General features: G+C 62.5%; 202 protein-coding genes, 4 pseudogenes and 1 riboswitch (2 of these 207 only partly in view). Of the genes and pseudogenes, 88 read left to right on the top strand and 118 right to left on the bottom strand.

Annotated elements, in window-relative coordinates; translation table 11 throughout:
* The 3 genes in view from PC358_RS08935 to PC358_RS08925 are tightly spaced (at most 30 nt apart) and all read left to right on the top strand, a layout consistent with a single transcriptional unit that may run on beyond the window.
* On the top strand, positions 1–205 hold the final stretch of the coding sequence (locus tag PC358_RS08935) for a TolC family protein (protein ID WP_033698970.1). The gene continues 1,031 nt to the left of window position 1, outside the view; the window shows 205 of its 1,236 coding nt (coding positions 1,032–1,236); its start codon lies beyond the left edge, outside the window; it ends in the stop codon at positions 203–205.
* A 30-nt stretch (positions 206–235) separates the two neighbouring features.
* A complete protein-coding gene (locus tag PC358_RS08930; protein WP_033698969.1) occupies positions 236–1,435 on the top strand; it encodes an efflux RND transporter periplasmic adaptor subunit in 1,200 nt (399 codons plus the stop codon).
* Positions 1,436–1,451: 16 nt separating this feature from the next.
* Entirely contained in the window at positions 1,452–4,598 is a 3,147-nt protein-coding gene (locus tag PC358_RS08925; RefSeq protein WP_033698968.1) for a CusA/CzcA family heavy metal efflux RND transporter, read from the top strand.
* A 32-nt stretch (positions 4,599–4,630) separates the two neighbouring features.
* On the opposite strand, the gene PC358_RS08920 is transcribed toward PC358_RS08925, so the two are convergent.
* The 7 genes from PC358_RS08920 to PC358_RS08890 form a co-directional block, all read right to left on the bottom strand.
* Complete coding sequence (locus PC358_RS08920) at positions 4,631–5,968, bottom strand: MFS transporter (protein ID WP_033698967.1); 1,338 nt, start codon at positions 5,966–5,968, stop codon at positions 4,631–4,633.
* A 255-nt stretch (positions 5,969–6,223) separates the two neighbouring features.
* Positions 6,224–6,991 (bottom strand): hypothetical protein, encoded by a 768-nt coding sequence (locus PC358_RS08915; RefSeq protein ID WP_033698965.1) that lies wholly within the window; start codon positions 6,989–6,991, stop codon positions 6,224–6,226.
* 117 nt (positions 6,992–7,108) lie between these two features.
* Positions 7,109–9,259 (bottom strand): TonB-dependent receptor, encoded by a 2,151-nt coding sequence (locus PC358_RS08910; protein WP_033698964.1) that lies wholly within the window; start codon positions 9,257–9,259, stop codon positions 7,109–7,111.
* A 68-nt stretch (positions 9,260–9,327) separates the two neighbouring features.
* A complete protein-coding gene (locus PC358_RS08905; protein ID WP_033698962.1) occupies positions 9,328–9,735 on the bottom strand; it encodes a DUF2946 family protein in 408 nt (135 codons plus the stop codon).
* 125 nt (positions 9,736–9,860) lie between these two features.
* Complete coding sequence (locus PC358_RS08900; RefSeq protein WP_033698961.1) at positions 9,861–10,637, bottom strand: ParA family protein; 777 nt, start codon at positions 10,635–10,637, stop codon at positions 9,861–9,863.
* Positions 10,638–10,759: 122 nt separating this feature from the next.
* Positions 10,760–12,337 carry a sensor domain-containing diguanylate cyclase gene (locus PC358_RS08895; RefSeq protein WP_033698959.1) on the bottom strand — a complete coding sequence of 526 codons (1,578 nt, stop codon included), beginning with the start codon at positions 12,335–12,337 and terminating at the stop codon, positions 10,760–10,762.
* 87 nt (positions 12,338–12,424) lie between these two features.
* Positions 12,425–12,910 carry a hypothetical protein gene (locus PC358_RS08890; RefSeq protein ID WP_033698957.1) on the bottom strand — a complete coding sequence of 162 codons (486 nt, stop codon included), beginning with the start codon at positions 12,908–12,910 and terminating at the stop codon, positions 12,425–12,427.
* A 130-nt stretch (positions 12,911–13,040) separates the two neighbouring features.
* On the opposite strand from PC358_RS08890, the gene PC358_RS08885 reads away from it, so the two are divergent.
* Complete coding sequence (locus PC358_RS08885) at positions 13,041–13,538, top strand: GNAT family N-acetyltransferase (RefSeq protein WP_033698955.1); 498 nt, start codon at positions 13,041–13,043, stop codon at positions 13,536–13,538.
* 131 nt (positions 13,539–13,669) lie between these two features.
* On the top strand, positions 13,670–13,993 hold the full coding sequence (locus PC358_RS08880; RefSeq protein ID WP_033698953.1) for a hypothetical protein: 324 nt from the start codon (positions 13,670–13,672) through the stop codon (positions 13,991–13,993).
* 24 nt (positions 13,994–14,017) lie between these two features.
* Here the strand turns inward: PC358_RS08880 and PC358_RS08875 are convergent, their stop codons facing one another.
* The 6 genes from PC358_RS08875 to PC358_RS08850 all read right to left on the bottom strand — a co-directional run bounded on the left by PC358_RS08875 (position 14,018) and on the right by PC358_RS08850 (position 20,131).
* Entirely contained in the window at positions 14,018–15,355 is a 1,338-nt protein-coding gene (locus tag PC358_RS08875; protein WP_033698951.1) for an OprD family porin, read from the bottom strand.
* Positions 15,352–15,786, bottom strand: coding sequence for a pseudoazurin (locus PC358_RS08870; RefSeq protein ID WP_033698949.1), 435 nt, complete (start codon positions 15,784–15,786; stop codon positions 15,352–15,354). Before PC358_RS08870 ends, PC358_RS08875 begins: the two co-directional genes overlap by 4 nt.
* A gap of 17 nt (positions 15,787–15,803) precedes the next feature.
* Positions 15,804–16,592 (bottom strand): ABC transporter ATP-binding protein, encoded by a 789-nt coding sequence (locus PC358_RS08865; protein ID WP_033698947.1) that lies wholly within the window; start codon positions 16,590–16,592, stop codon positions 15,804–15,806.
* Complete coding sequence (locus PC358_RS08860; RefSeq protein WP_033698945.1) at positions 16,589–17,605, bottom strand: FecCD family ABC transporter permease; 1,017 nt, start codon at positions 17,603–17,605, stop codon at positions 16,589–16,591. Before PC358_RS08860 ends, PC358_RS08865 begins: the two co-directional genes overlap by 4 nt.
* Positions 17,605–18,615 (bottom strand): ABC transporter substrate-binding protein, encoded by a 1,011-nt coding sequence (locus tag PC358_RS08855; RefSeq protein WP_033698943.1) that lies wholly within the window; start codon positions 18,613–18,615, stop codon positions 17,605–17,607. The genes PC358_RS08860 and PC358_RS08855 overlap by 1 nt, the downstream gene beginning before the upstream one ends.
* A gap of 128 nt (positions 18,616–18,743) precedes the next feature.
* Positions 18,744–18,936, bottom strand: a riboswitch (cobalamin riboswitch).
* A gap of 28 nt (positions 18,937–18,964) precedes the next feature.
* Positions 18,965–20,131: an acetyltransferase domain-containing protein gene (locus PC358_RS08850; protein WP_033698941.1), complete on the bottom strand. Its 1,167-nt coding sequence runs from the start codon at positions 20,129–20,131 to the stop codon at positions 18,965–18,967.
* A gap of 260 nt (positions 20,132–20,391) precedes the next feature.
* On the opposite strand from PC358_RS08850, the gene PC358_RS08845 reads away from it, so the two are divergent.
* Positions 20,392–21,138 (top strand): outer membrane beta-barrel protein, encoded by a 747-nt coding sequence (locus PC358_RS08845; RefSeq protein ID WP_033698940.1) that lies wholly within the window; start codon positions 20,392–20,394, stop codon positions 21,136–21,138.
* A 69-nt stretch (positions 21,139–21,207) separates the two neighbouring features.
* Here PC358_RS08845 and PC358_RS08840 read toward each other — a convergent pair whose 3' ends face one another.
* From PC358_RS08840 to lpxO, 3 genes are all read right to left on the bottom strand, one after another.
* Positions 21,208–21,777: a GNAT family N-acetyltransferase gene (locus tag PC358_RS08840; protein WP_033698938.1), complete on the bottom strand. Its 570-nt coding sequence runs from the start codon at positions 21,775–21,777 to the stop codon at positions 21,208–21,210.
* A gap of 76 nt (positions 21,778–21,853) precedes the next feature.
* Positions 21,854–22,198: a carboxymuconolactone decarboxylase family protein gene (locus tag PC358_RS08835; protein WP_033698936.1), complete on the bottom strand. Its 345-nt coding sequence runs from the start codon at positions 22,196–22,198 to the stop codon at positions 21,854–21,856.
* Positions 22,199–22,411: 213 nt separating this feature from the next.
* Entirely contained in the window at positions 22,412–23,311 is a 900-nt protein-coding gene (gene lpxO / locus PC358_RS08830; protein WP_033698934.1) for a lipid A hydroxylase LpxO, read from the bottom strand.
* A 157-nt stretch (positions 23,312–23,468) separates the two neighbouring features.
* On the opposite strand from lpxO, the gene thpR reads away from it, so the two are divergent.
* On the top strand, positions 23,469–24,014 hold the full coding sequence (thpR, locus tag PC358_RS08825) for an RNA 2',3'-cyclic phosphodiesterase (RefSeq protein ID WP_033698932.1): 546 nt from the start codon (positions 23,469–23,471) through the stop codon (positions 24,012–24,014).
* Positions 24,015–24,038: 24 nt separating this feature from the next.
* Here thpR and PC358_RS08820 read toward each other — a convergent pair whose 3' ends face one another.
* The 4 genes from PC358_RS08820 to PC358_RS08805 form a co-directional block, all read right to left on the bottom strand.
* Positions 24,039–26,468 carry a TonB-dependent siderophore receptor gene (locus PC358_RS08820; protein WP_033698930.1) on the bottom strand — a complete coding sequence of 810 codons (2,430 nt, stop codon included), beginning with the start codon at positions 26,466–26,468 and terminating at the stop codon, positions 24,039–24,041.
* A gap of 91 nt (positions 26,469–26,559) precedes the next feature.
* Positions 26,560–27,537, bottom strand: coding sequence for a FecR family protein (locus tag PC358_RS08815; protein WP_033698929.1), 978 nt, complete (start codon positions 27,535–27,537; stop codon positions 26,560–26,562).
* On the bottom strand, positions 27,534–28,040 hold the full coding sequence (locus tag PC358_RS08810) for a sigma-70 family RNA polymerase sigma factor (protein ID WP_033698927.1): 507 nt from the start codon (positions 28,038–28,040) through the stop codon (positions 27,534–27,536). The genes PC358_RS08815 and PC358_RS08810 overlap by 4 nt, the downstream gene beginning before the upstream one ends.
* A 430-nt stretch (positions 28,041–28,470) precedes the next feature.
* Positions 28,471–29,376, bottom strand: a complete 906-nt coding sequence (locus PC358_RS08805) for an AraC family transcriptional regulator (RefSeq protein WP_033698925.1) — start codon at positions 29,374–29,376, stop codon at positions 28,471–28,473.
* Between the two features lie 180 nt (positions 29,377–29,556).
* Here PC358_RS08805 and calA point away from each other — a divergent pair, with 180 nt between their 5' ends.
* Positions 29,557–30,609, top strand: coding sequence for a vanillin reductase (calA, locus tag PC358_RS08800; RefSeq protein ID WP_033698923.1), 1,053 nt, complete (start codon positions 29,557–29,559; stop codon positions 30,607–30,609).
* A gap of 61 nt (positions 30,610–30,670) precedes the next feature.
* Here the strand turns inward: calA and PC358_RS08795 are convergent, their stop codons facing one another.
* Positions 30,671–31,987 carry a WD40 repeat domain-containing protein gene (locus tag PC358_RS08795; protein ID WP_033698921.1) on the bottom strand — a complete coding sequence of 439 codons (1,317 nt, stop codon included), beginning with the start codon at positions 31,985–31,987 and terminating at the stop codon, positions 30,671–30,673.
* Positions 31,988–32,187: 200 nt separating this feature from the next.
* Here PC358_RS08795 and PC358_RS08790 point away from each other — a divergent pair, with 200 nt between their 5' ends.
* Positions 32,188–33,387, top strand: coding sequence for a sugar transporter (locus tag PC358_RS08790; RefSeq protein WP_033698919.1), 1,200 nt, complete (start codon positions 32,188–32,190; stop codon positions 33,385–33,387).
* A gap of 62 nt (positions 33,388–33,449) precedes the next feature.
* On the opposite strand, the gene PC358_RS08785 is transcribed toward PC358_RS08790, so the two are convergent.
* The 3 genes from PC358_RS08785 to PC358_RS08775 are packed head-to-tail and all read right to left on the bottom strand — an operon-like array spanning position 33,450 to position 35,886.
* Positions 33,450–34,034: a LysE family translocator gene (locus PC358_RS08785; protein ID WP_033698917.1), complete on the bottom strand. Its 585-nt coding sequence runs from the start codon at positions 34,032–34,034 to the stop codon at positions 33,450–33,452.
* Positions 34,035–34,084: 50 nt separating this feature from the next.
* On the bottom strand, positions 34,085–34,915 hold the full coding sequence (locus PC358_RS08780; protein ID WP_033698915.1) for an AraC family transcriptional regulator: 831 nt from the start codon (positions 34,913–34,915) through the stop codon (positions 34,085–34,087).
* 47 nt (positions 34,916–34,962) lie between these two features.
* On the bottom strand, positions 34,963–35,886 hold the full coding sequence (locus tag PC358_RS08775) for a LysR family transcriptional regulator (protein ID WP_033698913.1): 924 nt from the start codon (positions 35,884–35,886) through the stop codon (positions 34,963–34,965).
* A gap of 104 nt (positions 35,887–35,990) precedes the next feature.
* Between PC358_RS08775 and nfsB the strand changes: the two genes are divergently transcribed.
* Entirely contained in the window at positions 35,991–36,644 is a 654-nt protein-coding gene (nfsB, locus tag PC358_RS08770) for an oxygen-insensitive NAD(P)H nitroreductase (protein WP_033698911.1), read from the top strand.
* Positions 36,645–36,684: 40 nt separating this feature from the next.
* On the opposite strand, the gene PC358_RS08765 is transcribed toward nfsB, so the two are convergent.
* Positions 36,685–37,839, bottom strand: a complete 1,155-nt coding sequence (locus PC358_RS08765; protein WP_033698909.1) for a cysteine desulfurase family protein — start codon at positions 37,837–37,839, stop codon at positions 36,685–36,687.
* Positions 37,840–38,026: 187 nt separating this feature from the next.
* A complete protein-coding gene (locus PC358_RS08760) occupies positions 38,027–38,953 on the bottom strand; it encodes a LysR family transcriptional regulator (protein ID WP_033698907.1) in 927 nt (308 codons plus the stop codon).
* Between the two features lie 140 nt (positions 38,954–39,093).
* Between PC358_RS08760 and PC358_RS08755 the strand changes: the two genes are divergently transcribed.
* From PC358_RS08755 to PC358_RS27735, 3 genes are all read left to right on the top strand, one after another.
* The gene (locus PC358_RS08755; protein ID WP_033698905.1) at positions 39,094–40,323 is read left to right on the top strand and encodes an acyl-CoA dehydrogenase; all 1,230 of its coding nucleotides are present in this window, start codon (positions 39,094–39,096) and stop codon (positions 40,321–40,323) included.
* A 182-nt stretch (positions 40,324–40,505) separates the two neighbouring features.
* Positions 40,506–41,903: a PAAR domain-containing protein gene (locus PC358_RS08750; protein ID WP_033698904.1), complete on the top strand. Its 1,398-nt coding sequence runs from the start codon at positions 40,506–40,508 to the stop codon at positions 41,901–41,903.
* Complete coding sequence (locus PC358_RS27735) at positions 41,896–42,297, top strand: hypothetical protein (RefSeq protein ID WP_077068534.1); 402 nt, start codon at positions 41,896–41,898, stop codon at positions 42,295–42,297. The genes PC358_RS08750 and PC358_RS27735 overlap by 8 nt, the downstream gene beginning before the upstream one ends.
* Positions 42,298–42,369: 72 nt before the next feature.
* Here the strand turns inward: PC358_RS27735 and PC358_RS08745 are convergent, their stop codons facing one another.
* From PC358_RS08745 to ribBA, 7 genes are all read right to left on the bottom strand, one after another.
* A complete protein-coding gene (locus PC358_RS08745) occupies positions 42,370–43,431 on the bottom strand; it encodes a TerC family protein (protein WP_033698903.1) in 1,062 nt (353 codons plus the stop codon).
* A 163-nt stretch (positions 43,432–43,594) separates the two neighbouring features.
* The gene (locus PC358_RS08740; protein ID WP_033698902.1) at positions 43,595–44,902 is read right to left on the bottom strand and encodes a substrate-binding domain-containing protein; all 1,308 of its coding nucleotides are present in this window, start codon (positions 44,900–44,902) and stop codon (positions 43,595–43,597) included.
* Positions 44,903–45,000: 98 nt separating this feature from the next.
* Positions 45,001–46,149 carry an ABC transporter ATP-binding protein gene (locus tag PC358_RS08735; protein WP_033698901.1) on the bottom strand — a complete coding sequence of 383 codons (1,149 nt, stop codon included), beginning with the start codon at positions 46,147–46,149 and terminating at the stop codon, positions 45,001–45,003.
* 18 nt (positions 46,150–46,167) lie between these two features.
* The gene (locus PC358_RS08730) at positions 46,168–46,977 is read right to left on the bottom strand and encodes an ABC transporter permease (RefSeq protein ID WP_033698900.1); all 810 of its coding nucleotides are present in this window, start codon (positions 46,975–46,977) and stop codon (positions 46,168–46,170) included.
* A 6-nt stretch (positions 46,978–46,983) separates the two neighbouring features.
* On the bottom strand, positions 46,984–47,901 hold the full coding sequence (locus tag PC358_RS08725) for an ABC transporter permease (protein WP_033698899.1): 918 nt from the start codon (positions 47,899–47,901) through the stop codon (positions 46,984–46,986).
* The gene (locus PC358_RS08720) at positions 47,898–48,923 is read right to left on the bottom strand and encodes a polyamine ABC transporter substrate-binding protein (RefSeq protein WP_033698898.1); all 1,026 of its coding nucleotides are present in this window, start codon (positions 48,921–48,923) and stop codon (positions 47,898–47,900) included. The genes PC358_RS08725 and PC358_RS08720 overlap by 4 nt, the downstream gene beginning before the upstream one ends.
* A gap of 243 nt (positions 48,924–49,166) precedes the next feature.
* Positions 49,167–50,288 carry a bifunctional 3,4-dihydroxy-2-butanone-4-phosphate synthase/GTP cyclohydrolase II gene (ribBA, locus tag PC358_RS08715; protein WP_033698897.1) on the bottom strand — a complete coding sequence of 374 codons (1,122 nt, stop codon included), beginning with the start codon at positions 50,286–50,288 and terminating at the stop codon, positions 49,167–49,169.
* A gap of 78 nt (positions 50,289–50,366) precedes the next feature.
* Between ribBA and PC358_RS08710 the strand changes: the two genes are divergently transcribed.
* The 4 genes from PC358_RS08710 to PC358_RS08695 all read left to right on the top strand — a co-directional run bounded on the left by PC358_RS08710 (position 50,367) and on the right by PC358_RS08695 (position 53,522).
* Positions 50,367–50,660, top strand: a complete 294-nt coding sequence (locus tag PC358_RS08710; RefSeq protein WP_033698896.1) for a DUF1330 domain-containing protein — start codon at positions 50,367–50,369, stop codon at positions 50,658–50,660.
* 108 nt (positions 50,661–50,768) lie between these two features.
* Positions 50,769–51,683, top strand: a complete 915-nt coding sequence (locus tag PC358_RS08705; RefSeq protein WP_241380916.1) for a PAAR domain-containing protein — start codon at positions 50,769–50,771, stop codon at positions 51,681–51,683.
* Entirely contained in the window at positions 51,665–52,165 is a 501-nt protein-coding gene (locus PC358_RS28120; protein ID WP_241380915.1) for a hypothetical protein, read from the top strand. Before PC358_RS08705 ends, PC358_RS28120 begins: the two co-directional genes overlap by 19 nt.
* Positions 52,166–52,616: 451 nt before the next feature.
* The gene (locus PC358_RS08695) at positions 52,617–53,522 is read left to right on the top strand and encodes a LysR family transcriptional regulator (protein ID WP_033698895.1); all 906 of its coding nucleotides are present in this window, start codon (positions 52,617–52,619) and stop codon (positions 53,520–53,522) included.
* A 22-nt stretch (positions 53,523–53,544) separates the two neighbouring features.
* Here the strand turns inward: PC358_RS08695 and PC358_RS08690 are convergent, their stop codons facing one another.
* The 6 genes from PC358_RS08690 to purU are packed head-to-tail and all read right to left on the bottom strand — an operon-like array spanning position 53,545 to position 60,335.
* Complete coding sequence (locus PC358_RS08690; protein WP_033698894.1) at positions 53,545–54,117, bottom strand: aminomethyltransferase family protein; 573 nt, start codon at positions 54,115–54,117, stop codon at positions 53,545–53,547.
* 3 nt (positions 54,118–54,120) lie between these two features.
* A complete protein-coding gene (locus tag PC358_RS08685) occupies positions 54,121–57,024 on the bottom strand; it encodes an FAD-dependent oxidoreductase (protein ID WP_033698892.1) in 2,904 nt (967 codons plus the stop codon).
* Positions 57,021–57,326 (bottom strand): sarcosine oxidase subunit delta, encoded by a 306-nt coding sequence (locus tag PC358_RS08680; protein ID WP_033698890.1) that lies wholly within the window; start codon positions 57,324–57,326, stop codon positions 57,021–57,023. Before PC358_RS08680 ends, PC358_RS08685 begins: the two co-directional genes overlap by 4 nt.
* Before the next feature lie 11 nt (positions 57,327–57,337).
* Positions 57,338–58,579 (bottom strand): FAD-dependent oxidoreductase, encoded by a 1,242-nt coding sequence (locus PC358_RS08675; RefSeq protein ID WP_033698889.1) that lies wholly within the window; start codon positions 58,577–58,579, stop codon positions 57,338–57,340.
* Positions 58,561–59,472, bottom strand: a complete 912-nt coding sequence (gene folD, locus PC358_RS08670) for a bifunctional methylenetetrahydrofolate dehydrogenase/methenyltetrahydrofolate cyclohydrolase FolD (protein ID WP_033698888.1) — start codon at positions 59,470–59,472, stop codon at positions 58,561–58,563. The genes PC358_RS08675 and folD overlap by 19 nt, the downstream gene beginning before the upstream one ends.
* Positions 59,469–60,335, bottom strand: a complete 867-nt coding sequence (gene purU, locus PC358_RS08665; RefSeq protein ID WP_033698887.1) for a formyltetrahydrofolate deformylase — start codon at positions 60,333–60,335, stop codon at positions 59,469–59,471. The genes folD and purU overlap by 4 nt, the downstream gene beginning before the upstream one ends.
* Before the next feature lie 240 nt (positions 60,336–60,575).
* On the opposite strand from purU, the gene PC358_RS08660 reads away from it, so the two are divergent.
* The 5 genes from PC358_RS08660 to PC358_RS08640 all read left to right on the top strand — a co-directional run bounded on the left by PC358_RS08660 (position 60,576) and on the right by PC358_RS08640 (position 63,752).
* Positions 60,576–60,977, top strand: coding sequence for a hypothetical protein (locus PC358_RS08660; RefSeq protein ID WP_033698885.1), 402 nt, complete (start codon positions 60,576–60,578; stop codon positions 60,975–60,977).
* Between the two features lie 149 nt (positions 60,978–61,126).
* A complete protein-coding gene (locus tag PC358_RS08655; RefSeq protein WP_033698884.1) occupies positions 61,127–61,348 on the top strand; it encodes an MbtH family protein in 222 nt (73 codons plus the stop codon).
* A complete protein-coding gene (locus PC358_RS08650; protein ID WP_033698882.1) occupies positions 61,345–62,064 on the top strand; it encodes a thioesterase II family protein in 720 nt (239 codons plus the stop codon). Before PC358_RS08655 ends, PC358_RS08650 begins: the two co-directional genes overlap by 4 nt.
* A gap of 57 nt (positions 62,065–62,121) precedes the next feature.
* Positions 62,122–62,673 carry a hydrolase gene (locus PC358_RS08645; RefSeq protein ID WP_033698881.1) on the top strand — a complete coding sequence of 184 codons (552 nt, stop codon included), beginning with the start codon at positions 62,122–62,124 and terminating at the stop codon, positions 62,671–62,673.
* 26 nt (positions 62,674–62,699) lie between these two features.
* Positions 62,700–63,752 carry a DUF1615 domain-containing protein gene (locus PC358_RS08640; protein WP_033698878.1) on the top strand — a complete coding sequence of 351 codons (1,053 nt, stop codon included), beginning with the start codon at positions 62,700–62,702 and terminating at the stop codon, positions 63,750–63,752.
* A gap of 52 nt (positions 63,753–63,804) precedes the next feature.
* On the opposite strand, the gene PC358_RS08635 is transcribed toward PC358_RS08640, so the two are convergent.
* The 9 genes from PC358_RS08635 to PC358_RS08595 form a co-directional block, all read right to left on the bottom strand.
* Positions 63,805–64,674 (bottom strand): metal ABC transporter solute-binding protein, Zn/Mn family, encoded by an 870-nt coding sequence (locus PC358_RS08635; protein ID WP_033698876.1) that lies wholly within the window; start codon positions 64,672–64,674, stop codon positions 63,805–63,807.
* On the bottom strand, positions 64,671–65,570 hold the full coding sequence (locus PC358_RS08630; RefSeq protein WP_033698874.1) for a metal ABC transporter permease: 900 nt from the start codon (positions 65,568–65,570) through the stop codon (positions 64,671–64,673). The genes PC358_RS08635 and PC358_RS08630 overlap by 4 nt, the downstream gene beginning before the upstream one ends.
* Positions 65,570–66,316, bottom strand: coding sequence for a metal ABC transporter ATP-binding protein (locus tag PC358_RS08625; protein WP_033698873.1), 747 nt, complete (start codon positions 66,314–66,316; stop codon positions 65,570–65,572). The genes PC358_RS08630 and PC358_RS08625 overlap by 1 nt, the downstream gene beginning before the upstream one ends.
* Positions 66,313–67,215 (bottom strand): metal ABC transporter substrate-binding protein, encoded by a 903-nt coding sequence (locus PC358_RS08620; protein ID WP_033698871.1) that lies wholly within the window; start codon positions 67,213–67,215, stop codon positions 66,313–66,315. The genes PC358_RS08625 and PC358_RS08620 overlap by 4 nt, the downstream gene beginning before the upstream one ends.
* A gap of 16 nt (positions 67,216–67,231) precedes the next feature.
* Entirely contained in the window at positions 67,232–67,801 is a 570-nt protein-coding gene (locus PC358_RS08615) for a DUF6162 family protein (RefSeq protein ID WP_033698869.1), read from the bottom strand.
* A gap of 11 nt (positions 67,802–67,812) precedes the next feature.
* Positions 67,813–68,133 (bottom strand): hypothetical protein, encoded by a 321-nt coding sequence (locus tag PC358_RS08610; RefSeq protein WP_033698867.1) that lies wholly within the window; start codon positions 68,131–68,133, stop codon positions 67,813–67,815.
* Entirely contained in the window at positions 68,130–68,669 is a 540-nt protein-coding gene (locus PC358_RS08605; RefSeq protein WP_033698866.1) for a hypothetical protein, read from the bottom strand. Before PC358_RS08605 ends, PC358_RS08610 begins: the two co-directional genes overlap by 4 nt.
* Entirely contained in the window at positions 68,666–69,859 is a 1,194-nt protein-coding gene (locus PC358_RS08600) for a PepSY-associated TM helix domain-containing protein (RefSeq protein WP_033698865.1), read from the bottom strand. Before PC358_RS08600 ends, PC358_RS08605 begins: the two co-directional genes overlap by 4 nt.
* 168 nt (positions 69,860–70,027) lie before the next feature.
* A complete protein-coding gene (locus PC358_RS08595; RefSeq protein WP_033698863.1) occupies positions 70,028–71,362 on the bottom strand; it encodes a lysine N(6)-hydroxylase/L-ornithine N(5)-oxygenase family protein in 1,335 nt (444 codons plus the stop codon).
* Positions 71,363–71,536: 174 nt separating this feature from the next.
* On the opposite strand from PC358_RS08595, the gene PC358_RS08590 reads away from it, so the two are divergent.
* Positions 71,537–71,980, top strand: a complete 444-nt coding sequence (locus PC358_RS08590; protein WP_033698862.1) for a hypothetical protein — start codon at positions 71,537–71,539, stop codon at positions 71,978–71,980.
* 29 nt (positions 71,981–72,009) lie between these two features.
* Here the strand turns inward: PC358_RS08590 and pbpG are convergent, their stop codons facing one another.
* The 3 genes from pbpG to PC358_RS08570 all read right to left on the bottom strand — a co-directional run bounded on the left by pbpG (position 72,010) and on the right by PC358_RS08570 (position 76,031).
* Positions 72,010–72,936 carry a D-alanyl-D-alanine endopeptidase gene (gene pbpG, locus PC358_RS08585; RefSeq protein WP_033698861.1) on the bottom strand — a complete coding sequence of 309 codons (927 nt, stop codon included), beginning with the start codon at positions 72,934–72,936 and terminating at the stop codon, positions 72,010–72,012.
* A 191-nt stretch (positions 72,937–73,127) separates the two neighbouring features.
* Positions 73,128–75,317 carry a bifunctional mannitol-1-phosphate dehydrogenase/phosphatase gene (mtlD, locus tag PC358_RS08580; RefSeq protein WP_050506080.1) on the bottom strand — a complete coding sequence of 730 codons (2,190 nt, stop codon included), beginning with the start codon at positions 75,315–75,317 and terminating at the stop codon, positions 73,128–73,130.
* A 531-nt stretch (positions 75,318–75,848) separates the two neighbouring features.
* Entirely contained in the window at positions 75,849–76,031 is a 183-nt protein-coding gene (locus PC358_RS08570) for a hypothetical protein (protein ID WP_033698857.1), read from the bottom strand.
* A gap of 239 nt (positions 76,032–76,270) precedes the next feature.
* Between PC358_RS08570 and PC358_RS08565 the strand changes: the two genes are divergently transcribed.
* Positions 76,271–77,092 (top strand): shikimate 5-dehydrogenase, encoded by an 822-nt coding sequence (locus PC358_RS08565; protein ID WP_033698856.1) that lies wholly within the window; start codon positions 76,271–76,273, stop codon positions 77,090–77,092.
* Positions 77,093–77,183: 91 nt separating this feature from the next.
* Here PC358_RS08565 and PC358_RS08560 read toward each other — a convergent pair whose 3' ends face one another.
* The 3 genes from PC358_RS08560 to PC358_RS08550 all read right to left on the bottom strand — a co-directional run bounded on the left by PC358_RS08560 (position 77,184) and on the right by PC358_RS08550 (position 78,630).
* The gene (locus PC358_RS08560; RefSeq protein WP_033698855.1) at positions 77,184–77,426 is read right to left on the bottom strand and encodes a hypothetical protein; all 243 of its coding nucleotides are present in this window, start codon (positions 77,424–77,426) and stop codon (positions 77,184–77,186) included.
* 95 nt (positions 77,427–77,521) lie between these two features.
* Positions 77,522–78,049: a lactoylglutathione lyase gene (gene gloA / locus PC358_RS08555; RefSeq protein ID WP_033698853.1), complete on the bottom strand. Its 528-nt coding sequence runs from the start codon at positions 78,047–78,049 to the stop codon at positions 77,522–77,524.
* Between the two features lie 221 nt (positions 78,050–78,270).
* Positions 78,271–78,630, bottom strand: coding sequence for a histone-like nucleoid-structuring protein, MvaT/MvaU family (locus tag PC358_RS08550; protein WP_033698852.1), 360 nt, complete (start codon positions 78,628–78,630; stop codon positions 78,271–78,273).
* 360 nt (positions 78,631–78,990) lie between these two features.
* Between PC358_RS08550 and PC358_RS08545 the strand changes: the two genes are divergently transcribed.
* Both PC358_RS08545 and cobF read left to right on the top strand, forming a co-directional pair.
* The gene (locus PC358_RS08545; RefSeq protein ID WP_033698850.1) at positions 78,991–80,280 is read left to right on the top strand and encodes an OprD family porin; all 1,290 of its coding nucleotides are present in this window, start codon (positions 78,991–78,993) and stop codon (positions 80,278–80,280) included.
* A gap of 67 nt (positions 80,281–80,347) precedes the next feature.
* Positions 80,348–81,097, top strand: a complete 750-nt coding sequence (cobF, locus tag PC358_RS08540; protein WP_033698848.1) for a precorrin-6A synthase (deacetylating) — start codon at positions 80,348–80,350, stop codon at positions 81,095–81,097.
* A 56-nt stretch (positions 81,098–81,153) separates the two neighbouring features.
* Here the strand turns inward: cobF and PC358_RS08535 are convergent, their stop codons facing one another.
* Complete coding sequence (locus PC358_RS08535) at positions 81,154–81,504, bottom strand: response regulator (RefSeq protein ID WP_033698847.1); 351 nt, start codon at positions 81,502–81,504, stop codon at positions 81,154–81,156.
* Positions 81,505–81,751: 247 nt separating this feature from the next.
* Between PC358_RS08535 and PC358_RS08530 the strand changes: the two genes are divergently transcribed.
* The 5 genes from PC358_RS08530 to PC358_RS08510 are packed head-to-tail and all read left to right on the top strand — an operon-like array spanning position 81,752 to position 88,251.
* Positions 81,752–85,219, top strand: coding sequence for a response regulator (locus tag PC358_RS08530; protein WP_033698845.1), 3,468 nt, complete (start codon positions 81,752–81,754; stop codon positions 85,217–85,219).
* Entirely contained in the window at positions 85,216–86,037 is an 822-nt protein-coding gene (locus PC358_RS08525) for a CheR family methyltransferase (RefSeq protein ID WP_033698843.1), read from the top strand. The genes PC358_RS08530 and PC358_RS08525 overlap by 4 nt, the downstream gene beginning before the upstream one ends.
* Positions 86,034–86,609: a chemotaxis protein CheB gene (locus PC358_RS08520; RefSeq protein ID WP_033698842.1), complete on the top strand. Its 576-nt coding sequence runs from the start codon at positions 86,034–86,036 to the stop codon at positions 86,607–86,609. Before PC358_RS08525 ends, PC358_RS08520 begins: the two co-directional genes overlap by 4 nt.
* Entirely contained in the window at positions 86,603–87,829 is a 1,227-nt protein-coding gene (locus tag PC358_RS08515; RefSeq protein WP_033698840.1) for a hybrid sensor histidine kinase/response regulator, read from the top strand. The genes PC358_RS08520 and PC358_RS08515 overlap by 7 nt, the downstream gene beginning before the upstream one ends.
* Positions 87,830–87,873: 44 nt before the next feature.
* Positions 87,874–88,251 (top strand): response regulator, encoded by a 378-nt coding sequence (locus PC358_RS08510; protein WP_033698838.1) that lies wholly within the window; start codon positions 87,874–87,876, stop codon positions 88,249–88,251.
* A gap of 61 nt (positions 88,252–88,312) precedes the next feature.
* Here PC358_RS08510 and PC358_RS08505 read toward each other — a convergent pair whose 3' ends face one another.
* Genes PC358_RS08505 through PC358_RS08495 form a run of 3 tightly spaced genes read right to left on the bottom strand, consistent with a single transcriptional unit; the run spans position 88,313 to position 90,953 of the window.
* Positions 88,313–88,894: a TetR/AcrR family transcriptional regulator gene (locus tag PC358_RS08505; RefSeq protein ID WP_033698837.1), complete on the bottom strand. Its 582-nt coding sequence runs from the start codon at positions 88,892–88,894 to the stop codon at positions 88,313–88,315.
* A gap of 12 nt (positions 88,895–88,906) precedes the next feature.
* Positions 88,907–89,755, bottom strand: a complete 849-nt coding sequence (locus tag PC358_RS08500; protein WP_033698836.1) for a 3-hydroxybutyryl-CoA dehydrogenase — start codon at positions 89,753–89,755, stop codon at positions 88,907–88,909.
* 13 nt (positions 89,756–89,768) lie between these two features.
* Positions 89,769–90,953: an acetyl-CoA C-acyltransferase family protein gene (locus PC358_RS08495; protein WP_033698835.1), complete on the bottom strand. Its 1,185-nt coding sequence runs from the start codon at positions 90,951–90,953 to the stop codon at positions 89,769–89,771.
* 168 nt (positions 90,954–91,121) lie between these two features.
* Here PC358_RS08495 and PC358_RS08490 point away from each other — a divergent pair, with 168 nt between their 5' ends.
* Complete coding sequence (locus PC358_RS08490; RefSeq protein ID WP_033698833.1) at positions 91,122–92,132, top strand: AraC family transcriptional regulator; 1,011 nt, start codon at positions 91,122–91,124, stop codon at positions 92,130–92,132.
* 50 nt (positions 92,133–92,182) lie between these two features.
* On the opposite strand, the gene PC358_RS08485 is transcribed toward PC358_RS08490, so the two are convergent.
* Positions 92,183–92,620: a carboxymuconolactone decarboxylase family protein gene (locus PC358_RS08485; protein ID WP_033698831.1), complete on the bottom strand. Its 438-nt coding sequence runs from the start codon at positions 92,618–92,620 to the stop codon at positions 92,183–92,185.
* A gap of 199 nt (positions 92,621–92,819) precedes the next feature.
* Here PC358_RS08485 and PC358_RS08480 point away from each other — a divergent pair, with 199 nt between their 5' ends.
* Both PC358_RS08480 and PC358_RS08475 read left to right on the top strand, forming a co-directional pair.
* Positions 92,820–93,278 carry a nucleoside deaminase gene (locus PC358_RS08480; RefSeq protein ID WP_033698830.1) on the top strand — a complete coding sequence of 153 codons (459 nt, stop codon included), beginning with the start codon at positions 92,820–92,822 and terminating at the stop codon, positions 93,276–93,278.
* On the top strand, positions 93,275–94,471 hold the full coding sequence (locus tag PC358_RS08475; RefSeq protein WP_033698829.1) for a cyanate transporter: 1,197 nt from the start codon (positions 93,275–93,277) through the stop codon (positions 94,469–94,471). Before PC358_RS08480 ends, PC358_RS08475 begins: the two co-directional genes overlap by 4 nt.
* Here the strand turns inward: PC358_RS08475 and PC358_RS27020 are convergent.
* The 8 genes and pseudogenes from PC358_RS27020 to PC358_RS08435 form a co-directional block, all read right to left on the bottom strand.
* Positions 94,464–94,754: pseudogene (locus PC358_RS27020) on the bottom strand (MocR-like pyridoxine biosynthesis transcription factor PdxR); the annotation flags it as partial. The gene PC358_RS08475 and the pseudogene PC358_RS27020 sit on opposite strands and share 8 nt — an antisense overlap.
* Positions 94,754–94,966 (bottom strand): annotated as a pseudogene (locus PC358_RS08465) (transposase); the annotation flags it as partial. The pseudogenes PC358_RS08465 and PC358_RS27020, both read right to left, overlap by 1 nt.
* 146 nt (positions 94,967–95,112) lie before the next feature.
* Positions 95,113–95,865, bottom strand: coding sequence for an SDR family NAD(P)-dependent oxidoreductase (locus PC358_RS08460; RefSeq protein WP_033698826.1), 753 nt, complete (start codon positions 95,863–95,865; stop codon positions 95,113–95,115).
* 59 nt (positions 95,866–95,924) lie between these two features.
* Positions 95,925–97,955 (bottom strand): pyrroloquinoline quinone-dependent dehydrogenase, encoded by a 2,031-nt coding sequence (locus tag PC358_RS08455; protein WP_033698825.1) that lies wholly within the window; start codon positions 97,953–97,955, stop codon positions 95,925–95,927.
* 11 nt (positions 97,956–97,966) lie between these two features.
* Complete coding sequence (locus PC358_RS08450; protein ID WP_033698824.1) at positions 97,967–98,365, bottom strand: hypothetical protein; 399 nt, start codon at positions 98,363–98,365, stop codon at positions 97,967–97,969.
* A 31-nt stretch (positions 98,366–98,396) separates the two neighbouring features.
* On the bottom strand, positions 98,397–99,698 hold the full coding sequence (locus PC358_RS08445; protein WP_033698823.1) for an MFS transporter: 1,302 nt from the start codon (positions 99,696–99,698) through the stop codon (positions 98,397–98,399).
* Positions 99,699–99,826: 128 nt separating this feature from the next.
* Positions 99,827–100,828, bottom strand: a complete 1,002-nt coding sequence (locus tag PC358_RS08440) for a transketolase family protein (RefSeq protein WP_033698822.1) — start codon at positions 100,826–100,828, stop codon at positions 99,827–99,829.
* On the bottom strand, positions 100,825–101,682 hold the full coding sequence (locus tag PC358_RS08435) for a transketolase (RefSeq protein ID WP_033698819.1): 858 nt from the start codon (positions 101,680–101,682) through the stop codon (positions 100,825–100,827). The genes PC358_RS08440 and PC358_RS08435 overlap by 4 nt, the downstream gene beginning before the upstream one ends.
* 150 nt (positions 101,683–101,832) lie before the next feature.
* Between PC358_RS08435 and PC358_RS08430 the strand changes: the two genes are divergently transcribed.
* Both PC358_RS08430 and PC358_RS28115 read left to right on the top strand, forming a co-directional pair.
* Positions 101,833–102,717: a LysR substrate-binding domain-containing protein gene (locus tag PC358_RS08430; protein WP_081874726.1), complete on the top strand. Its 885-nt coding sequence runs from the start codon at positions 101,833–101,835 to the stop codon at positions 102,715–102,717.
* Between the two features lie 394 nt (positions 102,718–103,111).
* Positions 103,112–103,309: pseudogene (locus PC358_RS28115) on the top strand (DUF4113 domain-containing protein); the annotation flags it as partial.
* A gap of 99 nt (positions 103,310–103,408) precedes the next feature.
* On the opposite strand, the gene PC358_RS08425 reads toward PC358_RS28115, so the two are convergent.
* A complete protein-coding gene (locus PC358_RS08425) occupies positions 103,409–104,335 on the bottom strand; it encodes an alpha/beta hydrolase (RefSeq protein WP_033698818.1) in 927 nt (308 codons plus the stop codon).
* A 121-nt stretch (positions 104,336–104,456) separates the two neighbouring features.
* Here PC358_RS08425 and PC358_RS08420 point away from each other — a divergent pair, with 121 nt between their 5' ends.
* The 5 genes from PC358_RS08420 to PC358_RS08400 all read left to right on the top strand — a co-directional run bounded on the left by PC358_RS08420 (position 104,457) and on the right by PC358_RS08400 (position 110,174).
* Complete coding sequence (locus PC358_RS08420; protein WP_033698817.1) at positions 104,457–105,395, top strand: LysR family transcriptional regulator; 939 nt, start codon at positions 104,457–104,459, stop codon at positions 105,393–105,395.
* Positions 105,396–106,049: 654 nt separating this feature from the next.
* Positions 106,050–106,820, top strand: a complete 771-nt coding sequence (locus PC358_RS08415) for an SDR family oxidoreductase (RefSeq protein ID WP_012313594.1) — start codon at positions 106,050–106,052, stop codon at positions 106,818–106,820.
* A 63-nt stretch (positions 106,821–106,883) separates the two neighbouring features.
* Entirely contained in the window at positions 106,884–107,987 is a 1,104-nt protein-coding gene (locus PC358_RS08410) for a glycerol dehydrogenase (RefSeq protein ID WP_033698816.1), read from the top strand.
* Positions 107,988–108,033: 46 nt separating this feature from the next.
* Positions 108,034–108,996 carry a cyclase family protein gene (locus PC358_RS08405; RefSeq protein WP_012313596.1) on the top strand — a complete coding sequence of 321 codons (963 nt, stop codon included), beginning with the start codon at positions 108,034–108,036 and terminating at the stop codon, positions 108,994–108,996.
* A 161-nt stretch (positions 108,997–109,157) separates the two neighbouring features.
* Positions 109,158–110,174: a LacI family DNA-binding transcriptional regulator gene (locus PC358_RS08400; protein WP_033698815.1), complete on the top strand. Its 1,017-nt coding sequence runs from the start codon at positions 109,158–109,160 to the stop codon at positions 110,172–110,174.
* An 18-nt stretch (positions 110,175–110,192) separates the two neighbouring features.
* Here PC358_RS08400 and PC358_RS08395 read toward each other — a convergent pair whose 3' ends face one another.
* Entirely contained in the window at positions 110,193–111,140 is a 948-nt protein-coding gene (locus tag PC358_RS08395; RefSeq protein WP_033698814.1) for a nuclear transport factor 2 family protein, read from the bottom strand.
* Positions 111,137–112,141, bottom strand: coding sequence for an LLM class oxidoreductase (locus PC358_RS08390; RefSeq protein ID WP_033698813.1), 1,005 nt, complete (start codon positions 112,139–112,141; stop codon positions 111,137–111,139). The genes PC358_RS08395 and PC358_RS08390 overlap by 4 nt, the downstream gene beginning before the upstream one ends.
* Positions 112,142–112,493: 352 nt before the next feature.
* Here PC358_RS08390 and PC358_RS08385 point away from each other — a divergent pair, with 352 nt between their 5' ends.
* The 8 genes from PC358_RS08385 (at position 112,494) to PC358_RS08350 (ending at position 122,367) form a co-directional block, all read left to right on the top strand.
* On the top strand, positions 112,494–113,030 hold the full coding sequence (locus tag PC358_RS08385; protein ID WP_033698812.1) for a 2,4'-dihydroxyacetophenone dioxygenase family protein: 537 nt from the start codon (positions 112,494–112,496) through the stop codon (positions 113,028–113,030).
* Positions 113,031–113,111: 81 nt separating this feature from the next.
* Entirely contained in the window at positions 113,112–114,038 is a 927-nt protein-coding gene (locus tag PC358_RS08380; protein WP_033698811.1) for a LysR family transcriptional regulator, read from the top strand.
* Positions 114,039–114,428: 390 nt separating this feature from the next.
* Complete coding sequence (locus tag PC358_RS08375; RefSeq protein WP_012313602.1) at positions 114,429–115,817, top strand: MFS transporter; 1,389 nt, start codon at positions 114,429–114,431, stop codon at positions 115,815–115,817.
* Positions 115,818–115,880: 63 nt separating this feature from the next.
* On the top strand, positions 115,881–117,101 hold the full coding sequence (locus PC358_RS08370) for an alpha/beta fold hydrolase (protein ID WP_033698809.1): 1,221 nt from the start codon (positions 115,881–115,883) through the stop codon (positions 117,099–117,101).
* Positions 117,102–117,423: 322 nt separating this feature from the next.
* Positions 117,424–118,386 carry a 3-hydroxyacyl-CoA dehydrogenase gene (locus tag PC358_RS08365; protein ID WP_012313604.1) on the top strand — a complete coding sequence of 321 codons (963 nt, stop codon included), beginning with the start codon at positions 117,424–117,426 and terminating at the stop codon, positions 118,384–118,386.
* Positions 118,387–118,436: 50 nt separating this feature from the next.
* Positions 118,437–119,363 carry a 3,5-dioxohexanoate:acetyl-CoA acetone transferase gene (gene kce, locus PC358_RS08360; protein ID WP_007913166.1) on the top strand — a complete coding sequence of 309 codons (927 nt, stop codon included), beginning with the start codon at positions 118,437–118,439 and terminating at the stop codon, positions 119,361–119,363.
* Between the two features lie 110 nt (positions 119,364–119,473).
* Positions 119,474–120,844: an MFS transporter gene (locus tag PC358_RS08355; protein WP_033698805.1), complete on the top strand. Its 1,371-nt coding sequence runs from the start codon at positions 119,474–119,476 to the stop codon at positions 120,842–120,844.
* Positions 120,841–122,367: a UxaA family hydrolase gene (locus PC358_RS08350; RefSeq protein WP_033698803.1), complete on the top strand. Its 1,527-nt coding sequence runs from the start codon at positions 120,841–120,843 to the stop codon at positions 122,365–122,367. Before PC358_RS08355 ends, PC358_RS08350 begins: the two co-directional genes overlap by 4 nt.
* Positions 122,368–122,431: 64 nt before the next feature.
* Here PC358_RS08350 and PC358_RS08345 read toward each other — a convergent pair whose 3' ends face one another.
* Positions 122,432–123,124 (bottom strand): GntR family transcriptional regulator, encoded by a 693-nt coding sequence (locus PC358_RS08345; RefSeq protein WP_241380763.1) that lies wholly within the window; start codon positions 123,122–123,124, stop codon positions 122,432–122,434.
* Positions 123,125–123,887: 763 nt separating this feature from the next.
* Here PC358_RS08345 and PC358_RS08340 point away from each other — a divergent pair.
* Positions 123,888–124,430 (top strand): gamma carbonic anhydrase family protein, encoded by a 543-nt coding sequence (locus tag PC358_RS08340; protein WP_033698801.1) that lies wholly within the window; start codon positions 123,888–123,890, stop codon positions 124,428–124,430.
* Positions 124,431–124,639: 209 nt separating this feature from the next.
* Here PC358_RS08340 and PC358_RS08335 read toward each other — a convergent pair whose 3' ends face one another.
* A complete protein-coding gene (locus tag PC358_RS08335) occupies positions 124,640–125,428 on the bottom strand; it encodes an SDR family oxidoreductase (protein WP_033698800.1) in 789 nt (262 codons plus the stop codon).
* A gap of 211 nt (positions 125,429–125,639) precedes the next feature.
* On the opposite strand from PC358_RS08335, the gene PC358_RS28555 reads away from it, so the two are divergent.
* Both PC358_RS28555 and PC358_RS08330 read left to right on the top strand, forming a co-directional pair.
* A complete protein-coding gene (locus tag PC358_RS28555; RefSeq protein WP_476748382.1) occupies positions 125,640–126,119 on the top strand; it encodes a hypothetical protein in 480 nt (159 codons plus the stop codon).
* A gap of 36 nt (positions 126,120–126,155) precedes the next feature.
* On the top strand, positions 126,156–127,346 hold the full coding sequence (locus PC358_RS08330) for a hypothetical protein (protein ID WP_050506079.1): 1,191 nt from the start codon (positions 126,156–126,158) through the stop codon (positions 127,344–127,346).
* A 451-nt stretch (positions 127,347–127,797) separates the two neighbouring features.
* On the opposite strand, the pseudogene pdxR reads toward PC358_RS08330, so the two are convergent.
* The 10 genes and pseudogenes from pdxR to PC358_RS08280 all read right to left on the bottom strand — a co-directional run.
* Positions 127,798–128,895, bottom strand: a pseudogene (gene pdxR / locus PC358_RS08325) (MocR-like pyridoxine biosynthesis transcription factor PdxR); the annotation flags it as partial.
* A 71-nt stretch (positions 128,896–128,966) separates the two neighbouring features.
* Positions 128,967–129,305 carry a hypothetical protein gene (locus PC358_RS08320; protein WP_033698799.1) on the bottom strand — a complete coding sequence of 113 codons (339 nt, stop codon included), beginning with the start codon at positions 129,303–129,305 and terminating at the stop codon, positions 128,967–128,969.
* A 193-nt stretch (positions 129,306–129,498) separates the two neighbouring features.
* Positions 129,499–131,952, bottom strand: coding sequence for a hypothetical protein (locus PC358_RS08315; RefSeq protein ID WP_033698798.1), 2,454 nt, complete (start codon positions 131,950–131,952; stop codon positions 129,499–129,501).
* A 197-nt stretch (positions 131,953–132,149) separates the two neighbouring features.
* The gene (glcF, locus tag PC358_RS08310) at positions 132,150–133,385 is read right to left on the bottom strand and encodes a glycolate oxidase subunit GlcF (RefSeq protein ID WP_033698797.1); all 1,236 of its coding nucleotides are present in this window, start codon (positions 133,383–133,385) and stop codon (positions 132,150–132,152) included.
* A 9-nt stretch (positions 133,386–133,394) separates the two neighbouring features.
* On the bottom strand, positions 133,395–134,447 hold the full coding sequence (gene glcE / locus PC358_RS08305; protein ID WP_033698795.1) for a glycolate oxidase subunit GlcE: 1,053 nt from the start codon (positions 134,445–134,447) through the stop codon (positions 133,395–133,397).
* A complete protein-coding gene (glcD, locus tag PC358_RS08300; protein WP_033698794.1) occupies positions 134,447–135,946 on the bottom strand; it encodes a glycolate oxidase subunit GlcD in 1,500 nt (499 codons plus the stop codon). The genes glcE and glcD overlap by 1 nt, the downstream gene beginning before the upstream one ends.
* Positions 135,947–136,093: 147 nt before the next feature.
* Positions 136,094–136,411, bottom strand: a complete 318-nt coding sequence (locus PC358_RS08295) for a DUF2388 domain-containing protein (protein WP_012271811.1) — start codon at positions 136,409–136,411, stop codon at positions 136,094–136,096.
* A 118-nt stretch (positions 136,412–136,529) separates the two neighbouring features.
* Positions 136,530–137,981 (bottom strand): aldehyde dehydrogenase family protein, encoded by a 1,452-nt coding sequence (locus tag PC358_RS08290; protein ID WP_033698792.1) that lies wholly within the window; start codon positions 137,979–137,981, stop codon positions 136,530–136,532.
* Positions 137,978–138,946, bottom strand: coding sequence for an NAD(P)-dependent oxidoreductase (locus PC358_RS08285; RefSeq protein WP_033698790.1), 969 nt, complete (start codon positions 138,944–138,946; stop codon positions 137,978–137,980). Before PC358_RS08285 ends, PC358_RS08290 begins: the two co-directional genes overlap by 4 nt.
* Before the next feature lie 10 nt (positions 138,947–138,956).
* Entirely contained in the window at positions 138,957–140,348 is a 1,392-nt protein-coding gene (locus PC358_RS08280) for an NAD(P)/FAD-dependent oxidoreductase (RefSeq protein ID WP_033698788.1), read from the bottom strand.
* A gap of 286 nt (positions 140,349–140,634) precedes the next feature.
* Here PC358_RS08280 and PC358_RS08275 point away from each other — a divergent pair, with 286 nt between their 5' ends.
* Entirely contained in the window at positions 140,635–141,696 is a 1,062-nt protein-coding gene (locus PC358_RS08275; protein WP_033698786.1) for a GlxA family transcriptional regulator, read from the top strand.
* A gap of 107 nt (positions 141,697–141,803) precedes the next feature.
* On the opposite strand, the gene PC358_RS08270 is transcribed toward PC358_RS08275, so the two are convergent.
* From PC358_RS08270 to PC358_RS08260, 3 genes are all read right to left on the bottom strand, one after another.
* Complete coding sequence (locus PC358_RS08270; RefSeq protein WP_033698785.1) at positions 141,804–142,154, bottom strand: cupin domain-containing protein; 351 nt, start codon at positions 142,152–142,154, stop codon at positions 141,804–141,806.
* A gap of 12 nt (positions 142,155–142,166) precedes the next feature.
* A complete protein-coding gene (locus tag PC358_RS08265) occupies positions 142,167–143,546 on the bottom strand; it encodes an MFS transporter (RefSeq protein WP_033698784.1) in 1,380 nt (459 codons plus the stop codon).
* 432 nt (positions 143,547–143,978) lie between these two features.
* Positions 143,979–144,725 (bottom strand): enoyl-CoA hydratase, encoded by a 747-nt coding sequence (locus tag PC358_RS08260; protein WP_033698783.1) that lies wholly within the window; start codon positions 144,723–144,725, stop codon positions 143,979–143,981.
* 130 nt (positions 144,726–144,855) lie between these two features.
* Between PC358_RS08260 and PC358_RS08255 the strand changes: the two genes are divergently transcribed.
* The 15 genes from PC358_RS08255 to PC358_RS08185 all read left to right on the top strand — a co-directional run bounded on the left by PC358_RS08255 (position 144,856) and on the right by PC358_RS08185 (position 163,805).
* Positions 144,856–145,500, top strand: a complete 645-nt coding sequence (locus PC358_RS08255; RefSeq protein ID WP_033698782.1) for a TetR family transcriptional regulator C-terminal domain-containing protein — start codon at positions 144,856–144,858, stop codon at positions 145,498–145,500.
* A 74-nt stretch (positions 145,501–145,574) separates the two neighbouring features.
* Positions 145,575–146,291, top strand: a complete 717-nt coding sequence (locus PC358_RS08250; RefSeq protein ID WP_033698781.1) for a response regulator — start codon at positions 145,575–145,577, stop codon at positions 146,289–146,291.
* Positions 146,288–147,070: a substrate-binding periplasmic protein gene (locus PC358_RS08245; RefSeq protein ID WP_033698779.1), complete on the top strand. Its 783-nt coding sequence runs from the start codon at positions 146,288–146,290 to the stop codon at positions 147,068–147,070. Before PC358_RS08250 ends, PC358_RS08245 begins: the two co-directional genes overlap by 4 nt.
* The gene (locus PC358_RS08240; RefSeq protein ID WP_033698778.1) at positions 147,067–149,325 is read left to right on the top strand and encodes a hybrid sensor histidine kinase/response regulator; all 2,259 of its coding nucleotides are present in this window, start codon (positions 147,067–147,069) and stop codon (positions 149,323–149,325) included. Before PC358_RS08245 ends, PC358_RS08240 begins: the two co-directional genes overlap by 4 nt.
* Positions 149,326–149,545: 220 nt before the next feature.
* Positions 149,546–150,949, top strand: coding sequence for an amino acid permease (locus PC358_RS08235; RefSeq protein ID WP_033698777.1), 1,404 nt, complete (start codon positions 149,546–149,548; stop codon positions 150,947–150,949).
* A gap of 222 nt (positions 150,950–151,171) precedes the next feature.
* Positions 151,172–151,966 carry an enoyl-CoA hydratase/isomerase family protein gene (locus tag PC358_RS08230; RefSeq protein ID WP_033698775.1) on the top strand — a complete coding sequence of 265 codons (795 nt, stop codon included), beginning with the start codon at positions 151,172–151,174 and terminating at the stop codon, positions 151,964–151,966.
* Between the two features lie 27 nt (positions 151,967–151,993).
* Positions 151,994–153,154: an acyl-CoA dehydrogenase family protein gene (locus tag PC358_RS08225; protein WP_033698774.1), complete on the top strand. Its 1,161-nt coding sequence runs from the start codon at positions 151,994–151,996 to the stop codon at positions 153,152–153,154.
* Positions 153,155–153,172: 18 nt separating this feature from the next.
* Entirely contained in the window at positions 153,173–155,290 is a 2,118-nt protein-coding gene (locus tag PC358_RS08220; RefSeq protein WP_033698772.1) for an acetate--CoA ligase family protein, read from the top strand.
* Positions 155,283–156,890, top strand: a complete 1,608-nt coding sequence (locus tag PC358_RS08215) for a 5-guanidino-2-oxopentanoate decarboxylase (RefSeq protein ID WP_033698771.1) — start codon at positions 155,283–155,285, stop codon at positions 156,888–156,890. Before PC358_RS08220 ends, PC358_RS08215 begins: the two co-directional genes overlap by 8 nt.
* A gap of 34 nt (positions 156,891–156,924) precedes the next feature.
* Positions 156,925–158,154 (top strand): alanine racemase, encoded by a 1,230-nt coding sequence (gene alr, locus PC358_RS08210; RefSeq protein ID WP_033698770.1) that lies wholly within the window; start codon positions 156,925–156,927, stop codon positions 158,152–158,154.
* Positions 158,155–158,177: 23 nt separating this feature from the next.
* The gene (locus tag PC358_RS08205; RefSeq protein WP_033698769.1) at positions 158,178–159,368 is read left to right on the top strand and encodes a pyridoxal phosphate-dependent aminotransferase; all 1,191 of its coding nucleotides are present in this window, start codon (positions 158,178–158,180) and stop codon (positions 159,366–159,368) included.
* A gap of 67 nt (positions 159,369–159,435) precedes the next feature.
* Positions 159,436–160,137, top strand: coding sequence for an NAD(P)H-dependent oxidoreductase (locus PC358_RS08200; RefSeq protein ID WP_033698768.1), 702 nt, complete (start codon positions 159,436–159,438; stop codon positions 160,135–160,137).
* A 230-nt stretch (positions 160,138–160,367) separates the two neighbouring features.
* Positions 160,368–161,471: a polyamine ABC transporter substrate-binding protein gene (locus PC358_RS08195; protein ID WP_033698767.1), complete on the top strand. Its 1,104-nt coding sequence runs from the start codon at positions 160,368–160,370 to the stop codon at positions 161,469–161,471.
* Between the two features lie 34 nt (positions 161,472–161,505).
* Positions 161,506–162,918, top strand: coding sequence for an aminotransferase (locus PC358_RS08190; RefSeq protein WP_033698766.1), 1,413 nt, complete (start codon positions 161,506–161,508; stop codon positions 162,916–162,918).
* A 53-nt stretch (positions 162,919–162,971) separates the two neighbouring features.
* Entirely contained in the window at positions 162,972–163,805 is an 834-nt protein-coding gene (locus PC358_RS08185; protein WP_033698765.1) for a helix-turn-helix transcriptional regulator, read from the top strand.
* A gap of 105 nt (positions 163,806–163,910) precedes the next feature.
* Here the strand turns inward: PC358_RS08185 and PC358_RS08180 are convergent, their stop codons facing one another.
* From PC358_RS08180 to PC358_RS08160, 5 genes are all read right to left on the bottom strand, one after another.
* Positions 163,911–164,990, bottom strand: a complete 1,080-nt coding sequence (locus PC358_RS08180; RefSeq protein ID WP_033698764.1) for a helix-turn-helix domain-containing protein — start codon at positions 164,988–164,990, stop codon at positions 163,911–163,913.
* Positions 164,991–165,096: 106 nt separating this feature from the next.
* Positions 165,097–166,068 carry a PDR/VanB family oxidoreductase gene (locus tag PC358_RS08175; RefSeq protein ID WP_033698763.1) on the bottom strand — a complete coding sequence of 324 codons (972 nt, stop codon included), beginning with the start codon at positions 166,066–166,068 and terminating at the stop codon, positions 165,097–165,099.
* Between the two features lie 76 nt (positions 166,069–166,144).
* Entirely contained in the window at positions 166,145–167,266 is a 1,122-nt protein-coding gene (locus tag PC358_RS08170) for an aromatic ring-hydroxylating oxygenase subunit alpha (protein ID WP_033698761.1), read from the bottom strand.
* Positions 167,267–167,393: 127 nt separating this feature from the next.
* The gene (locus tag PC358_RS08165; RefSeq protein WP_050506109.1) at positions 167,394–168,992 is read right to left on the bottom strand and encodes a BCCT family transporter; all 1,599 of its coding nucleotides are present in this window, start codon (positions 168,990–168,992) and stop codon (positions 167,394–167,396) included.
* A gap of 193 nt (positions 168,993–169,185) precedes the next feature.
* A complete protein-coding gene (locus tag PC358_RS08160) occupies positions 169,186–170,277 on the bottom strand; it encodes a tartrate dehydrogenase (RefSeq protein WP_033698759.1) in 1,092 nt (363 codons plus the stop codon).
* Positions 170,278–170,375: 98 nt separating this feature from the next.
* Here PC358_RS08160 and PC358_RS08155 point away from each other — a divergent pair, with 98 nt between their 5' ends.
* Positions 170,376–171,287 (top strand): LysR substrate-binding domain-containing protein, encoded by a 912-nt coding sequence (locus PC358_RS08155; protein ID WP_033698758.1) that lies wholly within the window; start codon positions 170,376–170,378, stop codon positions 171,285–171,287.
* 121 nt (positions 171,288–171,408) lie between these two features.
* Here PC358_RS08155 and PC358_RS08150 read toward each other — a convergent pair whose 3' ends face one another.
* A complete protein-coding gene (locus PC358_RS08150) occupies positions 171,409–171,891 on the bottom strand; it encodes an Lrp/AsnC family transcriptional regulator (RefSeq protein ID WP_033698757.1) in 483 nt (160 codons plus the stop codon).
* Positions 171,892–172,014: 123 nt separating this feature from the next.
* Between PC358_RS08150 and PC358_RS08145 the strand changes: the two genes are divergently transcribed.
* Both PC358_RS08145 and PC358_RS08140 read left to right on the top strand, forming a co-directional pair.
* Entirely contained in the window at positions 172,015–173,046 is a 1,032-nt protein-coding gene (locus PC358_RS08145; protein ID WP_033698756.1) for a histone deacetylase family protein, read from the top strand.
* A gap of 82 nt (positions 173,047–173,128) precedes the next feature.
* Positions 173,129–174,526 (top strand): amino acid permease, encoded by a 1,398-nt coding sequence (locus PC358_RS08140; protein WP_033698755.1) that lies wholly within the window; start codon positions 173,129–173,131, stop codon positions 174,524–174,526.
* On the opposite strand, the gene PC358_RS08135 is transcribed toward PC358_RS08140, so the two are convergent.
* Positions 174,523–175,854 carry a D-serine ammonia-lyase gene (locus PC358_RS08135; RefSeq protein ID WP_033698754.1) on the bottom strand — a complete coding sequence of 444 codons (1,332 nt, stop codon included), beginning with the start codon at positions 175,852–175,854 and terminating at the stop codon, positions 174,523–174,525. The genes PC358_RS08140 and PC358_RS08135 overlap by 4 nt on opposite strands.
* 184 nt (positions 175,855–176,038) lie before the next feature.
* Between PC358_RS08135 and eutH the strand changes: the two genes are divergently transcribed.
* Together eutH and PC358_RS08125 are read left to right on the top strand one after the other, a co-directional pair.
* Positions 176,039–177,271 (top strand): ethanolamine utilization protein EutH, encoded by a 1,233-nt coding sequence (gene eutH / locus PC358_RS08130; RefSeq protein ID WP_033698753.1) that lies wholly within the window; start codon positions 176,039–176,041, stop codon positions 177,269–177,271.
* Positions 177,272–177,387: 116 nt separating this feature from the next.
* Positions 177,388–178,188 carry a helix-turn-helix domain-containing protein gene (locus tag PC358_RS08125; protein ID WP_033698752.1) on the top strand — a complete coding sequence of 267 codons (801 nt, stop codon included), beginning with the start codon at positions 177,388–177,390 and terminating at the stop codon, positions 178,186–178,188.
* A gap of 60 nt (positions 178,189–178,248) precedes the next feature.
* Here the strand turns inward: PC358_RS08125 and PC358_RS08120 are convergent, their stop codons facing one another.
* The 3 genes from PC358_RS08120 to PC358_RS08110 form a co-directional block, all read right to left on the bottom strand.
* Complete coding sequence (locus PC358_RS08120; RefSeq protein ID WP_033698751.1) at positions 178,249–179,520, bottom strand: D-arabinono-1,4-lactone oxidase; 1,272 nt, start codon at positions 179,518–179,520, stop codon at positions 178,249–178,251.
* A gap of 28 nt (positions 179,521–179,548) precedes the next feature.
* Positions 179,549–180,316 carry an SDR family NAD(P)-dependent oxidoreductase gene (locus tag PC358_RS08115; RefSeq protein ID WP_033698749.1) on the bottom strand — a complete coding sequence of 256 codons (768 nt, stop codon included), beginning with the start codon at positions 180,314–180,316 and terminating at the stop codon, positions 179,549–179,551.
* 144 nt (positions 180,317–180,460) lie between these two features.
* Entirely contained in the window at positions 180,461–181,333 is an 873-nt protein-coding gene (locus tag PC358_RS08110; protein ID WP_033698748.1) for a LysR family transcriptional regulator, read from the bottom strand.
* A gap of 134 nt (positions 181,334–181,467) precedes the next feature.
* On the opposite strand from PC358_RS08110, the gene PC358_RS08105 reads away from it, so the two are divergent.
* From PC358_RS08105 to catA, 3 genes are read left to right on the top strand one after another with little or no spacing between them, the layout of a single operon-like run.
* Positions 181,468–182,589 carry a muconate cycloisomerase family protein gene (locus PC358_RS08105; protein WP_033698746.1) on the top strand — a complete coding sequence of 374 codons (1,122 nt, stop codon included), beginning with the start codon at positions 181,468–181,470 and terminating at the stop codon, positions 182,587–182,589.
* Positions 182,590–182,620: 31 nt separating this feature from the next.
* Positions 182,621–182,911 (top strand): muconolactone Delta-isomerase, encoded by a 291-nt coding sequence (catC, locus tag PC358_RS08100; protein ID WP_033698745.1) that lies wholly within the window; start codon positions 182,621–182,623, stop codon positions 182,909–182,911.
* 43 nt (positions 182,912–182,954) lie between these two features.
* Entirely contained in the window at positions 182,955–183,890 is a 936-nt protein-coding gene (gene catA, locus PC358_RS08095) for a catechol 1,2-dioxygenase (RefSeq protein ID WP_033698744.1), read from the top strand.
* 427 nt (positions 183,891–184,317) lie between these two features.
* Here catA and PC358_RS08090 read toward each other — a convergent pair whose 3' ends face one another.
* From PC358_RS08090 to PC358_RS08060, 7 genes are all read right to left on the bottom strand, one after another.
* Complete coding sequence (locus tag PC358_RS08090) at positions 184,318–185,676, bottom strand: spinster family MFS transporter (protein ID WP_033698743.1); 1,359 nt, start codon at positions 185,674–185,676, stop codon at positions 184,318–184,320.
* Positions 185,677–185,766: 90 nt separating this feature from the next.
* Positions 185,767–187,074: an MFS transporter gene (locus tag PC358_RS08085; RefSeq protein ID WP_033698741.1), complete on the bottom strand. Its 1,308-nt coding sequence runs from the start codon at positions 187,072–187,074 to the stop codon at positions 185,767–185,769.
* A gap of 22 nt (positions 187,075–187,096) precedes the next feature.
* Positions 187,097–188,341, bottom strand: coding sequence for an OprD family outer membrane porin (locus PC358_RS08080; protein WP_033698740.1), 1,245 nt, complete (start codon positions 188,339–188,341; stop codon positions 187,097–187,099).
* Between the two features lie 111 nt (positions 188,342–188,452).
* Positions 188,453–189,412, bottom strand: coding sequence for a PDR/VanB family oxidoreductase (locus PC358_RS08075; RefSeq protein ID WP_033698738.1), 960 nt, complete (start codon positions 189,410–189,412; stop codon positions 188,453–188,455).
* Positions 189,413–189,422: 10 nt separating this feature from the next.
* Positions 189,423–189,899 carry an aromatic-ring-hydroxylating dioxygenase subunit beta gene (locus PC358_RS08070; RefSeq protein ID WP_033698736.1) on the bottom strand — a complete coding sequence of 159 codons (477 nt, stop codon included), beginning with the start codon at positions 189,897–189,899 and terminating at the stop codon, positions 189,423–189,425.
* A gap of 14 nt (positions 189,900–189,913) precedes the next feature.
* Positions 189,914–191,188 (bottom strand): aromatic ring-hydroxylating oxygenase subunit alpha, encoded by a 1,275-nt coding sequence (locus tag PC358_RS08065; RefSeq protein WP_033698731.1) that lies wholly within the window; start codon positions 191,186–191,188, stop codon positions 189,914–189,916.
* 164 nt (positions 191,189–191,352) lie between these two features.
* Positions 191,353–192,270, bottom strand: a complete 918-nt coding sequence (locus tag PC358_RS08060) for a LysR family transcriptional regulator (protein ID WP_033698735.1) — start codon at positions 192,268–192,270, stop codon at positions 191,353–191,355.
* Between the two features lie 522 nt (positions 192,271–192,792).
* On the opposite strand from PC358_RS08060, the gene iacA reads away from it, so the two are divergent.
* From iacA to PC358_RS08025, 7 genes are read left to right on the top strand one after another with little or no spacing between them, the layout of a single operon-like run.
* Positions 192,793–193,962, top strand: a complete 1,170-nt coding sequence (gene iacA / locus PC358_RS08055) for an indole-3-acetate monooxygenase (protein WP_033698734.1) — start codon at positions 192,793–192,795, stop codon at positions 193,960–193,962.
* A 17-nt stretch (positions 193,963–193,979) separates the two neighbouring features.
* The gene (locus PC358_RS08050) at positions 193,980–194,342 is read left to right on the top strand and encodes a hypothetical protein (RefSeq protein WP_033698732.1); all 363 of its coding nucleotides are present in this window, start codon (positions 193,980–193,982) and stop codon (positions 194,340–194,342) included.
* Positions 194,343–194,357: 15 nt separating this feature from the next.
* Complete coding sequence (locus PC358_RS08045) at positions 194,358–195,632, top strand: aromatic ring-hydroxylating oxygenase subunit alpha (protein WP_033698731.1); 1,275 nt, start codon at positions 194,358–194,360, stop codon at positions 195,630–195,632.
* Positions 195,633–195,646: 14 nt separating this feature from the next.
* Complete coding sequence (locus tag PC358_RS08040) at positions 195,647–196,123, top strand: aromatic-ring-hydroxylating dioxygenase subunit beta (RefSeq protein WP_033698730.1); 477 nt, start codon at positions 195,647–195,649, stop codon at positions 196,121–196,123.
* Between the two features lie 10 nt (positions 196,124–196,133).
* On the top strand, positions 196,134–196,886 hold the full coding sequence (locus PC358_RS08035; RefSeq protein WP_033698728.1) for an SDR family NAD(P)-dependent oxidoreductase: 753 nt from the start codon (positions 196,134–196,136) through the stop codon (positions 196,884–196,886).
* A gap of 49 nt (positions 196,887–196,935) precedes the next feature.
* Positions 196,936–197,895, top strand: a complete 960-nt coding sequence (locus PC358_RS08030) for a PDR/VanB family oxidoreductase (protein ID WP_033698726.1) — start codon at positions 196,936–196,938, stop codon at positions 197,893–197,895.
* 11 nt (positions 197,896–197,906) lie between these two features.
* Complete coding sequence (locus PC358_RS08025) at positions 197,907–198,404, top strand: flavin reductase (protein ID WP_033698724.1); 498 nt, start codon at positions 197,907–197,909, stop codon at positions 198,402–198,404.
* Positions 198,405–198,433: 29 nt separating this feature from the next.
* Here PC358_RS08025 and PC358_RS08020 read toward each other — a convergent pair whose 3' ends face one another.
* Positions 198,434–198,913 carry a MarR family winged helix-turn-helix transcriptional regulator gene (locus tag PC358_RS08020; RefSeq protein WP_033698723.1) on the bottom strand — a complete coding sequence of 160 codons (480 nt, stop codon included), beginning with the start codon at positions 198,911–198,913 and terminating at the stop codon, positions 198,434–198,436.
* A gap of 174 nt (positions 198,914–199,087) precedes the next feature.
* Here PC358_RS08020 and PC358_RS08015 point away from each other — a divergent pair, with 174 nt between their 5' ends.
* Entirely contained in the window at positions 199,088–200,212 is a 1,125-nt protein-coding gene (locus PC358_RS08015; RefSeq protein ID WP_033698721.1) for an amidase, read from the top strand.
* A 13-nt stretch (positions 200,213–200,225) separates the two neighbouring features.
* Entirely contained in the window at positions 200,226–200,735 is a 510-nt protein-coding gene (locus PC358_RS08010) for a nuclear transport factor 2 family protein (protein WP_033698719.1), read from the top strand.
* Positions 200,736–200,787: 52 nt separating this feature from the next.
* Here the strand turns inward: PC358_RS08010 and PC358_RS08005 are convergent, their stop codons facing one another.
* From PC358_RS08005 to PC358_RS07960, 9 genes are all read right to left on the bottom strand, one after another.
* On the bottom strand, positions 200,788–202,107 hold the full coding sequence (locus tag PC358_RS08005; RefSeq protein WP_033698717.1) for an alginate export family protein: 1,320 nt from the start codon (positions 202,105–202,107) through the stop codon (positions 200,788–200,790).
* 183 nt (positions 202,108–202,290) lie between these two features.
* On the bottom strand, positions 202,291–202,689 hold the full coding sequence (locus PC358_RS08000) for a c-type cytochrome (protein WP_033698716.1): 399 nt from the start codon (positions 202,687–202,689) through the stop codon (positions 202,291–202,293).
* 145 nt (positions 202,690–202,834) lie between these two features.
* Positions 202,835–203,749 (bottom strand): transcriptional regulator FeaR, encoded by a 915-nt coding sequence (gene feaR, locus PC358_RS07995; RefSeq protein WP_033698715.1) that lies wholly within the window; start codon positions 203,747–203,749, stop codon positions 202,835–202,837.
* Between the two features lie 382 nt (positions 203,750–204,131).
* Positions 204,132–205,486 (bottom strand): IS3 family transposase gene (locus PC358_RS27730; RefSeq protein ID WP_156056779.1). Its coding sequence is split into 2 segments (ribosomal slippage): positions 204,132–205,013 and positions 205,016–205,486, totalling 1,353 coding nucleotides; the frame shifts between segments, so codons are not numbered across the junction.
* 332 nt (positions 205,487–205,818) lie between these two features.
* Complete coding sequence (locus PC358_RS07980) at positions 205,819–206,337, bottom strand: cytochrome c family protein (protein ID WP_033698713.1); 519 nt, start codon at positions 206,335–206,337, stop codon at positions 205,819–205,821.
* A gap of 4 nt (positions 206,338–206,341) precedes the next feature.
* Positions 206,342–206,863, bottom strand: coding sequence for a methylamine dehydrogenase light chain (locus tag PC358_RS07975; RefSeq protein ID WP_027595339.1), 522 nt, complete (start codon positions 206,861–206,863; stop codon positions 206,342–206,344).
* Between the two features lie 14 nt (positions 206,864–206,877).
* Positions 206,878–207,513 (bottom strand): methylamine dehydrogenase accessory protein MauD, encoded by a 636-nt coding sequence (gene mauD / locus PC358_RS07970; protein ID WP_033698712.1) that lies wholly within the window; start codon positions 207,511–207,513, stop codon positions 206,878–206,880.
* Between the two features lie 3 nt (positions 207,514–207,516).
* The gene (locus PC358_RS07965; RefSeq protein WP_033698710.1) at positions 207,517–208,053 is read right to left on the bottom strand and encodes a MauE/DoxX family redox-associated membrane protein; all 537 of its coding nucleotides are present in this window, start codon (positions 208,051–208,053) and stop codon (positions 207,517–207,519) included.
* 15 nt (positions 208,054–208,068) lie between these two features.
* The gene (locus PC358_RS07960; RefSeq protein WP_033698708.1) at positions 208,069–209,220 is read right to left on the bottom strand and encodes an amine dehydrogenase large subunit; all 1,152 of its coding nucleotides are present in this window, start codon (positions 209,218–209,220) and stop codon (positions 208,069–208,071) included.
* A 201-nt stretch (positions 209,221–209,421) separates the two neighbouring features.
* On the opposite strand from PC358_RS07960, the gene PC358_RS07955 reads away from it, so the two are divergent.
* Together PC358_RS07955 and PC358_RS07950 are read left to right on the top strand one after the other, a co-directional pair.
* The gene (locus tag PC358_RS07955; protein WP_033698707.1) at positions 209,422–210,909 is read left to right on the top strand and encodes an aldehyde dehydrogenase family protein; all 1,488 of its coding nucleotides are present in this window, start codon (positions 209,422–209,424) and stop codon (positions 210,907–210,909) included.
* A gap of 315 nt (positions 210,910–211,224) precedes the next feature.
* Positions 211,225–213,324 (top strand): putative bifunctional diguanylate cyclase/phosphodiesterase, encoded by a 2,100-nt coding sequence (locus tag PC358_RS07950; RefSeq protein ID WP_033698706.1) that lies wholly within the window; start codon positions 211,225–211,227, stop codon positions 213,322–213,324.
* Between the two features lie 40 nt (positions 213,325–213,364).
* On the opposite strand, the gene PC358_RS07945 is transcribed toward PC358_RS07950, so the two are convergent.
* From PC358_RS07945 to PC358_RS07935, 3 genes are all read right to left on the bottom strand, one after another.
* Complete coding sequence (locus tag PC358_RS07945) at positions 213,365–215,707, bottom strand: TonB-dependent siderophore receptor (protein ID WP_033700141.1); 2,343 nt, start codon at positions 215,705–215,707, stop codon at positions 213,365–213,367.
* A gap of 172 nt (positions 215,708–215,879) precedes the next feature.
* Positions 215,880–216,854 (bottom strand): FecR domain-containing protein, encoded by a 975-nt coding sequence (locus tag PC358_RS07940; RefSeq protein ID WP_033698704.1) that lies wholly within the window; start codon positions 216,852–216,854, stop codon positions 215,880–215,882.
* Positions 216,851–217,372, bottom strand: a complete 522-nt coding sequence (locus tag PC358_RS07935) for a sigma-70 family RNA polymerase sigma factor (RefSeq protein ID WP_033698703.1) — start codon at positions 217,370–217,372, stop codon at positions 216,851–216,853. The genes PC358_RS07940 and PC358_RS07935 overlap by 4 nt, the downstream gene beginning before the upstream one ends.
* Before the next feature lie 187 nt (positions 217,373–217,559).
* Between PC358_RS07935 and PC358_RS07930 the strand changes: the two genes are divergently transcribed.
* On the top strand, positions 217,560–217,808 hold the full coding sequence (locus PC358_RS07930) for a hypothetical protein (protein WP_033698701.1): 249 nt from the start codon (positions 217,560–217,562) through the stop codon (positions 217,806–217,808).
* A gap of 199 nt (positions 217,809–218,007) precedes the next feature.
* On the opposite strand, the gene PC358_RS07925 is transcribed toward PC358_RS07930, so the two are convergent.
* The 3 genes from PC358_RS07925 to PC358_RS07915 form a co-directional block, all read right to left on the bottom strand.
* A complete protein-coding gene (locus PC358_RS07925) occupies positions 218,008–218,739 on the bottom strand; it encodes a Crp/Fnr family transcriptional regulator (protein ID WP_033698699.1) in 732 nt (243 codons plus the stop codon).
* A gap of 75 nt (positions 218,740–218,814) precedes the next feature.
* Positions 218,815–227,451, bottom strand: a complete 8,637-nt coding sequence (locus tag PC358_RS07920; RefSeq protein WP_033698696.1) for a GH36-type glycosyl hydrolase domain-containing protein — start codon at positions 227,449–227,451, stop codon at positions 218,815–218,817.
* A 90-nt stretch (positions 227,452–227,541) separates the two neighbouring features.
* On the bottom strand, positions 227,542–228,900 hold the 3' portion of the coding sequence (locus tag PC358_RS07915; protein ID WP_033698695.1) for an FAD-dependent oxidoreductase. It continues 354 nt past the right edge of the window; only the last 1,359 of its 1,713 coding nucleotides appear in the window; the start codon falls outside the window, past its right edge — the gene reads right to left on this strand; it ends in the stop codon at positions 227,542–227,544.

The following is a 228,900-nucleotide window of genomic DNA, read 5'->3' as shown; positions in this document are numbered from 1 at the left end:
CCGCACCATCCTGCCCTCGGCGCAGCAGGCAGTGGACACCGCCACCCGCGGCTTCGAGATGGGCAAGTTCGCCTTCCTCGATGTGCTCGATGCCCAGCGCACGTTGATCGAGGCGCGCGGGCTCTATCTGGCTGCATTGGCCGCGGCGACCGATGCGCGGGCCCAGCTCGAGCGGGTCTATGGCGACCTCGAAGGCAGTTTGTGATTCGCAAAAAATCCTACAGCAGGAGCAACAATGGATAACCCACGCAAGATTGCCATGCTGGTTGTCGCCTTGGCCGTGCTTGGCCTCGGTGGCCTGGCCTGGACCGGCAACCTCGGCCAGGCCAGCAGCGGCGAAGCCCAACATGACGGGCATGGCGAAGACAGCCACGGCCACGCTGATGAACAGGCCGGCGAAGACCACGAAGACGAGGCGGGCCAACTGCACCTGTCCGACGCCCAGATCGAGGCGGCAGGCGTGCAGTTGGCGGCGGCCGGCCCCCGTGAGCTGGGCACCGCCATCAACTTCCCGGGTGAAATTCGCTTCGATGAAGACCGCACCGCCCACGTCGTACCCCGTGTACCTGGCGTGGTGGAGTCGGTGCAGGCTGACCTTGGCCAGGCGGTGAAGCGCGGCCAGGTACTGGCGGTGATCGCCAGCCAGCAGATTTCCGACCTGCGCAGCGAACAACAGGCCGCGCAGCGCCGCCTGGAGCTGGCGCGCCTGACCTTCCAGCGCGAACAACAGCTGTGGCAGGAACGCATCAGTGCCGAACAAGATTACCTGCAGGCTCGACAGGCGTTGCAAGAGGCCGAGATCGCCTTGGCAAACGCCCGGCAGAAGGTCGCGGCAGTCGGCCCGGCCGGCGCCGGTAACCGCTATGAACTGCGTGCCCCCTTCGATGCGGTGGTGGTGGAAAAGCACCTGACCGTGGGCGAGGTGGTCGACGAGACCAGCAATGCGTTCACCTTGTCCGACCTCGGCCGTGTCTGGGCGACGTTCGCCGTGGCCCCGCGCGATTTGAACAGAGTGGTCACCGGCCGCAGCGTCACGGTCAGTGCACCGGACCTGGGGGCCGAGGTCGAGGGCAAGGTCAACTATGTCGGCAGCCTGCTCGGTGAGCAGAACCGCGCCGCCACCGTGCGTGCCACCCTGGCCAACCCCAATGGCGCCTGGCGCCCTGGGCTGTTCGTGAACATCGCGGTCAGCGTCGAGCGCGCCGGCGCCGCCGTGGTGGTGCCGGAAAGCGCTCTGCAGACCTGGGAAGCGCAAACCGTGGTGTTTGTCCGCACCGAGCAAGGCTTCGAAGCGCGCCCGGTGCAGACCGGCCGGCGCGACGCAGGCCAGGTGGAAGTCACCGCCGGGCTGGCGGCAGGCACCCAGGTTGCCACCGCCGGCAGCTTCGTCCTCAAGTCGGAGCTTGGCAAAGGTTCTGCCGAGCACAGCCATTGAAACCGGGAACGCACCCATGTTCGAACGTCTGATCCAATTCGCCATCGAGCAGCGCCTGGTGGTGATGCTTGCCGTGCTGTTGATGGCCGCAGTGGGTATTCACAGCTACCAGCAACTGCCGATCGATGCAGTCCCGGACATCACCAACGTCCAGGTGCAGATCAATACCGCCGCGCCCGGCTACTCGCCGCTTGAGACCGAGCAGCGCATCACCTTTGCCATCGAGACGGCCATGGCCGGCCTGCCTGGCCTGAAGCAGACCCGTTCGTTGTCACGTTCGGGTTTGTCCCAGGTCACGGTGATCTTCGCTGATGGCACCGACCTGTTCTTCGCCCGGCAACTGGTCAATGAGCGCCTGCAAGTGGCGCGGGAGCAGTTGCCCGAGGGCATCGAGGCGGGCATGGGGCCGATTTCCACCGGACTGGGGGAGATCTTCCTGTGGACCGTCGAGGCCGAGGAGGGCGCGCTCAAGGACGACGGTACGCCCTACACCCAGACCGATCTGCGCGTCATCCAGGACTGGATCATCAAGCCGCAGTTGCGCAACGTGCCCGGGGTGGCCGAGGTCAACAGCATCGGTGGCCATGCCAAGCAGTACCTGATCGCGCCCGAGCTCAAGCGCCTGGCCGCCTACAAACTCACCCTCAATGACCTGATCGCGGCGCTGGAGCGCAACAATGCCAACGTCGGTGCTGGGTATATCGAGCGCAATGGCGAGCAGTTGCTGATTCGCGCACCGGGCCAGGTGGACTCCGCCGAAGACATCGCCAACATCGTTATTTCCAGCGTCGATGGCACCCCCATACGCGTCAGCCATGTCGCCCAGGTTGGCCTCGGCCAAGAGCTACGCGCCGGGGCGGCGACCGAAAATGGCCGGGAGGTGGTATTGGGCACGGTGTTCATGCTGATCGGCGAGAACAGCCGCACGGTCTCCCAGGCGGTTGCGGCCAAATTGGTCGAGATCAACCGCAACCTGCCCAAGGGGGTGGTTGCGGTCACCGTGTACGACCGTACCAACCTGGTCGAAAAAGCCATCGCCACGGTAAAGAAAAACCTCATCGAAGGCGCGATCCTGGTCATCGCCGTGTTGTTTCTGTTCCTGGGCAACATCCGCGCCGCGCTGATTACCGCCATGGTCATCCCGTTGTCGATGCTGTTCACCTTCACCGGCATGTTCAGCAACAAGGTCAGCGCCAACCTCATGAGCCTTGGCGCGCTGGACTTCGGCATCATCGTCGATGGCGCGGTAGTGATCGTCGAAAACGCCATTCGTCGGCTGGCCCACGCGCAGCAACGCCATGGCCGCATGCTGACCCGTGCCGAGCGCTTCCACGAGGTGTTCGCCGCCGCCCGTGAAGCACGCCGCCCGCTGATCTACGGGCAGTTGATCATCATGGTGGTGTACCTGCCGATCTTTGCCCTGACCGGGGTCGAAGGCAAGATGTTCCACCCTATGGCCTTCACCGTGGTCATTGCCCTATTGGGCGCGATGATCCTTTCGGTGACCTTCGTGCCCGCAGCAATTGCGCTGTTCGTGACCGGCAAGGTCAAGGAAGAAGAAGGCCTGGTGATGCGCACCGCGCGCCAGCGCTATGCACCGGTGCTGGGCTGGGTACTGGGCCGCCGCAAGCTGGCGCTCAGTGCGGCGGCGGTGCTGGTGCTGTTGTCCGGGGTGATGGCCAGCCGCATGGGCAGCGAGTTCATCCCCAGCCTCAGCGAGGGCGACTTCGCCCTGCAAGCCCTGCGTGTGCCAGGCACCAGCCTGACGCAGTCGGTGGACATGCAGCAGCGCCTGGAACGGGCGATCATTGCCCAGGTCCCGGAGGTGGAGCGCGTGTTTGCCCGTACCGGTACCGCCGAAATCGCCTCCGACCCGATGCCGCCGAACATCTCCGATGCCTACGTCATGTTGCGCCCGCATGCGCAATGGGCTGACCCGGGTAAATCGCGTGAAGCATTGATTGCCGAGGTGCAGCGCGCCGCCGCCAGTGTGCCGGGCAGCAACTACGAGTTGTCGCAACCGATCCAGTTGCGCTTCAACGAACTGATTTCGGGCGTGCGCAGTGATGTGGCGGTGAAGATCTTCGGCGATGACATGGACGTGCTTAACCGTACCGCCGCAGAGGTCGCCAGCAGCCTGCAGAACGTACCAGGTGCTTCTGAGGTGAAGGTCGAGCAGACCACGGGCTTGCCGGTACTGACCATTGACATCGACCGCGACAAGGCTGCCCGGTATGGCCTGAACGTGGGCGACGTGCAGGACGCCATCGCCATTGCCGTGGGCGGGCGCACGGCCGGCACGTTGTATGAGGGCGACCGGCGTTTCGACATGGTGGTGCGGCTGTCCGAGGCCTTGCGCACCGATGTCGACGGGCTTTCCGGCCTGTTGATTCCGGTACCGGCCAGCAGCGCAGCCGGTGCTGCCCAGATCGGCTTCATCCCGCTGTCGCAGGTGGCCTCACTGAACCTGCAGCTGGGGCCGAACCAGGTCAGCCGTGAGGATGGCAAGCGCGTGGTGGTGGTCAGTGCCAACGTGCGCGGGCGCGACCTTGGATCGTTTGTGCGCCAGGCCGAACAGGCCCTGATCGAGCAGGTACAGATCCCGCCCGGTTACTGGACGCGCTGGGGTGGCCAGTTCGAGCAGTTGCAGTCGGCGGCCGAGCGTCTGCAGGTGGTGGTGCCGGTGGCCTTGCTGCTGGTGCTGGCGCTGCTGCTGATGATGTTCAACAACCTCAAGGATGGCTTGCTGGTGTTCACCGGTATCCCGTTTGCCTTGACCGGGGGGGTACTGGCGTTGTGGCTGCGGGATATCCCGATGTCCATTTCGGCCGGGGTGGGCTTTATCGCCCTGTCGGGGGTGGCGGTGCTCAATGGCCTGGTGATGATCGCCTTTATCCGTAGCCTGCGCGAGGAAGGGCGTTCTTTGTGCACGGCGGTCGAAGAGGGCGCGCTGACGCGCTTGCGGCCGGTGCTGATGACCGCGCTGGTGGCATCGCTGGGGTTCATTCCGATGGCGTTGGCGACCGGGACCGGAGCAGAAGTGCAGCGGCCGCTGGCGACCGTGGTGATTGGCGGGATCCTGTCGTCGACGGCGTTGACGTTACTGGTGCTGCCGGCGTTGTACCAGTGGGCGTATCGGCGCGATGAGGAGCAAGAAGGCTGAGAATGCCGGGGCCGCAGGGCGGCCCCATAAGCTCAAACGTTACTACGCGCTGTAATCTGCACGCCGTCGACGCCTGCCTCATCATGCAGAGAAATCCGCGACGTCTCCGGCAGCGCCAACCCGCCCACCAGCGCCACCAGTGCAATCACCACCAGGTAGAATGCCGGTGCCAGGCTGCTGCCGGTCTGCCCGATCAACCAGGTAGCGACCAATGGCGCAGTGCCGCCAAACAGCGTATACGCGACGTTGTAGGTGATCGCCGAGGCGGTGTAGCGGGTTCGCGTCGGGAAGCTTTCCGACAGTAATGCCGCGGTCACCACGCCACTGCACAGCGCACCCACTGCCAGCAGAATCACCCCCAGAAGCGCCCCGAACAGCGAACCGGAACTGGCCAGCCAATACGCAGGGAACACGCAGATCATCACCCACAGGCAGGTAAAGCCAATGGTCCTGCGCCGCCCCACCCGGTCGGAAAACGCCCCAGCCAGCGGGCAGCCGACGGCGGCGAACAGCAAGGCCACGGTGGTTACCAGCAGCGACTGGGCGCGGGTCAGGTTGCCGACCAGCTGCAGGTAGGTGGCAAAGTAGGTGGTGAACATATAGAACGACAGCGCCGTCAGCGAGATGAACGCCCCCAGGTTGCGGATGGCCCGGCCATGGGTGCGCAGGGTCTCCTTGAGCGGTGAATGCTCATGTTCTTTGCCCTGTGCCACGGCTTCGCGGAACGCCGGGGTTTCCTCCATGCGCCAGCGCAGGTACAGGCCCACCAACCCCAGCGGGGCGGCGATCAGGAATGGCACGCGCCAGCCCCAGCTGCTCATGGCCTCGGCCGTCAGGCTTGCTTCCAGGCCATAGGCGATCACCGCCGCGCAGGCAAAGGCGGAAAAGGTCGAGACCGGCACGAAGCTGCCGTAGAACGCGCGCTTGTCGTTGGGCGCATGTTCCATCAGGTAGGCACAGGCACCGGCGTACTCGCCGCCTGCCGAGAAGCCTTGCAGGCAACGGGCCAGGGTTAGCAGGACGGGGGCCGCGAGGCCAATGCTGGCATAGGTCGGCAGCAAACCGATCAAGGTGGTGGAGCCGGCCATCAACAAGATGGTCAGCGACAGAATGCGCTTGCGCCCAAGGCGGTCGCCCAGCGCGCCGAACACGATCCCGCCCAGCGGGCGCAGGGCAAACGCCACGGCAAACACGGCGAAGGTCTTGAGCAAGGCCACGCTGGCATCTTCACTGGCGAAGAACTGGCTGGCGATAAGGGTTGCGAGAAAGCCATAGACGGCGAAGTCGAACCACTCGACGAAGTTGCCGATGGCCGAGGCGGCGATTACCCGGCGCAGGGTGGCGGGGGATACCTCATGAGGTGCGGACATGCGGATGCTCTCCGGTTTCCATTGGCAGCCTGAATGAACGTGACACGGTCGGGCCGCGTCATCATTGTTGTGCTGTCCAGTAGAGCGGCGAGCGCCTGCGGGTGCTTCGTCGAGGGCGACATCGGGATACCTGTTTCAACCGTTCTGTAGGAGCAGCCTTGCGTCGCGAAAGGGTCGCGCAGCGGCCCCGGCGATTTTTGCTGCGCCACACAACCTGGGGCCGCTGCACGACCCTTTCGCGACGCAAGGCCGCTCCTACAAACCAACCATCCACGGGGCATAGTCGACTTCGCTGTAGCCTTCGGCCTTGCCCTGCTCGTTGCTGCTGAAGCCTGGCATCTTGCTCAGGTCGAGCTTCATGCAACGGCTGTTGAGTTGCGCCTGCAGGTTGCCGTCCAGGCGGAAGGCGTCCTCGCGCAGCGGGTTGGGGGAAAGCTGCACCAGGCAGCCGTCGACCTTGCCTTGTGCGTTGGCCTGGTAGAACACCGAGGCCTTGCCGATGCTGGTGACCGGCAGATCGCGCAGCAGTTGTTGCCAGAAGTACTCGCGTTGGGCAATGGCCCGGTAGCGGGCGGTGCCGGGGGCCTGAACCGCGCGAGGCAGCTGGACGATGATCGGCGCCCGCACTTCGACGGTTTCATCGTCGTTGTACAACGCCGCCGGTACGACGGGGTAGATGGTCTTCCAGCACAGGGCTTCGACCAGGCTCGCCAGCGCCTGATGGTCGGTGGGCGTTACATCGGCAGGCAGCAGCGCGCCATACTTGAACGGGGCTTTTTCGGCCTTGCAGGCGACCGGCGCGCTTTGCCGGTCGAAGGTGACCTGTAGCGTTACGGCGCCCATCTGCTCGCCGGTTGGGGCGAGGGCGATGCTCCGCTGCAAGGCTTGCTGCATGTTGACGGTGAACGTTTTCAGGGCTTGCGGATCGACGTCTGCCGGTCGGTCGGCGGAAGGGGACGATTGGCACCCAATCAAGGTAATCAGGGCCGCGCCGAGAAGCGCGGGGGGCAGTGTCTTGTACACGTGAACGTCCTTGCTGAAGCGGTAGCCGGGTGTCTTCGTGAGCCGGCTGATCATGAAGGTGGAAGCTTATCACTGGCGGCCCTGTCGCGAGGTAACCCCCGCGCCAGAGCCGGTTGGTCAGAAGCGCATATCCAGCGCCAGCTCGAAGGTGCGCGGGGCACCCATGTAGTACTGGCTGCTGTAGGCCTGCTTGGCATACACCTCGTCGGTCAGGTTGCGCACCCGCCCGGTGACCGTGGTGTACTCATCCAGCCGGTAGCGCGCGAAAGCGCCGAACAGCGTGTAGGCCGGTGCCTTGAGGGTGTTGGCGTTGTCGGCATAGACCGAGCCCACGTAGCGCCCATCGACCCCTGCCGACCACGCCTGGGTGAAGCTGTAGGTCAGCCACAGGTTGCCGACGTTGGCCGGGACATTGACCGGGGCATTGCCCTTGCGCGATACCGATACCCCGTTGACTGCTTCGTTGAACGCATCGTACTGCGCATCGACGTAGGCGTAGTTGGCCTCGGCTAGCAGCTTGGGGGTCACCTGCAACCGCCCGGACAGCTCGACACCGCGCGAGGTCTGCTGGCCGGCCTGCACCGTCAGGTTGGCATCGTTGGAGTCGCGCACGGCAAAGTCCTTGCGCACGATCTGGTACAGCGCCAGGGTGGCGGCGGCGCGGCCGTCGAGGAAGTCGAACTTGCTGCCGACTTCCCATTGCTCGCCTTTGGACAGGTCGAACAAGCCCACGTTGGAATAGGTCGCCGCCGCCAGCGAACCGGCCGGCAAATCCGCAGAGCTGCTGTACTGGGCGTATACGCTGGCGGTGGGGGTCAGCGCGTAGGTCAGGCCGATGCGCCCGGAAAGCGGCTCCCAGCGGCGCTCGAAGAACGCCGGCGAAGTCGGCGAGACCGCGCCATAGTTGGTCACTTGCATGTCCAGGTAGTCGTAGCGCAGGGCAGTCAGCAAGGCCAGGCGATCGGTCAGTTGCAGGCGGTTTTCGGCGAACACCGCGCGGTTGGTGACTTCGTGGCGGCGCTGTTTGGTCAGCCCGGCATTTACCCCTGGGATATCGTCGAAACTGCCGGGGTCGAAATGGTCGGCGTCGACGACGTCGCTCCAACTGCTCGACGTCGGGTAGAGGGTCTGGCGCATGCGCGAGTACTCCAGCCCCAGCGACCACTGGCTGGCGAAGCCGAACAGCGTGTTGTCATGGCGCAACTCGATGCGATCGCCCAGCAGGTTCTGGTCGTGGCTTTGCAGGTAGGGGCTGCTGCGCTGCACCTTGCCATCAGGGGTGTAGCTGTAGCGTTCGACGTTGCGGTAGTCGCGCTGGGCATTGTAGTGGTACAGCGTATTTTGCACGCTGGTGCTGTCGCTGAGCTGGTAGTCGAGGATCGAGCGCAGCCAGCGTACCCGCTGTTCGTAGCGACCGTCAGCGACGTTGTAGTTTTCAAAGCGGCGGCTTTTGTCGATTTTCATCGTGCTGCGCCCGGGCAGGATCGGCGAGCCCCAGTAGGGGCTGTCCTCGCGGTCTTCCTGATACTCCAGCGCCAGGGTGTGGGTCAGGTTGGGCGCCAGGTCGCTCAGCAGCGAGAATGCCAGGCTGTCGCTGTGTCGCTGGTTGCGGTCGATGTAGCCATTGCCCTGGCCCCGGCTGAAATCCAGGCGCATGAAGTGGCGGGCATCGGCGGGGTTGCTGGCCAGTGCCTGATTGATGCCGAAGGCCACCTCCGAGTCATCGTAACTGCCATAGCGTACGCGCCCGTCGAGGGTCTGCTGGTCACGGCTGGCAAGCTTGGTGATGTAGTTGATCGAGCCGCCCACGGCACCTGCGCCGTGCAGGAAGGATGACGGCCCGCCAATCAGCTCGACCCGGTCGAGCACCCAGGCATCCACGGGCCGGGTGGCACTGCTGTAGCCCAGGTTGATGCCGTTGTAGAGCTGGGTAACCTGGTTCTGGGTGAAACCCCGGTAGGCGACGAAGCCGCCGTAACCTGGGTTGGCCGAGGCGTTGACGCCAGTCATGGCGTTGATCACGTCCTGGCTGTCCTTGGCGTCGCGCGCCTCGATCAGGCGGCGGTCCGAGACGCTGACCGACGCGGGGGTTTCCCGCGCGGTGAGGCCCAGGCGCGAGCCAGTGCGGATCGGCTCGTCCAGTCGTACGCCGGAGGGGGTGTCGCGTTCGCCATCGATGGTGGTGGCGTTGAGTTCGAGCGGGGCGGTTTCGGCCCAGGCGAATGTGCAAGTGCCCATGAGGAGCACCAGGGAGGTATTGCGGATCATGTTGTCGTGTCTTCCACGCAAAGGTCATGGCTGACCACCCGCGCGCACTGAGGCGCGCCGGGTCGAGGTCAGGCGAACTGAAGGGCGGCGTGAAGCACAGCGGGGGAGGCGCGGGGGTTGAGGGCGGGGCGTAGGTAGCGTGGCGGCGGTTGTGCCCAGCTGCGCACGACGATGGGCGCGTTGGCCCCGGCCTGGGTGGGCATGAACGCCCAGCTGGAATGGGCAAGCGGCACCGCCAGGCCGAACGAGGAGCATACCGGGCAGTCGAGCTGGGCCATGTGCTGGTCACCACCGGCGTGATCCAGGTCGATGGCCGGGCCATGCTCACTGCTGATCGAGCAGAAACCACCTTCCAGGCCAGCCAGGCGCAGGCCGCCCATCTGGCCGTGGTGCAGGCCGCACAGCAACAGGCTGAACAGGACGCTGGCATAGAGCGTCCATGCGGTCAGCGTGCGGGTCTGCCGGGTGGTTTTCATGGCGGCGAATCTATCACCCGGATGAGTGATCGGGTAGCCCTGATCACCCAAAATGCTGGGTCTGTAGGCAATTGCCCACACAGTCCTCTACTAAAGCAACGAGGTAGGGTGTGCTCCAGGTCCGCTCAAGCCGCCCGCTCCAGCACATCCAGCAGGTCGGCAAATTCCAGCGTCAACTTGTGCCGCGGCGCCAGATGCACCAACGGTACCGACACCTGATGCGACTCGCGCATCTTGATAGAGCTGCTCAAGTACACCGGCAGCACCGGCACGCCTTCCCCCCGCAATTGATCGACCAGGGTCTGATGCAGTGCAGTGCGCCCGGCGAACTGATTGACGACAATCCCTTCCACCTGCAGCGTCGGGTTATGGTCCTGACGCAGTTCTTCCACCTCGGCCATGACGCTATGCAGCGCCTGGCGCGAGAAGCTGTCGCAATCGAACGGGATCAGCAGGCGTTCGGCGGCCACCAGCGCGCTGAAGGTGTAAAAGTTCAGCGCCGGTGGCGTGTCGATATAGATCCGCTCGTAGTCTTCGGCCAGTTCCACCAGCAGCTTGCGCAGCTTGTTGATCTTGAACTTGCTCTCCAGCTTGCTTTGCAGGTCGGTAAGGTCAGGGCTGGCGGTGATCAGGTGCAAGTTGCTGTAGCGGGTCTCGGTGATGGCCACGCGGTGCTTCTTGCCGTGCGCGGTGGCGGGGGACAACGTCTGGCGGAAGAAATCGGCAATGCCCGAGGGGATGGCGTCATTGACCAGCCCGGTCAGGTAGTAGGTGGCATTGGCCTGCGGGTCGAGGTCGACGAGCAAGGTGCGATAGCCTTCAGCGGCACTGGCGGCCGCCAGGTTGCAGGCAATGCTTGATTTGCCCACGCCACCTTTCTGATTGAAAACCACACGACGCATGAGACGCTCATCCATGAAGAGTGAAAATGTCAGGTTGGGGTCAATCCTATGACTGAAACACGACAGTTTTATGACAAGGCTTGTAACAACTCATGGGGCGAGCGGGCTGTATGGGTTCAGCGCTATAAACCCTCGACGCACACCCGATTGCGCCCCTGCTGTTTGGCGCTGTAAAGCGCCCGGTCTGCCTTGCTCAATGCATCGCCAGGCTCGCTGCCTGCAGGGCCAGGCCAATGCGCCACGCCCAGCGACACGGTTACCGCCCCCACCGGTTCCACCGGCGTATCCTGCACCGCCACCCGCAGCCGCTGCGCCACCGCTGCGGCAACCTCCAGGCTGGCCCCCGGCAGCAGCATGAGAAACTCCTCGCCGCCGGTGCGACACAGCAGGTCGCCTTCGCGGCAACAACGCCGCATGAGCTCGGCTAGCCGCTGCAGCACCTGGTCGCCGACCTCATGCCCATGCCCATCATTGACCCGCTTGAAGTGGTCGATATCCAGCACGATGGCCGAAAATGCTCGCCCTTCGGCCTCCAGCAGCGACAGGCTGAAATCCAGGCTGCGGCGGTTGCCCAGCCCGGTCAGCGGGTCGGTCTGGGCATCGCGGTTCAGCCGGCCGATGCGCTCTTGCAGCAGGTTGAGCCCGAATAGCAGCGCACGTTTGAGTTCGGCCGCCTCGAAGTACCAGGCCGGCACCCGATGCAGGCGCTCGGCGGTGCCCGCGCGGTCCATCGACCTGGCCCCGGCCGCCAGTTGCCAGAGTGGCCGGGCGATGGTCATTGCCAGCCACCACAGCACCAGGCTGCCGACCAATGCCAGCGGCGCGGAGGTGCCCACCACGTTGAGCACAAGGCGGCTCAGCGGTGCCACGGTCTGTTCCAGCGGTTGCTGCGCCACCACCCCCCAGCGAGCGCTCGGCACCGTGGCGAAGCCTGCGAGCATGGGCACGCCCTGGCTGTTGGTGAGCTGGCGGGTACCGCTGTCCAGTGTCGCCAGTTGATCGATCAGCGCGTTGCCTTCCACCACCGTGCCTACTCGCTGGCTGTCCGGGTGATAGAGCAGGCGGCGATTGCGGTCGACCACATAGAGGTACGAGCCATCCTTGTAGAAGTGCTCGCCCAGCAGGCTGTTGAGGATGTTGCGCTCGCGCAGGTACAGGCTGCCGCCGACGTACCCCAGGTAGCGGCCATTGCTATCGAAGATGGGTTGCGACAGTGCCACCACCAGGTTGTTGGCGGCTGACAGGTAGGGTGTCGAAACCAGCGCCCTGCGCTCATGCAAGGCCTCCTGAACACCGGGTGACTGCACCTTGGTGTTCAGGTAGTGGCGCAATGTAGCAGGGGATATGGCCCGCAGGATGCCTTGGGCATCGACCACGAAGGTCGAGTTGAAGGCCATGCCCTGGTGCAACACGCGATCGGTTTCTGCCTGCAGGGCGTCGGCATCGGCCAATTGGTTGGCTTGTACCCCGGCGCTGAACGCCAACTGCCGCAAGGCGCTGGCGATGAAGGTCTCGGTGATCGAGGCCAGTTTTGCTGCGTACACCCGGTTGGCCTCCAGGGCGTGGTCGATCAGCAACTGGCGCTGAACCCGATAGCTGGCGAAATAACTGGCGCAGAGCATGACCAAGGCGGTCAGGGCGCAAAGCACCAGAATGAGCGAGCGTAGATCCAGGCGCAATCCATGCTTGGTGTGTGTCAATCCTGACCTCGCTGGTACGAAAAGGGAGTAACCCTGCTTTTTATAGGTGTAGTGGGCTATTGTCGCCGCAGCCGCGTGTAACGTCGATCAGGAACCTGACTTTTCCTTTGCCAGTGCATCCAGCTCATTCTCGACGTCTTGCATGCGCTGCTCGACCAGTGCCTGTACCTTCGCGTCACGGGCGGTTTCGCGCATCAGGGCGGTCAGCTTCTCGCTCAGGCGTTTGCCAGCCTCGGTGTCTTCCATGGCGCGGGCCTTGGCTGGGTCCTGCATGGCTTCGACGATGCTGGCGAATTCGGCGTCGCTGAAGTTCTTCTCGCTGTAGAGCTTGAACAAGTCCTGGCGCTGGTCGTCGACCGTCAGGTGCTTGCGCAGGACATCCCGGATGCTCGCTTCGGGCACTTGCGGGTAGCGGCGTGACAGCAGCGCCGCCATGCGGTCGATGTTGTGCTCATAGGCGTCCTGCAGTGGCAGTTGCGCCAGTATCTGTTCTTCGCGAGAGGGTTTCTGGTCGCAGGCGGCGAGGGCCGCGGTCAATAGCAGTGGCAGCAGCAACGTCTGGAAGCGGGGCATGGAATGGCCTGGTGGGCGGTCAAGACCTCGGATTATAGCGAGGTCGGCCAGACCGCGACGACCCCTGAATTTGCCAGGGGCGGCCCGCTGCGGTAGAACCTTTGCCCTCACTCCCAAAGCCTTTGCCCACATGCCGAACTGGATCATCCAAGCCGTCCCGCAGGCAGCCATCGACGAAGTCGTGGCTTTCGTCGACAGCGCCCGCCGCGAGCTCTTCCCCCTGCTCGCCGCTGCACCGTTGCCCAATGACTTGGCGCGTTTTGCCGAGACCTACCTGGACGGCGAAGGCGTGTTCCTCGAAGCCCGCGATCAGGGCCGGCTGGTGGCGGTGATTGGCTATGTCCCCTATGACCATCGCTTTGCCCAGCTTGCGTATCAGCGCATGCACGTGGTCGAGGTGGTGCGCCTGTTCGTCTTGCCGGCGTATCGCCGGCATGGGCTGGCCGCGGCGTTGTTCGCCACGTTGCGCCAGGCGGCCGAGCAGGCGGGCGTCGAGTGCCTGTACCTGCACACGCACCCGTTTCTGCCGGGAGCGATTACGTTCTGGCAGCGCCAAGGGTTCGCGGTGATCGATGTGGAGCAGGACCCAATCTGGCAAACCACCCATATGCAATTGCAGCTGGCATGAGCTGCGCGTATCCGTTCAGAAACCCCCTACAGCTGGCGTTCTGCTGTGCTCAACGCGTTCATTTCAAAAGCACGCCAGCTTGCTTACCTTCCCGCTCACAGCTCGACAATGCACAAGCGGGAGAATCGCCGATGCCACACATGGCCTTGTACAAGCTCAAACTGCTCGATGAATTCGAAGACCGTAGGGACCTATGGTCATTCGGCCACTTCGAAAACAGGCTGATGGACTTGTGGCGGGGTGCCACGCGCCACGACGCCAAGGGCATCATCAATACGGCGCACAAGGAAGGGCGTTGGCCCAGGACCGTGAAGCGCTACCTGCTGACCAACTACAAGGCATTCGGCAATGTCAGCGCAGAGTTGGGCCAGACGTTTGCCGAAGTGCTTGTGTCGATGACGGCGCAGGAAAAGGCCGAGTGGGGGTTGCAGGCGCAATCCGCTGCGGCACCTTGACCCTGGGAGCTGCTTCGAGGCGTGTCAGAACCCGCCCCCCAGCGGCCACTCGACTGCCAGGCGAATCTGATCACCGTCGAGCTCCGCCTGCGCCGTGTTGCCCCGGTGTGCATTATGGCGAATCGAGAACGTGGTGCCCTTGGCCTTGCCACTTTGCACCACGTACCGCGCCTCAAGGTCGCGCTCCCAATGCTTGCCGCCCTTGCCGTAGCCCAGGTACGCATAGCCGCCAGCGGGGTCGACATGCGTGCCATCGATATCGAACCCGCGCACATACAGCGCCGTCAGGTTCAAACCCGGCACCCCGTAGGCGCCCATGTTCAGGTCATACCGCGCCTGCCATGATTTCTCGTTTGGCGCGTTGAAGTCCGACATCTGCACGGCGTTGGCAATGAAGATCGCGCCGCGCGTCACATAGTCGAACGGGGTATTGCCGTCCACCTGCTGCCAGCCCAGGCTGAAACCGTGCGGCCCCTGGTTGTAACGCGAGACCAGGCTCCAGGTGGTGTTGTCGATGCGCCCGGACAGCGCCTTGCCGGTGTCGGTGGTGCGGTACAGGTTGAGGTCCAGGCTCAGGCTGCGGCGCTCGTCCAGGGCGTGGGTGAGGGTGCTGCCCAGGTAGTGCTGGTTCCAGCTGTCCTCGTAACGTGAGGTATACAGGCTGGCGTTGAAGGCCGCGCCGGGGTTCCAGACCACGCCGGCCAGGTCGAAGCTGTTGCCCTGGCGGCCATTGGAGTAGTTCACCACGAACCCCTGATCGTGGCTTGAGGCGTTGCGGTCCGTGCTTTCGTTGAAGTGGCCGGCGACCAGCCGGAGCGTGTCGATCTCGCTACTGTTGAGGAAAAAGCCGGTGGCGGTCTCGGGCAGCAAACGGCTGTCGGACGAACTGAACACCGGGGTCTTTACCCGCTGCTCGCCGTAGGACAGCACCGTGTTCGACACCCGCACCTTCAGCGCAGCGCCCGCTCGGCTGTATTCGTTTTTTGGGTGCCCATCGTTGGCGACACCCAGCAGGCGCGCCTTGCCGACACGGCCACCGCCACTGTCGAGCTGTACGCCCAGGTAGGCATGGGCATCGACACCGACGCCAACCAGGCCCTGGGTGAAGCCGGACTGTAACGTGCCCATCAGCCCGTAAGCCCATTCCTCAGCCTTGTCGCTGCGTTCGCTTCGGGGCTTGTAGGCATTGCGGCCACTGCTGTTGCGCCCGCCGTGCCGGTAATCGCGCTGGTCGAATACGCTGCGATTAAGCAGGCTCCAACTGCCGTCTTCAATGAAGCCCTTGCTGTTGGACTGGGCAGAGTCAGCCGTTGCGAAAGGAGTAAGCCCCACCAGTGGAAGCGCCAACAACAGGCGCTTCATTGCCCAGCCCCCAGCTTCTGCAGTTGCGCAGCAAAGCGGGCTTGCGCCCGTGCAGGTAGGTTGGCAGGCAATTCGGCAGGCGCCGCGTCACCCACCTGAATGACCATCACCATACCCATCGCCAGGTGCGGAATGCACTGGATGCCGTACACGCCCGGCACGCTGAACTGGTGCTCGTAAGGCTGGTTCAGTTTGCTCTTGAACGCCTGCGCCCCCTGTGGCAGCAACCCTGGCACGCTGGCAGCGTTATGCCCACTCATGGTCGGCAGAAAGCGCACCGTGTCACCGGCTGCGATGTGCAGGTGATCGGGCTCGTAGACCATCGCACCCTGCGTGCCCCGGTTGAGCATCTTCACTTCGTGCACCTCTGCCAGCACGGCAGGGGCAAACAGGGTACTGGCGAGCAGCAGGGCGACAGGGCGCAACAGCATGGTGGGAACTTCCTGGTTCAGGGGGCGCGAAAACGCAGAATGCGCGCGCCGTCGAAGGGGTCGGTGAGGTAGTGGGCGTGCACGCCGAAGGTACTCAGCAGGCGTTCGGGGGTGAGCACGTCGAACGGCTTGCCGAGGGCGACCAGGTGGCCTTGGTCGAGCACCGCGACGCGGTCGCAGGTCAGCGCCTGGTTGAGGTCGTGCAGGGCCACCAGGGTGGTGACCGACAGCGCCTGGACCTGTTGCAGCAGGCTCAACTGGTGCTGGATGTCCAGGTGGTTGGTTGGCTCGTCGAGCAGTAGCACCTGCGGGCGTTGGGCCAGGGCGCGGGCAATGTGCACACGCTGGCGTTCTCCACCTGAAAGCGAATGCCACAGGCGCGTGCGCAGGTGCAGCGCGTCAAGGTCGGCCAAGGCCTGCTCGACGATGGCACGGTCCTGGCTGGCGAACGGCGCCAGGGCCGACAGCCAGGGGGTACGGCCCAGGGCAACCGCGTCGTATACGCTGATCGCATCAGCTGTGTCCGCCTGCTGCTCGACCAGTGCCAGGGCCTGGGCAATGCGCCGGCGTGGCAGCTGCGCCAGGGGCTCACCCAGCAGGTCGACACGGCCACTGCCAGGCTTGCGCAAGCCCGCCAGCAGTTTTAGCAGGGACGATTTGCCAGAGCCGTTAGGGCCGACGATGGCCAGCGTTTCGCCCTGGATAGCGGCCAGGTCGATGTCGCGCAGCACGCTCCTGCCGCCCAGCTGCAAGCCCAGGCCCTGACAGGCAAGCGGGGCGATCTGCAGGTTGGCCATGACGGTCATGGGCGCCCCCGTCGGCTGACCAGTATCAGCGCGAACACCGGAGCGCCGATCAGCGCGGTGACCACGCCCACCGGGATCACCTGGCCTGGGATCAGCGTGCGCGACAGGATATCCGCAGTGATCAGAAACAATGCCCCACCCAGGGCGCTGGCCGGCAGCAGGCGGCTATGCCCGGGGCCGAGCAGCAGGCGCAGGGCGTGGGGAATCACCAGCCCGACAAAGCCGATGGCGCCGACGATGGACACCATCACTGCGGTCACCAGCGCGGCGCAACTGATCAACAGCAATTGGGTACGCCGCACCGGGATTCCCAGTGACGCCGCCGAATCGGTGCCAAAGGTAAAGGCATCCAGTGCGCGGCGATGCCACAGGCACACCACCAGCCCGAACAGCGCCACCGGCAATGCCAGCCACACCGACGGCCAGCGCACGCCGCTGAGGTTGCCCAGCAGCCAGAACAGAATGCCGCGTGCTTGCTCGGCGGTGGCCGACTTGGTGATGAGAAAGGCGGTAAGGGCGGTGAACAGCTGCGAGCCGGCAATGCCGGCAAGGATCACCTGAGCATTGTTGTTGCTCGGCCCGGCAGCGCGGGCTAGCACCAGCACCAGCGTGAAAGCCGCCAGCGCGCCGATGAAGGCACCGCCTGACATGCTCAGGGCCACGCTGCCCAGCCCCAGTAGGCCGACCAGCACCGCGCCGGTCGAGGCGCCAGCGGACAACCCCAGCAGGTAGGGTTCGGCCAGCGGGTTGCGCAGCAGCGCCTGCAGGATCACCCCGCACGTGGCCAGCCCGGCGCCGCAGGCGGCCGCCACCAGGGTGCGGGTCAGGCGGTAGTTCCAGACGATCCCGGCGTCGATCGGGTCGACCGGGTAACCGGCCTGCCACAGGTGATTGGCCAGCACCTGGTAGACCACGTTCGGCGCCAGGTCGCTCTCGCCGATCGCGGTACCGGCCAGCAGCGCGGCGCACAGGGCTGCCAAGGCCAGGACGCTGTAAGGCAACAAGCGGCTCATCACTGTGCCGCTTTACCGCTGGCGAACGCCGCAGACAGGGTCTGCAGGCCTCGGAACAGGCGGATGCCGGCCTGCATGGCGTCGGCGTCAAGGACGATGATGCGGTCGTGCTTCACCGCGTCCATGTTGCGGGTTACCGGGTCGTTGTGCAGGAACTCGAGTTTTTTCTGGTAGTCGTCTGCGGGGAAGCGGCGGCGGTCCATGCGGGCGATGATCAGCCAGGTCGGGTTGGCCTTGGCCAGGGTTTCCCAGCCCACGGTCGGCCATTCTTCGGTGGACTCGACCACGTTGCGTACGCCCAGGGTGCGCAGCATGAAGTCGGCGACGCCTTGGCGGCCAGCCACATAGGGGTCGATATCCAGGTCGGCGCTGGAGAACCAGAATAGTGCCGAGGTGTTGGACAGGTCCTTGCCGGCCAGTTGCGCCGTGGCGCTGTCCAGGCGGCCCTTGAGGTCGGCGTTCAACGTCGCACCGCGGTCTTGCACGTCGAAGATCTCCGCCAGCTGGCTGACGCTTTTATAGATGCTGTCGACCTGGAATGCCTGCAGGCGGGTGCCATCGGCACCCACCAGGTTGTCCTTGCCTTCGCAGTCCGAGGGCAACAGGTAGGTCGGGATCTTCAACTCGTCGAACTGTTCGCGGGTACCCACCACGCCTTGAGCGCCGACCATCCACTCGAATTGCACCGCCACCAGCTGCGGACGCTTGCCCACCACAGCCTCGAAGCTCGGGTCGTTGTCGGCCAGGCGCTCGACCTTGTCGTTCATGGCCTTGAACTCGGGCAGCACGTTGTTGAACCACAGCGACGTGCCGGCCAGCGTGTGGCCCAGGCCCAGTGCATAGAGGATTTCGGTGCCGGCCTGGCCGATGGTGACCGCACGCTCGGGGGCATGGGCGAAGGTCTGTGGCATGCCGCAGTTGTCGACCGTGAGCGGGTAGTGGGTGGCAGCGGCCTGGGCCAGGCCAGTGAGGCCGAGGCCAGCGATCAGGGCGGCTATACGGGGCAGCATGGTGGGGCGATCTCCTATCGAATGGTTCACGGCATGAACGCACGGACAGGCATCGCCGATGCCCCTTGCGCAGGGCAGGGGGCAGCACCCGCAAACGGGTGGAGATGGCCATCCCGGACACCCCGCCGGTTGGTGGATTTTCGCCGGCAGGTCTCCTGACTGGTGCGTCATGGCCCGGCTCCAGCCTTCCCGGATTGATCCAGTGGCATTGATGGAGCAGGCTCGGCACCTACAGTTGCGGGGGCAGTTCCGTTTGGCCCGGTGACGGGCCTGGGATTCCCTATTGATTCCGTGGTGGAAACCGGCGGCCCGCATGGTAGACCATCAGGCAACCGGGTGAAAACGCTTTTCAGAAGTACTTCAGCCAGGTGATGTCACGCCGCCGCGCCTTCATACGGGCGAACCCGCGTACCGGCAGGTACAGCGACACGGCCAGCAACGCGGCACTCAGCCACACCGCGGTGATGCCGTCGAAGCCGAAATAATCACCCTGGTTGTGACCGAACAGGGCGACGCAGGCCAGGTACAACAGCTTCAGCACATACAGGTGCAGCAGGTAGAAAAACATCGGTGCTGCGCCGTACACCGCAAGGGCGCTGATCCAGCGCGCCTGGCCGACGCGCTCGAAGCCGCGCAACAGCAGCAGGCCGCAGCCCAGGGTGAGGGCGAGGAACAGCAAGCTGGGCGGGTACTTGGTGATGTTGAAGAAGCTCATCAGTGTCTGCGTCAACGTCGGGTACCCGCTCCAGGGGGCTTCGCCATAGCCGTTGAGCATGCGCAGCACGATAAAGCCGAGCAGCGCGATCGCCCCGGCCAGCAACAGCCGGTGTTGGCGTTGACCTGCATCGCTGTTGCGGGCGAACCAGGGGCCGAGGCCGTAACCCAGGGCGATTACGCCGATCCAGGGCAACACGGGGTACGAGGTGCGCAGGCGCAGGGTGTCGGAAAACGCCAGCCAACCGCGGTCATGCAGGATCGCCCACGGCACGTGCATGGCCGATTCTGTGCCGAAGTGCAGGGGGTCGAGCAGGTTGTGGCCACCGACGATGATTGCACCCAGGGCGATCAGCGCCGCACGTGGCAACCACACCAGCAGCGACAGCGCGATCATGCTCACGCCGATAGCCCAGATCACCTGCAGGTAGACCACGCTGGGGGGCAGCTGGAAGGTCCAGGCGAAGTTGACCAAGGTGAACTCCAGCACCACCAGAAACAGCCCGCGCTTGAACAGGAAGGCGCAGACGTCGCTGCGGCCCTGATACTTCTCGCCATACAACCAGGCCGACAAGCCAGTCAGCAGGACGAACACCGGCGCACACAGGTGGGCCAGGGTGCGGCTGAAGAACAGCGATGGGTCGGTGGCGTCGATGGCCATCGGGTCGCTGACCTGGCGATGGAGGAAAAAGGTCTCGCGGACGTGGTCCAGGAGCATGAACAGGATCACCAGGCCGCGCAGGGCATCGATGCTCTGCAGGCGCTGGGTGAGGAGAGTGGGGGTTGCGCTGGCGCTGGTCATGAGGGGTCGCTGGTAGGAATGGAGTGTTGTTATGAAATGTTATCTTATATCTTTATTCGGGTTTCCGGCAATGACGGTTTAGGTTGAATTCAGGCATGCACCCCACCAACTACCTTGCGCGTCAATTTCTGGCGCCCCAGAAATACCTTTTAAAAACATCGCATTGCGCGTTCTAACTGATTTCTTTTCGAACTTTCTCGACAGCGTGTGTCTCGAACCGATCGTTCATCATTTATTCACAAGTCATGGAGACTCCACGCATGTCCGCTCGTCATCTGCTGCGTCACACCTGCCTGCTTGCCCTTATTGCATCGCCCCTGGCGGCCACCGCCGCGCCCAGCACCGACCCTCTGTTCACCTTCGGCCTGCTGGGTGCCTACGACAAATTCAAGTTCGAAGGGGGCAGCGAAACTGACAAGGAACACCTGGGCCAGGGCGGTGTGTTCGCTACCTTCGGCAACAAGATGACCGCCGAATCCGGCTTCATCTACCAGATCGGTGCCGAGGCCAAGTACGGCAAGAAGAACGACAACAAACTCAAGGAGGCCCAGGCCGACCTTGACCTCGGCTGGCGTGCGGCGCTGGATGCCCGCAACTTCGTCGACGTGACCGTGGGCGGTGGTTACAGCTGGTCGCGCTTCGAGCCCGAAATCAACGACCTGGACACCAAACTCACCGTCAAATCGCCCTTCGCCAAGGCAGCGCTGGGCTACAACCACCAGTTCGAAGCCTCGACCCTGCGTGTGGAAGTGGGCGCACGGCATACCCTCGATGGCCGAGCACGCCTGAAGGTGGATGATTTTGGCAGCGACAGCGTGGACCTCAAGGACCGCACCAACCCTTATGCCGAGGTAACGCTGCTGATGAACCAGCAGGGCGGCATGCCGGTGCAGGCCGGGGTCTACTACACCCGCACTGAATACAAGCTCGATGGCGACTCGCCCGTGGCGGACAACACCAAGCTCAAGCGTGACGAGTTTGGTTTCAAGGTCGGCTTGGCGTTCTAAGCTGCGATTGGCCAACGCCGTGGTACGTGTAGGAGCCGCGCAAGCGTGCTCCTATCCCGGGGTTGACGATTAACGCCCGCGCCGCCGCGACACCCGGGCCTCGATATTCTTGCGCCCGATCAGCAAGGCGGGTTTTTCCACCACGGGCTCATCCGCCAGCCACTTGTACATCACCAGGCAATCCACCAGGCCCAGGCGGGCGTGGCGGAATGCCTTGGGCAGGCGGCCGACGGTGTCGAAGCCAAGCTTGTGCCACAGCGCCACGGCCACTTCGTTGCTGGCCACGACCGAATTGAACTGCAACGCAAGAAACCCTTCCTGACGCGCCAGCTTCTGCGAATGCTCGCACATAGCACGGGCCACGCCACGGCCGCGTGCGGCCTCGCACACCATGTAGCCACAGTTGCCCACATGGGCACCGGGGCCGGTGGCATTGGCTTTGAGGTAGTACGAGCCCAGCAGCTCACCGGCGTCCTCCAGCACCCACGTATGCAGGGGTAGCTCCAGCCACAAGTGCCGGGCCTGTTCGAAGCTCAAGGCGGGGTCGAAGGCGTAGGTTTCGCGGGCCTGGACAATGGCCTGGAAGGTGGGCCAGAAGCGCTCGAAGTCCTCAAGCGTCATGGGGCGGATGTGGCTCATGGTGGATCCTGCAATGGCTGGCCGCCAAGTCTGGGTGGCGCGGCGCCATCGCGCAAGGGCGATGCGCCGCGTGGGCTCAGCCGGTGGCCTTGCCGACTGCATCCATGGCGCGTGCCGAGTAGACCAGTGCGGCCCCGGCATTCATCGCCACGGCCACACCGAGGGCCTCGGCGATCTCTTCGCGGCTGGCGCCGTGTTTCACCGCTTGCTGCGAGTGCACGGCGATACAGCCGTCGCAGCGGGTGGTCACGGCCACTGCCAGGGAGATCAGCTCACGGGTCTTGGCGTCCAGGTGGTTGGTCTTGGCGCCCGCACCGCTGGCGGTCATGTAGCCGGCCACGGTGTCGGGGGACAACTGCTTGAGGTCGCCGATGCCGGCCATCAACTGCTTACGGTAGGCGTCCCAGTCCATCATGCTCATCGTCTTCACCTTGGGAAGGGTTGCGAGTGGAGCTTTCAGGCTAGTCGATGTTAAGGATGCCTGTGTGCTGTCTGTGTAGAAGCGGCCTTGCGTCGCGAACGGGCTGCGTAGCGGCCCCTGTATTTCAACGTCACTGCAAGTACCCAGGGGCCGCTACGCAGCCCGTTCGCGACGCAAGGCCGCTCCTACAACGACAGCACCCACGCCGAAGCGTCAGATGTAGATAAACACCAGTACCAGCGCTGCCACCACCGCCCACTTCTCCAGGTAGTAGCGCATGCGGTTGCGCTTTTTCAGCGCCTTGCCGCGCTCTCGGATCTTGTAGATGCGGGTGAACAGCCGGTTGATGCCGCCGGTCTTGTCGTTGGCATCGTTGGGCGCGGCAGCGGCAGCCATGACGTTGCGGCTGAACCATCGGTTGAATGCGGTTGCCCAGCGGTACTTGAGCGGGCGCTCGACATCGCAGAACAGAATGATGCGGTTGTGCTCGGTGGTGTTGGCGGCGTAGTGGATGTAGGTTTCATCGAAGATCACCCCCTCACCGTCGCGCCACGAATACTTCTCGCCGTCCACATCGATGTAGCAGCCGTCGTCGTTCGGCGTGTCCAGGCCCAGGTGGTAGCGGTAGGACCCGGCATACGGGTCGCGGTGGCGCACCAGCTTGGCGCCCGGTGGCAGGGTGGCGAACATCGCCGCCTTGACCGTGCCGATACCTTGCAGCAACTCGGTGGTACGCGGGCACAGGGCCATGGCAGACGGGTGGCTTTCGCCGTACCACTTCAGGTAGAAGCGCTTCCAGCCGGTCTTGAAGAACGAGTTGAAGCCCACGTCGTCATAATTCTCGGACTTCTTGATTTCGCCCACGTGCAGCAACTGCTGAGCCTCGGCACGGATTTCCTGCCAGTGATCCTGCAGCGGTTGCAGTTCAGGGAAGGCCTCGACCGGCAGGTAAGGTTTGGCCGGGTGCTTGGAAAACAGGTAAAGGAAGCTGTTGACCGGCGCCAGGAAGCTGGAGTGGTCGCCCAGTTGGCGAGTCAGCTTGTGACGAACCCGACCGCGCAGGTGAACATAGGCGATCGAGAGAACGAAAAGGAGTACGAGTGCAATTTTCATGGACGTTTACTTGTCGAAAAATGGCCATGCGCCATGGCATAAGCTCGCCAGCATAAACAATCATGGGGGCAGTTTGTACTTATTGTTACGTGACTACCGCGCGACTTAGGTGTAATGGCCTAGCGCTTGCGCAAACGATTCACGCCAAGGAGATCACATGGTTCAGGACGCTCGCGCCAGTGGCGCCCCCTTCAAACGGCTGTTTTTCGCCTTGCCGGTCAGCGATGCCCAGCGCCGTGCCCTGGCCCAGTGGCGGCGCGGCTTGAACCTGCGCAGCGGCAAGCCGGTACCGGCCGACAACTTCCATGTGACGCTGCTGTTTTTGGGGGATGTGGACACTGCCCTGGTGCCGGCGATCTGCGCTGCGGTCGACGTGCTCAAGCGCCCGGCTGCGCCGCCGCGCCTGTTGCTTGACCGCTTGCAGGTGTGGCCGCGCGCCGGCGCCCTGGTGCTTGAGCCGCAACAAACGCCGCCGGCCTTGTTGCAGCTGGTCTATGGCTTGCAGCAGGCGCTGCTGCCCTTGGGCCTGGAGGCGGCGAGCCGCGAGTACCGCCCGCACCTGACCTTGTCCAGGGACTATCGCGGCCAGCCGCCAGAGGCCGCCAGCGCCCCGGAGTTCTTCCTGGCCGCGCGGCATTTCACCCTGTACGAGTCGCGCAAGGGCGTTTACTGGCCGCTTGCGCAATGGCCGATGGCCGACTGACGCCTGCTCGGAACGTTCTGCTGCTTAAAACTCAGGGGTGTACTTGACCGTCAGCATGAAGTTGCGCGGTTCGCCGTAGTTGTTGCTGCCATTGAGCTGGTTGAAGCCGGCGACCCAGTACTTCTTGTCGAACAGGTTGTTGGCGTTCACTGCCAAATTCACTTCCGGCGTCAGCTGGTAGGCCAGGCGCGCGCTCCATACGGTGTAGCCGGGCACGGTGTAGGTGCGCTCGTAGCCCAAGGTGTGGCTTTGGCTGGTGAAGCCCAGGCCGGTGCTCCAGCGCTGGCTGTCCAGCGGCAGGGTGTAGTCGGCCCAGGCGCGCAGCATGTGCTTGGGGGTCCACTGGCTGAATACGCGGCCTTCGTTATCTGGGTCGTCGAGGAACTTGGTGGTGTTGTAGGTATAACCTGCGAACAGTTGCAGGCCGCTGAGCACCTCGCCGCTGATCTCGGCCTCGATGCCCTGGCTGCGCACCTTGCCCGCCGCGGTGGAGCAGTACCCGCCATCACAGGCAAAGCCCGAGGCCACGTCGGTAACCGCGCGGTTTTCCTGGTCGTAGCGGAACAGCGCCAGCGAGGCGTTGACCCGGCCGTCCAGCAACTCGCCCTTCAGGCCCGTTTCGTAGTTGCTGCCGATCACCGGCTTGAGAGGGGCATTGCCGAGGGCGCGCTCGGTCTGCGGGACGAAGACATCGGTGTAGCTGGCGTACCAGGCCCATTCGCGGGTCAGGTCGTAGACAAATCCTGCATACGGTGTCACTTCCCCTGTTTCGGTCATGTGGCTGGTGGGGTTGACCTGGCCTGGGTTGAGGCCGCGGTAAGTGGTAGTGGCATAGCTGTAGTCGAACCAACTGACACGCGACCCCAGAATCAGCGTCAAACGGTCAGTCGGCTTGACCCGCCAGGCACCGTACAAGCCTTTTTGGCGGATATCATAGGCGCTGCGTTCGGAACGCCCGAAGGGGGTTGCAAGCAAGCTGTCGCGGCTGGGCTCGGGGCGATCATGGTCGATGTCGAAAATGTTGTCATTGCCACCAAAGGTGCGCCAGTAACCATCATCGGTGGTCAGCTTGGAGTAGTTGCCACCGAGGGTCACCTCGTGGGCCAGGGGGCCGGTGTCGAAGTGCCCCACCAGGTTCATGTCCAGGCCCAGTTTGGTTGAGTGGAAGTCTGTGATCCAGTCGGCATATTCGAGGCCACTGCCGTCAGGCTCCAGGCCTTCCAGCACCGTTTGCGTCCGTTGATGGGTGGACGTGTTGGTTTCGCCCATACGCAGGGCTGCAGCCTTGAAGGTCCAATCGTCGTCGAAGCGGTGCTCAAGGTCCATGTAGTAGGTGGTGACGTCAGTCTGCGCCCGGTTCCAGCGGGCGCCGGTGAAGGTCGAGCGTGGCAGGTCAACCGGTTCACCGGTGGCATAGCGAGGGATGCCACGCAGCATCGGCCGCGACTGCTGGCGGTTGTAGCTGATGCCGGCACCCACGGTGGTGGCGTCGTTCAGGTCGATGTCCAGTGCGCCATACAGCGAGTGCGATTTGCTCCACTGGTAGTCGATGAAACTGTCGCTCTGGTCCTCGTCAGCGACAAACCGACCGCGCACACGCCCATCGGCGGTCAATGGGCCGCCTGCGTCCAGTTGCAGGCCATAGTGGTCCCAGGAGCCGGCCTTGCCGGTGACAGTGACCGTCGGGGTGGCCTGGCCACGCTTGCGCACGAGGTTGATCGCGCCGCCGGGGCTGCCGGTGCCTTGCAACAGGCCCGAGGCGCCGCGCAGCACCTCCACGCGGTCGAAGAACACCAAGTCCTGGGTTGCCCAGTTGCCCAGCGAGTAGGTGTTGCGTGGAATCGGCACGCCGTCGTACTGCCAGTCGTCGATCTGGAAGCCGCGCGAAGTCACCACCACGCCAGGGCCGATGCCCTGTGCGCCGACGATCCCGGTGGTGTGGTTGAGTGCATCCTGCAGGTCGGTGATGCCTTGGTCGTCCAGCTGTTTACGGGTGATCACCGTCACCGACTGGGGAATTTCCTTGAGGCTGTGGGTGCCTTTGCCAAGGGTCACCGCACGGGCTGCGTACGAGCCACTGCCTTCGCTGGTGGCATCCAGGTAGTTGTCGGTGATGCTGGTACTGCCAAGCTCCAGCACGTCGGTCTCAGGGGTGGCCGGGGCGACGCTGAAGTGCCCGCTGCTGGTGAGCCGCAATTGCAGGCCGCTACCGGCAAGGGCGGCTTGCATGGCTTGCTCGGCGCTCATCTGGCCGACCACCGCGGGCGCTTGCTTGCCACGCACTCGTTGCGGTTCGAGGGCGATGATGTAGCCGCTCTGGCTCGCGATCCGGTTAAGGGTGGTAGCCAGGCTGGCGGGCGGCAGGTCGAACGCCAGGGTCTGCACCTGGGCATGGGCGTTGAGGCTGGTCAGGGCGACGACGAGGGGCAGGGCGCGGGGCCAGAGGTTGAGCACAGAATTCTCCCGAATGAAGTGGCTTGTCAGGAGATAGGTGGGATGAGAAACGAAAACCGGACACGTCTGCGAATGATTTTCACAAATATTTTCATTTATTGTGCTCGGGGCCGATCATCATCAGCCACGGGCCATAGCGCTCGACGCTGATCGGCAGGGCCTCGGCCAGGGCCGCCAGCGCCTGCTGTGGCTGGTCCAGCGGGAATACACCTTGCACGCGTATGTCACGTACCGCTGGCGCTACCCGGATATAGCCCCGCTGGTACGGCCGCAGCGCATCGACCACGGCATGCAGCGGTTCGTCGAGCACTTCCAGGCGGCCCTGCAGCCAGGCTGCGCGTTGTTGTTGCTCGCCATCCAGACGCTGGATGCCATCGCTGCGCAGCAGTGCTGCCTGCCCCTGTTGCAGGTCTTGCCAGCGGCCATCGGGCAGGCTGGCGCGCACGCTGTGCTCGAACACCACAACGCGGGTGGCGTTGGCTTCCTGGCTCACCAGGAAACGGGTGCCCAATGCCTGCACCTGCCCTTGCGCCGTGCGCACCCGCAGCGGCCGGAGCGGGTCTGCCGCGACCTGGATCAACAGCTCTCCGCGGCGCAGTATCAGCAGCCGTTGGTTGGCATCGAAGTCCAGGTCGACGGCACTGCCACTGTTGAGGCTCAGGCGGCTGCCATCGGCCAAGGTGAAGCTGCGCCGCTCGCCACTGGCGGTGTGCAGGTCGGCCAGCCAGTTTTGCGCCCCGTCGCTGCGCCAGCCGCCCCAGGCTGCGGCAGCAGCGACGCTCAGGCCAGCCAGGGCCCCTAGCACTTCGCGTCGGGAGTGGGTAGGGGCGAGCAGGACCTGGCGCGCATCGGCGGCATGCCCGGGGGCGCGCCGGTCCAGCGCGCGCAACGCGGCAAACGGGCTGCCGACGCGCTGTTGCAAGCGGTCCCAGGCCCGTTGGTGCGCGGGGTCCTGGCGCAACCAGTGGGCCAGGCGTTGCAGCAATGCCTCGTCTGGCGTGCCGGCCTTCAGCGCGACCATCCAGTCGATGGCCTGCTCGCTTATCGGGTCCAGGCCGGCTGCGCTCATGCTTGCACCTCGCACAGGTAGCACTGGCGCAGGGCCTGCTTCATGTAGCGGCTGACGGTGCGTTCACTGATCTGCAGCCGGGCGGCGATGTCGACATAGCTCATGCCGTCGAGCTGGCTGAACAGGAAGGTGGCCTTGACCACGGCGGGCAAACCGTCCAGCACCTTATCGATGGCCACCAGTGCCTCGATCAGCAGCAATTGCTCTTCGGCCGAAGGGGCGACTGGCTCGGGCAGCAGTGCCAAGCGTTCGAGGTAGGCCTCTTCGAGTTGGCGGCGGCGATGCCGGTCGAAGATCAGCCGCCGGGCGATGGTCGAGAGGTAGGCGCGCGGCTGCTGGATGCTGTCCGGGTCGACACGCGCGCCGAGCATCTGGCAGAACGCTTCGGCCGCAGTGTCTTCGGCGTCGGCGCGATTGCGCAGGCGTTTGAAGATGTGTTGGAGCAGCCAGCGGTGATGGTCGCTGAAGAAGAAGCCCAGCTTGCGGGTCGAGGTGCTGTCCAACGCCTGGCATCCAGTTGTGAGTGTGAATCGTTCTCAATGGTAACTGGGGAGTCTGGTGGGTAGCAATGGGGGCGTGGGTCTTCGGGGTGTACGGCTGGGTTTGGCGGTGGGGCGGATATCGAGCGCCGCCCGCGCGGCGCTTCGCGGGGCAAGCCCGCTCCCACTGTCTACCTCCGGCCAGTGCTGTCAGTTACATTTCCACTGCCAGCCTTGGTGCATGGCATGAGGTTGAGGTGAAGCAAACAGCACCCGCCTCAATATCGAGTCGGGCACACAAGGCGGACAGTGAAGATGCCACAGGCATAATTGGCCGAAGGTAGACAGTGGGAGCGGGCTTGCCCCGCGAAGCGCCGCGCGGGCGGCGCTCGATATCCGCTCCCCCACACATCCCCAGCCAGGCACCTGAACACCCCACACATTCCCCCCGCAACTAAACCGGCAAGCTCTGATAAGCCGTCTCATCCCCAGGGCTGCGGTCAAACTGGCGCTTGTACTCGCGGCTGAACTGCGAGGTGCTCTGGTACCCCACCCGGTGCGCCGCCTGCGCCACGCCAAGGCCCTCACCAATCAGGATCTGCTGCGCCTTGAGCAGCCGCAGGCGCTTGAGGTACTGCATCGGCGCCATGTCGGTGCAGCGCTTGAAGTGTTCGTGGAAGGTCGACACGCTCATGTTGGCACGCGCAGCCAGTGCCTCGACACTCAGTGGCTCGGTGTAGTGTTCGCGCAGGTGGGCGAGGGCGGCGCCGATGCGGGCGAAATGCCCCTGCTGCTCGACCAGTGCCCGCAGCACCCCGGCCTGCGGGCCGCGCAGCGCGGTATACAGCACTTCGCGCACCCGTGCCGGGCCGAGCACCTTGGCATCCAGCGGGTCCTGCAGGCACTGCAGCAGCCGCTCGACACTGTCGCGCATGGGCGCATCCAGGGCCGCCGACGTCATCGACTGCGGGGTCTGCGCCTGTACGGCGGCATCCGGGGCCAGGTCCATGCTTTGCACCAGTTCACCGAGCACGCCACGGTCAATGTCCACCGCCACGCCCAACAGAGGCGCATCACCGGTGGCAAAGGTTTCACACATGAACGGCACCGACAGCGCCTGGACCAGGTAGTGGCCGGCGCCGTACTCCAGGGTGCGTGGCCCCAGGCGCGCGAGTTTGCTGCCCTGGGCCAGGATCATCAGGCTCGGCTCGTAGATCTGCGGGCTGCTGGCCACATAGTGGTCCCAGCTCAGCACCTGAACCTGGGGCAGGTGGGTGGGGACGAAGCCCGGACGCGTGGTGAGGCGGCGGATCAGCGCGCAAAGGTGGGCATTGGCGTCGACGTGACGAGTGAGCTGCATGGTTAACCTGGACAGAGAATCAGACAGTTGCATCATCGCAGATTGAAGGTCTAGCGTCAGATGCTGGCAGGCAACTCCGGAGAATCGGGCATGGATGCCGGAGAATCTGCGGTGGGCGAGGGGGGGCATGACGCGCAGAATGCGCCGCCTGAATCGTTTCACTTTTTTGCGAGGTCCCGCATGTACACCGCCATCGGTTATGCCGCCCAAACTTCGACCAGCCCACTGGCCCCCATGACCTTCGAACGCCGCAGCCCGCGCCCGGACGACGTCGCTATCGACATCCTGTATTGCGGCGTGTGCCACTCCGACATCCACCAGGCACGCAACGAGTGGGGCATCGCCGTGTACCCGCTGATGCCGGGCCACGAGATCATCGGCCGCGTCACCGCCGTGGGCGACAAGGTGTCTGCACACAAGGTCGGCGACCTGGTAGGCGTCGGCTGCATGGTCGACTCGTGCCGCCACTGCGAGGCATGCGCCAAGGACCTGGAGCAATACTGCCTGGAAGGCCCGACCATGACCTATGCCACCCCGGACCGGGTCGATGGCAGCAACACCATGGGCGGCTACTCCAGCAGCATCGTGGTCAGCGAGCACTTTGTGGTGCGTATCCCCGCCGGCATGGACCTGCCCAGCGCAGCGCCTATCCTGTGCGCCGGCATCACCACCTATTCACCGCTCAAGCACCACGGTGTAGGGCCGGGCCACAAGGTCGGCATCCTGGGTATGGGCGGCCTCGGCCACATGGGCATCAAGCTGGCCAAGGCCCTGGGCGCGGAAGTGACCTTGTTCACCCGCTCCCAGGCCAAGGCCGAAGAAGCCCGCCGCCAGGGTGCCGACCATGTGATCGTGTCCACCGATGACGAGCAGATGCGTGCTGCGGCCGGCCATTTTGACTTCCTGCTCGACACCATCCCGGTGCAGCACGACCTCAACCCGTACCTGGAAACCCTCAAGTTCGATGGCGTGCACATCCTGGTCGGTCTGATCGAACCTATCGACCCGGCGGTGCACGCGGCCAACCTGGTGCTCAAGCGCCGGGTACTGGCCGGGTCGTTGATCGGCGGTATCGCCGAGACTCAGGAAGTGCTGGATTTCTGTGCCGAGCACGACATCCGTTGCGACATCGAAATGCTCGATATCCGCAATATCAACCAGGCTTACGAGCGGATGATTGCCGGCGATGTGAAGTATCGCTTCGTGATCGACATGGCCACGCTTCAGGGCTGATCCACGGGTTGGCCTGCACTGGCCCTTTCGCGGCGTTGCCCGCGAAAGGGCCAGTGCAGATTTACCAGACCAGCGCCTTGTCCCACCCCTTCCAGAACAACCACCGCCGTACTTCGCCATGCTCCCCGGTGCCGATCTGCCATTCAGGCCGCCCGCTGCCCAGGGCAATCACCGAAATGAAGCCGGCATGGCTCGCCGCAACCAGCGTGCGCCCGTCAGCGCTGATGTCCATGGCACTGATGGTCGAACCCAGGTAGTGCTGCCAGTGTTCCGCGCCATCCTCGCCAAAGGCCCGCAAGTAGCCGTAGGCGTCACCGACGATATACTCGCCATCGCCTGCGACCCCAGCGTAAACCCGCGCCCCATCCTGCAGCAGCGGTGTGCGTGGGTCTTCACTGTAGTAGTCGGTATCCAGCCCCGGCAGGTCGGCCACGCGTACCCCGAGCGTGCCGCCGTTGTAGAAGTGGCAGGCATTGACGATCAACTGGTCGCCGCGGCGGTTGAACAGGGCGAAATGTGGGTACTCACCACCTGGGCCTACCTGCGCCACCAGCGCCAACTGATCGTCCAACACCAGATGGCGGCTGCTCTGCTCGCCGACCACGATCAGGCGCCCATCCGGCGACACCGCACCATGCTCCATGGCCAGGCCCAAGGCGATATCGTCCGGGTCGGTGCCTTCGGCTAGCTCTTCGAGTATTTGCGATTGGCGCGGCAGCAACCGGGCGGCGCCTTCGGCCGCCAGCAGGAAGATGCCCTCGGCGCTCACCAGCAGTACCCGTTGGCCTTGCGCGAAGGGCACCAGCGTGGTGGGGGTCGGCGGCAGGTCGAAGGGGTCGAAGGGGTAACCGGCTGGCAGCCCCTCCAACCCGCTAGGCCAAGGGAGCCGGGCGACCTGCGGGCCGCCCCAGCCATCGGTCACGCGCACGCCCTCGGCGTTGGCCAGGGCAAAGTAGCGGCGTTGCGGGCAACGGCCGAAATGCTCGATACCGATGACCGGCGTCACGCCCTGCTGATCGATGCGTACTACCTGGCCCTTTTCATAGGGCATGCCAATGCGTGCGAGCAGGCTGCCGTCGTCCAGCAGCAAGACATTGCTGATACCTTGCCCATGCGTGTCGAGCAATGGCACCAGCGGCAGGTGTGCAGGCGGCCAGGCCGTGCGGAAGGCCTGGCGTTGCTGTTCGTCTACCCCCGGCTGGTTGATCGCTTGCAGGGCGGCCTGCCAGGCGTCGAGCAAGTGCTCGGTGGCAGCGTGCTGGGGTTCTTCGAGGTCATCCCAGCCCTGCTCGCAGCCTTGCGCGACGTAGCGGTTGATGGCCTGGGCGTAGGCGGTGACCGCCTGCTGCCACTGCTGCTGGGGTTGTTGCTTGTCCATGGGCGGATCGGGCTCCTTGTTCCGCTTGCAGTTCACACAAAGCGCGCATGTTACGCGCAATGTGCGCGGGTTGTGAGGCCTGGTATTGACGCGTACCATGCCGGCATTCCTTCCAATAACAAACCGTGCCTCAGCGCGGCCGATACTTGGCCCCTGACGCGCGTCTTTTCGCCATGCCTGCGGAGCATAGAATTCCACCCATGAACGGACCCATACCCACCGACCTGCCGCCGACCACCGGTGGCGGCAGCTGGCTGAGCGTCATTGCCCTGGCCTTGGCGGCCTTCATCTTCAACACCACCGAATTCGTCCCGGTGGCGCTGCTCAGCGACATTGGCCGCAGCTTCGACATGAGCACCGCCCAGGTCGGCCTGATGCTGACCATCTATGCCTGGGTGGTCGCCCTGGCGTCGCTGCCGATGATGCTGCTGACCCGCAACATCGAGCGACGGCGCCTGCTGTTGTTCGTGTTTCTGGTGTTCATCGTCAGCCACCTGTTGTCGTGGCTGTCGCAGAGCTTTGCCATGCTGCTGGTAAGCCGCATCGGCATCGCCCTGGCCCATGCCGTGTTCTGGGCCATCACTGCGTCGCTGGCGGTGCGCGTGGCGCCGCCTGGCCAGCAGGCCAAGGCACTCGGCCTGCTGGCCACCGGCACCACCCTGGCGATGGTGTTGGGTATTCCACTGGGCCGCGTGGTAGGGGAAGCCTTGGGCTGGCGGGTAACGTTCCTCAGCATTGCCGGGGTGGCATTGGCCACCATGCTTTGCCTGATGAAGTCGTTGCCGCTGCTGCCAAGCCAGAACTCCGGTTCGCTACGCAGCCTGCCGATTCTGTTCAAGCGCCCGGCCCTGGTCGTCACCTACCTGCTGGTGACGCTGGTGATCACCGCACAGTTCACTGCCTACAGCTACATCGAACCCTTCGCCCTGAACGTGGCGCAGATCAGTGGCGAGCGCACTACGTTGTTGCTGCTGTTGTTCGGTGGCGCCGGGGTGTTCGGTTCGGTGCTGTTCAGCCGCTACAGTGAGCGTTTCCCCCAAGGCTTTCTGGTGGGTTCGATCGGCCTGCTGGCGGCTTGCCTATTGTTGCTGTTGCCGCTGTCGGGCAACTTCTACGTGTTTTGTGCGTTGAGCATGTTCTGGGGTGTGGCGATCCTGAGTTTCAGCCTGTCGTTGCAGTCCAAGACCTTGAAGCTGGCGTCCGATGCCACCGACGTGGCCATGGCCTTGTTCTCGGGTATCTACAACATCGGGATCGGCGGTGGGGCACTGCTGGGCAGTATCGTCAGCAGCCAGATGGATGTGGCCTATATTGGCCTGGTCGGAGGCTGTGTGGCGGTGGTGGGGTTGGCCCTGGCCTTCGCCAGCACTCGGCGCTTTCGCGAAGCCTTAGGCACCTGATTGACCGTGCCGGCCGCTTCGTGGGCTTGCCCGAGAAGCGGCCGGCGCAGCCACCATCAAATTCAACCAAGCAGCGCCGCCCAGGCCGACACCAGCAACATCCCCGCCAACCCTCGGTTGAACCACAGCAACCGCGCAGGGGCCTGCAACCAGCGTGCACTGCCTACCCCCAGCAGCGCCCAGGCCGTCATGCACGGCAGGGCGATCAGCAGAAACACCAGCGCCAACTGCCACACCGGCAGCGCCGGCGCGGCAAATACCCCGATCACCGCCACTGCCATCATCCACACTTTCGGGTTGACCACTTGCAGCGAAGCTGCGCTGAACGCATCAAAGTGCTTTTCTGCGCTGAGGTCCAAGGGCTGCCCGGCGCTGCGCAGAATGCGCCAGGCCAGCCAGCTCAACCAGAGTACGCCAGCCCAGCTCATCAGTTGCTGGGCCAGGGGGTGACGCAGTAACAGCTCGCCCAGCCCAAGCCCGACCAGCAGCACCACCGCTGCGGCGGCGCCACAACCGGCCAGGATCGGTGCCACGCTTGCGCGCAGGCCCTGCCGTGCACCGTGCGCCAGAATCAACAAGTTGGTCGGCCCCGGGCTGATACTGGCAACCAGGGCGAAGAGAATGAAGGGCAACAACGACTGCGACATGACACAAAGCTCCGAGGGGTCGAAGCACCATGTTCGCCGTAAGGCCGCCGTCAGTCTGGAAGGTTTGAGCAGCGCCTGCGGTAGTCGGCCGGGGTCAACCGATAGGCCCGGCGGAACCAGCGACCCAGGTGGCTCTGGTCGGCAAAGCCCAGCGCCATGGCCACTTCAGCGGGCGTCTGGCCTTGGGCGAGCAGGCGCCGGGCGCGGGCCAGGCGCAACTGTATCAGGTAGGCGTGCGGTGCCAGGCCGAACGCGGCCTTGAAGGCGCGGGTCAGGCGAAAACGGTCGACGCCACAGGCCTGGGCCAGGTCTTCCAGGCCGATGTCACGGTCCAGGTGAGCATGCAGGTAGTCACGTGCGCGCTGAGCGGTCAGCGGCAGGCGAGGGTCTGGGTTGAGGCGTTTGCGCCAGTGCAGGTGGCGGGTCAGGCAGGCAAGCAGGTCGTCCATGGCCGTCTGGCGAACGATGCGAAAATCCTGGTTGTGCACGGTGTGAAAGGCCAGTGCGGTGGCCCGTGCCAGGCGCGCGTCGTGGCACAGGGTATCGGCAAAGCTGGGCAAGCTGGCGCTGGGTGCATGCTCGAACAGCGTTCGTAACTGGTCTTCGAGCCATGCAGGCTCCAGGTACAGCGTCGAGTAAGTAAAGCCTTCGTCGGTCGGCGCGAGGCCGTCGTGGAGGTCGCCGGGCTCCAGCAGAAACACCTGCCCCGGCGTGCTGCGATGGCGCACCCGCCGGCAGTTGAACTGCTGCACGCCTTGCTCGGTGATACCGACCAGAAAACTGTCATGCCAGTGGGGGTCGTAGGCATGCCCGGTGAAATGCGCGCGGACCGACTCGATGCCGGTGTCGGCGTCTTGCTTGAGGACGATCCAGTTGCTCATGGGTGCAGCCCGTGGGGGAAATGGCTACCTTAACGCACGTACCCGTATCAGTCTGGAACGATTGTGCAGCCCTTGTTCAGCAGCCGGGGCCGCAGGGCTTCGAAGCGCTCGCGCAGCCACAGGTGCAACTGCGTCACTGCCGGGGTCAGTTGCTTGCGGTGTGGGCAGACCAAGGTGACCGGCGTCGGCTCGCCCAGGTACTCGGGCAAGAGGATCTCCAGCTCGCCCGCCTCGATGTCGGCGCTCACATCCAGCCACGATTTATAGACGATACCTTCACCTAGCAGGGCCAGTCGGCGAATCACGTCGGCGTCGTCGCTGACCAGCGGCCCCCGTACCTGCACGGTGCGGTTGCCCACCCGCCATTTGTCATAGACGCGGTTCTGTTGCAGGTACAACAGGCAGGCATGTTGCTGCAGTGCCTCCGGTGTCTGCGGGCGGCCGTGGCGCGCCAGGTAGTCCGGGGAGGCAACCAGCACCCGACGGTTCCAGTTGGCCAGGGGCAGGGCGATGTAGTTGGCGTCCTGGTTGAGGCCATAGCGGATGGCGATGTCCACCGGGTCGCGATTGAGGTCGGCCATCTGGTCGGACAGAAAGAAGCGCAGGTGCAGCGCCGGGTGCTCGCGACGGAACGCGCTCAGCCAAGGCAGCAGCATGTTGCGGCCCATGTCCGAAGGTGCCGAAACCTGCAGGGTCCCGCGCAAGGTACTGGCGTTGCCGTGCAGGTCCTCGCGGCCTTGGCGCAGGCTTTCCAGCACGTTCTGCGCCGTTGGCAGGTACAGCTCGCCCTCGGCGGTCAGGCGCAGGCTGCGGGTAGTGCGCGCGAACAGGCGCACGTCCAGCTCACGCTCCAGGCGCTTGATGGCGGCGGCCACCTGGCCCGGCAGCAGTTCAGCCTCGTGGGCGGCGGCTGTGAAGCTGCCCAGCACGCTGCTGCGCACGAACAGTTCGAGGTCGGCGATGCGTAGCATTTTCACTCCTGGGATGAAAGTGTTGCTGCATTGTGCCGGTTTTTCTTTTTTGCAGGAAAGATAACATGCGCGACACATCCCATTTTCACCGCAGGAGTTGTTGCATGGATACCGTTTCCCTGGCCAAGCGCCGCTACACCACCAAGGCTTACGACGCCTCGCGCCGCATTCCTCAGGCCACGATCGACGCGTTGCTCGAGCAACTGCGCCACAGCCCGTCCTCGGTCAACTCCCAGCCTTGGCACTTCGTCGTCGCCGACAGTGCCGAAGGCAAGGCACGGTTGGCCAAGAGCACCCAGGACCGTTTCGCCTACAACTCGCCGAAGATCCTCGATGCGTCCCATGTAATCGTGTTCTGCGCCCGTACCGAAATGCCCGAGGCTCATCTGCAGGCGCTGCTAGACCAGGAAGCCGCCGATGGTCGTTTTCGTGACGAGCAGGCCCGCGCCGCGCAGAACCAGAGCCGTCGCCATTACGTCGACCTGCACCGTTTCGACCAGAAAGACGTGCAGCACTGGATGGAAAAGCAGACCTACCTGGCCTTTGGCACCGCGCTGCTCGGCGCGGCGGCGCATGGCCTGGATGCCACGCCCATCGAAGGCTTCGACAGCAAGGTACTGGATGCCGAACTGGGCTTGCGTGAGCAGGGCTTTACCAGTGTGGTGATCTTGAGCCTGGGCTACCGTAGCGAGGGTGATTTCAATGCGGGGCTGAACAAGTCGCGGTTGCCGGCTGCGAAGGTATTCACCTTCCTCTGATAGCGCCAGGGGCCGCCCGCCGGCCCCTGCTGTTTGCGCCTTACCAGAGCGCCAGCGAAGCCGCCGCTGTGACCCTGGCGAAGACCTCGAGTGCTTTATCCACTTCGGCCTCGGTGCTGAAGCGTCCGATACTCAAGCGCACGCTGTTGCGCGCCCGGTTTTCATCCAGCCCCAGGGCCAGCAGCACATGCGAGGGTGCATTGCTCGCCGAGTTGCAGGCCGACGTGGTCGACAACGCCAACTCACTGGCCAACGCGGCACTGTTGAAGCCTTGGCTATCGATACACAGGTTCAAGGTATGCGGGATGCGCTGCGTGGCACAGCCATTGAGGCTTACCGCCGGCAAGGCCAGCAAGCCGTCGCGCAGGCGCTGAGCCAGTTGTTCGATGCGCTGGTGTTCACTGTCGCCCGGCTGGCCAGCCAGGGCGAAGGCGCTACCCATACCGACGATCTGGTGGGTTGCCAGCGTGCCGGAACGCAGCCCCTGCTCATGCCCACCGCCGTGCATCTGCGCGCGCATCAGTTCGCGGGCACGCGGGCCGACGTAGAGCGCGCCGATGCCTTTGGGGCCATAGGCTTTGTGGGCCGAGAACGACATCAAGTCCACCGCCATTGCCGCAAGGTCGATGGCCAGCTTGCCCACTGCCTGGGCCGCGTCCACATGCAACAGCGCCCCATGGGCACGCACACGCTCACCAATGGCGGCGAAATCGGTCACGGTACCCAATTCGTTGTTGACCGCCATCAGCGAGACCAGGCGGGTATCGGCACGCAACGCCGCCTGCACGGCATCGGGCTGGATCAGCCCGGCCGCATCCGCAGCCAGGCGCGTGATGGACCAGCCTTGGCGCTCCAGTTCAGCGACCGTGTCGAGCACGGCCTTGTGTTCCAGCTGGCTAGTGATCAGGTGGCCCGGTTGGCTGATGCCTTGGGCGATGCCTTTGAGTGCGAGGTTGTTGGATTCGGTCGCGCCTGACGTCCACACCAGCTGATCAGCACGGGCGCCAACGCGTTCGGCCACCTGCAGGCGTGCCTGTTCCACCGCGTTGCGGGCAGCCTGACCATAGGCATGGCCACTGGAGGCGGGGTTGCCGAAGTTGGCGTGGCGGCCAAGGCAGGCGAGCATCGTTTCGATGACGCGGTCGTCAACGGGGGTGGTGGCGGCGTAGTCGAAGTAGAGCGGGGCGCTGGGCATGGGGGCGGGTCCGTGTCTGTCACGTTGGATTCGATGATCGTTGGTGCAAGCGTACCCGCCCGTGGGCTGATGGTTTTTGTCTTATGCCTGGCTGATTGTGCCCAGGCTTGGAAAATAATTCTCGCTTTGCCCGTTTCTGGAGAAATTAATTTTCAATACTCGGCGTAAACGACCTTTGGCAATCGCCTCAGGCCGGCGCCAGCGCGCGTTCTTCCTCGGCCACCACCTGTTCGCACAACTCGATGATCTGCTCGCGCATCCAGCGGTTGGCAGGGTCTTGGTCAGTGCTCTCGTGCCAGTACAAGTGCGTTTCCAGCGCCGGTACGTCTACCGGCAATGGCTGGTAGCGCAATTGATGACGGCGGGCGAAACGCTCGGGCACGGTCATGGCCATGTCGGTCTGCTGCAACACCTGCGAAGCCATCAGGTAATGCTGTGAGCGCAAGGCAACCTTGCGCTGTACGCCCATCTTGCCCAAGGCCAGGTCAACATAGCCCAGGCCATTGCGGCGGCTGGAAATATGGATATGGGTCATGCCCAGGTAGCTGTCCAGGGTCAGTTTGCTGTCGGCCAGCGGGTGGCCTTGGCGCAGGGCGCAGACGTAGCGGTCTTGCATCAGTTTGACGTGGCGCACCTGCGGGTCGGTGTTCAGCGGGGCATCGACCGCGAAATCCAGGCGCCCGGCTGCCAGTTCCTTGGTGGTTTCGCGCCGTTTGCACAGAAAGCTTTCAATCAGCACTGCAGGTGCCAGGCGGCGCAGCCGCTGGAACAACGGCGGCAGGATCACCGCTTCGGTCAGGTCGGTCATGCTGATGCGAAAGGTCTTGTTGGCCTGCTGCGGGTTGAAGATACGGCTTTCCTGCACCGACGTGCGCAGCAGGGCCAGGGCGTTGCGCACCGGGCCAATGATGTTCTGGGCCATGGGCGTGGGCACCATGCCTTGCGCGGTACGCACGAACAGCGGGTCGTTGAAGGTTTCGCGCAGTCGCGACAGGGCATTGGACACCGCCGGCTGAGTGATGCCGACAATCTGCCCGGCGCGGGTCAGGTTGGCTTCGGTGTAGATGGCATCGAAGACGATGAACAGGTTGAGGTCGACCTTGCTGAGGTTCATGTGCGCCGCTCATTGTTGGAATTATTGCCCGATCATATATCGGTTATGAATGTTTATACACGCGGAAAATAGACTAGGTGGATGGGCGCTTGCTGCTCTAGGCTCTGGCCCATGTACTCCGAACCGTGAAGGTAGCCCCGATGGATTTCGCCTATTCGCCCAAGGTCCAGGCACTGCGCGAGCGCGTCACTGCGTTCATGGATGCCTACGTCTATCCCGCAGAAGCGGTGTTCGAGCGCCAGGTCGCCGAGGGTGATCGCTGGCAGCCCACCGCGATCATGGAAGAGCTCAAGGCCAAGGCCCGCGCCGAGGGGTTGTGGAACCTGTTCTTGCCCGAGTCGGAGTACGGCGCCGGGCTGAGCAACCTGGAATACGCCCCACTGGCCGAAATCATGGGCCGCTCGCTGCTCGGGCCAGAGCCGTTCAACTGCTCGGCACCGGATACCGGCAACATGGAAGTGCTGGTGCGGTATGGCAGCGAGGCGCAGAAACGCCAGTGGCTGGAGCCACTGCTGCGCGGCGAGATCCGCTCGGCGTTCGCCATGACCGAGCCGGACGTGGCCTCATCAGACGCCACCAACATGGCTGCCACCGCTGTGCGTGATGGCGATGAATGGGTGATCAACGGCCGCAAGTGGTGGACATCCGGCGCGTGTGACCCGCGTTGCAAGGTCATGATCTTCATGGGCCTGTCCGACCCTGAGGGGCCGCGCCACCAGCAGCACTCGATGGTGCTGGTGCCGACCGATACGCCGGGCGTGAAGATAGTGCGGCCGTTGCCGGTGTTCGGCTACGACGACGCGCCACATGGCCATGCCGAGGTGCTGTTCGAGAATGTGCGGGTGCCTTATGAAAACGTGATCCTCGGCGAGGGCCGCGGCTTCGAGATCGCCCAGGGGCGCCTAGGCCCAGGCCGTATTCACCACTGCATGCGTTCGGTCGGCATGGCCGAGCGGGCGCTGGAGTTGATGTGCAAACGCTCGGTCGAGCGCACTGCCTTCGGCCGGCCTCTGGCCCGGCTGGGCGGCAACGTCGACAAGATCGCCGACTCGCGCATGGAAATCGACATGGCACGCCTGCTGACGCTCAAGGCGGCGTACATGATGGACACCGTGGGCAACAAGGTCGCACGCAGTGAAATCGCTCAGATCAAGGTGGTGGCGCCGAATGTGGCCTTGAAGGTGATCGACCGGGCGATCCAGATGCATGGCGGCGCGGGCGTGAGCGGTGACTTCCCCTTGGCCTACATGTACGCCATGCAGCGCACCTTGCGCCTGGCCGACGGGCCGGACGAAGTGCACCGGGCGGCGATTGGCAAATATGAGATCGGCAAGTATGTGCCGGTGGAGATGCTGCGCAGTTCAAGATGAAGAATCGGAAGTTCTTGCACGGGAATTCCTTGTCCAATTAACGCGCATGCTGGCTACGGATGAGCTGGCTGAACAAGTATGTATTTGGTGTAGGAAGTGTCTGGTTTTCACGTTCAGGCACTAAAAGCCCTTTTGCAGCTGTTAGGTTTCGACACCTTACTTTTTGCACAAGGTACTTGCCGATGCGTGTCAATCTGGGTGGTAAAGGCCAGGCGGTTGATGGCGATGTCACCACGACAGGTGCTATTTGCATCGCTGCCGGCCTCGGTTATTTGAGCAATGGCCGCAGGGGGCTTCGGGAGGGGGACAAAACGACGCCTTGTCCGCGCTGTGGCGAGCAAGGGACTGTCGTTGAGGGCGTTCGGTACTTCATCTCCAACGGTCAAGCCGTGGCCATGGACGGTGCACTGGTGGCGTGTGGTTGCCCGTCCGGCAGCAATCGGGTCGTAGCACCACTGGGTGCGGCCCCGCTATCCAGGCAGGCACTTGCGAACAGTCGCGCAATGCCTACCGAGGCAGCGGCCGGCGCCCATCCGAAAAGCCTCGTGCAGGGCGCGGTGACTGCGATGCCAGGCACGTTGGAGCCGGGTTTCTACGTGGTGCCCAAAAGCATGTCGTTCTCTCAGGTTCTGCTGCAATTATCCGAGCACGACGCCACCTTGCCGATTTCCCGTTTGCAGCGGCTCAACCCCACGTTCGAGCAAGGTTTCAAGGCTGGGGAAATCTTCGTCATCGGTGACCCGGACAATGGTGATGCCTGTACCCTCGAGGAGGCCAAGCTGATGGCTGCCGCTCAGGATGCACGGCGCGCGTTGGCGGTGCTCGATTTCGCAGAATCCGACTTCATGGTGCAGCATCAGGCTGAGATTGCCGGTTTGCTGAGCAGTGCCAGCCAGTCGATGGGCGTGGGCAAGGACATGCTCGATCAAGGGTTGAAACAGGTCAAGAGCACACTGAACCAGATCGAGCAGTTGCATCAGCGTGAGTTCTTGCGGCACGGGCATTTGAACAGTCGTGAGTTTTTCGCCTCGCGGCGCCAGCTGCTGCAGCAACTGGATGTTCAGTTGAAAGCGGCGCTGCTCAATAAACAGCTTAACCTCGGCAACTATGAACGTTTAAAGAAGAGTCTGAATATTTCTACCAAAAGCCTTGTGCACCATTGGTCGAAAGCGGGTGGGGTGGGGCAGATACCGGGGTATGCGACGCATCTTGATAAAGTAGCGAAGCTTTCCAAGTACCTTAAGTATGGTGGTCATGCTGCTATTGGACTCAGTGGGACATCGTCGTATCTCAATGTGAAAGAGGTTTGCCAGGCAGGGAACACGGAGGCTTGTAGAAGCGCCCGTTTTGTAGAGGCCGGAAAATTCAGCGGCAGCGTTAGCGGTGGAATAGCAGGCTCTGCACTTGCGAGTTTAGCTGCGGGAACAGCATGTGCTTTTTTCGCCGTAGGTACTGGGGGAGTTGCGACACCATTGTGCGGTATTTTAGTAGTTGGGGGCGGAGGATTCGTAGGCGGCAAGGGGGGTGAAGTTCTCGGGGAATGGACAGGCGAATACATCTATGGGGCAACAAGTGATTGATATTGATGCTTGGCCTGCTGCGCTAAAGCTATCATTTGTATTGATGCCATTTGTAATTTCTCTGTCAGGTGTGTCGATAAGTGCCTATATAGCTTTGACGCGAAATTATGAGATAGTTTGCTCTTCGATTGAAAGTAATTCGTATATTGAGAGCTTGAAGATTGCATGGGGTGGCTCTAGCTTTAAGTGGCGGCTCATGTTGGTTTGTGCAATTGGGGGGGGTGTCACATTCCCTGGGTTTGTGCTTCGTCGAGGCCAGCTCGATGCTGACGAGCTAAAAGTTTTCCCACCAAAATTGAAGCGATGGCTGGCTGTGTCTGCATGGCTTATCATCATTGGTTTTGGGTGGCTGATGCTCGCAGCTTGTGTTATAGAAATTTCCAAAATGAAGTAATTTTTGTTTCTTGATAATTGACTTATGCCTGCTGCGACAATGGTCCATTAGAACGTATGAGATGCGCGTCAGTCAGACCCGCAATTGCGGGTCTTTCTCCTTCTGCTCATCGTCACTTTTCTCAGGCGGAAGATGCTGCAACTTTGCCTCCACCGTCGCTTTGTCCCCCCGCGTCTTGACCAGTGACACCACCACCCCACCCAACAACAACCCAAACGTCACCCCCAACGACAGCAACGCCGGCACCTTGCCCACCATGCCGTGGTAGAAGATCTTGCAGCCGATGAAGATCAGCACCATCGCCAGCGCATACTTGAGGTACACGAACCGGTGCATCAATGCCGAAAGTGCGAAGTACAGCGAACGCAAACCCAGGATGGCAAAGATGTTCGAGGTGTAGACGATGAACGGGTCCTGGGTAATGGCAAAGATCGCTGGCACGCTGTCGACGGCAAATACCAGGTCGGCCAGTTCGATCAGCACCAGCGCCAGGAACAGCGGCGTGGCATAGCGCAGCGCCTTGCTGTGCCCGGGCGGGGTCAGGCGCACGAAGAAATGCGAGCCGTGGATCTGATCGGTAACGCGCATGTGCCGGCGCACGAATTTCAGGACCGGGTTGTTGGCCAGGTCCAGATGGCTGTCTTCTTTCGACAGCGCCATCTTCACCCCGGTGAACAGCAGGAAAGCGCCGAAGATGTACAACACCCATTCAAAGTTCTGCACCAGTGTCGCACCCACGCCGATCATGATCGCGCGCAGGAACACCACACCCAGAATGCCCCAGAACAATACCCGGTGCTGGTAGCGGCGGGGGATGGCGAAGAAGCCGAAGATCATCGCCATGACGAACACGTTGTCCATCGACAGCGACTGCTCGACCAGGAACCCGGTGTAGAACTCCAGCGCCGACTGCGCGCCCAGCTCGAACCAGACCCAGGCCCCGAACAGCACGCCGACGCTGAAATAACCCGAGTACAGCAGCAGGCTCTCGCGCATTTCGATCTCGCGGTCCTGGCGGTGCAGCACGCCCAGGTCGAGCACTAGCAAACCGATGACGATGGCCATGAACACCAGCCACAACCAGGTGCTGGTACCGAGAAACGGGGTGGTGAGAAATGTGTGCAGAGCCGTCATGAGCCCCTCCTTGATTGTCGACGTTGCATGGCAACAGTGATCCGACATGGCGGCTTGGCAGCCGTCAGAGGGGCCCGGTATCACATAGGCTTGAGCCTAGCCGCGTTTCCCCGGGATGCCGAACGCCGACCTGTTACATTTCTTTGCCTGGTGTGCGGGCGCTTCAATAGACCCACACTTCCACCCGCCGATTGCGCAAGCGCCCTTGTTCCTGGTCATTCCCGGCCACCGGCAGCTCATCGCCCATGCCGGTCACTTCCAGCACGTCCACGCCATCGCGTGCCAGCTCGCGGCGCACCGCCAGCGCCCGCAAGCGTGAAAGCAGTGCCGCACGCCCCGGTGTTTCCTTGGGGTCGCCAAAACCCACCAGCACCGCCTTGCTCTGCAGCTTGCCCGCCTGGCGCAGGTAGTCGGCCACCCGCTGCACATCGCGCAAGGCCTTGTTGTCGAGGCTGGCGCTGCCTTCCTGAAAGCGAAAGTTCACACTCAGCCGCTGCGCTTGCTGGGCCAGCGTTCGGTAGCGCGGCGGCATGTCGGCCTGGGGCTGCACAGCCTGGGCCTTGACTTGCTGCGAGACGAAGCCCACCTGGGCGACGATGGCCTGGCCAGCCGGGCTCTGGGCGAATTCGGCCAGGGCCTTGGCCTGAGGTTTGGCATTGGCTGGCAGGTAGAAAAATAAGCGCCGCGACAGGGGGTAATCTTCGCTGGCCACCTGCGCGCGCTGCGGCAGCATGGCCGGTGCATCGCCCTCGGCTATTGCCAGCACCTTGGCCCCGTGCACTGCGGCCAAGCTGCTGAACCCGATGGCCTGGCGGTCGCTGCTGACCCGCTCGGCCAGCTCATCACTGGACTCAAAGCGCTGGGCCTGGGCCGACAGCGCGCCTTGATGAGGGTCGAGCACCAGTGCCTTGAACGTTTCGTAGGTGCCGGAACGGTCGTCGCGGGCGTAAAGGTGAATCGACCCTCCGGTGATGCCCAGCTGGTCCCAGCGCTGGACTTGCCCAGAGAAGATTTGCGCCAGTTGCCGGGTGGTCAGTTGTGGCAGCGGGTTGTTGGGGTGCACGATCACCGCCACGCCATCCAGGCCGATGACCTGCTCGGCGCTGGCCGCGCGCAAATTGCCCAGGGCCTGCAGTTGGCGCACTTCTGCGTCGTTGATTGGCCGTGAGGCAGCAGCCAGGTCGGCCTCGCCACGGCCCAGGGCAGCGAAGCCAGTGCTGGAACCATGCGCGGCGATATCGATACGCAACGGTTGCCCGCGCACGTCGCGGGCAGTGATGACGGTTTCGTTGGCCTGCGCGCCGGGGGCTTGTTCGATGGCGGTTGCCTGTTGCGAGCGCAATTGTCCCTGGACCAAGGCCGGCAGCAGCGCAGCACCGATGGTGTTGGAGCCCTGCACGCGCAAATGGGCAGAATCGGCCAGGGCCGATAGCGGCAGCAGGGCGAGTAGAGCGAGCAGCAGGCGGGGCATGCCGGGCTACCTATGGCATAGAGTTGCCCGGCAGATTACGACGGTTGCGTGATGGAAATATGACAGTCACCTGGGGCCGCTTTGCGGCCCCAGCACCCTCAGTGCGCGCCTGCCGACTTGCTCAGGTCACTCTCTGCCCACTCGGTATAGATGCAGGCATCGGCCACCGCCCAGCGCACGTTCACGGTGTCGCCCGGCTGCATCGGCATGCCTGCCGCAGACAGCGCCTTCACGGTCATCTCGGTACCGCCTGCGGTGACCACATGGCAGGTCTGGCTTTCACCCAGGAACAGCACCTCGGCGACCTTGGCAGCCACCTCGTTCCAGCCGGGCGGCAGGGGTTGCGCCGCAGCCTGGGCGGTGGTCAGCGCCAAGGCTTTTTCCGGGCGCACCATGATCAGCGCCTCCTGCCCGGCAGCCAAACCGGCGGTCAGGCGGATCGCCACAGGCTGGCCCTCGAAACTGCCCGCGCCGTTGCTGCTGGCCTTGATCCGCAGGAAGTTGGAGTTGCCCAGGAACGAGGCGACAAACGCATTTGGCGGGTTCTGGTAAAGGTCGTAACCACTGCCCAGCCCGACGATCTTGCCGTGGCTGAAGATGGCGATGCGCTGGGACAGGCGCATGGCCTCTTCCTGGTCATGGGTCACATAGACAATGGTGATTCCCAAGCGCCGGTGCAACTGGCGCAGTTCGTCCTGCAGGTCTTCACGCAGCTTCTTGTCGAGCGCGCCCAGCGGTTCGTCCATCAGCAGGATGCGGGGCTCGTAGACCAGCGCCCGGGCAATCGCCACGCGCTGCTGCTGGCCGCCGGACATCTGCGAAGGCTTGCGGTGGGCGAACTTCTCCAGTTGCACCAGCTTGAGCATGGCGTCGACCCGCTTGTTGATTTCGGCGCTGCCAAGCTTGCGGATGGCCAGGGGGAAGGCGATGTTGTCGCGCACGTTCAAGTGCGGGAACAGCGAGTAGCGCTGGAACACCATGCCGATATCACGCTTGTGCGGCGGCACGTTCACCAGTGATTGGCCCTCGACCAGAATCTCGCCGCTGCTCGGGGTCTCGAAACCGGCCAGCATCGACAGGGTCGTGGACTTGCCCGAACCGCTGGAGCCGAGAAAGGTCAGGAACTCGCCGTCCTGGATTTCCAGGTCGAGGTTGTCCACGGCGGTGAAGTCGCCGTAGTGCTTGTTCAGGCCGCGCAGGCTGACCAGGGTCTTGGTGTGCGCGTTGTCTTTGATCACTGCACTCATTGTTATTCTCTCCGGCACTCAGGCGTTGACTTCGGTGCGCCGGCGCAGGGCGGCGGCAATAATCATCACAAGCAGGGACAGGCCGATCAGCAGCGTCGAGGCCACGGCGATCACGGGGCTCAGGTCCTGGCGCAGGGTGGTCCACATCTTCACGGGCAGGGTCTGCAGGTCGGGGCTCGCCATCATCACGCTGAGCACCACTTCGTCCCACGAGACGAGGAAGGCGAACAGGCCGCCGGCGATCATCCCCGGGCGAATGGCCGGGAAGGTCACCTTGAAGATCGCCTGCAGGCGCGAGGCCCCGCAAATGACTGCAGCGTCCTCGATCGACTGGTCGAACAGCTTGAGCGAGTTGATGATCGAGATGATGGTGAAGGGCAGGGCGACGATCACGTGGCTGACCACGAACGCGAACAGCGTGCCGGTGTAGCCCAATTTGAGGAACAGCGCATACACCGCCACGGCGATGATCACCAGCGGCACGATCATCGGCATGGTGAACAGGCCGTAGAGCATCTCGCGGCCGGGGAAGCGGCCACGTACCAGGGCAAACGCGGTGGGCAGGCCCAGCAGTACTGCGGCGACCGTGGTCAGCACGGCGACCTTGAGGCTGGCCAGGGCTGCGTCTATCCACTCAGGGTTGGAGAAGAACTGGCCATACCATTTGAAGGTCCAGCCCGGTGGCGGGAATACCAGCCACTGGGACGAGCCGAACGACAGCAGCACGATGAACACCACCGGCAGCAACAGGAAGGCGGCGATGACCCCGGTGGTCAGGTACAAGCCCGTACGCAGCGGGCGGCCCATGGCATTGGGTGACAGGAGCATGGCGGATTACCTCGCGTTGCCGACCGGGGATTCCGGCTGCAGCTTCAGGTACAGGTAGAAGAGCACCAGGGTGATGACCACCAGCAGTGCGGCGGCGGCGCTGGCCAGGCCCCAGTTGAGGAACGACTGCACCTGCTGGATGATGAATTCGGGCAGCATCATGTTCTGCGCACCGCCGAGCAGGGCTGGGGTGACGTAGTAACCGAGCGACATCACGAACACCATCAACGCCCCCGAGAACAGCCCCGAGCGGCACAGCGGCAGGAACACCTTCCAGAAGTTGGTCCATGGGCTGGCGCCGCAGATCGAGCCTGCTTGCAGCACCATTGGGTCGATGGCATGCATGGTCGCCTGCAGCGGCAGCACGATGAACGGGATCATGATGTAGCTCATGCCGATTACCACGCCGGTGAGGTTGTGCACCATTTCCAGCGGGGTATCGATGATCCCCATGGCCATCAACGCCTTGTTGATCACCCCCGAACTCTGCAGCAACACCAGCCACGAGTAGGTGCGCGCCAGCAGGCTGGTCCACATCGACAGCAGCACGATGTTCAGCAGCCAGCGGCCCCAGCCATTGGGTACCAGGGTGATCGCCCAGGCCAGCGGGAAGCCCAGCAGCACGCTGATCAGCGTTACCACCCCAGCCACCGAGAAGGTGTTGAACAGCACCCGGGCGTAGGCTGAGTTGGCGAACAACTGCTCGTAGTTACCCAGGCCCGGCACCGGCTCCAGCACACCGCGCAGCAACAGGCCGATCAGCGGGGCGAAGAAGAACAGGCCAAGAAACAGCAAGGCAGGCAGCAGGTTGCGGCTGCCTTTCCAGCGCTGGCCCAAGCTCACGCGGCGGGGGGCCGTTCCCGGGGCGCCGGTGCCCGTGGGGGCACCTTGCGCATTGTGCAGGGCGTTGATGGCGACTTTCATTTGACCAGCCACTCATTCCAGCGCGCGGCGATGGCCTGGCCGTTCTTCGCCCAGTAGGCGAAGTCCAGGGTTACCTGGTCCTGGGCGTAGGCGGTCGGCAGGTTTGGCGCGAGGTCGGCTTTGAGCTTGGGCACGCTGTCCAGGTTGACAGGTGCGTACGCCGTGAGGTTGGCAAAATCGGCCTGGCCTTCGGGGCTGCTGGCGTTGGCCAGGAACTTCATGGCCGCGTCCTTGTTCTTGGCGCCTTTGGGGATGACCAGGAAGTCGGCCATGACCAGGTTCTGCTTCCAGCTCACGCCAACCGGTGCACCGTCTTGCTGCAAGGCGTAGACGCGGCCGTTCCAGAACTGGCCAAGCGAGGCTTCACCGGAGGCCAGCAATTGCTGCGACTGGGCGCCACCGCCCCACCAGACGATGTCTTTCTTGATGGTGTCGAGTTTCTTGAAGGCGCGGTCCAGGTCCAGCGGGTAGAGCTTGTCGGGCGCGACGCCGTCGGCCAGCAAGGCCAGCTCCAGCACGCCGGGGCTCGGCCACTTGTACAGGGCGCGCTTGCCGGGGTAGGTCTTGGTGTCGAACAGCGAGGTCCAGTCCACTGGCTTGTTGGCACCGAGCTTGCCTTCGTTGTAGCCGAGCACGAACGAGAAGAAGAACGAGCCGACGCCATGATCGGAGACGAAGCGCGGGTCGATGCGGTCTTTCTTGACCGTGTTGAAATCCAGGGGTTCGAGCAGGCCTTCGCTGGCGGCGCGCAGGGCGAAGTCGGCTTCGACGTCGACCACGTCCCACTGCACGTTGCCGCTCTCGACCATGGCCTTTAGCTTGCCGTAGTCGGTCGGGCCGTCCTGGACGACTTTGATATTGGTCGATTTGGAGAAGGGTACGGCCCATGCTTCTTTCTGGGCGTCCTGGGTGGTACCGCCCCAGCTGACGAAGTTCAGGCTGTCAGCGGCCTGCGTGGCCTGACAGGCCAGGGTCAGCAGGCTGGCGGACAGCACTGCGGTTACACGTTTGCTCAACAGCATGGTTACGCCCTCGTTGCTTTTGTTATTCGAGGCGGGGCTTTTTGGTGCGCCCGCCAACAGTATTCGGGGAGCAGCTAAAACAAAGTGTCGTGTGGCCGATTGTGATTCTAGGTGCTGGCCTGCACATTCAAGGTCTACGGGATATCATATTATGGTATTCCAAACTTTTGGCAAGAGGCGAAGGCGACCGGCCATCACTCCACCTCTGCAAACATCCCAACGCTGTTGGGTGTAGGGGCGGTGTCAGCCTTCCACACCGGGTTCGAAGGGAATGCTCTGCACCACTTCCAGCTCATACCCCGCCAGCCCCGCGTACTTCAGCGGCGGCCCCAGATGGCGCAGCTTGCCCACGCCCAGATCCTGCAGAATCTGCGCCCCGGTACCGACCTCCGAATACACCTTGGACTGCCCGCGTTGGTAAGGCCGCACCGGCTGGGTCAGTTGCGGCACGCGTTCGAGCAACGCCTGCGAGGATTCATGGTTGGCCAGGATCACCACCACGCCGGTACCTTCCTCGGCCACCTTCTGCAGCGCCGCCCACAGCGTCCAGTTGGCCGGGCCTGCATATTCGGCGCCCACCAGGTCGCGCAGCGGGTCGATCACATGCACGCGCACCAGGGTGGGCTGTTCGCGGCGGATATCACCCATCACCATGGCCATGTGCACACCGCCTTCGATGCGGTCTTCATAGGTGACCAGGCGGAAGGTGCCGTGCACCGTGGGCAGTTCGCGTTCGCCGATGCGCTTGATGGTCTGTTCGGTGCTCAGGCGGTAGTGGATCAGGTCGGCGATGGTGCCGATCTTGATGCCGTGCCGTGCTGCGAACACTTCCAGGTCCGGGCGGCGGGCCATGGTGCCGTCGTCGTTGAGCACTTCGACGATTACCGAAGCGGCGCTGAAACCGGCCAGGCGGGCCAGGTCGCAGCCGGCTTCGGTGTGGCCGGCGCGGGTCAGCACACCGCCTTCGCGGGCACGCAAGGGGAAGATATGCCCAGGCTGTACCAGGTCTTCGGGGCGTGCGCTCGGCGCCATGGCCGCCGCCACGGTGCGTGCCCGGTCAGCCGCGGAAATACCGGTGGTAACGCCCGTGGCGGCTTCGATCGACACCGTGAAGGCGGTGCTGAACACGCTGCCGTTGGCCGGCACCATCTGCTCCAGGCCCAGGCGCTGGCAGTGATCGTCGGTCAAGGTCAGGCAGATCAGGCCACGGGCTTCGCGGGCCATGAAGTTGATGGCCTGGGCGTCACAGCGCTCGGCGGCGATCAGCAGGTCGCCTTCGTTTTCTCGATCCTCGTCGTCCACCAGCAGTACCATTTTGCCTTGCCGGTAGTCTTCGAGGAGTTCTTCGATGCTGTTGAAAGCCATGTTGCACGCTCGCTGTGATGGGGTGATTATTATGGTATACCATCATACACAAATAGATTTGCAACAGGAGATCAGCGGATGAAAGCGTATTGGATCGCCCATGTGGACGTGACCGACCCTGAGCAGTACCAGCAGTACACCCAGCGTGCGCCTGCCGCCTTTGCGGTTTTCGGTGGGCGGTTTCTGGCCCGGGGTGGGCGCAGCGAGGCGATGGAAGGCAGGCAGACGCCGCAGCGCAGTGTGGTGATCGAGTTCGAATCGTATGAGCAGGCGCTGGCCTGTTACCGGTCCGAGCTGTACCAGGACGCCTGCGGCCATCGCCAAGGCGTGGCGAAGGCTGAGGTCATCATCGTCGAGGGGTTCGAGCCCTGAGCGGATGAGCGCTGGCGTTCTTGTAAGGGAATTCTGATTTTCCTCGAACCAGGTCTGTACATGTTTTTCCAGTGCTAGCTTCCAGCTTTCTACGGCCGGAGGCTATTCATGACGCGCATATCGATACATGGAAAAGGGCAAGCGCTGGATGGCGATATCACCACCACAGGCGCGGTTTGCATTGCCAGCAGTACGAACTTCCGGGGGGACAACCGACGTGCACTGCGCCTGGGCGATGCCACGACCGAGTGCCCGAACTGCAAGAAGGCCGGGGTCATTGTAGAAGGGGTGAGTTTTTTCATCATCGGAGGTAAACCGGCAGTTGTGGATGGGGCGCTGGTCAAGTGTGATTGCCCAAACGGCAGCAACCGGGTCATCGCGCAGTCAGCCATGCACAGAGCAGGCAGCCATTCTGCTCAGGCTACATCGCCTGCCTCTGCCGCCCGTCACTCGGCTTCTATAGCAGGGCAAAGCCCTGCACAGGCGTACCCCGCATTTCCCGTCGGCTCATCGTCTGTACTTGAGCCTGGCTTCCATATTGTGCAACGCAGCATGTCGTTCGAGCAGGTGCTTCAGAGCCTTGGCGCGACGCACAGCCCTTTGCCAGTGGCGTTTTTGCAGCGCTTGAATCCTACGTACCCAGAGGGTTTCAAGGCGGGTGAAATTTTTGTGCTCGGCAGCCCCCACAGCGGGTTTTCCTGCAGTGCAGCGGAGGCCGAATTGATTATGGTGGCGGAGGAGGCAAGAGCGTCGCTGGCGATCCTTTCCGAGGAGGAGGCAAACTTCATGATGAAGCACATCGGTGAGATTGCCGGGGTGCTCAATGGGGCAAGTCAGTCAATGGGGGTGGGTAAGGACATGCTGGAGCGGGGGCTGTCGCAGGTGAAGGATACGTTGAAAGGCATCGAAGCCTTACACCAACGCCAATTTGCGCTCCATGGTCATCTAAATAGCCCTGAATTTTTTGCGTTGCGCAAGGAGCTCCACAAGCAACTGATGGCCAATTGCGCACGGCGTTTTTGAACAAATCGCTAGGTTTGGGAAGCTACGATAATTTACGACGTGATCTCGGGATCTCTACCAAGAGTGTGGTGCATCACTGGAAGAAAGCGGGTGTACCAGGGCAGATCCCGGGTTACGTGACGCATCTGGACGAAGTGGCAAAGGTCTCAAAGTATCTGAAGTATGGCGGTTGGGTTGGGATCGGACTTGGCGCCGGTGCTTCCTACCTGAAAGTACATGAAGCTTGCCGTGCAGGTGAGACCGATGAGTGTAAGAAAGTACGTTTTACGGAGACCGGCAGTTTCTCAGGTGGGCTTGCCGGTGGGGCGTTGGGCGCGGGGGCTGGAAGAGCAGCTGCTGTAGCCGTGTGCCAATTTGGAGTTTGGGGTAAAGCTGCCTGCGGCATAGTCACAGTTGGCGCCACAGCCTTTGGCGTATCTCAAGGTGTAGAGGTAATCGGCGAAAAGGCGGGGGAGCAAATTTATGAGTTTATATATAACTAGGTTGGAGGATTGGTCGATTTATGCTCGTTTGGCCTTCTTGTGCTCCCCTCTGGTTATGATTTTTATAGGGTTAGCGATTGATTTCTACATTGCAGGTTCGCGGCATTTCATGGTGATGTGTCACGCGTTCAGGCGCAGTTCGTTACTGGTAGAGGAGACTCAGTTTTCAGGAACACTGAGCCTACGTGCGAGGTTCATGGTTGTAGCAGGGATGAGCAGTGCAGTTCTTTGGCCTAACCTCTTCATCCGCCGTGGCCAGTTACATCCTGAGGATAATGACCAATTCCCCGAATATTTGCGGCGGCGAATGAGCGTAGCAATGGCACTGATGGTTGCTGGTGCAATATGGTCAGTGCTTGGTGTTATTTTCGTAGAAATGTAAAGCATTATGCAGCTGCACTGAGGGTAGAAAACCGCTATAAAGCGGCGGACTGTCATCAAGAGCGAGACAATGAACCCCTACGAAGACATGCGTATCTTTGCCCAGGTCATGGAAGCCGGCAGCTTCACCGCTGCCGCCGACCGCCTGGGCATGTCCAAGCAATCGGTCAGCCGGCGCCTGATGCAGCTCGAAGAACGCCTGGGCGTGCGCCTGCTCAACCGCTCCACCCGGCGCCTGGACGCCACGCCGCTCGGCCAGCACTACTACCAGTCGGCGCTGCGCCTGCTGGGCGAAGTGCAACAGGTGGAGCACGACATCAGCGGCCAGGCACAGGCCCTGCGCGGTACCTTGCGTCTGAGTGCGCCGCTGTCGTTTGCCATGTCGCACCTGGGCTGCCTGCTGACCGAGTTTCTGCGCTTGCACCCGCAGCTGGATGTGGAGGTGGACCTCAGCGACCGTGCGGTGGACCTGATCGGCGAAGGCTACGACCTGGCCCTGCGCATCGGCGCGCTGGAGGACTCCAGCCTGATCGCGCGGCGGATTGCCAGCGTCGAGCGGGTGTATTGCGCCAGCCCGGCGTATCTGGACGCGCGAGGCGTGCCGCAGCGGCCCGAAGCGCTGGCCGAGCATGACTGCCTGCCCTATGGGCATTCACGACAGGTGCAATGGCAGTTCACCCAAGGTGGCAAGGCTCAGGCCATCGCGGTGACCGGTCGGATGCGGGCCAACAATGGCGAGCTGCTGAGGGACGCGGCGATTGCCGGGATGGGGGTGACGTACCTGCCGACCTTCATTGTCGGGCAGGCGTTGGCCGATGGGCTGTTGGTAAGTCTGCTGCAAGGCTGGACACCGCCGGCGTTGCAGTTGTCGGCGGTGTATCCGCAGCACCGGCAGGTGGCCAGGCCGGTGCAGGGGTTTGTCGAGTTTCTACGGGAGCGATTGGCGCAACTTCAAGTGCTGAACGGCCTGTATTGATCGTGTGGGCTTGTTTGGGGATTCACCCGACAAGCCGCCCATCGAACTCCGCCATGGCATCCAGCATCGCCTCGCGGAAATACGCCAGCGAAGGCCGATCAAACAGGATCTGCAACCTCGGCACCCCCTCACTGGCCACATTCACCACAATCACGTTGATCCGCGCCGCCGATGTCTGCGCCACGGCACCGACCGGAAACGCCTCTGCACGCAGGTCAACGCCACACAGCTTGGCCATCACCGCGCTGCAATGCTGCCCCGACACCTGCAGCCAGGCATGGCTGTCCTGGCGCGGCAGCAGGTAGTTGCGCTGGGCGCCCTGCACCCACTCGGCCTCTTGCGCGGCCACCCTCGCGCCCTGGTCGCTGAGGCTGCCCAACAGTAAATACTCACTGGCCGACAGGCGCACCACCCAGCCACCGTCGTCCTGGCGCAGTGCCTGGTTAGGCAGCGATGGCAAATGGTAACCGTGCGCTTGCAGGTAGCCCGCGCTGTCGCTGCCCCGAAAACCGACCCGCGGCAAATCGGTGAGGTCGGTCAACGCGCAGGTCTGCGGGCCGTTTGAGAGGAATGCTTGCGTGTTCAGGTTGGTCATGGCTCAGCGTTCCTGGCGCAGGTTGTCGGGGTCGTGGAAGGGCAGTTGCACCACCTTGGCATTGACCATCACCCCGCCCTCGACGCGGATCGGGATGTGCATGCCAGGCGTGGCCTGATGGGCGCCGGCGTAGGCCAGGCCGATGATCTGCCCGAGGGTTTGCGAGTACTCGCAGGAGGTGACGTTGCCGCTGATGTCCGGGCCGTCCAGCACCAGGTGGCCTTCCAGCGGCTGCGGGCTGCCCTTGGGCAGGGTGAAGCCGACCAGCTTGCGCTTGAGCGGCTGCGCTTCAAGGATCTCGATCGAACGTTTGCCGACGAAAAACGGCTTCTTGCGGCCGATTGCCCATTGCATGTCGATCTCGGCCGGGTGGGTCATGCCGTCGGTGTCCTGGCTGATGATCACATGGCCCTTTTCCAGGCGCAGCAGGCGCTGAGCCTCGACGCCGAAGGGGCGGATACCCAGCCCGGCACCGGCCTGCATCAACGCGTCCCACAGGCGTTCGGCATGGCGCGCCGGCACATGCACCTCATAGCCCAGCTCGCCAACGAAACCGACCCGCAAGATGCGCGCCGCGATGCCGGCCACCTTGCCCAGGCGCACGCCCAGGTAAGGGAAGGCCTCGGCCGAAAGATCCACACCCTCGCACACCGTGGCCAGCACCTGGCGCGACAAGGGGCCTGCCAGGTTGACGGCGGCCAGGGCGGCGGTGACGTTGGTGATGTCCACGTCCAGCCGCCACTGCGCGTTCCACTTGAGCATCTGCTGGTAGATGCGGTCGACGCCACTGGTGGTGGCGGTGACGTAGAAATGCTGCTCGCTCAGGCGGGCGCACACGCCATCATCGATCACCACGCCATGCTCGTTGGTCATCAGCGCATAGCGAGTGCGGCCGATGGCCAGCTTGGCAAAGCCGAAGGTGTACAGGCGTTCGAGCAGTTCGGCGGCGTCTGGGCCGCGCACGTCGAGGCCGCCCAAGGTGGAGACGTCGATCAGGCCGACCTTTTCGCGCACATGGCGGGCTTCTTCCTGCATGCAGCGTTCGCGCTCGTCGGGTTTGCCGTAGTAGGCAGGGCGCTGCCAGATGCCGGCGGGCATCATCTTCGCGCCCGCCGCCACATGGCGGCGGTGCATCGGCGTCTGCCGGTACGGGTCGAAGGCACGGCCGGCGACATGCGCCAGCTTCTCGGCCTGAAAGGGTGGCCGGGCGGTGGTCACGCCGGTTTCGCTGATGCTGCGCCCGGTGGCCTGGGCCACCAGACGCGCGGTGGGCAGCGCCGAATGCCGGCCCTGGGACGGGCCCATGCCCACCGTGGAGAAACGCTTGACCAGTTGCACGTCGCGGTAGCCACTGCGGGTGGCGTTGACGATGTCGCGCACCTGCAAGTCTTCATCGAAATCGACGAAGTCCTTGCCCTTGGGGTGCGGGAAGATCGGCCAGGGGAAGTTGACCTTGGCCTCGGGGCCGAAAGCCGTCAGCGCGGGCGCTGGCAGGCCCAGCGCCGCGACCGCCTCGGCAGCGGCGCGGGTCGCGTCGGCGAGCACGTTGTCCAGGTGATGCCGGCCATTCACCGAACCTGCGATAGCCAGACCGACTGGCAAGTTGCTGAGGCTGAACGCATCACGGACGACGTCGTATGCCAGCTTGCCGCCTGCCTGGCACAGCAGTTGATATACCGGCATGTAGCCGGCCGACATGCACAGCAGGTCGCAGGCCAGGCGCAGGCCTTGCGTACCCACCTTGCCTTGGCCGGTGATGGGGCGGATGTCGACGCCGCTGACATGGCGCAGGCCCTTGTCGTGCAGGGCTTCATAAACGGTGCTGCCCAGGTGCAGAGGGATGTCGCGGCGCTTGAGCTCGCTGGCCAATGCGGCGTCTGCCGGCGCCGCGCGCATGTCCACCAGGGCGGCGACGGCCACGCCTTGATCTTGCAGGTCGAGGGCCGCCAGGTAGCCGTCGTCGTGGCCGGTGAGGACCACCGCACGCTGCCCCGGCTTGACCGCGTACAACTTCATCAGCCGTTGCGCGGCGCTGGTCAGCATGATCCCGGGCAGGTCGTTGTTGCGGAACACCACCGGCTGGTCGAACGCACCGGCCGTGACCAGGCAGCGAGTGGCACGCACCTTGTACAGGCGTGTGTGCTGGATCACCGGCAGGTAGTTGTCGGTGAACCAGCCATTACAGGTGGCTTGCAGCAGCACCTGGATGTTCGGGTGGGCCTCGACGGCATCGAGCAATGCCTGGCGCAGGTGGCTGGCGCGGGTGCCGGCAATGTCGAAGCGGGCGTAGGTGAGCGAACCGCCCAGCACGGGCTGCTGCTCGATCAGCAGCACCTTGGCCCCGGCAGTGGCTGCGTCCAGCGCCGCGCGCAGGCCAGCAGGGCCGCCGCCGATCACGGCCACGTCGACAAACAGGTAAGCCTTGTCGTGGTACTGCGGCTTGAAGCCCAGGTCGAGCACGCCAAGGCCGGCTTTCTTGCGGATCAGCGGCTCCCAGACCTTCCACATGCCTTTGGGCTTGTAGAACGACCGGTAATAGAAGCCAACCGGCATGAACCGCGAAAACTTGCCCAGGTAGGCGTCACGGTCGTGCTCCAGGCTACCGTTGAAGTTCTGGCCTTCGACCACCTGGCCATCACGGGCCGCCTCCATATCGGCCAGCACGTTGGGTTCGTCGGGCAGTTGCACCAAGGTGTTGGCATCTTGCCCGGCCAGGCTCAGCGGGCCACGCGGGCGGTGGTACTTGAACGAGCGCGACAGCAGCCAGCGGCCACTGCCGAGCAGTGCGCTGGCGATGCTGTCGCCCGCAAAGCCCTGGCAGGCCTGGCCATCGAAGACAAAGCGCAGCGGCCGCTCGCGGTCGATCAAAAGGCCCATGGGGGCGGGGAGGCGAGTGAGGCTGTTCATCCGGCAATCTCCGGGTTGGCGGCTGGGGTGAACTCGACACGGCGGTCGAAGATTTCGTTTGGGTCGAAGGTGCGCAGCACCTGGTCGCTGACCGTGTGGCGCTCGGCCAGGAACCAGTAGCTGGAAGCGTTGTGCAGCCACCATTCGGTGACCACACCGGCAAGGTTGTCGCTGTTGAACACGTAGTCGGCCCATTCGACGTCGCTGCAACGGGCCGGGTCGGGCATTAGCTTGAACTCGCCGCCGTAGGTGAATTCGCTGATGTTGCGCGGGCCGTTCAAGGGGCAGGTGAGGATCTTCATCGTGCGTTCCTCTAGTGGCTGGCCGCAGTCGCGCCCATCTCGTTGACTTGCTGGAAGCGGCTGAAGCGCTCCAGGGCGAACGGCGCGATCATCTCTGGCACCTTGCCGCCACTGGCGACCAGCTCGGCCATGGTCTTGCCGCAGATGGGCGTGGCCTTGAAGCCCCAGGTACCCCAGCCGGCGTCCAGGTAGTAGTTGTCGACCGGCGACAGGCCCATGATCGGGCTGTAGTCCGGGGTCATGTCGGTGCTCCCGGCCCATTGGCGCATCAGCTTGGCGTTGGCCATGAACGGGAACATCTCGATGGCGTGGGCCAGCAGGCTTTCCTTGAGGTCGAGGGTGGAGCGGGTGTTGTACAGCGGGTACGGGTCGGAGCCGCCGCCGAAGACGATTTCGCCACGGCTGGTCTGCTGCACGTAGCAGTGCAGCGCCGACGAGCTGACCAGCGGATCGAGAAACGGCTTGAACGGCTGAGTGACCATGGCCTGCAGCGGGTAGGTGTGGATCGGCGCGCGGATGCCGGCCTTGGCCATCAATAGCGAACTGGCCCCGGCCACCGCCTGCACCACGCAACCGCACTGCACGGTGCCGCGGTTGGTCTTGACCGCCTCGATGCGCCCGTTGCGGATCAGCAGCTCCTGCACTTCGGTCAGCTGGTGGATCTGCACACCGCGCTTGGCCGCCTGCTTGGCATAGCCCCAGGCCACGGCGTCGTGGCGCGCGGTGGCGCCGTCGATATGCCACAGCCCAGCCAGCACCGGCAGGTGGCCGGGGTCGAGGTTGAGGCTCGGCACCAGCTCGCGAATCTGCTGGCGGTCGATCATCTCGGTGCGCCCGCCGAAGTGCTTGTTGACCTCGGCCCGCTGGCGGAAGGCCCGCACGGTGGCGTCGGTGTGCGCCAGGGTGAGCTGGCCGCGCTCGGAGTACATGATGTTGAAGTCGAACTCGTTGGACAGGTTCTGGAACATCCGCACGGATTCTGCGTAGAAGCGCACGCCCTCGCTGGTGAGGTAGTTGGAGCGGATCACCGCCGTGTTGCGTGCGGTGTTGCCGCCGCCTAGGTAGGCCTTTTCCAGCACCGCGACGTTGGTGATGCCGTGGTACTTGGCCAGGTAATAGGCGATGGCCAGCCCGTGGCCGCCGCCACCGATGATCACCACGTCGTAGTGCGGCTTGAGGTCGCAAGGGGGTGGCAGGTCGACTTCTACCGGGTAGTCGGCACTCAGGCCGTATTTCAGCAGGGCGAAAGGCATGCGGTGCGCTCCTGTTGGGCGGCCTGTTGTTGCAGGTCGAGGGCGAGCAGGGTGTTTTTCATCAGGTAGGCGATGGTCATCGGGCCGACGCCGCCGGGCACCGGGGTGATGCCGGCGACCTGGGGCAAGGCGGCGGCAAAGTCGACATCGCCGACCAGGCGGCTGCGGCCGTGTTCATCGATGCGGTTGATGCCCACGTCGATCACCACCGCGCCGGGCTTGAGCCAGTCGGCACCGATCAACCGTGGCTTGCCGACCGCCGCAACGAGGATGTCGGCCTGGCGGCACAACGTTGGCAGGTCGTGGCTGCGCGAGTGCACCACGGTCACCGTGCAGTCGGCCTGCAACAGCAACGCCGCCATGGGTTTGCCGACGATGTTCGAGCGGCCGACCACCACCGCATGCTTGCCGCGCAACTCACCGCAGGCATCGCGCAGCAGGCGCATGCAGCCACTGGGCGTGCAAGGGGTGAGCACATCGCGGCCCTGGGCCAGGCCGCCGACGTTTTCACTGTGAAAGCCATCCACGTCCTTGAGCGGGCTGATGGCCTGCAGCACGCGGTGTGCGTCGATATGCGCCGGCAGTGGCAACTGCACGAGGATGCCGTTGACCGCGCTGTCGCGGTTGAGCCGGCCTATAAGGGTCAGCAGGTGCGCCTGGGAGGTGTCGGCGGGCAGGCGATGTTCCAGCGAGTGGATGCCCACTTCCTCGGCACGCAGCACCTTGTTGCGCACATACACCTGGCTGGCGGCATCTGCCCCCACCAGCACAACGGCCAGGCCCGGTTGCACGCCGCCCTGGCGCAAGGTCTGCACCTGCTCTCGGACTTCAGCCAATACCCGCGCGGCGGTGGCCTTGCCGTCGATCAGTTTGACGCTGAGGGTGGCGTTCATTTGAAGATCACCGTGCGGTCGTGGTTGAGGAACACCCGGTGCTCCAGGTGGTACTTCACCGCACGGGACAACGCGATGGTCTCGGTGTCACGACCGATCGCCACCAGGTTTTCGGGGGCGTAGGCGTGGTCCACGCGCTGCACTTCCTGCTCGATGATCGGGCCTTCGTCGAGGTCGCTGGTGACGTAGTGGGCGGTGGCACCGATCAGCTTGACGCCCCGCTGATAGGCCTGGTGATAGGGCTTGGCACCCTTGAAGCCGGGCAGGAACGAGTGGTGGATGTTGATTGCCCGGCCGGACAGCTGGCGGCACAGGTCGTCGGAGAGGATTTGCATGTAACGCGCCAGTACCACCAGCTCGGTGCCGCTGTCCTCGACGATGCGCATCAGCGCGGCCTCCTGCTCGGCCTTGGTCTCCCTGGTCACCGGCAGGTAGACGAAACGGATGCCCTGGCGCTCGGCCATGGGGCGCAGGTCGAGGTGGTTGGAGACCACCGCGGTGATGTGCATGTCCAGCTCGCCCTTGGCGTGGCGGTAGAGCAGGTCGGACAGGCAGTGGTCGAACTTGCTGACCATCAGCAGCACGCGCATCGGGCGGGCGCTGCTGTGCAGGCTCCAGTCCATGTCGAAGCGCTGGGCAACGTCGGTGAAGCCCGCTTCCAGTTGCGCTGTGTCGCCGCTCACGCCGGTGTTGTAGCGGAACACGGCGCGCATGAAGAAGCGGCCATTGTCCTCGTCGTCGAACTGCGCCATTTCGCTGATGTAGCAACCGTGCTCGGCCAGGTAGGTGGTCACTGCGGCGACGATGCCGGACACGGCCGGGCAGCTGACGCGCAGGATGAAATGATCGGGAGCGGGGTGCATGTCGGGGCCTCGTGGTGGAGTGGGGCAGGTCGGCACAAGGGCAAAGGGGGTCGCGGGGTGGTGAAAAGTGTTTCTTCGTAGGAATATTAATTTCCTTTAGGCGATTTATAGGCGAAGAGGTGGGTTGCGGTCTAGGGGTTTGTGAAACTTTTTATCCTGGCAGGAAAGTTTTTAAGGCTGCGCCCTCCCTGTCAGGGTGGGTGTACCTGCGAAGAGGCCGGCACGCGCTATGCTTGGCCCATGAGCACAGCACCCAGCCTTCGCCAACCTTGCCCCCCTGGTGCCTGTAACTGCGGCCGCGAGCACCTGGCCGAGCACCCGCCGGCGGCGCAGCGCATCCTCCTGCTTACCCGGCAGGAAGAAAAACGCCTGATCGAGCGGTTGGAAAACCTCAAGGACCTGGATGACCTGCAGCGGCTGCAGCAACGGATGTACGAGAACCTGGGTATTCGTGTGCGCATTGCGCCTGGGTTCAACGAAGTGCGGACCATGCGCGGGATCGTGATCGAGCTGGATGAGCAACCGGGGTTGTGCCGCAAGACCCGGCAGTTGATACCGGCAGCGATTCGGCGGGGGTTGGAGCGTAATCCGCAGGTGGCTTATCGGTTGCTTGATGACCATGACCTGCTGCGGGGGGCTTGAAGCGGGATCGGTGAATTGGCTCACAGGCGCTGCAAGGCCCCCGTCATGCACCCCAAATCCCCTCTAATTTTTCCGCATCGCCCTACGTCTACCTAAGAGCCGCCCTACGCCATACGCGTATCGGCATCTATCACTCAAGGAGACAGGCAATGACTTCCGTTTTCGACCGCGACGATATCCAGTTCCAGGTAGTGGTCAACCACGAAGAGCAATACTCGATCTGGCCCGACTACAAGGCCATCCCCACTGGCTGGCGTGCAGTGGGCAAGAGCGGCCTGAAAAAAGACTGCCTGGCCTACATCGACGAAGTCTGGACCGACATGCGCCCGCTGAGCCTGCGCCAGAAGATGGCCGAAGCCGCAGCGCAGTGACCACGCTGAACCTGCTGTGCCTGCCGTACTCGGGGGCCAGCGCCATGGTCTACAGCCGCTGGCGGCGCAAGCTGCCAGCCTGGCTTCAGGTGCGGCCGGTGGAGCTGCCTGGGCGCGGCGCGCGCATGGGGGAAGCGCTGCAAACCGACATGCAGGCGCTTGCCCGGCAACTGGCAGCCGAACAGCGTTTGGCGGCCAGCGCGCCCTACGCACTGCTTGGCCATAGCCTGGGCGCGTTGCTGGCATTCGAGCTGGCCCACGAGCTGCAGGCGCTGGGTTGTCCGCCGCCGTTGGCGTTGTTTGCCTGCGGCACTGCCGCCCCTACTCGGCGTGAAGACTATGACGGCAAGAACTGGCGCGACCCTAAAAGCGACGATGAGCTGATCAGCGAGTTGCGCGCACTCAACGGTACGCCAGAGGAAGTACTGGGCAACGCCGAGTTAATGAGCCTGACCTTGCCGATTCTGCGTGCCGATTTCTTGCTCTGCGGCCGTTATGCCTATCGTCAGCGGCCTGCGTTGCAGTGCCCGCTGCACGTGCTGGGTGGCGAGGATGACCGAGCCAGCGAGGAGCAACTGCTGGCCTGGCGCAAGGAAACCTTGGGGCACTTTTCGTTGGAGGTGTTCCCCGGCAGCCACTTCTTCATCCACGAACACGAGGACCGCGTACTCGGCCTGCTGGCCGCGTCGCTTGAGCCGCATCGGCTTTCTGCCTGATTGACGTCACCGCTTGCCTGGGGGAGGCTAGGCCTTTTCCCAGGCAAGGGGCAGACAATGCTGATCGATCCACACAAGGCCACGCTGCTGGTCGTCGACATCCAGGATAAACTCATCGGCGCCATGAGCGACCCTGAAGGCACCCGCGCGCGGGCGCGCTGGTTGTTGGCGGCGACTGCCGAGCTGGAGCTGCCCACCGTGGTTTCCGAGCAGTACCCCAAAGGGCTTGGCCATACGTTGGCAGAGCTGATTGCTGCGTCGCCCGCTGCCGAGGTAGTGGAAAAAAGCCATTTTTCCTGTGTGGCCGCCGAGTGCCTGCCGGCCAGCCTGATGGCGCGTGAGCAGGTGATCGTCTGCGGCATGGAAACCCACGTTTGCGTGTTGCAGACCGTGCTCGGCCTGTTGGCGTTGGGCAAGCAGGTGTTCGTGGTCGAGGATGCCTGTGACAGCCGCACGGCCGCCAGCAAGGCTGCAGGCCTGGCGCGCATGCGCGCAGCCGGGGCGCACATCGTGACCCGCGAGATGGTGCTGTTCGAGCTGATGGGCAGTGCCAGCCATCCGCTGTTCCGCCATATCAGCAAGACCTACCTGGTCGGTGAGCAGCCCTGAACGCGCGGTTACTGGCGGCGGGGCTGATGGCCCTGGCGCTGCTGCAAGGCTGTGCCGGGCGCCGTGAAGAAGAACCAGAAGCGGACCCGGCCAAGGTGCGTGCGCAGTTGCTGCGGCTTTTACCCGCTCAGGCCAAGGACCGTGAGGGCTGGGCCAAGGACATTCAGCAGGCCTTCGAAGCCCAGCGGATTGCCCCCAGCAAGAGCAACTTGTGCGCGGTACTGGCGGTGACCGAGCAAGAGTCGACCTTCAATGCCGACCCGCAGGTGCCCAACCTGGGGCGTATCGCCCGTGACGAGATCGACCGCCGCGCCGCGCGCCTGCACATCCCGCGCTTGCTGGTCGATGGTGCACTGAAAACGCCGTCCGGCAACGGCCAAACCTATCAGCAGCGGCTACTTGCGGTACGCAGCGAGAAGCAGCTGAGTGCACTGTTCGATGAAGTCATTGCCCGCCTGCCATTGGGCAAGACCTTGCTGGGCGGGCTCAACCCGGTGCACACCGGCGGGCCGATGCAGGTGAGCATCGAATTTGCCGAACAGCATGCCAAGGGTTACCCCTACACCTACGACGGCACGGTACGCCAGGAAGTGTTCAGCCGGCGTGGGGGCATGTATTTCGGGATTGCCCACCTACTCGGCTACCCGGTGCATTACGACCGCCAGCTGTACCGTTTCGCAGATTTCAACGCAGGCTGGTACGCCAGCCGCAATGCGGCGTTTCAGGCTGCGCTGAGCAAGGTGGCGGGTGCCAACCTGGCCTTGGACGGGGACTTGATTGCCCCAGGCGCGATCATGCCAGGGACCACCGAGCAGGCGGCGCGCAAGCTGGGGGTGAAGCTGGGGTTGCGCAACCCGCAGATTCGCAGCCAGCTGGAATTGGGCGACAGCCTGGCCTTTGAAGACAGCAAGCTGTACAGCGGGGTATTCGCCTTGGCGGATGCAGCGGCGGGCAAGCCGGTGCCGCGTGCGGTACTGCCTGGGATTCAGCTGAAGAGCCCGAAAATTACCCGCAAACTGACCACCGCGTGGTTCGCCGGCAGGGTGGATGAGCGTTATCAGCGGTGCATGAAGCGCTAGCGCTAAAACCTTGTGTAGGAGCGCCCGGCAAGGGCGCTCCTAGCACCAGGCGTCAGCTTTCGGTCAATGCTCCAACCACCTGCTCGACACTGGCCTTCAACCCTGCCACAGCATCATCGGCATCACTCTCCACCACCAACAGCGTCGCCCCAGAGGCCTTGATCACCTCGGCCACTGCGGCATCCGGCTGGCGGTGGTCGAGCACCAGCGCCACATCCTGATTCTTCAGGTTGTCCCCCAGCGCCTTGAGCGCCGCTTCATCCCACTTGCCCTCGGCCGGTAGCGCCTGCTCCACCACATCCAGGTTCAACCCGCTGGCCAGGTACCCCAAGCGCTCGGACAGGCTCACCACCGTAAGGTTGTCGACCTCGGCCAGCTGGGTCTGGCTGTTGGCCGTCAACTCCAGCAACTGGCGCTTGAGGCCTGCCAGGTTGCCTTGGATCTTCGCCTTGTCAGCCGGCGACAAGCGCTCAAGGTCATTGGCCACCACATCGGCCATGCGCCCGAGGTTGGTCGGGTTGAGCCACGGGTACGCGCCGTAGGCATCGTCACCGGTCACTGCAATCCCCGGCAAGGCACCGTCCACCGGCCGCGCCGCATCAATTTCGACGATGCGGATGTTGCTGCGCCGCGCCATCGGGTACAGCGGGTCGTCACGCCAGATCGAGCGTACGCCAATGACGGCGTCTGCCTGTTGCGCGGCCTTCTCCAGGGTGGCGCCGCCGCGGCCACTGAAGTAGGACGGCTGGCGGCTGGCCGGCAGGTTGGCGGGTGCGGCGCGCTTGAGTTGCACCGAGGTACCGTCGAGCAACGCCGTGGCCAGGCTGTGGGTGACGGGCAGGGTGGTCAGCACTTGCGTAGCGAAAGAGAGCGAGGGCAGGCCCGCCAGGGCCAGTGCCAAGGTCAGCTGTTTCAGGTTCATGCCGGGTTTCCTTGCAGGCGTGGAACGAGGGCGCGGGCCAGCGCGGCCAAGGCGAAGCAGATACCGGCCACCAGGATGATTGCCGCGCCCGAGGGCACCGGCAGGTCGTAGACGATTGGCAGCAGAATGCCGAGCAGGGTGCTCAGCGTGGCGATCAGCACCGAAATGAAGAAAAAGCCCTTCAGTGACTGGCTGACCAGGCGTGCGGCCGCCGCCGGTATCACCAGCAGCGCGCCGACCAGAATCGCCCCGATCACCTTCACCGAAGCCACGGTGACCAGCGTTACCAGCACCACGAACAGGTAGTCCAGGGTCTTTACCGCTACCCCGCGCACCGCCGCCAGTTGCGGGTTGAAACTGGCCAGCATGATGCGGTTGTACAGGGGCAAGGCCAGGGCCAGTACCAGCACCGCGACGATACCCAGCACCATAAGGTCCTGGGCACTGACGGTCAGTACCGAGCCGAACAGCACGTTCTCAAGGATATGCACGTTGATCTTGCCCGCCAGCATCAGCAGCAGGCTGGCGCCCAGGGCCAGGGACACCGACAGGAACACGCCGATCAGCGTATCCGGCGACAGCCCGGTGCGGTTGCGCAGGAAGTTGAGCAGGATGCCGAACAGCAGGCAGTAGCCGAACAGGCTGCCGTAGGGGCCGGTATAGGGCTCGCCCAGCAGGATGCCGATAGCCACGCCGGTGAGCGCGGCATGGCCGACCGCCTCGGAGAAGAAGGCAAAGCGCTTGACCACCACCAGGGTGCCCAGGCCGCCCAGCACCGGGCCGATCATCAGGCCGGCCAGCAGGGCATTGACCACGAAGCCGTAGGCCAGTGCCTCGGGCAGGTAGCCGGCGTTGGCCCATTCCTGGACCAGTTGGCGAAATGCTTCAAAACTCATCAGGCAAGGCTCTCGCTGCGCGGGTGAACGGAGAACAGGCTGAGCAGGCGCTCCGGGGTCAGGGCCTGTACCGGTGGGGCGTCGAACAATACCTGGCGGCTCAGGCCGGTGACCCGGTCGGCCAGGCGCAGCACGGCTTGCAGGTCGTGCTCGATCCATAGCACGGTGGTGCCGGACTGGCGCCAACTGTGCAGCAGTTGTTCGAAGACCTGGATGCCCGCTTCATCGAGGGCCGACATGGGTTCATCCAGCACCAGCAGTTGCGGCTCGGGGATCAGGCCCTGGGCCAGTAGCACCCGCTGACGCTCACCGCCAGACAACGCGCCCATGCGCCGTTTGCGCTTGTCGAGCATGCCGACTCGCGCCAAGGCGGCATCGATAGCCGGTTGCACGCGGCGCGACAGCCCCAGAAAGGCCGGCCGGCGCTGGCACATCGCGGCCATGAAATCGTCCACGGTCATCGGCAGGCCCCGGTCGAACTCCAACGCCTGGGGTACATAGCCGATCACCTCAAGGGCGCTGGGCCAGTGCAAAGTCAACTGGCCTTGGTGGGGCATCTGCCCGAGCAGGGTCTTGATCAGCGAACTCTTGCCGCCGCCGTTGGGGCCGACGATCGCATGCACGCTGCCGGCCGCCACGTTGAAGCTGACCTGCTCAAGAATGCGGGTACGCCCGAGGGTCAGGTCGATGCCGGCGAATTCGATGCGCGGGCCACTGGGCGCGTCGAGGTGGGCGGCGGCGGTCATGCGCGGTTCTCCTGGATGGCGCGGACCACGGTATCGAGGTTGCGCTTCATCTCTACCTCGTACTTCTCCTTGGTGTAGTCGCCGTAGGAAATGTGCGTCAGCGGGTACAGGCGCACGCCCGACTCGCGCTGGATGGTTTCGACATAGGCGGACGGGAAGTCCATTTCCGAGAAGATCACCTTGACGTCCAGCGCCTTGAGCTGGTCGATGGTTTTTTTCAGCTGGGCCGGGCTGGGTTCGATGCCATGGGCCGGCTCGACCACCGCTGTGACCTCCAGGCCGAAGTCACGCACCAGGTAGTCGTAGGCCGCATGGATGGTCGCTACGCGGAAGGTGGCGCTGGGTGCTTCGGTGACCTTGGCCAGGGCTTCGGCACGCAGGGCACGCAGGCGCTTGGCATAGGCGCGGGCATTCTGCGTGTAGAGCTTGGCGTTGTCGGGGTCGAGCTTGCCCAGCTCCCGGGCAATGTTGTTGACCTGGGCGATGGTGGTGCTGATCGACAGGAACGTGTGCGGGTTGACCACCTTGCCGGCACCCCGGGCGGCGATACCGGTGGCGGCCAGCAAAGGCACGTTCTGGTTGGCTTCAATGGTGGCGATGCCGGGCTTTTCGCTGGCAGCGATCATGCGGTCGGCGAAATCATCATGGCCGACACCGTTGAGTACCACCACATCTAGCGTACCGATGCGTTTGATGTCTTCGGCCCGCGGTTCGTAGGCATGCGGGTTGAACCCCGCCGGAATCAGCGGCACCACTTCGGCCTTGTCGCCGACAATGTTGCTTACGTAGCTGTAATACGGGTGCAAGGTAATGCCGATGCGCAACGGCTTGCCGTTATCGGCCAGGGCCATTGCCGGCAGGGCAAGGGCCAGAAGCAGGGCGAGGGCGGAGCGGAACATGGGGAAGTCCTTGGGTTCAGTGACGGTGTTCGCGGGTGACCCCGGCGTCGTAGTGGCTGACCACCTGTTGCCAGCCGGCGGCGATCAGGGCGGCGTGGCCCAGGTCATCCGGCGTGACGGCAGCGCTGTCGCGGCGTAGCCAGACATCTGCCTGGCCGCTGCTGTCGCCCGGCAGGATCAGCAGCAGGCTGCCCGCTACCTGCGGGGCCTGGCTGCGGCCCAGGTAGGCGCCGGTTTCCAGCCATGACCACTGGTGGCTACCGCGGCTCTGGCTGCCTGCGTCGACCACGAAGGGTGGCAGGCCTTCGTCGGCCAGGGCTTGCACACTGGGCACGGCGGCGGTTTCTTCACGCAGCAGCTGGATCTCGTCGAAGGCCACGCGCAGGTCGGTGTAAAGCCCCTGTTCAGCGGCGGTGAGGTCGCGGCGGGCGTCGATCTGGTGGCTGGCGATGGCCTGCTCGTCCTCGCGTTCGCCGCGCAGCATCACCACGGTAGCGGCAAGAATCACGATCAGCAGGCTGACCAGCAGCACGTACAGGGTTTCGTGCCCAGCGCCAGCCGGGCGTACGACCTGGGCACGGCTCATGGTAGGCGTGCTCATGGTTGGCCAATGTCGGCGTAGTCGACTTCGACAACGTGCCCAGGGCCGGCATCGAACAGCACGTAGAACTCACCGTCGGGGCGCTTGAAGGTGAGGGTCGAGTCGTCGCCGAGCTTGCCGCCAACCAGCACCTGCTCGTCGTAGCCGATCACATCCAGGGTCACCCCAGGGGCGCCGCTGCCATCCGAGAAGCCGCCGGTGCATTTGACCTGGCCGCTGGCGACCTCTTCGCATTCGCACATCGGGTTGTGTGCCAGGGCGGGGCCGGCGGCCAGCACCAGCAAGGGCAGGGCGAGCTTGCGCATCAGGTGTTTCATTTCTTGCCTCCTTGTTTTTCGAGCCACGCCACGGTGGCGGGCGAAGCCTTGGCCAGTGGCACTGAAGCTTGGTGCATGCTGCCGTCCCAGCCTTCGAGGGTGATCCAGATTTGTGCATCAGGCTGAGTGCGTGGCGGTATCGGCAGGTTGGTGCCCATGCGATACGGTGCGCCGAAGAAGATGGTGCCAGCGGCGCGCAGGCTGCGCGGTTTGCCAATGCGCAGGTAGACCGCCTTGACGTCATTGATGCACGCCTTGCACAGCGAAGCATTGAACGACTTGAAGTGGCCCGCCGGGCCGTCGGCGCGTGGTGCCTCGTCGCGCATTTCGGCCAGGTCCAGGCTGTAGGGGCCGACCTGGATGTCGCTGATCACGTTCACCCCAAGCCCCGCGTCGCCGCGAAACAGCTTGGCGTCGGCGAAGTACTTGGGCATGAACCCCAGCGGGATGAGGATCAGCAGGATGTTCAGGTGAAAGCGCCACTTCAGCCACCACTGTTTGAGCGGGCTGGCGGGCAGGGTCTGGGCCTGGCTCATGGGCGGATCTCCACGGTGGTTTCACGGCTTGCCACGCGTGGCGCACGCTCGCTGCGCTTGAGGGCAGCGGCGGTCGCCTGGGCGGTGCGTTTTGTCCAGATCAGCAGGCCGCTGAATACCATCAGGGTGAGGACCAGGCCGAAGAAGAACCAGATCAGCTTGATCGGTAGGCCGCCAAAGTCGCCGGTGTGCAGGGGGCGCATGGACTCGGTGACAAACTCCAGGGCAGAGCGGTCGCTGATCAAGAACTGGCTGTCGACGGTGCGGGTGTAGGGGTTGACGGCGGCGGACTGGAACATCAGCGGGTACCAGCCGCGGCCACCCAGGGTGACATGGCTGTAGGCAGTAGCAGGCAGTGAGACGGAGCTGATCTCCAGGCCCGGGATCGCCAAGCCGGCGATGCGCGCCGCTTCATCCACATCAATGCGCGGCGCCTGGCTACCATCGGCTGTTTGCGGCACATCCTCACGGGCGATGACCGGCACGATAGGTCGGCTGGAGATGCTGATGTTGTTGTCGAACAGGATCGCCTGGATCAGGAACCAGGTACCGGTAATGGAAATGACCGCAATGAACCAGATCGACCAGACCCCGGCCAGCCGGTGCAGGTCGCCCCAGAAGATACGCGAACCATGGCCGGTGCGGACTGGCTTGAAGAAGCCCTTCCAGAATTTCTTGTAGACCACCAGGCCCGTGACCAGCGAGGCCAGCATCGGCAGGCCGAGGATCGAGACGAGGTACCAACCCCAACTGAAACCATTGGTGAAGGGCACCAGCCACCAGCCATGCAAGGCGCGGGTGAAGCCTTCGAAGTTGAAGTCCGGGCTCTTGCCCTGGATGGCCCCGGTGTAGGGGTTGACGTAGAGCGTTGGGCTGGTGCCGTCAGGGAAGGTCACATCGGCGGTCAGCGCGAAGTGCGAGCCATCCGGCTGCCTGAGCGACTCCACGGCCATGTCCGGCTCGGCCTTGTGCAAAGCGTCGAGCACCTGCTGATAACTCAAGCGTTCGGCATCGCCGTCAGGCTTGCTGGCGCGCACGTCCGAGTTGGCCAGCCAGACGATCTCCTGGCTGACCACGGCGAGCATGCCGGTAAAACAGACGATCAGCACAAAGAACCAGATCGGTAGGGCGAGCCAGCTGTGGACTAGGAACCACAGCTTGGATTTGGATTTTTTCGGTGATTTGGCCATCTGATCGTCTTCTGAAATGTGTAGTCGAGCTTATGCCCAACCTAGAGGGCTGCACCTATAAAGACGAATGAGAATGGAAATCCTGCCGTTTTAAATGCAAGCAAATGTTTCAGGAGGCGTAAGCCGGCCTTCGCGCGAGGCGTCAGGCCGGCTTGAAGAGGCGGGCAATCAGGCGCGGGTCAAGGCGACAGCCGGCTGCGAACGGCCGTTCAGGCGCGACAGGTCCTGGTACAGCGACTGGCCGATTTCGGCAGCGCGGGAGGGCAGCACCGAGAGCAAGGTATCGCTCAGGCCGTGGCTGTTTTCGCAGAAGCCTTGCAGGTAAACCGAGGCCTGCAGGTCTGGGCTGGCCAGGACCCGATAGTTGCGGTCGACGCTGAAGTCGTCCAGGAAGCCCGCCAGCGGCGCCAGCAGGTCGCGGTGCGAGCGACGCTCGTAGCCGGTGGCCAGGATCACCGCGTCATAGCGGTGGGTCTGCTGCTGGCCGGTGGCCAGGTCGCGCAGGGTCAGTTCCAGGCCTTCACGGGTGGCCACCACCGCTTCTACCTGGCGTCGGCACAGCACGTTGTGGCGGAACTGGTGCGCGACCTTCTGGCGATAGAGGATGCCGTAGATGCGCTCGATCAAGTTCAGGTCGACCACCGAGTAGTTGGTGTTGTGGTACTCGCCCAACAGCTTGCTGCGTTGATCGGCCGGCTCGTTGTAGACCAGGTCGGTGTAGCCCGGCGAGAAGATCTCGTTGACGAACGGGCTGTCGTCGGCAGGCTTGAGGGCCGAGCCACGCAGAATCATGTCTACCTTGACCGACGGGTAGCTGTCGTTGAGGTCGATGAACGCCTCGGCGGCGCTCTGGCCGGAGCCGATCACCGCGATGCGCATCGGCTTGCCTTCGGTGCACGGCAGCTTGTTCAGGCTGCTCAGGTATTGGGAGTGGTGGAAGACGCGCGGGTCGTCCTTGAACGCGCCGAATTTTTCCGGGATTTTCGGCGTGCCGCCGCTGCCGACCACCACCGAGCGGGTGCGGCGGCTGTATTCGCGGCCCTGCTGGTCACGCGATACCAGGCGCAGGTGTTCGACCCGGCCGGCATTCACCTCGGGTTCGATGCGCACCACTTCCTCGCCATACACCGCCTGGGTGGCGAAGTGCTCTGCGGCCCAGCGCAGGTAGTCGTTGTACTCCAGGCGGCAGGGGTAGAAGGTGCCGAGGTTGATGAAGTCGGCCAGGCGCTGCTTCTGGTGCAGGTAGTTGACGAAGCTGTAGGGGCTGGTCGGGTTGCGCAGGGAAACCAAGTCCTTGAGGAACGAAATCTGCAGCTCGCTCTGGGTGGCCAGGGTTTCGCCGTGCCAGCGGTAGTCTTTCTGCTTGTCGATGAACAGCGCGTCCAGGGCGTGGCCCTGGGACTGAGCGAGTTCTTCCAGGGCGATGGCCAAGGCCAGGTTGGAAGGGCCGAAGCCCACGCCGATCAGATCTTTGATTGTTTCCTGGTGTGAGGACTGGCTCATGGCTGCGATTCCCTGAATGGTCGAATGTGGACGCCCGCCGGGGCTCCGGCTCCTGCGCAAGTACATTTCTTGGAACGAGCCAGGCAGGGGGGAATTTAAGCGGGCTAAAGAACTGCATGGGGCGGCCGATAGGGGGGTTACGGTAAGGACCTATCTTTCAGGCAGGGAATCGACATGAGCGGGATAACGGCAAGCAACCTGATGATCAACGGCGTCTCGGCGCAGACGCTGAGTGCCAACGCAGCCACCGAACGCGCGCAGGCACAAGAGGCCGGTGAGGCACTGGGGCCCTTGAGCATCAGTAGCGACAGCATGAAGATTGCCGGGGCTGGGCAGGCGCAATCCACGGAGGCTGACAACGGCGACTCGGACACCGTGAAGGAGCTGCGTCAGCTGATCAAGGACCTGCAAAAGCAATTGGTCGAGGAGCAGAAGCAGCTGGCCGCGCTGCAGAACAGCAAGATGGACGAGGCTGCCAAGGCGGCTGCTGTGGGCGCCAAGCAGGCAAGCATTGCCACCCTCAACGGGCAGATCATGGCTGCCACGGCGCAGTTGCTGGAGCTGCTGCAGCAAGAGGGTGGCAGCAGCGCGGGCGGCATGGTCAGCGGCACGGCCTAGCAGGCCGTGCAGCCTTGGGTTATGGCTGGTTACTCGGACGCCAGGCGGCCCTTGACCTGCCGATCGGCCTTGTACTGCATGGCCACTGCTGGCGCTGGCTTGGCTGCCCCGGTTTCCAGCCACTGACGCATGCGGCTGGCATCGGCGAAGTGGGTGTATTTGCCGAACGCATCGAGGATCACCATGGCTACCGGGCGGTTGTCCATTCGGGTCAGCAGCACCAGGCAATGGCCGGCTTCATTGGTGAAGCCGGTCTTGGTCAGCTTGATGTCCCAGTTGCTCTTGTTCACCAGGTGGTCGGTGTTACGGAAGCCCAGGGTGTAATTGGGCTTGCGGAACGCCACAGTCTTCTCGCGGGTGGTCGACAGCTCGCTCAGCATCGGATACTTGCGCGACGCCATCAGCAGCTTGGACAGGTCGCGGGCAGTGGACACGTTCAGCGTCGACAGGCCAGTCGGCTCGACATAGCGGGTATGCGCCATGCCCAGGCTACGCGCCTTGGCATTCATGGCCTTGATGAACGCCGGGTAACCGCCCGGGTAATGGTTGGCCAGGGTGTTGGCGGCGCGGTTCTCCGAAGACATCAACGTGATCAGCAACGTTTCATGGCGGTCGAGCTGGCTGCCCAGGCGCACGCGTGAATACACGCCCTTCATCTCCGGGTTGTTGGCGATGGTCATGGTGAGCATTTCGTTCATCGGCAGCTTGGCGTCCAGCACCACCATCGCCGTCATCAGTTTGGTGACCGAAGCGATAGGGACCACGCGATCGGCATGGCTCGAATACAGTTCCCGATTGGTATTCAGGTCGATCAGCAGCGCGCTGCCAGAGGCCAGGTGCAATTTGGCCGGGTCGCGTTGCACCTGGGTCGGGGGTTGTGCAGCAGCAGTCGACGGGAGGGTCGCGGTACCTGTGAGCAACAGCAGCAGGCTGAGGATAGACAGGGATGTTTTCACGTTGAGGCTCACTAAAGGTTGGTATGTCGTTGGCTGTGCAAGGGTTTTCCCCCAAAAACCGCTGCATTCTGGAGTATGGCTGAATTGCTGTCGAATGCCTTATGACTAAAGGGCGCAACGTGAACGAAATTTAATCCTGTACCCATCCTGTACCCATTACCCTCGTTTCAAGCGTGGCCAACTCGTGGCCATCACCGGTCGCATTCCGTCACTTCGCAGAGGTGGGATGGAGATGATCCGCGCGTCAACGCAGAGGGTAGGGTCCAGTCAGCCCTGTCCCGTTGCTGCAACAGCCGGAAGTTGGCCGAAATGCTTTCGACCAGGTCCGCATCACTGACCGGGTCCAGTCCCAGGTAAGGCTTGCCGTGATAGTCCCCGTCATGGGTCAACACCGCCTCGACACGTTCGTCACTGGCCTTGTACAGCGCCTTCATCAATTGGGCTTCCCGGTCCTTGCTGGCGTTGCCGTGCAGCGCATAGTGAATGGCCAACGCCGCCCCAAACGCCAGCGCAGGCGTCTGAATGCCATGCTTGCGCGCCAGGTCGATGCTGCTGAGGATGCGCTCGTTACGCTGCAATTTACGCATCGGATCGCGCCCGACCCGCACGCAAGGGTCCTTGAACGACGTTTTGCACCGTTCGAGAAAGGCATTGGCAAAGCTGCTGACAACCTCTGACATCTGCGGGTACTCGGCCATCAATGCCGGCGCCACTTCCTGGTGAATGAGACGCTCTGCCAGCGCACTGACACGGGCGTCCCCCATCCCCTGGCCAACCCAGGTATGCCCCAGCAGGCTGGCATACCAGGCGATGATTGCATGCGGCCCATTCCACAAACGGTTCTTGATGATCTGGATCTGAGTAATGTCCGCGACCGTTTTCACCTGGCGCAGCCGCTCCAGCAAATCACTGCCACGCTCCACGTACAGCGGCATGTCGGGCTCGCTGTTGAACAGGATCAGGTGCAACTGGCTCATGGCGCTGCTGGACTGCGCAAAAGGCCTGAAGTGCCCAATCAGCCGTTCGTACTCAGGGGCCGGCGTGGCGGGTTTGCGGGTGACCGTGGGTTCGTCCTCCAGGCTGTTCCTGAAGATCTGCGACTTGATGCGCAACTGCCGAACCAGCGCGTCATTGCTGATCTTGGAAACGATGCGGCTGACTACCGTTTCGGCGAAGTGGGTCTTTTCCAGCACCTGCTTGCACACCTGTGGCGTGCACAGCAATGCCAACTGCGCTTGCACCTGGCGCCGGACGAACGCCGCACCGCCGATCTTGTTCAACACGATCAGGAGCGTCAGCTCGCGCCCCCTGCGTTCGAAGCGTCGCAGCAAGCCCTTGGCAATGACCCTGGCCTGATGATGGATTGCCTGTTCGGGCAGACTCATGCCGACCACTTCGGCGGCGTTGTACATCTCGATCACCGCCTCCTCGTCGTCCATGTCGATCATGCGCACATTGTCGATGGTCTGGTCGAACGCGCTGGCGCCGTAGCGCACACTGTAGCGGCCGAACGCAGCGACTGATTCCCGGAGCATGCGTGAACGGGTCGCGGCAATGATTTCACAGGGACGCGTGTAGCCGTCCCAATGGGACAACACCTGGGTCAGGTAGCCTCCACCGATAGCGCCGAAGCCGTGGATGCCGACACGGAACTGGTTCAGTGAAGCAGGGAACGAATCGTCGAGCGCCGGCATGCCCAGGTCGGGCACGCACTCGCTCAAGTCGGCGAGGAAGGCGTGCATGCCAGGGTAGGCTTTAAGCGCGCCGGCCTTGACCTCGGGCGCGGGCGGCTTGATGTCTTCGATCAGGATTGCCTGGCCCTCGGCGCGGATCGCCGAGAGCAAGCCGTTTTCCGAGTCCTCGACCATGAAGCACTGGCCGGGTTGGCAATTGAGCGCGCGGGCGGCGCGCAGGAAGATTTCCGGGTGGGGTTTGCCTTGGCTGACTTCGTCGCCGCAGACGGTGATGTCGAAGTACTTGAGCACGTTGGCATTGATCAGGTACTCCTCGGCGATGGCACGGCGGCTGGAAGTGGCGACCGCCAGGGTCAGGCCGGACTTGCGCAGGCGCTCCAGCACCTCGAGCAGGCCGGCCTTGATCGGCACGCCATGGTTGCGCACGTGCTCCAGCTCAAGCTCGTCGGCGCGCTGGCGGATCTGCGCATAAGGGAAGTCATCGCCGTTGTGGGCCTTGGCGAGGGCCTCGGCCCTTTTCGCGCTCAGGCCCAGCGAGCCGATCAGCGTCTGCTCACTCAAGGCTTTGCCGAAGATTTCCAGCGAGGCCTGTTTTAGCGTCCTGAAACGCAGGCGCTCGGTGTCGAACATCGTGCCATCCATGTCGAAGATGGCGCTGTGAATTTTCTTGCCCTGAAACATGATCATTGGGTGTTGCCCCTTTTCTTGCGTGAAACATCCCACCTTCAGTCACTGAATGGCGAGTGCGGTATGACGGCGCATGGGCGGTCAGGTAGGGGGCAGGCGATCAACAGGGGAGCGCTCGGGGTCGACCCAGAGGTAGGGCGGGACGGCGCGGGGTGTGCAGAGGAGGGCGGTAAGCTTTGCGGCCAGGCGGGCGCCTGGTTTGCCGTTGACGTCACGCCCACTGGCTGCAGCTTGGCTTGCAGGCAATGGGCGCACGTAGCGATGGATACGTGTGATTCCAAGCATAAGGTGCTTATCTTCCTTTTTGGTGGCTGACGTTCCTTTTTTACCCTTGCACGTATGCGCTGGCACATGCAAGGCGTCGGCAACAATCGTTCGGTTACCGCACACGGTGATGGCAGCTAGCCGCCATCACCCTATCTCCCGACAAGCACATAGCAGCCCCACTTCCCCAACATTCCGTGAAGAAAAAAAGGCCCGCCAAAAGGCGGGCCGCAAAAGGGAGAGGGAGCAACGCACAACACGTTCAGGTCAAGCGACCAGGGTACCTGGCTGCAACTGCTCAGCCAGGGCTTGGGCCGAGGCGCGGGTCAGCAGGGGGCCGCTCACGGGCTCGCCGTTGCGCACCAGGTACCAGCACGCCAGCTGGCCCTGCTGACGCAGTGAAGGGGGGACGGCGCTGCCAACAACGGACATGATCTGGATAGTGGCCATGGGGACCTCCTGTGGAACATGGCCCTACCTTACGCAGCAGCCTCGGTGGTTTGAAATCAACTTGCTCGATAGTGGTCATTAGTTTTATCAACGATCACTAGCGTGGCGGGCCGTCCTACACCAGCTGGCGCTCCCAGGACGGTGCGATCACGCCCGCCATAAACCGTTGTGTAAGGGACGACAAGCGGCTGCGTCTGATACGCTGAAAAAACGATTCAGTTCTGAAAAAGGAGCAGGTTATGTCGACGACTCCCAGCAGAGACACGCAGCTGTGCATCTCCCTGGCCGGCCGGCCCGGTACCTTCGGCGTGCGTTTCCATAACCACCTGTATCAGCAGTTGGGCCTGGACTTCTACTACAAGGCCATGAGCACCGACGACCTGCCGGCGGCGGTGGCGGGCATTCGTGCTCTAGGGATTCGCGGGTGTGGGGTGTCGATGCCCTACAAGGAGGCCTGCATGGCCCTGGTCGATGAGGTTGACCCCTCCGCCGCTGCCATCGAGTCGGTCAACACGCTGGTCAATACCGGCGGCCATCTGAAGGCGTACAACACCGATTACCTGGCGGTGCGTCAATTGCTGGAGCAGCATCAGGTCGACCCGGCCACCGCCTTTGCCCTGCGCGGCAGTGGCGGCATGGCTAAGGCGGTGGCCAGCGCCCTGCGTGATGCGGGCTTCAACGAGGGCATGATCGTGGCGCGCAACGAGCAGGCTGGGCGGCAACTGGCGGATGTCTGTGGTTATCGGTGGGTTGCCGAACTCGGTGACCTGTGCCCGCCGATGCTGGTGAACGTGACACCCATTGGCATGGCCGGTGGCCCGGAGGCCGACGTGCTGGCGTTTTCCGAGAACGCCATTGCAGCGGCAGAGCGGGTATTCGATGTGGTGGCGATGCCGGCGCAGACGCCCTTGATCAAGCGGGCGCAGGCGTTGGGCAAGCCGGTGATCACAGGCCTGGAGGTGATTGCATTGCAGGCACTGGAGCAGTTCGTGCTGTATACCGGCGTGCGGCCGACACGTGAGCAGGTTGAAGCTGCTGTGGTATATGCCAGGGATATCTAGCTAGGTCGTCTTGACCGGGTTCTTCTTCACCAGCCTCTTCTTTACCGGCCTCTTCGCGGGTAGCCGCGAAGGGGCCAGCACCGGTTAGCAATCAGAACGCCTTGTGGCCTTTGTCCAACTGCTGATCCACCAAGGCACGCCCATGCGCCAGTGACACATGCTGGGCGTTCTCAAGGTCCGAGAAGAACTTCATCGGCATGGGGATGCGCTTGCTGGTATGCCCTTCAGGGTCGGTGATCAGGCACCCGGCGGCGTAGGGTAGGGGGGAGTCAGGGTGGGGCATCACGCTGGCGGTGATGGTGTACTTGCGGTGTTCACAGTGAAGAGATTGCATCGTCCTTACCTCGCTGTGCTTATGAAACCGTTACTTTCATATACCACAGCAAGGGGCCGAGAGTTCCCGGCCCGACGAGCGAATAGCGTTGAGGCTCAGCCCTTGAGTTCAGTCGGCTGAATCACTTCGACCCAGTAGCCATCCGGGTCCTTGACGAAGGCCAGGTGGTTCATGCGCCCATCTGCCAGGCGTTTCTGGAAGGGGACTTCGAGTGCTTCGAAGCGCGCGCAGGCTTCGCGCACGTCTGGCACCGAAATGCAGATGTGGCCGAAACCGCGTGGGTCGGTGTTGCCGTTGTGGTAGGCAAAGTCGGCGTCGTGCTCGGTGCCGTGGTTGTGGGTCAGCTCCAGAACACCTGGGATCGACTTCATCCACTGGTGGCGCGCGGCGTCATCGGCAGGGATCTGCGCCGGGTCGACCAGGGCCAGGAAGTACAGGCTGAAGGCGGCTTCGGGGAAGTCGCGCTTGTCCACCAGGCGGAAGCCCAGGACGCGTGTGTAGAAGTCCAGCGACTTCTCGATGTCCTTGACCCGCAGCATGGTGTGGTTGAAGACGAATTTGGCGGTGGCGGTATCGGGCTGCGCGGTGACGCCAGGCAGGGTTTGCAGATCGTGCAGGCTCATGGGAACTCCTGAGACGGGGCCGGGCGCGAGGCACCGGCAAAACAGACAGGCTGGCCATGATACGGCAGTGAAGCGATTGCGCAAATGAAAGCGCCCTGCACGAGGCAGGGCGCTGGAAGAGAGGCCCGCATGTGCGGGCGCGTGGGGTCGCTAGTCCTTTAGCTGTCTCGATAGTGAGCCAGCCCTTGTGAAAAAAGTGTGAAGTACATGTGGACGTTTCATCAGCGTACCCAACTTTCTACCGTGGCGGCGCCGTACTCTTCCTTCCAGGCCTTCAGCCCACGATGGTTACCCCCTTTGGTTTCAATCAGCTCGCCGGTGTGGGGGTTCTCGTACACCTTGACCACGCGCGGGCGGCGCTGTTGTTTGGGGGCAGTACTGGTGGCCCGGGTTGCCGCCTTGGGGTCGAGGATGGCGATGATATCGCGCAGACCCTTGTCATAGCTTTTCATCAGGCCGACTAGTTTCTGCTCGAATTCGATTTCGCGTTTGAGGCCGGCATCCTTTTTCAGCGCTTCCAGTTGAGCCATTTGTTCCTGAAGCGCTTTTTCGGCAGCACGAAACTCTGCAAGTCTGGACACTGTAATCACTCCTGTACGTCTTTCGTGGCAGGGCGTGACGAACATTGAAGTAGTACAAAACGCCGGCCACGGGGTGGGTTCCGCTGTTCGCTGACATCGAGTGTAGTCATTCATTGCTACTGGGTAAACTGCAAACTTTTAATAAGTAAGCACGGAACTTTACAGGTTTTCCGGGCGCTATTTCGTGAGGAGTTCGAGGGCCATCGCGAACGGTTCTAGACCAAGGTCCAATGGCCTGAGCCAGAGCCTTTGCGCGATCATTTCAGATGATGCCCGGCGACTGTTCGGGCGTGTCGCAGTACCGCAGCAGGTGTTTGCTGCAGGTTGTTTTTTTGCCTTTCTTTCTGGATGTTTCCACGCATGTTTGCCCCCCTCCCTCACGCCCCTGGGCGCCGTGTTGCCGGCTTGTTCCTTTTGTGTGCCGGCGTCAATGCCCAGGCCGCCGGTTTTCTTGAAGACAGCAGCGCCAAGGTCGAAGCGCGGAATGTCTACTTCAACCGCGACTTCCGTGATGGCCACAGCAGTTCCAGCCAGGGCGCCTCCAAGCGCGAAGAGTGGGCGCAAGGTTTTATCCTCAATGTGCAGTCCGGCTTTACCCAGGGGCCGGTAGGCGTTGGCGTTGATGCAATCGGCCTGTTCGGGGTAAAGCTCGATTCCAGCCCGGCGGACAGTAACAGCGGCCTGCTGCCGTCTTCTGGCCACGACCCGCGGCATTCGGCGGATCAATACGCGAAGATGGGCTTGGCGGCCAAGGTCAAAGTGTCCAACACGGTCTTCAAGTACGGCTCGATGATGCCGGACATGCCGCTGATCAAATACAACGATGGCCGGCTGCTGCCCACCCTGTTCCACGGCGCGCTGTTGACCTCCGAAGAAATACACGATCTGAAGTTCACCCTGGCGCGTCTGAACAAGTACACCGCACGGGACTCCACTGACCGCCAGGACATTCGCGTGCACTGCAAGAACAAGCGCTATGCCTGCGATATTGAAGCCGACCACTTCGACCTGGCGGGCCTCGACTACCGTTTCAGTGACCGTGTCAGCGCCCAGTACCAGGTGGCCAAGCTGGAGAACATCTATCGCCAGCACTTTCTCGGCCTGGTGGCGAGCCAGCCGCTGGCGGTGGGCAGCCTGTCGGCCGACCTGCGCCTGATCAAGAGCGACGACATCGGCAATGCCCGCGCAGGCGCCATCGACCACCGTGCCTTCAGCGGTATGCTCGGCTACAGCCTGGGGGGCCACAAGGTCAGCGCCGGCTGGCAGCGCATGTACGGTGACAGCGCCATGCCGTACCTGGATGGCAGCAACCCTTATCTGGTCAACTACGCCCAGGTCAACGACTTCGCCGCCGCCCAGGAACGTTCCTGGCAACTGCGTTATGACTATGACTTCAAAGCGCTGGGTGTCCCCGGCCTGACCTTCTTCACCCGTTACATCAATGGCGACCATATCAAGGTCCCGGGCAGCACGGGCGAAGGCAAGGAATGGGAACGCGACACCGAGTTCAAGTACCAGGTGCAAAGTGGCACATTCAAGGATGTCAGCGTACGTCTGCGCAACTCCACTTACCGCAGCAACTATGAGAAGTGGGCACGTGACATGGACGAGACTCGCGTCATCGTCAGTTACAACTTCTCCATCTTCTAACCGGTGGCTTTGCCAAAGACCCATGGCTGGCCGAGAATGGCCACGGGTAGTGGCAAAGGGCAGGGCAATGAAAGACCTGTTGTTGATTGGCATCGGCCCGGGTGATCCGCGTCAGATCACCTATGAAGCGGTCGAGGCGCTACGTCGCGCCAGCGTTTTCTTCGTGCTCGACAAGGGCGCGCAGAAGGACGAGCTGGTGCGCTTGCGCAAGGCGATTCTCGAACGCTATCGACCCGAGGGTGGCTACCGGCTGGTGCAGCTGGCCGACCCTTCGCGCGACGGCCAGGCGGCGGATTACGTGGGCGCGGTGCAGGACTGGCACCGCCAGCGCGCCGCGCTGTATGCCCGCATGATCGAAGACGAGGTGGCTGTCGGCGAAACCGGTGCCTTTCTGTTGTGGGGCGAACCTGGCCTGTACGACAGCACCCTGCGCATTCTCGACCTTGTCCGCGAAGGCGGGTTGGCAGTGCGCCTGCAGGTGGTCCCCGGCATCAGTAGCGTCCAGGCCCTGGCCGCTCGGCATCAGGTGCCGCTCAACCGTATCGGTGAACCGCTGACCGTGCTGCCGGGGCGTCGCCTGGCCGAGCAGGCGCGCATCGACAATGTGGTGGTGATGCTCGACGGGCAGGGCGCGTTTGCTGCGCTCGATGACCCTGACCTGATAATTTACTGGGGGGCCTACCTGGGGACCGCGGACGAGGTGTTGATTGCCGGGCCGTTGCAGGCGGTGAAGGCGAGGATTTTGCAGGTGCGGGCGCAGGAGAGATTGCGCAAGGGGTGGATCATGGACACCTACCTGTTGCGCCGAACGCTGTAATCGATTGCTGGGGAGCGGGCCTCTTCGCGGGTGGCCGCGAAGAGTGCGCGCAGGGTTCAGGGCGGGGTCAGTATCTGCATGACCTTGTCGCGCAACTGGTCAATGCCGAACGGCTTGCTGATCATGTGCATGCCCTCCGGCACGTTGACATTCTCGGCATAGCCACTGGCAAACAGTACCGGCAGTAACGGGCGCAGTGCGCGTGCACGGTGCGCCAGCTCTTCGCCGCGCATGTCCGGCAGGCCCACGTCTGTCATCATCAGCGCCAAGGCCTGCGAAGCATCTTCGAGCACCCGCAAGGCGGTGGTGGCGTCTTGCGCTTCGATGACTTCGTAGCCCAAGTCGGCGAGCACTTCGACCATCAGCATGCGTACGATGTCGTCGTCTTCGACTACCAGAAGGTGCATGGTTGGGTTCCTGTGCAAATGAATGTCTTTAATCTGTACGCTGCACGCCGGCAGAAGTTCCCGAGGATACCGATCCTTGCAATCAGATGGAACGATTGGCAAACCCAGCCTTCAAATACTGGCTAAATGCCCTGCCAGGCTCGGCAAAGCTGGTTAGACTCGCTGTTATCAGTGAGCACAGTGGCAGGCAATAATAACGGTCTTTCGCCGCACTTCTTAATGGACTTTTTCGCTCGGGCGTCATCACATGATTCAAGCAGCCTCGATAGACCAGCAAAGCTTCCGCAAGCTGTTGAGCCGCAACATCGGCCTGCCCCTTGGGGTAGGGCTTTTCGGGGCCGTGGCGTTTGTCGCGGTGATCAACTACCTGCTCTCGGCCATGCAATGGGTCGAGCATACCGATCGGGTGATCGGCAATGCCAACGAGACGGTCAAGCTGTCGATCGACATGGAAACCGGCATGCGCGGCTTCCTGATCACCGGGGACGAACGCTTTCTCGACCCCTACGAGGTGGCCAAGCCGAAAATTCTCGGCAGCCTTCAGAGCCTGCGCGCAATGGTCGAGGACAACCCGCAGCAGGTTGACCGTATCGACCGGCTGATGGCATTGCAGCAGGCCTGGAACGACTTCGGCAACCAGATGATTACCCTGCGCCGTAACCAGGGCGACTACCAGGCATCGATCGGCAACGGGCGGGGCAAGCGCATCACCGACGAGATCCGCAAGGAATTCGACGGCCTGATCAGCACCGAGCAGCAACTGCGCATGGCCCGTAACGAGAAAGTCAGCTCGGTCACCGTGACCGCGATCTCGGTTTTCGTGCTGCTCATCGTCGGCCTCAGTGCCTTGCTGGCCTACCTCGGGCGCCGCGACCTGCTGGCGCTGTCGAGCAGCTACGCGGAAAACCTCGAGGCCCAGCGGCGCGCCGCTGAGCGTCTGGAACACCAGGCCTGGCTGCGCAACGGCCAGACCCAACTGGCCCAGCAGGTACTGGGGCAACTGACCCTGCCGATGCTCGGCGACAACATCCTGCGCTTCTTCGCGGCGGCGCTGGGCAGCGTGGTCGGCGCGGTGTATGTGCGCGATGAGCATGGCAGCCTGGTGCGCGTGGCCAGCTATGGCCTGAGCGCCGAAGAGCAGGCCCGCGAGCAGATCAAGGGCGACCACGATGGCTTGCTGGCCCAAGCTGTGCGTGAAGGTCGGCTGTTGCGCCTGGAGGACCTGCCCGACGACTATTACCGCTTGAGTTCCGGCCTTGGCAATGGCCTGCCGCGCAGCGCACTGCTGATGCCCGCCACCGATGATGGGCAGATCAACGGCGTGATCGAACTGGGGTTCCTGCGCCCGTTGCAGGCGCGCGATGAAGAGCTGATGGAGCGGGTTGGCGGCAACCTTGGCATGTCCATCGAAAGTGCGCGTTATCGCCAGCGTCTGCAGGAAGTGCTGGCCGAGACCCAGCAGTTGAACGAAGAGCTGCAAGTGCAGCAAGAAGAGCTGAAAACCGCCAACGAAGAGCTCGAAGAACAGTCCCGCGTGCTCAAGGAGTCCCAGGCTCACCTGGAGACCCAGCAGGCCGAACTGGAGCAGACCAACGAGCAGTTGTCCGAACGCACCGATGCCCTGGACCGCAAGAACGACGAGCTCAGCCAGGCCCAGCAAGAGCTGCAGGCCCGTGCTGATGACCTGCAGCGTTCAAGCAAGTACAAGTCCGAATTCCTTGCCAACATGTCCCACGAGCTGCGCACGCCCCTCAACAGCTCGCTGATCCTGGCCAAGCTGCTGGCGGAAAACGGCGAGGGCAACCTCACCGGGGAGCAGATCAAGTTCGCCGAATCCATCTATTCGGCTGGCAACGACCTGCTCAACCTGATCAACGATATCCTCGACATCGCCAAGGTCGAGGCCGGCAAGCTTGAAGTGCGGCCAGAAACCACCCAGCTGGCGCGCCTGGTCGAAGGCCTGCGCGGCATGTTCCTGCCACTGGCCGAGCACAAGGGGCTGGCCTTCGAGGTCAAGCTCGAACCCCAGGTGCCGGTGACACTGTTCACCGATCGGCAACGGCTGGAGCAGATCCTCAAGAACCTGTTGTCCAACGCCATCAAGTTCACCGACCAGGGCCAGGTCGACATGACCATCAGCTACCAGGCCGGCACCGGCATCGTGTTCGCCGTCCGCGACTCTGGCATCGGCATCGCCGCCGACCAGCAGCAGGCGATCTTCGGCGCTTTCCACCAGGTCGACGGCAGCAGCAACCGCCGCTATGGCGGCACTGGGCTGGGCCTGTCGATTTCCCGCGACCTGGCGCATTTGCTGGGTGGGCAGATCAGCGTCGACAGCAGCCCGGGCCAAGGCAGCGTGTTCAGCCTGATCGTACCGGAGCGCTACGAGGTTGAAAGCGAGGAGGTCGAGGCGCTCAGCCTGCGGCCTGCGGTCGACACACTGCCGCCGGCGCCCAAGGTTTCCACCGCCACGGCACCGAAACTGCCGGCGCTTACCTTCGCCGATGACCGCGACCGGGCGCCGTTCGACAACCGCTGCATCCTGGTGATCGAAGACGAGCCGAACTTCGCCCGGATCCTCTTCGACCTGGCCCACGAACTGGGCTACAGCTGCCTGGTGGCCCAGGGCGCCGACGAAGGCTTCGAGCTGGCCGCGCGCTACATTCCCGATGCCGTGCTGCTGGACATGCGCCTGCCCGACCACTCCGGCCTTACCGTGCTACAGCGCCTCAAGGAGCTGGCCGGCACCCGGCACATTCCGGTGCACATCATTTCGGTCGAAGACCGCGTCGAGGCGGCCATGCACATGGGCGCGGTGGGTTACGCGGTCAAGCCGACCAGCCGCGAAGAGCTCAAGGAAGTGTTCGCCCGCCTGGAAGCCAAACTGACCCAGAAGCTCAAGCACATCCTGCTGGTGGAAGATGACGACCTGCAGCGTGAAAGCATCGCCCGCCTGATCGGCGACGACGATGTCGAGATCACCGCCGTGGCCATGGCACAGGACGCCCTGGCGCTGCTGCGAGAGAACATCTACGACTGCATGATCATCGACCTCAAACTGCCCGACATGCTTGGCAACGAGCTGCTCAAGCGCATGACCGCAGAGGACATCCGTTCATTCCCACCCGTGATCGTCTACACCGGGCGCAACCTCACCCGTGAAGAAGAGGCCGACCTGCTCAAGTATTCGCGCTCGATCATCATCAAGGGCGCTCGCTCGCCTGAGCGCCTGCTCGACGAAGTGACGTTGTTCCTGCACAAAGTCGAATCGCAGCTGTCCCATGAGCGCCAGCGCATGCTCAAGACCGCTCGCAGCCGCGACAAGGTGTTCGAGGGCCGCAAAGTGCTGCTGGTGGACGACGATGTGCGTAATATCTTCGCCCTCACCAGTGCCCTGGAGCACAAGGGCGCCATCGTCGAGATCGGCCGAAACGGGCGCGAGGCCATCGAGCGCCTGGAGCAGCACGACGACATCGACCTGGTGTTGATGGATGTGATGATGCCGGAGATGGACGGCTTCGAGGCGACCCGGCTGATCCGCCAGCAAGCGCGCTGGCGCAAGCTGCCGATCATCGCCGTGACCGCCAAGGCGATGAAGGATGACCAGCAGCGTTGCCTGCAGGCTGGCGCCAATGATTACCTGGCCAAACCGATCGACCTGGACCGCTTGTTCTCGTTGATCCGGGTGTGGCTGCCGCAACTGGAGCGAATTTGACTAGCGAGCGCAACACCGACATCGAGATCCGGCTGCTGATCGAGGCGATCTACCTCAAGTACAGCTACGATTTTCGCAACTATTCCGGCGCTTCGATCAAACGCCGGATCCTTCATGCCCTGCGCCAGTTCGACTGCCTGACAGTCTCGGCGCTGCAGGAGCGGGTGCTGCACGACCCGGGCATGTTCATGCAGTTGCTGCAGTTCCTGACGATCCCGGTCAGCGAGATGTTCCGTGACCCAAGCCACTTCCTGGCGCTGCGCAATGAAGTGGTGCCGCTGCTGCGCACATGGCCGTCGATCAAGATCTGGGTCGCCGGCTGCAGCACTGGTGAAGAGGTGTACTCGATGGCCATCCTGCTGCGAGAGGAAGGCCTGCTCGAGCGCACCATCCTCTATGCCACCGACATCAACCCGCATTCGCTGGACAAGGCCAAGCAAGGTATCTACTCGATGCAGAGCATGCGCGAGTATGAAGAAAACTACCGCCTGGCCGGTGGCCGTCGCGACTTCGCCGAGTACTACACCGCGGCCTATGGCAACGCCATCATGGACAGCAGCCTGCGCGACAACGTGACCTTCGCCGACCACAGCCTGGCCACCGACAGCGTGTTCTCCGAAACCCAGCTGGTGTCGTGCCGCAACGTGCTGATCTACTTCAACAAGGAGCTGCAGGATCGGGCCTTGGGGCTGTTCCATGAGTCGCTCTGCCATCGGGGGTTCCTGGTGCTGGGCAGCAAGGAGTCGGTAGATTTTTCGGCCTACAGCGAGCGCTTCGAGCCGCTGGTCAAGCCCGAACGGATCTACCGCAAATCATGAACGGCGTACGTGCAGTGGTGATTGGCGCCTCGGCGGGCGGGGTGGCGGCACTGTTCGAGGTGCTCGGCGCGCTGCCACCGGCGTTCAGCCTCCCGGTGCTGTGCGTGCTGCACCTGCCGGACGACCGCCACAGCCAACTGGCCGAAGTGCTGCAGCGGCGCTTGCACCGGCCGGTGCGCGAGGCGTGCGACAAGGAACGGATCAGTGCCGGGCAGGTCTACGTGGCGGGGCCGAGCTATCACTTGTCGGTGGAGCACGACCTGACGCTGTCGCTGAGCCAGGAGGCACCTGTGCATTTCTCCCGCCCGGCGATCGATTTTCTGTTCATTTCGGCGGCCGATGCCTATGGCGACGGCCTGCTTGGCGTGCTGCTCACCGGTGCCAACGAAGACGGCGCCAAGGGCCTTGCCTACATCAAGAACAATGGGGGCCGCACAATTGTCCAGGACCCTCGCGACGCACAGGTCGCCCTGATGCCAGAGGCCGCCCTGGCCCTGCATCAGCCCGACCATATCCTTACTCTGAGCGGTATCGGGCAACTGCTCGCGACCTTGGAAACCCGCGCATGCTAAGCCACACCATCGCCAAACTGCTGATCGTCGACGATCTGCCGGAAAACCTGCTGGCGCTCGATGCCCTGATCCAGGGCGAAGACCGCGAGGTGCACCAGGCCCAGTCTGCCGAAGCTGCGTTGTCGCTGCTGCTGGAGCACGAATTCGCGCTGGCCATTCTCGATGTGCAGATGCCGGGCATGAACGGCTTCGAGCTGGCCGAGTTGATGCGCGGCACCGACAAGACCAAGAACATCCCGATCGTGTTCGTCAGTGCGGCGGGGCGCGAGATGAACTACGCCTTCAAGGGCTATGAGAGCGGGGCGGTGGACTTTCTGCACAAGCCGCTCGACACCCTGGCGGTAAAAAGCAAGGTCTCGGTGTTCGTCGACCTGTTTCGCCAGCGCAAGGTGCTAGGTCGGCAGCTCGAAGCCCTGGAGCGCAGCCGCCAGGAGCAGGAGGTATTGCTGAGCCAACTGCAACTGGCGCGGGGCGAGCTGGAGCATGCCGTGCGCATGCGCGACGACTTCATGTCGATCGTTTCGCACGAGGTGCGCACCCCGCTCAATGGCCTGATCCTGGAAACCCAGCTGCGCAAGATGCACCTGGCACGGGGCAACCTGGAGGCTTTCAGCGCTGACAAGCTACAGGCCATGGTCGAGCGTGACGAACGGCAGATCAACAGCCTGATCCGCTTGATCGAGGACATGCTCGACGTCTCGCGTATCCGTACCGGCAAGTTGTCGTTGCGCCCCAAGGTGTTTGACATCAGCCAGTTGGTGCGTGGCCTGGTGGAAAACTTCACGGCCCAGGCCACGGCGCTGGAAACGCACATTGTGCTGCAGTGCTGCGAAACGTTGCTGGGCGAGTGGGACGAGTTTCGGATTGAACAAGTGGTGGCCAACCTGTTGTCCAATGCCATGCGTTACGGCGAACGCAAGCCGGTGGAGGTTCGCGTGTTCGAGCAGGATGGCATGGCCTGGGTACAGGTGCAGGATCAGGGCATCGGTATCAGCGCCGCCAACCAGCAGCGGATCTTCCAGCAGTTCGAGCGGGTCGCTGCACAGCAGGCCAGCGGTGGGCTGGGGTTGGGGCTGTTCATCTCCGAGCAGATCGTCCAGGCCCACGGTGGGCGGATTCTGGTTGACAGCGAGGAAGGCCAGGGCGCCACATTCACCCTGCAATTGCCGCTGGCAACGTTCCAACAACAAAACGACCAGGCGCGGGCAACCTCTGCGTAAGCCTGGGGTCAGATGGCCAACTGTAAGAATTTCAAGGCGTTATCATGAGTGAAGATGCACAAGATGTGGTGCTGGTGGTCGAGGATGAACCGGCCATTCGCATGATTTTGCGTGATTACCTGGCAGGCGAGGGTTATCACGTACTGGTGGCCGAAGACGGTGAACAGGCCTTCAAGATCCTGGCGAGCAAGCCGCACCTGGACTTGATGGTCACTGATTTTCGATTGCCAGGGGGCATCTCGGGGGTAGAGATCGCCGAGCCCGCGGTAAAACTGCGACCGGAGCTCAAGGTGATTTTCATCAGTGGCTACCCGGCGGAGATTCTCGAATCTGGCAGCCCGATCACGCGCAAGGCGCCGATCCTGGCCAAGCCGTTCGACCTGGATACCCTGCACGAACAGATTCAATTGCTGTTGCGCTGAGGCAGCTGGCCTTCGCGGCGGTGCGGCGATCCGCTGTGCCCCGCGAAGAGGCCCTGGCAGGCTATCGCAGCGTCCGCTCGATCCCACCGATCAGCAAGTTCTCCATCAGCTCCAAGCCTTGCTCTTGAGGCAATGCCTTGAGCAACCCCGGCAGTTGGTTGAGCAACGTCGCCAGCACATGCGCAGTAGCCTCCAGCGCTTGCCCTGGCAGTTTCGCCTGCGGTGCAATCAAACGCAGCAACCCTGCCTCATAGCGCTTGCGTAACGACGCCAGCTGCACCTGTTGCGCATCGCTCAAACAACATAAATCCCGCTCTGCCAGGCGAAACTGCAAGGGCCGCTCGGCATGCAACTGCCAATGCGCCGCGATCAGGCACGACAACGCCGATGCCCCCCGGGCCATGGCGCGGCGGCCTTGGTCCAGGGTGGCCTGCAGCTCCTCGTACAACTCTTCGATCAAGTCGTACAGCAGGTCCTGCTTGCTCGGGAAATGGTGATACAGCGAACCGGCGGTCAACCCCACGTGGGCTGCCAGTTCACGCATGCTGACCTGGCCAAAACCCTTTTCGGCAAACAGCGCCATGGCCTGGTCACGTCGCTCTTCAAAGCTGGCACAGCGCATCGCAGCGTTGACCGGAGGCATGGCAATCGCTCCTCAGTAGGTGAAGAAACCGCGGCCGCTTTTGCGCCCCAGCCAACCGGCCGCGACCATTTCCTTGAGCAACGGGGCAGGGCGGTACTTGCTGTCATTGAAACCCTCATGGAAGGCCTCCATGATCGCCAGCAGGGTATCCAGGCCAATCAGGTCGGCCAGTGCCAAGGGGCCGATCGGCTGGTTGCAGCCTAGGCGCATGCCGGTGTCGATGTCCTCGGCACTGGCCAGGCCCTCTTGGCGCACGAAGATCGCTTCGTTGATCATCGGCACCAGGATGCGGTTGACCACGAAGCCTGGGCGGTTGCCGGCGGTAATCGGGGTCTTGCCGACCTTTTCGGTCACCAGCAAGGCCTGGGCATAGGTGCTGTCACTGGTCTGCAGGCCACGGATGATCTCGACCAGGGCCATCATTGGCACCGGGTTGAAGAAGTGCACGCCGATGAAACGCTCCGGGTGCTCGATGCTCGCGGCCAGTTGCGTCACCGACAGCGACGAGGTGTTGGTGGCAATCAGGCAGTCGGCGGCAACGTTGCCGGCCACTTGCTGCAGAATGCGCTGCTTGAGCTGCAGGTTTTCGGTGGCCGCCTCGATCACCAACTGCGCGCCACTGAGCTGGGCATAGTCGGTGCTGGTGCGGATGCGGGTTTTCGCTGCCTCGGCCTTGTCGGCGTCGAGCGTGCCTTTGCTGACCTGGCGCTCCAGGTTTTTGCTCAAGGTCGCCACGCCACGCTCCAGCGCGGCATCGGACACGTCCACCAGCAGCACCTGGTAGCCCGCCACCGCGCACACTTGAGCGATACCGTTGCCCATGGTGCCTGCGCCGATCACGGCAATTTGTTCAATGTTCATGGGGCAGTTTCCCTCAGACGCGCTCGAAGACCACGGCGATGCCTTGGCCGCCGCCGATGCACATGGTCGCCAGGGCGTAGCGGCCCTGAATGCGGTGCAGCTCATGGATGGCCTTGGTGGCGATGATCGCTCCGGTGGCGCCGACCGGGTGGCCAAGGGAGATACCCGAACCGTTCGGGTTGACCTTTTCCGGGTCGAAGTCCAGCGCACGGGCTACGGCGCAGGCCTGGGCGGCGAAGGCCTCGTTGGACTCGATCACGTCCAGGTCCTGCACACGCAGGCCGGTTTTTTCCAGCACCTTGCGGGTCGCCGGGATCGGGCCCAGGCCCATGAGCTCGGGCTCGACGCCGGCATGGGCGTAAGCCACCAGGCGTGCCAGCGGCTTCAGGCCCAGACGGCGCACGGCGTCACCGCTGGCCAGCACCAGGCCGGCAGCGCCGTCGTTGATGCCACTGGCATTGCCGGCGGTGACGGTGCCGTCTTTCTTGAACACGGTCTTCATGGCGGCCAGTTGTTCTGCGGTGACATCGCCACGCACGTGCTCATCGACGCTGAACTGCACGCTGCCTTTGCGGGTTTTCAGTTCCAGCGGGACGATCTGGCTGGTGAAGCGGCCTTCGGCGATGGCGCGTGCGGCGCGGCGTTGGCTGGTCAGGGCCAGCTCGTCCTGCATTTCACGGGTGATGCCGTGCTTGGCCGAAACGTTCTCGGCGGTGATGCCCATGTGGAAGTGTTCGAAGGGGTCCTGCAGCACGCCGACGGTGTAGTCGATGCCTTGCAAGTCGCCCATGCGCGCGCCCCAGCGAGCCTGTGGCAGCAAGTACGGGCCGCGGCTCATGGACTCGGCGCCCGCCGCCAGGGCCACGTCGGTGTCGCCCAGCAGCAGGCACTGCGCTGCCGAAACAATGGCTTGCAAGCCCGAGCCGCACAGGCGGTTGACGTTGAAAGCCGGGGTTTCCTTGGGGATGCCGGCGTTCATCGCCGCCACCCGGGCCAGGTAGGCATCACGCGGCTCGGTGGGGATCACGCTGCCCATCACCATGTGGCCGATCTGCCCGGCATCCACGCCGGCACGCTCGATGGCGGCGCGGGTCACGGCGGTGGCGAGGTCTGCCAGCGGCAGGTCCTTGAGAGAGCCGCCAAAGCCACCAATGGCTGAACGGACGGCACTGACGACGTAGATTTCTGCGCTGCTCATAAGGGCTCCGATTGCGAAGGCATGGCGGGACCGGGCCTGGCTCTGCGAGAATGGCCGGCGATCCCTTTGTCCACCCGAGTCTAGGCAAAGGCTCTGCCAGAGCCTATGCCGGATCTGTTCATTCAACCTGGCAGTTTTTGCCACTCAGCATAGACAGCGAAACCCGCCATGCGCGATAGCGATACGGTCGCCGTGTACTTCCTCAAGGCCATGCTGCACGCCCTGCGCGACCGCCCGGACGTGCGCGATGCACACCTGCGTGCGGTCGGCATCGATCCACAGCTGCTCGACCAGCCCCAGGCCCGCGTGCCGGCCAAGGCATTCGCCCAGCTGTGGCTGGCGCTGATTCAACGGTTGGACGATGAGTTCTTCCGCCTCGACAGCCACGGCATGCCGCTGGGCAGCTTTGCCTTGATCTGCCGCGGCCTGATTCTAGAGCCGAACCTGGAAAAAGCCCTGCGTCAGTGCATGGGCGGTTTTGGCTTGTTCCTGCGTGACCTGCGTGGCAGCCTCACGGTGCGCGCGGGCAGGGCAGTGATCAGCGTGCAGTCGAGCATCGCCGACCCGCTGACCCGGGTATACGCCGAGGAAACCTACCTGGTGCTGATGATCGGCCTGCTGTGCTGGCTGGCGGGGCGGCGCATTGGCATCGACCGCACCGAACTGGCGGTGTCGCGCCCTGCCCAGGACGACGACCTGCTGCTGTGGGGGCCTGACCTGCGCCTGGGCAGTGGGCGTACCGAAGTGGAGTTCGACAGCGCTTACTTGCGCCTGCCCGTGGTGCAGAACCTGCAAGCTTTGAAGGGCTTCTTGCGTAGCGCGCCCCAAGGCCTGGTGATTCGCTTTCGCAACCAGAATGGCCTGGTGGCCGAGGTCTATCGCCACCTGCGTGCGCGGCGCTATGGGCAGTGGCCGACCTTGGCGGCGTTGGCGCAGCTGCAGGGTATCAGCGCCAGCACCTTCCGCCGGCAGTTGGAGCGGGAAGGGCGTTCGTACCAGCAAATCAAGGACGAAGTGCGCCGGGCAATGGCGTTTGAACACCTGCGCGAAGGGGTACTGAGCATCGCCGAAGTGGCTGAGCTGGCGGGGTTTCAGGAACCCAGCGCGTTTCACCGGGCGTTCAAGAAATGGACGGGGCAGAGCCCGGGCAGCTATCGCGCCAGGTTGGTTGCGCGGTAGGTGTGCCAGTACCGGCCGCAAACGGGCCGGTATAGGCAATCAGCAATCGTTTACGCCGGAACCATGGCAAACCCGACGCCGAAGCGGTTCCAGGCATTGATGGTGGCGATGGCCAGTGTCAGGTTGACCACTTCCTGCGGCTCGAAATGGGCTTGTAGCGCCTCGTACTCAGGCTGTGGCGCACCGCGCTCCGGCAAGCGGGTCAGGTTTTCTACCCAGGCCAGCGCGGCACGTTCGCGCGGGGTGAAGTAGGCGGTTTCCTGCCACACGCTCAGCGTCTGCAGGCGTGCTTCGGTTTCGCCGGCCTGGCGTGCGTCATTGGCATGCATGTTGATGCAGTAGGCGCAGCCGTTGATCTGCGAAGCGCGCAGGCGCACCAGTTCGAGCAACGAGCTTTCCAGGCCGCTCTTGGCCAGCGCCTGTTCCAGGCCAACCATGGCTTTGTAGGCTTCCGGTGCGTGCTTGGCCCATTCGATACGCGTGTTCATGGTGTTCTCCAGAAGGTGTGGGGTGGACATGGCGCTACCTTAGCGCTGCCCGTCGATCGGCCCGATAGCCAATCGCAGCGTTTGCCGGGAGGCCAATCGGTGCATTCAGGTGGCCACTGACGTGCATCCAATCTCTTCATTTCTGTCAACGCCAGCAAGCCGGGATAATGGCCAGGTCTTGCAACAGGAGCACCGATTCATGTCCGAAGCACGCTACATGCGCGAAGCGCTCGATCTGGCCCGTGCCAACATCAAGGCCGGTGGTCGGCCTTTTGGCGCCGTGCTGGTGTATCAGGGGCGCGTGGTGGCACGCGCGGTCAACGAGATCCACAGCAGCCAGGACCCGACCGCCCATGCCGAACTGCTGGCCATTCGCAAGGCCGCGCATGCCCTGGGCCAGGCGCGCCTGGACGGCGCCGAAATCTATGCCAGCGGCCACCCGTGCCCGATGTGCCTGGCGGCCATGCACCTGTGCGGCATCGAACGGGCTTGGTTCGCCTATGGCAACGATGAGGGCGAGCCCTATGGGTTATCCACGGCCGCTGTCTACGCGCAGATGGCACGCCCACCGCAGCAGCAGAGCCTGCCATTGCGGGCGCTGAAACCGAGTGGCGAAGCCGACCTGTACCTTGAGTGGCAGCAGGCCAACGCGCAATGAGAGCGGCCTTGAACCTGTTGCTGGTGATGCTGCTGGCACTGAACCTGCGGCCGATCCTTACCAGCATCGGGCCGCTGCTCGAACCCATGCGCGCCAGCACGGGCCTGGGTTACCAGCAGGCGGCGCTACTGACCGCGCTGCCGGTGCTGTGCATGGGCCTGGTGCCGTTGTTGCAACCCTGGCTGCGGCGCTGGATCAGCGAGCATGGCGGCATGCTCGCGGGCCTTGCGGCGATCGCGCTGGCCTGCCTGTGGCGGCTGCAACTGGGCAGCGCGTGGGCGCTCATTGCCAGCGCAGTGGTCGCCGGCCTCGGCGTCGCGGTAGTCCAAGGCATGATGCCGGGGCTGGTCAACCGCTGGTTCCCGGGTCGCCTGGCGGGCGCCATGGGCATGTATTCCGCGGCGCTGATGAGTGGTGGTGGCCTGGCGGCGGTGCTTGGGCCGCATATAAGCGGGTACTTTGGCCACTGGCAGGCCGGGCTGGGCCTGTGGGCCATCCCGGCATTGCTGGCGATGCTGGCCTGGACGCTGCTGCGGCCGCGCCAGGATGCGCCCAGGCTGGCGGGCGCCGCGGGCGGGCACTGGTTCGGTACGCGGCGTGCCTGGTTGCTGGCGTTGTATTTCGGCCTGATCAATGGCGGCTACACCAGCATGGTCGCCTGGCTGCCGGCCTATCACCTGGAGCATGGCGGTACTGCCCAAGGCGGCGGCGACCTGGTGGGGCTGATGACGATCTTTCAGGTTGCCGGCGCGCTGGGCCTGCCGTTGTTGCTGCGTCGCTGGGTAGATCGTCGGCCTGGGTTGTGGCTGGCGCTATCGATCCAGCTGGCAGGTTTCCTTGGCCTGTTGCTGGCGCCAACGCTGTCGATGGGCCTGTGGGTCGCGATGATCGGTTTCGGCCTGGGGGCCTGTTTCAGCCAGAGCCTGACGCTGACCCTGGAGCACCTGAAAACGCCCGCCGAGGCTGGCAGCCTAGCGGCCTTTGTCCAGGGTATCGGCTTTATCATCACCGGTATCGTGCCGTACATCACCGGTTGGCTGCGCGATGTCAGTGGCGACTTTCAGGCGTCATGGACGCTGTTGACGGTGACGGTGCTGGCAATGCTGCTGGTGACAGTGTGTTTCGCGCCACGCGGCTATGCCGCCGCCATCGCACGGCCGGCGGGCAAGGGCCAGGCGGCGCCGGTCAACTGAGGCGTTGCAGGGTATCGCGGACGCGGTCGAGCGCGGTGTCGATGTCGAGCAGCTCGATGGCGCCAAAGCCTAGCACCAGCCCGGGACGCACCGGCACCTCGCTGAAAAACGGTGCCAGCGAATAGAGGCCGACCTCCACCTTGCGTGCGAGGTTGGCCAGCAGTTCGACATCCACCCCAGGCTTTGCCAGCGCACTCAGGTGGAAACCGGCGCTGGCCGGTATGGCGCTGAACCAAGGCGCCAGGTCGCCCTCCAGGCGCGCGAGGATGCGTTCGCGGCGGCCTTTTTTAAGATGTCTCGCTCTTCCGTCACGCGCTTGAGTTCAGCGCGCAGCTTGCGCAGTTCGGCCTGCTGATCGTCGTCTTGCTGACGCTGCTCTTGGGGCTTGCTGTAGACCTTGATCCAGGCATAAAGGCTGTGCACGGACATGCCCAGGCGCTGGGCGACATCGGCGACGGGTTTGCCTTTCTCGGTCACTTGCTTGACCGCTTCGATCTTAACGCTGACGACTCATGGCACCTCCTATTTGGGCCTCATTATGAGGCTTGGAGGTGTCTAGGAAACCAGGGGCGATTCAGTTCGTAGATATAGAGTTTCATCATTCAAATCTTATTCAGATTACTACCGTTGGGCCTGGGTGCTCAGAACTGAACCGAGCGTGTCAGCCCGCCATCCACGAGCAAGTTCGTGCCGGTGGTAAAGCTTGCAGCAGGGCTGGCCAGGAATACGACTGCTTTGGCTACTTCCTCGGGTGTAGCCATGCGGCCCAACGGGTTTTCAGCTAGGCATTTCGCGAAGGTCTCGGGCTGGTCGCGCTTTATGTCACCCCATACGCCCTCCGGAAAATACACGTTTCCTGGGGAGACAGAGTTCACCCGAATACCTTCGCGCGCATGGCGTGCAGAAAGCGTTTTACTGTAGTGCAGCAATGCTGCTTTCAGTACACCGTATGGCTCCGCGAACATATCGACTTCGCGGCCCGATACGCTGGAAATTAGGACAACCGATGCGGCTTGCGATTGACGCAGGGCGGGCAAGGCGGCTTTGACCATCGTCGCACTTCCCAGTAAATCGGTGTCGAAGGCTCGTCGCCATGTCTGCAAGTCATCTCCGCCAGCCAAAGCACTGACGTTCGGCACGACGATATCGATTCCTCCAAGACGCTGCGCTGCATCCGTGACCCAGGCCTGCACCTGTTCGGGCTGGGTGACATCAACGGCGGTACCGATGGCGTCATGACCGAGTGCTTGTTGCGTCGTTTGGACGCCTGCGGTACCCCGAGCACAGAAGGCCACCTTGGCGCCCTCATCGAGAAACAATTTGGCAATTGCCCGCCCGATACCCCTGGAAGCGCCGCTCACCAGTACGCGTTTACCTTGCAAGCCCAAATCCATGATTAAACTCCTCTGTGAATCAGTGTCAAGACGGGGCCCAAGCGGGCCCCGTCAAGGCATTACTTACGCAGCTTGTATGCGATGATTTCGTCGCTGGTGCCGGTTTCCATGAAGGCGTGGCCAGACGCTGAGACGAGCACATACTGCTCACCATCAACCTCGTACGAGATCGGGTTGGCTTGGGCGCCTGCCGTCAATACGTCTTCCCACAGCACCTCACCGGTAGCTGTGTCGATGGCACGGAACAAGTTGTCAGTCGCCGCGCCGACGAAGGTGAGTCCACCTGCGGTGACCACCGTTCCGCCATTGTTTGGCAAGCCGATATTCAGTGGCAGATGCGACGGGATGCCGAAAGGCCCGTTGCGACGTGCGGTACCCAGCGGCTCGTCCCACACGGTCTTGCCGGTATCCAGGCTGATTGCACGAATTCCGCCATACGGTGGTGCCGAGCACGGTACGCCGGTGCCCCAGTTACGCCATCCCGCATTCACACTGATCGCGTAAGGCGCGTTGACCTGCGGATAGGCCGATGCCCCACCTTCGCCCTTGCCCGATTTGCTGCCAGCCTTGTTCAGCGAGGTCTCATCAACCTTTGGCGCATAGATAGGTTTGAGCCCCAACTTGTCCGCCTGTACACGTGGTATGAGCTGGTTAAGGTTGGGGATGTCGTTGTAGTTGGCGATTAGAAGTCGTCGAACTGGGTCGATCGCGACCGAGCCCCAATCGGAGCCACCGTTGTAGCCCGGGTATTGAATCCAGGGACGATCCACCGATGGCGGCGTCAGGTAGCCTTCGTAGTTGGCCTGGCGGAACTGGATGCGGCACATCAACTGATCGAGTGGTGAGAAGCCCCACATGTCCGCTTCGGTTTTCGGCGCCTTGCGTAGAGTGTGCCACTCGGAGGTAGGTTGAGTATTAGCCAGGAATTGGGGTTCAACGGAGCCGCCTTTTGGTGCCTTGACTTCACCAATCGGAACCAGAGGCTCGCCAGTTGCGCGATCCAGGATGTAGATGTCACCCTGCTTCGTCGGCAGCAGCACTGCAGCCACTGGTTTTCCGTCCTTATCAGGGAAATCAAGAAGGGTTGGCTGACTGCCCAGATCATAATCCCACACATCATGGCGGATGGTCTGGAAGTGCCATACGTCCTTGCCCGTCTTCACGTCGACGGCCACCAGTGAGGTCGAATACTTGTTTTCTTCCTCGCTACGGTTGGAGCCGTAGTAATCAATTGAGGAGTTGCTGATCGGCAGGTAGACGTAGCCAAGCTGCTCATCGCCCACTGCAGCCGTCCACATATTCGGGGTGCCACGGGTGTAGGTGCTGCCTTCGGCTGGGCCATGAACGTTTTCAGGGTTACCCAGATCCCAAGCCCAGGCCATTTTCCCGTTGACCGCGTCGTAGCCGCGAATCACCCCAGAAGGTGCGTCCTCATCCTGACCGTCACGAATTTGTGCTCCTGTGACCACCACGCCATTGACGATAGTAGGAGGAGCTGTAACCGCGTACCAGCCGGGGACTTTTTTGCCCAGACCTTCCCAAAGATCCACAGTGCCGTTCTGTCCGAAGTCCTTGCAAGGCTCGCCCGTGCGCAGATCTACAGCTACCAGCCTCGCATCCAGTGTCGCCTCTACCACACGGCTGCGGCATTGTGCGGACTCAGGGATCTCTGGCGCGGTGTACACCGCCACGCCGCGGCATGCTGCTGCGTGAGGAATTGCCTGATCAGGTACTCCAGGGTCGTGACGCCAGTTTTCCTTGCCGGTTGCAGCATTGATCGAAATAAGGATGTTTTTAGCAGAGCACATCAGCAGGTCGTTGCCGACCTTGACCGGGGTTGTTTCAGGCGAGTAGCGACTGCCCGGATTCGGTAAGTCCCGTGTGTGATACACAAATGCGCGCTCCAGGCGCCCAACGTTTGCTGGGGTGATCTGCTTGAGGGGGCTAAAGCGCTGAGCGTTGTGATCACCGCCATAGAACGGCCAATCGCTGCCGACCTGCGGCATACCCTGAGCTTGAGCGATCTGCACCTGAAGCGCGCAAGAAACGGCGAGCGCCAGTGCGCTTCTGCATTTGACTGATAGGAACATGACAAACCTCTTTACGCAGCAGAGCGGGGGGCGCGACGCAGTGACGGCGACACGGCAAGGATCAACAACAGGATGACGGTGATTGCCACCAGACGTGGTACAAGCCCCCACCAGTTGAGTCCGACTTCCCATAAAGCCCAGATCAGTGTCAGGCCCCAGATCACGGCGAACAGGTACAAGGCGCCAAATCGTTGCCGCCACAGCATGACAGCTGTGATTACACAGCCGGCCCCGGTGAGGGTGTAATACCAGCTACCGCCCAAAGCCATCAGCCATACCCCGCCGCCAAAAAGGGCCATGCCAAATGCCCCCAGCGCCAGGGCTAAAACGACGGTCGCCAGCCGCCATTTCCCGCTGTGACCAGCCGAGGCCCGGCCGTTGCTGCGGGATTCACTACTACGTTGATTCATGACGCTACTACTTCCTTAATTTGCTATTGATTCAGGCTATGGCCTGTTTGCCGGAGGCTGCAAAGCCGATGGGCCGACGCGTGCAGAACATCGAGAGGACTGAGCCGATCACAAGTAATGCGCCGACGACGACGAAGGCCAAGGCGAAGCTGCCAGAGCCGGCCACCACGTAGCCAGTCACGATCGGAGCGAGGAGACCGAACAGATTGCCGACTGCAGTGATAAAGCCAGCTGCAGTGCCGACGTCGTCTTCAGAGCGCACCAAGTCATTCACAAGCGAGAGGTTCAGAGAAATCGCCGAAGCGCAGGTCGCCAACGACAGCGTGATCACGAAGAGAATTGACCAGGTGCTGTCGATCGCTGGCACCAGAAAGATGACCGAGGAGGCGAGCAACACACTTGCCACCACCATGCGACGCTGTCCGGTTTCGGCTGCACCTGGGCGCATCGCCTTGTCACTCAGGCGGCCAATGACGATGGCGAGAATGGCCGCACCAAGGTACGGAATGGCGGTGTAGATGCCGCTGGACATCACCGTCAGGCCTTTTTCAGCCTGGAGGTAGGTCGGCAGCCAGGTCAGGAAAAAGTAGGTGGCATACACTGCGCACCCATGCGACAGGGCAATCGCCCACATGCTGCTGGAGCGTGCCAGGCCCTTGAGGCCAAGCGACACAGCCTGCGCCGGCTCTGCCCCGTGTGAGACGCTACCTTCAGCAATCTCCGCGCGTTCGGCATCCTCAAGCCATGGAGCTTTTGCAGGGTGGCTGTACCACTTCAACCAGGCAGCTAGCCAAAGGAAGCCCAACGCGCCGGCTACGACAAAGGCGATGCGCCAGCCAAACGCGCTGATCAGCCAGCCAAAGCCAATGGCGCCGATGGCTGGGCCTACCAAGCTGCCGCTGTGGAATACAGCAGTAGCCATGCCACGCTCTTTGAGTGGCATCCATTCGCGGATTACACGCGCGCCGGCAGGGTAGGTGGTGGCTTCGCCCATGCCCATGATTAGTCGGCAGCTGAGCAAAGAAATGAACCCGGTCGACAATGCGGTGCAGGCCGTGGCTACCGACCATACCCCTATGCCGTAACCGTTGACCTTTTTAGGGCCAAAGCGGCCTACGAGGTAGCCCATGGGGATGAGGGCCAGAAAGTAGAGCCATACGAATGACGAGAAAAGGTAGCCCATCGCAACCGGCGAGATATCGAATTCTTCCTTGAGCACTTTGGAGGCAACCGAAAGCGAAACTCGGTCAACGTAGTTGATCAGAGTCAGGGTGAAGAGAAACGCGTAGATCCAAACACGTTTTTTCTTCAGGAGACTGGTGTCTTTGTGCATCGCCATCACCTTGTAGTTATAGGGACGATCCAGGGACGAGAAACGAGGGCTGCCGGCACAATGGCTCGCTCACCTTGCCCAGGCAGTGGGCAACGCGGTGTGAGCGGCCATCGCACATCAGCAGTCGATCAGCCCAGCCAACGCTGGATGTTTGCGACCATGACTTCTTTGGAAATGCCGTAGCGGTCATGGAGGGTCGGCAGCGCACCTGCATCCAGGAACTGGTCAGGGAGCGCCACGTGGCGAACCTCCGGTTGCACGCGGGCTAGTAGCAACGCCATGGCTATGGCCTCACCGAGGCCACCGATCTGGGTGTGGTTTTCCGCGATGACAACCAGCCGGCCTTCGCGGCGACATTGTTCCAGGACGGTCTCGACATCGAGCGGCTTGATCGTCGGCACGTGCAAGACCGCGGTGTCGATTGTGTTTTTGGCCAGTTCGTCTGCTACTTCAAGGGCGCGCATGGTCATGAGGCCCGAGGAGATGATCAGCACATCCTTGCCGTCACGCAGCAACCTGGCTTTGCCCAACTCGAATTTGTAGTCGTACTCATCGAGGACGAGGGGCACGCGTCCGCGGGGTAGGCGCATGTAGACCGGGCCGTTGTGCTCCGCTATCGCGGCTACACATTGCTCCGTCTCCAGTGCATCACAAGGATCGATGACCGTCATCTGGGGGATTGCTCGCATCATCGCCAAGTCTTCGGTGGCTTGATGGCTTGGGCCATAGCCGGTAGTCAGGCCCGGCAGCGCCGCACAGATCTTCACGTTCAGGTTCTCTTCAGCGATTACCTGATGAATGAAGTCATAAGCTCGGCGAGTGGCGAATACCGCATAGGTGGTGGCGAACGGTACGAAACCTTCTTTTGCCATGCCTCCAGCCGCAGCCATGAGCAGTTGCTCTGCCATACCCATCTGCAGGAATCGCTCTGGATAACGTTGGGCGAAGATATGTAAGTCGGTGTACTTGGCCAGATCCGCAGTCATCCCGACGATGCGTGGATTTTTCTGGCCGGCCTTTACCAAGGTGTGCCCAAAGGGCGCAGATGTGGTGCGCTGACCCTCGCTGGCGATGGATGCGATCATCGACGACGTGGTGAGTTTCGGCTTGACTGGAGAAGCGGCGGTCATTGTGGGCTCCTTGGCGCGTGGATCTCATCGAGGTCTGCAAGTGCATGCTGCCACTCCTGTGGCTCGACCCGGATGAAGTGGTTCTTGTCACGTTGCTCAAGGAACGGGACACCTTTACCCATGAGGGTGTCGAAGAGAATGACTCGCGGCTTGTCGCCCTGTACCGACCGCGCGAGGTCGAAGGCCTGGATCACAGCCTGCAGGTCATTGCCGTCGACGCGCTGCACGTGCCAACCGAACGCTGCCCACTTATCGACGAGGGGTTCGAATTGGAGGATGTCGTGGGAAGGGCCGTCTGCCTGCTGGCGGTTGATGTCCACCAGATTGATCAGGTTGCCCAGCTTGTGGTGCGAGGCTGACATGGCAGCTTCCCACACCGCTCCCTCGTCCAGCTCGCCATCGGACATCGAGTTGTAGACGAACGCATCGTTGCCCTTCATGCGCAGGCCCAGCGCCTGGCCTACAGCAATAGCCAACCCTTGGCCAAGGGAGCCACCAGAGATTTCCATGCCGGGTGTGTAGGTCGCCATGCCCGACATCGGCAGGCGGCTATCATCGGAGCCATAAGTTTCCAGCTCCTCCTCCGGCAGAACGCCGGCCTCCAACAGCGCTGCGTAAAGCGCGATGGCGTAGTGCCCATGGGAAAGCAGGAAACGATCGCGGCCTTCCCATTCAGGTTGATCAGCGCGAATGTTCATGGCGTGGCAGTAGGCAACAGCCAGTACGTCGGCCCAGCCCAGTGCCTGGCCAACATAGCCTTGGCCCTGAACCTCGCCCATGCGTAGGGCGAAGCGACGAATGCGCCAGGCGTGCTTCGACATCCGGGCAAAGTGCTCATTGCGACTCTCGGTCATATTGTTCTCCATTGGTGACCAGCGATCCGGAGTTACTGACGCAACGGATTCATCAGTACCCAGTCGTATTGAGTAACCCCTTGATGATCAGGTAAAAATACAGGGTCGACAAAAGGTTTAAATTCGTCAGTTAATGAATCGGATTCACCAATGAAGATCTTGAAAAAGGTACCGCTCTCAGCCCTGAGGGTGTTCGAAGCGGCGGGTCGAACCTGCTCATTTGTAGAAGCAGCAAAGGAGCTGGATCTGTCGTCAAGCGCGGTAAGCCATGCCATACGCAAATTGGAAGTCGCCGCTGAAGTCTCTCTTTTCACTCGGAGTACGCGACATACGGCGCTGACAACCGAGGGCGCCATGCTGCTGGATCATGTGCAGCGTGGTTTCGAGGAGATGAGCCGGGGATTGGCGATTGCGACTAATGAGCCCGCAGTGCCGCTGCGCCTTCACGTGGCACCGACGTTCGCCAGCCAGTGGTTGGTGCCGCGCCTAGCCGGCTTTCTGCGTGATCATCCCGGCATCGACCTGCGGATATCCGCCAGTACTGACTATGCGCTGTTCGACAACGATGATTTCGACTTGGACATCGTCTATGGCGAACCCAGGGTCTCTTCGCACGAAAAGACGCCGCTGCGTATCGAAGAGCTAACGCCCCTATGCAGTCCTGAAGTTGCCCAGCATCTTCGCTCGCCGCAGGATCTGTACGCCCAGTTTCTTATCCAGAGCGATGGGCAATCTGTGCAATGGAAAGGGTGGTTTGCGGCCAATGGAATGCATCCACCGAAAAGCTATGGCTTGGCGTTCGATCGAAGCTCCATGGGTATTGCAGCAGCAGCTGGCGGCCTGGGAGTAGTACTTGAGTCTGACCTGGTGGCTGAGAAGGAGCTAGCAAGCGGTCGGCTGGTCAGCCCGCTTCGGCATGTCAGTAACAGTGTCCGCTACGTTGGCCACTACCTCGTGCATCCTCGGCGGCATAGGCAACCGCACGCAGTGACTCAGTTCAAGCAGTGGCTGTTCAACGAGTTAGCTGTCCCTTGAATGCTAGATGGGGGCTCGGAACTCCTGTCATTTCGGGACAAGCTTCAAGTTCAGCTCGTAATATCGGACAGGCTGGCCGCCTTGCTGCACCTGCTTTTTATCGCCCTTATGGCGCCAATTTGTCCAAGATCTGCTCACGACACACGCTTAGCACTTCATCAGCAGGCGGAGAATCGTCCGGGCAGGCTCGAGACAGAATCAAGGCGCCGAGGACGTGCGCAAATGTATCGAGTATTACCGCACGGCTTACTTTAGGCTCGTCTCCCTGTAACACCTCCAGCAGCCCCTCAATTCCAGCCTCGTAAGCTGCTTTGATGTCATCGGGCTCTCAACTGAATTTTTCCAGCAGTAGGTGTAGGCATCGCTGGTACCAAAACTCTGAGCAAACTCGCAAGGCGAATACACCTATGACTTGTTTGCTGCTTCACAGCCAGTGGCTACCGAGAAGATGATGGGGGTCTTGGACGCTATTAATGGGCGCTGGGGCAGAGGTACGGTGAGGTTGGCTAGTGTGCCGGTCGATCCGCAATGGGGGATGTGTCGGGAGATGATGAGCCAGAGCTTCAATACGCGGGTAGATCAGCTTTGGACTGCCACTGACTCGGTGAGCAATAGTCCTAGACGTTCGCGAGTGCGATGGCCAATCGCTCAACCGCGACGGACGGGAAAACCGTCGCGGTTGATCTGCGTTTTAGCGGTTAGCGTCGGCTAGGCCAGTCTCAATGAAGCGAACCGAACTCTCCATTGCCTGCTGACCTTCTGGCAGCATGGTGGCGTAGAAGTGCCAGGCGTGGAACATCGCAGGCCATACTTCCAAATTCACGCGAACTCGGTTATCAGCCAGGTGAGTTGCAAGGCGCATTGCATCACTCAACATCAGCTCGTTCTCGCCGATCTGCACCAAGATTGGTGGAAGACCGGTGACGTCCGCGAACACAGGTGAGGCCAGAGGATGATTGGCCAATGTGTCGCCTAGGAATGCTCTGGCGAGGATGTCCAAGACAGGCTTGGAGTTCAGAGGATCCAGACCTTCACGGTTGCTCATGGAAGCACCGGTGTGTTCCAGGTTCGCCCATGGCGAGATGGAGGAGCCAACCGCAGGCAATGGAAGCCCCTTCGATTTAGCCGCAACCATGACGCTGACAACCATCGCGCCGCCAGCCGACTCGCCAGAGAAAGCAATTTTGTTAGCTGGGATTTTCTGCTCAAGCAACCACTCGTATGCGCGCAGTGTGTCGTCAATAGAGGCTGGGAACTTGTGCTCAGGGGCAAGGCGATAGTCCGGCATGTACACGCGAGCACCGAGCATTTTCGCGTAGTTGCCGCCGATGCCGTGGTAGCCGTCTGGACGACCTACAATGTAAGCGCCGCCGTGGATGTACATCACTACTGCGTCAGTCTTGATCTCGTCCGGGGTAACCAGTGTGCCGGGTACGCCACCCATGTCGACTGCTTCGAATTTAACGCCAGCTGGCGCTGGATTTTGCGCGAGCATTTTTGCGTAAGAGTCGCGAATGTCGCTCATTTTTGTGGTGGTATCGATTCCCTTAAGAACGGGTACCAGATCGCTAAGGCTGTTGGCCCAGGTTTGGACGGCTGCTTGGACTTTGGTGTTCATAATGACCTCAATTGATCGTTGGGAGTGGATTAGCTAATTGAGATATTATGCTTAGTATTGGGGAATAGGGTTCCCCATAACTGGTGCTAAGCCGCCCGAACGTTGAGATCACTGAGGCCGTATGGAACTCCACAACCTGAACGATATCGCCGCGTTTGTAAGCTCGGTAAACGCTGGAAGCTTCACTGCGGCGGCAAAACAGCTTGGCCTTACGCGCTCTGCAGTGGGGAAGTCGATAGTCAGGCTCGAGGCTCGTTTACAGGTACGTTTACTGAATCGCACTACGCGCAGTTTAAGCATGACGGATGACGGCCAGGTTCTGTATGAGCGCTGTGTGGGCGTTCTTCAGGATCTGGACGACGTGGAGGATGCCCTTGCGTTTCGTCGTTCGACTCCCAGTGGGCGACTGCGGATGAGTTTGCCGGTTGCGCTTGGCAGACTTCATGTCCTTCAACACATTGAGTACTGCCTTAAGGATTGGCCCTCCCTGAGCGTGGATATCACCTTTTCTGACAGGCTGGTCGATTTGATTGATGAGGGATTTGATTTGGCCATGCGCATCGGGCCACCGAAGGAAGATTCTCGGTTGTTAACGCGCACTGTGGCCTACCAACAAATGATTACCTGCGCTTCCCCCAAATATTTGGCTGAGCATGCCGAGCCTAAAACGCCTGAGGATTTAACCGGGCACCAGTGCCTGCATTTCGTGAGCGGTGGGAGATTGCTTCCTTGGAATTTTCGCGAGAATGGTAGCGCTGTGTCCGTTACTCATGGTGGAAGGCTACAGATGGACAGTGCTGAGTCATTACACCAGTCAGCTGTAGCTGGCCTGGGCATCGCGACTCTTCCTTCCTACGTGGTGAACGACGATTTGAGGAGCGGCAAGCTTGTTCAATTGCTCGCTGGGTATGCAGAGGCCGCAGAGCCTATTCGGGTGATCTACCCTAGCAAGCGGCACCTCTCTCCAAAAATTCGACTCTTCATCGATAAGCTCGTGGAGGCTTGGTCACCATGCCCACCATGGGAGCAGCATTCTGCGGAACGCATTCACTCTGTCTGACCCGTGAGCGAAGCCCGCGCGGCTAGTCGATACCTAACATATGCATCGCATATTCATTTCACTTGAGCATCGACTTCCAGGCGTGAGCACTGCGCCCGTGTTCAGCTCATCTGCCGAAGGGGCCAGTGCGTCAGGGGCTTAGTGCGCCGGTGTTTTTCGCATCCTCAATAGGATTGGCGCAGATGCTCATGAATGCGTTTCGTAGGAGCTACTGGCGCTCCTTGCTGGGGAAGTGACCGTGCAGACCGCTTGACAGCGGTCAAATATCAGACTAAAAATGAAGCGCTTCATAAATATCTCTTTCGAGAATAAATACAAAAATATAGTCGTGAAAAGATCGCAGATTTTGTTGGCTTAAGTCCGCAGGCTGCGAGAATGAAACGATTCATATTTGCCGTTTTCCTAGGCAAATCTGGAGATCATGATGGTCACTGCATCATTAGCCTGCGCTCGGTCAAGCACGTGGGCAGCCCTCGCCACTCTCTTATCTAGAGTCACCGACCGCTCCGGCGCGGGGGCACTGGCTTCGCCACACAAATCTCCTAACACCACCCGCTTACATGAACCCGAAATTTTCGGTGAGCCAGTGCGGCATCGGACGCGTGTGAGCATCACCGCGTCTTGTTTCTGTTTGTTCAGCGCGGGGAATTTGGCATGACGAATCTTCGACACACAGGTCGCACAGTTCTTATTACCGGGGCAGGAGGGGGCATCGGTGCCTCGATTGCCCGGCTGTACTGCGAGGAGGGCGCGCGGGTTGCCTTGGTAGACTTCGACGAACAGTCAGTTTCTGAGCTTTCCCAGCAACTCTGTACTGCCGGACATTTGGTGGCTTGGGCTAAAGCTGACGTCGCAAATTTTGATCAATGCAGTCGAGCCTGTGCTGAGTTTAGCGAGCAGCTCGGCCCTATCGACACCTTGATCAACAATGCAGGCGTGTCTCCCAAACATCAGGGGGCACCCGCACCGATTTGGGAGATGGATCCCCTGGAGTGGGATCGGGTCGTCGGCATCAACCTCACTGGCTCGTTCAACTTGGTTAGAGCACTCGCACCGGGGATGGTCGAGCGTCGCTTTGGGAGAATCGTGAACATGTCTTCCGTTGCTGGCAGCGCATTTCTCCCTATCGTTGCGGCGCATTACAGCGCCACCAAAGCCGCAATTATCGGTTTTACCCGTCATCTGGCAGGTGAGCTCGGGCCTTATGGGATTACGGCAAACGCGCTGGCCCCGGGACGCATCGAAACGCCGCTTCTGAAAACCGTTTCTGCGCAAGCGAACCAGGCAGTTGTTGATGAGACTCCGTTGGGCCGTCTTGGAACGCCACTTGAGGTAGCTAAAGCAGCATGCTTTTTGACTTCAAACGACAGCGACTTCATCACGGGCCAAGTCGTGGATGTGGCTGGTGGCTGGTTGATGCGCTGATCCAGCCGGGCTCGTATTCAACGTAACGATTTATCTCACAGTTTTTCAGCAGCGGGTGATGGCATGGTTCGAACAATGGGTTTTCCTGGCCGATACGAGCAAGGGCCAGGCGCACTAAAGCAGCTTGGCAGAATCCTTTCCGATATGGGGCAATCGCGCCCTTTGGTCTTGTGCGACGAGTTCGTCTCGAGGCATCTGTGGCCTGAGGTAGGGAATGCATTGTCAGAGCATGGCTTCGATGCGAACAGTATCGTTTTTCCTGGTGAATGCACTAAAGCTGCAATTGCGTCTCTCTGTGAGCGATCAGCAGATTACAAGCCAGACACCATCATCGCTTTGGGCGGGGGTAAGACAATTGACACGGCTAAAGGGATGGCTGCTCAGCTCAACGTCCCCATTGTCGTATGCCCGACCATCGCTTCCAGCGACGCCCCAACCAGCCGTTTGATTGTGCTTTACGACGAAACGCACAAGGTCGTTGGTGTCGAGTACCTGAACATGAACCCCTCTGCAGTAGTCGTGGACACCGAAGTGATTGTCCGTGCGCCTGCAAGGTTTTTCGCCGCAGGCATCGGCGACGCCATCAGTAAAAAGTTTGAGGCGCAACAATGTCAGTCTGCCGGAGGCAATAACTCATTTGGTACTCCAGCGTTGAACACTGCATTGTTGCTAACAGAGGCAGTGTTTAAGACGCTTATGACCTACGGGTACAGCGCTTACCAAGCAGTAGGCCGGCACGAGGTTAATGATGATGTCGAGCGGGTTGTTGAAGGAACCGTCCTTATCAGTGGCGTTGGGTTCGAGAGTGGCGGCTTGTCGCTAGCTCATGCGCTTGTGCGAGGTCTTACGGCAATTCCTGCGATTACTTCCATGCTACATGGTGAGCTTGTCGCATTCGGGACGCTGGTGCAGATGTCGGTCGAAGAGCGCCCAGACTCAGACATCCTAGAGGTCGCTCAGCTTCTGAATGATGTGAATCTTCCCGTCACCCTCGACGGCCTTGGCCAGACGTCTCCGTTTACCTCTGAGGAACTGGACATTGTTGTCCAGGCAACACTGGGTGCGGTTTACGCGAAAAATATGGCGCCAGCCCTTACCGCTGAACGACTCATCCGAGGACTCGCTCGTGCCGACGACCTGGGACAACGATTTGAACGTTTCAACTAACCGCTAATGCGGTACAGCTAATCCAATAATAAAAGAGGCTCAGAAAATGACAGACAAGACCGTTCCGCACATTCATGACTTGCTCAAAGACTCCCCTAAGAACTGGGGTAAGTGGGGGCCGGATGATGAGGTTGGCTCACTCAACTACCTCACAGGTGTCGAGGTGCTCCAAGGTGTCAAAGAGGTCACGCAAGGCAAGACATTTACTTTGCAGGTGCGGATGGCTGATCCTGCAGGTGACCCGGTCTGGCCTGGGCGCTCTCAGTCAAAGCGCATGAATATCATGGATCGTGGCCACTACAACTGCGGCAAGGGCCCACACTTTCCAGGCTCGTACGAGTTCGCCGACGATGTAATGTTTTTCCACCTTCAGGGTTCAACTCAATACGACGCGCTCGGCCACGTTTGGTACGACGACCAGATCTGGAATGGGTACAGCGCTGATACCACTATCGGCTCCCTGGCCAAGGCGAGCGTTGCTCCGCTGGGTGAAAAAGGCATCGTTGGCCGAGGCATTCTGATCGACATAGCGCGCCACCGTGGTAAAGACGTGCTGGATGCAGGTGAAACTTTCAACCATGAGGATCTAATGGCTGCGGCCCGGGCTCAAGGCGTCTCTATCAACAAGCGCGACATTCTCATCATCCGCACTGGATGGATTGGCTCGTTTTATAAACGCGATCCGGAAGAGTTTTACAAAGACTTTATCGAGCCTGGCCTGACTTACAGCCCTGAGCTGGTGAAGTGGTTTCAGGAGATGGAAATTCCGAACATTGTCACCGACACCATCGCTAACGAAGTCACCGTCGATCCCGTGTCAGGGGTTGCGTTGCCGTTGCACAACGCACTCATGAGGAACTTGGGTATCACTCTCACTGAGATCGCTCAGCTTGATCCCCTCGCTGAGGACTGCGCTGAGGACGGTCAGTGGACGTTCCTGTACACCGCAGCTCCTCTAAAGGTCGTAGGTGGAACCGGCGCTCCTGTGAATCCAATCGTCATTAAATAAGTGTCTTTGCCTGGGGGCAGCAGAAATGCTGCACTCAGGTTTTTCTCTCCAATTAACGGCTCCCGAACGGCAGGCTGTTGGCTTATCATCCTCTGTGAAAATCGAGGGCGTTCTTCTGATCGTCCTGTCTCCGCGCTACGATCGAGGATGCTGAATCTCCAATGAAAAAAATCGAGAAACCGAAGCTCAAGGATGTGGCTGAATTGGCGGGCGTCTCGATGGGGAGTGCTTCAAGAGCATTGGCTGTCCCGCACTTAGTGAAACCTACAACGCTGGCCAAAGTACAAGCAGCTGTTCAAGAGCTAGGGTACGTGCGAGACGGGGCTGCGCGTGCTTTGGCATCGAGGCGCACGCACAGCATTGGAGCCGTGTTTCCTACTTTTAACAACCCTGCGTTCGCTGAAGCTGTCCAGGCCCTCCAGTTAAGGCTAACGGAGCTTGGGTATCACCTGATCATTTCTTCCCATGAATACGACCAGGCGCAAGAACTGGTGAACGTAAGGAACATGATTGAGCGGGGTGTCGAAGGCCTACTGTTGGTGGGTACTGAACATAGTCCTGAAATTTATGAAGCACTAACTGCCGCCCAATGCCCATTCATTCTCATGTGGTCGCTAGATGGTGCTCACGACCATCACTGCGTGGGGTTCAGCAATGAGGAGGGTGGTCGATTGATAGCCAAGCACTTGCTTAGCCTTGGTCATCAAAGTATCGCGATGATCAGTGGAGTTGTCTCTAACAACGAACGGGCAAAATACCGTCTGAAAGGAATCACCGCTCAGCTACTCGAGTCCGGGATAGAGCTTTCAAGTGAACGGATTATTGAGCAGCCATTCACGATTGAGGGAGGGCGCGCCGGGCTGCGGATTGCTATGGAGCTTAACCCCAAGCCTACAGCCATTGTCTGCAGCACTGACCTCACCTGTATCGGAGCGTTGGCGGAAGCGCGCTCCAATGGGATCGACGTCCCCAAAGAACTATCAGTCAGCGGGTTCGATGATATCGAGTTCGCGGCTGCCTACGTGCCAGCCCTGACGACCGTCCGGGTGCCGACTTCGAAAATTGGTATCAGCAGCGCCAACAACATCGTTGCGCTGATCGAGGGGCGCCAACTTGCACGCCGCGAGCGCATACAAATCGAACTCGTCGTCCGAGATAGTACGGCGCCACGGCCCTAGAGTGTTTTCAGGAAGAGACTAAACTCTTGGTGCTTCATTGGCATTGAACCAGCCTGGGCGGTACTCGCTCCAGGTCAGTTGCCAGAATCCCTCATGCTCGCGACGAAGTCGCATCCGGTAATGCGCGCCATAGAGAGGCGTGCCATCTTGCGTGTGTGAGTTTCCAGGAATGACTCTGCCGACAATCATTTCCGCTACACCCTTTTCCTCGTCGGACTTGATCTCCAGCACGTCCGCGAAATGCTGCATCCACGGCCAGGGCCTGCGAAATTCTTTGAAGGAGCCGATGATCGCGTGGCGCCCTTCAATAAGGCCCATCGGTTGGAAGTCGCCAGCGGCGTCGTTGGTAAAGCAATGAGCAAGCAGCTGCATGTCAGCTTGATCCAGCGCCCACGAGTAACGAGCGTAGGTTTCAGCAATACATTCCGCACTGGTCACCGAAGCCGTTGAGTTAGGGAAAGCAAGCCATGGCGAATTCAGCTCGCTAACGATGGTCGGGGCTGGGTCGCCAATCCTCCATCCGTCGTCACCAGGTGGAAGCTGCCAGTGAATTGCAAGCGAGTAGTCCCCGGTTATCCAATTCAAGGCAATCAGCACGCTGTCGAGGCGCCAGGTGCCTGCTGTCTTTTTCATAGAGCCTGTGACAGTCATTCCAAATCCGAGCGTGGCCGACTTTGTGGCTTTGCTGATATGGCCATATGCGTAGAAACTGAATTTGGCGTCGGTTTCTCCACCACCCACATAGTGATTGGTTGCCTTCACTGAAAAGCCATCAGCCTTGGCACGGTCTTGCTGGAAAGCTCTGACAATCTTGCGTCCACCCTCATGAGCGGACATGTGGCTTGTAACCAGCTGGCAATTGTCAGTGAACATATCCCCAGCAGATTCCCAATAACCGCTCTCCCAGGCTTCCAGAAAGGTGGCTATAACGCCCTTAATGTCGGTGCGATCACTTGAGCCGGTCACTGGGTCACCTGCGAGACAGGTTGGCCTATGGGAAAGTGTGGCATGACATACTCAGCCATCTCCTCCAGGACATCAGCGGCTGGTCGCTGCAGAGGTTTGATATTCAGTGCGACGTGTGAAACACCTTCATCCTGTTGCCGTTTCCAGAGATCCACGAGAGCATTACGCCCGATCCTTATTCCGTTGTATCCGCGTTCCAGCGGTGTGCTCGGATCCTTCGCCAGATCGAAAAACGTCGCGTAGCCGTATGGTTTTGCCTTGCCGGTCTGACTGGCAGAACGGAACTCGCGGATGAGACCGGGCAAACGATTGAAGTCGCTCAGATGCCAAATCCAGGCATCGGCATTATTGGCGATCCACTCAAGCGTCTGACGGGCCCGGCCTACGACAATCATGGGGAGTCGAGGGCCAACTGGCTTGGGTACCATGTCTAGCAAGCCTTCCAGCTGGCCGAAAAGTTTGGTTGAGACGCTTGGGAAGCTGTTTTCAGTGACTGTCTTAATCAGCTCGAAGCCTTCCCGGTATCGTTCTTCTCTCGCTTCGAAATCAATCCCGAATGCTGGGTATTCAATCGGGCGATCTCCGCTGGAGAGCCCTAACAAGAATCGTCCACCGGTGAGCTGGTCAACCGACAGAGATTGTTTAGCAACGATCAACGGCTCGCGCAGTGGAAGAACGATTCCTGTCGTTCCCAAAGCAATTTTTTTAGTTACGGCTGCCAAATATCCAAGGTAGACGAAGGGGTCGATCATCTGCCCGGTGTCACCAAAGCTTGGATCGTAGAAGGGCACGTCCCTCATCCATAAACTTGCAAAACCAGCCTCATCTGCGATTCGAGCAAGGCGCTGATGATCCTGCAAAGTAGGGAACGGCGAATTTGGGTAGCCTTCAAGAGGCATGATGTATCCGAAGGTGAGGCCTTCGGGCTGGAACACTCGCGAATAGGCCGGGTGAGCTGCAAGCTCGGGACTGAGCTCAAGGGAAGGGCTGAGAGAAGTCATTGCTAAACCTCATTATTTTAAGCCGATTACTACTGTGTAAGCGGCTTTCAGATGAACAGGTCTGCATGGTAGTGAAGGTATTGGGGAAAATGTGTCCCCTCTGACGGGGCGCGATCCACGGGTGGCCGGTATCCACTCAATGAAAAATCTGCTGGGTCAATCGCTTGAACTCGTGCGCAGTAGGCGTCTTAGATAAGTCGCGGCCTTCAACGGGATGAGCCCTACGCGCTGTGACGAGTGGTCACAGATGGTGTGAATTTCTGAGTATTCTCCTGTGCGAGAGCATCACCTACTCTCACTCAGCGATTGAAATCCTGGCTCGCTCGCCAGTCACACGTTGAGAGAAAATATAATGAATACGCCCGTTAAACCTGATGAACTTGCCATTCCCTATGCTTTGCCGCAGGTGCCTTTCATGTCTCCAGACATGGTGCATCCAGGCGTTATGACCACTTGGCTCGAAGACGATAGTCTCTGGGTGCCTGTCACCAAGTCAGTATCTTTCAAACCACTGCTGCTGAGCGTTAGCGGTGGGTACTACATCAACTTGCTTCGAGTGCGGCAGAGCGGGGTTTTGTCACGTCACCGCCACTCAGGTGCAGTGCATGCGATCGTGTTGAAGGGGCGCTGGTACTACCTCGAACACGATTGGGTTGCTGATGAGGGCTCCTTTGCATTCGAGCCGCCAGGGGAGACCCACACTCTCTTCGTCCCTGAAGATGTCGAAGAAATGATTACTTGGTTCCACGTTCAGGGTGGCTACACTTACGTCGACCCGCAGGGTGTCGCGGTTGGCTATGAAGACGTTTTCACCAAGCTGGAAGCTGCCCGCAGCCATTACAAAAATTTGGGCTTGCCGGACGATTATATCGAGCAGTTCATTCGCTGATTCTGGTTCAAAAAAACGCGCTACGGCGCGTTTTTTGTGTAGATAAACAGGTAGATTCAGTCGCGTAAGGAGCGTACCGAAATGGATCAATACTCTCAAATGCTAGCCTTCATCTGGTCAACAGAGTGCGGAAGTTTTTCTGCTGCCGCCAGGGCGCATGAGATGACTCCGTCGGCCATCAGTAAATTGATAGCGCGGCTAGAGGATCGGCTTCGGGTTCGACTTTTCCAGAGGGGTTCCCGAGTCCTCACCCTTACGGAGGAGGGGGCTGCTTATCTGCGCAGTGCGAAAGCTGTGGTTGAGGCGATGAGTGAAGCTGACTCTCTGGCAGAAGGGCTTCCGTCAAGGGTCAGTGGCACGCTTCGGATCCACACGATGACCTCTTTTGCGAAGCAGCAGATCGTGCCTTGGTTGCCGGAATTCCTCGACACTTATCCCGGTCTTGATGTCGAGATTCAGTTAGGCGCTCAGTTCGTTGACCAGTTCGAGCAGGGATTGGATATAGCCATCCATAGCGGGATTCTTCCGAGCTCTTCCAGAATCGCAAAGAAGATAGGCGAATGTGAATGGTTGCTGTGTGCTTCACCTGACTATCTGGAAAAGTACGGAACACCGCAGCAGCCACAAGACCTGATGAATCATCGATGCTTTAACTTCAGTTTTGCCAGCCCTTGGAACAAATGGGCCTTTATCCAGGACGGTCTGGGTGTGACGACCCCTGTGAAGCCCCGAGGATCGTTTACCCAAGGCGAACTGCTTAGGGACATGGCCAAATCAGGCGCGGGTATAGTCCGCCTTGCAGATTTCCACATTGGAAAAGACATTCAGGACGGATCGCTGGTGCTCCTGCTTGACGAGTGCAAAGCGGAGATCTTGGAGCCTATTTACCTGCTTTATTCAGACCGTAAGCATCTGAGTCCTCGCATCCGGGTGTTCATCGAGTTTTTTCAGGAAAAATGGATTGCTCATCCATGGAAAATCGTGAGACGACTACCCGGAGCGGTTTGATAGCCACTACGGCTCGGCGCTTACTTTCACTCTACCTCCGCGCAAGCGTGCAACTTTGGCTCCTGCACAAGGGAGCCAATACTCCACCGCTCTGATAATTTCCCTCTTGCTCTGTGCTCAACAGAGCTCTCAAAAATTTGAGACCTGTTCCACAGTAATTACTTAGCCAAATGCTTCGCTGGCACCTCTCCGATTTTGTGCCACTGACCTGTTCCTGGTGGTCACAGCAGGTGTGCTTTGCCAGCTATATTCAGCCCTGAAATTGAGCCATAACCTCTGTCCATGGTGAGCAGTACGACAAGTGCTGGATCATCTCGGATGTTGAGGCGTATGTGTGCAAAACACCGATCCTCAGCCGGAGAATAAAAATAAATACCCGGAGATATCCCCATGGGATTTGCTCAAGACAAAATCGAAGCATTACCTGCGGTCAATCGTGTGCCAAAAGGAGCAGGTGCAGCCTCGTGGGGCGCGATGGCCCTTTTGTGGCTCGTGTATGCCATGGATGCCAACTCCCGCCAGATGTTCTTCATGGTATTGCCCTCCATCACCAGCGAGTTCAAGACAAGCGCTGAGCTGACAGGGCTGCTTGCCGCTTTCATCACGATCGCGACCTCTTTGATAGCCGTGCCTTGCATGATTTGGGCTGATAAAGGCGGTCAGGGATGGATGCGAAAATACCGCCACCTGCCAATCGTGATTGCTTACACGCTATTCACCTTTCTGACCGGCCTCAATTTCTTGACCGGCTCCCTTGGAGTGCTGGTCGCGCTGCAAGTGATCTCTCACGCATTTGGCGGTGCTGGCGAAGCCATCGAAGTCACCTCCTTGTCTGAGTGGTGGTCGAAGGAGCGCCGTGGTTTCGCCCTAGGACTTCATCACACCGGATACCCTTGGGGCACATTGATCGGTGGCTTGGCGATCAGTGCTCTACTCCACGCTTACGGCCCGGAAAATTGGCGTTTGGCATTCCTGCTGTTCCCTGTGCCGATGATCATCATCTTTTCGGTCTACTGGTGGTTCAGTACGAAGAAGCGTTACGAATCCTTTGTTGAACACGCTCAAGCCGTGGGTGAGACCCCTCCATCAATGGAAGCTGTAAAGGGTGTGGTGGAGGTGCCCAAAGGCGCGTTCAAGTCTGCAATGAAAAATCCGAACATCTCAGCTATCGCTCTAATCTCGATGTTCGCAATCGTTGGCTACTTCGGCATCAGCTTCTGGTTACCCCAGTACCTGGCATTTGTTGCCCATTACAACTTCGCAGAGGCGGCTGCTTACTCGGTGCTCTTCACGATCACCGGTGGTATCGGCCAGATCGTTTGGGGATGGATCTCAGACCGTGCAGGCCGAAAACTTTGCCTAGTGCTTGTTTTCGCGTGGCTTGCGGTGGGCATGTACCTCTTCAAATACTCATCCGTCAGCCTGACTTGGCTTATCGCGATTCAGTTGTTTGCTGGGTTCGCAATGAACGCGCCCTACACGTTGGTCTATGCCATTGCGTTTGACTCTGCGAAGCAAGGCACGACTGGCCTGGCGGGCTCAATCGTCAACGTCGGTATTTACGCCGGTGGTTTTGGGCCATTCGTGATCGGGATGTTCATCGGCGCAGGTGGTGGCTTTGAGCAGTCTGCGGGCTACAACTACGCGCTCTACTTTATTTCCGGCCTCATGGTACTGGCAGCCATCATTACCATTTTCTTCACCCGTGAAACTACCGGCTGGTTTCTTAAGTACGACAAAGCGCTGGTATCGAAGTCCTCTTGCAATATGGGTTTGTAACGAACCGATCGTACCTGCATTTACAAGAAAATCCCTTGGGGATAGCTAAGCTAGGAGAAAGTCATGACCCTTATTAATGATGCCAAATGGTTGGGCCAGTTCGCCGACGAGTTAAACGGTGATGCTGATTGGACTGCCGCTGCTCGCTATTTTGATGGGCGCATTCAATTCAAGCACAGCACAGGTTTCTCAACGCTTGCGGTTCTCGCCGGTAAAGTCGTTGCGGTTTACCCGGAAGGAAGCCCGTTGGGCGCTGACATCATCGTGTCTGGTGCTGATGATGAGTGGCAGCGCGTTCTTGACGGAAAGATCGACTGGTTTGAAGCGTTGTCCCCTGGATTGGGAAAACTTGAACTTGAGGGCAACGTGGTCGCTGCATGGCAGTACGTAGATGTGATGGCTCGCGCGTTCGACGCAATGAAGCGTGTAGGGAAAACCGATACAAACCCTCCGCTCTCCTATTCTCCCGGGCCGAAGCCGTCGGGCAAAGAGACGGTAGGACGGTACATCACCGTGGATGGGATTCGCGTTTACTACGAAGAAGCAGGGGAGGGACGTCCACTCGTTTGCTTCCACGCGGCATCACAAGATTCTCTAATGTACAGGCACGTACTGGACGGTCTGTCAGATGAGTTCCGCGTCATTGCAATTGACGCTCCCGGGCACAGCAAATCAGAGCTACCCGAATCAGGCCCATTTCACAGCCTCACTCGCCATGCGGAGTTCAATGAGCACCTTATGGAGGCCTTGGGACTTGAGAAACCCGCCATCATGGGATGCTCGATGGGCGGCAATCTGGTGCTGGAATTGGGGGCACGTCGACCCGATGCGTACAGTGCAATCATCTCAGCCGAAGGGGCAGATTTCACCCCAACGGTTTCGGAGTTCTTCCTCGATATGTTGCTCATGAATGGGCCAGAGATCATCGGTGCCTGGTCTCGTTCGATGACGGGCAATCGCACTCCACCAGATCGTGCGAAGGAGGTGGTGTGGCAGATTTCGCGCACCACGCCGCAGGTGATGAAAGGTGACCTGACAGGTTATGCGAACTTTGATCAGCGGCAACAGGTTGGAAAGATCAAAGCGCCTGTTCTACTTCTGCGCGGTGACGCGGATTGGTTGGTGTACCAAGAGAAGGTTGAGGAAACAGCATCTCGCATTCCCGGCAGTAAGATCGCCGTGCTTGCAGGTACTGGCCACTATCCAATGACTGAAAACCCGCTGGAGTTCTGTGACACGGTACGCGCGTTCCTTCGTGAAGCGGGTCACGGCCACGCCGACTGAACGATGTGATTGAGGAGCCCGCTCGGCAAGCGGGCTTTTCTGCATTTATTGAACGCGAAGATTCGATCCCGAAAAGCCTATTCAATTACCGCACAACAAACCTGAAGCGCGTCGAGCCTCTGGGGCTCATGCCGTCTGAAGGTGCTCTCTCGACCTTCAAATTGCCTGCATAGCCGATCGTCTGACAATCGGAAATATTTGCTTGTGATCTGTGATCACAGTGGTTAGCATCTGTCTCAGAGCGAGCATCTGTGCGTCAGCTTTGATCACCAACCGCTCAAACGATTACTCCTAAACATAAATACAAAATTTGGAGAACATCATGCGAACTACAGCTTCATCTGCGACCGAGCGTGGCCCCATTGCAATCGTTGGCGCGGGCTTGATTGGGCGAGCTTGGGCGATTGTTTTTGCTCGGGCAGGACATCCGGTGCGTTTGCACGACATGGATCTGCAGACAATGCAGAACAGCCATGCCTACATCGAAGCGAGACTTAATGAGCTCGCAGAATTCGATCTTCTTAATGACGCCCCTCTCACCGTACTGGCACGCATTACTTGCGTTCCCGACTTGGCTGATGCGCTACGTGACGTGGTGCTTGTACAGGAAAACGTTCGGGAAACGGTAGAGGCGAAAATCGACATCTTCAGTCGAATGGATGCGTTGGCGCCCAAGGACGCGATTCTTGCCAGTTCAACTTCATGGTTACCGGCCTCCGAGTTCACTAAAGATCTACCAGGTCGGGGGCGCTGCGTAGTTGCACACCCTACCAACCCGCCTTACTTAGTTCCTCTTGTAGAGCTATGCCCTGCGCCGTGGACAGAATCTGAGGTGATGGTTCGAGCGCATGAGATCTACACCGCAGCTGGGCAGAGCCCTGTCGTTCTATCCCGAGAGATCCATGGCTTCTTGTTGAACCGAGTTCAAGCCGCAGTCCTCAACGAATGCTTCAAATTGCATGAGGAAGGCTTTGCTAGCTCGGAGGACATTGATCGGGTGCTCAAGGATGGACTCGCCCTCCGCTGGTCATTTATGGGCCCCTTCGAAACCATCGATCTCAACGCCCCTGCCGGCGTATCTGACTATGCCAAACGCTACGGTCAGCAAAATCGCGAAACGATCAATTCCGAAAATGCTTTTGACTGGTCGGAATCAGCAGTCGCTCGAGTACATGACGAGCGCCGCCAAAAACTTGAACTCGAAGGAATTGCCTTGCGATCCGCTTGGCGTGACCGCCGCCTTATGGCTCTCGCTGCGCACAAGCGTCAAGCACCAAATTCCTGACGACATCACTCCATCCTGAACACCAAAATAAAAGTAACCAGGAGATCACCATGGCTCGTAAAGTCATCATCACTTGCGCGGTCACCGGCGCAATACATACGCCTTCTATGTCCCGTTACCTGCCGGTAACACCAGGTCAAATTGCCGAAGCGGCGATTGGTGCTGCTGAGGCTGGTGCCTCAATTGTTCACCTACACGCTCGTAATCCAATTGATGGCAGCCCCTCTCAGGATCCGGAACTATTTAAGCAGTTTCTACCCGCTATCAAAGAGGCTAGCGATGTGGTGATCAACCTGACTACAGGTGGCGCACCGACAATGTCGCTTGAAGATCGACTTCGTCCAGCACATCAGTTCAAACCGGAAGTGGCCTCACTGAACATGGGCACGATGAACATGGGTCTTTACCCAATGCTCAATCGGTTTAAGGAGTTCAAACACGCTTGGGAGGAACCATACCTCGCCGGCAGCCATGACCGCATTTTCAAAAATACATTTACCGACATAGCCCACATCCTCGAGTCATGCAGTGAGAACGGTACCCGTTTTGAAATCGAATGCTATGACATTGGGCATCTCTACACCGCTGCACATTTCATTGATCGTGGCCTCATCAAACCCCCGTTTTTGATCCAATCGGTTTTCGGCATTTTGGGCGGTATCGGCGGGCACCCTGAGGACGTCCTGCATATGCGGCGCACAGCTGATCGTCTTTTCGGAGATGACTATCAGTGGTCGGTTCTTCCAGCAGGAAAGCAGCAGATGAGCATTGGTGCTCAATCAGCCACGCTTGGAGGACACGTGCGTGTGGGTCTTGAAGACTCGCTTTGGGACGGGCCGGGCCAATTGGCAAAAAGCAACGCCGATCAAGTCTCGCGTATGCGCAAAATTCTCGAAGGGCTTTCACTTGAAGTGGCGACACCTGCTGACGCGAGGGAAATCCTGAAGCTCAAAGGTGGCGATAACGTCAATTTCTAAACGCGGGTATTCATCCCCGTAAAGCCTATCTAGAGGATATTTTGATAACTAAAGGTCGCGGCACAACACTCGCGCCTTAGCAATTTATCCTCATGAGGAGAACATGAATCATGTTAGCTACGACCCATACAAAAACACAAAAGGGACAGTCGCTGAACGCTTTAATGTTTCGCAAATTGATGCCGATGTTAATTGTTGCTTACATTATAAGCTTTCTAGACAGAACTAACATTTCACTTGCCAAAACACACATGGCAGTAGACTTGGGTATTTCCGCTGCCGCCTACGGTTTCGGTGCAGGGCTCTTCTTCCTTACCTATGCACTCATGGAGGTACCTAGTAACCTGATCATGCATCGGGTAGGTGCCCGACTCTGGATCACCAGGATCATGATCACCTGGGGGTTGTTGTCTGCCGGTATGGCCTTCATTACCGATGAGACTACGTTTTACATTGCCCGCGCACTACTGGGCGCAGCTGAAGCCGGATTGTTCCCAGGTGTAATGCTCTATTTAACCTATTGGTTTGGTCGTGAGCAAAGGGCACGTGCAAGTGGCTATTTTCTAATCGGGGTCTGTCTCGCGAACATCATCAGCGGGCCGGTTGGCGGGCTGCTGTTAGAGATGGATGGAATCTGGGGTTGGCACGGCTGGCAGTGGCTGTTCTTCTTGGAGGGAATTCCAGCTGTTCTATTCTCCGTCGTGATTTGGCGAAAGCTTCCGGACGGCCCATCTACGGCAACTTGGCTATCAAAGGAACAAGCCACTGAAGTAGAGCAAGTTCTGAAAAAAGAACATGATGAAGAAATCGCCTCCGGCAATGTTGGTCATTCTTTTAAGGGTGTTCTTAAAATCCCTCAAATTTGGCTTGCTATTGCGGTGTACTTCCTCCACCAAGTTAGTGTTTATTCAGTAATTTTCTTCTTGCCCGGCATCATCGGCACGTATGGAGGCTTGTCATCGCTACAGATAGGATTGTTAAACTCAATCCCATGGATAGCAGCAGCACTCGGCGCAGCGTTTCTTCCAAAGTATGCAACTACTCCGAAAATCTCACGCAAAATAATGTTCGGTGGTCTGCTCCTGATGTCGGCTGGATTGACCCTCGCGGCCTATACCACTCCACTGATAGCACTAATAGGATTTACCCTTACGGCATCGATGTTTTTCGTTGTTCAGCCTGTGATATTTCTCTTCGCCAGCTCAAGGCTGGCGGGAGTAGGTATGGCGGCGGGTCTGGCGTTAGTGAATACCTTTGGTATTACTGGTGGCTTCTTCGGCCCTTCACTTCTTGGCTTCGTTGAGCAAACTACTGGGAGTACGAAGAATGGACTCATCATTGTAGCGGCTCTTTTAACGCTCGCCGCATTCCTGAGTTTGAAACTACGTCAGGCACAAGAAACGATTACTACAAAAACGCGGGACAACATTGTATTGTCCCAGGTTGCGCCGTGTATTACTGATAATGCGAGGACAAAATGAAGAGTACATCCCTGGTACTTAAACTACATCCCGACGACAACGTTGCAATCGCACGTGCTTCGATACCTCAAGGAACCGTGGTTACGGAGTTCGGTAATATCGTGGTGTTCGCCGATGTCCCCGCAGCGCACAAGATTGCCCTTGCACACGTAAACCCAGGTGATCCTGTTCTGCGTTACGGCCAGATTATTGGCTTTGCTACTAAATCCATTGAGCCAGGCGATTATGTGCATACGCACAATCTGGAGATGGCGACGTTCGACCGAGACTACGCGTTCGGCGAGGATGCCAAAGTCGCGTCGCCTGCAGCCTCTCCTGTGACATTCCAAGGTTTCGTCCGCGCTGACGGGCGAGTAGCAACTCGAAACTACATTGGGGTAGTAAGCACGGTGAACTGCTCCTCCACTGTTACCAAAATGGTGGTTGAACACTTCTCGCGAAACGGTGTGCTGGATGCTTACCCAAACGTGGACGGTGTGGTGCCGATCACCCACAGCTTCGGTTGCTGCATAGAGCACAATGGCGAGGGGGTGAACCAACTGCGGCGCACGCTAGGCGGGTTCATCAAGCACGCCAACTTCGCTGGCGTGGTTGTCATCGGCCTTGGCTGTGAAGCCAACCAGATGGGCGCGCTGTTCATGGCCCAGGGCATCGATACCGGCAAGCTTATCGCTCCTGTGGTCATCCAAGACGTTGGCGGAACCCGCAAGGCAGCGGATGCCGCCATTGCCGCTGTGGAATTGATGCTGCCGGTTGCCAACGAGTGCCGACGCGAGCCGGTCTCGGCGCGGCACCTGACCGTTGCGCTCCAGTGCGGCGGTTCAGACGGATATTCGGGCATCACGGCCAACCCCGCCCTCGGTGTGGCTGTCGATATGCTCGTAGCGCAAGGTGGAACGGCCATCCTTAGCGAAACGCCGGAGATCTACGGTGCTGAACACCTGCTAACTCGTCGCGCTGCAACCCGTGAGGTCGGCCAGGGTATCGTCGACCTTATCAAATGGTGGGAAAGCTACGCAGACCGCGAAAAAGGCAGTATCGATAACAACCCCACGCCTGGTAACAAGGCCGGCGGCCTGACGACCATTCTTGAAAAGTCTCTAGGCGCAGTTGCCAAAAGTGGTTCGTCAGCACTCATGGGCGTTTATCGTTATGCCGAGCCCATTACAGTCCGAGGCTTGGTGTTCATGGATGCGCCTGGCTATGATCCTATGGGTGCCACTGGCCAAATCGCCAGCGGCGCAAATCTCGTTGCGTTCACCACCGGACGCGGCTCGTGCTTTGGCGCCAAACCTGCTCCTTCGATCAAGCTTGCGACTAATACCAAAATGTACACTCGCATGAAGGATGATATGGACATCAACTGCGGGGATGTCATGGATGGCGGTGCCACCCTTGAATCGAAGGGTAAAGAGATTTTCGACATGCTCATACGCGTGGCTTCTGGGGAAAAATCTAAAAGCGAGGCGTTGGGCGTCGGCAATGAAGAAACAGTGCCTTGGATGATCGGCGCTCAGATGTAATAAGCGAGCAAAAAAAGAGTCGCCCTGATACCAGGGCGACTCTTTTTAAAACATGTTGGTGGATTTAATCAGCTTCTACAGGTTTGTGCGCATCGGCAACGATCAGCGCCCCTGTATTCAGGATAAACTCGGCAGCACTTTTGATGTCATCTTGCAGCGATTCACGGGCGGCAACGGAGTCCCCCTTCTTTAAAGCATCAACCATCGCTGCGTGATGACTGGCTTGCACTCGCTGAACCACACGCTCAGTGCCAGATCGTAGGTCATAGTTGATGATAGGCCCTATTCTCAGCCACAAGGACTCAACTATCTGGAGCAGGATGGGCATGTCCGCCTGGTTATAAATTGCGAAATGCAATTCTTTATTCAGTGTAATCAGCCGTGACTCATCGGGAGCGCCTTTTGCAAACTCCGCGCAAAATGCCTCGTGTATCTTTTCTATCTCAGCCAGCGTCTGCGAATCAACAAGCTCGGCAGCACGAGCGGCAGCTTGCCCCTCCAGATTCAACCGGATACTGGTGATTTCCCGGAATTGGCTGACTGTCAGTACAGGAACGCGAATATATCGATTAGCCGCCATTTCAAGCGCTTGCTCAGCGACCAACCTGTGAACAGCCTCTCGCACAGGCATGACGCTAACACCTAGAGCGTCCGCGAGAGATCTGAGGGAGAGCTTTTCCCCAGGCATAACGCGTCCACTTATCAGCAGATCACGCAGCTGGGCATAAACGTCCGCACTGAGGGTCTGGCGGATCATGGGCGTTACGAGTGTGGATATGTTCATGGAGTGAGTATAAGCAGATTCAACCCTTGGGCATAGAACAATAAGGCATCTGTGATCACAGCAGTGATGGCGCTATAAAATCGTAAGGCGCTGTCCCGTTTTTCGACAGGAAGCTGCGTCTTGCTCGAGTTCGTCGTTATCCGGGTGGATAAATGCCGGAGCTAGCTCATCGGCCTTCTTACCGTCGAAACCATTCTTGTTTATCACTCAATACTGTGATCACATATCACTGTGTGCAGGGTAGGCTCAGAGTCAAGTCGATAGCATCGGCATAAATAAAAATCGGACTGGAGGACGGTCATGAGCGCACTTCAGCTGTGGGTTCGCTTGGACAGGCTCTATCGTGGATAGCCTTCTCGCCACACTGCTGCGCAATTTTCTCCAAAGAATGCGCTCGCTCGACACATCTCTACGTTGCACAGCGCACTTGCACACGTGCTATCGAGGAGAACTATCCCAGTGGTCACCAGATTGGGTGGAGCATGAGGCACTGCCCACGCAGAAATGCAGTACGCCGTTTATGGGTAGTCGGAGTCGCAGTGTGGGCCTCTGTCGCAGGCATTCTCAGTCGCGACCAACACTACCTGCGCAGGGACCAGCCTAGCTTTTTCTCATCAACCTAAGACCGCCCATTCGTTTGGGCATGCGCTTAGGAGTTGTTTTTTCAGTAGCTTGCAACACCATTGCAAACAAGCGTCACCGCGCCGACCTAAATCACAAAAAATGGGAGTGATCTATGAAATATCGATTGAGCGACGTCAGCGTTCAAGCGCATCCGCAGAGTTGGATAGCACCGACGGCTGCAGTCATTGGCCAAGTGCATCTGGCAGAAGGATCCAGCGTCTGGTTCGGCGCAGTGATTCGTGGGGACAACGAACTGATACACATCGGTGCAGGCTCCAATATCCAGGATGGAGCAGTTCTTCATACCGACCCTGGTTTTCCGTTGACGCTGGGGAAGGATGTCACTGTCGGCCACCAGGCCATGCTCCATGGATGCCAAGTCGGAGATGGTAGTTTGATCGGGATCCAAGCGGTGGTCTTGAATGGGGCAATCATAGGTGCGAACTGCCTCATTGGCGCCAAGGCGCTTGTCACCGAGAAAATGGTCATCCCGGATGGGTCATTGGTGCTGGGCTCGCCTGCCAAGGTGGTTCGCACACTTAGCGAGGAACAGCAAGCTGGACTGCGGGCCAACGCACAGGGATACGTTGCTAATTCAAGTCGTTTTCTAGCAGAGCTTTCAGTAGATGCCGGCGATTCGAGGTCGACAGAATAAATTGGCCTATGAGGAATTAATAAATTCCTCTGGGCATCGGGAAAGGAAACAGACGTTATCGGTGTCACACTGCTCAATGGGGTGTGATCCGGTGTAAGTGTTCTGATGTGGTATGAAAGCAATTTGCCATTCAAACATGCACATGCTTAATAAACGGCTCGACAACTAGGCTAGGGGCGAGCCGTTGTAAATCTATTGCGAAAGCTTGATCACAGGTACTCGACATTACCGTCGATGCTGATCGCTTGACCTGTCACATTGTGCGCGGCAGGAGAGCATAGAAATAAGGCCATTGCTGCCACATCCTCCGGTGGAGTCATGCGGCGTAATGATATTTTGTTCAACGTTTGTTCGAGCATTTCAGGCTCGGAGATTCCTAACTGCCTGGCGCGATCACTGATGACGCGATCCTGTCGAGGGCCTTCGACAATGCCTGGTAGTAGTGCATTGACTCGAATGTCCCTTTCACCCAACTCTGCAGCCAGAGACTTCATCAGCCCTACAATTGCCCATTTGGTCGCCGCGTAAGGAGTCCGCCAAGCATAACCTAGGCGCCCTGCGACGGATGAGATGTGAATGATGTGTGCGTGTTCTGACTTCGTCAGCAGGGGGACAGCATGATGCGCGAAGCGATACTGTGCATTGAGGTTGATGTCTATTGTCTGTTCCCACTCGGCATCGCTAATTTTGTCGATTCCCCCGGTCGGCCCTGCGATGCCTGCGTTGTTGATCAGTATATCGAGTCCACCCACCCACTCCTGTTGTATTTCGAAGACGCGCTTCACGTGAGCAGAGTCGGAGACATCAGCCAGCGTGGCCAAAGCGTCAGGATAGCACTCACGAAATTTTGCGATCGCCTGCTCGCTTACATCACATACATGGACTCTTGCCCCAATTTCGAGATATGCAGCCGCGATCGATTCTCCAATGCCTGCTGCCCCACCGGAAATCAAGACCCTCAATCCGGTATAGGGTGTTAGCCGCTTCATCACGTTCATAGCAATTCGTCCTGTCTTGTTTTTGTTAATGAGTTTTCTTGGCTACGACGTGCGTAGACAAGAAATACTCATTAAGTGATATGTGATCACAGTTTTTTTGTCAAGGCAGGTTTGCCGCAGATTTTCAGGTGATAACCGGAGAGGGTGCAGACTCCTATTACGGTTCAGCATTGCTACCTACGGCCCGATTGCCTGGTACCGGCTCAGTGATATGTCCGGTGTTGGTCGCGCTGCGGCGGCGCGGCGCGCTCCATCTGTTCGCAGTGATCTAGGGCCTGACCGTAGTGTGGGCACTGTGGGAGGTAGGGCTGAACTGGTGGGGGCTGATACCTCGTCTGGTCGCTATGACTGTCATCATGGTGTTGATTCTGCTCCTGTCTCCGGCCTTGCGCCGTGCCCCGCTCAGTTACGCGTAATGAGGTATTTCATGTCTTGCACCTACACATGCAGCGGCGGCCTTGCCGTCGCGATTTCCACTGCATTGCTAGCATCCTTCGCTCAAGCGGAGCAGCCCCAATCAATAGCGCAAGTTGGCCAAAACTGGCCGTTCTATGGGGGCGACCATAATGCCCAGCGCTTCAGTCCTCTCAAGCAGATTACTCCGCAAAACGTCGGAAGGTTGGCCCGTTTGGTGGCACGACGGCAGCCCGGACTACAATCGCTGTCGGGTAGACCTTTCGCCATACGCTGATTGGTACAACGCTTTGGATGCCACAAAGGACGAGTAATGTACGTCGAAAAGACCTTCACACCTCAGCAGCTATTTGAAATGGTGTGGGAGCGACCCGTTCAGATCATCGCGAAGGAAATAGGTATCTCGGATGTGGGCTTATCGAAGGCCTACCGCAAAGCGGGGATCACGTTGCCTACCCGGGGTCACTGGGCCAAGCCAGCCCCGAAACGCCCGCGTCGTCCAAAGCCTCCAACCTCTACCACGCCAATCACGTTTCACGTTCTAAATGTCGAGAAGGCTGTCAGGCTGAAGCCAGAGAATGTGATCAAAAACCCTAAGATGTTGATCGTGCCAACGGAGTTATCTGACCCCCATCCGTCGGTAAAAAAATGCCTAAGTGCAGCGAGGAAGGCCAAAGAGCTCAACAATGCACTGGTATTCGACAAAACAAAGGTATTGAACTCGCACATATCCCGGACTGAGGTGGATCGCTGCGCGCTTCTCTACGACAGCTTGATCAAAGCCAGTGAGTCGTCGGGGTACACCTGCGGTATTGGTAGTAACGTTAGCTTCGTGCGAGTCGACGGGGAAGAGCTACTGATCACGATCCAGGAGCGCATAAAACGCTTCGATATTCCACCGCCCCCTCCCAAACCATTCAAGCCAGGGCAGCGATGGGAGCCTGACTTTGCCGCGATGAGAGCCGCTCGTTTTGGGCGGGAGCCCATTGGCGTATTTTCCCTTATCGTCGACGCGCGATCCGAAGTACTGATTCAAAAAACTTGGACGGACAGCAAAACAGGGACGCTCGAATCGAAGCTTGGTCAGATCCTTACAGGCTTTGTTCGTATTGCCGCTTCCGTGAAAGCCCAACGATCATCCGATGAGGCTAGTCGCCGTCGACGGGCAGAGGAGGAGCGAGTGCGCACAGAGAGAATTGACCAGCAGCGTCGGTTGGAGAAGCTGCGTCAAAATCTGATGAGAAATCTGGAAAGCTGGGAGCGCGCTCAAGGGCTGCGAGCATTCATCCAGGCGGCAGTCGAAGCTTCGCCTCCGGGCGAAGCAACTCAAATGGCATTGGCAATGTGGGTTAGCTGGGCTACACAACAAGTCGAGCTGCTTGATCCATTAAAAGTAGACCAAATTCTTGCTCGTGAAATCATGTTGTTACGGCATGTTGCAAAACTTGAAAAAGAAATCGATCGGCTTGAGGGGCTACGAATTGTTAAATTTCCAAAAAAATAACCGAAGTTGGGAATTTGCCAAGAGCGCTTAGAGAGGGTAATGGTGATCTAACGAATGGTTATGGTGCATGCCGCACCTGACCTTTATTAAATCAAAATTTCGGTAGCAACAAAAAACTATATGCTCGTCGATTGCATATCAGGTCGCCTTATTCAGAAACTACTCTGCAATTTGAAGTTTCCGCCCAAAGCCCCGCGACTTTAGTACTCATACGTTACTCCAGTAGGGCTGCCTTATACAGTCAGAAGTCTCACAGTTCGTGATGCCCGCACCCAGTGTTTAATTTCTCTCGGTTGATGAATCACTTGAGCTAACCAAGTTGGTGGCATTTGAGTCATGCCATGGTCAGGTTTTGGCGAGCTATTTGATGCTCAGCCACTTTAAGATATCTATCTTCTGGCTGTACACATGCAGCTCTAGAGTACAAGGTTTTCGCTGTTAACTATAGAGTATCGCTGAAGAAGCGGGCCAGGGCCCATTGCAGCAGGGTCGGGCTGTGCCAGTCGCTGAGGTGCTTGGCCACGCAGGCGGCCTGCAGCACGGCGGGTGGCAGCACCGCATAGCCCAGGCGCAACTCCTGCAACAGGGTCTTGGAGAAGGTCCCGACGTAGGCGACCAGGCCATGTTGGTCAAGGCGCTGCAGGGCGTCGGCGGCCGGCCCTTGGTAGCGGAATTCGCAGTCGTAGTCGTCCTCGATGATCAATGCGCCAAGCTCGGCGGCGCGTGCCAACAAGGCCCGCCTGCGCGGTTCGCTCATCGGCATACCCAATGGGAACTGGTGCGAAGGGGTCACGTAGATCAGCCGTGTGCCATCGGCGATCTGTTCGACGCACATCCCTTCATCATCCACCGCTACTGACTGCAGGCGTGCGCCCAAGGCCAGAAACAGTTGCCGTGCGGGCGGGTAACCGGGGTCTTCCATGGCCACCGGGCAACCGGGTTCGATCAGCACCCGGGCGATCAGGTCGAGCGCCTGTTGCGCACCATTGCACACCAGCACGTCCGCGGCGCTGCAGTGCACGCCGCGGGCGTAGGCGATGTGGTGGGCGATGGCTTCGCGCAGTTCGGGCAGGCCCTGGGCAGTGAACTGCCGCTCTGGATGGCGCTGGCTGCGGCGCAGGGCGTAGTTGAGGCAGCTGCGCCACTGGTCGAAGGGGAACTGCGCCTTGCTCGAGGTGCCGCCGACGAAGTCATAGCGCGACGGTGCTTGCAATTGCCGCCTGCCCAGCACGGTAGCGCGTTGTTGCCAGCGTTCGAGGGATGCGGCACCCGCCAGTGGAATAGCGGCCACTTCGTTGGTGCGCACAGGCAGTTGCGGGGTAATGAAGGAGCCACGGCCGACCACGCCACTGAGCAGATTGTCGTAGGTCAGCCGCGAGTAGGCCTCGGCAACGGTCTTGCGTGACACGCCCAGTTGTTCGGCGAGCAGACGGGTGGGTGGCAGTTGGGTGCCAGCGGCCAGGTGGCCGCTGTCGATGCCCGCGCGCAGTTGCTGGTAGAGCTGGTCGGCCAGGCCTTTGCGGCCTTCCAGGCGGATGTGCAGTTCCATGAAACGGTCCGGAGCAGGGGAATGCTGAGGATAGCGGATCGCAATTCATCGCACAGTGCGAATGTGGCGCTTTACAAGCGTGCCGCGCTCACGGTGATGTAGCCCATGTCGGACAGTGCTATGCGTATTACCGTCTCATCGGTTGGCGCCTTGTACTTCTGCTTGATACGCACCCCGTCAACCGCAACAGCCTGCATTCTGTGGGTAATGGCACGCCCACTGGCGTCGAAGAAGACCTCGCTGGCCAGCAGCTCGATGCGTTCGATCAACTCACGGGTGCGCTCGTCGGTGGCGCAGAAAAACAGCACCCCCGACAGGTGCGGGTCATCGTCCGGGTTGCTTATTTCGTGGGCGATCAATTCACGCAGGGCGCTGCGTAGTTCGGCGGTGGTGCGGGTCTGTGGGTGCATGCGCAGCCTCCTCTGGATCGAGAATGCTGATCATGTTTTTACTGGCGGAAAGCCACAAGTAAGCCGATTCCGAATAGCTTGTAAGAAAGGTCCGAGTTGGCCAATGGGCAGGCTCCATCTGTGCGCTGTAGCCTGCCTTTTGGTGCACCTAGATCCAGGCCTGGATCAGTTGCAGATCGCGCTAAGGGCTTGGTCACTTGTCCTTGCCGCTATCCCCGGCGTGGCGCAATGCAATGAACTTACGCAGCGCGATAAAGGGCAGAGGCAGCACGATGTAGGCATACGTCAATCGGCTGGAGTTCTCGACTGCAGCGATGATTGCATAATCGTTTGATGACTCAGAGGGTATGTAGATGTTCTGGTTCAGTTGTCCGCTCCCCTTGACCAGGTACCAGAAGGCATTTTCCGGTAGGATCTCTTCAGCGCCTTCAAATGCGTCCACCCACATTGACAGTTTTACACCCTCGGGATGTGCTTCCACCTCGAACCATGCATTGGGATTGCTCCAGGGGACCAACAGGTCAATGGTCCGTGCGTTCCCGGAAACATTTCGTGCCACAACCTGATCCAGATGTAGCGCTTGCTTCACATCCCCCTTTCCACCAGAAGGGTCACGGTCCGGGCTGACGTAGATGCAGACATCCTGGCCCTCCGGGATGTCCAGATCAGAATCTAAACCTTCAGGGTCAGGACGACGCAGGGTACCCTTGCCACCGGGCGCCATTTCCCAATCCAGTTCCTGTCCATTACCGTCTCCGCCTACCAGCACATAACGTGCGCCGCCGAACTGCGCCACCTGCAGGTGGGGGTAAACAGAGATATCGCTGACCGTAATGCTGACCAGCGCCTGGCTGAACTTGTCGCCATCGCGAGCCGTGATCAGGATGCGGCGCGAGGTTTCGCCTTCAAAGCTACTTGCAGGGGGCGCGATGTAGAGCCCATCGTCCTCACCGATTGCGCCTTTGTCACCCGTTTCACCCGGCAAGTTGTCGACAGACCATTTGACTTGCGCGTCGCTGGGCGTGATCGAGAAGGGCTGAACGCCGCCCGCTGCGATGACCGGTTCCAACGGTGAGATTGCGAAATGCAAGCGGTCAGGTGCCAAGGTGCCCAGCAAGGTCAGGTCACAGGGGGTATACACGCTGCGCGGTTCGGCAGCTTGTTGGCTGCGGAACAGCAAGTGGTTGAGGTACATGGCATTGATTGTCACTTCGGCACCTGTGATGACAGCTACAAACCGGTTGAATGTTTCGAGCATTGCACTGTGCCAAGCTGCGGCTATACCGCGGTGGAACTGATTGAGTACATCAAATTCACCGGTTGCACGTTCTATGGCCATGGTGAAGTGGTCTTCAAGTTCGCCCACTTGTTCTAATCTGAGTTTCCCTTTGTCCGGGCCTTCTGTGAGGATGACAAACGCGTACTTGACGCTAAAGTGGGTGTCTACAGTGGCCGGGTAAGTTTTTGAGACGTCACCATTTCTATCTTCGACATAGAATTTCACGTGGCGGACTGTATTGGAGCTTTGCCACATGAGATGGATGGCGTCATCGATAACCTTGAATTCAATGGCACCGCCAATGTCAATCGACGCAGGTAGGACCTCATATCTGTACAGTGAGTAAGCGCGCGGCCCCCTGTACCACACAAACTCCGTTGGGAGGTTATAACAAAAGGTTTCCGGCATGATTTCACCGGTCCTGGCGGCGACCCCTGTTATCTTACCGGTCGGGGTCGTAGGGTAATTGAGGACAATAGCCCGGCAGGCCTCCAGGCGCTGCAGTGCCTGGCCCAAGGAGATCGCTATCCACTGCTGATTGGACAGCAGGATGTTCATTGAATAGGGTTCTTCGTTTGGGCCTACCAGCGGCAGCAAGTAGGGCATGTCCTTGTCATTGATCGGGAACATGCCATTGCTCATGCCCTTTAGCGCGACGCCAATCAATACGGCGCCTTCTTCCTGATCGTCTTCCTGGCTGACGGATGCGCTGCCCGCACGCGCTGCGGAGTGGGTTCTAACCGCGAATGAGTGGGGCTGCAGGTCATCGTCGCCCGCCACGATACGGCTGAGTTCAAAAACCTTTCGCGAATCATCCCAACTGCGAAATTCTTGTTCCAGTGCCAACCCCAGTTTTCTATTGCGGTCTTCCGAACTGGAAAGATGGAAGGTGTAGCTTTCACCCCTGGACAAGTCGAGGAGCACGCGTCCCTCGTCGGTGATAGTGCCTCCATTGCTTTCTTCAAGGCGGATGTCCATGTGCAGCGAGGGGGCGTTCAGCGGGTCCATCAGCGCGATACTGGTAATATCCATTAGTCGGGTGCCGATGGGCTTGACCAGGGTGACGTATTTACCGCCGACAACTTTCATGCTCAAACGCGCACGTGAGCTGGCGATGTTGGAATTGGTGAACGAAAGGCGAGGTCTGTCGAGGATGAAGTCTTGCATGTCGGACCAGGCGTTCTGATCGGTTTCTTCGGAGTCGTTGAACGGCGGAAAGTACTGATTTTTATCGAAGCGCTCTATGTACTCCTGTGCCAGCAACGCGTTTGTCTTGGCACGGTCATAAATCAGAAGTGCACCCCACCCCATCGTGCGAGTCTCAGTGCCAAGGTAATTGAGGTACTGTGTAAGAGTAAGCTTTGCCATGGTGAGGTGCTCCTGCTTAGGGAAAATGTGCGGCTGCCCATTAGTAAGGGGGTGGCATTTCCCAGGCAACTGGCAAATTTACCAGGTCTACAGGTGGGACGAGATGGGGTTACGGCATGTGCGTCATGGCGATTTTCGAGCAGAGGCCGCCGTCGTCGAACATGTGGGCGACGTGTGCCTGGCCGATCACGGGCTTGCTATGCCTGGTTGTACTCCGGGCTCAAGGCTGCATCGACGACTTCGATCCAGTGCCTTACTGGTGTGCGCCCGGCCCCGTCGAGGTGGGTTTGGCAGCCAATGTTGGCGGTGACGATGATAGACGGCATGCCGCTTTCCAAGGCGTCGAGGCGGTTGTCGCGCAATTGCCGTGACAGCTCAGGTTGGGTCAGCGAGTAGGTCCCGGCCGAGCCGCAGCACAAATGACCGTCCGGCACCGCGGTGAGGGTGAAGCCCAGCCGTGTCAGCAGGCTTTCCACTGCTCCGCTGAGCTTGAGGGCGTGTTGCAGGGTGCAGGGGCAATGGAAGGCCACGCGTTGTTCGGCGCACAGGCCAAGTTGCTCGACCGGCTCTTCACGCAGCACTTCCACCAGGTCACGGGACAGGGCGCTGACCCGTGCAGCCTTGGCGGCGTACTGCGTGTCCTTCTCCAGCAGGTGGGCATAATCGCGCACAAACGCGCCGCAGCCGCTTGCCGTCTGCACGATGGCTTCGGCACCTGCCTCGATGGCCGGCCACCAAGCGTCGATATTGCGCCGGGCGCGCTGCAAACCCTGGGCCTGGGCGTTGAGGTGGTAATCCACCGCGCCACAGCAACCGGCCTCGCGGATCGGTTCGACGCTGATGCCGAGGCGGTCCAGCAGGCGTGCGGCGGCGGCGTTGGTATTGGGCGACAGTGCAGGCTGCACGCACCCTTCGAGCAACAGCACCCGGCGCGCATGGCGCGGCGCCGGTCTTTGTCCGGGTGCGGCGACTTGGGCCGGCAACTTGCTTTTAAGTATCGCCGGCAACAGCGGGCGCAGCGCCTGGCCGGTGAAGCTCAGGGCCTTGAACAGTGCGGGGCGCGGCACCACGGCCCGTAGGGCCTGGCGCAGCAGGCGCTGGCCAAGCGGGCGCGGTACTTGTTGTTCGACCACGGCGCGGCCAATGTCCAGCAAGTCGTGGTACTTCACGCCGGAAGGGCAGGTGGTTTCGCAGTTACGGCAGCTCAGGCAGCGGTCCAGGTGCAGTTGCGTGCTGGTGGTGACCGGCGCGCCTTCGAGCACCTGCTTGATCAGGTAGATGCGCCCGCGTGGCCCGTCCAGTTCGTCGCCGAGCAACTGGTAGGTGGGGCAGGTGGCCGTACAGAACCCACAGTGCACACAGCTGCGCAGAATGCTTTCGGCCTCTTCGGCGCGGGCCAGGCGTTTGGCGGCTTCGCTCAGATTGGTTTGCATGGCAGGGCCTCATAAGTCCGGGTACAGGCGGCCAGGGTTGAAAATGCCCTGGGGGTCGAGCTGTTGCTTGAGTGCCCGGTGGTAGCGCAATAGGGCCGCAGGCAGTGGTGCGCTGCTGTCCTCACCCGGCGCGTAGCCGGTGACATGGCCGCCGACCTGGGCGACGGCGGCACGAAGCGACTGGGCCGATGCGCTCGACTTCAGCCAGCGCTGCGCACCGCCCCAGTCGATGAGCTGGCGCCCAGGCAAGTTCAGCGCCCCGCTGGCGATGGGCACTGACAACCGCCACAACGGCGCCGGGTCGTCGAAAAAGGCCAGGCGTTGTTCGCGCAGGTCGTGCCAGAACCCGCTGTCGAGCTCGTCGCCCCCCAGGCGTTGGCGTGCCGACTGCACCGAGCCTTCACCGCCTTCCAGGCGCAGGTAAAGTGCCTCGCCGTCATGGCAGGCGGCGCTGATCGGCAGCGGCTGCTGGCCCCATTCGGCCAGTGCCGCGAGCGCCTGCTGGCGGCCCATCGGCAGGCACAGGCTCAGGCATTGGCGCGGCTGCGGCAATACCTTCAGCGACACCTCGGTGAGCAGGCCAAGGCACCCGAAACTGCCGGCCATCAGCCGCGAAACGTCGTACCCCGCAACATTCTTCATCACCTCGCCCCCAAAGCGCAGCAGCTTGCCGTGGCCGGTGATGACACGAGTGCCGAGCACGTAATCGCGCACCGCCCCGGCCCATGGCCGCCGTGGCCCGGACAAGCCCGCAGCGACTGCGCCGCCGAGGGTGGCTTCGACGCCCAGGTGTGGGGGTTCGCAGGGCAGCATCTGGCCGGCTTCGTGCAGCGCCGCCTCGATCTCCAGCAGCGGCGTGCCAGCGCGTGCGGTAATCACCAGCTCGGTCGGGTCATAGCTGACGATGCCGCGATGGTTGCGGGTATCGACGAGCTCCCCGGTCACCGGGCGGCCCAGCATGGCCTTGCTGTTGCCGCCCTGGATACGCAGCGCAGTGCCCAGCCTCAGTGCCTGGTTGACCTGGTCCAGCAGGGCCTGGCTCATGTCGCGGTCCTTGCTCATCAGAAGCGCTCCAGCTCGGGGAAGGGCAGCTGCCCGTGGTGCACGTGCAGCGCGCCGAACTCGGCGCAGCGGTGCAGGGTAGGGATGTTCTTGCCCGGGTTGAGCAAACCCTGCGGATCGAAAGCGGCCTTGACCGCGTGGAACAGGGTGATTTCGTCGCGGTTGAACTGCGTGCACATCTGGTTGATCTTCTCTCGCCCGACGCCGTGCTCGCCGGTGATGCTGCCGCCCACGGCCACGCACAGTTCGAGGATCTTGCCGCCGATGGCCTCGGCGCGTTCCAGTTCGCCTGGGCGGTTGGCATCGAACAGGATCAACGGGTGCATGTTGCCGTCGCCGGCATGAAACACGTTGGCCACACGCAGGCCGTACTGCTCGGAGAGTTCGCTGATGCCCTTGAGCACCCGGGGCAGCTCGCGGCGGGGGATGGTGCCGTCCATGCAGTAGTAGTCCGGCGAGATGCGCCCCACCGCCGGGAACGCGTTCTTGCGCCCGGCCCAGAAGCGCGCGCGTTCAGCCTCGTCGCAGGCCAGCCGCACCTCGCGGGCGCCTGCCTGGGTCAGCACCGCTGCGACCCGCTGGCAGTCGTCATGCACGTCTGCCTCGACACCATCAAGCTCGCACAGCAGGATCGCCGCCGCGTCCACCGGGTAGCCGGCGTGGATGAAGTCCTCGGCGGCGCGAATCGCCAGGTTGTCCATCATCTCCAGCCCGCCAGGGATGATCCCGGCTGCGATGATCTCGGCCACGGCCCTGCCTGCATCCTCCACGCAGTCGAAACTGGCCAGCAGCACCCGCGCCACCTGGGGTTTGGGCAGCAGCTTGACGGTCACCTCGGTGATGATGCCGAGCATGCCTTCGGAGCCGGTGAACAGGGCCAGCAGGTCGAAACCGGGGCTGTCGAGGGCGTCGCTGCCGAGCGTCAGGCGTTCGCCCTCGACCGTGAGCATCTCCACTTTGAGCAGGTTGTGCACGGTCAAACCGTACTTCAGACAATGCACGCCGCCGGCATTTTCCGCCACATTGCCGCCTATGGTGCAGGCAATCTGTGATGAGGGATCGGGGGCGTAGTACAGGCCATGGGGCGCCGCAGCCTGGGAGATGGCCAGGTTGCGTACCCCGGGCTGAACACGGGCGAAGCGGCCCTGGGCGTTGATTTCGAGAATGCGATTGAAGCGCGCCATCACCAGCAGAATGCCTTTGGCAAGTGGCAAGGCGCCGCCAGAGAGACCGGTGCCGGCACCGCGCGCCACCACCGGCACACCGCGCTGGTGGCACAGTTGCAGCAAGGTCTGCACTTGCTCCAGACGCTCGGGCAGCACCACCAGCAGCGGCACTGTGCGGTAGGCCGAGAGGCCGTCGCATTCATAGGGTTTGAGGTCTTCCGCGCGGTGCAGAATCGCCAGGTCCGGCAACGCTTGATGCAGGGCCTGCAGCAGGGCGGGCAGGTCCACGGCAGGCAGCGCCCCATCGACCCGCTCGTCGTAGAGGATGTTCATCGGCTCACTCGGCGGCAATTGTTATTGTTGCTGGAAGCCTATCACCCCTTCAGCCGGCTGCGAGTCCTGTCGGAATCTTTGACGCACAAACCCGCACCTGCTCATGCTGCTAAAAGGGTAGGTGCGGGTTTGCTTGAGGCGGGGTGATCAATGGTCGGCGACAGGGTCGTCCTGCGAGAGTATGGCCCGGGCCAGTTCTTCATCATTGGCCTGCAGGCCGGGATGGTCCTTGCGCGCCTGTTCCAGCGCCGACTCCACATAGGCGCCGCGGATCGCACCACCGCTGGCGACGAACGCAGACAGCTCGTCACGGGCCGGGATGATCCGTTTGTCGTCCTTGAAGGTCGAATACAACGAAGCGGAAACACCGGCCGAGGTGGCCACGTCGCCCGCGTCGACGCGGGCCAAGGCAGCACCGGCAGGCAGCAGGAGCAGCAGCGCGGGGGCGAGGAATAGGTGGCGCATAGCGTATTCTCCAGTAGCGTGAAGCCCAAGGAAATAAACCACTCAGTGTTTAAGAGCGCCTCAACGTGCGAGTAGTTCAATTCCTGGGTTGCCGCCGCATGGCGCCACCAAGCGCCGCTTACGCCAATTGGTAAGTGGTCTTCACCCGGGTAAAAAACTGCCGCGCATGGGTCCCTTGCTCCCGCGAGCCCAGGCTCGAAGCGCCGTTGCCGCCAAACGGCACGTGATAATCCACCCCCGCCGTGGGCAGGTTGACCATCACCATCCCCGCTGAACTGTGCCGTTTGAAATGCTCGGCGTGGCGCAGCGAAGTGGTCACGATCCCGGCTGAAAGGCCAAATGCAGTGTCCTCGGCAGCCGCAAACGCCGCGTCGTAATCACTCACCTTGAGCACACTCAGCACCGGCCCGAAGATCTCCTCGCGGTAGATGCGCATCTGCGGCGTGACCTCGGTGAACAGGGCGGGGGTGAACAGGTAGGCCCCGGCCTGGTTGTCGATACGCTCCCCACCACACACCAGCTTCGCGCCCTGCTCAAGGCCAGAGGCCACGTACGACAGGTTCTGCTCCAACTGCCGGCTATCGACCACGGGGCCGATGTCGGTAGCCGCTTGCAACGCATCGCCCACCTTCAGCGCGCGGGTGCGCTCCGCCAGGCGCGCCACGAAGGCGTCATGAATACCTTCGGTGACGATGACCCGAGAACTGGCCGTGCAGCGCTGGCCGGTGCTGTAGAACGAGCCGTTCAGTGCCACCTCCACTGCCTGTTCAAGGTCCGCATCGTCCAGCACGATCAACGGGTTTTTGCCCCCCATCTCCAGTTGCACTTTCTTCATGCCTTCGGCGGCCAGCCTGGCGATCTGCCGGCCGGTGTGCTCGGAACCTGTGAAGCTGATGCCATCGACCAGCGGCGAGCGGATCAGGGTGTCGCCCACGCTGCGCCCTGGCCCGATCAGCAGGTTGAACACCCCGCCGGGCAAGCCGGCCCGCGAGATGATCTCGGCCAGCGCCCAGGCCGAGGAGGGCACCCGTTCGGCCGGCTTGAACACCACGCAGTTACCGAAACACAGCGCCGGGGCGATCTTCCACGCCGGGATGGCGATCGGGAAGTTCCACGGGGCGATGATGGCGACCACGCCCAGTGGCTGGGTGAACACATCGATGCCCACGTCCTGGCGCACCGATGGGTACTTTTCGCCTTCGGCGCGCACGGCTTCCTGGGCGTAGAACTTGAACGAACGGCCGGCCCGGTCGACTTCGCCCAGTGCCTCACGCAGCACCTTGCCTTCCTCGCGGGCCAGCAGCGTGGCCAGTTCTTCGCGGCGGGCAAGTATTTCTGTGCCAATGAAGTCCAGTGCGTCGGCGCGTTGCTGCGGGTTGCTGCGGGCCCAGGCGGGCGCGGCGCGGCGGGCAGCCAGCAGGGCCCGCTCGGTCAGCGCCTGGTCGGCCCGCACGAAACGCTCGACCACCTCGCTGGGGTTGGACGGGTTGCGGTTTTCCAGCACATCATTGCTGCTGTCCAGCGCGACGAAGGCGCCATCGACATAGTTGCTCTTGGTGACCAGGGTCATGCGCTTCGGATCCTTTTTGCGTTGGCTTGGCGGGCGACGAAAGCGCTGATGTTGTCCACGGCGCTGTCCATCAACTGCTGCATGGCATCTTCACTGCTCCAGGCGATGTGCGGGTTGAGCAAGAAGTCGTCGCGGTCGATCAGCTGGAACAGCGGGTTGCTTGGGTGCAGCGGCTCCTGCTCGACCACATCCAGTGCCACGCCGCCCAGGCGGCCTGCCTGCAGCGCCTGGATCAGCGCAGCCTCGTTGACCACGCCGCCACGGCCGGTATTGACCACCACGGCATCAGACTTCATCAGCGCCAACTGCGCGGCATCGATCAGGTTGTAGGTGGCCGGCGTCAGTGGGCAGTTGATCGACAGCACGTCGCAGCTGCGCAGCAATTCGGCCAGCGGCCGGCAGTCCGGGCCCTGGCGCTTGCCGCCGCGGTCTTCGAACAGCACCTGCATGCCGAAGGCTCGCGCCAGGTGCGCCAGGCGCAGGGCGATCGGGCCGCTGCCGATGATCGCCAACTGCTTGTCGCGCACATCGCGGATGCGGTGGTTGAAGTAGATGTTCTGGTACGGTTTTTCGCCGGCATGCACCTGGCGCATCAGCCGGGTGAACGCGGCCGGGCGGCGGAACAGTTCGAGGATCATCGCCAGGCTGTGCTCGGCCACGGTGTTGGCGGCATAGCCCGGCACGCTGGCGACCTCGATGCCATGGGCGTCGCAGTAATCGACGTCGACGATATCGCGGCCAGTGAGGGCCAGCGAGATCATCTTCAGCTTCGGCAACTGGCGCAGGTGTTCCTCACGCAGCGGCACGCTGCAGGTGAAGGCGATGGTCGCGTCCTGCAGGTGGTCGAGCATCTGCTCGGGGCAGGTGTAGGCAAACTGCTGCCAGGTGTGCGCGCAGTCGGGGCGCTTGAGGCGGGTGGAGGGCGCCAGGCCCTCGTCGTCGAGCAGTACGATATGTTCGCTCACGGTCCGTTCCTTACTTTTTCTGGGCTGGCACGTAGCCGGCCGGGGCCATGGCCACCAGGCGGCGGGTGACGAAACCGGCATCCTGATCATGGTCTTCGAGGGTTTCCTTGCGTACCAGGGCGTCACGCACCAAGTGCGCGCCAAAGAAGCGCAACGGCTCTGGCGGCAGCATTTTCATCTTCTGGTTGACCAGGCCACAGTTGGCCCATTCGTCATTGGCGTGTTCGACCAGCGACTTGATGATGCGGCTGGCAAACACGGTGGTCGCCACGCCGTTGCCGGAAAAACCAATGCCGTAGCTGATGTTCTGGTGGTGGTCGAGGTAGCCGAAGTTCGGCAAACCCTTCATGGCCCGGTCGATGGGGCCGGTCCAGCTGCTGACCACCGGCACATCTTGCAGTTGTGGGTACAGGCGGCGCAGTTCGGCTGCGACCTTGTCGGCCGCCGGTGAGGGTTTTTCATACAGGTTGCCAATGCGCCCGGCGTAGGCGAACTGGCCCAGTGGCTTGCCGAACACCACGCGCCCGTCGGGGGTGTTGCGCCAGTAGTTGAGTACGGTGCGCGAGTCGGTCATGCATTCGCCGCCACTGAAGCCGATGGCATCGAGCTTGGCCTTGACCGGTGCCGTCGCCACCATGTCGCTGGACATGATCGCGATCATCCGGCGCAGCTCCGGGAACTGCGCGCCCCAGGCGTTGAGAGCCAGTACCACCTGTTTGGCTTTTACCTGGCCCTTGGCGGTGTGCACCACGGGGCTGGCGCCGCGCTGCAGGTGGGTGAACGGTGACTTCTCGAATATCTGCACGCCCAGCTTCAGCGCCACCCGACGCAGGCCACGGGCGAGCATGGCGGGCTGCACGGTGGCGGCGTTGGGGTCGTAGATGCCGCCCAGCACCAGCGGCGAGCCGACCCGCCCGCGAATGGTCTGGCGGTCCAGTTCCTGGAAGGGGTTGACGTCGAGCTTCTGCAGGCCGTCGGTCAGCACTCGCCACGAATTCATCTGGCGCGGGTTGGTGGCAGTCCACAGCCAGCCGTCCTTGCGGTACTGGGCCTCGATGCCGTGTTCCTGGCAGAAGCTGCCGATTTCGTCGATGGCCGATTCGGCGGCCTCGCAGATGCGCCTGGCTTCGGCGTCGCCGCAGATGGTGCGCACCGACAGGTACTTGCCCCACCAGTTGGTGGCAACGCCGCCGTTGCGTCCGCTGGCACCCGAGCCACAGCGGTCACGCTCGACGATGACAATGGTCTGTTCTGGGTGGGCCTGCTTCAGGCGGATAGCCGACCACAGCCCAAGGAAGCCGCCGCCGACGATACACACGTCGGCTTGAATCGAGTCCTGCAGGGCAGGGGCGAGGTCGTTGTCCAGGTCCAGCGCCTGGGCATACCAGAATCCACGGTACATGAGGGGTGCCTCTGAGCATGTTTGTCTTGTGCATACATGATGCTCAGCGCGGCCGGGGGGCGATATTACAGTCATGACAATTGATAGGAAGTAGGCGTTCGCTCAGCGAGGGACTGGCACCCTTGTCAGAGTAAGAAAGAGCGAGGCCTTGGCGGGGCATCTCGGCAGTCAACCGTAGCGTCCTGCCTTGTCTGAGATCTTCTATTTATAGTGCTGAATATGATAGGGCGGACGCCGGTGTACGCTTAGAATGGCATTCACTTCGGATGTGATGAGAGCAGCGTCCATGGTCGCCGAACAATACCTACAACAACCGCAGGCCGCCGAAACCGTCTCGCAGATCAAGCCTGAACTGCGGGTCGGTTTCCTCCTTCTCAATCAGTTCACCTTGGTGCCCGTCGCCGGGCTGGTCGACTCGCTGCGCTTCGCCGCCGACAAGTCGTTCCGCAGCCAGCAGGTGTACTGCCAATGGGACTGGATGACCCTCGACGACCAACCGATCACCGCCAGCTGTGGCATGCCCATTTCGCCAACCAAGCCGCTGAACTTGTTTGCCCAGTACGACTACATCGTGCTGGCGGGCGGGCTGTTGAGCGAAACGCGCAACCCGCCAGGCTGGCTGCTCGATGCGCTGCGTGAGGTGCATGCCGCGAACATCCCGATCATTGCCCTGTGTTCGGCGTCGTTCGTGCTGGGCAAGGCAGGCCTGCTCGATGGCCGGCGTTGCGCGTTGCATTTCACCTTGCGCGACGAGTTCAAGGAGCGCTTCCCGCTGTCCACCGCAGTGATCGACAAGAGCTATGTGGATGACCGTGGCATCATCACCTGCCCGGGCGGCACGGCGATCGACCTGGCGGCCAACCTGATCCGCAGGCATTGCGGTGCGGTGCGGGCGCAGAAAGGGCTGGAGTACCTGCTGGTGGACGAGCGCGCCGACCAGCAAGAAGGCCAGGCCGCCAGTGATTCGGTGTACCAGAACGACCGCGTGCAGCGCGCCATTGCCTTCATGCGCGCCAACCTGGATGCATCGATGACGCTCAAGGCCGTGGCCGAGGCGGTGGGCACCCACCCTCGCCAGTTGCACCGCGAGTTCGTCGCCAACACCCAGGAACCACCGGCCAACTATTGGCGCAAGCTGCGCCTGGACCATGCGCGGCGGTTGCTGGTGAATACCAGCCAGAACATCACCACTATCGCCCTGGCGTGCGGGTTTTCCGATGCGTCGCACTTCATCTTGTGGTTCCGCAAGCAGTATGGCGAGACGCCGTACAGCTTCCGCAAGCGGCGCCACGAGGTGGAGCGGTTCGATTGGCATGGGGACAAGGTAGGGCTGGACCCGGAGTTGTAGGGTGTTGCTCAAGCTTTTTTGGGGCCGCAAAGCGGCCCCAAAATCTTAGTCAGATGCACTGTCAAAACCAGCCAAACGCCTGAGTCTCGATCCCAACTGTCTCACGCCTAGAACAATACGTAAGTCTTGCGCAGGGTCTCGTGGATGTCCCACACGCCTTCGCAGTTCTCCGGGAACAATACCGCGTCGCCCGCCCGCAGCTCGACCGGCTCGCCGCCGTCGGGGGTGAAGGTGCAACTGCCGCTGACGATGTGGCTGAACTCACGGTTTTTCAGGTAGCGGCGGAACACCCCCGGGCTGCTTTCCCAGACGCCGATGCTGGCGCCGACCGCTTCATCGGTCTGCTCCTGCGCCGTGGCGGCCTGGGCAATCGGTTCGCCGATCGGCAGGCGGGCAGGGGCGGGTGCGCCCAAGGGCGAAGCAGCGGCATTGCGTACAACGGTAAGTACTTGAGTCATGGAAGGGCTCCTTCAGGCTTTACGAGCGACAGTTTTGTGGGATGGTGACGGTGCAGCACTGGTGCTGCCCAGCGCGGCGGCCTGTTGCAGGTCGAGCTTGCTGGTCTCTGGCGCCAGCCACCACGAGATCAGTGCACCGAACAGCGAGATCAAGGCGGCGGCGAACATGGTGTTGGCAATGCCGTAGGACACCAGCGAGATCGGCACCAGGTAGGTACCCACGGCCGCGCCAACACGCGATAGCGAAGTGGCCAGGCCCACGGCGGAGGCGCGGATTTCGGTGGGGAACAGTTCGTTGGGGTAGACGTATTCCAGCACCTGAGCACCGCCAATCAGCACCGCGTAGGCACCAAACAGCACCAGCACGGTGGTGGGTGATGCATCGGGGAACAGGCCCAGCAGCAACAGCGACATGCCCGACCAGAGGAAGCTGTGGATCAGCATCTTGCGCCGCCCCAGGCGGTTGATCAGTTTGGTGGCCACCAGGCAGCCCAGGGTGAACAGCAAGGTGATGGCGATCGAGCCATAGGCCGCCCAGTCACCGGTGAGTTTCAGCGCCTGCAGCACCTTCGGGGCGAACGCGTAGATGGCGAACAGCGGCACGATGGCGCACGTCCAGAACAGCGTGACGAAGGCCATGCGCTTGCCGTAGCCGGAGTGGAACAGCGACCACACCGATACGGGTTTGTCGCTGACTTGCTCCGGCAGGTCGGCGATGGAGTAGTCCGGGCCATAAACCCGCTTGATCACTGCATCCGCCTCGGCAATGCGGCCTTTGCTCAGCAGCCAGCGTGGTGATTCCGGCGTGCCGCTACGGGCAATCAGGAACAAGGCACCCGGCACCAGCGCACTGGCCAGTACCCAGCGCCAGCCATCATCGCCGCCGACACGCAGCAACAGCTCGCCGACCATGTAGGCAGTGGCGGCCCCGGCGAACCACATCAGCACCATCGCGGCCAGCAGCGGCCCGCGTTGCTTGCGTGGCAGGAACTCGGCCAGCAGCGAGGTGGCGATGGGGTAGTCGGCGCCCACCGCGATACCGATCAACAGCCGCCAGGCAAACAGCGCCCAGGCCGACTCCACCCAGAACTGCGCCACCGAAAACCCGACAATGGCGATCAGGTCGACCAGGTACAGCACCTTGCGCCCGTACTTGTCGGTAAACCACCCCCCCAGGAACCCGCCAAGGAACACCCCGATCAGCGCCGAGGCAGCAATCAGCCCCTCCCAGAAGGCGGACAGTTGCAGGGCATTGGTGATCTGCAGCATGGCCACGCCGATGATGCTCAGCACATAGCCGTCGAGGAACGGCCCGCCAGCGGAATAGACCGTCAGCTTGCGGTGGAACGCATTGAGTGGCGCATCTTCGACGGAGCGTTTCGATACGGACATTGGACTTACCTCTTGTTGTTATTCGACGCAGTAGCGCCGCCGCACTATCGCACCGGGCCGCAGAGGTTCCATATAACGGTTGGGACGGGTCATGGCATGCCCTTGCCGGGTGGCTTGGCACCTGCCGTAACGGAACTTATTGAATTTCGTTGGCGCGCAGGATGGCGGCCACGCCTGTGCGGGTGTCCAGCTCAGTGGTGACGGGGTAGGGTTTCGGGCCAGTGAGTCCTGTTATATAGGCGCGCGCCCCCTTGTCTGTACGACGCTATATCGAGGCGAGCACCAAAGGGGCCGCGCGCCAATGCTTCAGGCATAACTGGCCCGAAACAGATGTGGGAGCGGCCTTGCGCCGCGAAGCGCCGCGCGGGCGGCGCTCGATCTCACAGGCGCCAGAAAAACCAAGCCATGCACTTCAAGACCAGCGCCCGATCCTCAATCCCTGACCAACTCCCGCAACGCCGCCCTGGCCTCCGGCGTGCGCAAGCACTCGATAAACAACTGGCTCTCCCGCTCCACAGTCGCCTCCAGCGCCTCACGCAGCCCATCCTTGAGCAGGCGCTTGCTGACCCGCAACGCTTCCTGCGGATAACCCTGCAGGCGCCGCGCCAGTTGCCGTGCAGCCGCCAGGCACTGCTCGCCATCGTCATGCAGCTCATTGGCCAACCCCCAGGCCACCGCCTGCTCGCCATCGAGCAGCTCGTTGGCCATCAGCAAGCGGGCGGCGCGGGCATGCCCGAGCATACGCGGCAGCAACAGGCTGGAACCAAACTCCGGGCATACCCCCAGCGGCGCAAAGGGCATGCGCAGCTTCACCGAACGGCTGACCAGTACCTGGTCGCAATGCAGCAGCAGGGTGGCACCGATGCCGATCGCCGCGCCACTGACCGCAGCGATCAGCGGCTTTTCCAGGCCCATGACAATGCGCATCAGGCGGAACACCGGGCTGTCCCTGTCGCTGGGCGGGTTGTCGAGGAAATCGCGTAGGTCGTTGCCGGCGCTGAAGCAGTGCGCGCCGCCGGTGATGAGGATCGCCTCCACCTGCGGGTCTTCACCCGCCGCCAGCAGCAGGTCGCCAAACTGGCGGTACATGGCGATGTTCAGGGCATTGAGCTTGTCGGGGCGGTTGAAGGTCAGGGTCAGCAGGCCCTGGTCCAGTTCGCGTGTGATCAGGTCGTTCATGGCAGCCGCTTTTGTTGTTGTGGGTGAGCCCGGCAACAGGGTAACCGCCGGGCAGTGGCCATCAGGGTTTATCATGGCGTTCGGCTTGTTGTACAGTCGTTCAGCCCCGTCAACCGCCCGAGAACCGCCGATGAGCCAGGAAGCCCGCTACCACCGCATGCTGCCGCAATTGCGCAAGGCCAACCTGGTCGAAGCGACCTTGGTCTGCCTCAAACGCCATGGTTTCCAGGGGGCCTCGATCCGCAAGATTTCCGCCGAGGCCGGGGTGTCGGTGGGGCTGATCAGCCACCATTACGCCGGCAAGGACGAACTGGTGGCCGAAGCCTACATGGCGGTCACCGGGCGGGTCATGGGCCTGTTGCGCGAAGCCATGGCCCAGGCCGCGCCCACGGCCCGCGAGCGGCTGTCGGCGTTCTTCCGCGCCTCGTTCTGCGCCGAACTGCTCGACCCGCAGCTGCTCGATGCCTGGCTGGCGTTCTGGGGCGCCGTCAAGACCGCCGAGGCGATCAACCAGGTGCATGAACACTCGTATGGCGAATACCGCAACGAGCTGAGCCGGCTGCTTGCCACGCTGGCCGTGGAAGAGGGCTGGCAGGGCTTTGACGCCGACCTGGCGGCGATCAGCCTGAGCGCCTTGCTCGATGGCCTGTGGCTCGAATCGGGCCTGAACCCCGGCACCTTCACCCCGGCCCAGGGTGTGCAGATCTGCGAGGCCTGGGTCGATGGCTTGCAGGCCGGTGGGCGGCAACGCTTCCGCCTGCCCGAGGGCTGTTGATCGCCCGTTCAGTAACGAGTACGCTGCTGTCGCGAGTGTGTAGACCAAACCAATAAAAAAAGAGACGACACGCAATGATGCCTCGGGTATTGATCGTCGATGACGATCCGCTTATTCGTGACTTGCTGCAGGCCTATCTGTCCCAGGAAGGCTACGACGTGCACTGTGCCGACACCGCCGAAAAGGCCGAGGCGCTGCTTGGCAGCCACGACGTCGACCTGGTGCTGCTGGACATCCGCTTGCCCGGCAAGGACGGCCTGACCCTGACCCGCGAGCTGCGGGTGCGCTCGGAGGTCGGCATCATCCTCATCACCGGGCGCAACGACGACATCGACCGAATCGTCGGCCTGGAGTGCGGCGCCGACGACTACATCATGAAACCGCTCAACCCCCGTGAGCTGGTTTCGCGCGCCAAAAACCTGATTCGCCGCGTGCGCCATGCCCGCGAGGTGCACCCAACCCCCGCCTGCGCACAATCGCTGAAGCAGTTTGCCGACTGGGCGCTGGACACTGACCGCCGGCGCCTGATCGACCCCCGTGGCGGGCAAACCTTGCTGACCCACGGCGAGTTCCAGTTGCTCAGCGTGTTCCTGCGCAACAGTGGCCATACCTTGAGCCGCGACCAGCTGATGGACCAGATTCGCAACCGTGAGTGGATGCCCAACGACCGTTCCATCGACGTGCTGGTCGGCCGCCTGCGCCGCAAGCTGCACGACGACCCGGCCGAGCCGCAGTTGATCATCACCATCCATGGCACCGGTTACCTGTTCACTGCCAGCGTGGCGGCGTGAACACCCCTGGCAGCCTGCTCGCCCTGGCCTTGCTGCTGCCAGGCGTGCAGGCCGCAGCGGCCGAGCCGGTGCGCTACTGCGACTACCCGGTATACCCGCCGATTTCCTGGAGCGACGGCCACCAGGTGCGCGGCCTGGCGCCAACGGTGGTTCGTGAGTTGTTCGCGCGGATGGGCCGAGACGTGCAGACCATGGTGCTGGGCAACTGGAAGCGTTGCCTGATGGACGTTGCCGCCGGGCGGGTGGATGTGGTGCTGGCCTACGACAGCGACCAACGTGACCAAGGCATGCGGTTTTCTTCGGTGCCGGTGATCCGTGAGGAAGTGGCGGTGTTTTACAACCGCCGTCGACCCGTGCAGTTCGAGCACCTGGAAGACCTGGCCCGGTACCGTGGCGGGTTGCTCTACGGTGAAAGCTATGGCGCCGAATTCGACCGTTTCGTCGCCCGTCACCAGAACATCGAGCGGGTCTCGTCCAGCCAGCAGAACTTCGGCAAGCTGATCCGTGGGCGCATCGACTTCGTGATTCAGGAGCGGCGCACCGGGGAGCTGTTCATCGAGCACCTGCCCGGCGCCGAAGACATCCGCGCCTTGCCCGCCGCCCTGAGCGTGGACTACCTGCGCGTTGCGGTGTCGCGGCAATCACCGTTGAGCCAGCACATGGACGAGATCGACCGTCAACTGCAGCGCATGCGCGAAGCCGGCGAGATCGACCGTTGGCTGGAGCAGAGCGAAGTGACCTACCGCGACATGATCGACCTGCCGGCGGACGCGCGATGATCCGCCTGCGCACCGATGGCCTGCTGCGGCGCCTGCTGCTGTTCATCCTGCTGTTCAGCCTGTGCTTCACCGTGCTGGCCAGCTCTGTGCAGTTGTACTTCGAATACCGCCGTGAGATGCGCGATATCGAAGCGCGCATGGCGTTGATCCGCGCCGGTTACCTGGCAAGCCTCGAGCGCAGCCTGTGGGACCTCGACGAAGCGCAACTGGATGTGCAGTTGCGTGGCCTGGTGGACTTTTCCGATGTGGCCCGGGTACGCCTGGTCAGCGATGACTTCACCCTGTTGCGCGGTGATGCCGAGCCCAAGGGGCCCCTGCGCATCGAGCGCTTCCCCCTGGATTACCAGCCGCCCTCGGGGCCCGCGCGGCACCTTGGCGAACTGGAGGTCAGCATCGACCTGGGCGCGGTGCACCGGCGGCTGTATGCCACAGGCCTGGCCAGCCTGCTGTGGATGGGCGTTTTCCTATGTGGCCTGGCCGTCGCGCTGTCGGGGTTGTTCTACCGCCTGGTGACGCGCCATTTGCAAGTGATGGCCGAGTTTGCCCGGCGCATCGGTGCCGGGCATTGGCAGCAGCCGCTGCGCCTGGACCGGCGCCGCTCGGCGCGCCCGGACGAAATCGACACCGTGGCCCATGCGCTGGACGATATGCGCCGGGCCATCCTCAGCGACATCGAGCGCCGCGAGCTCGACCGCCTGGCGCTGCAGGGCAAGCGCGATGAGCTGCAGGCCATGGTCGAGCGGCGCACGGCGAGCCTGGCCCGGGCCAAGGACGAGGCTGAAGCCGCCAACCTGGCAAAGTCGCGCTTTCTGGCGACCATGAGCCATGAGTTGCGCACGCCGCTCAACGGCATTCTGGGCATGGCCGAACTACTGCGTGGGGCCCGGCTCGACGCTACCGACCGGCAACGCCTGGAGGCCCTGTACAAGGCCGGCGAGGGGCTGCTGGCCATTCTTGACGAGGTGCTTTGCTTTGCCCGCCTGGAAGAGGGTGAAAGCCACGCCGAAACGCTGGTTTTCTCGCTGCGCCAGCTGTGCGGGGAGGTGCTGGCATTGCTCGAACCCATGGCCCTGGAGCGCGGCGATACGCTGCACGTGGCGATCGACGGGCAGCTGGCCGAGCACCAGCACGGCGCCGAGCAGTACCTGCGCCAGGTGCTGAGCAACCTGCTGGCCAACGCCATCAAGTTCACCGAGCACGGCCAGGTCACGCTGAGGGTGCAGGTGCTGGCCAGCGATGAACGCGGGCAGCGGCTGCGGGTGTCGGTCAGTGACAATGGCATCGGCATCGAACCGGCCATGCAGGCGAAGATCTTCGACCGCTTCATCCAGGCCAGCGAAGCCGTGGCCCGGCGTTACGGGGGCACCGGCCTGGGCCTGGCGATCTGCAAGCACCTGGTGCAAAAGCTGGGCGGGTGCATAGGCCTGGACAGCGTGCCAGGGCAGGGCAGTTGCTTCTGGTTCGAGCTCGACATGGCGCGTGGGCAGCCTGCCGTCGCCCGTGAGCACGCTCACGTAGCCTCGGCCAGCCTGGATATCCTGGTGGTCGAGGACGTGGCGCTGAACCGCGAGGTGGTGGGCGGCTTGCTGGCCCGCGATGGCCACCGGGTGTGCTTTGCCGAGGACGCCGAGCAAGCCCTGCAAGCCTGTGCCCAGCGGCGGTTCGGCCTGATCCTGCTGGACGTGCACTTGCCCGGCATGAACGGGGTGGAGTTGTGCCGGCGTATCCGCGCTACCCCAGGGCCAAACCGTGACAGCCGCATCCTGGCGCTGACCGCCGGGGTGCAGCCAGCGCAGGTGCCCGGTTACCTGGCCGCCGGCATGCAGGGGGTACTGGCCAAGCCGCTGCGGCTGGGCCAGCTGCGCCAGGCCCTGGCCGAGGCGGCGCCTGCCGAGCTGGCTGCGCCTGCCGATGGCGCGGGCATGGACTGGTCGCTGCTGCAAACCCACCGCAGCTTGCTCGGTGAGCAGAAGCTTCAGGACCTGCTGGCGGTGTTGCGCCAGTCGCTCGAGCAACACGCTACCGCGTTGGCCGATGCCCTGCAGGCCATGGACTGCACAGAGGTGTTGCACCTTGCGCACCGCCTGGCGGGCAGTTGCGATTCCCTGGGTTTTGCCGGCCTGGCTGCGCTGTTGCGCCGCCTTGAGGCGGCAGCGCAGCGTCACGACGCGCAGGCGCTGCTGGCGCTCGGCGAGCCGCTGACAGCCCAGCTGGAACAGGCCCGCACGACCCTGCAACAGCTGACCCAGCGCTGACGTACAAAAAACTTACGACTTTTTACATCTTCGAGCGGTTCGTACAACGGCACCTTACATCCGTTTCCAATAATCGATGGCAACCGTGTTGCACGCGGTCCATGAGGCTTATTGGAGATAACAATAATGACATGCCGTAGCGCTCAGCCCCTCCTTGAACCAACGCTTGTAAGCGGCGCGCCCGCGTTGCCACGCACCCCCAGCAACGGGGGGATGCGCCATGACTGACACTCACGAAGGCAAGATCCAGCTCACCCGCGCGCTGAAAAGCCGGCACATCTTCATGCTGTCGCTGGGCGGTGTGATCGGCACCGGTCTGTTCATGGGCTCGGGCGTGACCATCAACCATGGCGGGCCGATGGGCGCGATCCTGGCCTATCTGGTGGCGGGGCTGTTGATGTACCTGGTGATGGTCTGCCTGGGCGAGCTGTCGGTGCAGATGCCGGTCTCCGGTTCGTTCCAGGCTCACGCCACCAAGTTCATCGGCCCGGCCACCGGCTTCATGATCGGCTGGGTGTACTGGATGAGCTGGGCCACCACCGTGGGCCTGGAGTTCACCGCTGCAGGCATGTTGATGACCCGCTGGTTCCCCGAGGTGCCGATCTGGTACTGGTCGGCGTTGTTCGTGGTCGTGCTGTTCGGCCTCAATGCCTTGGCCACGCGGGCCTTTGGCGAGGCGGAGTACTGGTTCTCGGGGATCAAGGTGGCGACCATCCTCGGCTTCATCGTGATCGGCCTGCTGGTGATCTTTGGCGCCATCCCGCTGAACAGCGGGGCGCCGGCGCCGATGCTGAACAACCTGATGGGCGAGTCGGTGTTCCCCCACGGGCTGTCGGCGGTGTTCGCGGTGATGATGACCGTGGTGTATGCCTTCCAGGGCTGCGAAATCATGGGCGTGGCGGCCGGCGAGACCGAGCACCCGGAAAAGAGCATCCCCCGCGCCGTGCGCAACGTGGTGTTCCGCGTGCTGATCTTCTACGTGCTGGCGATTGCCGTGCTGTCAGCCATCGTGCCCTACGAGCAGGCCGGCTTGATGGAAAGCCCGTTCGTGCAGGTATTCGACATGGTCGGCATTCCTTATGCGGCCGACCTGATGAACTTCGTCATCCTCACCGCCATCCTGTCGGTGGGCAACTCCGGGCTGTATGCCTCCACACGCATTCTCTGGGCGATGTCGAAGACGGGCATGGCGCCCAGAAGCCTGTCGCCGTTGAGCAAACGCGGGGTGCCGCTGCGTGCCCTGAGCATCACCCTGTGCTTTGCCCTGGTGTCGCTGATGACCAGCTTCATCGCCGCCGACACCTTGTTCATGGTGCTGATGGCGGTGAGTGGCATGTCTGGCACGGTGACCTGGATCGTCATCGCCCTGGCGCAGTACCGGTTCCGCAAGGCGTTTCTGCGCGATGGTGGGCAGCTGCAGGACCTCAAGTACAAGGCGCCGCTGTATCCGCTGGTGCCGCTGCTGTGCATCACCTTGTGCTGCTCGCTGTTCGTGTTCCTAGCCATGGATGAGACCCAGCGGCCGTCGTTGTATTGGGGCTTTGGCTTCATTGCCCTGTGCTATGCGGCGTATTTCGTGGTGAACCGTCGGCGCCAGGGGGCCTTGGCGCCGAGTGTGGGGTAGGGCTTGGGTCTGCCGGGGCCGCTCCTCCAACAGAACGCGGTCGTCTGTAGGAGCGGCCTCGCGCCGCGAAAGGGCTGCAAAGCAGCCCCCCGCTATCTCACAGCTCACCGCAAAAACCCGAGTTGTGCAAAGTTGTAACAACCCACTCCACCTTGTTGAACACTCGTTTAGTATCAGCTCGTCAAGCCCTCCACCCCTAACAACAATACCGAGAGGCCCCCCATGACTACCCCGTCATCGTCGCTGTTGAGCAAGGTCGAAGCCGGCGTTGCCTGGATCACCCTCAACCGCCCCGAACAGCGCAACGCGCTGGACATCCCCACCCTCAAGCAACTGCATGCCCTGCTGGACACCTGCAACAGCGACCCGGCTGTACGCGTGGTGGTGCTGACCGGCAGCGGGCGCAGCTTCTGCGCTGGTGCCGACCTTGCCGAGTGGGCCGAAGCCGAAGCCCGGGGCGCGCTGGAAAGCTACGGCTGGACCGAGACCGCCCACGCCCTGATGCTGCGCCTGCACACCCTCGACAAACCCACCCTCGCCGCCATCAATGGCACCGCCGTCGGCGGCGGCATGGACCTGAGCCTGTGCTGCGACCTGCGCATCGCCGCCGCCTCGGCCCGTTTCAAGGCCGGTTACACCAGCATGGCCTACAGCCCCGACGCCGGCGCCAGCTGGCACCTGCCGCGGCTGATCGGCAGCGAGCAAGCCAAACGGCTGTTGTTCCTCGATGAACTGTGGGGCGCCGACCGCGCGTTGGCGGCGGGGCTGGTGAGCGAGGTCTGCGCCGACGAGCAATTGCCTGCAGTGGCTGCCGAACTGGCCGGCCGCCTGGCCAACGGCCCGACCTTCGCCTACGCGCAGACCAAGCGGCTGATCCGCGAGGGCGCGCAACGCACCCTGGCCGAGCAGCTCGAGGCCGAGCGCCAGGCCGGCTTGCTGTGCGGGCGTAGCCAGGACGGCGCCGAGGCGCTCAAGGCCTCGGTGCAACGCCGCCCGCCACACTTCGTTGGCCAATAACCCGTTCCCCCTCCAGGACCTTCGCAGATGAATTTCCAACTGACCCAAGAACAAGAAATGTTGGTGGAAGCGGTACGCAGCTTCGTGGCCAAGGAACTGCTGCCCCATGAAGAGGCGGTGGACCGCGCCGACGCCGTGTCGCCGGAGCTTGCCGCGCAGATCCGCGGCAAGGCCATCGCCGCCGGGTTCTACGCCTTCAACATGCCCGAGGAAGTCGGCGGCGGTGGCCTCGACTACCTGTCCCAGGCACTGATCGAGCGCGAGCTGTCCAAGGTTTCCTGGGCACTGCACGTGTTCGTCGCGCGCCCCTCGAAAATTCTCATGGCCTGCAAGGACCAACAGATCACCGATTACCTGCTGCCGTGCGTGCAGGGTGAAAAGACCGATTGCTTCGCCCTGACCGAACCCGGCGCCGGCTCTGACGCCAACGCCATCAAGACCCGTGCCGCACGCCAGGGCGACGACTACGTGATCAACGGCAGCAAGCACTTCATCAGCCACGCCGGCCATGCCGACTTCGCCATCGTCTTCGCGGTCACCGACACCTACGAGCACAACGGGCGCAAGCGCAATGCGGTCACCGCCTTGCTGGTCGACCGGGATACCCCCGGCATGACCATCCGCCGCGGGCCCAAGTGCGTGAGCAACCGGGGTTATCACACCTACGAGCTGTTCTTCGACGACTGCCGGGTACCGGCCAGCAAGGTGCTGGGCGAGGTCGGCAAGGGCTGGGAAGTGGCCAACGCCTGGCTTACCGCCGGCCGCGTGATGGTCGCCGCCAACTGCGTCGGCCAAGCCCAGCGCGCACTCGACGCCTCCCTGCAGTGGGCTGCCGACCGCAAGCAGTTTGGCCAACCCATCGGCAGCTACCAGGGCGTGTCGTTCAAGCTGGCCGACATGGCCACGCAGATCCGCGCCGCCGAACTGCTCACCCTGCACACCGCCTGGAAGATGGACCAAGGCAACATGACCGATGGCGAAGCGGGCATGGCCAAATTGTTCGCCAGCGAAGTGTTGGGCAAGGTCGCCGACGAAGCCGTGCAGATTTTTGGCGGCATGGGCCTGATGGACGAAGGGCCGGTCGAACGCATCTGGCGCAACGCCCGCATCGAGCGGATCTGGGAGGGCACCTCGGAAATCCAGCGGCACATCATTGCCCGCGAACTGCTGCGCCCGTTGCTGCGTTGATCGCCCTGGAGAATCAGCATGTCGCATTCGATTCGTGACAACCTCAAGCGCCTTCTGGCGCCACGGCACTTGGCCTTCGTGGGCGGGCGCAGCATGGCCCGGGCCCTCAAGCGCTGTGCCGAAGGTGGCTTTGCCGGCCCGCTGTGGCTGGTCAACCCGCAGCACGCCAGCCTTGAGGGCATCCCCTGTGTAGCGCAGGTGGCGGACTTACCCTGCGCGCCTGACGCGGTGTTCATCGCCACCAACCGTGAGCTGACCCTGCACTGCGTCGAGGCGCTGGCCGCCCTCGGTGCCGGGGGTGCCATCTGCTATGCCTCGGGCTTTGCCGAGAGCGGCGAGCAAGGCCACCTGCTGCAGCAGCGCTTGCTGTCGGCGGCCGGCAACATGGCCTTGCTCGGCCCCAACTGCTATGGCCTGCTCGACTACCTGCACGGTGCCGCCCTGTGGCCGGTGGCCCATGGTGGCAAGCAGGTAGAGAAGGGCGTGGCGATCCTCACCCAAAGCGGCAACTTCGCCTACAACCTGTCCATGAGCGACCGTTCGTTGCCGGTGGCTTACATGGCGTCGGTCGGCAACCAGGCGCAGTTGGGCGTGGCCGAGCTGATGGACGTGCTGCTCGACGACCCACGGGTGACCGCCATCGGCTTGCACCTCGAGGGCCTGAAAAACGTGCCCGGCTTTGCCCGCGCTGCGTACAAGGCGCTGCAGCAGGGCACGCCGATCATTGCCCTGAAGACCGGCGTGTCGCAGATCGGTGCGGAACTGGCGCTCAGCCACACCAGCTCGCTGTCTGGCTCCGATGCCCTGTATGACAGCCTGTTCCAGCGCCTGGGCGTGATTCGCGTGAGTGGCCCGGTGAGCTTCGTCGAGACGCTCAAGGCCGCCGCTTGTGGCCGCCTGCCTGGCGATGGCCGGCTGCTCGCGCTGGCCTGTTCGGGCGGTGACGCCGGTTTGATCGCCGACTACGCCGAGCGCAACCAGCTGAGCCTGCCCAGCCTGGAGCAGGGGCAGGTCGCCGCGCTGGCCCACGTGCTGCCGGCCTACGCCAACCTGGTCAACCCGCTGGATTTCACCACCGCGATCTGGGGCGATGAAGCGGCCCTGCAACGCATGCTCGACAGCACCCTGTGCGGCGCGGCGGATGCGGCCATGCTGGTGCTCGACTACCCGGCGCAGTTCACCGGCGAGCGCAAGGAATGCGACCTGTTGCTGGCGCTGTACTGCGATGCGCTGGAGCGCCACGGCAAGATCGGCTTCGTCACCTCGGCGTTTCCCGAGCTGTTGCCGGCAGCCGCCCGTGAACGCCTGCATGCGCGCGGCATCGCTGCGCTGCAAGGGGTTGAAGATGGCTTGGCGGCGTGGGGGCGGATCGTGGCGTATCAACGCAGCCGCCAGCGCCTGCTGGAGCAGGGCGAGGCGGCGCAGGTACCGCTGAGCCCACAGCCCCTCGAAGGCGCTGGCCGGCTGCTGGATGAATGGCAGTCCAAACAAGCCCTGAGCGCCTTTGGTCTGCCGGTGCCGGCCGGGGTGCTGAGTACCCCTGAACGCGCGCTGGACGATGCTGCCGGGGTGGGCTACCCACTGGTGCTCAAGGCTGTCAGTGCGCAGTTGCCGCACAAGACCGAAGCCGGTGCGGTTGCGCTGAACCTGCGTGATGCAGCGGCGCTACAGGCCGCCCTGGTGCAGATGCGCGAGCGCATCGGCGCCTATGCGCCAGGCGTGCCGTTCGACCAGATACTGCTCGAACCCATGGCGCCGCCGCCGTTGGCCGAGCTGATCGTCGGTATCAAGCGTGAAAACGATTTCGCCCTGGCCTTGGTAATCGGCGCTGGCGGCGTGCTGGTGGAGTTGCTCAAGGACAGCGTCAGCCTGTTGCTGCCGACCACCGACAGCGCCATCCGCGCCGCGCTGCTGGGCCTGCGCAGCGCCAGCCTGTTGCAAGGTTTCCGTGGCCGCCCGGCGGCCGACCTGCAGGCACTGGTGGCGGCGATCCGCGCCGTGGCCGACTACGCCTGTGAAAACGCCGGGCAATTGCTGGAACTGGATGTGAACCCATTGATGGTCGGTGCCCACGGCACCACCGCGGTCGATGCGCTGATCCGCCTCGGCCAGCCGCAAGGAGATCAACATGCATGAGCGCCCGATGACTGCCGGCCAGGCGCTGGTACGGCTGCTGGCCAACTACGGGGTGGATACTGTGTTTGGTATCCCTGGGGTGCATACCCTGGAGCTGTACCGCGGCTTGCCCGGCAGTGGCATCCGCCATGTGCTGACCCGGCATGAGCAGGGCGCCGGCTTCATGGCAGATGGTTATGCCCGGGTCAGTGGCAGGCCAGGGGTGTGCTTTGTCATCACCGGCCCAGGCGTGACCAATGCCGCCACCGCCATTGGCCAGGCCTATGCCGACTCGATCCCGCTGCTGGTGATTTCCAGCGTCAACCACACGGCCAGCCTGGGCAAAGGCTGGGGCTGCCTGCATGAAACCCAGGACCAGCGCGCCATGACTGCGCCGATCACGGCGTTTTCCGCCGTGGCGCTGGGCGCCGACGACCTGCCCGAGCTGATTGCCCGTGCCTGGGCGGTATTCGATAGCGAACGCCCGCGCCCGGTGCACATCTCGGTGCCGCTGGACGTGCTTGCCGCGCCCGTTGCCCGCGACTGGAGCGACGAGGTGGTGCGCCGGCCAGGGCGGGGCCAGCCCGACCAGGCCACGCTGGGCCAGGCCGCGCTGAAGCTGGCCGCAGCCAAACGGCCAATGATCATCGCTGGCGGCGGCGCGTTGCACGCTGCCGAACAACTTCAGCAACTGAGCACGCGCCTGGCCGCGCCGCTGTTCACCAGCGTCGCCGGCAAGGGCCTGCTGCCTCCCGAGGCGCCGCTCAATGCCGGTTCGAGCCTGTGCGTGGCGCCAGGCTGGCAACTGATCAGCGAAGCCGATGTGGTGCTGGCGGTGGGCACCGAAATGGCCGACACCGACTTCTGGCGCGAGCGCCTGCCGGTCAATGGCGAGTTGCTGCGGGTGGACATCGACCCGCGCAAGTTCAACGACTTCTACCCCTGCGCCGTGGCCCTGCACGGTGATGCGCGGCAGACCCTCGACGGCTTGCTGGCGTCCTTGCCCGAGGGCGATCGCGACCCTCGTCAGGCTATCGCAACGGTGGCCGCCCTGCGCCAGGCCATCCGTGACGGGCATGCGCCGTTGCAGGCCATTCACCAGGCCATCCTCGATCGCATCGAAGCGGTGCTGCCGGATGGCGCCTTCATCAGTAGCGACATGACCCAACTGGCCTACACCGGCAACTACGCCTTTGCCAGCCGGGCCCCGCGCAGCTGGCTGCACCCCACCGGTTACGGCACCCTCGGCTACGGCCTGCCGGCAGGTATCGGCGGCATGTTCGCCACTGACCACCGCCCCGGCCTGGTGCTGGTCGGCGACGGCGGTTTCCTCTATACCGCCCAGGAGCTGGCCACCGCCGTCGAGGAACTGGACCGGCCGCTGGTGGTGCTGCTGTGGAACAACGATGCCCTCGGGCAGATCCGTGACGACATGCTTGGCCTGGACATCGAGCCGGTTGGCGTGCTGCCGCGCAACCCCGACTTCATCGGCCTGGCCCGCGCATTTGGCTGCGCAGTGCGCCAGCCGCGCGACCTGGATGCCTTGCAGGCAGACCTGGCCTGCGGCTTCGCCACGCCAGGCGTGACCTTTATCGAACTCAAACATACCTGCGTCTGCTGACAGCGGCGCATTACCCATGACAAGAGAAACCCCCATGCCATTTCGCCGCACGCTTCTGGCTGCTTCCCTGGCCCTGCTGATCACCGGCCAGGCCCCGCTGTATGCCGCACCACCGCTGTCGATGGACAACGGCAGCAACGCCCTGACCGTGCAAAACAGCAATGCCTGGGTCGAGGTCAGCGCAAGCGCCCTGCAACACAACATCCGCACCCTGCAAGCGGAGCTGGGTGGCAAGTCCAAGCTGTGCGCCGTGCTCAAGGCCGATGCCTACGGCCACGGCATCGGCTTGGTGATGCCCTCGGTCATTGCCCTTGGCGTGCCCTGCGTGGCGGTGGCCAGCAACGAGGAAGCCCGCGTGGTGAGGGCCAGCGGCTTTACCGGGCAACTGGTGCGGGTGCGCCTGGCCAGCCTGAGCGAGCTGGAAGATGCCTTGCAATACGACATGGAAGAACTGGTCGGCAGCGCCGAATTTGCCCGCCAGGCTGACGCCATCGCCGAGCGCCATGGCAAGACCTTGCGTATTCACCTGGCGCTCAATTCCAGCGGCATGAGCCGCAACGGGGTAGAGATGGCCAGTTGGAGCGGGCGCGGTGAAGCGCTGCAGATCACCGACCAGAAGCACCTGAAGCTGGTGGCATTGATGACCCACTTCGCTGTGGAAGACAAGGACGATGTACGCAAGGGCCTGGCAGCGTTCAACCAGCAGGCCGACTGGCTGATCAAGCATGCCAAGCTCGACCGCAGCCAGCTGACCCTGCACGCGGCCAACTCCTTCGCCACCCTGGAGGTGCCCGAGGCGCGCCTGGACATGGTCCGCACCGGCGGTGCGCTGTTCGGCGATACCGTGCCGGCGCGCACCGAGTACCAGCGCGCCATGCAGTTCAAGTCGCGGGTGGCCGCCGTGCACAGCTACCCGGCCGGCAATACTGTCGGCTATGACCGCACCTTCACCTTGGCGCGTGACGCGCGCCTGGCCAATATCACCGTCGGCTACTCTGACGGCTACCGCCGGGTATTCACCAACAAGGGCCATGTGCTGATCAACGGCCACCGCGTGCCGGTGGTGGGCAAGGTGTCGATGAACACCTTGATGGTCGATGTCACCGACTTCCCCGACGTCAAGAACGGCAACGAGGTGGTGCTGTTCGGCAAGCAGGCCGGGGGTGAGATCACCCAGGGCGAAATGGAAGACATCAACGGTGCATTGCTGGCTGACCTGTACACCGTGTGGGGCAGCTCAAACCCGAAGATTCTCGTCGACTGACCCCGTACTGAAGGGAGATTGCCATGCATTACGCCAAGCTGACCCAACGTATCGCCGGCGACGGCGCCGCCGCCTGGGACATCCATTACCGCGCCCTGGCGCTGCAGGCCGAGGGCAAGGACATCCTGCTGCTGTCGGTGGGGGACCCGGACTTCGACACCCCGGGCCCCATCGTCGAGGCTGCTATCGACAGCCTGCGAGCAGGCCATACCCATTACGCCGATGTGCGCGGCAAGCTCGCCCTGCGCCAGGCCATCGCCGATCGCCACCGGCAACGCAGCGGCCAGGCCGTCAGTGCCGAGCAGGTCACGGTGCTGGCGGGTGCGCAGTGCGCGTTGTTCTGCGTGGCCCAGTGCGTGCTCGACCCCGGCGACGAGGTGATTGTCGCCGAGCCCATGTACGTCACCTACGAGGCGGTGTTCGGTGCCTGCGGCGCCAAAGTGGTACCGGTGCCGGTCAAGCCGGAGAACGGTTTTCGGGTGTGCCCGCAGGACGTCGCGGCGCGCATCACCCCGCGTACCCGCGCCCTGGCCCTGAACAGCCCGCACAACCCCTCGGGGGCAAGCTTGCCGCGCGCGACCTGGGAGGCACTGGCAGCGCTGTGCATCGCCCACGACCTGTGGCTGATCTCTGACGAGGTGTACAGCGAGCTGCTGTACGACGGCGAGCATGTCAGCCCTGGCAGCCTGCCGGGCATGGCCGAGCGCACCGCGACCCTCAACAGCCTGTCGAAATCCCACGCCATGACTGGCTGGCGGGTGGGCTGGGTAGTGAGCTCGCCTGAGCTGGCCACGCACCTGGAAAACCTGGCCCTGTGCATGCTGTATGGCTCGCCGGACTTTATCCAGGACGCCGCCGTGGTGGCCTTGACCCAGCCGATGCCAGCACTGGAGGCCATGCGCGACGCCTATCGCCAGCGCCGCGACCTGGTGTGCGAACACTTGGCGGGTTGCCCGGGCGTCAAGGCCCTGAAACCCGATGGCGGCATGTTCGTGATGGTCGATATTCGCGCAACCGGCCTCAGCGCGCAGGCCTTTGCCGACCGCCTGCTGGACCGCGAAGGTGTGTCGGTGCTGGCCGGCGAGGCCTTTGGCCCCAGCGCCGCCGGGCACATCCGCCTGGGGCTGGTGGTGGGCCCCGAGGCGCTGGTCGATGCCTGCCGGCGCATTGCCCGTTGTGCCCAGGCACTGATGCAACAGCAGGCCCCTGCGTGAGTAGGCGCGGCTGTATCGCGTGTTGCGCCGTCGCTGACGCATCCCGTTTTGTGTGAGGAGAAACGTTGTGAATGTACTGATCGTCCACGCTCACCCCGAGCCACAATCCTTCACCGCAGCCCTGCGTGACCAGGCCGTGGCCACCTTTCGCGACCAGGGTCACCCGGTGCAGGTCAGCGACCTGTACGCCATGGGCTGGAACCCGGTGGCCAGTGCTGATGATTTCGCCCAGCGCGAGAACCCCGAGTACCTGGTCTACGCCCTGGAGCAGCGCCTGGGGGTCAAGAGCGGCGCTATCGCTGCGGATATCCAGCAAGAGCTGGACAAGCTGTTATGGGCGGACCTGCTGGTGCTGAACTTCCCGATCTTCTGGTTCTCGGCGCCGGCCATGCTCAAGGGCTGGATCGACCGGGTGCTGGTGTCGGGCGTGTGCTATGGCGGCAAGCGCTTCTACGATCAGGGCGGGCTGGCTGGCAAGAAGGCGCTGGTGACGGTGACCCTGGGCGGGCGTGAGCACATGTTTGGCGAAGGGGCGATTCACGGGCCGCTCGAGGACATGTTGCGGCCGATTCTGCGGGGGACGCTGGCCTATGTCGGGTTCGAGGTGCTGCCACCGTTCGTGGCCTGGCACGTGCCGTACATCAGCGCCGAGGCCCGCCAGGGGTTTTTGCAGCAATACCAGCAGCGTCTGGAGCAGTTGGCAGACGACCAGCCGCTGGTGTTCCCACGCTTGGCGCAGTTCGATGAGGCGTTGTATCCGCTGAGGTAACGCGGTTGTGTATGTGTGTAGGAGCGGCCTTGCGTCGCGAAAGGGCTGCGCAGCGGCCCCCGGATATGTGCGGTGACGCTGAAATCGAGGGGCCGCTACGCAGCCCTTTCGCGACGCAAGGCCGCTCCTACAAACGACCACCCACACATTCGGGGTATGTTGCCCTCAAGCAAATCCCCCGATAGTGAACCCATCGGCTCGATCCGGAGCAGTCACACGATGGAGTTGCTATGCGCAAGGCACTGAAGGTGATTGGCGGTCTGCTGCTGGCGTCGGCCGCCACGCAGGCACTGGCGGTGGAGGAGGGCAGCGCGAACACGCTAAGGCTGTACAACTGGACCGACTACATCGGCGAGACCACCCTGGCCGACTTCGAGAAGGCCACCGGCATCAAGGTCGTCTACGACACCTTCGATGGCTACGAGACCGTCCAGACCAAACTGCTGACCGGCCGCTCCGGCTATGACCTGGTGATGCTCAACGCTTCCCTGGTCCCCCCCTTGATCCAGGCTGGCGTGTTCCAGGCGTTGGACAAGCAGCAACTGCCCAGCTGGCACAACCTGGATGAGCAGGTGGTCAGCAACCTGCAAGGGTACGACCCGGGGCTGAAATACTCGGCACCCTACACCTGGGGCAGTTCAGGCATCACCTACAACGTCGACAAGATCACCGCACGCATGCCCGATGCACCGATCGGCTCGCTGGCCATGCTGTTCGACCCCAAGATCGTCTCGCGCTTCGCCGACTGCGGCGTCACCTTGATGGACGCGCCGACCGAGGTGATCCCGCTGGCCCTGCAGTACCTGGGCAAGGACCCACGCAGCGCAGCGCCGGCCGACCTGAAGGCTGCCGAGCAACTGCTGATGGGCATTCGCCCGTACATCCGCAAGTTCGATTCGGTCAACTACCTCACCAGCCTGCCCAATGGCGATGTCTGCTTGGCACTGACCTGGTCAGGTGACTACGCCACTGCCCAGGCCCGTGCGGTAGAGGCGAAGAAGGCCATCAAGCTGTCGTTCTTCATCCCCCAGGAAGGTTCGCTGATCTGGTTCGACAACCTGTACATCCCCAAGGACGCGCCGCACGCGGCCAACGCGCACCGCTTCATCGAGTTTTTGCTGCAGCCGCAAACCATGGCCAAGGTCACCGACTACATCCACTACGCCAACAGCAATGCCGCTGCCACGGCGTTGGTACAGGCCGACATCCGCCAGGACCCGGCGATCTACCCCGATGCCAAGACCCGCGAACGCCTGTTCGCCCAGAAGACCCAGAGCCCCAAGGACATGCGCGCCATCACCCGGGTCTGGAGCACGGTCAAGACCGGTTTCTGAACACTGCCAACCGATTCCCGCCAAGGAGCTGCCCATGGCCACCCCAAGCAAAGCATTCGCCATCGCCCACGACCCACTGGTGGACGCCGACAAGGCCCACTACATGCACGGCTACCATGTGTTCGACGAGCACCGCGAACAGGGCGCGCTGAACATTGTCGAAGGTGAAGGCGCCTACATTCGCGATACTCACGGCAACCGTTTTCTCGATGCGGTCGGCGGCATGTGGTGTACCAATATCGGCCTGGGCCGCGAAGAGATGGCCCTGGCCATCGCCGACCAGGTACGCAAGCTGGCCTACTCCAATCCGTTTTCCGACATGGCCAACGACGTCGCCATCGCGCTGTGCCAGAAGCTTGCGCAACTGGCGCCGGGCGACCTCGACCACGTGTTCCTCACCACCGGTGGCTCCACTGCCGTCGACACCGCCTACCGGCTGATCCAGTACTACCAGAACTGCCGTGGCAAGCCGCACAAAAAGCACGTGATCGCCCGTTACAACGCCTATCACGGCTCCACCACGCTGACCATGGCGATCGGCAACAAGGCGGCCGACCGCGTGCCTGAGTTCGACTACGCCCATGAGCTGATCCACCACGTCTCCAACCCCAACGTGTACCGTGCGCCGGACGACATGGACGAGGCCGAGTTCCTTGACTTCCTGGTGGCCGAGTTCGAAGACAAGATCCTTTCCCTGGGCGCCGACAACGTGGCCGCGTTCTTCGCCGAGCCGATCATGGGTTCGGGCGGGGTGATCATCCCGCCCAAGGGCTACTTCGAGCGCATGTGGCAGGTGTGTCAGACCTACGACATTCTGTTCGTCGCCGACGAAGTGGTGACCTCGTTCGGTCGCCTGGGCACCTTCTTCGCCAGCGAGGAGCTGTTCGGGGTAACCCCGGATATCATCACCACCGCCAAAGGCCTGACCTCGGCCTACCTGCCGCTGGGTGCGTGCATCTTCTCGGAGCGGATCTGGCAGGTGATCGCCGAGCCAGGCAAGGGCCGCTGCTTCACCCACGGTTTCACCTACAGCGGGCACCCGGTGTGCTGCACAGCGGCCCTGAAGAACATCGAGATCATCGAGCGCGAGCAGTTGCTGGCGCACGTCAAGGATGTTGGCAGCTACCTGGAACAACGGCTGCACAGCCTGCGCGACCTGCCCTTGGTCGGGGATGTGCGCTGCATGAAGCTGATGGCCTGTGTCGAGTTCGTTGCCGATAAAACCAGCAAGGCGTTGTTCCCCGACGCGGTCAACATCGGAGAGCGTATCCATAGCAAAGCCCAGGCCAGGGGGTTGCTGGTTCGGCCGATCATGCACCTGAACGTGATGTCGCCGCCGTTGATCATCACGCACGCGCAAGTGGATGAAATCGTCGAAACCTTGCGCCAGTGCATCATCGAAACGGCGCGTGAGCTCACCGCGCAAGGGCTGTACCAAGGCCGATGAGCCTGGCGCAAAGGGCTGTGCGTGGGCGTGCCTGGCAGGCTAGACTGCCGGGCATGACCCAAGCCTCTCCCGACACTCCGCTCACCCTTTCGCTGGGGGCACTGCAGCAATGGCATGCGGCGCTGCAGCGTGCCCTGAGCCACAGCGAAACGGCCGATGCCCTGCACTACGTGGCCGCCGCGATTGGCGAACTGGTGCAGGTGGAGTCGATGATGATCAGCCTCGAATGCCAGGGGCAGGCACCGCAGCTGCTGTATCAGCAGGGCATCCCCGAAGTGCACCGTGCTGCGGTGCTGGAGCGCTATTTCGCCGCCGGCTATCTGCTCGACCCCTTTTGCCTGGCCGTGCAGAGTGGCCTGGCCGAGGGGTTCTATCACCTCGAAGAAATCGCCCCGGACCACTTCTTCGACAGCGACTACTACAAGGCCTATTACCTGGGCACCGGCTGCAGCGAAGACAGCTACTACATCGTCGACCTCAGCCAGGGGCGCAAGCTGTCCTTCAGCCTGTTCCAGGGGTGCAGTGGCACGCGCTTGAGCAGCGGGCAGATCGACTTGCTGCGGGCGGTCGAGCCGATGGTGCGCGAAGTGCTGGGGCGTTATGCCCGTTACAACCTTGAAGCCGCCACGGCTTCGGCCGAGCGCGGCAGCGTTCAGGCGGCGTTCGAGAGTTTTGGTTGCCAGGTGCTTACCGATCGGGAGCGAGAGGTGGCGCACATGATCTTGCGGGGGCATTCGGTGAAGTCCACGGCGGTGCAGCTGGGGATTTCACCGGAGACGGTGCGGATGCACCGCAAGAACCTGTATCTGAAGCTTGAGATCAATTCACAGTCGGAGTTGTTTGCGCGCTTTATCGACTGGTTACGGCAGGGGGCGGTTGCGAGCTGATAAGTGTATTACGTGAGGTTTGTGGCGCCTATGAGGTCGAGCGCCGCCCGCGCGGCGCTCGACCTCATAGGCGCCAAAAACCTCACGTCAAACACCTGGCAGCCCTCACAACCCCCTCAGCTTCGCCTCCAGCGCCGCAATGTGCGCCTGCAACCGCTCATGCTCCTGCCGCTCGGCGGTGATGTCTTCAAACACGCTGATCAGGTGCTCCGGCTCACCGTTGTCGCGGCGCTGCAGCGAGGTGCGGGCGCGCACCCAGATGTATTCGCCGCTCTTGTGGCGCACGCGTTTTTCCACCTCGTAGCGCTCGGTTTCACCCGCCAGCATGCGCGCCAGCAATTGCAGGTTCAGCGCCAGGTCGTCGGCATGGGTGATGTGCTGGAAGGTCATGGCGTACAGCTCTTCGGCGCGGTAGCCGAGCATCTCGCAGAGGCTGTTATTGACCCGCTGCCAGGTGCCGTCCGGGTCGATGTAGGCGAGGGCACCCCAGGCCAGCTCGAAGATCGCGCGAAAGCGTTCTTCGCTGTTGCGCAACGCCTGCTGGGCAACCTGGCGCTCGGTGTTGTCCATGCTGATGCCGACCATCTTCACCGAGCGCCCGGCGCTGTCGCGTACCACCGTGGCGCGGGAGGAAATCCAGCGCACTTCACCCTCAGGCCGGGTGATACGGAAATCACACTCGCAGCCACTGCCCTCGGCGACGGCCTGGGCGTACATCGCCTGCATGTGCGCCACGTCTTCATCCGGCAGATGGCGCCAGAAGTCTTCGTTGCGGTGCACTGGCCAGCCATACACCTGTTCGACGTTTGGCGAATAGGTGACCTCGTCGCTGATCAGGTTCCATTCCCAGGTCACGATACGCGCACCTTCCTGGGCCAGTTTCATGCGCGTTTCGCTTTCCATGATTTCGGCGGTGTAGCGCCTGCGCAGGTCGGTCATCGGCAACTCGACCACCTGTGGCTGCTGGATGTTCTGCAAGGCTTCGTCGCCATAGCGCAGCCAGATCCAGTTGACCTTGAGAAAGTCGGCCAATTTACGCAGGTTGTCGTAGTCGATCTCCCCGCCGCGGGTCCATTTGTGCACCGCTGTGCGGGAAATACCCAGGGCCGTGCCCACGGCTTGCAGGGTCAGCTTGTGATGCTCGAGCAGTTCCTTGAGGCGAAAGGCAAAGCTGTTTTCCAACATCGGCAGAGTGTCCTGATCGGGGCCAAGAGCCTGCCAGTATACTCAAGCTGTCAACTTTTGGTTGACGGTGAAACCCGTGGGGCCGCCCCGCAGCCCCGATCGCGCGTTACAGGTCCAGCACCAGGCGTGCCGAGCGTGCCCGCGACACACACAGCATGATGCTCTGCTGGGCAGCCTTTTCGTCATCGCTCAGGTACTGGTCGAAGTGCTCGGCTTCGCCTTCCAGGATGGCGGTTTCACAGGTGCCGCAGACGCCTTCGCGGCACAGGCACTCGACCTTGGCGGCCTTGGACTTCTCGATGGCCTGAAGAATGGTCATGCCTTCTTCCACCTGCAACTCGATGCCCGACTGCGCCAGCACCACGGTGAATGCCGAACCGGTCACCGGGGCTGCGGCAAACTGCTCCCAATGCACGCGTTGCTCGGCAATGCCGGCCTTGGCGGCGCAGGCGATGACTGCATCGATCAGTGGTTTGGGGCCGCACACGTACAGGTGCGCGGACGCATCCAGGCCCGCGCACAAGGCCGCCAGGTCAAGCTTGCGATCGAGGCTGTCGATGTAGAAGTGGGTGTTGTCGGCATGCGGGCCGTTGGCCAACTGGGCCTGGAACGCGCCATGTTCCGGGGCGCGGAAGGCGTAGTGCAGTTCGTAGTCGGCGGCGCCGCCTTCGAGCTCGTGCAGTTGTGCCAGGAAGGGGGTAATGCCGATGCCGCCGGCAATCAGCACATGGCGGCCGGCCGCTGGGTCCAGGGCGAACAGGTTGTTGGGCGAGGAGATGGTCAGGCGGGTGCCGACCTGCACCTGCTGGTGCATGAAGGCCGAGCCGCCCTTGGATTGTTCCTCCAGGCGCACGCCAATCTGGTAGCTGCGGGTATCGCGCGGGTCGCTCATCAACGAGTAGGCGTTGCTGAACTGGCTGCCGTCGGCACCCTGCATCTGCACGATGACATGGCTGCCACCGGAGAAGGCCGGCATCGCCGCGCCATCTTCGCGGGCCAGGGTAAAGCGCTTGATCAGCGGCGTGGCCTGTTCCACTTCGGTCACGCACACGCTGAACATTTCATATTTGTTGGCCATGGTTCACCTCGACTGCCAGGGCGCGCGGCAGGCCGTGCCGCGCACCAGTACGTGCAAATGACTCAAGCGGTAGCGATCAATCGTCGAGGTGGGCCACGGCGATCAGGTTGTGGAAGTGGGCAATGCCGTGCTCGCTCATGCCGCTGCGCTCGCGGTCGGCCATGATCCGGCCCTGGCCACGGTAGCCGCGGGATTTCAGGCCCTTCTGCACGCTTTCGACCAGGCGCAGGTCTTCTGGGCGAAACACTTCGCGGTACCAGTTGATCAGCTTCTGTTGCTCCTCGGTGATGTCCGTGTTGAGGAAGTAGATGTCGTAGTGCTGCAGGGTCGTTTCCGCATCCACCGGGAACTCGTAGATCACGGTCATGAAGTTGGCTCCTGGCGGCACGTTGAACATGGTGCACGGCCAGGCCCAGAAGCCGGCGAAGGACGGGTCTTTCACGCTTTCATCGAAGGTGAACGACTGCTCCGACGGTTTTGCCAGGCCGTACTGCAGGGTCCAGTTACCATGCATGCTGTGGCTGTACTGGCCGACGTCTACCGAATCGGAGAAGCCGGGGTGGGCAGGGGCGCAGTGGTAGCACTCCAGGTAGTTGTCGACGATCGACTTCCAGTTGGCCGGGGTGTCGCTGACGAAACGTGCGGCCAGGTGCAGGTCGTCGATCACGCCACAGGCTTCACGCATGCGCGCTTGCAGGCCCGGCAACTGGTCTTCGACCGAGCCTGCGTCCATGTCCATGTTGATGAAGATGAAGCCTGCGTATTCTTCGACGCGCAGCGGCACCAGGGTGGAGTTCTCTTTGTCGAAGTTCACCACGTTGTCGCAGTTACGGGCGTGGGCAAGCTCGCCGTCGAGCTTGAAGGTCCAGGCGTGGTACGGGCAGGTGATGACGTTCTTGGCCTTGCCGCTGCCGCTGAGCAACTGGTGGCCGCGGTGCGGGCAGACGTTATAGAACGCGCGCAGCACGCTGTCACGACCGCGCACCACGATGATGCTCTCGCCAATCACTTCGCGGGTGATGTAGGCATTGTTCTGCGTCACTTCGCTGCGGTGGCCGACACAGATCCAGCTGCGCGCGAAGATGGCTTCCTTCTCGTGCTCGAAAACCGAGGCCTGGGTGTAGAAGCTGGCAGGGATAGTGAACGCCTCTTCGGCGTTCGCACAGAAATCGGCGGGCAGGCGTTTGAAGTCATTCATGACGGGATCTCACAAGCTCGGTTTATAGTTATTGGTTAACAAGTATCTATTGGTTAACAAGCCGGGCAAAAAAATTTGCCGTCGTGGGGCGAGGCCGCCCCACACAGGCCAGTTCAGTTCACTCGTTTCAATGCACGGCGGCGGCACTGCGCGGGGCATGCTCGGCAGGTGTTTCACCGGCCAGGCGCGCTGCCTCTTCCTCGATGCGGTAGGCCGAGACCTGGCCGTAGTCTTCGAACATCCACTTGAAGAAGCCGTAGATCTTCACCAGCAGAATCACCATGAACGGGATCGCCGTCAGTACCACCGCGGTTTTCATGGTCGACAGCGATGCCTTGGCGAACAGCATGGCCAGTGGCACCAGGGTCAGCACCACGCACCAGAACAGGCGATGGGTCGGTGTCGGGTCATCGCCTTCGCGCAGGTTGCGGGTGCTGGTGGCCGCTACCGCATACGCGGCGGCGTCCATGTGCGAGGCGCAGAAGATCGCCATGATGAACAGGTACACACCCAGGAACACCTGGCCCCATGGCAAGGCCAGCAACAGGTGTGTCACCGCCGATTCGCCGCCTTGTTCACTGAGCATTTTCGGCACGTCGATGGCACCGGTGATGAACTGGTGCATGCTGTAGCTTTCCAGCGCGCCGAAGAAGAACCAGCAACCGAAGCTGCCGCCCATCAGCAGGGCCATGACCACTTCCTTGATCTGCCGGCCGCGCGACACGCGGGTCACGAACATCGCCACGCCCGGTGCGTACGACACCCACCAGAGCCAGTAGAACACCGTCCAGTTGCGGGTGAAGGCACCGTCGCCGGCCGGGTCGGTGAACAGGCTCATGTGCACGTAGTTCTGGATCATCAGGCCAATCGAGTTGGCCGTATTGTTGATGGTGAACTGCGTCGGGCCAACCAGCAGTATGACGGCGGCAAATACCAGCGCGCCGATGCACACCATCTTGCTCAGGCGCTGCAGGCCGCCATCGATACCGATGTAGGAGCTGAGCGAGAACATCACCGCGACGGCACCGATCACCAGCAATTGCACGGTGAAGGTGTCGGGGGTGCCGGTGAGGTCATGCAGGCCGCGGGTCAAGGTCGAGGCGGTAAGTGCCAGCGATACCGTCAGGGCGCCCATCATGGTCAGCAGGAAGATCAGGTCGACACTGCGGCCAACGGGGCCGGTCGCCTTGAAACCGGTCACCGCTTCGATGATCGAGGCCAGGTTCAGGCCGCTCTTCTTGCGCACGTGGAAGTGATAAGCCATGGCCAGCGAGGCCAGGGCATAGATCGACCAGGCGCTGACGCCCCAGTGGAAGAACGAATAGCCAATGCTGTACTCGAGCGCCTTGGGGGTAGCTGCGGCGATGTTGAGGCCGGGAGTCTGGTAGTAGTAGGCCCATTCCATCACGCCCCAGTACAGGGTCGAGGAACCCATGCCGGCGCAGATGAACATGAACACCCAGGTCGCGGTGGCGTACTCGGGTTTGCCACTGCCCAGGCGGATATTGCCGTACTTGCTGAAGGCCAGGTACAGCACGGCCAGGGTGCTACCGAACACCAGCACCTGGACACTGGTGCCAAAGGTACGGGTGGACAGTTCGAACAGCTGGTTGGCCGCGTGTTCGGCTTCGGCGGGGAACATTGCAAGGCCCAGCACCGTGAGCAGCACGGCGATCAGGCTCATGGTAATCAGGAACACATCAATCTTTTTATTCTTGTGCGACATCATCGTCTCCTGGACGTTGGCGTACTTGTTATACCCGGCAGGCATCCGGGGTGTTGCAGTACCACTCCTTCCTTGGTTGTTAACTAAAGGTTAACGTACATCTAATGGTTAACAGATTTTGCATTTAATCCGCGCCGCTCGCAAGAGGGGGAGGGCCGATTGTCAGACACGTGTGCTAATCGGCCCGGCCGGGTCAGGCTTCGATCAAGGCCGTGATGGCCCGGCCGACTTCCTGGGTGGACTTCTGCCCGCCCATGTCGCGGGTGGTGTCACCGGCGGCAATGACCTGTTCGATGGCCGTGAGGATGTCATCGTGGGCCGCACGGTAGCGCGGGTCGGCGCCGTCGTTGCCGAGGAACTCGAGCATCAGCGCACCGGACCAGATCATCGCGATCGGGTTGGCGATGTTCTTGCCGAAGATGTCCGGTGCCGAGCCGTGTACCGGTTCGAACAGGGACGGGAACTTGCGCTCGGGGTTGAGGTTGGCCGACGGGGCGATGCCGATGGTGCCGGCGCAGGCCGGGCCGAGGTCGGACAGGATGTCGCCGAACAGGTTCGAGGCCACTACCACGTCGAAGCGGTCCGGTTGCAGGACGAAGCGGGCGCAGAGGATATCAATGTGCTGCTTGTCCCAGCTGATTTCCGGATAATTGGCAGCCATGGCCGCCGTGCGCTCGTCCCAGTACGGCATGCTCACGGCCATGCCGTTGGACTTGGTCGCCGAGGTAACGTGCTTGCGCTCGCGGGTTTGCGCGACATCGAATGCGTACTTGAGAATGCGGTCGACACCGCGGCGGGTGAACACCGATTCCTGCAGCACGAACTCGTTTTCGGTGCCTTCGAACATGCGCCCGCCCAGGGACGAGTATTCGCCTTCGGTGTTCTCGCGGATCACCACGAAGTCGATGTCACCGGGCTCGCGGCCTGCCAGCGGGCAGGGTACGCCCGGGAACAGGCGCACCGGGCGAATGTTCACGTACTGGTCGAAGTCACGGCGGAACTTGAGCAGCGAACCCCACAGGGAAATGTGGTCCGGTACCTTGTCTGGCCAGCCGACCGCGCCGAAGTAGAGGGCGTCGAAGCCCTTCAGCTGCTCGAACCAGTCGTCCGGCATCATCTTGCCGTGGGCCAGGTAGTAATCGCAGCTGGCCCACTCGAAGAATTCGAAACTGATGTCCAGGCCATGCTTGCGGGCAGCAGCCTCGACCACGCGGATGCCTTCTGGCAGTACTTCGATGCCGATGCCATCGCCAGGGATTGCTGCAATTCTAAATGTCTTGCTCATGGGGGCGCACTCGTTGTCTAGGGAACAGGTGCGGGCCATGCTATAAGGCCTTGAATCGGAGATAATCTAGCCATTCATGGATTCTTGGAACACGAAGTGTGAATAATCTGCCAAACCTCGACGACCTCAATATCTTCCTCCTGGTGGCCAAACGCGCCAGCTTTGCTGCGGTGGCCGACGAGTTGGGCATGTCGGCGGCGTACATCAGCAAACGCATTCGCCTGCTTGAGCAAAACCTCGAGGTGCGCTTGTTGCACCGCACCACCCGGCGGGTGACGGTCAGCGAGGAGGGCGAGCGGGTGTACCAGTGGGCGCTGCAGATTTTCGACGCGGTGCAGCGCATGGGGGATGACATCAGCGCCCAGCACCGCGAACCGGCGGGGCAACTGCGCATTGCCAGCAGTTTGGGCCTGGGTCGGCGGTTTGTGGCGCCGGCCTTGTCGGAGCTGGCCGAGCGCTACCCACGTCTGGATATTCGCCTGGATGTGCATGACCGCCTGGTGGACTTGATCGAAGAGGGGGTCGACCTGGACATCCGCGTGGGCAATACCATTGCGCCCAACCTGATCGCCAAGCGCCTGGCCAGGAACCGCCGGGTACTCTGTGCCGCGCCGGGATACCTGGCGCGCCACGGCACGCCGAAAGTGCTGGCCGACCTGGGCAGCCATGACTGCCTGGTGATCAAGGAACGTGACCACCCGTTTGGTATCTGGCAGCTGGAGGGCCCTGATGGCGAAGAGAGCGTGCGGGTGACCGGGGGCTTGTCGAGCAACCACGGCGAGGTGGCCCACCAGTGGTGCCTGGATGGGCGCGGGATCTTGCTGCGGTCCTGGTGGGATGTGCACGACAGCTTGCTGGATGGGCGGCTGGTGCAGGTGTTGGCGGACTATCACCAGCCGGCGGATATCTGGGCCGTGTACACCTCGCCACTGGCAAGCTCGGCCAAGGTGCGGGTGGCGGTTGAGTTCTTCCGGCGGTATTTTGCCGAGCGGTATAGCTTGCCGGAGTAGGGGGTGGGGGTGGGGCATGCCTTGGTTCTTGCAGCGCCTGGGAGATCGAGCGCCGCCCGGGCGGCGCTCGATCTCCCAGGCGCTGTAAGAACCAAGGCATGCACCCGCCCCCCCATCGCCCTTACCTGACAGGCACCCGGCTAACCGCCTTGATTTCCCGCAAGGCCAAGCTCGACTGAATCGAAGCAATGCCCGGTTGCCGACGCAACACTTCCTCGACAAAGCGCCCATAGCTCTCCAGGTCGGTCGCCAGCACCGTCAGCACATAGTCAGCCTCACCCGTCACCTTGTGGCACGACAACACCTGCGGCAGCTTCAAGATCACCTGCTCGAAGTCATCAGGCGCTTCGGCCGAATGGTTGCCAAAGCGCACCTGGGCAAACGCCATGACGTCATACCCCAGTTTCTTGCGGTCCAGGTTGGCCTGGTAGTCCTTAATCAGCCCCAACTCCTCCAGGCGCTTGCGCCGGCGCCAGCAGGGCGTGACGGTCATCGACAAGCGCTCGCCCAGGGCGGCGCTGGACAAGGTGCCGTCCTCCTGCAGCAAGCGCAGCAGCTCGCGGTCTACCTCGTCCAGTTCTTCGTAAGCAAAAGCTTTGCTCATCTTGTGGCTACCGGCTGAATATTTTGCTCAAGCATCCGGTTTGCCTGAGCATAAAGCAAAGCATTTTCACTGCTCTCTCGCGAAAATTGGTTATCCGATAACACCTTGAAAAAGGACATTCGCGTGCTGACAGTCTTTAGCCACAATCATCGCTTGCACCATGGCTCCGAGCTCAAGGACGGGGCAATCACACCCTCATTCGAAAACCCCCAGCGTGCCGACACGGTGCTGGCTCGTGTCCAGGCCACGGGCCTGGGCGATGTCATCGCCGAGCAGGCCTTCGACCGTGCCTGCTACGTCGCGGCGCACAGCGAGCGCTACGTGAGCTTTCTGGAAAATGCCTGGGCAGAATGGACGGCCACCGGCAAGACCCATGATGCGCTACCGCTGGTATGGCCGGTGCGCGACCTGGCCATCGACCGAGAACCGGGCTTCATCGACGGCAAGCTGGGCTTCTACGCCATGGACGCCGGCGCGCCGATTACCGGCGGCACCTGGGAGGCCGTGCGCAGCAGCGCCAACGTGGCCCTGACCGGCATGCAACGGGTCATCGATGGCGCGCACAGCGCCTTCGCCTTGTGTCGCCCACCCGGGCACCATGCGGCCCGTGAGTACATGGGCGGCTACTGCTACCTCAACAATGCCGCCATTGCCGCCGAACGCTGCCTGAGCCAGGGCGCGCAGCGGGTGGCCGTGCTGGACGTGGACTTTCACCACGGCAACGGCACGCAGAACATTTTCTACGACCGCCCCGATGTGTTCTTCGCGTCGATCCACGGTGACCCGCACTTCTGCTACCCGTACTTCTCCGGCTATGCCCACGAACAGGGCTCGGGGGCGGGCGAGGGCTTCACTGCCAACTACCCGCTGAACAAGGGCACCGCCTGGGCGCAGTATCGGCAGGCCTTGCAGGAGGCGCTCAAGCGCGTTGTCGCGCACCAGCCCGACTTTCTCGTCGTATCCCTTGGCGTCGATACCTTCGAGGACGACCCGATCAGCCACTTCAAGCTCACCAGCGAAGACTTCCTGCGCCTGGGCGCCGAGATCGCCCGTGCGGGTATCCCGACGCTGTTCGTGATGGAGGGCGGCTACATGGTCGACGAAATCGGCATCAATGCCGTCAACACCCTGCAAGGTTTCGAAAGCGCCTGTTGATAGCACGTGCAAATAGCACCGGGGCAAGGCCTGTGCGGGCCTTGCCCCTGGCACCCATTCCAACAATAAAAAGAGGTCGCTCATGCAAGACATGTCCGCAAGCCTTGAGCAAAGCAAACCTGCAGATTCGCCCCGTGACGGGCACCTGAAACGCACGCTGGAAAACCGCCACATCCAGTTGATTTCTATCGGTGGCGCCATCGGCACCGGCTTGTTCATGGGGTCGGGCAAGGTCATCGCGCTGTCCGGCACCTCCATCCTGCTGGTCTACGCCATCCTGGGTTTCTTCGTGTTCTTCGTCATGCGGGCGATGGGCGAACTGCTGTTATCCGACCTGCGTTTCAAATCTTTCGCCGACATCGTCGCCCATTACCTGGGGCCGCGCGCAGGCTTCGTGCTGAGCTGGTCGTACTGGTTGAGCTGGAGTGTGGCGGTGGTCGGTGATGTGGTGGTCGTGGCCGGGTTCTTCCAGTACTGGTATGCGGACGTGCCCGCCTGGATACCGGCGTTCCTCACCCTGTTCGTGCTGCTGGGCCTGAACATGCTGGCGGTGCGAATCTTCGGCGAAGTGGAGTTCTGGTTCGGGATCATCAAAATCGTCGCCATCGTCCTGCTGATCATCACTGCAGCCGTAATGATCGCCACCGCCTATGTATCACCCAATGGGGTGGTCGCCTCGCTTGCCAATGTGGTGGCGCCAGGCGCGGTGCTGCCCCATGGCATCAGCGGCTTTTTTGCAGGGTTCCAGATTGCCGTGTTTTCCTTCGCCGGCACCGAGCTGATCGGTACCACTGCGGCCGAGGCAAAGAACCCGCACCGCTCGCTGCCCAAGGCCATCAACACCATTCCCTTGCGCATCCTGCTGTTCTACATCCTGGCACTGGTGTGCATCATCAGCGTGGTTTCGTGGGCAGAAGTACCGGCCAACCGCAGCCCCTTCGTCGAGCTGTTCCTGCTGGCCGGCTTCCCGGCTGCCGCCGGCATGCTCAATTTCGTGGTGCTGACCTCGGCGGCGTCCTCAGCCAACAGCGGCGTCTATTCCGGGTGCCGGATGCTCTTCGGCCTCGCCGAGCGGCGTAACGCACCGGCCATCTTCGCCAGGCTTTCGGCACTCAGCGTGCCGGTGTACAGCTTGCTGTTCTCCGGGGTGTGCATGCTGACCGGGTTGACCTTGCTGTTCATCATCCCCGAGGTGATGACGGTGTTCACGCTGATCTCGACCATCTCGGCGATCCTGGTGATCTTCACCTGGTCGATGATTCTTGCCGCGTACCTCGCCTACCGCAAACGCAACCCGGCCGCGCACCAGGCGTCGACGTTCAAGCTGCCAGGTGGCGTACCCATGGCCGTCACGTCGCTGGTTTTCCTCGGCTTCGTGCTGGTGTTGCTGGCCCTGGAGCCGGATACGCGGATGGCGCTGTGCGTGATGCCGTTGTGGTTCGTCTTCCTGCTGCTGGCCTATCGCCGGCGCACGGCTTAACGCCCCTTGGCCAGGTAGGCGGCATACTCCTCATCCGGCACCATGCTGCCACCGGTGCCCCACACCAGGTGCGTGGCGTTGGCCATGCGTTGCGCCGTCAGCCCCCTGCGCGCCAGGTACTGCGGCGCTTGCAGCACCTGCAGCATGCCGGGCATGCCGGCCAGCGCCGAGGGCTCCAGCCGTACCTGCTCCAGGTCATGGGCCAGTACCAACAGTTGGTACAGACGCTCGTCCGTTACCGTGTAGTAGCCATCCAGCAAGCGTTGCATGGCCTTGCCGACGAAACCGGAAGGGCGGCCCACCGCCAGGCCGTCGGCGGCGGTGACGTTGTCGATGCCGAAGTCCTGCACGCTGGTCTGGTCATGCAGGCCGGTGTAAACGCCAAGGAACATGCAGGGCGAATGGGTCGGCTCGGCGAAGAGGCAGTGCACATGGTCGCCAAACACCAGCTTCAAGCCAAACGCCACTCCGCCAGGCCCGCCGCCCACGCCGCAGGGCAGGTAGACGAACAGCGGGTGTTCGGCGTCGACCTTGATACCGGCGGCGTTGAATTGGCCCAGCAAGCGTTCGGCTGCCACGGCATAACCGAGGAACAGGTGCGGCGAGTTTTCGTCATCGACGAAGTAGCACGCAGGGTCTGCCGCGGCCTGCTGGCGGCCTTGCTCCACCGCAACGCTGTAGTCGGACGGGTACTCGATCACGTTCACGCCGTTGGCGCGCAGCTTGTCCTTTTTCCACTGCCGCGCATCGGAAGACATGTGCACCGTGGCCTGGAAGCCCAGCCGGGCACTCATGATGCCGATCGACAGGCCCAGGTTGCCGGTGGAGCCGACGGCCACTTTGTACTGGCTGAAGAACTGCCGGGCTGGGTCGCTGGCCAGTACCCGGTAATCGCTGTGCAGGGTGATCAGGCCGGCCGCCAGCGCCAGGTCTTCGGCATGCTTGAGCACTTCGTGGATGCCGCCGCGGGCCTTGATCGAGCCAGAGATGGGTAGCTCGCTGTCGGCCTTGAGCCAGAGTGAGCCGCTGGGCGCGAGGCCGGCTGCTTGCTGCAAGGCGTGTTGCAAAGTTGGCAGCGGGCGAATCGGTGATTCGATGATGCCGCCAGAGGCGGCGGTGTCTGGGAACACCGTGGCCAGGTACGGAGCGAAGCGCAGCAGCCGGGCACTGGCTGCGTGCACGTCGGCGGCAGTCAGGCCGACGTCTTCCAAGGCCTCTGCGGTTGGCGCGATGCCAGGGTTGAACCAGCAGGTTTCGCGCAGTGCCACCAGGTCCTCGACCAAGGGGTGGGAGGCGTACCAGGCGTCTAGTGTTTTGCCGTGAATCATTCCATTGCTCCTGTGGTGTTGCTGTCTGGGAACTGCATATACCTCCCGGTATATGGACAGCCCGCTGCCTGCCGAATAGCTTAACCGTCGACGGGGCGCACCTTGCATGCGCGATAAAAACAATTACGCCCCCGTGTCTTTCAGTCCTGCCAACCCTATAACGCTTACAAGAATGAGGCGGCAAATGGAAAACATCGGCACCTATGTCATCTACGTCATCATGGTGTGCGCGGTACTGGGCGCCGTGGCATCCATCTACAACCCGGAGGGTGAACTGGGCCAGGAATTCATCGCCGGCCTGCACAGCATTGGCCCGATCTTCATCCCCGTGGCCGGCATCATGGCGGCAATCCCGTACATATCCGCAGGCATCAGCCAGCTCATCGCGCCGCTGTTCCTGGCGTTGGGCGCCGACCCAGGGATTGCCGGGCCGATCTTCATCGCCTCTGACATGGGCGGCTACCAGTTGGCCAAGGCCCTGGCGCAAAGCCCGGAAGGCTGGATCCTCGGCCTGATCACCGGCTTCCAGTCCGGTTCGACGATCATCTTCGTGATCCCGGTGGGGCTGGCCATGCTGCGCAAGGTCGACCACAAGTACATGGCCTTGGGGATCATGGCCGGCTTGTTGACCATTCCCGTCAGCATCATGGTAATCGCCATGACCATGCAACTGCTCGGCTTGGATGTTCGGCCGGACATCGCCACCACCGGCGCGGCCACCCAGGCGCTGCATTTCACCTGGCCGATGCTGGTGCGCAACCTGATGCCGTTGATTCTGTTCTGTATCGTGCTGGCCGCCGCGCTGCGCTACTTCCCGACGCTGATGGTGTACCTGTTCCTCAAGCTCGGTCAGTTCATGTATATCGGGGTGGTGCTGGTGCTGGTGGCCTCCATCGTCCAGTACTTCACCGGCTTTTTCAGCGCTGTGTTCGGTAGCTGGGGCTTCGCCCCGATCATCGCTGATGCCGACGACCAGTTCCGCGCGCTGGAAATTGCCGGCTACGTTGGCCTGATGCTGTGTGGGGCGTTCCCGATGGTGCACCTGCTCAAGCGCTTTCTGGCACGGCCCATCGAGCGGGTCGCCTCGCGGTTCGGCATGTCCGGGGTCGGCGCCGCCGGGGTGCTGGCCGCCTCGGCCAACATTCTGGCCATGTTCAGGCTGGTGAGCGAGATGCCGCCCAAGGACAAGGTGCTGGTGATCGCCTTCTCGGTGTGCGCCGCCTTCACCTTCGGCGACCACATGGCCTTCTCCGCCAACTTCCAGCCCTCGCTGATTCTGCCGCTGATCATCGGCAAGCTCAGCGGTGGCCTGTTCGCCATGCTGCTCGCCAGTTGGCTGGCCGTACCCAAGGCTGTGGAGATGGGGCGCGAGGACGATGCCGCCAGTGCCTACAAGGTAGCCGCCGAACCGTCCTGACCGAAAAACGTCGCCGACATGATCCGGAGCGCCCAGGGCGCCCCGGATTTTGTGCTTTTTGCGGTGCAGGGCGGTAAGTTGCCCAGGGGCTTGTGTGCACGACAGCGGGGTGAGTGATGACATTGGAAGAAGCGAACAGGCTGGCGGCGGTGATCGATGCGATCGGCACGGACGCTTTGGGGCCGGCCATCGATGCGCTCTTGCGCGCAAAACTGGCATTCGAGATGAGCTGTGGTTATCTGTTCAAGTTCAACCAGCATGCGCTGCTGGTGCATAACGGCTACAACGATTCGGTGTCCGAGCGCACCCTGAACGCCTACGTGCGGGGCGGCTACCTGCTCGACCCGTTCTATGTCGCCTGCGTCAACGAGCACCCAGGCGGGCTCTGGCGCATGAGCGAGCTGGCGCCCGACAGTTTCTATGCTTCAGGCTTTTCCATCTCCAAGGACATCCACCCGTGCGTGTCGTCCGACTACGGCACCTCGGTGGAGGAGGTGGGCTTCATCATTGCGCTGCGGCCTCAGGTGGCCGTCGTCTACTCGCTGATGCGCAACTTCAGCAGTGGCAGCTTCAGCGAAGACGACATGCAGGTGCTGGCTGCCATGGCGCCCGTGCTGGCCTCGGTGCTGGGCCAGCATTGTCGGCTGCGCTACGCCGATTACCTGCGCGATGCGCCTGCCGAGGGCGGGGTGCTGGAAGATGCCTTTGTCGAGATTTTGCAGGGGCAGTTGACCGAGACCCAGCGCTACATCGCCAAGTTGCTGTTGCAGGGGCACAGCAATGCGTCGATTGCCAGGCAACTGAACACCTCGGATGGCACGGTGAAAGTGCACAAGCACAATATCTACCAGCGGCTGGAGATCTCCACCAACGCCGAACTGTTTCGCCTGTTCATCGATTACCTGGCCAAGGCCTGAACGCCTGAAACGCACAACGCCCGAGGGGCTGCCTCGGGCGTTGTGCCAAGCCGTTGCGGCTTACTTGAACAGCGGGCTGAGGTGCTCGCTCAGGTAGATACCCTGGGGGTCGAGCTGGCGGCGCAGGTTGCGAAAATCCTGGGCACGGGGGTAGAGGGCACTGACGTCGTCACCGGTCAGAAAGTGCAGCTTGCCCCAGTGCGGCCGAGCGCCGTATGCGCGCAGGATCTGGTCGACCGCACGCAGGTAGTCCCAGTAGTCGGTGCCCGGCTGGCCAGACACCGAAATGGTCACGCTGTCCTGCTCGAAGAACGGGCTCATCCAGGCGCCGTCGCCGGCGGTGAAGCGGTACTCGATGGGGTAGATCGCCTCGGGGAAGTCCTCGAGCATCAGCTTGCGCACGGCCCGCAAGGCTTCCTTGCTGTGCCGGAGGGGCACGGCATATTCCAGTTCATGGAAGTTGGGCAGGTACTCGATCGGGTACACGTCCGAGCTGTAGGCGACTTTCTCGAATTCGCTTTCCCAGGCCGGGCGGTCGGTGATGTCCATGACTTTCACCTCGCACACATCGGTGGTGCGCCCACTGGTGGAGGTTACCGCCGTGTCCGGCAGGCAGTAGCAGTGCCGGCTCTGCTCGTAGGGGCACCAGAAGAAGCTGAAGTGGCGGTGCGTGCGCGCCAGTTCATCGTGCTTGTCCATCACGCTTTCGAAGTCTTCACGCCAGATGCGTTCGTGCAGGTTGAAGCTGTCGGTCACCTGCAAGGTCAGTTCCGACACGATCCCCAGCACGCCCAGCGATACTCGGCTCGCCTGCAGCAGGTCGGGCGTACTTTCATCCACCACGATGATCTCGCCGTTGGGTTGAACCAGCTTCAGGCCAACGATCGACGAAGCCAGGTTGCCCAAGGTCAGGCCGGTGCCGTGGGTGCCCGTGGTCAGGGCGCCGGCGATCGACTGGCTGTCGATGTCGCCCTGGTTGACCATCGACAGGCCGGCCGCCCGCAGCGCCTTGCCGAAGGCGTTGATGGTGGTGCCGGCGGCTGCGGTAACGCGTTTTTGCTCAAGGTCGATGTGGCGCACACCGCTCATGTTGCCCAGCGACAGGTGCAGGCCGTTGGTCAGCGCCACCGGGGTAAACGAATGCCCGGAACCCGCCACGCGCACGTTCATGCCATTGGCGCTCGCCTGGCTGACCAGGGTGCACAGCTCGTCTTCGCTGGAGGGGGCGCCACGTGCCGCGCGGATACACGACTGGTTGCCCGCCCAGTTGCGCCAGTGCGCCTGGTCGAGCCCGAACTCGTTGATGTGCATGTTGTTCGATGAGGTGCTCACGTTGCTCTCCTGCCCATTATTATTGTGATCAGATGGCGGTGTAGCCGTTGTCGGCAAACAGGTGGGTGCCGTTGACGAAACTGGCATCGTCGCTGGCCAGGAACAAGGCCGCGGTGGCCACCTCCGAGGGTTGGCACAAGCGCCCCTGGGCGGCGGCGATCGCGTGTTCGCTGACATCCACCCCGTGCTTGCGCAGCATGTCGATTTCGCGCAGGCCGTGGTCGGTGGCGATGAAGCCCGGGCAGATCGCATTGGCACGGATGCCGCGGTCGCGGAACTCCACGGCGATGGCCCTGGCGAACATGTGCGTGGCGCCTTTGCTGGTGCAATACAGCACCTCCATGGGCGTGCCCACCACCGCCGAAATCGACGACGTGCAGACGATGCTGCCACCGCCCGCCGAGAGCATGCCCGGCAATACCGCCTTGGTGACCAGGAACATGCTTTTCACGTTCACGGCCATGATCCGGTCCCACTCTTCTTCGCTGGTTTCAAGGAAGGGCACGGCGGCCAGGATGCCGGCGTGGTTGAGCAACACGGTGATTGGCCCGAACGCTTGTTCCACGGCCGCGACTGCGGCTTTGACCTGCTGCGCGTCGGACACATCGGCGGGTGCGAACAGCACGTGATGGCCGGCATCGCGCAATTGCCGAGCCACCTCGGCGCCTTTGCTGCCCGGCAAGTCGACGATACCGACCCGCGCCCCCTCTGCCGCGAACAGTTGCGATGCGGCCAACCCGCACCCTCCCGCGCCGCCTGTAATCAGCGCGACCTTGCCATTGAGACGTCCCGTCATGTTCGACTCCGCGCTGCGCCGGAAGCCGGCGCAGCAATGGTTTTCTATTGAGTGTTTGTGATGCCTCGGCACTGTGCGATCGCGTGTCGGAGCATGAAACACTTCAACGGGAACATCCATATACCGAAGGGTATACGGGGCAGGTCAGGGGGTCTTTTGGGCAATCAACGCCAGGCAGCGCTGCACGATCGGGCTCACATCGCCCTTGCGACGGCTGAGAATGATCGGGCTGACGGCACTGCTGTCGAGCAAGCCGACATACGCGATGTCGGTGCGGTGCTGCTGTTGCACAGAAGACGGCACCAGGGTAACGCCGAGCCCGACCGCGACCAGGCCGATGGCGGTCTGCAGTTCGTTGGCCCATTGGCTGATCTTCAGGGTCATGCCGTGATGGGCGAACAGTGCCAGCACATGGTCGGCGTAGCTGGGCCGGGGGTTGGCCGGGTAGAGGATGAAGGGCTCCTTGGCCAGTTGGGCGAGGGTCAGTGGGTTGCCCGTCAGCGGGTGGCCCTTGGGCAACACCGCGACCAGTGGGTCTTCGCACAGCACCTGCTGGAGGATGGCCGGGTCATCGATACGAATACGGCCGAAGCCGATATCGATGCGGCCACTCTTGAGCGCCTCGACCTGCTGCAGCGTGGTCATCTCGCTCAAGCCCAGCTCCAGCTCGCTGTCCTGGCGCAACTCGCGGATCAGCTCTGGCAGCACGGTGTACAAGGTCGAGGGGGCAAAGCCGATGCCCAGCCACTGCCGTTGCCCCTGGCCGATGCGGCGGGTGTTGTCGCTGATGTTCTCCAACTGCTGCAGCACGGTGCAGGTCTGCTCGTAGAAAAACCGCCCGGCCTCGGTCAGGCGCAGCGGGCGCTCACGCACCACCAGCAACGTGCCGAGCTGGTCTTCGAGCTGGCTGATCTGTCGGCTCAGCGGCGGCTGGGCGATATGCAGCAGCTCGGCGGCGCGGGTGAAGTTCAGTGTTTCGGCCAGCACCTTGAAATAGCGAAGGTGGCGCAGCTCCATCAGACCTCCAGGGTATGGTGGGAGATTCATTTGATATTGGACGGCCGGCAGGTTGTCGCGCAATGCTTGATTAATCAAGTAAATGCAGTGTCGGGCCCGCAGTGTGCGGCCCGACCAGACGGGACCTGCCGACCATGACCAACGCCCTGATCGAACGTGTAGACGCCATTATCGTCGACCTGCCGACCATCCGCCCACACAAGCTGGCAATGCACACCATGCAGCAGCAGACCCTGGTGGTCTTGCGCCTGCGCTGCAGCGACGGCGTCGAAGGTATCGGCGAGGCCACCACCATCGGTGGCCTGGCCTATGGCTACGAGAGCCCCGAGGGTATCAAGGCCAACATCGACGCGCACCTGGCGCCGGCCCTGATCGGCCTGCCGGCAGACAACATCAATGCCGCCATGCTCAAGCTGGACAAGCTGGCCAAGGGCAACACCTTTGCCAAGTCGGGTATCGAAAGTGCCTTGCTCGATGCCCAGGGCAAGCGCCTGGGCCTGCCGGTCAGCGAACTGCTGGGCGGCCGCGTGCGTGACAGCCTGGAAGTGGCCTGGACCTTGGCCAGCGGCGACACCGCCCGCGATATCGCCGAAGCCCAGCACATGCTGGAAATCCGCCGCCACCGCGTGTTCAAGCTGAAGATCGGCGCCAACCCGGTGGACCAGGACCTCAAGCACGTGGTGGCGATCAAGCGCGAGCTGGGCGACAGCGCCAGCGTGCGGGTCGACGTCAATCAGTACTGGGACGAGTCCCAGGCCCTGCGCGCTTGCCAGGTGCTGGGCGACAACGGCATCGACCTGATCGAACAGCCGATCTCGCGGATCAACCGGGGCGGTCAGGTGCGCCTGAATCAGCGCAGCCCGGCACCGATCATGGCTGACGAATCGATCGAAAGCGTCGAGGACGCCTTCAGCTTGGCCGCCGACGGCGCGGCCAGCATCTTCGCCCTGAAAATTGCCAAGAACGGCGGCCCCCGTGCGGTGCTGCGCACTGCGCAGATCGCCGAAGCAGCCGGTATCGCCCTGTACGGCGGGACCATGCTCGAAGGCTCGATCGGCACCCTGGCTTCGGCCCACGCGTTCCTCACCTTGCGCCAATTGACCTGGGGCACCGAGCTGTTCGGGCCGCTGCTGCTGACCGAAGAAATCGTCAACGAGCCACCGCAGTACCACGACTTCCAGCTGCACATTCCACACACACCGGGCCTTGGCCTGACCCTGGACGAGCAGCGCCTGGCGCGCTTCGCCCGCCGCTGATCTTGAAACTGAACGCCTAAGGAGAACCCGCATGCTGTTCCACGTGAAGATGACCGTGAAACTGCCGGTCGACATGGACCCGGCCAAGGCCGCCCAGCTCAAGGCCGACGAAAAGGAACTGGCCCAGCGCCTGCAACGCGATGGCACCTGGCGTCACCTGTGGCGCATCGCCGGGCACTACGCCAACTACAGCGTGTTCGACGTCCCCAGCGTCGAGGCCCTGCACGATACCCTGATGCAACTGCCGCTGTTCCCCTACATGGAGATTGAAGTGGACGGCCTGTGCCGGCACCCTTCGTCGATCCACAGCGACGACCGTTGAGTCGTCCCTGACTACCTGACAAGAACAATACGAGGTAAGCAAAATGACCGTGAAGATTTCCCACACTGCCGAGATCCAGTCGTTCTTCGAGAGGGCCGCAGGCCTTGGGCACGCCGAGGGTAACCCGCGCTTCAAGCAGATCATCCTGCGCGTGCTGCAGGACACTGCCCGCCTGATCGAAGACCTGGAAGTGAGCGAGGATGAGTTCTGGCATGCCGTGGACTACCTCAACCGCTTGGGCGGTCGCAATGAGGCAGGGCTGTTGGCTGCGGGCTTGGGTATCGAGCACTTCATCGACCTGCTGCAGGATGCCAAGGATGCCGAAGCCGGCCTCACCGGCGGCACCCCGCGTACCATCGAAGGCCCGCTGTATGTTGCTGGTGCGCCTGTCAGCCAAGGCGAAGCGCGCATGGACGACGGCACCGACCCGGGCGTGGTGATGTTCCTCCAGGGCCAGGTATTCGATACCGAGGGCAAGCCGTTGGCGGGCGCTACCGTCGACCTGTGGCACGCCAATACCCAGGGTACCTACTCGTACTTCGATTCGAGCCAGTCCGAGTACAACCTGCGCCGGCGCATCATCACCGATGCCGAAGGCCGCTACCGCGCCCGCTCGATCGTGCCGTCCGGCTATGGCTGCGACCCACAAGGGCCGACCCAGGAATGCCTGAACCTGCTCGGCCGCCATGGCCAGCGCCCGGCGCACGTGCATTTCTTCATCTCGGCGCCGGGGCATCGCCACCTGACCACGCAGATCAACTTCGCGGGTGATCAGTACCTGTGGGACGACTTCGCCTATGCCACCCGCGACGGGCTGATCGGTGACCTGCGCTTTGTCGAGGATGCAGCGACGGCGCGTGACCGAGGCGTGCAAGGTGACCGCTTTGCCGAGCTGGCGTTCGACTTCCAGTTGCAGCCTGCCAAGGCGCCTGAGGCGGAAATCCGCAGCCATCGGCCGCGTGCTTTGCAAGACGGCTGAGATCAGGGGTTGCGTGCGCTTGTGAGATGACCGCAAGCGCGTTTCTACAGGATTTATCGTTTGTGCCTGGGCCTTTCCGTGCGGGGAGGGTCCGGGCTTTTTTGTGGGATATCGAGTGCCACCCGCGCGGCGCTTCGCGGGGCAAGTCGGATCGCCGCACCGCCGCTCCCACATTTGTTTCAGGCCAATGCGGCCTGTGGCATTTGCGCGCGACCGCCTTGTTTGTCCGACGCGATATCGGGACAGGCACCAAGGGGCCGCGCGCCAATACCTCAGGAATAACTGGCCCGAAACTGATGTGGGAGCGGGCTTGCCCCGCGAAGCGCCGCGCGGGCGGCGCTCGATCTGATAGGCGCTGAAAATGCCAAGCCAGGCACCTGGTGCCCCCGACTACTATCGGGTCATGCTGGCCTACGTGGCCAACCCCTCAGCCCCCGACCGGATGCTCGCGTTGCATGCTCTGCCGGAAGCACTTGCAGCCTTTGGCCAGCAGCACGATGGCCAGCAACGACGCGGCGAAGCTGACGATCGACATCGACGAACCGACTGCTGCCGGCACACCGAAGTAGCGGTCGGTAATCAGCGCCACCAACGTGGTCCCCAACCCCAGGCCCAGCAGGTTGCTGATCAACAGGAACACCGCCGATACCTGCGCACGTACCTGGTTCGGCGAGAGGATCTGCATGGCTGCAGTGGACGCCGGCATAGGGAACGAGGCGAAGAACATGGCCGGCACCAGTAAGGTCACCGACAGCCACAGCTGGTCCACCTGCGAATACAGCACGGCCGGTACGATCATGCCCAACGCGCCAATCACCCCGGTGCGCATGGCCGCATCGCTACGCCCACGCTTGGCCAGGTGGTCGGTCAGCCAACCGCCGAATACCACCCCCGTGGTGTTGGCCAACAGCAAGATGGTGCCGAGCATGAAACCGGCCTGCTCAGGGCTCATGCCGAACTTGCGGATGTACAGCGCGGGTGTCCAGCTCATCATGCAGAACAGTGCCATGGCGTAGAACGAGAAGCCCAGGTAGTGGCAGCTGAAGGTCGCCCGGTGACGGCCGATGAAACGCAGGCCATCGGTGAGTTTCACTTTGCGTACGTTACCGTCTGCATCCAGCTGCGCGCCCTTGCGCTCCGGGTTGCGCACCGTCAGCCAGATCAGCAGGCCAACGATCACACCGGGCAAGCCGACAATGAAGAACGCCAGTTGCCAGGCCTTCATGGCGCCCAGGAACGCCACCTCGATGGTTTGTGCGTCCTTGAGCAAGGTAATCACGTAGCCGCCGACCAGAAAGGCAATGCCACCACCAACGAACGAGCCGATGGAGTAGATGCCCACTGCGCGGCCGAGCTTTTCCTTGGGGAACAGGTCACTGAACATCGAATAGGCCGAAGGCGACAGCGCCGCTTCGCCGACCCCCACGCCGATACGGGCGAGGAACATCTGCGTGAAATTCTTGCTCAGGCCGCAGGCGGCCGTGGCGAAGCTCCAGAAAATCACCCCGACCGCGATGATGCGTGGCCGCGAGAAGCGGTCGGCCAAGTAGGCGATGGGCATGCCCATGAAGGCGTAGAACAGCGAGAACGCCAGGCCGTGCAGCAGGCTGAACTGGGTATCGCTCAGTTGCAGGTCGGCCTTGATCGGTTCGATCATCAAGGCCAGGATCTGCCGGTCAACGAACGAGAAGATGTAGGCCACCATGCACAGCAGGACCACATACCATTCGTAGACGTAGCGTTTTTTGCTTGGCTTGAGGTGTTGCGCTTGGGTGAGGGTGTTCATGCACGCGAGCTCCTGATTTGGACAGCCCTGATGTGGAAAGCCTGACGGCCTCATCGCAGGAGCAGGCTGCTCCTGCCAAGGGGGCTACCGTCAGTTTTTTTCTGCAGCGGCCTGTGGCTTGATGGAAATCACCGCCAGGGTGGTAATCGCGCCCATCACCATGAGCATCACCGACACCGGCCAGGCGTCCTTGTACACGCTGAACAGTGCGGTCGCCGCCAGTGGCGCCAGGCCACCCGAGAAGATCGAGGCAATCTCGTGCCCCATGGCCAGCCCCGAATAACGCACCTTGGCCGGGAACAGCTCACCCATCAGCGCGGGCTGGGTGCCGATCATGGCGCCGTGACAGAAGGCCATGCCCAGCAGCGCCGCCAGGTACACCCACACTGGCGAGTGGGTATCGAGCATCCAGAAGAACGGGAACGCCAGCACCATCAAGCCGACCGAACCGATGGCATACACCACCCGCCGGCCAATGATGTCCGACAGCCAGCCCCAGAACACGATGGTGCCGGCCTCGACGATCATCGCCACCATCACGCTGGCCAGCACCAGCTGGGTATCCAGCCCGGTGAACTTGGCATAGGCGATGGTGAAGGCCAGGAACAGGTAGGCACTGCCGTTCTCGGCGATGCGGATACCCATGGCCTGCAGCACCGCCTTGGGGTGCTTGCGCAGCACTTCCATGGCCGGCATGTGCTCGGGTTTGTCCTGCTGGGCCTGCTCTTCGACGAAGGCCTTGCTCTCTGGCAGGCTGCGGCGGATGTACACGCCCACACCAAAGATCAGGATGCTGGCCAAGAAGGGCACCCGCCAGCCCCAGCTCATCATGTCGTCGACCGGCAGCATCTGCACCAGGTAGAACGCTGCGGCAGACATCACGAACCCGCCGGAAACACCCAACTGGCTCCAGGCCGCATAGAACCCGACCCGGTCCTTGGGCGCATTCTCGCTCAGCAGCAGCACGCCGCCGCCCCATTCGCCGCCCGACGCGACGCCTTGCAGCACGCGCAAAATGACCAGGCAGGCGGGGGCCAGGTAGCCGGCCTGCTCGAAGGTGGGCAGCAACCCCATGGCAAAGGTTGCCGCACCCATGATCGCCAGGGTCATCACCAGGGCCTTCTTGCGCCCGGCCTTGTCGCCGATGTGGCCGAAGATCAGGCCACCCAGCGGGCGTGCCAGAAAGCCCACGGCGAAGCCTGCGAACGAGGCCATGGTGCCGAGCACCGGGTCGGTGCCGGCGGGGAAGAACAGCGGGGCGAAAATCAGCGCCGCCGCCGTGCCATAGAGGAAGAAGTCATACCATTCCAGGGCGTTGCCCAGGACCGAGGCAATGACGATGCGGCGCATGGTGCGCGGGTCGGTATCACGGGTGATGTTAGTGTTCAGGTTACTCATGAGCCATCTCCATGCGGGCCGGTCACCAGAACTTCCAGGTGTAGGAAGTGATCAGGCGATACTCGTTGTAGTCGTTGCCGTACTGTTGCTGGGTACGCATGTTCTTGAGGTCGAAGGCCAGGTCCTTGAGCGGGCCGCTCTGGACCACATAGCTGAGCATGATGTCGCGCTCGCTTTCCTGGTCCCGTGCAAGGCCCGGGCCGCGGTCGATGTCGGTGCCTTTGATGTAGCGGGTGAACAGCTTCAGCCCGGGCAGGCCGATGGCGGCGAAGTTGTAGCCGTAGCGCACCGACCAGCTGCGTTCGTCCGGGCGAATGAACGGCAGGCCTGCCCAGTTCGGCAACCACAGCTGCGGCACGTAGCCGTTGAGCGTCGGGAACACGGTGTCGCCGGTCATGCGCTGGTAGCTGAGGCCCAGCATGTGCCCGCTTTTTTCCAGGGTGACCAGGCCGAAGTAGGCGCGGTTATCCACGGCGCCGCTGCGCGCGGCGCCGTCTTCGCGGTTGTTGAAATAGCCGACGTCGGTTTTCAACTGGTAACCATCGGCAAACTTCAGGGCGTGCTTGATGCCACCGTAGTCCTGCTTGTAGATGTCGTTGAGCACGCCATGGAAGTAGCTGGCTTGCAGGTCCGGGGTCAGCGCATAGGTGGCGCCGGCGAAGTCCAGGCCATCACTGTCCTGGTCGTCGCGGGTGCCGTAGCGGTACAGGCGCTCGTGGTTGGACGACTCGCGGGTGACGATCGACCAGAAGCGCCCGCCGACGAGGGTCAGGTTGTCGATGTCGCGTGATTCGATTACCGCGCCCTGGTAAAGGGTGTCGAGCTGGCGGCTGGGGTCGTTGGAGGCGACTGGGTAGAAGGGTTTCTGGTCACCGATCAGCACCTTGGTCTTGGCGTACTTGAGCTTCAGCGTCGCACCGCCGCGGCTGTAGTCGTCGGCGGCCTGCTGGCGATGGCGGCTGTAGGGTAGTGAGCCATCATTGCCGGTGGCGTCCAGGCGCAAGGCGTACTGGCCGTTGAGGTCGAGGCCGACTGCCAATGGGGTATCGGTGTAGCCAGATTCGAACTGCAGGTCGAAGCCCTGCGACCAGTTGCCGACCTTGGACACCGGTGCACTGGGGTTGGTGAAGTTACGGTTCAGGTAGAGGTTTCTGAAATTGAGCGAGAGGTGGCTGTCATCCACCACGTCGGCCAAGCAGGTCAGGGGTAATACAGCGCCCACACACAGGCAAAACGGTTTCGCACGCAACGGCCATTTGAGTTCCATGGGGTAATCCTGGAAGTGTGATCAGTACAAGTCCTGGGCAGTTGTTCAACTGGGCAGAAGGGGCTGCAGGTCTTGCGCCCGCTTGTCTGTCACGTATTTGTTTTTGTTTTTCTAGATATCCAGCACCAGGCGCTTGCCGCGCGCCCGGGAACAACACAACACGATCTGTTCGTTGGCGTGTTTCTCCTCGTCGGTCAGGTAGTGGTCACGGTGGTCGGGTTGGCCTTCGAGCACGTCGCACAGGCAGGTGCCACACACGCCTTGCTCGCACGACACCTCGACCTTGATGCCGACGCTGCGCAGCGCTGCGGTCAGGGTCTGGCCCTGCTGCACCTGCAGGGTCTTGCCGCTGCGCGCGGCCACCACCTCGAAGCTGCCGCCCGAGGTGTCGACCTCGGCCTGGAAGTACTCGTGGTGGATATGCGCGTCGTCGTAGCCTTGCTGGCGTGCGCCCTCGATCACCCAGTCCATGAAGCTCGCCGGGCCACAGGTATAGAGGTGCACACCTGGCGTAGCCGGGCCGAGTACCTGGGCCAGGTCCAGTTGCTGCTCAGGGCCTTCGTCGCTGAAGTGGGTGAACACGCTGGCGGCAAACGGTGCGGCGAGCAGTTCGTCGACGAACGCGCAGCGGCTGCGCGAGCGGCCGCGGTAGTGCAGTTCGAACGGCTGCCCTTGGGCATGCAGGGCATGCGCCATGGCGATCATCGGGGTGATACCGATGCCGCCGCCCAGCAACAGCGAGCGCGTGGCGTCGCCGGCCAGCGGGAACAGGTTGCGCGGCGCACTGATGCGCATCGGCGTGCCGGGCAGCAGGTGCTCGTGCGCCGCCACCGAGCCGCCGCGGGACTGGCTGTCCTTGAGCACGCCAAGGCGGTAGACATTGGCGTGCGCGGGGTCGCCGCACAGCGAGTACTGCCTGACCAGGCCGGGCGCCAGGTGCAGGTCGACGTGGGCGCCCGCCGCAAAACGCGGCAGGGTCTGGCCGTCGACTGCGGCCAGCTCCAGCACCAGCACGTCGCCGCCTTGCACCTCGCGGGCTTGCACGATCACTTCGAGCAGTGGGTCGATCATGCCGGTGGCCCTAGAGGATGTAGCCGATACCGGCAAGGGTATCGTTGCTGTTGATCAGGCTGATCACCTTGCGGTGGATCTTGAAACTGCCCGCTGCCCGCACCAGGGTGTAGGTCAGGTCGGCGCTGTAGTGCTTGAGGCTTTCCTTGCGAAATTCCCGCACGTTCTGCGCGCAGCGCACGGTGACGTTGACGCCGTCGTCGCTCAGCACCCGAAAGCGCGACAGCGTGCGCACGGTACGCGGTTGCGGGCTGGTGGAAATCGACTCGCCGCCGATCAACCGCTGCACCCGCAGGCCGCGCATGTGGTGGTCGTCGTAGGCGTAGTTGAGGGTGTTCTCGTAGTCGCTCTGTTTCGGGTCGATGGGGATGATGTATGTGCCTTTTTCGGTCCATTGGCCGAGCCAGGTGTCGTACTCGCCGTGGTCGAGCATGTCGCCTTCCTGCCAGATGAAGGCGGTGACTTCTTGCAGCAATTGCAGGTTCATAGGGTTCTCCATGCTCACGCCGACATCATCTTTTTCCACTGCTGGTAGGCCGCGCGCATGCCGGTTTCGGCACTCACGTCGGACACCAGGCCGTCTGCGCTGGGCGTTTCGCCGGGCAGGCCACGGTTGAGCATGATCCACAGGTCTTCACCGGCCCGGGCGCCTTTTTGCACCCGTTCCCAGGCTTCGGAATCGTCCGGGGTGCCGAAGCCCATCGGGCCCTGGAAGTGCTCGTGCAGGCGCAGGCGGTAGCGGTTGGCTGCGGCCGGGCCGCCGTCCATGGTGATCACCGAGTGATGGATTTCGGTCTCGGTCACCGAGATCGGCTGCAGCACGCGGAAGAACGCCATCGAGCAGGCGACGTTGGGGAACAGGTTGAGGTTGAAGCCCGAACCGCCGACGGCGCGCACGATGCGGCGCACCTGTGGCTCGTCGATGCCCTCGTCGCGCAGCTCGGCGGCCAGGGCCTCGAAGCGCTCCGGGATCGGCTTGTCGAGGTCGGCTTCCAGGTCCACCAGCTCGGGGATCATCACCATCACGCTGTGGCCGTTGCCCAGGTCCTCGACGTAGCCGGGGCCTTTGACGAAGTCGAACAGCTCCAGGGTCTGCTCGTCGACCGAGGACAGGAAGCTCTTGTGCACCAGCGGGAAGTGGTAGGCGTCGGTGGTGTTTTCCAGCTGGATCTTCCAGTTGCCGGGGAAGCGGAAGCGGTGCTCGCCGGGGACTTTGATGCCGTAGCCGGCGCCCTGTTTCATGAACAGGTCCATCCACTTCCTGGCAGCGCCGAGGAAGTCTTCGAGCGGCTCGATGTCGTCCTTGAAGGTGGCGAAGACCATGCCGGCGTAGCTTTCGGTGCGCAGGCTGACCAGTGGCAGTTCGGCCTTGTCGATGCAATCGCCGTAGCTTTCCGGGTGGGGGATGCCGCGCAGCGAGCCGTCAAGGGCGTAGCCCCAGCCGTGGTAGGGGCAGACGAAGCTGTTGGTCTTGCCCTTCTTGTGCTCGCAGACCGTGGCGCCGCGGTGGCGGCAGCGGTTGAGCAGCACGTTGATGGCCTTTTTGCGGTCACGTACCACGATCACCGGCTGCTTGCCGATGAAGGTGGTCTTGTAGCTGCCCGCGTCCGGGACTTCACTCTCGTGGGCGACCCAGACCCAAGTGCTGTGGAAGATCTTCTGCAGCTCGGCGTCGAACAGGGCCGGGTCGGTGTAGAGGGAGGTGTGGACGCGGTCGTGCTGCACCAGCGCGGCCGGGTCGACCGTCAGGTTGACGGCGGGGATCAGGTTGCTCACGGGGGTCACCTATGGGGCGTTTTCTTATGGGAGCAACGCTAAAGGGCAGGGGGGTGGGGCTCAATGACAGGGGCGATCAATGTCGTTGCGTTTTGTGCAACGGGCGCGGGCGGCGCTCGATCTCCGCAGCGCCACAAAAACAACGGCAAGCACCCTGGCACACATCACAACGCCATACGCACCGCCTTGGCCATCTCGGTCGCCAATTCCCGGCTCATGCCATCCAGGGTACGGCCCCGGCGCGTGACGATCTGGATATCGGTCGCGTTCATCGCCTCGCAATCAATGGCCAGGGCCTTGAAGGTGCCGCTCTTGAGCTCGTCGATGATCGGCAGCTCAGCCAGCAACGTGGCCCCCAGCCCCGACCGCACGAAATCCAGAATCACCGCCAGGGAGTTGGACGTGAGGGTCGGCACAATGGCAAACGGCTGGTCCTTGCACGCGGCATCCGCCAACTCGCGCACGCGGAAATTGGCACCGGGCAGCACCAGCGATTCCCGGGCCACTTCGGCAAGGCTGACCGTGGAGCGTTCGGCCATGCGGCTGTCGCGGTGCACGATCATCCGCAGTGGCTGCGCCAGGCTGAACAGCCGCGTCAGGCGGGCTGCAGGGTTGGGCGCAAACACCACGCCCAGATGCGCCTCGTCGGCCAGCACCATGCGCTGCACCTCCAAGGACGGGGCGCTGATGATCTCGGCCTTGTGCGCATTGTGCGCATGCAAGAAGCCCTGCAACGAATTGATCGCCCGGGCGCCCAGCAGGCCTTCGCCAATGGCGATCACCGTCGACGCCTGCTGGCGGGCGCGCAGTTCGTCCAGGCGGTTGACCAGCAGCGCGTGCTGGCGGGTGCGCTCGATGTAGTAGTCCACGGCCGCTTCGCCGGCGGCGGTCAGGCTGATGCGATGGGTGCCGGGGCGGACCAGTTCGATGCCCAGTTCTTCTTCCAGCCGGGCGATCTGCCGGCTGACCGATGAGGTGGCGACACCGAGCACTTCGGCAGCGGCGCGCATCGAGCCCTTGTCATGGCTCAGGTGCAGGTAGCGCAGGCGATGGTCCTGCAGATCGATATGGCGGGTGGGCATGACCTCGACCTCGGGGTAATCACGGCAGGCATTGGCGTGTCCCCATCGATCCTGGTGGGGCGCTGGCTTGATGTTTTTCTTGTCTGCTCGGCGTGGGTTGGCCGGCGTTGTCGCGCTCCATGCCAGGCCATCCTACACGCGTTTTTTTCTGGCAGAAATCATGTGAAAAAGGCACTAAAAATTTTTCGTGATATCAGCGTTGGTCTTTAGTTTTTTTTGCGCTGTTCAGGTCAGCCTATCTCTGCCTTTAAATTCATTTAAATCAGATAGATAAGCGGTTTTTTTTGGATGCTTCTGGGTGCTGCTAGCAGATTTTTCGTGGGTTTTAGCGTGAAAATTCAATTGACAATTCACGTAAATCGCCGCAAATATTTGTCACCGGCACCTAAAACAAGAGAGACAGACCATGCCGCCCAAACCTGCCTACGCCCCTCTGCATGGCCAGTGCTTGCCTTCACCGAGCCCAGCCAACACCCCCCACAAGCATCAGTACAAAAACCGCGCCTGAGACGGAGAAAGTCCATGGAATCGCTTTGCCTGCGTGCCGCGCCTGTGTCGGCGCTCGCCTCTGGCCCTGCCTTCGAGGCCTTGCTTGACGGTGTTCGTGATCGGGCTCGCCTCGGTGAGTTCGACCGCCAGCGCCACATATCCCGCGATGTGATCGACGCGTTCAAGGCCCATGGCGTGTACCGCGCCCTGGTGCCCAAACGCTTCGGTGGGCTTGAATGCTCGCCGGGTGCCTTCTGTGAAATGGTCGAACGCATCGCCCATGCAGACGGCTCGGCCGGCTGGGTGGCCAGCTTCGGCATGAGCCCTGTGTACCTGGCGGCGCTGCCGCTGGAAACCATCGCCGAGATCTACGGCAACAGCCCCGACACGGTGTTCGCCGGTGGCATCTTCCCGCCACAGCCCGCCGAGATCGTGCCCGGCGGCTTCAAGGTCAACGGCCGCTGGAAGTACTCCAGCGGCTCCATGGGCGCCGACATCGTCGGTGTCGGCATCGCCCCGCGCAATGGCGACAAGCTTGACCTGCCACGCCTGGCAGTGATGCCGCGCCAGCAAGCGCGCATCGAGCAGACCTGGGACACCGTCGGGCTGCTCGGCACCGGCAGCCACGACCTGGTGGTCGAGGACGTGGTGGTCGGCGAGCAATGGACCTTCGTGCGCGGTGGCAAGCCCAACCTGGACGAGCCGTTTTTCCGTTACCCCTCGCTGTCGTTCGCCACCCAGGTGCTCTCGGTGGTCGGCTTGGGCATCGCCCGCGCCGCGCTCGACGAACTGTCGGGCATGGCCAGTGGGCGCATTTCGGTCACCGGCGCCCCGGCACTGGCTGACCGGCCGCTGGCCCAGGTCGATGTGGCCAAGGCCGAGGCGGCGCTGCGCTCGGCTCGCGCGTTCTTCTACGAGTCCATCGAACGCGCCTGGGAGCACGTCCTGGCGGGCGACCCGGTACCGGTCGAGGTCACCAACCTGTTGCGCCTGTCCTCCACTCATGCCGCCCGCGTGGCCGCCGAAGTGGCGCGCAGTGTACAGATGCTCTCGGGCATGACCGGCATCTACAACGAAAGCCCGCTGGCCCGCTGCGTCAACGATGCGCAGGTGGTGACCCAGCACGCCTTCATGGGCGACGTCACCTACCAGAACGCCGGGGCGATGTTCTTCGGTAAACAGCCCCTTCCGGGCTACCTGTAACTTTCGGGATATTTGTCATGAGCGATAAGAAAACCTTGCGCGTGCTGTTCTGCATGGGCATCAACCAGAACTTCTTCGATGCCCCTCGCGAGGAGCAGCTTCAGGTGTGGGCCGCCTTCAGTGCGATGTGGAATGGCATCCACGACCTGGCCGGGGTGAACGTGCTGGGCAACATGGACGATGACCAGGGCATGGTCGGCCCGTCCGACGGCTTCCCCTGGACCACCTACCTGTTGGCTGACGTACCGGACATCGAGACCGTGCACGCCGCCTGCAACCTGTTCCGCACCACGGCCGTGGGCGAGGGGCCGTACAAGCTGTGGCGCTATGCCAAGGTCGAGGCCCGTGTCGGCCGCGAACTGATCATCCAGCGTGCCTGAGTAGAGGAAGCCCCCGTGAGCAATCTGATCCCCGCCGTCAACCTGACGGTCGACCCGGCCGCGCTGGTGCAGCACGACCGCGTCCACACCTCCCTCTACACCGACCCGGCCCTGTTCGACGCCGAGCTGCAGAAGATCTTCCACAGCACTTGGGTCTGGGTCGCCCACGAGAGTGAAGTCCCGGACGCGGGCAGCTACAAGACCACCTTCATCGGCAAGCAGCCGGTGATCGTGGTACGTGACCGCAAAAAGGCCATCAACGTGCTGCTCAACCGCTGCCGCCACCGCGGCGCCACGGTCTGCGAGCACAAGAAGGGCAAGACCAACAGCTTCGTCTGCCCCTACCACGGCTGGGGCTACGCCCTTGACGGCTCGCTGCGCGGCATCCCCCACCCGGAAAGCTACGGCGATTGCATCGACAAGGCCGAACTGCCACTGGTCAGCCTGCGCACCGAAAGCTACGCCGGCATGGTCTTCGCCACCTTCAAGGACGACATCGAGCCGCTCGAAGACTTCCTCGGCGCTGCCAGGAAGTGGATGGACCTGTTCATGAAACAGGGCGCCGGCTACGGCATCAAAGTCCCCGGCGAGCACCGCTTCCGCTTCCCCGGCAACTGGAAGATCCAGCTGGAAAACACCACCGACGCCTACCACTTCCCGCTGGTGCACAAGAGCTTCCTGTCCTCGGTCGACGAGCAGACCCTGGAGCTGTTCGACTTCGTCAAAGGCCCCGGCTACGTCGAGGACCTGGGCAACGGCCACAGCGTGATGGTGATGATCCCCGAGCTGGTGGACCTGGAAGCCGACCTCGACAAGCCGATCCCGGAGCGCTTCGAGGCCCTGGCCGCCGAGCTGCGCGACGAGGGCATCGACGAGCCACAGGTGCGCCGCATCGTGCGCGCCGTCGGCGGTTCGGGCTTCAACCTCAACCTGTTCCCCAACGTCGCCTGCTCGATGGCGTTCTTCCGCGTGCTGCAGCCGATCTCGGTGACCGAGACCGAAATCCATCACTCGGTGATCACCATGGACGGCGGCCCGGCCGCAGCCAACCGCTACCGCCTGCGCCTGCACGAGCACTTCCAGGGCCCGATGGGCTTCGGCACCCCGGACGATTCCGAAGCCTGGGAACGGGTGCAAAAAGGCGCCCGGGCCGGTGAAGACCTGTGGATCATGCTCAACCGTGGCCTGCCCGGCGAAACGCCCAGCGCAGACGGCCTGGTGTCCGACGTGAGTGCCGAAACCGGCATGCGCGCGGCCTACCAGCAGTGGAAAAAGATGATGTCGGCGTGAGCATGGAGAACCCTATGAACCTGCAATTGCTGCAAGAAGTCACCGCCTTCATCTGGCAGGAAGGCGACATGCGCGACCCCGGCGATGACGACACCTGGCTCGGCCAATGGACCGAAAAAGGCACGTACATCATTCCCATCGACCCGAAGCAGAGCGACTACGAGAACACCCTCAACTACGCCTATGACGACCACCACATGCGCGGCCTGCGGGTGCAGCGGTTGATCGGCGGCGAGTCGATATCCACCAGCCCGCAACCGCGTACCGTGCGCACGCTGTCGCGCTTTCGGGTGCTGAGCGACGACGGCGTCAACGTCACCGTGCGCTGCGCGCAGAACGTGCGGGAATTTCGCAAAGAAAGCCTCAAGCACTACAGCGCCGACCTGACCTACACCCTGGTGCGGGCGGCGGGCAGTTTCAAGATCCACCGCAAGGTGATCAGCCTGATCAACAGCGACGATACCCTTGCCGGTATCGGCTACATCCTTTGAGGAACTGGCCATGAACCAAGTTGCATTGGTAACCGGCGCCGGCCAGGGCTTGGGCCAGCGCTTTTGCGCCCAACTGCTTGCCGCGGGCTTTGACGTGGTGGTCTCGGACCGCGACCTGGCACTGGCCCAGGCCAGCGCCGCACACCTGCAGCAAGCGCAGCAAGGGCAGGGCGGCCGCACCCTGGCGGTCAAGCTCGACGTCGCCAGCAAGGCCGATTTCGAACAGGCCCTGGCCCAGGTACTGGCGCATTTTGGCGCCTTGCACGTGGTGGTCAACAACGCCGCCGTGACCAAGACCACGCCGCTGATGCAAATCACCCCGGAGGAGCTCGACGCAGTGGTCGGGCTCAACCTGCGCAGCGTCTTCCTCGGCTGCCAGGTGTTTGGCGCGCACCTGGCCGAGGCCGGTTACGGGCGGATCATCAACATGGCCTCGCTGGCCGGGCAGAACGGTGGCACCGCCACGGGTGCCCATTACGCCGCGAGCAAGGGCGCGATCATCACCCTGACCAAGATCTTCGCCAAGGAATTCGCCGCCCGCGGTGTCACGGTCAACGCCATTGCCCCCGGCCCGATCGATTCGCCGGCGGTGCATGCCGCGGTACCGGCCGAGCGCCTGCCGGGCTTGCTGGCGAACATCCCGGTGCAGCGCCTGGGTGACGCCGGCTTCCTTGGCGACCTGATCGTGCAACTGGCGCGGCCCGAGGCCTATTTCACCACCGGGGCAACCTGGGACGTGAACGGCGGCCTGTTCATGCGTTGAAATTTTCGGGGGCGCAGCGCGCCTCCTGTCGTTACACGGGACACCGGCCATGAATGAACAATTGTTGAACGTAGTCGTGCGCAAGCGCGAGATCCAAGGGGCCGACGTGGTCGTCCTCGACCTGGGGCGTGCCGATGGCACGGCGTTGCCGGCCTTCGAGGCGGGGGCGCATGTCGATATCCACGTCGCGCCTGGCCTGGTGCGCCAGTACTCGCTGTGCAGCGACCCGGCCGATGCCACGGTGTATCGCCTGGGCGTGCTCAAAGACCCCGCTTCACGCGGCGGCTCGGTGGGGGTGCACGAGACCTTGCTGGAAGGGCGCGCATTGCAGATCAGCGCGCCGCGCAACCTGTTCCCGCTGGCGGCGCAGGCGCGCCGCTCGATCCTGCTGGGTGGCGGTATCGGCATCACGCCGATGATCGCCATGGCCCATGCCCTGCACCAGCAGGGCGCTGACTTCGAACTGCATTATTGCGGGCGCTCGCGCAGCCGCAGTGCGTTTCTTGAGGCACTGGCGGCGGCGCCGTTTGCCGCACGGGTAGTGACTCACTTCGACGACGAAGACCCGGCACAGCGCCTTGACCTGGTGGCGGTGCTAGGCGCTGCCAACCCAGGTACCCACCTGTACACCTGCGGCCCGTCAGGCTTCATGGACTGGGTGATCGAAGGGGCTCGCCGGCAGGGTTATGCCGAAGACCATATCCACAAGGAGTACTTCCAGGTCGAGGTCGATGCCAGTGGCGAAGGCTTTGAAGTGGTGGCCGCGCGCAGCAACAAGACCGTGCAGGTCGGCGAGGGGCAGACGATTCTCGAAGCCTTGGCGCAGGTCGGCATCAAGATTGATATTTCCTGCGAGCAGGGCGTCTGCGGGACGTGCATGTGCGAGGTGCTCGAAGGCGAGCCGGACCACCGCGATGTGTACCTGACCGATGACGAAAAAGCCGCGAACGACCAGATCCTGGTGTGCTGCTCGCGGGCCAAGTCCAACAAGCTGGTGCTGGATATCTGAGGAGCATGACCATGGTAGACGTAAACCAGTTTCGCAATGCAATGGCGCTGCTCGGCGGCGCCGTATCGGTCATCACAACCGATGGCCCTGCAGGGCGTTTCGGCTTCACCGCATCGGCAGTGTGCAGCGTGACCGACGCACCGCCTACCTTGCTGGTGTGCATGAACCGCGCGTCTTACTCCAACGAGCAATTCAAGGCCAACGGCGCGTTGTGCGTGAACGTGCTGGCCGGTACCCATCAGGAACTGTCGGGGGCGTTTGCCAACCGTAACCTGAGCACGGAGGAACGCTTTGCGACCACCCACTGGACCGTGCTGGAAAGCGGCGCGCCGGTGATGCAGGAGGCGTTGGTAAACTTCGACTGCCGTATTGCCCAGGTGCATGAAGTGGGGTCGCACAGCATTTTCTATTGCGAGATCCAGGATATCCGCCATGGCGGGGCGGACGATGGGCTGGTGTATTTCAACCGGGCCTATCACCGGGTGTGCGAGGACTCTAAAGCCTGCTGAATTAGGGGGCCGCCACGCGGCCCCAGCTTTCACGGTGTCTCGAGGTTGTGAAACACCACTTCCAGCATCCGGTTCAGCCGCTGCACCTGCGCCTCGGTCAGCCCCTTGAAGCTGCGCTGGAACAGCTCGCGGGTCACGTCCTGCATGCGCTCGATGTTCTGCAGGCCGACCTCGGTGATGCGCACTTGGGTCACGCGCCCATCCTCAGGGCTTGGCGCAGTATCGACCAGCCCATCGTCTTTCATGCGGTAGACGATCTTGGTGATGGTCGAGAGTTTGGCAATGGCATGGGTGGAGATCTCGGAAATACTCGATTCACCGTTCTCGTTGAGGATCCACAGCACGCGCCAGCGCGGCACGTCGAGGTCGATCTTCTTGAGCAGACGCTCCATGTTCTGGGTGTAACGGCCATGCACACGGGCCAGCCAGTAGAAGGGGAAATCCTCCTTGCGAAATTCATCGCTGGCCGGGTCGTGATGGCTGTGGCCTTTGTTTTTCGAGTTGCTCATCGGTTCACTACTTGTGCGGAAATAGTCGCGACATCATAGCCGTTTCCGCGTATTTGGCTACCGCGAAACGGTCGGGAATTACTGGAATATTCAGTTGACATTTCAAGTAATCGACCCGCATTTTAGCGGCTGGGCAAAGGCCCGGCATCCATTCTTGAAGAGGGCTGCACAACAATGACAATCATAGTAGAAACCCTTGATCTGGGCGGCACCGGCCCCCGGGTCGTGGTCAAGGACACCATCGATGTCGCCGGTACCGCCAGCCGCGCCAGCAGCCAGGCGTTGGAGGATGCGCCGCTGGCCGAGCGCCATGCCGAGGTGGTCAGCCAGTTGCTGGCCGCCGGTGCCCGCCTCACCGGCAAGGTCAGCCTGCACGAGCTGGCGTTTGGCACCACCGGGATCAACCGCTATACCGGCACGGCGGCCAACCCGCGTTTTCCAGGGCGCATTCCTGGTGGCTCGTCCAGCGGTTCGGCCGCTGCGGTGGCGGCGGGCCTGGCAGACTTCAGCCTGGGTACCGACACCGGCGGCTCGGTGCGCGTCCCGGCCTGTTGCTGTGGGGTGTTCGGCCTCAAGCCGACGTTTGGCCGGGTAAGCCGCAAAGGCGTGATGCCAGCGCGCACCAGCCTCGACTGCGTTGGCCCGTTCGCCGCGAGCCTGCCGATGCTGGTGCGCGCCATGAGCATGATCGACCCCACCTTCGTCCCCGCCCAGGTGCCGAGCAAGGCGCGCATCGGTGTGTTGCGGGTGACCGCCGAGGCTGCCATCCACAAGGTGGTACACGGGGCGCTGACGGCCAGTGGCTTGCCTTTGGGCAACGTCGAGCTCAAGCATTTTGGCGCTGCTTACGACGCCGGCATGGTGGTGATTAACCGCGAAACGTTCGAAGGCTGTGGCCACCTTCTACAAACCGGCAAGGTCGGCAGCGATATCGCCGGGCGCCTGGCGGCAGCGGGGCAGACCACGGACTCGGCGCTGGCCGAGGCTGAAGAGGTGCGTCGAAGGTTTACCGATGAAGTCGACCAGGCCCTGGCCAGCTTCGACGTCCTGGCCCTGCCGACCATGCCGGACTTCCCGCTGCGCCTGGAGGATGCCGCCGACACCCGGGCGGTGCTGGGCATGACCTCGCTGGTGCGGCCGTTCAACCTGTCGGGGCACCCGGCGTTGAGCATTCCGCTGGGCAGCGAGGCCGGCTTGCCGGTCGGCCTGCAACTGGTGGCGGCCAAGGGCGCCGACGAAAAACTGTTGGCGGTGGCCGAGCGCTTGCTGCTGAACCTGTATGCCGGTAACGAGCACTGAGGCCAGCGTAGCCATGACCGATATCCTTGAACTGCAGGCCCGGCTGCTCTGCTTCGAACACCAGCAGGCCATCCGCGTCTGCATGAACCGCTACATGGCGCTGTGCGACCAGCTGGACGCCAGCTCACCGCTCGATGAACTGGCGGGGTTGTTCTGCCGTGAGGCGGTGTGGGAAGGCAAGGGCGCCAAGTACGCCGAAAGCTTTGGCGGCTACCGTGGCCGCGAGGCGATCCGCGCGATGTTTGCCACCTACATGAAGACGCCGGCGCACTTTGCCTTGAATGTGCACTTCCTGACCAGCGAGGTGATCGAGGTGGCCGGTGATGAAGGGCTTGGGCGCTGGGTGATGTTGCAGACCAGTACCTTTGCCGACGGCGCGTCGCACCTGAATGCCGCCCGGTTGACGGTGCGCTTTGCGTTGGAAGAGGGACGCTGGTGCATGGCGCATTTCCAGACCGAGAACCTGTTCAGCCGGCCGGTTACGGGGTGGAACAGCGAGGCGCCGTTGCCGGTGCCTGAGTAGAGCGTAGGGCCATTGTTGCTGGGGCTGCAGAGCAGCCCCGGCAATCTCCCGCTCAAAAGGTACTGACGAACACCACCTGCCCATACAGGTTGTCATTGTTGCTGCCCAACTGCGTCCCCCCTTGCTCGGCACTGCGATCCGGCTGATACAACCCCACCAAGGGCACGACCATCAGGTGATCATTGATGGTCCACTCGGCATAGATATCCAGCTCACGCCCGTCCACATTGCCCAACCTGCGGTCGATGGTATCGAAGTTGAACGCCATCACCCCGAGGTTCAGCGTGGGGCTCGGGCTGACCACCAGGCCAACCTTCTGCACCCGCGCATTGCTGTTGAACGGCCCGGCATAGTTGCCCGCCACTTCGCCCTGGAACCACGTCCCCAACCCGCGCCCAAGGCCGTAGAACAGGGTGTCGTACTGCTCTGAAAAGCGGCTGTAGCGGTAGCTCAGGTTCGGCTGCCAGGGCAGGTTGACGAAGGTCCAGCCTGCTTCCAGGTACCAGGCATCCTCGGTGGCGGTGTGGGGCTTGTCCTGTTTGGCGTATTCCCCGGACAGGAACAGGTTGTCTACCCCGGCATTGCCCTGGCCACGCAGGCTGTAGGTTTTCATGCCGTCGCGTTCCAGTTGCTGGGGCGAGGCGTATTGCTCGTCGACATGGGTGGTGGCGATGTAGGTCAGGCCGACCGTGCCGGCGTCCGCCACGTGTTCCAGGGTGGCGACGTGCATTTCGGTGTTGGCCTGGGCGCGGTTGTCCGATTGCAGCCACATCAGGTCGCCGCGCCAGCCGCTGCTGCCACCCAGGCGCAGCACGGCGGTCTTGTCGAAGCTCTTGCGCGCCGCCAGGTAGTAGGCGCCACCCCGGTTGAACTGCCCATCGGCCAGGCCATGGCCAACGTTCAGCGAGTCCCCCTGAAGCAGGAAACCATCGCCCACGGCGACCATTTGTTTGCCGAACGACAGGTCGATACCGTCCTCGCCTAGCAGCGGTACCAGGTTGCCGGACTTCCAGCCCAGGTAGGCATCTTCGACCTTGCTGGTGCGTTCGCTGCCGTCGCTGAAGCCTGCAGCGTCACCGTCCCCCCAGGTCGCCGAGCTGAGCAGGGCAAAGGCGCCATACAACGCCCCCATGCTCCCCAGGCGTTGGTCGGCACTCAAACCATACTTGATGTAGCCCTCCTGCCAGGAGGTAGAGCCGGGTTGGTCACGGCCAATCACGTAGCTTCGTTCGCTGTGGAATGCACCGAACACGGCTTCCACATTGGCGTTCAGGTGGCGTTCGGCATCGCTGTACAGCTCGTGCGCGGACGCACCCAGCGAAGCCCCGGCCAGGAGTGCGGCCAAGGTACGGCGGTACGGGCGGTGGTGCATGGTCTGGCTTCCTTTGTCATGGTTTTTGGCAGAAGTTCCGAAGACATGCCAATGATCATGAAGCAAGCCCCGGCACGGGCTTTTGCCCTGGCTGCCAGTTGCCTTTGGCGTTGTGCCAAGCTGATGCGAGGGAGTGGGAAAACGCAGAAGGCCCCGTTGCGGGGCCTTCGTGGGCAGGTAGCGTTACTTGAGGCCGGCGAGGAAGCACGTCACCGACTGGCGCTCACCGGCATCCGGCAGCCCTGCGTAAGGCATGTAGGTGCCGGGCACCGCGGCTTGTGGCTGCGCGATGAAGGCGCCGATAGCTTGTGCCGTCCAGGCCGCCTGGCGGGTTTTCATGGCCTGGGAGTAATTGGCCCCTGGCACGCTACCGGGGGTGCGGCCCACCACGTCGTGCAGGTTGGGGCCCATCAGGGTCGGGCCATCCTTTTGCGCCGAGTGGCACGCCGCACAGTCGCGCGCGAATACCTGTTCGCCTTGCTGGCGTTGCGGGGCTGCACAGTCTTCGGCCAAGGCCAGCGGGCTGGCCAGGGCGGCAAGCAGGAAGGGCACTACGAACTTGCTGGATACGACGGTCGACATCACGCACGGTTCCTGGGTAAGGCAGCGCCGGGCTGCTTCTTGTTGGTGTTCGGTTTGATTGTGTGCCAGTGCCGGCCGGCAGGTTTTGTTGTGCCTGCCAGGGTGTTTGCTGGGCTTGTCAGTTGCGTGTGGCCCGCCACAGGGGTCAATTGGCGTGACGCTTGCGGTACTCGCCCGGGGTCATGCCAAAGCGGCCCTTGAACGCTGTGCTGAAGTAACTCGAATCGGAAAAGCCCCAGGCATAACCCAGCGACGATACTTTCTGGTCCATCGCCGGGTTGCGCAGGCTTTCGGCGCAGAAGTCGAGGCGGCGGTTGCGGATGTACTGGGCGATGACCAGGTCGTGCTTGGCGAAGATGCGGTACAGGCTGCGCATGGAGATGCCCACTTCGTGGGCGATGAGTTCAGGGGTCAGCTGCTCGCAGGTGATGCGCTGGTCAATCAGCACCAGGGCCTTGCGGAACATCCGTTCATGGCTGCCGGGCACCGAGTCATGGGTGATGGCCGGGCGCAGCAGGGCGATCAGCGCATCGAGCACGGCCTGGCTTTCGTTGTTGGCCATGTGTTGGGTGCGGCCGGCCTCGAGCATCATCTGCCGGGCCATGCTGGCCAATGGGGTTTGCGCTTCGATGCGTTTTGCGCAGGCCACGCTCACGCCGCGGGTACCGCTCTGCACCTGGGGGCGCGGCAGGATCAGCGACAGTTGCCGTGAGCGTTGGTGGAAGTGCATGTCCAGTGGGGCGCTGGCGTCGACCAGGGTCAGGTCGCCGGGCCGCAGCTCGATGCGGGCATCCTGGTGTTCGATATGCGAGGTGCCGGCCATCTGCAGCACGGCGTAGTAGTTGTCGGCGCCGCTGGCGCGAATCTCCCGGGCGCTGCGGAACAGGTGGACGTGGGTCATGTCGACGATGCTCATGGAAATCTGGCCTACCTGGCACTTTTCGAGCTGGCCGACGAAGCCTGCGTCGAGCTTGCGGGCGTTGAAGTGGCCGCAGGCTTCGTTGACCTGGCTGAGCCAGGCCTGGAAGTGATCGTCGCAAACACGGGTCGCTGGTGTCATGGGTGGCCTCGCACGGTAAGACGTGGAACGGGTCGCTTGGGCGAACTCTTGGATGGGGGGTAAAGCATTACAATTCACTTGAAATTTCAAGCAAAAAACGGGCCTGGGATTCGAGGGGGTGGAGGAGTTAATCTGCTAATTATCTATTTTTTAATGAATTTAATTTTTAGGGGATGAGGGTGGCGGAAGAGGATTGGAGGATTTTCTTGGGCGGGGTGCGTTGGAAGGTATCAATTTGGGATAGGGGTGTTTCTAGATGTTGCAGTCGAAGTGCATGGCTGGGGATTTTCGGCGCCTATGAAATCGAGCGCCGCCCGCGCGGCGCATCGCGACGCAAGGCCGCTCCTACATTTGTGGACTGCCCCCAAAAAGTTGGACAGTTCTATGCTGCCGCCTGGGTCCTGTACTCGACAGGGCTCAGGCCATTGAGCCTCAGCTTGATGCGGTCATGGTTGTAGTAGTGGATGTACTCATCCAAGCCCGCTTTCAATTCATCAACATTCTCAAACCGCTTGAGGTAGAAAAATTCTGACTTGAGCGTGCCGAAGAAGCTTTCCATAGCTGCATTATCTAGGCAATTGCCTTTACGAGACATGCTCTGCTTCACTCCACAACTGCGCAGTTTCTGGCGATACTGAGCCTGCTGGTACTGCCACCCCTGATCGGTGTGGAGCACGAGTTTCGGCTTCTCCCCCAGGGTCTTGAGTGCCTTGTCGAGCATGTTCCCAACCAGGCTGTACTGTGGGCGACTGGCCGTCTCGTAGGCGATGATTTCCCCGTTATACAAATCCATCACAGGCGAAAGATAGAGCTTCTGTTGCGCCACCTTGAACTCGGTTACGTCACTCACCCATTTCTGGTTGGGGCGCTGGGCGACGAAATTACGCTCCAGCAGATTCATCGCTATCTTGCCGACAGTACCTCGGTACGACCGATATTTCTTGGGTCGCACCAGTGACTTCAGACCCAGCCCAGTCATCAGTTTCTCAACGACCTTCTTGTTGACTAGCGGCCCCTCTTTTCTGATTGCTAGTGCAACGCGCCGATACCCGTAACGCCCCTTCTCTTTGTGATAGACCTGCCGAATTCTCTCTTTAAGCTCCGCGTATTTATCCGGCTTCTGTTGGCTCTGTACCTGGTAGTAAAAAGTGCTGCGAGCCAGTCCGATCAGCCGCAGCAGGTCAGGCAAAGGGAATCTACGTTTGAGTTTGGAAACGATCAGGACTTTTTCGCCGGTATTCGTTCCTTTTCCTCGCGCAGAGCCTTGAGCTCCTTTAGGACAGCGTTCTCCATGCGCAGATACTCAAGCTCAGCCATCAGCTGGTCTCTGGGCTTTTGCGAATCGTCGGTATCTGTGGGCTTTGCTGGTTTAATCTTCTTCAACACTTTAATCGGCTTTTTCTGGCGGATGACAGGGGCTACAGGGCTACCACTGTAGTACTGCCGCTGCCAGTTGCCTATCTGCGAGGACTGGCCGAGGCCAAAATGCGCAGCGGTTTGGCGAAGAGAGAGACGATGCTCGTGCATGTGGCTCAGCACTTGGCGCTTGAAGTCGTCGTCATAGCGCTGCCCGTGCGAGCGCGGACTAAGGCTGGACTTGCTCTGATAGCTGGAGACCCACCGGCGCAGCAGACTGACGTCGATACCGAAACGCTGGGCTACTTTTCGGAAGCCATCGCTACCATCTAGGTAGGCTGAGATGGCTGTGAGTTTGAACTGCTCTGTGTATTTGCCCATCGGTCCCCCCAAGGGTTGGATTTTTTGTCCAACTTCTTGGGGGCAGTCCATTTGTTTCGGGCCAGTGAGGCCCGTGGCATTTGCGCGCGACCGCCTTGTTTGTACGACGCGATATTGAGGCGGGCACCAAGGGGCCGCGCGCCAATCCCTCAGGCATAATTGGCCCGAAACAGATGTAGGAGCGGCCTTGCGTCGCGATGCGCCGCGCGGGCGGCGCTTGATCTCACAGGCGCTAAAAGCGTCATGGCGAACACCTACGCGCCGCGCGGGCGGCGCTCGATCTCACAGGCGCTAAAACCGTCATGGCGAACCCCCACCAAAACAACCACACTTCAGCGCCCAAGCCCATCCCCAATAACAATCCCCTCAGCCCGCATCGCGTCAATCAACCCGCCCCGCACATCCGGCAGGTTGAGCATGCTGCTCTGGCGCACCCGGCGCACCTCTTCGCCGCTGTACGGTGGCCATTGCTCGGGTGAACTGTTGCCAGCCATCCCGTCCCGCGCCAGCAGCCAGTTCAGCAAATCGGCTATCTGCTGATCGTTGAGCGCCGACTGTGAAATCCCCGGCACCCGCACCAGAAACTCGCGCCCACCCGGTACCCTCAGAAAGTTGCCGACAAACCCCTGCATGCGCGGCGTGTCGTTGGCCGCCGAGCCCTCGCCGTGATCCCGGTGGCAGCCGGCGCACTGCAACTGGTAGTTGACCGGCACCGAGTACCCGGCCTGGGCAATCGGCACCGGTGGCACCTCGTTACCCTGAGCCGGGCGCTGGTTGGGGTTGGGCAGGGTCCTGGCCTGGGCGACGGGCGCCAGCAGGCACAGAAGCAACAGCGCCGTCAAACCCTTCACGGCGCTATACCGCCACGCCGCGGATGATGGTCACGGTGCAGTTGTAGATCTTCGACTCCGCACCCAGGCACCAGTTGATGTCGTTGTTGTTGAAGGGCCGATACAACGGCTGTTCATCGTCGTTGCGCGAGCAGGCGCACTGGCCGCAGGCGTGCTTACCGCAGCAATCGTTGTACGAGATGATGTAGTTCTTGCCGTCGGCCGGGTTGCGGCAGGTGCCGATCCAGGTCACCAGCGAGGCATCGGTGCCGGGCGGGCATGAAGTGATCGAGCCGCCGCAGCACGAGCACAGAAAGCCGTCGATCGAGCAGTTTCGCCAGTAGTCGCAGCTGGTCGGGTCGCCAGGGTCACCCATCTTCGGTTGCTCGGCGGCCAGCGCCTTGGCGGTGCGGTCGATCGGCAGCAGCACCGGTAGCGCCGCGCCCGCGACGATCAGCGAGCCCAGGCGCGCCAACACCTTGCGCCGTGAGGTGGTGTCGGCAACGTGGCGGCTGGAGCGTTCAAACAGTTTGTCGAGAAAACTCATGGTGTGCTCCGCGATCAGTGCTGCGCGCTGTGTGGGTGGGCGTGGTCGTGGTCGTGGCCATGCGCGTGGTTGCCGTGCAGGTACTGCTGCAGGCTGGCGCTGCCCAGGTGCACGGCCTCGAACAGGCTGTCCAGGTGCTCGCGGGAGTTGACCAGGCCCTTGGCGCGCAGAATGCCGGCCGGGTCGATCAACACGGCGTAGGGCAGCTTGCCGATCTGGTAGGTCATGCCGATCTCGGGGCCGACCACGTAGGTGGCCTGCTGCAAATCGTTGGCTTCGATCAGCGCTTGCTGTTCGGCGAAATCACCGTCGCTGACATAGATCACGTCCAGCGCGCCGTTGTTGTCCTTGGCGATCGACTTGACCGCCGGCAGCAGCGATTTGCACACCGGGCAGCCAGGGGCAAGGAAGAACAGCAATTGCGAACGCTCGCCGTGGTAGCCGATGTTCACCGGGCGGCCGTGGCGGTCGGCGGCCGTCACCTGCGGCGCGGGGTCGTTGACGGTTACGCCTTTGTCCACCATCAGCGCCCCGGCCGGGGCGATACGGCCATGCAGCACGCCGATCTGGCGCACCAGGGCCATGACCGTGAAGGCCACTGCAATCAGCAGCAGCCAGAGCAGAATGTTCGATGCGATGAGCAGTTGCATGGGTTATCTCCCCGTCAATTTGGCAAGACGCGGCTGGTTGGCCAGCAGGCCATCCACCGCGACATGAAGCAGCAGCGCCACGGCACTTGCCGCGATCACCACGAAAATATCCAGGCCACCGAGTGCGCGCTCTGCCATGGGCAATGCCGCCAGGCCGGCCAGCACGGCGATCACCAGGTTGCGCAGCAACAACACCGGGCGCAGGGGCTGGGTGGCGCCGGGGCCTGAACAGCCGCAATCGATGTCGCGGCGCCCGCGCCAGAGGTTGACCCCGATGGCGCCGGCATACAGCGCCATCAGCAGGGCTACCCCCAGCGCTGCGCTGGCGCGCCAGGCGGGTAATAGCAGGGCCAGCGCCAGGGCCAGCTCAGCCAGCACCAGGCTTGCCGTGGCGGCGGGGGCCAGGGGCGAGGGCAGCACCTGGTAGGCGCGCACGATGGCGCTGAAGGCGCGCCGGTCGCGCAGCTTGTGGCTGGCGGCGCTGGCCAGCAGCGCCGCCAGGGCTGTGCTGCTGGCAATCACGAGGACAGGGTCGAGCATGGTCGGGTCTCCTGTTTACCAAGGGGCGAAGGTAAGCACTGGTGTGTCGGCGATCTGGTCCATGGCACCGCTGTGCTTGCCTGTGGTCAGGTCGAAGAACTGCACGCCGCCTTCCAGGTCGGTGGCCACCAGGATGGGCGCCTGGTCATGGCTCGCCTGCAGGCTCCAGACCGGCTTGGGTGAGTCGAGGGTGCCGAGTTTTTTGCCGGTCTTCAGGTCGAAGGCCCAGATGGTGGTACTCGGGTCTTCCCATTTGCCATCGGTGTGCTGGTCATGCATCAGCGCATACAAGCGGTTCAGGCCCGGCGCCAGGGCCAGGGCTTGCCAGCCACCCGGTGCCCAGCCTTGCTGGCGCTCCTGGTCACTGACCAGCGACCAGGTGGGCTGCGGCTTGGCCTTGCCCCCTTCGAAGCTCACCGGGTACACCTCGCCGTGGGTGGTGGTGAAGTAGTAGGTGTCGCCATTGGCGATGGCGCGCTCGTTCAGGCGGACCTTGTTCGGGTCGAAGAAGGGCGTTTGGGTGCGCGAGACCTCTTTGCCTTCGTCATCCAGCGTCACCACCAATAGCTGGCCGTCACCGCACAGCGAGGCGAAGCTGCGTTTGCCGACCGGGTAGTTGAGCACGCAGCCACTGATGGCGACTTCGCTGGCGACCTTGTGCGTCTGGGTATTGACCACGGTCACCGAGGTCGACGGCGTGAGGTTGAAGACGTAGGCCAGCGTGCTGTCGGCGCTGACGCCCAGGGCGTACTTCTCAGTGAGCGTCGAGGCGCGCTTGGTGGGCAGCACCACTTCCCATTGCGGGCGCAGGGTCTGGGTGTCCCAGGCCACCAGCACGTCGGTGCGCTCGCCGTAGGTACCGCGCGAGTAGAACAGGTTGGCCGAGTACAGGGTGCGGTTGTCCGGGCTCAGCGCGGTGGGGGCGACAAAGGCGTTGGTGGTCATGCCGAGCATGCGTTTGGCCTTGGGGTCGACCACCACCACCTTGCCGGCGATGGGGTTCTTGAAGTCCACATCGAGGATGTACACACGGTGTGGGTCCGGCGGGAACGGCAGGCTGTTCTGGCCGATCTCTTCGGCGGGCAGGTCGGCCCGCACCGCGCTTGTGCTCGCGGCCAGGGCCAAGGCCAGGGCTGCCGAGATGCTAAGCCTGTCTACGCGACGCATTGGCTATCTCCGATGTTGTTATGGGTTATGCAGAAATCGCAGTGATCGCAGTGTGCCGCCTGGGCCGTGGTGGTGATTTGGCCAGCGTGACATTCTCTTGAGGCTCCCTGACAAAACGCCCTTCGGGGCTGGCAGGCGGGTGGGCAAGGGCCTGAAGATCGGCCCGCACCTACTTTTGCGCTGCCCTCCAGGAGTCATCTCATGAGCGATATCCAGCTGTTACCTGCCGTGGTCGAGTTCCTCGCCAGGCCCCACGGCCATTTCATCGATGGCCAGTACCTGGCGGGTGAAGCGGGGCCTTCGGTCGACATTCACGACCCGTCGAGCGGCGCCGTCATCAGCCGTGTCGCCGAGGCCAGCGAGGCGGAAGTGGCGCGTGCGGTGCTCAGCGCTCGGCAAGCCTTCAAGGGCAGTTGGGCGCAGGTTTCGCCCTATCAGAAAGGCGTGGTGCTCAACCGCCTGGCCGACCTGATCGAGGCCAATACCGAGGAGCTGGCACAGCTGGAGACCCTGTGCTCGGGCAAGTCGATCAACCTCTCGCGCGGGTTGGAGATCGCCCAAAGTGTAGTCTTCCTGCGTTACTTCGCGGGTTGGGCAAGCAAGATCACCGGCCAGACCATGACCCCGTCGCTGCCGTCATTCGGCGGCGAGCGCTATACCGCCTTCACCTTGCGCGAGCCGGTGGGTGTGGTGGCAGGCATCGTGCCGTGGAATTTTTCGGTGATGATCGGCATCTGGAAAATCGCCTCGGCCCTGGTGACCGGTTGCACCATTGTGGTCAAGCCCAGCGAATTCACGCCGCTGACGCTGCTACGCATCGCTGAGCTAGCGGTGGAAGCGGGGGTGCCGGCGGGTGCGTTCAACGTGGTCAACGGGCGCGGGCAGGCGGGCCAGTGGTTGATCGAGCATCCGCAGGTGGCCAAGGTGGCATTCACCGGGTCGGTGCCGACCGGTATCGCCGTGGGCAAGGCCGCAATGGCGGCCAACCTGACCCGCGCCACGCTGGAGCTGGGCGGCAAGAACCCGGCAGCGTTGTTGGCCGATGTGGATGTGGACAGCGCTGTGGCGGGCATCCTGCAAACGGCCTTTGTGCACCAGGGCCAGGTGTGTGCGTCACCGGAGCGGGTGTATGTGCACCGCAGCAAGGTCGAGGCCTTCACCCGCAAGCTGGGGGAGGCACTGGGGCAGTTGAAGATAGGTTCGGCACTGGACCCCGAGGCCCAGTTCGGCCCCCTGGCCAATGCTGCGCACTTTGAGAAGATTCTTGGCTTCTTCGCGCGTGCGCGTGCCAGCAATACGGTGATCTGCGGGGCGAGGGCGCTCGATCGGCCGGGCTATTTCGTCGAGCCCACGGTGGTGCTGGCGAACGATGCCAACGACCCGTTGCTGCGCGAGGAAACCTTCGGCCCGATCGTCTGTGTGCTGCCGTTCGATGACGAGGAGCAGCTGCTGGCGTTGATGAACGACAGCCCCTATGGCTTGACCGCGAGCTTGTGGACCAATGACCTGTCCAAGGCGCTGCGGTTGATTCCGCAGATCGAGGCGGGCACGGTCTGGGTCAACATGCACACCTTCCTCGACCCTGCGGTGCCGTTTGGTGGGACCAAAGCATCGGGGGTCGGGCGCGAGTTTGGCAGTGCGTTCATCGAGGATTACACCGAGCTCAAGTCGGTGATGATCAGGTATTGATCAATGGTCAGGGATGATTGCGGTTTGTTCGTCGGGAGATAGAGGGGAGGCGGCTAGGTGCTTGTCTCGGGTTTGGAGGTGGGGCGGATATCGAGCGCCGCCCCCGCGGCGCTCGATCTATGCACCACCTCCAAACCCAAGACAAGCACCTAGCCGCCTCCAAACCTTCAAACACCAAAGAACCGTGCAGCAAAATTTTGTGAACCACTTCACAAAATCCAGGTGGGCGGCATAATGCCACTACCTCTGTACAAGACCCCACCGCGCAACTGCCGGGGTTCCTTTTCGTACCCGTCGAAGGTTCAGGTTAATTTCATGTCGCTAGTCGCAAGCCCCGACATCATGTACCGGTTTTTGATCCAGAGCGTGGTGGACTATGCCATCTACCTGCTCACCCCCGAAGGCATCGTCGCCAACTGGAACCCCGGCGCCCAGCGGGCCAAGGGGTACCATGCCGACGAGATCGTCGGCCAGCACTATTCGGTGTTCTACAACGATGCCGAACGGGCTGCCGGGCTGCCCGAATACAACCTTGAACAGGCGCGATGCACAGGGCGTTTCGAAGAGGTCGGCTCGCGCCTGCGCAAAGATGGCTCGGCGTTCCATGCGCATGTAGTGATTGACGCGGTGCACGACGATGACGGCCGCCTGGTGGGGTTTGCCAAGGTCACCCGTGACATCTCCGAACGCCACCACCAGGAGCTGGAACTGCTCAAGGCCAAGGAACTGGCCGAGCAGTACAGCCAGGAAATGGCCAAGCTGTCGCAGTTTCTCGACTCGGTGATTGCCAACATTCCCGCCAGTGTCATCGTGCAGGACCTGGAGAGCCAACGCATCCTGTTGGCCAACCAGCAGGCCGAGCGCCTGTTCGGTGGGCCAGGCACGCGCATGATCGGGCAACGGCCCGCCGACAGCCTGGCGCCGGCCGCTGCCGAGTACCTGGAGCAGCAGCTCGCCCGTGGCGCGCGCAGCAGCAAAGGTTACGCCGCCGAGACCCGGGTCGACACCCTGCGTGGCCCACGCACCCTGCGCAGCCGTACGCTGCTCAGCCAGAACCGCGAGGGCCAGGCCGACTACGTGCTGTTCGTGGCCGAAGATGCCACCGAAGAGTTGGCCGCCCATGCGCAGATCCACCATATGGCACACCACGACGCCCTCACCGGGTTGCCCAACCGCACGCTGTTCCATGAGCGCCTGCGCCAAGCCTTGGTGCGCGGTGACGAGAATGCCAAGCTGACCGCAGCCCTGTGCCTGGACCTGGACAACTTCAAGAACATCAACGATTCACTCGGCCATGCGTTCGGCGACAAGCTACTGCGTGCCCTGGGCAAGCGCCTGCGGCGCGAACTGCGCGAGCACGACACCCTGGCCCGCCTGGGCGGCGACGAGTTTGCCGTGGTGCTCACCGGCCTGGATGGCCGCGATGCCGCGTGCAACACCGCCCAGCGCCTCATCAACGCGATCTGCCCGCCGTTTCAGATCGAGGGGCACCAGTTCACCGTGGGTGTGAGTATCGGTGTGGCCATCGCCCCGGACGACAACGACCAGGCGGAGCAACTGCTCGGCTATGCCGACATGGCCTTGTACGAGGCCAAGCGCAATGGCCGCAACCGCTACGAGTGCTTCAACGTCGAGCTGGACGTCGCCGCCCGCCAGCGCCGCCTGGTCGAAACCGACCTGCGCACGGCGTTGCACCTGGGCCAACTGGAGCTGCATTACCAGCCAGTGGTCGACCAGCAGACCAGCAGCGTGACGGGCTACGAGGCGCTGCTGCGCTGGGAGCACCCGACCCGCGGCATGGTCATGCCCATGGACTTCATCCCCATCGCCGAGGAGACCGGGCTGATCCATGAACTGGGCATCCGCGCGTTGAACCTGGCCTGCCAGGAGGCGGCCAGCTGGGACAGCGAGCAGACGGTGTCGGTCAACCTGTCACCGGTGCAGTTCAAGAATGCCAACCTGGTCCACACCGTGGCCTTGGCCCTGGCCGACTCGGGGTTGCCGGCGCGGCGCCTGGAGCTGGAGATCACCGAGTCGGTGTTGCTGGGCAACAGTGAAGAAAATGTGCGCACCCTGCGGGCACTGAAAGACCTGGGCGTTTCCATTTCGCTGGATGACTTCGGCACTGGTTATTCGTCGCTGGGGTATCTGCGCTCGTTCCCGTTCGACCGGATCAAGATCGACAAGTCGTTCGTGCACGACATGTGCGACAGCCGAGAGGCGATGTCGATCATTCGGGCCATTACCGATTTGTCCAACAGCTTGATGATCAAGACCACGGCCGAGGGCGTGGAGTCGGAAGAGCAGATGCGGCGGCTGGCAGCGGAGGGCTGCTCGCATTTTCAGGGGTATCTGTACGGGCGCCCGGCGCCGGCGAGCGAGCGCTTGAAAGAGGTGGTAGTGATTGCGGACTAGCTGAAGCCGGGGGCGCTTTTGCGCCCCGGCTTCACTGGGTTCAGAAGCTGTACTTGAAGCTGGTCATCACATTGCGCGGCGTACCATAAACCCCGTACAAGCCCGATTGGCTGTAGTACTCGCGATCGAACACGTTGTTCAGGTTCACCGACGCACTCAAGTGCTGGTTGATGTCGTAGCGCGCCATCAGGTTGGTGACCGCGTAGCTGCCCTGGCTGAAGGTATGCAGGTCGGCGCCGACCTTGCTCTGCCAGTTCACCCCACCGCCGATGGTGATCTTGTCCAGCGGCCCATGCAGCCGGTAGCTGGTGAAGGTCTTGAAGCTGTTGCGCGGCAGGTTGGTGTTGATGCGCTGGTCGTCGGCATCGGTGGTGACCGAGTAGGCGTAACCGGCCGACGCTTGCCAGCCTTCGGCCAGTTCCCCGTTCAGCTCCAGCTCGATGCCCTTGGAGGTGGTGTCCTGTTCGGCGCTGTAGACGTTGTCGTGTTGCCAGATGGCCAGGTTGTCCTGCTCCAGCTTGAACACCGCGAGGCTGGAGTTGAGCTTGCCATTCAGGTGAGTGCCCTTGATGCCGAGCTCGTAGCCTACGCCTTCCATGGGGTCGAGCGGTTTGTTGCTCTCGTCGGTGACCCACGACCCTTGCGGGTTGAAGATCTTGGTGTAGCTGGCGTACAGCGACCAGGTGTCGTCCAGGTCGTAGACCACGCCGGCATAGGGGATGAAGACGCCGTTTTCCTCGCGATTCACTTCGGTTTCCTCGCCGCCATAAGGCCGGTCCGAGGTGTCGCGTTTCCAGTTGATCAGGCGGCTGCCGAGGATCAGGCTGAGGTCGTCGGTGACGCTGAAACGCGAGGTCAGGTACGCCGCATACTGGTCTTCGTCGATCGACGACTTGCCACTTTCGACGAAGGCCGGCTTGGCCGACTTGCCGTCCCAGTTGAACAGGTTGTCGATGGCCCCAGCGGGCGAGCCTGCGTAGTCATAGCGCCAGCCGCCCCAGCTCGGGGTGTTTTCCCGGTACTGGGACAGGGTCATGCCGGTGATCAGTTCATGCTCGCGGCCGAACAGGCTGAACGGCCCGGTAGCGTACAGGTCGAGGTTGTCCTGGCGCGGCGTGCCCGAGAAGCGCACCGGCAACTGCGACAGGCCGCTGCCATCCGGGTTCAGCTCACCCATGGCAAAGTTGAACAGCTCGTCGAACTTGTTCTCGGCATGGGTGAGCTCGATCTTGCCGCTCCAGCCGTTGCCCAGTTGCTGTTCGATAGAGGTGAAGAAGCTGGTTTGCTCGTGGTCGTTGTAGGACCAGTCCGGCGCGGCGTTGAGCGAACGTTTGAGGTTGGTGCGCTCACCGGTCGAGAAGCGTGTGGGCAGGCCGGAGCGCAGGGGCGAGTCGATGTCGCTGCGCAGGTAGCTGAAGCCCACCGTCAGCAAGGTGTCTTCGCTGAGGTCGAATTCGGTAATGCCATACATCAGCTGCGACTGCTGGTTGTAGCGGTCGATCCAGGCTTTTTCGGTTTTGTAGTCGGCGACGAAGCGCCCGCGAATGTTGCCGGTTTCGGTCAGCGGCCCGGACACGTCGAAACCTGTGCCGTAGCGGTCCCAGTTACCGGCCTCGCCGGTGATGCTGGCCTGGGCCTCGGCAGTCGGGCGTTTACGGATGAGGTTGATCGTCGCCGAAGGGTTGCCCATGCCGCTGATCAGGCCGGTGGCGCCGCGCACGATTTCGACACGGTCGAACATCGCCATGCTTTGCGAGTAGTTGTCCAGGCGGGTGCTGGTCGGAACACCGTCGACCTCGTAGTTCTGAATGGCAAAGCCGCGCGACCAGTACGAGTCGCTTTCCGAGCCAAGGCCATCGCGCACCACGGTGATGCCTGGGGTGGCTTCCAGTGCGTCGGTGAGGTTGGTCAGGCGTTGGTCGTCCAGGCGCTGGCGGGTCATCACCGTCAGCGATTGTGGCGTCTCGCGTGGGGTGAGGTTGAGGCGCGTCGAGCTGCTCGACGAGTAGGTGGTGTAGAGCCCGGTGCCTTCTGTGGTCGAGCCTGGCGCCTTGCCAGAAATGGACACCGCGCTCAGCTCCAGGGCGCCTGTGCTGGCACTGGCTTGCAGCGAATAGCTGCCGTTGGCGCCGCGGCTGGCTTCAAGCCCTGTGCCGGCGAGCAGTATCGCCAGGCCCTGGTCGATGTCGAAGCGGCCAGCAAGCCCGGAAGTGCTGCGGCCCTCGGTCAATGCGGTGGGGTAGGACAGCAGAATGTGCGCACTCTGGCCGAAGTGGGCCAATGCCGGCGCCAGGGGGCCTGCGGGGATGTCGAAGTCTGCCTGCGCCTGTGCGGCGGCCGTGGCCCAGGCGGGCATCAGCAGCAGCGGGGCGCTTGCGCCCATGCAAGCGATGCCCTGGACCACGGCGCCGGCGAGTTTCTGCGAGACTGAGCGTTGCCAGCCCTGACGTTTGCGTGCGGTGTGATTCACAAGTGTTCCCCCATTGATTTGAAGTGCTGAGGGTTAAGTCTCGTGAGGCGCGAAATCGGACCACCCCTGCGCAACTTTTTTTGCGTCAGGCCATGCGCGGCTTCAATGTCACCCAGTAGCGGGTGAAATGCTGCACCTCCAACTGCAAGGTTTCTGCCACGGCAGCAATGATCTTGTCGGTGTTTTCCAGCGGGAACGTGCCGGATACACGCAGGCCGGCCAAGGCCGGGTCGCAGGCCAGGTGTCCGCGGCGATAGCGGGCCAGGTCTTCGATAAACGCAGCCAGGGGCTGGCCTTGAGCAACCAGCATGCCTTGGCTCCAGGCGGGGGCGACAGCGGCCACGGCCTGCCGCGCCAGCAAGCCCTGCTGGTTGAAACTGGCCTGTTCACCGGCGCCCAGCAGGATGGGCGGGTAGGCATGCAGGGCTGGTTGCAGCGCCACGCTGCCCTGATACACGGTGGCCTGGGTGTGTTGGCCGTGCAGCCGCACATTGAACTGCGCCAGCGTCGACTCAAGGCGGCCGTGCTCGGTGTCTACCCACAGTGGGCGGCTATCGGCGAGGGCGGGGCGGGTGATCAGCATCTCGCCGCGCAGCAGCCTCAGGCGGCGTGCCTGCTGGTCGAATGCCACATTGAGGGCGCTGTCGGTGTTCAGCTGTACCTGGGTGCCATCGGCCAGGGTCAGGCGCCGCTGCTCGCCGATGCGGCTGTGGTAATCAGCGCGCCAGTCTTGTACCAGCGCGGCGTCCTTCAAGTACCAGGCCCCTGCGCCTGCGGCCATCAGCAGCGACAATTGCTTGAGCGCAGTGCGCCGCGACTGCTGCGGCCGCAGCGCCGCATGGGCCAAGGGGCGCTGGCCCGGGCTGCGCATTTCGCGCAGGCGTTGGGCAAACACTTGGGTCCGTTGCCAGGCATGTTCATGTAGCGGGTGCGCCTGGCGCCAGCTCATGCAGGCGGCCAGGGTGGCGGCACTGACGGCCGGCTCTTGCAGTTCGAGGTGCCAGTGCATGGCCTGCTCGGCCACCTCGCCCGGGATCGACGTTGCGCCCTGGCCGTTCATGGCAGGTCCAGGCTGTGGTCGAGCATGATGCACAGTGCACCTGCCTTGATGATGTAGCGCTTGACCGTGGTGACCGACACGGCCAGCCGTTGCGCGATTTCGGTGTGCCCCAGGCCATCCACCTGCGACAACAGGAACGCCTCGCGCACCGGGCGCTCCAAGCCATCGAGGGCCGCGTCGAGGGCGATCAGGGTTTCCAGCAGGATCGCCTGGGTCTCCAGGCTTGGCACCACCGGCTCAGGCAGCATCGCCAGCGCCTCAAGGTAGGCGCGTTCGAGCTTTTGCCGCCGGTAGTGGTTACACAACACGCTTTGCGCCACCTTGGCCAGAAAGGTACGCGGCGCATGCAGTTGCGGCACCTGCTCCTTGTTCAACAGCCGGATGAAGGTGTCTTGGGCCAGGTCCGCTGCGCTTTGCGAGCAATTCAGGCGCTGCCTGAGCCAGCGCGTCAACCAGCTGTGCTGCTGGCGGTAGAGCAGCGCGACATCGCACAAAAGGGGATCAGAGGAAGGGAGCATGGTGTGCGGCCGCCAGGTGAGTCATTACTGCAAACGATAATGCTTATCATATATACATGCCTGGCGGCCCTGCAACACGCGCGCGCGACAAATGCCGCGACGGCAACTGGTCCGATATAAAACTGCGCTGAGCCTGGAAGGCGCACACTCGTCTTAGCTCAGGACTTCTGAGCATTGAGAGGTGCGTATGACCACTGGCAAGCGCTTCACAGATGTCGATGCCACGGGGGTCGAACCTGGGCAAGACGAAGACTGGCCAACCGGGAAAGATGAAGACGATAGCGAGGACGTCAAGCGTTCTCGACCCGAAGATCGCGATGACTACCTCGACGAGTCGCCCAGGGAAAGCGAAAAAGGTTCAGGTCGTCCCGACCCCTCCAGAGCCTCGGCGGCTGAGCGCTACAGCTATCAGCCACAGCAGAAGATAAGGCCATAGGCTAATGCTGCTCACTTAGGGCTGCTTCGCAGCCCATCGCGGCACAAGGCCGCTCCTACAACGACCGCGCAAGCCAACATGTACAGGCCTCACGCGGACACTGTAGGAGCGGCCTTGTGCCGCGAAAGGGCCGCAGAGCGGCGTTGGCGATCTTGAGTGGACAGCATTGGGCCATAGGCCTGTTATCCGTGACCCTTAGCTAAACGGTGGGGCGTGCTTGTGGCAGATAGGGGAGCAGGCGCTCGGTCTCTTTCCTGACCACGGCGTAGCACTCGCAGCTGAGCTGTTCCAGGTGCGCCCTGTCGAGCACCCGGATGTGCCCTCGATTGTATTCGATCACCCCCAGCCGCTGGAGTTTGCCAGCGGCATCGGTCACCCCCTCGCGACGTACGCCCAGCATGTTGGCGATCAGCTCCTGGGTCATGCACAGCCGGTCACCCGGCAGCCGATCCAGCGATAGCAGCAGCCAACGGCACAGTTGCTGGTCGATGGAGTGATGCCGGTTGCACACCGCCGTCTGCGCCATCTGGGTAATCAGCGCCTGGGTGTAGCGCAGCATCAGCATCATCAGCTCGCCATGACGGTTGAACTCGTCCTTCAGGCGCTGCCCGGGCAGGCGGTAGGCATGCCCAGCGCTTTGCACGATCGCCCGGCTGGGGGTGCTCTCGCCGCCCATGAACACGGCGATGCCGACCAGCCCTTCATTGCCCACCACCGAGATTTCCGCTGAGGCGCCGTTCTCCATCACATACAGCAGCGAGACGATTGCATCGGTTGGGAAGTAGACATGGCGCAGGGTGTCGCCGGACTCGTAGAGCGCCTTGCCGAGCGGCAGGTTGCTGCGTTCCAGGTGCGGTTGCAGGCGGCCGAACGTTTCTGCCGAAAGCGCGGCCAACAAGTGATTGTGCAGGGGGCTGGACGTAGGGGGCATTGCTTGGCACCGTCGAGGGCTGCGGCTGAAGCAACAAGGTTAGCCCAGCGCGCAGGTGCTGCCGTGCGGCAGGCCTCAATGGGTGGGCAAGGCTGACGGCTGGTACTCGGCGATCACCTGGTGCAGCACGCCATCATCCTTGAGTGGCAGCACCGCTTGGGCCAGTTGCTGGCCGTCGAGGGTCAGGGTCAGTTCGGTGTCAGCGCCGTTGCGCACTTCTATGCGGTACGGGGTGCTGCCAAAACGGTAGTGCAGGGTTACACCTGGCCAGTCCGCCGGCAGCAGCGGCTCGATCCGTAGGGTGTCACCGCAGCGTTGCAGGCCCAGCAGGCTTTCCACGATCAGCCGGTACATCCAGCCCGCCGAGCCTGTGTACCAGCTCCAGCCACCGCGCCCTGCATGGGGGGCGACGGCATAGACATCGGCGGCCATCACATAGGGTTCGACCTTGTAGGTTTCGATCAGCCCGCTAGCACCCTGGCGCACCGGGTTGATCAAGCGCAGCAGTTCCCAGGCCTTGGCGGCATCGCCCAGGCGGGCATAGGCCATGCTCGCCCAGATGGCCGCGTGGGTGTACTGGCCGCCATTTTCGCGCACGCCGGGCAGGTAGCCCTTGATGTAGCCGGGGTCCAGGTCGCCGTGGTCGAAGGGTGGGTCGAGCAGTGTGACAATACCGATGTCGCGGCGCACCAGGTGCTTGTCCAGCGCCGCCATGGCGGCCTGCGCGCGTGCCGGCGGGGCAACCCCGGAAAGCACCGCCCAGCTCTGCGCCACGGAGTCGATGCGGCATTCCTGGTTGCTTGCCGAGCCGAGTAGCTGGCCGTTGTCGAACCAGGCGCGGCGGTACCAGTCACCGTCCCAGGCATGCTGCTCCAGGTGCTCGGCCAGGGTGGCGGCCTGCCGGCTGCACTGCAGGGCGAAGGCGCTGTCGCCGTGGCGCAGGGCAACGCTGGCGAATGCCCGCAACACCTCGTGGCCGAAGAACCCCAGCCACACGCTTTCGCCCAGGCCTTGTTCACCGACGCGGTTCATGCCGTCATTCCAGTCCCCGCTGCCCATCAACGGCAGGCCGTGGGCGCCATACTGCAGGGCATGCCCGAGGGCGCGCTGGCAATGCTGGTACAGGCTCTCGACCAGGTTCGCCTGGGTGGGCAAGTCGTAATAGGACTCTTCACCCGCGTTCAGCGCACGCCCCTCCAGGTAGCCGACCGGCTCGTCGAGCACCGAGCGGTCACCGGTCAGCGCCACGTAGCGGCTGGTTGCCAGTGGCAGCCACAGCAGGTCATCCGAGCAGCGGGTGCGTACACCCCGTTGCAGGGGGGGGTGCCACCAGTGCTGCACATCGCCTTCGGCATACTGGTGACCGGCGCAGTCGAGCAGGTGCTGGCGCGCCAGGGCCGGGGCGGCGTGGAGCATGGCCATGCTGTCTTGCAACTGATCGCGAAAGCCAATGGCACCGCCAGACTGGTAGTAACCGCTGCGCGCCCAGAAGCGGCAGGCAATCACCTGGTACAGCAACCAGCCGTTGGCCAGCACGTCCAGCGACGGCTCCGGGGTTTCGATCTGCACGCTGCCCAAGGTCTGGCGCCAGTAGGCACGCACTTTCTCCAGCGCATCCATGGCCGCGCGCAGCCCGCGGTATTGCTGTACACAGCGGCTGGCGGCTTCGGCGTTGGGCCCGGCACCCAGGCGAAACACCACCTCTCGGCGTTCGCCAGGCTGCAGCAGCACGTTGACCTGCACCGCCGCGCACGGGTCCAGCCTCGCGCCCGTGCGCCCCGACAACCGTGCCTGGTGCATGCCGGCCGGCGCCTGGCAATCGCCATTGCGCCCAAGGAACTCGCTGCGGTCGCAGGTAATGCCGTAAAAGGGCAGGTCGCAATCGACAAACCCCACATGCCTGGAAAACCCCTCGGCATAGCTATTGCGGGCAAACAAGGCGCCGCTGACCGGGTCGATCTCGCTGACTACATGCAGGGCCGACTTGCTGCGCAGATCGCCCAGCACCCACTCGACGTAGCAGGTCAGTGACAACCGCCGCGCCTGCGCCGAGCGGTTGTGCAGCTTGAGCCGGCTGAACTTCATTGGTGCATCCAGCGCGACATGTACCCATAACTCACTGTCCAGGCCGTCGTCGGTGTATTCGAAGACGCTGTAGCCAAAGCCATGGCGGGTGCGATAGCGGCCAGGGCCGGGGCACGGCATCGGCGTGGGTGACCAGTACTGGCCGCTGTCCTCGTCACGCAGGTAGAGGGTTTCGCCACTGGGGTCGCAGACTGGGTCGTTGTGCCAGGGTGTCAGCCGGTACTCGTGCGCGTTCTCGTACCAGGTATAGGCACTGCCGGCCTCCGACAGCACGCTGCCAAACTGCGGGTTGGCAAGGATATTGGCCCAGGGCGCCGGGGGTGGCTGAGCCTGGTCGTGGTGGATGACGTATTCCTGGCCGTCGCTGCTGTACCCCCCGTAGCGGTTGGCAAGCATCAGCGCGGATGCGGGGGCCGGCGCAGGGCCATCGGCTTTCGCCTGCGGGGCTGCCGGGGCTGGCTCGAACGCGGCGGGTGCGGGCGGTGTGCGGCGGTGGTGCAGTTGTTCGGCGAGGGTGCCAAGGCTGTCGCTGAGCACCAGCCGCGCTACCGAAAGGGTCAGGGTGCGGTCCTCTGCCGACAGCTGCTGTGCGGGGCGCACAAAGATGCCCCCGGGCCGGTCGAGCAGCGCCGCCTCGCTGCCGGAGGTGACGATGCCCATGATCAGATCCTGCAATTGCTGGCGGTAACCGGCCTGGTCTTCGTTCCAGATCACCAGGTCCAGCGCCAGGCCCTTCTGTCGCCAATAGGCATGGGCAAGCACCATCTGCTTGACCAGGTTGATGTTGGCCGGGTCGCTGATCTGCACCAGCACGATTGGCAGGTCCCCCGACAGCCCTTGGCCCCACAGGCCTGACTGGCTGCGCCGGTTGTCGGCCAGCGGGACGCCGCGGGGCCGTAGCGCCGCGTTGGGGTAGATCACCGAAGCGGCCATCTGCTCGAACAGCCTGGCATCGTTGAGCGAGCCGTTGAGCTGGCGCAACTGCACCTGGCTGTGTGGCCAGGCGAGGTCGAACACCCGGTCGGCCAGGTGCCGGTCGCGGTACTTGGCGATCTGCTGCAGGCAGGCGTCGCGGCTGTCGGACACCCCTGTGACCAGGTCGACCGTGGCGTTCTGGCCGGGTGCCAGGCTGATACGGCAGCGGATCGCCACGATCGGGTCAAGCACCGCCCCGGCGGTGTCGGACAAGGCCTCTGTCTGCGCGTCCAGAGCCGCCGGGGCGACCAGCGTGCGGCCGCGCCCTATAAAGCGGGCGCGGTCGGTTTCGTAGGACACGGCATCGATGTCGGCGCCATGCACCGCGAGCACATGGCACATCCACGGCACGGCGTCCTGCTGCGAGCGCGGCCGCCTGGAACAGATGATGGCCTGCAGCGGGCGGACCAGTTCGGTCTGCACGAACAGCTTGCTGAACGCCGGGTGCAACGCATCGGCAAGGGCGGGTGCCAGCACCACCTCGGCGTAGCTGGTCAGCTCCAGGGTGCGCTGTTGGTCACCATGGTTGGTCAGGTGCAGGCGCCGCAGTTCGATGTCGTCCTCGGGGGAAACGGCTATTTCGGTGTGGCAGTCGAAGTCGCCTTCACGGATGCGGAACTCGGCGCGGCCATCACTGAAGATCGCCTCCTGGTTCTTGCCGCGATGCCGCGTCGGTTGGTAGGTGGTTGACCAGAACGCTGCGCTGGCGACGTCACGCAGGTAACAGAAGCTGCCCAGGGCGTCGCAGCTGGCGTCCTCGCGCCACCGTGTCAGCGCCATCGCGTCGCGCTTGCTGTAGCCACTGCCGACATGGTTGACCATGACGTGGTAGCGGCCGTTGGACAGCAACTGCACGGCGGGGTGGCGCCGATTCGGCTCGCTGAACACCCGCAAGCGTGTCTCGCCGGATTGGCCCGCAGCGTCCACAGCCGGGGCCTGCAGGGTGTGCAGGTAGGGCGCGGCCGTTTTCGGTACGCGCTCCTGTAACAGCAGCATGCTCGCCTGAAATTGCGGGTCTGAGGCGAAGCGCCGTTGCATGGGTTTGTCCAGCAGCAGGGAGGTCAGGGCCAGCAAGCTCATGCCCTGATGGTGGGCCATGAACGAGCGGATCACCACGGCCTGCTGGCCGGGGGGCAGCCGTGACTCGCTGTAGTCAATGGCCTCGTACAACCCGAAGCGGCCGGCCAGCCCCAGCGTGCACAGGCGTTGCAGGTTTCGGCAGGCGGCGCCTGGCGCCACCAGCAGGGCGAGTGCACTGGCGTAGGGGGCGACCACCCGTTCTTCACCCAGGCCGCGCTTGAGGCCCAGGCCCGGTACGCCAAACGCCCGGTATTGGTAGTTCAGGTGAGCGTCCAGGGCGTTGTAGGCCGACTCTGAAACGCCCCAGGGGATGCCCAGCACGTTGCCGTGGTCGATCTGCCGCTCGACGGCGGCCTGGCAGGTCTGGTCGAGCAGGGTGCCTTCGTAGCTCGGCATCACCAGCAGCGGCATCAGGTATTCGAACATCGAACCCGACCAGGACAACAGCACCGGCACCCCGGCATTGCTGGTCAGCAGCCGGCCCAGGGCGAACCAGCTGGCCTGGGGCACCTGGCCCTGGGCGATGACCACGAAGTTGGTCAGGCGCATCTCCGATGCCAGCAAGTCATAGAAGGCTGAATCGAGGCGATGTTCATCGGCGTTGTAACCGATGGCGAACAGGTCACGCTGGTTGTCGTAGAGGAAGGTGAAGTCCATGTCGGCCATGGCGGCGATGCGCAGCGCCAGGCTTTGCGACTGGGCGATGCGCTGGCGGGCCAGCGTGCGTATGTCGGCCACGGCCGGACGTTCGGCGGCAGGCCACTGCTCTGGCAGCAGTTCGGCCAGCTGGCGCCAGCTCAATGGCGCCTGAAGCGTGGGGTCGTCGTTGCCAGGTGGCAACTGGAAGGCCTGCACTTCGCCGCCCAGGTCCAGGCATTGCTGGTGCATCGCCTGCAACCAGAACAGGCAGTCGTCGGCCTCGCCCGCGCGTGGCGCGTACTGCTGGATCAGCCCCTGTAGCTGCTCGGCGAGCTGTTCCAGCAGCGAGGCGGGCAGCGGGCCTGGCTGTTCATGGGCTTGCCAGAGCTGTTTGCCCAGGGCCTGGAGCGGCTCGTCGGCACGGCCCGCGGTGGTGAACGCTTCGCGCAGGATGTCCAGCGTGTCCAGCAGGCCCTGGCTCAGGCGGCGGTCCAGCACAGGGGTATCGGCCATCGCCAGCAGCCCTGGCCGCAGCGTCAGCAGCAGGGCGGCCAGGTTGCCGCTGTCCACCGCAGAGATGTAGAGCGGGTGCAATGGTGTTCGGGTCTGGGTGTCGTACCAGTTGTAGAAGTGCCCCTTGTAGCGCTCCAGCTGGCCCATGCTGTCGAGCATCTGGGTCAGGCGCTGGAACAGTCGGGCGGCAGTCAGGTAGCCGAAATCATGGGCTGCCAGGTGCGAAAGCAGGGCCATGCCGATGTTGGTCGGCGACGTGCGGTGGGCGATGCTGGGGAAAGGCGGCTCTTGCAGGTTGTCAGGTGGCAGCCAGTTTTCATCAGGCCCGACATGCCGGTCGAAGAACGCCCAGTTGCGCCGGGCCAGCCGATGCAGAAACCGCAGCTCCTGTGCCTGCGGCGCGAACGCGCTGCGCCCCCGCGTGCGGCTGAGCCACCAGGCCAGGGCCGGGCCAAGCAGCCACAGGGCAAGGATGGGGGCGGCCAGCAACAGCACACTCGGGCGCATCGCCAATGCTCCCACCAGCAACAGCACCAGCCCGGGTTGTACCCATTGTTCGCGATAGAACGCTTGCAGGGTATCGGCACTGGTGCGTTCGTCATCCCGCGAGGGGTTCCATTGCAGCAGCCGGCGTTTGCTCACGGCCAGGCGCCACAGCGTGCGGCAAATCGCATCCAGGCTGTAGAGGGTCTCGAACGGCAACCAGGCCAGCGACAACCCAGCCCGCACGAAATAGATGCTTGAGGTGTGCAGAGCCGCCAGCAGGTGTTCGGCCAGCGGCACATCGATGGTCTTGCGTAGCAGCTCGAGCAGCGAATCGAGCACAGGGCGGGTCAGTAGCAGGCCCAGCAGCGCGAGCGTCCACAGCAGCGGCGAGGCGCTGGCCAGCCAGCCCCACAGCAGCGCGCTCAGCAGGGCGGCCGGCTCCAGGCTGCGGCGCAGATTGTCGACAATCTTCCATCGCGACAGCGCGCTCAGCCCGCTTTGCGCCTGGCCTTGCAGCCCGGTGCGCGACCACGGCAGCAGCCAGGGCAGCAGTTGCCAATCACCCCGTATCCAGCGGTGGCGGCGCTTCACATCGGCGCTGTAGCGTGCCGGGTAGGCCTCGAACAATTGCACGTCACTGAGCAGGCCGGCATGGGCGTAGCAGCCCTCGATCAAGTCGTGGCTCAGTACACAGTTGTCGGCAAAGCGCCCCTCCAGTGCGCGTTCGAAGGCATCCACTGCGTAGATGCCTTTGCCAATGAACGAGCCACTGAGGAACAGGTCCTGGTACACATCCGACACGGCCAGGGTGTAGGGGTCGACCCCGGCATCGCTGCCGAACAGCCGCGCGTAGGTTGAGCGCGACACGCTGGGCAGGCTGATGCCCACCCGTGGTTGCAGGATCGCGTAGCCTGACTGCAGGCGACCGCTCGTGGCATCGAAACGTGCGCGGTTCAGCGGGTGCTGCATGGCGCCGACGAACTGCTGCGCCACATCGCGCGGCAACTGGGTGTCGGTGTCCAGGGTGATGACATAGCGCACCCGGTCCAGCGCGCGCAGGTCGCCGACGATGCGCATGAAACGCTCGGCGCCGCGCCCACGCAGCAGGGCATTGAGCTCAGCCAGCTTGCCGCGCTTGCGCTCACGGCCCATCCAGCAGCGCTCGGTGGCGTTCCACTCCCTGGGGCGATGCAGCAGGAAGAAGCGCTCGGCGCCGCTCGGGTACTTCGCATTCAACGCGCGAATACCGTCGCTGGCAAGGTCGAGCAGGGCCATGTCGTCGGGCCGGGTCTGCTCGGGGGCATCCATGAAGTCAGTCAACAGGGCGAAATGCAGGTGCTCGTCACGGTTGGCCAGAAAGCGCACCTCAAGGCCTTCGACCAGTTCCTCGACATCGCCGGCAGCGCCCAGCATGCTGGGCACCACGACCAGGGTACGGGCCTCGACGGGAATCCCTTCGGTGTAGTCCAGCCGGGGCAGGAACGCAGGCTTCACGGTCAGCGTCACCAGCCAGTTGACCAGGCCGAGGGCGAGCCGGCTGGTGGTCAGCAGCACCGGCAACGCCATGGCCGCTGCCACCCAGGTGGGCCAGCCTTCGGCGGCAATGCCAGCCACGAAGCCCCAGGCCAGCAGGCACGACAGCAGCGCCGCCGGCACCAGGTAGAAGGCCAGCGGCGCCCGGTGCAACAGGCGCTGCCAGCGCTCGGCAAGTGCCACCCGCGCAGCCAGCTGCCGTTCGAGCAGCAGCAAGCCATCGCCAGCCAGGTAATAACCGACATGCGCTGCCTGCTCGCGTGGTTGTGCGTGTGCGGCCTGCGCCAGCTCGATCGCCGTGCGCGCCACCTGTTCTTCACTGAAGGCGCTATGCCGTGCCAGCTGTTCGACGATGTGCCGATAGTGATCGCGGCTGGCGAAGTCCATGGCGGCATACACTGCCGCCGGGTCTTCGCCGAGGATGTGTTCGACGTGGCTCAGGTGTTCGACGAACAGCCGCCAGTCAATGGTCGACAGCAGGCGCAGGCTGCCGATGCTGTTGCTGATCGACACCTGGTCGATGGCCTGCTGTTGCGCATCGAGCTGCACATGGCGCTCGATACTCAAGGACGACTCGCTGAGCAACTGCTCGATCCAGGCCAGCGGCTGGGTGAGCGTGCTGCTGTGGCCCTGTAGTCGCCTGGCCAGTTCGGCGACGAAGGCGGTGGTCATGGGTGGGTCCGAGCGGGCCATGTCGGCCACCACCAGCACCACGCTCTTGGCATCGCGTTCGGCGGTTTCGCCAAGCTTGTCGGCCCAGTCATTGGCCAGGTCGCGGTCTGCCAGGCTGGCCATGACCCGGGCGGCGACGCGGCGCAGGTTTTCGATCAGCGCCAGCCTGAGCATGATTGGGATCGCCCACAGCTCGCCGAGGGTCAGCGTGGCGGTGTGCTGATACGCCTCGACGAAATGGCTCAGGCTCTCGGCATCGACCCGGCCATCACCGTGGCAGATGGTTTCCAGGGCAATGTCATAGACCCGCGGCAAGCCGCTCGAAGCGCCGGTGTCCAGGCGTGGCAGTTGCAGGCTGTAGTCGGCCGGCAGGTGGCGTTTGGCAATGCGGATATGGCTTTCGACCAGGTAGAAGTTGTCGAGCAGCCACTGCGCTGCAGGCAAGGTCGGGCGCGCGTCGGGCAGCGCGCTGGCGAGGGCCGAACAGCTGGCGTAGAGCATGCGTTCGTTGTCGGCCAGGCGTTCGAGCAGCGAGTCGTCGGCCGGCAGTTTGCTCAAACGGTGCTGGCTGGCCAGCCAGTTGCCATGGTCGGCCAGTTGCTGGGCGCTGTAGAGCTCCGAGCGCAGCAGGCTTTCGTAGGTGAACGTGTGGCGCGGCGCACGCCAGCGCCGGGCACGGTTGGCCAGGCGTTGCACGTAGGTGAGTGCGCGAAGCCAAGGGTTGTCCATGGTGAGTCGGGTGCCGTGAGCTGGCCGGTCAGGTGGGCAGTGTGCGCCGGCCAGGCCGTGCCGGTCTGTTCGGTAGCGTACAGACCCGCCTCATTGCGGTGCGTGAGCCCCGGCAATATGCCGCCCGGCCACGTAGCCGAAGGTCAGCGCCGGGCCCAGATTGATACCGCCGGAGGGGTACCAGCCGCCAAACACGCTGGCCATGTCGGTACCCGCCGCATACAGGCCGCCGATCGGTTGGCCCTGGTCATCCAGCACGCGTGCGTGGCCGTCGGTGCGCAGGCCGGCGAAGGTGCCAAAGCAACCTGGCTGCACCTTCACCGCATAGAACGGCCCTTGTTCGATCGGTGCGACGCAGGGGTTAGGCCCGCTGTAAGCCGGGTCACCTTGTTTGCGGTTGAACGGCGTGGAGCCGCGGCCAAATGCCGGGTCCTGGCCCAGGCGCGCATAGCGGTTGTACTCAGCGACGGTGGCACTCAACCCGGCTGGGTCGATGCCACAGGCGCTGGCCAATTGTTCGAGGCTGGCGCCGCGCTTGAGGTAGCCGCTGCGCAGGTGCGGCCATACCGGCAGCGGCGCGGGGCGAGCGTGGCCGAGGCCGTAGCGACGCAAGAAGCGGTGGTCGCAGACCAGCCACGAGCAGGCTTGCTCGCCCTGCGGCACCGCCTCGAGCATGGCCGATACATAGTCGTAGTAACCGTGCGCCTCGTTGACGAAGCGTTTGCCACTGGCCAGTACCCCGATAACTCCCGGCTTGCCGCGCTCGATGATGTGCGGGAAGTGGCCGACACTGCCGTCGCGGTGCGGCACCTTGGAGACCGGTGCCCAGGCCACCGCTGATTTCAGGTCGGTGGCGACGACGCCGCCAGCCGACTCGCCAAGGCGCAGGCCATCGCCCGAGCAGGACGGCGGGGGCAGGGCGAGGTTGTCATGGCCGGTGGCGTCACCGGCAAACAGCTGCTGGCGCCGCGCACTGTCGTGGGGGAAGCCACCGGCGGCGAGTACCACGGCTTTCGCCCGCACCGTCATATCGCCCTGCGGTGTGCCTATCACAGCCCCGCGCACCTGGCCGTCCTCGATCAGCAGGCGCTTGGCCGGGGCAGACTCCAGCAGGCGCACGCCAAGGTCTTCGGCCGACTTGGCCAGGCGCGCCACCAGCGCCACGCCGTTGACCAGGTGCATGGCCCGGCCATATCGGGCGAGGTGGTACAGGTGGCGGCCAAAGCGCTTGCACACCTGCACAAAGGCCCGTGGCGAGCGGGTCATGTTGAGGAAGGCGGCCAGGTCGGCACCGGCCATGATCGGCATGCCCATGAACGAGGTTTCACGCAGGGTCTTGCGCAGGCGCGGCAACAGCGCCCCCACCTCACGGGCATCATAGGGGGCGGCGATGACCTGGTGGCCGCCGGTGGCGGCGCCGGGTGTGTCGCCGTGCATGTCGGGGATAGC

Source organism: Pseudomonas capeferrum (genome assembly GCF_000731675.1).
Lineage (GTDB): Bacteria > Pseudomonadota > Gammaproteobacteria > Pseudomonadales > Pseudomonadaceae > Aquipseudomonas > Aquipseudomonas capeferrum.
Note: the sequence above shows the minus strand (reverse complement) of the source record. Positions and strands in the feature narration are given on the sequence as shown.

Excerpts from the sequence above, each read along its gene's own strand:
- PC358_RS07920 (WP_033698696.1), bottom strand. The coding sequence starts at position 227,451 with ATGGACAACCCTTGGCTTCGCGCACTCACCTACGTGCAACGCCTGGCC.
- PC358_RS08290 (WP_033698792.1), bottom strand. The coding sequence starts at position 137,981 with ATGACCCTGGTCACCAAGAGCAACTATGTCGATGGCGCCTTCGTCGCG.
- PC358_RS08215 (WP_033698771.1), top strand. The coding sequence starts at position 155,283 with ATGCATGAGCGCCCGATGACTGCCGGCCAGGCGCTGGTACGGCTGCTG.
- PC358_RS08260 (WP_033698783.1), bottom strand. The coding sequence starts at position 144,725 with ATGAACGACCTGATCACACGCGAACTGGACCAGGGCCTGCTGACCCTG.
- PC358_RS07965 (WP_033698710.1), bottom strand. The coding sequence starts at position 208,053 with ATGCTCGACCCTGTCCTCGTGATTGCCAGCAGCACAGCCCTGGCGGCG.
- PC358_RS08905 (WP_033698962.1), bottom strand. The coding sequence starts at position 9,735 with ATGAAAACCACCCGGCAGACCCGCACGCTGACCGCATGGACGCTCTAT.
- PC358_RS08675 (WP_033698889.1), bottom strand. The coding sequence starts at position 58,579 with ATGCCTTTCGCCCTGCTGAAATACGGCCTGAGTGCCGACTACCCGGTA.
- feaR (WP_033698715.1), bottom strand. The coding sequence starts at position 203,749 with ATGACACCAGCGACCCGTGTTTGCGACGATCACTTCCAGGCCTGGCTC.
- PC358_RS08880 (WP_033698953.1), top strand. The coding sequence starts at position 13,670 with ATGCCACACATGGCCTTGTACAAGCTCAAACTGCTCGATGAATTCGAA.
- PC358_RS08720 (WP_033698898.1), bottom strand. The coding sequence starts at position 48,923 with ATGCTGTTGAGCAAACGTGTAACCGCAGTGCTGTCCGCCAGCCTGCTG.
- PC358_RS08000 (WP_033698716.1), bottom strand. The coding sequence starts at position 202,689 with ATGTCGACCGTCGTATCCAGCAAGTTCGTAGTGCCCTTCCTGCTTGCC.
- PC358_RS08780 (WP_033698915.1), bottom strand. The coding sequence starts at position 34,915 with ATGAGCAACTGGATCGTCCTCAAGCAAGACGCCGACACCGGCATCGAG.
- PC358_RS08335 (WP_033698800.1), bottom strand. The coding sequence starts at position 125,428 with ATGAACGTGATGAAGCGGCTAACACCCTATACCGGATTGAGGGTCTTG.
- thpR (WP_033698932.1), top strand. The coding sequence starts at position 23,469 with ATGGTTCAGGACGCTCGCGCCAGTGGCGCCCCCTTCAAACGGCTGTTT.
- PC358_RS07925 (WP_033698699.1), bottom strand. The coding sequence starts at position 218,739 with ATGCCCCCTACGTCCAGCCCCCTGCACAATCACTTGTTGGCCGCGCTT.
- PC358_RS08380 (WP_033698811.1), top strand. The coding sequence starts at position 113,112 with ATGGATCAATACTCTCAAATGCTAGCCTTCATCTGGTCAACAGAGTGC.
- PC358_RS08765 (WP_033698909.1), bottom strand. The coding sequence starts at position 37,839 with ATGCCCAGCGCCCCGCTCTACTTCGACTACGCCGCCACCACCCCCGTT.
- PC358_RS08420 (WP_033698817.1), top strand. The coding sequence starts at position 104,457 with ATGGAACTCCACAACCTGAACGATATCGCCGCGTTTGTAAGCTCGGTA.
- PC358_RS08635 (WP_033698876.1), bottom strand. The coding sequence starts at position 64,674 with ATGAACCTGAAACAGCTGACCTTGGCACTGGCCCTGGCGGGCCTGCCC.
- PC358_RS08530 (WP_033698845.1), top strand. The coding sequence starts at position 81,752 with ATGATTCAAGCAGCCTCGATAGACCAGCAAAGCTTCCGCAAGCTGTTG.
- PC358_RS08645 (WP_033698881.1), top strand. The coding sequence starts at position 62,122 with ATGCTGATCGATCCACACAAGGCCACGCTGCTGGTCGTCGACATCCAG.
- PC358_RS08085 (WP_033698741.1), bottom strand. The coding sequence starts at position 187,074 with ATGAGTAACCTGAACACTAACATCACCCGTGATACCGACCCGCGCACC.
- PC358_RS08705 (WP_241380916.1), top strand. The coding sequence starts at position 50,769 with ATGACGCGCATATCGATACATGGAAAAGGGCAAGCGCTGGATGGCGAT.
- PC358_RS08510 (WP_033698838.1), top strand. The coding sequence starts at position 87,874 with ATGAGTGAAGATGCACAAGATGTGGTGCTGGTGGTCGAGGATGAACCG.
- PC358_RS08235 (WP_033698777.1), top strand. The coding sequence starts at position 149,546 with ATGACTGACACTCACGAAGGCAAGATCCAGCTCACCCGCGCGCTGAAA.
- eutH (WP_033698753.1), top strand. The coding sequence starts at position 176,039 with ATGGAAAACATCGGCACCTATGTCATCTACGTCATCATGGTGTGCGCG.
- glcE (WP_033698795.1), bottom strand. The coding sequence starts at position 134,447 with ATGAGCAAGGACCGCGACATGAGCCAGGCCCTGCTGGACCAGGTCAAC.
- PC358_RS08320 (WP_033698799.1), bottom strand. The coding sequence starts at position 129,305 with ATGCACCCACAGACCCGCACCACCGCCGAACTACGCAGCGCCCTGCGT.
- PC358_RS08620 (WP_033698871.1), bottom strand. The coding sequence starts at position 67,215 with ATGTTCCGCTCCGCCCTCGCCCTGCTTCTGGCCCTTGCCCTGCCGGCA.
- PC358_RS08655 (WP_033698884.1), top strand. The coding sequence starts at position 61,127 with ATGACTTCCGTTTTCGACCGCGACGATATCCAGTTCCAGGTAGTGGTC.
- PC358_RS08845 (WP_033698940.1), top strand. The coding sequence starts at position 20,392 with ATGTCCGCTCGTCATCTGCTGCGTCACACCTGCCTGCTTGCCCTTATT.
- PC358_RS08500 (WP_033698836.1), bottom strand. The coding sequence starts at position 89,755 with ATGAACATTGAACAAATTGCCGTGATCGGCGCAGGCACCATGGGCAAC.
- PC358_RS08160 (WP_033698759.1), bottom strand. The coding sequence starts at position 170,277 with ATGAGCAAGACATTTAGAATTGCAGCAATCCCTGGCGATGGCATCGGC.
- PC358_RS07930 (WP_033698701.1), top strand. The coding sequence starts at position 217,560 with ATGACCACTGGCAAGCGCTTCACAGATGTCGATGCCACGGGGGTCGAA.
- PC358_RS08710 (WP_033698896.1), top strand. The coding sequence starts at position 50,367 with ATGAAAGCGTATTGGATCGCCCATGTGGACGTGACCGACCCTGAGCAG.
- catA (WP_033698744.1), top strand. The coding sequence starts at position 182,955 with ATGACCGTGAAGATTTCCCACACTGCCGAGATCCAGTCGTTCTTCGAG.
- PC358_RS08040 (WP_033698730.1), top strand. The coding sequence starts at position 195,647 with ATGAACCTGCAATTGCTGCAAGAAGTCACCGCCTTCATCTGGCAGGAA.
- PC358_RS08535 (WP_033698847.1), bottom strand. The coding sequence starts at position 81,504 with ATGCACCTTCTGGTAGTCGAAGACGACGACATCGTACGCATGCTGATG.
- PC358_RS08625 (WP_033698873.1), bottom strand. The coding sequence starts at position 66,316 with ATGACCGCCGCCGCCCACCTCGACGCGCCCAGTGGCCCGCGCATCGAA.
- PC358_RS08425 (WP_033698818.1), bottom strand. The coding sequence starts at position 104,335 with ATGAACACCAAAGTCCAAGCAGCCGTCCAAACCTGGGCCAACAGCCTT.
- PC358_RS08685 (WP_033698892.1), bottom strand. The coding sequence starts at position 57,024 with ATGAACAGCCTCACTCGCCTCCCCGCCCCCATGGGCCTTTTGATCGAC.
- mauD (WP_033698712.1), bottom strand. The coding sequence starts at position 207,513 with ATGCAACTGCTCATCGCATCGAACATTCTGCTCTGGCTGCTGCTGATT.
- PC358_RS08490 (WP_033698833.1), top strand. The coding sequence starts at position 91,122 with ATGCGCGATAGCGATACGGTCGCCGTGTACTTCCTCAAGGCCATGCTG.
- PC358_RS08795 (WP_033698921.1), bottom strand. The coding sequence starts at position 31,987 with ATGGACAAGCAACAACCCCAGCAGCAGTGGCAGCAGGCGGTCACCGCC.
- PC358_RS08365 (WP_012313604.1), top strand. The coding sequence starts at position 117,424 with ATGCGAACTACAGCTTCATCTGCGACCGAGCGTGGCCCCATTGCAATC.
- glcD (WP_033698794.1), bottom strand. The coding sequence starts at position 135,946 with ATGAACATCCTCTACGACGAGCGGGTCGATGGGGCGCTGCCTGCCGTG.
- PC358_RS08875 (WP_033698951.1), bottom strand. The coding sequence starts at position 15,355 with ATGAAGCGCCTGTTGTTGGCGCTTCCACTGGTGGGGCTTACTCCTTTC.
- PC358_RS07975 (WP_027595339.1), bottom strand. The coding sequence starts at position 206,863 with ATGAGTTTTCTCGACAAACTGTTTGAACGCTCCAGCCGCCACGTTGCC.
- PC358_RS08080 (WP_033698740.1), bottom strand. The coding sequence starts at position 188,341 with ATGGAACTCAAATGGCCGTTGCGTGCGAAACCGTTTTGCCTGTGTGTG.
- PC358_RS08370 (WP_033698809.1), top strand. The coding sequence starts at position 115,881 with ATGACCCTTATTAATGATGCCAAATGGTTGGGCCAGTTCGCCGACGAG.
- PC358_RS08785 (WP_033698917.1), bottom strand. The coding sequence starts at position 34,034 with ATGTCGCAGTCGTTGTTGCCCTTCATTCTCTTCGCCCTGGTTGCCAGT.
- PC358_RS08075 (WP_033698738.1), bottom strand. The coding sequence starts at position 189,412 with ATGATCGACCCACTGCTCGAAGTGATCGTGCAAGCCCGCGAGGTGCAA.
- PC358_RS08375 (WP_012313602.1), top strand. The coding sequence starts at position 114,429 with ATGGGATTTGCTCAAGACAAAATCGAAGCATTACCTGCGGTCAATCGT.
- PC358_RS08090 (WP_033698743.1), bottom strand. The coding sequence starts at position 185,676 with ATGAACACCCTCACCCAAGCGCAACACCTCAAGCCAAGCAAAAAACGC.
- PC358_RS08140 (WP_033698755.1), top strand. The coding sequence starts at position 173,129 with ATGCAAGACATGTCCGCAAGCCTTGAGCAAAGCAAACCTGCAGATTCG.
- PC358_RS08015 (WP_033698721.1), top strand. The coding sequence starts at position 199,088 with ATGACAATCATAGTAGAAACCCTTGATCTGGGCGGCACCGGCCCCCGG.
- PC358_RS08640 (WP_033698878.1), top strand. The coding sequence starts at position 62,700 with ATGGCCCTGGCGCTGCTGCAAGGCTGTGCCGGGCGCCGTGAAGAAGAA.
- PC358_RS08175 (WP_033698763.1), bottom strand. The coding sequence starts at position 166,068 with ATGGCCAACAAATATGAAATGTTCAGCGTGTGCGTGACCGAAGTGGAA.
- PC358_RS08230 (WP_033698775.1), top strand. The coding sequence starts at position 151,172 with ATGACTACCCCGTCATCGTCGCTGTTGAGCAAGGTCGAAGCCGGCGTT.
- PC358_RS08115 (WP_033698749.1), bottom strand. The coding sequence starts at position 180,316 with ATGACGGGACGTCTCAATGGCAAGGTCGCGCTGATTACAGGCGGCGCG.
- PC358_RS08900 (WP_033698961.1), bottom strand. The coding sequence starts at position 10,637 with ATGCGTCGTGTGGTTTTCAATCAGAAAGGTGGCGTGGGCAAATCAAGC.
- PC358_RS08185 (WP_033698765.1), top strand. The coding sequence starts at position 162,972 with ATGACCCAAGCCTCTCCCGACACTCCGCTCACCCTTTCGCTGGGGGCA.
- PC358_RS08125 (WP_033698752.1), top strand. The coding sequence starts at position 177,388 with ATGACATTGGAAGAAGCGAACAGGCTGGCGGCGGTGATCGATGCGATC.
- PC358_RS08745 (WP_033698903.1), bottom strand. The coding sequence starts at position 43,431 with ATGACGGCTCTGCACACATTTCTCACCACCCCGTTTCTCGGTACCAGC.
- purU (WP_033698887.1), bottom strand. The coding sequence starts at position 60,335 with ATGCACCCCGCTCCCGATCATTTCATCCTGCGCGTCAGCTGCCCGGCC.
- PC358_RS08270 (WP_033698785.1), bottom strand. The coding sequence starts at position 142,154 with ATGACTCAAGTACTTACCGTTGTACGCAATGCCGCTGCTTCGCCCTTG.
- PC358_RS08495 (WP_033698835.1), bottom strand. The coding sequence starts at position 90,953 with ATGAGCAGCGCAGAAATCTACGTCGTCAGTGCCGTCCGTTCAGCCATT.
- PC358_RS08280 (WP_033698788.1), bottom strand. The coding sequence starts at position 140,348 with ATGTACCGTGGATTCTGGTATGCCCAGGCGCTGGACCTGGACAACGAC.
- PC358_RS08835 (WP_033698936.1), bottom strand. The coding sequence starts at position 22,198 with ATGAGCATGATGGACTGGGACGCCTACCGTAAGCAGTTGATGGCCGGC.
- PC358_RS08275 (WP_033698786.1), top strand. The coding sequence starts at position 140,635 with ATGGTCGCCGAACAATACCTACAACAACCGCAGGCCGCCGAAACCGTC.
- PC358_RS07955 (WP_033698707.1), top strand. The coding sequence starts at position 209,422 with ATGAGCGATATCCAGCTGTTACCTGCCGTGGTCGAGTTCCTCGCCAGG.
- PC358_RS08615 (WP_033698869.1), bottom strand. The coding sequence starts at position 67,801 with ATGAGCCGTGCCCAGGTCGTACGCCCGGCTGGCGCTGGGCACGAAACC.
- catC (WP_033698745.1), top strand. The coding sequence starts at position 182,621 with ATGCTGTTCCACGTGAAGATGACCGTGAAACTGCCGGTCGACATGGAC.
- PC358_RS08740 (WP_033698902.1), bottom strand. The coding sequence starts at position 44,902 with ATGCCCCGCCTGCTGCTCGCTCTACTCGCCCTGCTGCCGCTATCGGCC.
- PC358_RS08445 (WP_033698823.1), bottom strand. The coding sequence starts at position 99,698 with ATGCACAAAGACACCAGTCTCCTGAAGAAAAAACGTGTTTGGATCTAC.
- PC358_RS08385 (WP_033698812.1), top strand. The coding sequence starts at position 112,494 with ATGAATACGCCCGTTAAACCTGATGAACTTGCCATTCCCTATGCTTTG.
- PC358_RS07945 (WP_033700141.1), bottom strand. The coding sequence starts at position 215,707 with ATGGGCGCAAGCGCCCCGCTGCTGCTGATGCCCGCCTGGGCCACGGCC.
- mtlD (WP_050506080.1), bottom strand. The coding sequence starts at position 75,317 with ATGATCATGTTTCAGGGCAAGAAAATTCACAGCGCCATCTTCGACATG.
- PC358_RS08725 (WP_033698899.1), bottom strand. The coding sequence starts at position 47,901 with ATGAAAGTCGCCATCAACGCCCTGCACAATGCGCAAGGTGCCCCCACG.
- cobF (WP_033698848.1), top strand. The coding sequence starts at position 80,348 with ATGAAAGACCTGTTGTTGATTGGCATCGGCCCGGGTGATCCGCGTCAG.
- PC358_RS08485 (WP_033698831.1), bottom strand. The coding sequence starts at position 92,620 with ATGAACACGCGTATCGAATGGGCCAAGCACGCACCGGAAGCCTACAAA.
- PC358_RS08885 (WP_033698955.1), top strand. The coding sequence starts at position 13,041 with ATGCCGAACTGGATCATCCAAGCCGTCCCGCAGGCAGCCATCGACGAA.
- PC358_RS08455 (WP_033698825.1), bottom strand. The coding sequence starts at position 97,955 with ATGTTCCTATCAGTCAAATGCAGAAGCGCACTGGCGCTCGCCGTTTCT.
- PC358_RS08560 (WP_033698855.1), bottom strand. The coding sequence starts at position 77,426 with ATGCAATCTCTTCACTGTGAACACCGCAAGTACACCATCACCGCCAGC.
- PC358_RS08295 (WP_012271811.1), bottom strand. The coding sequence starts at position 136,411 with ATGCGCCACCTATTCCTCGCCCCCGCGCTGCTGCTCCTGCTGCCTGCC.
- PC358_RS08505 (WP_033698837.1), bottom strand. The coding sequence starts at position 88,894 with ATGCCTCCGGTCAACGCTGCGATGCGCTGTGCCAGCTTTGAAGAGCGA.
- PC358_RS08475 (WP_033698829.1), top strand. The coding sequence starts at position 93,275 with ATGAGAGCGGCCTTGAACCTGTTGCTGGTGATGCTGCTGGCACTGAAC.
- PC358_RS08150 (WP_033698757.1), bottom strand. The coding sequence starts at position 171,891 with ATGAGCAAAGCTTTTGCTTACGAAGAACTGGACGAGGTAGACCGCGAG.
- PC358_RS08435 (WP_033698819.1), bottom strand. The coding sequence starts at position 101,682 with ATGACCGAGAGTCGCAATGAGCACTTTGCCCGGATGTCGAAGCACGCC.
- PC358_RS08020 (WP_033698723.1), bottom strand. The coding sequence starts at position 198,913 with ATGAGCAACTCGAAAAACAAAGGCCACAGCCATCACGACCCGGCCAGC.
- PC358_RS08195 (WP_033698767.1), top strand. The coding sequence starts at position 160,368 with ATGCGCAAGGCACTGAAGGTGATTGGCGGTCTGCTGCTGGCGTCGGCC.
- PC358_RS08355 (WP_033698805.1), top strand. The coding sequence starts at position 119,474 with ATGTTAGCTACGACCCATACAAAAACACAAAAGGGACAGTCGCTGAAC.
- PC358_RS08180 (WP_033698764.1), bottom strand. The coding sequence starts at position 164,990 with ATGTTGGAAAACAGCTTTGCCTTTCGCCTCAAGGAACTGCTCGAGCAT.
- PC358_RS08430 (WP_081874726.1), top strand. The coding sequence starts at position 101,833 with ATGAAGATCTTGAAAAAGGTACCGCTCTCAGCCCTGAGGGTGTTCGAA.
- PC358_RS08590 (WP_033698862.1), top strand. The coding sequence starts at position 71,537 with ATGAGCGGGATAACGGCAAGCAACCTGATGATCAACGGCGTCTCGGCG.
- PC358_RS08815 (WP_033698929.1), bottom strand. The coding sequence starts at position 27,537 with ATGAGCGCAGCCGGCCTGGACCCGATAAGCGAGCAGGCCATCGACTGG.
- PC358_RS08480 (WP_033698830.1), top strand. The coding sequence starts at position 92,820 with ATGTCCGAAGCACGCTACATGCGCGAAGCGCTCGATCTGGCCCGTGCC.
- PC358_RS08730 (WP_033698900.1), bottom strand. The coding sequence starts at position 46,977 with ATGCTCCTGTCACCCAATGCCATGGGCCGCCCGCTGCGTACGGGCTTG.
- PC358_RS08340 (WP_033698801.1), top strand. The coding sequence starts at position 123,888 with ATGAAATATCGATTGAGCGACGTCAGCGTTCAAGCGCATCCGCAGAGT.
- PC358_RS08545 (WP_033698850.1), top strand. The coding sequence starts at position 78,991 with ATGTTTGCCCCCCTCCCTCACGCCCCTGGGCGCCGTGTTGCCGGCTTG.
- PC358_RS08755 (WP_033698905.1), top strand. The coding sequence starts at position 39,094 with ATGGATTTCGCCTATTCGCCCAAGGTCCAGGCACTGCGCGAGCGCGTC.
- PC358_RS08605 (WP_033698866.1), bottom strand. The coding sequence starts at position 68,669 with ATGAGCCAGGCCCAGACCCTGCCCGCCAGCCCGCTCAAACAGTGGTGG.
- PC358_RS08415 (WP_012313594.1), top strand. The coding sequence starts at position 106,050 with ATGACGAATCTTCGACACACAGGTCGCACAGTTCTTATTACCGGGGCA.
- PC358_RS08240 (WP_033698778.1), top strand. The coding sequence starts at position 147,067 with ATGATCCGCCTGCGCACCGATGGCCTGCTGCGGCGCCTGCTGCTGTTC.
- PC358_RS08410 (WP_033698816.1), top strand. The coding sequence starts at position 106,884 with ATGGTTCGAACAATGGGTTTTCCTGGCCGATACGAGCAAGGGCCAGGC.
- PC358_RS07940 (WP_033698704.1), bottom strand. The coding sequence starts at position 216,854 with ATGAACGGCCAGGGCGCAACGTCGATCCCGGGCGAGGTGGCCGAGCAG.
- PC358_RS08400 (WP_033698815.1), top strand. The coding sequence starts at position 109,158 with ATGAAAAAAATCGAGAAACCGAAGCTCAAGGATGTGGCTGAATTGGCG.
- PC358_RS08345 (WP_241380763.1), bottom strand. The coding sequence starts at position 123,124 with ATGATCCGCCAGACCCTCAGTGCGGACGTTTATGCCCAGCTGCGTGAT.
- PC358_RS08595 (WP_033698863.1), bottom strand. The coding sequence starts at position 71,362 with ATGAGCCAGTCCTCACACCAGGAAACAATCAAAGATCTGATCGGCGTG.
- PC358_RS08630 (WP_033698874.1), bottom strand. The coding sequence starts at position 65,570 with ATGAGTTTTGAAGCATTTCGCCAACTGGTCCAGGAATGGGCCAACGCC.
- PC358_RS08870 (WP_033698949.1), bottom strand. The coding sequence starts at position 15,786 with ATGCTGTTGCGCCCTGTCGCCCTGCTGCTCGCCAGTACCCTGTTTGCC.
- PC358_RS08515 (WP_033698840.1), top strand. The coding sequence starts at position 86,603 with ATGCTAAGCCACACCATCGCCAAACTGCTGATCGTCGACGATCTGCCG.
- PC358_RS08840 (WP_033698938.1), bottom strand. The coding sequence starts at position 21,777 with ATGAGCCACATCCGCCCCATGACGCTTGAGGACTTCGAGCGCTTCTGG.
- PC358_RS08390 (WP_033698813.1), bottom strand. The coding sequence starts at position 112,141 with ATGACTTCTCTCAGCCCTTCCCTTGAGCTCAGTCCCGAGCTTGCAGCT.
- PC358_RS08460 (WP_033698826.1), bottom strand. The coding sequence starts at position 95,865 with ATGGATTTGGGCTTGCAAGGTAAACGCGTACTGGTGAGCGGCGCTTCC.
- PC358_RS08405 (WP_012313596.1), top strand. The coding sequence starts at position 108,034 with ATGACAGACAAGACCGTTCCGCACATTCATGACTTGCTCAAAGACTCC.
- PC358_RS08855 (WP_033698943.1), bottom strand. The coding sequence starts at position 18,615 with ATGCTGCCCCGTATAGCCGCCCTGATCGCTGGCCTCGGCCTCACTGGC.
- PC358_RS08010 (WP_033698719.1), top strand. The coding sequence starts at position 200,226 with ATGACCGATATCCTTGAACTGCAGGCCCGGCTGCTCTGCTTCGAACAC.
- folD (WP_033698888.1), bottom strand. The coding sequence starts at position 59,472 with ATGAACGCCACCCTCAGCGTCAAACTGATCGACGGCAAGGCCACCGCC.
- PC358_RS08890 (WP_033698957.1), bottom strand. The coding sequence starts at position 12,910 with ATGCCCCGCTTCCAGACGTTGCTGCTGCCACTGCTATTGACCGCGGCC.
- PC358_RS08760 (WP_033698907.1), bottom strand. The coding sequence starts at position 38,953 with ATGAACCTCAGCAAGGTCGACCTCAACCTGTTCATCGTCTTCGATGCC.
- PC358_RS08350 (WP_033698803.1), top strand. The coding sequence starts at position 120,841 with ATGAAGAGTACATCCCTGGTACTTAAACTACATCCCGACGACAACGTT.
- PC358_RS08450 (WP_033698824.1), bottom strand. The coding sequence starts at position 98,365 with ATGAATCAACGTAGTAGTGAATCCCGCAGCAACGGCCGGGCCTCGGCT.
- PC358_RS07935 (WP_033698703.1), bottom strand. The coding sequence starts at position 217,372 with ATGCTCCCTTCCTCTGATCCCCTTTTGTGCGATGTCGCGCTGCTCTAC.
- PC358_RS08570 (WP_033698857.1), bottom strand. The coding sequence starts at position 76,031 with ATGGCCACTATCCAGATCATGTCCGTTGTTGGCAGCGCCGTCCCCCCT.
- PC358_RS08220 (WP_033698772.1), top strand. The coding sequence starts at position 153,173 with ATGTCGCATTCGATTCGTGACAACCTCAAGCGCCTTCTGGCGCCACGG.
- PC358_RS08520 (WP_033698842.1), top strand. The coding sequence starts at position 86,034 with ATGAACGGCGTACGTGCAGTGGTGATTGGCGCCTCGGCGGGCGGGGTG.
- PC358_RS08105 (WP_033698746.1), top strand. The coding sequence starts at position 181,468 with ATGACCAACGCCCTGATCGAACGTGTAGACGCCATTATCGTCGACCTG.
- PC358_RS08005 (WP_033698717.1), bottom strand. The coding sequence starts at position 202,107 with ATGCACCACCGCCCGTACCGCCGTACCTTGGCCGCACTCCTGGCCGGG.
- PC358_RS08330 (WP_050506079.1), top strand. The coding sequence starts at position 126,156 with ATGTACGTCGAAAAGACCTTCACACCTCAGCAGCTATTTGAAATGGTG.
- PC358_RS08805 (WP_033698925.1), bottom strand. The coding sequence starts at position 29,376 with ATGCAGCTCACTCGTCACGTCGACGCCAATGCCCACCTTTGCGCGCTG.
- PC358_RS08190 (WP_033698766.1), top strand. The coding sequence starts at position 161,506 with ATGGCCACCCCAAGCAAAGCATTCGCCATCGCCCACGACCCACTGGTG.
- PC358_RS08050 (WP_033698732.1), top strand. The coding sequence starts at position 193,980 with ATGAGCGATAAGAAAACCTTGCGCGTGCTGTTCTGCATGGGCATCAAC.
- PC358_RS08135 (WP_033698754.1), bottom strand. The coding sequence starts at position 175,854 with ATGATTCACGGCAAAACACTAGACGCCTGGTACGCCTCCCACCCCTTG.
- nfsB (WP_033698911.1), top strand. The coding sequence starts at position 35,991 with ATGGATACCGTTTCCCTGGCCAAGCGCCGCTACACCACCAAGGCTTAC.
- PC358_RS08695 (WP_033698895.1), top strand. The coding sequence starts at position 52,617 with ATGAACCCCTACGAAGACATGCGTATCTTTGCCCAGGTCATGGAAGCC.
- PC358_RS07960 (WP_033698708.1), bottom strand. The coding sequence starts at position 209,220 with ATGCGTCGCGTAGACAGGCTTAGCATCTCGGCAGCCCTGGCCTTGGCC.
- kce (WP_007913166.1), top strand. The coding sequence starts at position 118,437 with ATGGCTCGTAAAGTCATCATCACTTGCGCGGTCACCGGCGCAATACAT.
- PC358_RS08600 (WP_033698865.1), bottom strand. The coding sequence starts at position 69,859 with ATGGCCAAATCACCGAAAAAATCCAAATCCAAGCTGTGGTTCCTAGTC.
- PC358_RS08790 (WP_033698919.1), top strand. The coding sequence starts at position 32,188 with ATGAACGGACCCATACCCACCGACCTGCCGCCGACCACCGGTGGCGGC.
- PC358_RS08060 (WP_033698735.1), bottom strand. The coding sequence starts at position 192,270 with ATGCCCACCCGCCATATCGATCTGCAGGACCATCGCCTGCGCTACCTG.
- PC358_RS08225 (WP_033698774.1), top strand. The coding sequence starts at position 151,994 with ATGAATTTCCAACTGACCCAAGAACAAGAAATGTTGGTGGAAGCGGTA.
- PC358_RS08250 (WP_033698781.1), top strand. The coding sequence starts at position 145,575 with ATGATGCCTCGGGTATTGATCGTCGATGACGATCCGCTTATTCGTGAC.
- PC358_RS08025 (WP_033698724.1), top strand. The coding sequence starts at position 197,907 with ATGGTAGACGTAAACCAGTTTCGCAATGCAATGGCGCTGCTCGGCGGC.
- PC358_RS08860 (WP_033698945.1), bottom strand. The coding sequence starts at position 17,605 with ATGAGCCGCTTGTTGCCTTACAGCGTCCTGGCCTTGGCAGCCCTGTGC.
- PC358_RS08930 (WP_033698969.1), top strand. The coding sequence starts at position 236 with ATGGATAACCCACGCAAGATTGCCATGCTGGTTGTCGCCTTGGCCGTG.
- PC358_RS08205 (WP_033698769.1), top strand. The coding sequence starts at position 158,178 with ATGCATTACGCCAAGCTGACCCAACGTATCGCCGGCGACGGCGCCGCC.
- PC358_RS08165 (WP_050506109.1), bottom strand. The coding sequence starts at position 168,992 with ATGTCGCACAAGAATAAAAAGATTGATGTGTTCCTGATTACCATGAGC.
- alr (WP_033698770.1), top strand. The coding sequence starts at position 156,925 with ATGCCATTTCGCCGCACGCTTCTGGCTGCTTCCCTGGCCCTGCTGATC.
- PC358_RS08775 (WP_033698913.1), bottom strand. The coding sequence starts at position 35,886 with ATGCTACGCATCGCCGACCTCGAACTGTTCGTGCGCAGCAGCGTGCTG.
- PC358_RS08440 (WP_033698822.1), bottom strand. The coding sequence starts at position 100,828 with ATGACCGCCGCTTCTCCAGTCAAGCCGAAACTCACCACGTCGTCGATG.
- PC358_RS08920 (WP_033698967.1), bottom strand. The coding sequence starts at position 5,968 with ATGTCCGCACCTCATGAGGTATCCCCCGCCACCCTGCGCCGGGTAATC.
- PC358_RS08660 (WP_033698885.1), top strand. The coding sequence starts at position 60,576 with ATGAGCACAGCACCCAGCCTTCGCCAACCTTGCCCCCCTGGTGCCTGT.
- PC358_RS08910 (WP_033698964.1), bottom strand. The coding sequence starts at position 9,259 with ATGATCCGCAATACCTCCCTGGTGCTCCTCATGGGCACTTGCACATTC.
- PC358_RS08030 (WP_033698726.1), top strand. The coding sequence starts at position 196,936 with ATGAATGAACAATTGTTGAACGTAGTCGTGCGCAAGCGCGAGATCCAA.
- iacA (WP_033698734.1), top strand. The coding sequence starts at position 192,793 with ATGGAATCGCTTTGCCTGCGTGCCGCGCCTGTGTCGGCGCTCGCCTCT.
- lpxO (WP_033698934.1), bottom strand. The coding sequence starts at position 23,311 with ATGAAAATTGCACTCGTACTCCTTTTCGTTCTCTCGATCGCCTATGTT.
- PC358_RS08035 (WP_033698728.1), top strand. The coding sequence starts at position 196,134 with ATGAACCAAGTTGCATTGGTAACCGGCGCCGGCCAGGGCTTGGGCCAG.
- PC358_RS08750 (WP_033698904.1), top strand. The coding sequence starts at position 40,506 with ATGCGTGTCAATCTGGGTGGTAAAGGCCAGGCGGTTGATGGCGATGTC.
- PC358_RS08735 (WP_033698901.1), bottom strand. The coding sequence starts at position 46,149 with ATGAGTGCAGTGATCAAAGACAACGCGCACACCAAGACCCTGGTCAGC.
- calA (WP_033698923.1), top strand. The coding sequence starts at position 29,557 with ATGTACACCGCCATCGGTTATGCCGCCCAAACTTCGACCAGCCCACTG.
- PC358_RS08610 (WP_033698867.1), bottom strand. The coding sequence starts at position 68,133 with ATGAAACACCTGATGCGCAAGCTCGCCCTGCCCTTGCTGGTGCTGGCC.
- PC358_RS08170 (WP_033698761.1), bottom strand. The coding sequence starts at position 167,266 with ATGAATGACTTCAAACGCCTGCCCGCCGATTTCTGTGCGAACGCCGAA.
- PC358_RS08850 (WP_033698941.1), bottom strand. The coding sequence starts at position 20,131 with ATGACCAGCGCCAGCGCAACCCCCACTCTCCTCACCCAGCGCCTGCAG.
- PC358_RS08315 (WP_033698798.1), bottom strand. The coding sequence starts at position 131,952 with ATGGCAAAGCTTACTCTTACACAGTACCTCAATTACCTTGGCACTGAG.
- PC358_RS08565 (WP_033698856.1), top strand. The coding sequence starts at position 76,271 with ATGTCGACGACTCCCAGCAGAGACACGCAGCTGTGCATCTCCCTGGCC.
- PC358_RS28555 (WP_476748382.1), top strand. The coding sequence starts at position 125,640 with ATGTCCGGTGTTGGTCGCGCTGCGGCGGCGCGGCGCGCTCCATCTGTT.
- glcF (WP_033698797.1), bottom strand. The coding sequence starts at position 133,385 with ATGCAAACCAATCTGAGCGAAGCCGCCAAACGCCTGGCCCGCGCCGAA.
- PC358_RS08690 (WP_033698894.1), bottom strand. The coding sequence starts at position 54,117 with ATGACCAACCTGAACACGCAAGCATTCCTCTCAAACGGCCCGCAGACC.
- PC358_RS08925 (WP_033698968.1), top strand. The coding sequence starts at position 1,452 with ATGTTCGAACGTCTGATCCAATTCGCCATCGAGCAGCGCCTGGTGGTG.
- PC358_RS08070 (WP_033698736.1), bottom strand. The coding sequence starts at position 189,899 with ATGAACCTGCAATTGCTGCAAGAAGTCACCGCCTTCATCTGGCAGGAA.
- PC358_RS08265 (WP_033698784.1), bottom strand. The coding sequence starts at position 143,546 with ATGTCCGTATCGAAACGCTCCGTCGAAGATGCGCCACTCAATGCGTTC.
- PC358_RS07950 (WP_033698706.1), top strand. The coding sequence starts at position 211,225 with ATGTCGCTAGTCGCAAGCCCCGACATCATGTACCGGTTTTTGATCCAG.
- PC358_RS08865 (WP_033698947.1), bottom strand. The coding sequence starts at position 16,592 with ATGACCGTCATGGCCAACCTGCAGATCGCCCCGCTTGCCTGTCAGGGC.
- gloA (WP_033698853.1), bottom strand. The coding sequence starts at position 78,049 with ATGAGCCTGCACGATCTGCAAACCCTGCCTGGCGTCACCGCGCAGCCC.
- ribBA (WP_033698897.1), bottom strand. The coding sequence starts at position 50,288 with ATGGCTTTCAACAGCATCGAAGAACTCCTCGAAGACTACCGGCAAGGC.
- PC358_RS08110 (WP_033698748.1), bottom strand. The coding sequence starts at position 181,333 with ATGGAGCTGCGCCACCTTCGCTATTTCAAGGTGCTGGCCGAAACACTG.
- PC358_RS08680 (WP_033698890.1), bottom strand. The coding sequence starts at position 57,326 with ATGAAGATCCTCACCTGCCCCTTGAACGGCCCGCGCAACATCAGCGAA.
- PC358_RS08255 (WP_033698782.1), top strand. The coding sequence starts at position 144,856 with ATGAGCCAGGAAGCCCGCTACCACCGCATGCTGCCGCAATTGCGCAAG.